This window comes from Psychrobacter urativorans (assembly GCF_904846695.1).
In the GTDB taxonomy this organism is placed as follows: Bacteria; Pseudomonadota; Gammaproteobacteria; order Pseudomonadales; family Moraxellaceae; genus Psychrobacter; species Psychrobacter urativorans.
In genome coordinates this window covers 1-230,686 of sequence record NZ_CAJHBR010000002.1, presented here as the reverse complement: position 1 = coordinate 230,686, position 230,686 = coordinate 1, and the positions used below count along the sequence as shown (strand labels likewise).

Below are 230,686 nucleotides of genomic sequence, written 5' to 3'. Positions count from 1 at the left end.
ATCCAACCAATATGACTGAAGAAAAATCCGCGCTTCGCTGAATACGGATCATCCATGCGATCATCAACATGACGATGATGACTACGGTGACCAGATACCCAATCAAATGCTGAACCTTGCACTGCTAGGGTTGAGCCTAACAACAAAAAGTTTTTTACAATAGGATGAGCTTTGTAGGCACGGTGAGCAAGCAGACGGTGATAGCCTGCAGTAATGCTGATACCCGTCCATACCATAAACGCACCAAATACACCCCAAACAGGCGCACTAACTTGATGGGTAAATAGATACCACGGAGTAATAACTGCAGCAGCAATTGGTGTGGTTATCAAAATAGTGGCTGGAATCCAGTTAATCGGTGCTTTTTTAAATTCAAGCTCACGAATATCAATAGGCTTCTCAGTAGAGAGAGTCTTATTGTTATCACTAGTGCTGGCGCTAGTTTTAGTATTAATACTAGTGTCATCATTAGCGGGAGACAGCTCATTAACGTTACTAGTTGCGGTAGGCTGCTCGCTAGCAGCTTCATTGGCTTTGCCTTCTTCATACCAAGTCTTTAGGCGTAATGCCTGAGTACCAGCGGTCTGAATAAGTATGTCGCTAGATTTGATAGCCAAACGTAAGCCTTTGAGCGGTAAGCCCATTGCTGTTTTTGCAATCATATAATATCCCTTACGGTATTAGTTTCAGCCTCTATATTACTCTAAAACTGATAGAAAGTGAACACCTATACACTAGAAAAATATTGCTAAATAACAATAGCTTGTATGAATAAGGCAATATATATAACCAGTATCTTATTAGCTCTCAGCAATTAGGCGAATATGTAATTGATTATGCAAATATGTTAACCAATTAACGCTGATAATTATTAAGTCGTTATAGGCAGGAGTTAATCGTTTAAGAAAAGTTAGCGGCTATTTATTCGCTAAATAAGCCATGCCAATCAAGTCGTTAGCCAGTAGCAGCATTCTATATTAATAGTTGACTGGGGATATCAGTGATAATGGTATCGACTTGCCAATGAACCAACTGTTTAGCAAATGCAATATCGTTGACGGTCCAAGCGCTTACCCGCAAATCATAACGGTGACAGTAATCGATCACTTGTTTGTTGAGTAGTAAATAGTGAATACCTAAGCTGCTACAGCCAAGTTGTAAAGCGGTGTGGGGTGCACGGTTCAACAGCTTGGCGTCACGTACTAGTAGGCCACGTGCCATAGGTGCTAATAGTTTATTGCGTTGTAGCTGAGCTAACAGTTCTACATCGAAGCTAGTGAGCACAATGGGTAGGCGAGCTAAAGGACTGTCAATTAAATAGCGGCATAAGGCATGCACCAATTTTGGATGATTGGTTCGGCTATGAGTTTTTATTTCCAACTCAATATGAGTGAACTGAGTTGGCGGTTGCACGGTTTTCAATAAAGTATTAGAGCTGGTCTTAGTAGCCCTAGGTTCGGCTAACGCCAATGAATTATTAAGCCGCTTTTTTTGTGGCTCTACCAGCGAGGGTTTTAAGGTATGCATTTTTTTTGCTGGCGATGCTACGGCTAAGGCCTGTGCTAGCTGGTCTAAAGTAATGATTTGATGACCTAGTTGTAAGTGACGTTGAATCTCCACTAAGCTCATTTGGTCAATACGAGATTGTAGTCCGCACAGGCGCTGTAGAGTATCATCATGGAAGACCACTAAATGTCCATCAGCGGTCAACTGCACATCGAACTCAATACCTGCTAAGCCATGCCGCTTTAACTGATTAGCATGTTCAAAGCCGGAAAAGCTGTTCTCTAGTGCTTCATAGCGTGCACCACGATGACCTAGAAGTTGGGTATTGGCAAGCTCTATCATAAGGGTATAGTCAAGGGTTAAGGAGTAGGGGGTATAACACTCAGATATTAAGGATAAACCACTAACGGTTAACGCTTGATATCGGCTTTATTGCTCTGCTAAAAATAGAAGGCGACTGAGTTTATTCAAACCATATATAAAGTTTAGCGTTTATAAATGAAATTATTATGGCAATCTAATCAATAGTTTGTTATGTTTTTGCAACTATTAGTCTGTTTTGTGACTATTGACTGTATTTATTTCTATATCTTTAAGCTGGGGTAATGAACATCTGTGTCAAACACCGTATAATAGCGTGATTTTAAGCCCTATCATTGCAGCTTTGATAAGTGCAAAACTTTTAGTAAGCTTAGATCAGTACTTAGTCTAATGACTAATGAATCAATCTACGACTATAAAGCTAGTCAACAACTATGAAACCAAGCACTGACGATAGTAGCGCAAATGGTAAAATCAGGAGCAAGACAAGTATGAGTACAGCGAGTAATAGCATAATCAAATGGTCACAAGTTGCCGGTATTGGTTTATTATGCAGTTTGGCCGTCGCTGGGTGCAATCGCTCAGAAAAAGTAGATCAAGAAGAGCTTGATAATACTGAGGAAGCAGTAGTAGTCAATGATGGTGCAGTAGCTCCTGTAATCGCCTGTGATAATCCGCTGGTACAAGATCGCCTGAGAAGTGCATTAAAAAACACTTTAAATCAGCAAGCTCAGAGCTTATCTAGTAGCTATGCTAATGCGGTAGAAGTCAGTGTTGACCCTAGTTCAGTTACTAGTAAAGTTAATGGTATTTTGATCGATGTGCAAAATGCAGCAGTACTGCAAGAAGCCAATGCCAACGGTATGACTACTTGTCAAGCTAGTGTCAGTATGACTTTGTCTAGCGAAGACCTGTATCAAGCCAGCCAATTACAAGCTGCTAATAACCAACCAAGCTTACAAACTCGTTTGGCTCAAGCCAATATTCGTATCAATAATAATATGTTGGTCGATGATGCCTTTACTTATGTAGTAGCTGCTAAAGATGGACAAATCCAAGCTCGTATCGCTGGAGAGTCTACGCTAGTCACTATAGTGTCTGAAGTCATGGCAGGTTCTACAGTGAAGTCAGTTATCGACAATCAAAGAGCTCAGCGTCAACAACAGCAGGCCGAACGTCGTAGTGAAGGCGCCGCGCAAAGAAACAACAATCGTGTTGAGCGTCCGAAGCCGCAAGTAGTAAGACCGCTTGAAGCTACGCGTCCAGTACAGCCTGTGCGTCCGGTTCAGCCAGTAACGCCGCCGAAGATTAATCAAGACAGTGGACAGAGCAGTACGCCAAGCAAACCACAAACTAGTAGCCCAGCAGCGACTCCTAGCACTAGCAGTAGTACTAAGGCTCCAGCTACTGCACCTAAAGATGACAGTATCGATATGGTAATCATTGAAGATGGAAGTGCTGTTTATTAATAAGCTATCAATAGCTGATTAACCACTATCGATTGATGATTTTAGTAATAGGTTTTGATGATTGCTATTAATGGTTTAGCGCTTATGCTGATAGTATCAACTAAGCGTTAAGTTAATAGTTATCCTAAACCATAAAAAATGCTCGCAACCCCTATAACGGCTGCGAGCATTTTTTATGGTTTATACTTATGCATTACTGAGGCAGTAGTGATGCATTACTGAGGCAATACTTATATAGTTATTGAAGCCAGCAGTGCTACTAGCTTTAAATTAATTTTGTGGGTTAGGCAAGTTCTGTAATACTTGGTTATCCCACAATACTTCAGAGACTTGTTTAGGATCAGTACAGAATCTTGCTGCTACAAACAACCAGTCCGATAAGCGGTTGACTAAACTTACCGCTGTACTACGAATGGCTTGTGGACTCTGCTGTTGTAACACCACCGCTTGGCGTTCAGCGCGGCGACAAACCGTACGAGCGACATGTAGCTGGCTGACTAACAGTGAGCCTGTGGGTAAGATAAAATCTTTTAGCGGCGGTAAATGCTCGTTCATGGCATCGATTTGCTGCTCTAGCCAGTCGATGTGAGTGGCATTAATACCTTCATACTCAGGCATTGCCAGCTCACCACCGATATTGAATAATAAATGCTGGATAACGACTAATGCTTGATTAAAATCAGTAGCAGCTTGCTGTTGTAAACGCTCAGGTAAACAGCTATTGGCGATAGCATTGCTAAAGTGAGCGCGCACTAAGCCGATATGGGAGTTAAGCTCATCGATATCACCCATTACACTAAATAAGTCATCAGCCTTGCTTACACGGCTACCATCTGCCATGCCAGTAGTACCATCATCTCCGGTACGAGTATAAATTTTGCTTAAGCGATTGCTCATTATTATTCCTTATTTGTTTATAATTAGCTATTTATCAGTCGATGTTTAGGACTGTCATTACCATTGTAGTATTTTAATGCTATTTTCGCTAAGATAGATTGCTATTAAAGTAGGGTAGCAGCTTTAAGGCGCTCAAGTTCACGCAAATAGCGTCTAGTTAACGAGATTATAGTAAACTGCTGCTACTTTACTTTTTATTATCATTAATATTATTGTTAATACTTTCACTTACAAGGCTATTTTATGATCACCACACCTCTTGCCGATGCCATGTCGCAGCTGTCTATTTATGATTCGATGACAGGAGCAAAGCAGACCTTCACGGCGCTTAACGCCGGTAAAGTGGGCATGTATGTGTGTGGAATGACGGTTTATGATTATTGTCACATTGGCCATGCCCGAGTGATTGTCGCCTTCGACATGGTGGTACGCTGGCTGGCGCAATTGGGTTATAAGGTCAACTATGTACGTAATATTACTGATATAGACGACAAGATTATCGCCCGTGCGCTGGAGAATAAAGAAGATATTGCAGCCTTGACTCAACGCTTTATCGAAGCGATGCATGAGGATGCTGATGCTCTTGGTTGCCTAGCGCCGGATGCTGAGCCTCGTGCGACTGACCATATCAATGATATGCAGCAGATGATCGAGATTTTGATTAATGGCAACTATGCTTATGCGGCAGATAATGGTGATGTTTATTATGCGGTCGATAGCTTTGCCGATTATGGCAAACTCTCCAAACGCAATCTCGATGAGATGCAAGCTGGCTCACGAGTAGAAGTTGAAACCGTTAAACGCAACCCATTTGACTTTGTGTTATGGAAAGCGGCAAAACCGAACGAGCCGCAGTGGGCATCCCCTTGGGGCCAAGGACGTCCAGGCTGGCATATTGAGTGTTCAGCGATGTCGATCAAATGCTTAGGTAATACTTTTGATATTCATGGCGGTGGTCATGACTTACAGTTCCCGCATCATGAGAATGAGATTGCGCAGTCAGAGGCCAGCACTGGTTGTGAGTATGCACGCAACTGGATGCACGTCGGCTTTATTAACGTTGATGGCGAAAAGATGTCCAAGTCGCTAGGCAATTTCTTTACCATTCGTGAGGTCATGGCTAGATATTTACCTGAAACAGTAAGATTTTTCTTATTGTCGAGCCATTATCGTAGCCAAGTGAACTTTTCAGATGTGGCTTTAGATGAAGCCCATAATAGCTTAAGTAGATTATATCAGGCCTTAAAAAGTGCCGAGCAGCTGCGCAATGAGATCTTAGTGCTCGATGACGCTATTATCAATAGCGCTTATGCTAGTACCGCTGGACGAGACTTTATAGCAGCGATGAATGATGATTTTAATAGCTCGGCGGCTACTAGCATACTGTTCGGGTTGGCACGTGATATTAATAAAGCTATCAAAGCTGAGGATGTCGATACTGCTTGGCAGGGCGCGCAGCAGCTTAAAGCTTTAGCGCAAGTGCTAAACATATTACAGCAACCAGTACAGCAGTTCTTGCAAGCCGTCATTGGTGATAAGGCCGACGATAGTCTCACTGATGGCGTTATCGATGATTTGATCATTGAACGGGCCAATGCCAAAAGCAATAAAGATTTTGCGCGTGCTGATGAGATTCGGGTGCAGCTAAAAGACGCTGGTATTGAGTTAGAAGACAGCCGTAGCGGGACTACGTGGCGACGTGCATAATGAGCTTGGGGTAATAGTTGGCTTTATAGTTAATCATTTAACCCAGCAAGCTAGAGACTCTGAGCACAAGCGAAAATATAACATGCGAGCAAGCGTCATATTTGCTATAATATGGCGTTATTTTAGCGGGATAATTAAGTCATTGTGAGCCATTAGCTGCTTTATTGCTTATCGCTACTGACGATAGATTAATTGAGCACTGTTTTACCTTTGCTTCGGCCTGGTCTTATGAGTAGTTAAGCATCGTTTGCATAAGGTCTAATCAGGCTAAGCAAAAACCAATAGTAACTGTCTGTATTTAGTCGTTACTAATTATCAGTGGTTTCAACCCGCTCTAATTTATTATCTTGATCTCAAGCTCCCTCCCATCAAAATAACCACTATTAGGGGTATGTATGTTACGTATTGTCGATGAAGCCTTCACTTTTGATGACGTGTTATTGTTACCAGCCTATTCTGAAGTTCTCCCAAAAACAGCCAACTTAACCACGCGACTGACCAAAAGTATCACCTTGAACTTACCGCTAATTTCTGCGGCTATGGATACAGTGACAGAGTCTGAAATGGCCATTACTATGGCGCAGTTAGGCGGTATGGGTATTCTACATAAAAACATGGATATCATTCAGCAGGCAACCCAAGTTCGCCGAGTCAAAAAATTCGAAGCCGGTACGGTAGTAGATCCTATTACTGTCTATCCGGAAATGTCTATCGGTGAGCTGCTAAAGTTAACGCAAGACAACAATATCTCTGGGGTGCCAGTAGTTGAAAAAGGTACTGATAAAGTAGTAGGTATCGTCACCCATCGTGATTGGCGTTTTGAGACTAATCTGTCATTGCCAGTCAGTCATATCATGACGCCAAAAGAGCAGTTAGTCACCGTACATGAAGGTGAAAGCAACGAAAATATCAAAAAGCTGCTTCATGAGCATCGCATCGAAAAAGTTATTGTCATCGATGATGACTTCCGTTTGCGCGGTTTAATCACCGTCAACGACTTTGCCAAAGCCGAGAATAATCCTAACGCTTGTAAAGATGATCAAGGTCGTTTGCGTGTTGGCGCAGCAGTTGGTACGGGCGCAGATACTCAAGCGCGCGTTGAAGCTTTGGTTGGCGCTGACGTCGATGTCATCATAGTTGACACTGCACATGGTCATTCAAGAGGGGTGATCGATAAAGTTGCTTGGATCAAAAAGAACTTCCCACATATTCAAATCATCGGTGGCAATATTGCTACAGGCGATGCTGCTAAGGCGTTACGTGATGCTGGTGCTGATGCGGTAAAAGTAGGTATCGGTCCTGGTTCAATTTGTACTACTCGTATTATCGCTGGTATTGGTGTTCCGCAAATCTCGGCTATCGATAATGTGGCTAGTGCGTTACAAGACAGTATCCCACTAATTGCTGATGGCGGTATTCGTTATTCAGGCGATATGGCTAAAGCTATCGCTGCGGGCGCTTCTTGTATTATGGTCGGCTCATTAATGGCAGGTACTGAAGAAGCACCAGGCGAAGTTGAGCTATTCCAAGGCCGTTACTACAAAGCTTATCGTGGTATGGGTAGTTTAGGAGCTATGTCAGGCGACAACGGCTCATCAGACCGTTACTTCCAAGACGCTAAAGATGGAGTTGAAAAACTGGTTCCTGAAGGTATCGAAGGTCGTGTGCCTTATAAAGGTCCAGTAGCAGGTATCGTCAATCAATTGGTCGGTGGCTTGCGCTCCTCGATGGGCTATACCGGTTGTGCCACTATTGAGGATATGCGCACTAAGCCGCAGTTCATCAAAGTGACTTCAGCTGGGATGAAAGAGTCGCATGTTCATGATGTACAAATCACTAAAGAGGCGCCTAACTATCGAGTCAATTAGGTCTTATTAGCACCCAGATACAGACAGTCAACGATGCTTATACATTGTTGGCTGTTTTTTTGTAAAATAAGTCAGTCTTAGCAATAACAGAGGTTGTTTTTGGCGGTTTAGGTTATGATGGTTTTTTTAAAATCATAAACTTAGGTCTCTACTATAGCGCTTCAAATAATATTAATAAGATAGTAGATTTAAAAAATAGTTTAATAAGAGAGGTCTTAGTATGTTAATGCTCAAGGTCTTAGCACTTTTATGAGTTAGCAAAAGGATATAACGACAATGAGTTACTTTGGTACTGATGGTATTCGTGGAAAGTTCGGTGAGTTGCCTATCACCCCTGATTTTATTTTGAAGCTAGGCTATGTCACCGGCCAAGTGCTTATAGAAAACAATAACAGTAGCCGTAGACCTAGTGTGGTGATTGGTAAAGATACTCGACTATCAGGTTATGTGATTGAAGGCGCATTGCAAGCAGGTTTCAATGCTGCTGGGGTCGATGTACACATGCTAGGGCCTCTGCCTACACCAGCTATCGCTCATTTAACTCGTAGTTTTAATGCTGATGCAGGGGTAGTTATCTCCGCCTCTCATAATCCTTATTTTGATAACGGTATTAAGCTGTTTTCAGGAGATGGCAAAAAGCTAACTGATGAGATGCAAAACGCTATTAATGACAAGTTAAGGGCCATTATGAGCCCTGCAGATGGCGCAGATGCTAGCGAGTTAATGCCCATAGTAGATCCGGCAAACTTAGGTAAAAACCATCGTATCGATGATGCAAAAGGCCGTTATATAGAATTCTGTAAAGGCAGCTTCCCTTATCAATATGATTTGGCTCATTTGACGATAGTGATAGATTGCGCTAATGGAGCTGGGTATAGCGTGGCGCCTAGAGTATTGCGTGAGCTTGGCGCTACAGTAATAGCAATCAATAACAAACCAGATGGTCTCAATATCAATGCTGATTGTGGTTCTACCCATCCTGAAGGCTTGCAACAAGCAGTAATAGAACATAATGCTGATGTCGGTATTGGCCTCGACGGTGATGGCGATCGTATCGTCATGGTCGATGAAATGGGCAACCTAATCGATGGTGATGGTATTTTGTATCTATTAGCGACGCAAGGTAAGCAACAAGCCGCTGGGGTAGTGGGTACCTTGATGAGTAACATGGGCCTAGAGCTAGCCTTACAAAAGCTCGGTATTGGCTTTACTCGTGCTAAAGTTGGCGATCGCTATGTGATGCAAGAGCTAGACGCTAATGGCTGGATACTAGGCGGCGAGCCCTCAGGACATATATTATGCTTAGATAAGAGCCGTACTGGTGATGCTATTATCGCCGGCTTGCAAGTGTTAGCTGTGATGCAAGAGCAAGGTAAGGCTTTGAGTACCCTTACCGAAGGTTTTGAAGTATTGCCGCAAAAGCTAGTCAATATACGCCTGGCAAAAATGCAAGACCCTTTTGCTCATGCAGAATTAGTAAGCGCTTTTGATAAAGCAACAGCGACTCTAAAAGGGCGCGGCCGTCTACTTATTCGCCAGTCAGGTACTGAGCCGATGATCCGAGTCATGGTTGAGTCAGACGATGAAATAGAGTGCGATGTTATGGCTAACGGCTTAGCTGATCATATCAAAGCGGTGCTAAATTAATAGCTGACCATCCTAGCGGTATGGTATAAGCTATAATGAGTTAGCGGTATTCTATACCTAGTAATAATATCAATAAATGACTAAGGATAAGTTATGAGTATGGATTTCACCGATCAGCGTTTGTCATACGAGAAAGGTACTCTCGATCAACAGTCAGTGCCAGCTTCACCATTTGAGCTGTTAAAAAGCTGGGTCAACGAAGCCACTGACCAGCAAGTAAAAGAACCTTATGCGATGAGCTTAGCCACTTGCGGCGCTGACCAAAAGCCAAGCGTGCGTATTGTACTGATGCGTGAGATTACTGACAAGGGCGTGGTGTTTTATACCAATTATGATAGTGCTAAAGGGCAAGATATCGCTGAAAACCCTAACGCTGAAGTACTGTTCTTTTGGCATGAGCTTGAACGTCAAATTCGTATCAGTGGTCACGTCGCTAAGATTGATGCTGATAAGTCAGCTGAATACTTTCAAAAGCGTCCACATGACAGCCAAGTCGGTGCGTGGGTCAGTCAACCACAAAGTGGCGTAGTCGCTAGCCGTGCGCTAATGGAAGATAAGTTCGAGCAGCTACAAAATCAATATCCACAAGGCGAAAAGGTGCCAACTCCAGCGTTTTGGGGTGGCTACGAGATTACTATTAATGAGATTGAGTTTTGGCAAGGGCGCGCCAATCGGGTACACGACCGTATTGTCTATAGTCATAATGCGGATAGTAATGATTGGACTACTAAGCGTCTATTGCCATAACTATTTAAGCGCTAGTTAGCCAATAGCGTATTTTTAATAATTTGCTTTTAATGGTTTGCTTTGAATACTGTATTTTTAATGATTTGCTTTGAATACTGTATTTTTAATGGTTTGTTTTTAGCAGTAAAAAGCCACTCTCAAGCCCTATTTTAATAAGGTTTATCGAGTGGCTTTTTATTACTTATTTTTACTAATTATAATCAATATTTTTCTGCTTTTAGCGGTTATCAGTACTAGAAGCATTACCAGCATTAGTATCGACATCTACTGAGACTGACATACCAGGACGCAACTGGGCTAGACCTGCTTGGCCCTGATCTAAGTCAATACGTACTGGGATACGCTGAGCTATTTTAATATAGTTGCCTGTAGCTGGGTTAGCAGCGCCAGCACTGAACTCGCTGCCAGTCGCCGGTGAAATATTACTAACATGACCTGTGAACTTCACCCCGCCTAGAGCATCGACGTGGACCGTAGCCACTTCACCTATCTTCATATTAGCTACTTGGGTTTCTTTAAAGTTGGCAATAATCCATACGCCTTTTGGCACAATATACATCAGCTGAGTACCAGCATTAACGAACTGTCCTACTTGCACACTGACTTGACTGAGCTGTCCAGCTTCAGGAGCGCTAATAATAGCATTATCTAAATTAATCTGTGCTTGCTTAGCTGCCGCTTCAGCATTTTTAATATTGGCATCTAGTGATGAGCGATTACCACTGGTCTTCTTGCTGGCTTGTTTGGCGGCTTGTAGATTAGCTTGGGCTTGCTGGACGGCGGCTTGAGCTTTAGCCAGTTGCGCTCTAGTATGAGCCACTTCTGCCTTTGACACAGCACCGATAGAATCCAAGCCTTGATAGCGATTGACATCTTCTCGAGCGCTATCAACACTCACCTTAGCACTATACAAGTCAGCCTCGCGCGCCTCGATTTGCGCCTGACTAGTACCAGTATCTTGCTCGTTGCTAGAGCGGTTAGAGACTGCTACTTCAATATTGGCCTGCGCCTGTTCTAGCTGCTGCTGAAAAGTGCGATCGTCTATCTTGATTAGCAGATCACCAGTTTTTACATTGGCGAAGTCTTCCACATTGACCTCAGTAACATAGCCTGATACTTGCGAGCTAATGACCGTAGTCTGACCTTTGACAAAGGCATTATTAGTCTGCTGAACAGTCGGGGTGAAAGGCGGTAGTTTCCAAGCATAGAGTATCAGTGCTACCCCAATGATAATCAGCGCAATCAATAAGCCTAAATTAAGGTAAGACTTCTTTTTAGGCGACCAACCTTCAGCACTAGGGATAGGCTCTTTAGGTGGCATTGGTGGCTGATCAGCTTCAGCGGTCACTGGCTCTGTGGTTGATGAAACAGCAGCTGGCGAAACCTCATTAGGTTCTGCTGCTAGGTTATCGTCTTGCGTAGGTGCGATAACCGTTTTGCTGAGACTAGTACTAGGCTGTATGGGGGCTTTGGGCGCTGTAGCGTCAGTTGGCATCTGAGCTTGTTGGCCGTTGTTATCAGTGCCATTGGTTTTATCTGGGCTCACGACGCGCTCCTAAAAATTTGAATAAACATAAAAAGTAACTTCTATAGTAATAGGGTCTATTAAACATTAACCAATAGTCACTATTGATAGCTAGTAAGGCCAAGTATACCAACAGTGATTAGCGTTATTTTGGTTCACGCATTTTAGCAATGGCAGCCAGCTCTTTAGCCAATGGATTAATTTTATGATAGCGATAATATAAGTAATTAATCAATAGAATAATGACAGTAATAGTCGCTATACTGCCCATCAAAAAGAATAAATCATCATAAGCTGCGACCGTTGCTTGCTGCTGAACGCCTTGTAATACTCGTGCTACTGCGGCAATGCTTGCTTGTGCTGAATCCGTAGTTTGGCTCAATAAGCCACCACGTATCCCTGCTACTTGTCCCGCTAGCGCAGGATCGCCTAAATTTACAGCGCCAACCATATCGGCGTAATGGACCTTAGTGCGAATGGTAGTAAAAGCCTGAATAGCAGCGGCACCAGCAAGGCCACCAATAGTTTGCGAGATACCAAAGATCACCGAAAAGCTAATGATGTAGGCTGGGCCATTAGCCAGCGCACGAAACATACCCTCAAACACCATCGGCCCCATAAAATAAATGGCGGCAAAGGCAATCATAAACTGACTGGCATAAAACATATAAGGCGCTGAGTTCACTGATACGCCGGTGTCTATCCAAGCGCCTAAAGCAATCAATGCTACCGCAAAGATAACTGGTCGGCGTAATTCCATCGCATTAGTACGAAAAACACTAATCGCTAAAGCTAGTACACTGGCTGCCAGTACCACTATATAAAAAGTAATCAATTGATCGTTGCCGTAGCCTAAGTTGGCTAATAATCCTGCTGCGCCTACGCTCTGCTCAGACAGCAAAATTCGCATGGTTGCACCAGTAATCATAAAAGCAATAATGTTGCGGCTACGCATCCAACGTACTTGCAGCATAGGATTTTTGCGATGCGTTTCGATCCATAGCGCAATACTAATAGTAATCACTGCGATGATAAGGGGATAACTCAGCCAAGGCGTGCTCCACCACTGAATCCTACCTTGTACGAAGAATACGCATAATGCGGCTAAACCACTAGCAAAAAAGGCAAAGCTCAAAATATCGAGTTTTTCAAATACTTTTTCGGTAATACCTGCTGGCAGCTCGAGAATATTCATTAAGCCAAAGCAGATCAGCGCTAAGCCTACTTCAAATAGAAATAGATTCTCTAGCTGACCATCGATAGCAAGGTAAGGGGAGATAATACGTGATAACGGAATACCTAGCTGTACTAAGCCAAAGCCCAAAATTAAGCCACTAATACGCTTAGCTGCTGGCATTCCTTGCAGACAATAAAATATCGATAGCACAGTCATAGCACTAGCGACCACACCACTAAAGCCCCTCGCCACGATTTCTAAATAATAAGAGTCAATTTGGATGCCCGTAGTAGTCGTTAATAGTCCACTACTCACTAGCCACTGCATGCTAGTGGCGGTTAATAAAAAGAACAAAGTAATTTTGCTAAACAGTGACATACCAAACTGCTGACGTATCTTGTATAGCAGTACGGTAATACAAGCATTAGTCATATTATAAGCGACCGATATCCAGCCACCTTCGACTGGGGTCAGACCCATTTCACCTTGAATTTGAGTTAGATTGGCTACCAATAGACCGTTTTGAAAGCTGGCGGTTAAACCAATAAAAATACCGATGAGCAGATAGAGTACCTTGCGAGGCACAGGATGATCGGGGGTAGCAGGCGAGCCCACCATAAACGGCTGTTCATGCGGCTTAAATTGATATTCGTTACTCATGAGGGTACAGAATTCTATGTAGAGAGAAGAGGTAAGGACTTAGCCGATCTTTAAAGCCAGCAAAAATACTATCAAAGTAAAGCTAAGACCCATTTAAATGAATAAGGACAGGACGGTGTACTGCCACTAGTTCCTTAAACTATGCGCCTACAATGATTCTATTAGACCGTTTTACTGCCACTTTAAAAACACGGTATTTTAAAAACGGTATTTTAAAAACGGTATTTTAAAAGAACGCTATAAATCCGCTTATAAAGCAATAGCTAACGAAAGCCTATCAGTGCCAAAGTCTAATATTTAACGAACTTTCGACTACCATACAAAAAATAGCCCAAGAGTCGCTTGAGCTATTTTATCATATTTTTAGTTAGGCGTTCACTTGCTTACAGTGGCCAGTTCAGGTTTAAACTCTACTATCGAGTTTCATCGTGATTAGCTTCTAGGCGCATTGCCCGTTGATAGCTATCGAGACTGGCAAGCTGTAGGGCATACTGTTTGATATGGGAGTAATTATCCAATTGCTTGCGCTTAGCGAGCATGATTAGATCAAAAGACAACATAAAATCAGCACCACTAAGCTTATTGCCGACAATAAAAGACTTACCCTCAACCATAGTGTTTAAGTAATTCAGCAGTCTATGTTTTTCTTCACTAATATAACTATCTAGAAAAGCGTTATCGACTATCCCTGATTTTTTGGTGAAGAGCTCAAGCAATAAAGGCACCATTAGCGAGCTTTCAGCAAAATCAATCCATTGTAAATAGTGACCATAGTCAGTGCTCGTAGAGGCTGGGCGCAAACGCTCTGGTGCAAAGCGTTCAATCAATAGCTGAGTGATAGCACCTGATTCTGAATATAACTCACCATCCATCTCGATGACTGGTGATTTACCTAGTGGATGCACCGCTTTTAAACTATCGGGTGCTAAATTAGTCTGCGCATTACGCTGATGACTAATAATCTCATAAGGTTGGCCCAATTCTTCTAACAGCCATAAAGTACGCAGTGAGCGAGATTGGTTAAGATGATGCAGTCTGATCATGATAGTAGCCTTGGTTGCAGTAATGCTTTTTATTAATGTTGCAGTCTTGCGAGTAAGCGCTTGGCAGCTTCCTCTGATGATGCTGGATTCTGTCCGGTGATTAATAAACCATCTTCAACCACATAAGACTGCCAGTCAGCGACCTTTTGGTAGTTACCACCATTAGCTTTTAGCGCATCTTCTACTAAGAAGGGCACGACATCAGTAAGGCCAACTGCCTCTTCTTCTGAGTTAGTAAAGCCAGTAACGGTTTTACCTTTGACCAAATATTCACCGTCAATTTTGACATTCTTCAAAGCGGCAGGCGAGTGACAAACAAAAGCAACCGGCTTGTCTTGCTTAACAAAAGTCTCAATCAAATTGATAGAGTCTTTATCAACTGCTAAATCCCATAATGGACCGTGACCACCAGGATAAAACACAGAATCAAAATCTTCAGCTTTCATATCAGCCAGTTTTTTAGTATTGGCAAGATGCTGTTGAGCATCAGTGTCGTCTTTAAAACGGGTGGTATCTTTGGTTTGCGTATCTGGCGTATCACTACTAGGATCAAGTGGTGGTTGACCGCCAGCAGGAGAGGCAAGAGTAATAGTCACTCCAGCGTCAAGAAAAGCGTAGTAAGGGGCGGCAAACTCTTCTAGCCAAAAGCCAGTTTTTTTACCAGTATCACCTAGACGATCATGAGAAGTCAGTACCATTAGAATATTCATATTTATCCCTATTTATTAGTTTTACTTATTTATATTTTTTTACTTATTGACAGTTAGTAATCAGTTTTTATAATAAATAATTAAAAGCCGACTACTAACCGTAGCTGTTTTTTACTGTAATTACTGATGAATAATGTTAAGAATTAGTTAACTTCAGCAACTTTTATTACTGTTTTGCCAAAGTTGTTACCCTCTAGCATGTCAAAGAACGCTTGCGGCGTTTGAGCTAAACCTTCGACTTGATGTTCTTTAGTTTTTACGGTGCCAGACTCGACCCAAGCACTCATAGTTTTTAGAAACTCTGGGAAATGGTCGCCATATTCTTCAAAGATAATAAAGCCTTTGATCGTTAAGCGTTTACTGAGAATATTACCCATCAGGACACTTAAGCGATCTTTACCATCTGGCAAATCAGTGGCGTTATATTGAGATACTAAGCCACATACTGGAATACGGGCATGAGCATTCAATAGGGGCAATACCGCATCAAATACTTTGCCGCCGACATTTTCATAATAGATATCGATACCTTTTGGACAGGCGGCTTTTAGCTGCTCGGCAAAGTCATCAGCGTGATGATCAATACAAATATCAAAGCCTAACTCATTAACGGCATAAGCACATTTTTCTGCTCCGCCAGCCACGCCTACAGTATGTAACCCTAACTGCTTACCGACTTGACCGACGGTTGCGCCAACAGGACCAGTAGCTGCTGCTACTACTAAGGTTTCGCCTTTTTGCGGCTTACCAATATCGGTCAGACCCATATAGCCGGTAAAGCCTGGCATACCCAACACCCCTAAGCCGTACGAAGGGTTAGCCATATCTTTATCAAGTTTTAGTACGCCCTCGCCATCGCTGACGCTATAGTCCTGCCAGCCTGAATTCGATACTACTAAGTCACCAACAGCAAAATTAGCCAAATTAGACTCAACTACTTGCGCTACAGTTCCGCCCAGCATTACATCTCCTATCTGTAACGGGTCAGCATAGCTGGCAGCATCACTCATACGTCCGCGCATATAAGGGTCAAGCGATAAATATATAGTGCGCAGTAACATCTGACTCTCATTTGGGGTAGGAATACTACCAACAGCCAATTCAAAGTTATCGGCAGTCGGTGCGCCATGTGGGCGACTAGCCAGTTTGATTTGACGGTTTGTTTTGACGGTTTGTTGTTCAAATGGAGTATCAAAGCTCATGGTAAGCTCCTTATTTTATTTATAATGGCTGGTAATGTTTATTTAATATTAGTAGCGGCTGGCCAGTGAGCAGCTACTATTTAGTGCTTTTTAAACCCCTATTAGTGCTTTTTAAACGCATAGTTTCAGGCTTTAGCGTTAAGCAGGACTAGTTAACGCCCGCTCTAGAATACGGCGTGACACTGCTAAGTCATTGTTACCATGCTCACCCAGCTTGACCATTTTATGCACTTCTAACTGCTTGATGATAGGATCAATAGCCGACTGATCTAAGTCAGCGTCCGCTAGGCTGACTGGTAGTCCAAGCTCACGGAAGAAGTTTTCGGTGTGGACGATAGCCGCCTCAATAGTCGCCTCATCATCTTGTGCGGCATCAGAACTGATATTCCAGACATTATGTGCGTATTGCAGCAACTTATCTTTTTTGCTGTCCTTCAATTCACGCATGACAGATGGTAAGACAATCGTTAGAGTACGAGCATGGTCGATTGCATGCAATGAGGTCAACTCATGACCAATCATATGCGTTGTCCAATCCTGTGGTACACCAGTACCAATCAGGCCATTGAGCGCCATGGTTGCGGTCCACATTAGGTTTTTACGTGTCTCCAGATTCTCTGGATCTGCTTTAACCGCAGCGCCTTCTTCAATCAGAATTTTTAGCAAGCTCTCAGCAAAGCCATCTTGCACTTTTGCATTGACTGGATAGGTCAGATACTGCTCCATCACATGCACAAACGCATCAGCAACACCGTTCATCACTTGACGTTCAGGTAAAGTGAAAGTTTTAGTAGGGTCTAAAATAGAGAATTTAGGGAAGGTAAGCGGGTTACCAAATGGTAGTTTTGCTTGGCGTTCGCTATAGTTAATCACTCCGCCTGAATTCATCTCAGAGCCAGTCGCTGGAATAGTTAACACGGCTCCTAAGTCGATAGCAGAGTCAAGATTTCTACAATAACTAGTAAGGGCATCCCAAGCTTGTTCACGTGATACTGTGCCATCTTCTTCAGTAAGTGATGACACTAGCGCCACAAATTTACTGCCATCAATCACTGAACCACCACCGACCGCTAATAAGAAGTCAATATTATGCTCGTTGACCATATCAGCCGCTTTTAGCAAAGTAGTAAATTCTGGGTTGGCTTCAATACCGCCAAACTCAAATACTTGACGTTCACCATTTGCAGATAGAGCGTTTTTTACTTCATCTAAGGTGCCAGTACGTTGCGCTGAACCGCCACCATAAGTAATAAGTACGCGCGCATTAGTCGGAACTAATTCTGATAATTGTTTGATTTGGTTCTCGCCAAAGACGATGCGTACTGGATTGTAATATTGGAAATTATTCATAAGATTCCTAATGGGTATAAGAGTATGTTAAGTATGAAATGAGGGTAGTAATCCTCAATGGAGGTTATGCATATTGTTTGCATCTGCCCGCATTGTACATTAATTAGACCGGTCGTCTAGTAGTCATTTATTAATAGTTACAAAACTATCTTATAGACGCCTAACAAAAATCAGTGTTAAGTAGGGGTATATCAGCGATACTCTAGGTTAAGAAAATCTAATTGAATGCTAACAGGACTAACTATGAAAGGGTTGAGTAAATAGCTAAGCAAATAAAGCGCTACTAGCGCCCTATTTCAGTGGTAACCATTTGCCAGACTTCTGCTAATGGTGTATCAGTCTGACTGATTTTGGCGATCAAACTAGCACCCAACCAAGCGAAGTACCAACGCTTCGCTATACTCTCAGCAGAGCGGTTGGCAGGGTGAGGCACGGAGTGATCTAGCCAACCGGCTTTAATTTGGGTGGCCAACCAGTTTATGGTTTGCTGATAGCCTTGATGCAATACTTTACGCATTGGCTCTGACATATCAGCAACTTCGGCGCTGAGCTTCACCACTAAGCATTTCTCATGATCACAGCCGTTCTGCTGAGTGTCATACCAGTTTTGGAAGTAGTCATAGAGTTTTTGTTGAGCGCTGCTGTCTTGCTCATCGATGATCTCTAGGCGTCTCTTATAACGAGTGAAATAGTAACTAATTATGGCTTCACCAAAGGCTTCTTTGGAGGCAAAGTAATGATAGAAGGAGCCTTTAGGTACCCCAGCAGTATCTAATATTTGCTTGATGCCGACAGCTGTAAACCCTTTTTGGGATATCAACTGGTAGCCTGTAGTCAATAGATGCATTTTAGTGTTTGACAGGCTAGTATCTGAGGCAAAAGAGTCTGGTAATAAGCTAGTAGTAGACATAAAGGTTATGTCCTCCTTATTTTGTATAGTTAAAGCAGATAGTGATTGTTTTAATTATAAGCAACAGTAGTTGTCTGCAACAAGAAATCACTTTGAGACTTTGAAACTTTGAAACTTTGAAACTTTGAAACTTTGAAACTTTGAAACTTTGAAACTTTGAAACTTTGAAACTTTGAAAATTTGAAAATTTTAAACTTTGAGTGTTATTAGTAAACAAGTTACGTTTATTCAACAAACAATAGTATGAATGCTGTCTTGTTTTTATAGCGTATATGGTAGCATTAGACCAGTCGTCTAGCAAGTTAGATTTAGTTATCTTGTTATGGTAAGCGCTGTGCTATGGTAAACGTCGTCATATTTTGTTTTGAGTTTTGGACTAGATATTCTCACCTTAAGCATTAGCGTTTATGACTCAAGCAAATAGCCTCTACTTACTGTTAATACTTGCTGACTATTAATATCTACCTAATAAATTTAATTTGAATAAAAATAGGAACCATTATGTCAAACAATAAGCCTAACACTGACCTTTATAGCGATTTTCAGCTACAGTATATTGCTGGTGAATGGCAGCAAGGTAAGGATGACGGTGTCAATACTGACACTAACCCGTTCAATGGTGAAACTTTAGTAGAAATTCAACAAGCCAATAAACACCAGCTCGATCAAGCTTATAAAGCTGCAGCGACTGCTCAAGTGCAATGGGCACAAGTAACGCCTGCCGAGCGTGCAAGCTTAATGCACAAAGTGGTCGATATTTTGGATCAACGTCAAGATGAGATTATCGATTGGCTAGTAAAAGAGTCGGGCAGTACACGTATTAAGGCGATGGTAGAGTTCAGTAGTGCTCGGGCGATTACCGTAGAAGCAGCTAGTTATCCCAATCGTGTCCATGGCGAGATTCGCGCTTCAAAGATTCCAGGTAAAGAGAATTTTATTTATCGTGAGCCTATTGGAGTAATCGCTGTTATTAGCCCATGGAATTTCCCTTTCCATCTGACTCAGCGTTCTATTGCCCCAGCCTTAGCGCTTGGTAATGCGGTAGTGCTCAAGCCTGCTAGTGATACCCCAGTTACTGGTGGTTTATTATTAGCCAAAATATTTGAAGAAGCGGGTCTGCCTAAAGGTCTGCTTAGTGTCATCGTTGGCGCAGGTAGTGAGATTGGGGATGCCATTGTTACTCATGATACGCCAAGTTTAGTCTCGTTTACTGGTTCAACGGCAGTGGGGAAACATATTGGTGAGTTGGCTAATAGCGGCAATTACATTAAAAAGTTAGCACTAGAATTAGGCGGTAATAATCCGTTCGTAGTATTAAAAGATGCCAATATTGACAACGCTGTGAAGGCGGCAGTGTTCGGTAAGTTCTTACACCAAGGTCAAATCTGTATCGCTATCAATCGCATTATCGTTGAAGATGACATTTATGACGATTTTGTAGCACGTTTTCATGCTCATGTTAAGACGCTAAAAGTAGGTGATCCTAATGAGCAAGATACGGCGATTGGTCCTATCATTAATAAAAAACAGCTTGAGTCGCTAAAAGATAAAATTGCCAAAGCTAAAGAGTCGGGTGCAAATATGATCATGGGTGGGGAAATCAAAGGGCAATTGGTGCCACCACATATTTTCACTGAAGTGACTGCTGATATGGACTTGTCTTGCAATGAAATCTTTGGTCCGTTAGTCGGAATTATTCGTGCTAAAGATGAACAGGATGCTTTAGTCATCGCTAACGATACAGAGTATGGCTTATCAAGCGCCGTATTCACTGAAGATATGGAAAAAGGCTTACGCTTCGCTCGTGGTATCAAGGCGGGCATGACTCATGTCAATGACATCACTGTTAATGATGAAAGTAATGCGCCGTTTGGCGGAGAAAAGAACTCCGGTATTGGCCGTTTTAATGGTGAGTGGGTACTAGAAGAGTTCACTACTTTGCATTGGATTTCGGTGCAACATACACCTCGTGATTATCCGTTCTAAACCTTTTGATTAAACTTTTAGTATAAAAAAGACTGCCTTTGGGTAGTCTTTTTTTTGCAAACTTTGTCCATAGCCCTTTATTATAAATAACGCTCTTCTATTATGAATTTGCTATGTTATCACTCATAGCGTTACTTATAGCGTTACTTAGCATGGAAGCCTAACAAACCTTGTATCTCCTCGATAGTCATATGTCTAACGAGCGCCTGATCTTCTACTGATAAGCGGTTAGTGTGCTCTTTTATCATAGTATAAAGACTGCGGGCGATATCAGATGTCGAGGCATAATACATTTGTGGTTCTTCTTGGGTAAGTTTCATCAAAAACTTATCGATGATTTTACGTTTTTGAACGGCAGCGTGTACTTCAGTCATGGCAATCTCCTAGGTGTAGACCATTTAAGCAGTCAGTGTAAATATAGTCAATGTTTATACACAGTATCCTGCCAATAAAGGCTAGAATCGATAGAAGGATTAACAAGCTTTATGCGCTAGCTAGATTTTTAGATATTATAATTTAAATCAGCTGTTTTACTAACAGCGTTCGAGCCTTTGGGAACTTAAAATATGTTAAATCAGCCTGTTGATACCCTATTGAATACTTTAGCTGCTGACGGCTTAGGACAAAAAGTGGTCTTAGTATTATTTCATAATGATCTACGCCTAAATGACAATGCTACTCTGCAAAGCGCTGCGCAGTTAGCGAGCTCTACTGATGGGCGCTTGATATTAGCTTATGCGCAAGGATTGTTAAATACGCGCAATCAAAACAACTGGAGTCAAGCCTATTATTTTGATGATATGGGCGCGGCCCGCCAGCAGTTTTTGCTTGAGAGTTTGGCGGATCTAGATCAGACGTTACAGCGCCTCGGTAATAGATTGCTATATCTAAAAAATAGTCATCTAAACTTAGAGTCAGAGTCAGAGTCAGATAGTTTTAGTCAGCTATGCCAGCTAATTGAAGCGCAACAAGTCACTGATATTTGCATTAGTCAAACAGCTGACTACGCCCAGAACCAAGCTTATCAGGCATTACAGACTAAATATGCGCAGATAAAATGGCACAGTCATGCAACTACTACTTTGTTTGCAGTTATGCCTACTGAAGACTTGCCGCCAAGCTTTACCCAGTTCCGCAAAAAAGTTGAAGACCAGCATAATTTATTGACTGCTGCAAAAGATATTGCTATTAGCCCGACACCAACAGCGCTGCCCCCACTACCGGAGGCTATGATTACTAGCACAGCGACCAATAAGCAGTGGCTCTTTGACCCGCAAAGCTCTGTTACTCAAATCTTTGACCATCAAGCGTCAGCTGAATTTAGAGGCGGCGAATCTAACGCTATACTTCACCTAAATACTTACTTTGATTCTGACGCCCCTAGCACTTATAAGACCACTCGTAATGCCCTAGATGAGTGGACGCACTCTACCAAGTTTTCAGCTTGGCTCGCTAATGGTTCGTTGTCGGTTAAGGTATTGCTCAATCGTTTACGTCAGTATGAGCGTGAGGTGATAGCTAATGGCTCAACTTATTGGATATGGTTTGAGCTCTTATGGCGTGAGTACTTTTATTGGTATGCTGTGGTCCATCAAAAAAATCTATTCTTGTTGCAAGGGATTGCCCAGCATAAGCCGACGACGACTTTTAATAATAAGCGTTTAGTACAATGGCAAAATGGCCAAACCGCTTATCCTATCGTTAATGCTTGTATGAAACAGCTGAACCATACTGGCTATATGTCTAATCGTGGTAGACAAATAGTAGCTAGCTGCTTTATTCATGAGTTGGGTCTCGATTGGCGCTATGGGGCCACTTATTTTGAGCAGCAGCTAATTGATTACGATGTCGGCAGTAACTGGGGTAATTGGCAATATTTGGCTGGAGTAGGGGCAGACCCTAGAGGTTGTAGACAGTTCAATCTAAAAAAACAAAGCCAGCAGCATGACCCTAGAAATGAATTCATTGATAAATGGACTTGATGGATAAGATAATTATTTAAAATAGTTATCTAAGGTTTACCATAACCTCAGCAACCCAAAGCCGAGGTAGTAAAGGGCAGCATTAATAAAATACGCTATAGTCGATACCGAATATAATAGATACCTCACTTTATTAGGCGAGACTGGATGAGTTTTTTGGCTTGCTATGCCTATGTCGATAGAGGCTGAAAAAAACTGATCTCAATCTCGCTGTATCGTTTTACCATGAACTGACTATATCAATAAAAAGAAACTAGCTTATGAAAAAACCTAGCCCTTATTTGACCTTTGCCGGTACTATTCCGTTTATAGCGGCTGCTATCCTATTGATTATGGGAGTAGATGCGGTACCAGTGTTTGGCAAGACTGAGCATATCTTAGCCGTTTATGGCTTAGTGATTGCCACTTTTATGGCAGGCGCACAGTGGGGTAATCATTTAAGCTTAACTGATGATAACCGCTGGGCGGTCAGACTGCCTATAGTTAGCAATGTTGTTGCGCTTATATTATGGCTTGGATTTTTGACATTATCAGCTGTTGGTTTTATGGGGTTACTTATCTTTGCCTTTATTAGTTTGCTTATGGTGGATTACGGTCTCTATCAAGCGCAGATTATTAGCCCTGATTATTTTACAGTTAGGAAGTATGTCACAGCGATAGTAGTAGTGGCGCTAATAGTTGCGGTGTGGCATATTTAAGTCATAAGACTTTACTAGTTTACTAGCTGAGCGGTAAGTATTTAAGTCATCGCTGTTTAAACCCTTACGCGCGCTTATTGTATAATCTATAACATTCATTTAAAATATATATTTAAGCTAGTGTTTATAGTATTAAGCTAACATTGAGCTATCGCTAAGCTAGCATCGAGCTAAAATCTATCGTAAGAAGACTGCCATGCAATCCATCAAGTTACCTAGCCATCCGCCAAAGTCTGTGCATCCTATTCTTAATTTAAGCTTCCGTATATTCTTTAGTGCTGCAGCAATATTTGCCATTATTACGATGCTATTATGGGCATTAGTATCTACTGGGCTCACTGCTATTGATGCGCAAACCCTAAATCCGTTATATTGGCATGGCCATGAGATGATATATGGCTATGCTCTAGCAGTAGTGGCTGGGTTTTTATTGACCGCAGTGAAGACTTGGACTGGGGTAATGATGCCGCATGGCTATAAACTGCTGGCTATCTTTAGCTGTTGGGCGCTGGCACGTTTAAGCTGGTTAGCCTTTGGCTTAGGTATCGACTTTGGTTTAAATCTAGGGGCTGAGCATGGCGCAGGGCTGCTCTACGTAGCGGCAGGGTTCGATATGTTATTTATAGGATCGATGGCTTTGGTTATCTTTCGAGCCGTCATGCAAGTTAAGCAGTATAAGCAGATGGGTATTTTGGCTAAGTTGTTGCTACTAACTTTAGGCAATGGCTTGTGCTATTGGGGTATTATCAGCGCTGATATGGCAACTACTAAGCTGGGGATATACTTAGGGTTTTATCTGATCATCGGTTTAGTGCTGACTATTGGCAGGCGAGTAGTGCCCTTCTTTATCGAGCGTGGGCTTAGTATCGATAGTACAGAAACTATCAAAGTACGTAATAGTAAAGTGCAAGATATTGCCAGTTTATTATTTTTCTTAGCCTTTTTTATTGGCGACTTATTTTATCCCAATAAGTATTTACTGACTATTACTGCCCTAGGGGTCGCCGTAGTCAATATCGTGCGCTTAGTAGGCTGGTACCATCGTGGTATTTGGCAAAAGCCTTTATTATGGTCATTGTTTAGCGCATTTTTAGGGATGTGTTTGAGTTTCTTATTATACGCTTTACAGCCTTGGTTTGGCTTTAATCATAGTATCGCTGTGCATGGCCTAGCGATTGCAGGAGTTGGAATGATGACTGTTTCTATGATGGCTAGAGTGTCACTAGGACACACTGGACGTAGTATTCATAAGCCGCCCAACAGCGTCAAATTTATGTTTGGCCTGATGATATTAGCGTTTGTCAGCCGAGTGCTATTGCCGCTAGTCGATATGAGTCATTATGGGTTATGGATTATGCTCGCTCAAGGGGCTTGGATTGGCTGTTTTGTACTATTTTGCTTTAGTTACTTACCGCTGCTGGCGCGTCCACGTCCAGATGGATTATTTGGTTGATTAACTTGTATTTAATAATCAGCTCCTTAATAAAACTTATTTCATAAAAAATGCTTAATAAAAGATTACTACCTAATAAGGAAGTCACTCGATGCGACTAACCAATTACAGTGACTATGCGCTGCGCTCGTTGATTTATTTGGCGGTCAAACCAGAACCGCATAAGCTAGCCAATATCAGCGATATTGCAGACAGCTATAATATCTCTAAAAGCCATCTCACTAAGATCATTCATCAGCTCGGTCAGCTCGGCTACATAGACAGTGTGCGGGGTAAGAATGGGGGCATTCGTTTAGCCCGTGCGCCAAAAGATATTAATTTAGGAGTGTTGATTAAGCAAATCGAAGCAGATTTTGCTTTAGTGGAGTGTTTTGTCGTGCCTGCCACTAACGATGAAACAGGTAAAGGGCAACCCAATTCTGCGCTGACCCTTATCGATGCTACCGCCTCACCCGCTATATCTAAGCTTGGCTGTGTCATCAGTCCAGTATGCCAACTAAAATCGGTGTTTTTTGAGGCGTTGACTGCGTTCATTGCAGTACTAGAGCGCTATACTTTAGCTGACATTATTAATAATGAGGCGCAGCTAGCTGAGCTTTTAAGCTAGCTAATGGTTGGTGTTCAGCAGCTGTTTGATAATTATCATATTATCTATAGCCCACGCATTTAGCTATTAGCCCGCTTAGGCCATAAGCAAAAAAACGACTGTGAAAGTCGTTTTTTTATGCTCGTTTTTAATTAAGTCTATAACTACAGGTCGGCAATTACTGGCTGATCTGCTCTACAATACGGCTGCCTTGTGGCTGTACAGGTCGGTTATTACCTTCATACAAATCAGTCATGATGGCAAGCTGATCGCCGGCAAGCTCAAGCGGTTGCTTAGTGACATACCATTGGACTTGTTCTGAACATGGCGGGGTAGTCAGTGAGCCATCGTAATGATAAAACGTGGGCATGGCTGGAATCAATGCTGATAAATCAACGTTATGAGCGGCAAAGTCGACTTTATTAGCGGCACTGAATTGAGAGCCGGTCAATAGCGCTGCTAAAGTGCTATTAGCTGACCCTTGCTTTAACATCACCCCAACTACGGCTAAGTTGCCAGCGCTATTGGCATGGACAAAGTGTATCTCAGCTGGGTAATTTTGCCCACCGAATTGATGCTCACTTGGCGTATGATAATGGAACTGCTTTAGCTCATAGCGTTCGTTATCAAGGGTAATAGTATTATCTTGAGTAGTCGGAGTATATACCACAGTATGACCAGTATCATTAATGATCAGATTGGCCGTTTGCAGATAATTGATTGTAGGAGTCTCAGTCTTGGTTGCGGTAACTTTAGTGATATCAAGAGGGGACTGCTGCTGACCAATTGAGCAAGTGCTGGCATCTTTAATATCGCCCCAATATTCAGGACCCGTGTGACCAGCATAAGACCAGCTTGGATGAGCAGAGTCTTTGTTATTTTTATGAGCCGAGGCGGCCTTTACCGAGCTAGTAGAAGGGGCTGCACCTTTTAAAATTGGAGAGCTGTTGTTGCAGGCAGTGAGGCTTAGAGCAGCCACTGCTAAAATAGAAACCGTTAAAAAACCAACTTGCATAGTTAAATCCTTTTAATAGTTAAAGGGGCATAAGCAAAGTAGCTCATATAGAGCTAGCCGTTATACCTGTTGCTACCGAGGATTATTCATCCGTTTTATCAATATTAGCTAAATCATATGATTAGCTATTATTAATAAGTAGGGCTATTTTTTAACAGAACTTATCACCTTTTGCAAATTATTACTGAAAAATGATGATTAATGGTGAGGAGCCAAGCCCGCGCTAATAAAAAAGGCCAGCTTTTCAGCGGCCTCTATCTTTAATAACTTCTATAATGACTTATCTGATAACAATGCATCGTTATGCATCATGTTAAGCGTCGCTAAGCTCTCAATCGCCATGATTACTAGCCATCATCACTTACCCTAAATAAGGCTGATTTAAAGTCACCTATTTAAGCTTGTTCAAGTTTAGGACGAGCTTTGTCGATGGCCGTTAATAGAGCTTGTTCAAAGCCACCAATTTCGAAGTTAACCATACTTGAATGCGCAGCACAAAAATGCCGAGTATCACGCCACTGATGCGCTAATTGAGTCGCCCAATCGCAATATTGTTGACCCGCATCCGCATCGTTTTTAAGCGCTTTTTTGGTAGTAGGATGTAGCAGCAACTCAGGTAAAACCGCTTTGAGTAACTTTGAGGGCGGACTCATAAAAGTATCATCGACATGTAAGCTTTGGCTGGCAGGATGATATACCAATAGCGAGCCTGCATGAACCTTCTCATTGGGCGAGATATAGTAGATACCTTTGGGCACAGAGAATTCAAGCTCAGGATAGCGCATGGCAACGGCTTTGCTCTCGACTAAATCATCGCTCCATTGCACTGTGGGCACTTGTTTGTGATGACGCTCACTGCCATAAAAGGTGGCTTGTGGGAAGTCTTCGGCCATTTGGGCACAGTGCACGGTATGAAAAGGATGCACATTTAATACCGCTTCTACCTTTTGACCATCGTCAGTCAATGCCATGACTTGACTGCGCGCGTCATCGGTTAGGGTATAACTGTCCAAAAAAACAAAGCTTCCTGAGGGCAAGCGTATTAGTGAGCATTGAGTGCCGATATTGATTATGCCGCCTAAACGAAACGAGCCTTGTATATTCCAAAACCCAGCACCTAAGTCGTAAATTTTATCTGACATTGTTATTATTCCTTATTGAATGAGAAGATAGCAGTGTTGAATGATACTCGTGATTGCCTACTAATGAGAATAAGAGTAACAATCGCTATACAGCGTTTTGTGGCGGCATTATATAGTTATGCTTTACAATCTACCTCTATACAGCTGTAAAATTTGATAATGATCAACAGCTGACTTTTATATTAGCGAATTTTTTATTACTATTTAATTGAACTTTTGAGGCTATATTATGAATATCGTTTACAAACTCAGTGTTTCTGCTGTCATGGGCGCCATGTTATTAGCTGGCTGCTCAAATATTAGTCCTGTCACTAGCGCTAACAGCAATGCCACGGTAGCCGTTGCCAAAACAGCGCCAATACCGCAAGTAGGCTATCGTTTTAGCGATGCTGAAAACTTTGATATTGTTAATAAAGACAAGCTATCTTATCGTAATTATTATTCTGAGCCTTCTAAAGGCGCAGATGCTACTTGGTTTGATGCGGTCAAAAAAGGCGATTTAGCTACGGTTAAATATATGGTAAGCAATGGCCAAAATTTAGAAGTTAAAGACACTGGCAATCTGGGCCAAACGGCTTTAGGGTGGGCAGCATTCATCGGCTATGAGGACATGGTGGATTATCTAGTCAGCCAAGGCGCTAGTCTCTATGCCACTGATAAAGGCGATGTCTACAATGTACTAAAATCTGCGGCATTAGGCAAAAACACTAATGTAGTAAAAAAAGTATACGAATGGCTCAACGCTAAAGCGCCAGTAGATCTTAATGACCAAACTCAAGAGAGTGATGGGGAAACCTTGATCATGGTATCTGCCAGTAATAACCGCTTAGAGACGGTGAAGTATTTATTATCCAAAGGCGCTAACCCTAACCTAGTAGCCACTACAAAAGATACCAAACTAGGCTCCTATAACCAAAGCGCTTACTCTTATGCTTGTGGACGTGGTCATGTAGAGATGCAAAAGTTATTAAAGGCTAATGGTGCCATTAATCATCGTACTGGTAAAGCCAGCTGTGAGTAAAGGCTAGCCTTGCTCCTTACCTGAAAAGTAGAGGGCAGTTATTGATCCTAAGCTTACTATAAATAAAAAGACGACTGAGTATTATCGGTCGTCTTTTTTTGTGTGCCCTATTATTTTCTAAGTGTATTTAGGGCAGTCATAGCTTTTTGCCCTACTATTCATAGCCACAAAACTAGTGAAAACGGTTTTGTTGGTAGCTATTTCCTGCTATGCGCTTGTATCTAGCTACTGTCAAATCTACTTATAGCTTATAACAATCCTCCTAAATGATTTTATGTTTCAGTCGGTAATATTTGATTAAGATACGTAGTTTTTCTTTTTAGGACTAATTTGCTAAATCACTTTCTGCATCACCCGACAATGCGACAGATAATAAATATTGGCCCGTTTAGAATGCAGGATGGTCTTGAGATCAGAGGAGGCAAAACTATTATCAGTATAAGGATTGGAGGGTTTGCTCATAATGGCTCCTTGCATAAAGCGTTAGTGCTGACACTTGAGGTTGTGCACTCAAATGTTGACTTTATTTTTATTGAGTAGGCATCAAACTATAAATAATCCATTACTGTTCGTAGGATACCTGTAGAACTTAAGTTTAAGAAGTTACTTAACAAAAGACAATAGCCCAGTTTTTTTAACACGACATCTAACGTCGCTTGTGCTATATTTTTATAGGCTGTTTTGCTCGGTACTTTTACAAGTACTGTTTTATAGTTTTACAGGAATATATTCATAACACATTGAATCCTGATTTTAGCTACGATTGTGCTACCATCATAAAAATGTACAAGTAGTCATCGATATCTATTACCGCCTTATTTCTATCACCTATGCCTAAACAACAGGCGTCTAACATAGTCAGTATCATCGTGAATAATTCTACAAGTTATATGCAAAAGTCTCCTCTGTTACAGCCTACCAATTCGCCTTCACTGATGTTGAAGATCACCATTGGTATGATAGGGATGTTTGCTTTTTTGCAAGTCTATTCCATTCAAGCAGTATTGCCGGTATTGATGGTGGATTTTTCAGCGACTGAAGTACAAGCCGGTATGATCGTGGGCGCTACGGTAATGGCGATTGCTATTATGTCGCCATTTTTGGGGATGCTATCTGATGCAGTAGGGCGCAAGTCTTTTATCGTTGGGGCCTTATTGTTCCTAGCGATTCCCACTGCCCTAATTGCTCAAAGTCCTAGTATTGGCTGGATGGGATCGTGGCGATTTATGCAGGGGCTATCCGTACCGGGTATTACAGTCGTTACTATTGCTTATATTGGTGAAGAGTTCGAAGGATCAGACCTTACCAAGCTCATGTCATTCTACGTATCAGGGTCGGTGTTGGGCGGATTTATGGGGCGCTTTTTATTAGGCCATTTACATGAATTCATTGGGTGGCGCCATGGCTATTACGTGATGGCGGTTATGACGCTGATTGGCGCGCTTTGGGTAGGTAGATCCTTGCCTTCATCACGGCGCTTTGTCGCTAATCCTAACTTTCGCTCAGCATTGCAGACTTTGGGCGATCATTTGACTAATCGCTATGTGGTGACCGCTTGTTTGCTAGGATTTTGTGTATTGTTCTCTTTGGTAGGCTGCTTTACTTTTATCAACTTGCACCTTGCCAATAGCCCCTACAGTTTGAGCACCGGTCAGTTGGCTAATATCTTTGCGGTGTATTTAATTGGGGTGGTAATTACCCCATTATCGACGACTTTATTAAGTCGATTTGGCTCAGCACGTACAGTGCGAGTAGCGGTAATGATCTCCATACTTGGGGTGCTGATGACTTTATTGACACCGTTATGGGCTATCGTTGTAGGACTGGCTATTATGTCCTCAGGAGTATTCATAACGCAGGCCGCAACCATCAGTTACATTGCAGTCAATGTCAAAACCGGACGCTCTTTGGCATCGGGTATTTATTACATGGCCTACTATGCAGGCGGTACTATGGGTGCTTGGCTATGCGGATTGGCTTATGCACGAGGAGACTGGTCACTGACGGTTTGGCTATTGCTATTAGTGCAAGTGTTGGCGTTATTAGTTGCCAGCTTTGGCATGATTAAAACTAAGCGTTTGGCTAAATCACAGTCAGCATAGTAGCTACTGTTATAGCGCAAAAAGCTGTTTTTAGGGTGTTAAGGTGCTTTATTGTAGCGCTAGATAAGAGCTTTCTTATCATAACCTTCAACAATAGTACACTACGAAAAACAAACGCTGGAATTGACTGTGTTTACGCCCGCTCACTTTACATCAGCGCTATTGTTTCTTACTATCAATATATCCATTTATAATTAAAAAAAGGAAGTTAAGTCCATGTCCAGTATTTACAATAGTGCGCCCTGCGCCTACGAGTTCCCGCTCCTCATAAAACAGCTATTAAACCGCGCTAAGACTGTATCTCAAGAGCAAGAAATTGTTTATGCCGACAAAATGCGTTTTACTTATGCAGAGTTTTTCACTCGTATTAATCGCTTGGCTAACGTACTAGCTGATTTGAATCTGGCGGCTGGTGATGTAGTAGCGGTGATGGACTGGGATAGCCATCGTTATTTAGAATCCTACTTTGCGGTACCGATGTCGCAATATATTCTACAAACGGTCAACGTACGCCTGTCGCCTGATAAGGTGCTCTATACTATTAATCATGCCAAACCAAAAGTATTGATGCTCAATTCTGAATTTGCCGCTTTAGTAAAAGACTATCAATTTGAGAACTCTAGTATCGAGCATATTATCTGGCTGGATGATAATGGCATAACTGTTGAAGGTGTATTCGGTAACAATCAAAACCGAGTGACTGGTGAATACGAAGCGCTACTGGCTGCTGCTGATGACAGCTTTGAGTTTGCCGACTTCGATGAAAATACTATTGCTACTACCTTTTATACCTCAGGAACGACGGGCAACCCAAAAGGGGTGTTCTTTAGTCACCGTCAACTGGTACTGCACACTATGGCAGAAGCGGCCTCATTAGGCATGTTACCGAATAAACAAGGGGTCAGTTATGGCGATGTCTATATGCCGATGACGCCGATGTTCCACGTGCATGCTTGGGGTTTTCCGTTTACCGCTACTATGGCTGGTCTTAAGCAAGTTTACCCAGGGCGTTATGCGCCAGATACACTGTTGGATTTAATCATTAATGAAAAGGTCAGCATTACCCATTGCGTACCCACGATACTGCAAATGGTACTCAAAGAAGCGCAGGATCGTAACGTAAGCTTTAATGGTCTGAAGATGATTATCGGCGGTTCGAGATTGACTGAAGGTGTAGCTAAAGCTGCCTTAGCGCAAGATATCGAGGTCTACACCGGCTATGGCATGTCAGAGACAGCGCCGCTGATTAGTTTGACTGAGTTTAGTATTGATGAGCCAGCGATGACTGAGGAAGAGGATATCAGCCGCCGTTGTATGTCCGGTAAACCAGTACTGATGGTCGACGCACAAATTTGGAATGAAAAGGGCGAGTCGGTAGGTACTGGCAAAGATCATACTGGCGAGCTAGTATTACGGGCACCTTGGCTGACTCAAAGCTATTTTAAAAATCAAGACGCTGGCAGTGAGCTGTGGCAAAACGGTTATATGCACACTCAAGATATCGCTTATGTGCGCCCTGATGGTTATATCAAAATTACCGATCGTTTAAAGGATGTCATAAAGTCTGGCGGCGAGTGGATATCATCGCTTGAGATTGAGACTATTTTATCGCTACATCCTTCAGTTGCTGATGTCGCTGTAATTGGGGTGGCGGATAAGCAGTGGGGCGAGCGTCCAGTCGCCTTGATCGTGCTCAAGCCTAATTGCCAAGAGACTAAAGCAGATGATATCAAGGCCATCGCTGAGCAAGCCGTTAGCAAAGGTATCATTCCTAAATATGGTATACCTAGCGAGTTCCAGTTCGTCGCTGACTTGCCAAAAACTTCAGTCGGTAAACATGATAAAAAGGTTATGCGCGAACAATATACTCAACAGCTAAATGCTAAATAGGCCTAGAGCTAAACCAGCTCATGGTAAACACATAAGCAACTAGGTTGATAAAAAGCTCATAACTGTTTATGAGCTTTTTATTAAGCTAAAACGACTTTTCCCTATGCTCTTATACGCTTGAGGATCAACTAATGAATTTTTCTTTGACAGCCGATCAGATCGCTTTTAAACAAACCGCCCAACAGTTCGCCTTAAAAGAGCTAAAACCGCATGCGGCTACTTGGGATCGTGAAGGCTACTTTCCAGTAGAGGTCATCAAAAAAACCGGTGAGCTGGGATTCTTAAGCTTATATACCAACCCTGATTATGGCGGTTTAGGTTTACCACGCTTGGATTCTGCTATGGTGTTTGAAGAGCTGGCTTGGGGTGATACCTCAGTTGCGGCCTATTTAAGCATCCACAATATGGTGAGTTGGATGATCGGTGAGTATGGTAGCCCGGCGCTTTGCCAGCAGTATCTACCTAATATGATTAGTGGCGAATGGTTAGGTAGCTATTGTCTAACCGAAGCAGAGGCGGGTTCTGATGCTGTCTCGTTACGTACTAAAGCTGACAGACAAGGCGATTACTATATCCTAAATGGAGAAAAAGCCTTTATATCAGGGGCGGGGGCTACTGACGTTTTAGTAGTAATGGCCCGCACTGGTACTACGGGTGCAAAAGGGGTGTCGGCCTTAGTTGTCGATGCGCAGAGTCCCGGCATTGAATATGGTAAAAGTGAGCATAAGATGGGCTGGAAAGCTCAGCCAACTAGAAGCATCAGCTTTAATAATGTCAAAGTGCCGGTAGCTAATCGTCTTGGTGAAGAAGGTCAAGGCTTTATGATGGCTATGAAAGGCTTGGATGGCGGACGTATCAATATTGGTATTTGCGCAGTTGGTACTGCTCAAGCAGCGCTGGAAACGGCGACTAGCTATGTTAAAGAGCGTAGCCAGTTCGGTAAACCTATCGCTAGCCTGCAATCGGTACAGTTTAAGCTTGCAGATATGCTAACTCAAACTATTACCGCGCGGCACATGCTCTATCTAGCTGCCAGTAAGGTCGATGAAAATCACCCACAAGCGTCAGTGTATTGTGCAATGGCAAAACGCTTATCAACAGATTTAAGCTTTGAAGTGGCTAACCAAGCTCTACAGCTACACGGCGGCTACGGTTATCTCAATGATTATCCTCTTGAGCGTCATGTGCGCGATTTGCGCGTGCATCAAATACTAGAAGGGACTAATGAGATTATGCGCGTGATTATCTCACGGCAACTGCTTCAAGATGATGGCCTTAAGCACCTTTATTGAGCATTTTTATTAAGCTACCTTTGTTAAGCCAATTATTAAGCCAATTTTGCTGAGCTATTTATTTTCAGTAGGCTTTGGCTATAAGTTTTAACGGATTACTTTATTCTACAACCGATAGGCAGCTATTATGAGCGCAGCAAACGATTCCAAATATCATTTTGATAGCAATACTGACCTCAGTGGCAACAGTGATCCTAACGCAGCAGTGCTTTTCGCTACTGAAACCACAGCTAGCGGCCACTTGATTGGTATTATGACTTTGAACAGCCCTAAGTCACTAAATGCTCTAAGTGTAGAGATGTGCCATTTATTGTCACAGCAGTTAGAGCAGTGGCAGTCCAAGTCGCAACTAGTAGCTATCCTATTAAAGGGGGCTGGCGACAAGGCTTTTTGTGCTGGTGGTGATATCCGTAAGCTCTATGACAGTATGTCTGATAGCCCACCGTTCCCCAACCCTTATGCGACTGAATTCTTTAGTAACGAGTATCGTCTCTATCGGCAAATGCACTTTTATCCTAAACCGATAATTCTTTGGGGTGACGGTATTATCATGGGTGGTGGTATGGGATTGATGGCCTCTTGTAGTCATCGAATAGTCACTGAACGCACACGTTTTGCCATGCCAGAGATGACTATTGGTTTATTCCCTGATGCCTCTGGCAGTTGGTTTTTACAACACATGCCGGCCAAAACCGGTCTGTTCTTAGGGTTGACTGGCGCGCAGTGTAATGGCAATGATGCTTTGCTAAGCAATCTTGCTGAGTATGGGGTTGCTAGTAGTGATTATGATGCGGTGTTGCAGCAGCTATTAGCTAGTGATTGGCAAGCGATGTTTGACTCGGGTTACCTGCTAACTGCGCATAATATTGTTAGCGAGGCACTGGCTAAACAGCCGACAGTTGAATTAGCAGCAAGCAAATTGGCTATGCACTGGTCATCAATACAGCGACTGATGAATAGCGGGGGTTTAGCCGCTATTGATGCTCTGCTACAGGACGATCAAGCTTTGGCACAGTTCGATAGCAACTTTGCTAATGATAGCTGGGTACAGCGAGCGGTACAGACTTATAGACAGGGTTGTCCAGTTACAGCGGCCTTGGCCTATACCTTGTACCATAAAGTCAAACTGCTATCTTTAGAGCAAATATTGTATCTTGAGCTAAATGTAGCGGTGCATTGTGCTGCTAACCCTGACTTTAGAGAAGGGGTAAGGGCCCTGCTTATTGATAAAGATAAAAGTCCCCAGTGGTCGCGCTCACTAGCAGAGTGCTTAACTGCTGAAGGGCGTAGCTATATCGAGGAGCATCTGGATAACCCTTATACTGCAACTACGCATCCTTTGAGTGAGTGGCTAGGCCTCAATGCACTAAGTGCGCAATACGTACGTTAATGCTAGTTTCAATTGGCTAGTAAGTTGCTACTGATAGCACCAATGACTGTATCCGTTATGCCATGTCTAACCTTCGACCATAGCGGTGTCTATTGCTGAATAGTTCAACACGCTATAACTTAAAATTAAAAAATAATTTGAATCTATAACTATTATTAGGTACTAGTTTACAAAGCTTGACTCAAATTCAATATTTATCAAGCTATAATGCTTACATAGAGTCGATAGAAATCATTTGTAACATTTTTTGTGTTAATTAACAAATCACAACATTTGATGATATGTAAATACTATATTCTATGCGCTGTTATTCAGACCTTAGTTACAAATGAGTCACAATGAGCAATTATTGGTGCTTAACTAAGCAGCTGAAAATTAAAAATTTACTAATCGCTATTGAATTATTATAGGGCAGCCCTAATAATAGTTCGCTGTATACAGGATAGGGTTACTTATATATCGTCTTTATGACCGTATTGTAACTATAAACCCTGTATTCATAGATTTGCGTAGTAATGATTACAATTTATACGCAATCTTTACATAATGATAAATAAAAAGTGCGTCTTTAGGGGTGACTTTTTGCATCAAAATTGTTTTAATCTGCTCAACAAAATGATTGTTTAAAAAGAAAGAAAATAATCGTTTTTTTTGGGTTAGCTATTTCATACTTTAGGAGAATAACCGTGAAACTTATTAAATATACTGCTATTACTGCAGCTGTTTTGGCATCAAGTGCTGCTCTAGCTGCACCTATCATTGTTGTTGACAGTGAAGTAGCACCAGTTGTTTACACTACAGCTGCACCTGCTTATGCTTACCAAGATGCTGGTGTTATTCGTAACACTACTGGCGCGGTAGTTGGCGGTACTAAAACTATCTTTAATACTCTAACTCATCCAGCTTCTATCAGTGCTGAAGTGGGTACTTTAGGTTATGGTGCTAACGTTGGCTTTAGCTTAAATGATAAAGTTGAATTACAAGCTGGTTGGGCAGGTGGCGATGTTGCTGATCTATTCGGCGGCGACTTTGATGCTAACGACGTAAACTACGATGTTGATTCAGACTTCAGCAACCCGTATATGGGCGTCCAACTACGTCCTGCTGGTAACTGGTTCACTATGGGTGCTGGTATCATCGTTCCTGACAACGATATCGAAGTTACTTCTAACCCTAATGGCGGCGTTTACAAAATTGATGGCGTTCAATACAAAGCAGACGATGTAGGCGTATTGAAAGGTTCTATCGATCATCGCAACAAACTAGCACCTTATGCTACTCTAGGTTTCCGTCCTAACATCACTAATAACTTCGGTGTGTTTGGTGAAATCGGTGCTGCATACTTAGGTAAAACTGATGCAGAAGTTCGTTCAGTTGGTGGTGTTAATGGTTCTATCAGAGATGAAAACAACGCACCAACAGGTGAAACTTCAGCTACTGTTGCTCAAAAAGCTCAAGCTGAACTAGAAGATAAAAACTTTATCGAGTGGTTACCAATCGTTAAACTAGGCGCAACTTACCGCTTCTAATTTATAGAAAAGGTTATTCTTCTATAAATAGCAAAGTAATAAAAAAACGACCTTCGGGTCGTTTTTTTTGTTCTATAAATACAATTTTTTATTATAGCAATGCCCATCAGTAGTGAAACAGTTAGCAGTGTGAGAATAATAAACTCTAAAAAACAACCAAAGTCTGTTGTTCTGCTAGTATGGCTAGCTGATAGCTAGTTTTCCCTACCTCTATCTCATTGATGATTGAAGTTGAATGAGTAGCTGTTAAATTACTTTTTATAGGATGACTAGCAAAGCCTGTAGCACTAAGCTTGCTTTTTAGAACTGGGATAATAGCACTGTAGTCTACCCCCAATCCTTGAGCCAATTTGGCATTGTTGATTTTTATCATACTTTCTTTTAGCTGCCATAGATATTTGGCGGTGATATCGCGTTTTGACTGGGGCAGAGTGGCTAGTATTAGCAGCTCATTAGCGTGATAATAACGCTGGACAGTCGGCCAAGCAACAAGTTGGGTTTCGATATCGATACCGATTGCACAGCGCAAGCTGATAGCTACGGCAACTTTGCTTTGTAACTTATACTCAAAGCGTGGACTGCTATTCACCTGCTTTGAAAAACGTTGAGTATGATCATCGGAGTGACTAAAGCAAACATAATAGCCGCTATTACTAAGACGATAAGGGAATGCTGAGTCATCTAAATGGTCGGTAATATTTAGCTTTTTAAGTAAGTCTTTTAATAAAAGACGTACGCCTTTACGCTGCTGTTGGCGCTTATGATGAGCAACTGCAAGGATAGACAATGGCTGCTGTTGGCTGACCTTGTTCCAGTATAATAAGGGTATATCCCTAGTATTTGGGCAGTCAGAGCAGGGGTCTGGATAGGGTGCTAGCTGGCTGGGGAGGTGACTGCGCAACTGCGGCCACAGTATAACGGGTGCCATTAAAGCAGTACTGATAGTAGCTGTAGCGCACCAGCTCGTAGCCGCTAGTGGCTCATAGCGAATATTATCTAGAGTGATGGCTTCAAGGGTTAGCATGGTTAACGTCTATCAGTAAAGGGTAAGTAGATAAGGAGTGTTGACCCCTTTATAACTACATATTGTTAAATGCTTTGGGTCGCTCTTCAATGAGCCAGTATTAAAAAAAGCCCAGTAATTATCTTACTGGACTTTTATTACTAGATTTTTATTGCTGCACTTTTATCAATTTTATCAATGATTGATTGACTAGCAATTATTAATAAGACAGCTCAGCACGACGATTTAAGGCGTAGGCTTCTTCAGTGTTACCAGCAGCGGCAGGACGTTCTTCGCCATAGCTGATCACTCGGATATTGTTAGCAGATACCCCTTGACTAGCTAAATAAGCACTTGCTGATTGTGCACGGCGCTCACCCAATGCGATGTTATACTCACGGCTGCCACGCTCATCAGTGTTACCAGCGATAAGAACGCTAGCCGATGGGTTTGAACTTAGTAAGTTGGCGTGTTGATTTAAGATGGCAGCAGCTTGAGGAGTAATCTCACTGCTATCAAAACCGAAATAAACTACAGCTTGTAGATTACTAGCAGCACTGATGACGGCGTCTGAGTTATTAACTAAGGCACCGTTGTTATAGCCTACTTGTCCACCTGGAATACCTAAAGGCGCAATCACAACTTCTGAAGTGGCACGTTTAGTCGCACAACCAGTAGTCAATACTACGGCTGTTGATAATACTGCTAGAGCAGCAATTTTAGCAAAACGATTATTAGTAGTACCAGTTTGGATAGAATAACTTGACATGCTTAGCTCCTAAATTCTCAATTGAATTTGTTATTGTTAAAAACAGTTTATAATAAAACCTATACAATCGCTGCTCATAGTAGAGTCGATGTTACGTTATGTAAATAGTATTACTGTAAATGTCAGCAAAGTCTACTATTAATAGCTTAGATATGGGATGTGATATTTGTAGGCTAAGGCAAGACAGTTATAGCTACTGTTAGCACTATTGATAATAGTAGAATAATAGTATGGTACTAGAGCTTTATTCTGCGCTGTTGATTATAGATAGTTTTTAGCAAAATGGTTAATAAAATGCTTCGCAACGCTCTAGTAGCTTATTTATTACCAGCGATGTTTATCCCAGTTTTCAGGATTGGCCCAATAGTCACTGTTCAACCAATTGGGTAAGCGTTTATAGTTATAGAGATTGAATTGCCAGAGGACGATGTCAGAAGACGATATTTGCCTATCAGTAACTACAGCCGTATCTGTAACTACATCAGCAACGATATCAAAGGGAATAAAGCCATAAGCACGTAGATTAATACTCTGCTGCACGGCAATAATCACATGAGCAGCATACAGATCTCGGTAGCGCATTAATAGTGGAATATAAGCTGGTAGCAACTCTGCTGTCAAGTTAGGTAGCCAAAAACAAGCCAATTGATAACGGCCGAGCATATTTTGTTTAGCCAGCATTGGTAAGGTGGTTGCGCTGTATTCTACTGATGGCTGTTGCTGCTTACTGGGTTTAGTATTAGCATCAGTCTCAAATAATGACTTAGACTCTAGCTGCCCCAAAGCGGCTTGATCTTCCACTATCCATAATAGCTCAGCGTTAGTGCTAGTATTGCTATCGTTAGCTATTGGTGCAGCAGCCTCAGCCGCTAAGGTAGCCGATAGAGCGTTGACATAAGTTTTTAATAGCGGCAGCGTAACAGTAGTTTGCATAGAGCGATTTGTCATAAGGGCAGACCATTTTTTTAAGTTTACAAGCTAATAATAGGATACCGTTCTGCCTGCTAAACTCGAAGTGCTAATACAGCAAGGCATAAAATTTTATGTTAATAGTTTTTCATGTTCTATGATGATAAGTCTTTGAAAAAACTTTGTTTATCACTAATGCTATTTATCGTGTCATTGTTCATAATTATTATTTTTTACCAGCGTCATTTTTATAACTATCCTCTTTTAGCAGGATAAATCACAGCCTAGTTATTGAGTAGTAATGAAAGTTTATATCAGTGCGCTTGAAATGAGAATGTTTAAACCAATTAAGCAATAAGACTATTATTATAAAGACTGTATTATTATAAAAAGATTGTCATTATAAAAACAGTATTATAAAAAGGCCATTATAAAGCTCTAGTAAAGCTAGGGTATAACTTTACCATTTTAGTCCTTGTAACAGCCAGACCTTATCTAAAAACTGTATGGATATAGCAGCGTATTATTGATTTTGTGAACGCCATTAACACCTTATAATTATATTAACTTAAATAGGAAACACCATGTCTACTGCTGAGAACGATGCTAACATTATTAACATTGAAATGCCTGATATTCCAGCGCATGAGCCTAATGAAAGTAGTCATAAAATTAATCTAAAAGACTATCAGCCACCGATTTTTGCCGTTGAAACTGTTGATTTAGATATCAAGATATTTGCTGATCACGCTACTGTTGATAGTAAGTTAGTAATGACACGTCAGACAGCAGGAGACTTAATATTATTCGGTGAAGACATTGAGCTATTAGCCATTAAGGTTAACGGTCAAGCGCTCGATGAAGGGCAGTATCAGCAGCAGCATGGTCAACTGATCATAACCGATGCACCAGAGCAGTTGACACTAGAGTTGCAAGTACGCCTCAGCCCACAGACTAATACGGCGCTTGAAGGCTTGTATATAGCCGGTAGTGGTAGCGAAACTATGTTTGTCACGCAGTGTGAGCCTGAGGGCTTTCGCAAGATTACTTTTTATCCTGATCGCCCTGATGTGCTAGCGATATTTACCACTCGTCTTGAGGCGGATAAGCGTTATCCCACCTTACTAGGCAATGGTAACTTGGTTGAGCAAGGTGAGGTGGCTGGCGCCCCTGATCGTCACTATGCAATCTGGCATGATCCCACTAATAAGCCAAGCTACTTGTTCGCTTGCGTCTTTGCTGACTTGGCCGTGCTAACTGACCAGCATACGACTAGCGAAGGTCGTGAGGTTACGCTTGAGCTATTTGCCAAAGCCAGTGACATTGATAAGTGTCATGTCGGCATGCAAGCTCTAAAAGACTCGATGGTCTGGGACGAAGTCAATTATGGCCGCGCCTACGACTTAGACCGCTATATGATCGTTGCGGTCAGCCAGTTCAACATGGGGGCTATGGAGAATAAGGGTTTAAATATCTTTAATACGGCTTGTGTATTATCCAGCCCTGAGACTACTACTGATGCCCGCAGTTTCAACGTAAAAGCGGTTATTGCCCATGAATATTTTCATAACTGGACGGGTAACCGCATAACTTGCCGTGATTGGTTCCAATTGTGCCTAAAAGAAGGCTTTACCGTATTTCGTGATCAATCTTTTTCAGCGGATCAACAGTCCAGTGCAGTACAACGTATCGATGATGTGGCCACTCTACGTGCGCACCAATTCGCTGAGGATGCTGGGCCATTAGCGCATCCAGTACGTCCTGAAAGCTTCGTTGAGATCAATAACTTTTATACTACTACGGTCTATGAAAAAGGCGCTGAAATCGTCCGTATGTTGGCCAATACTTTAGGGCCTGAGAACTTTCGTAAAGGCACTGACGAGTACTTCCGTCGTTATGATGGACAAGCAGTAACGGTTGAAGACTTCCTATCGGCACTTAGTATTACCGATAGCAAAGTTGAAGACTTTATCGATTGGTATTGTCAGCCTGGGACACCGATGTTGTCAGGGCATCAGCATTATGATAGCCAGACGCAAACGCTGACTATTAGCTTGAGCCAGCAGACTCGTCAGGTACCAGGCTTTGCAGCACCCAAGCCATTGCCTATTCCGGTGGCGACCGCTTTGTTCGACAGAGTAACAGGAGAGATCGTCAGTGAGCGTATGTTACTGCTTGATCAAGCACAGCAAACCTTTAGCTTCGATAATATTAGCAGCGAACCGGTAGTTTCGTTACTACGTGATTTCAGTGCGCCAGTACAGCTTAACTATGACTATCAAGATGAAGACTTGGCGTTTTTATTGACGCATGAGACCAATGGCTTCAATCGCTGGCAAGTAACGCAAATGCTAGTTAACCGTATCTTATTACAAGGCAGTAATGCCAAGAGTAGCCCAGAAGTTTATTTGCAGGCTTTAGCAAAAACTTTACCAGTACTAGCGGCGACTGATGCGATGCTGGCTGCGCGTTTACTCGATATACCTTCAGCGCAAGAGCTAGCAGCAGCTATTAATGCTGACTATGATCCAGTAGTGGTCAAGCAGCAACGTGAAGAATTATATCGTCAGGTAGCTGATTCGCTAAAAGATCAGTGGGCGCTATTATATGAGCAATTACCTCTGCAACCTTATTCAGACAAGCCAGCAGACTTAGGCGCACGAGCATTACGTAATGTAGTGCTTGATATGGCTTTGAGCGCACAAGTAGCTGGGGCTGAGCAATGGGCGCAGCAGCAGTATGATAATGCCAGCTGTATGACTGAGCGCTTAGGGGCGTTAAAGGCTATGGTCAACCATCAGCTAGCCACGGCCGATAAGTATTTGGCCGATTTTTATCAGCGTTTTGTAGACGATGATTTAGTGATAGATCTTTGGTTTAGTGTCCAAGCCTCTAGTAGTCATGTGAGCACTGATACCATCAACACTTTGTTGGCGCATGCTGACTTTGACTGGAATACCCCGAACCGTATACGCTCTGTGGTCAGTGCTTTTACCGCCCAGCCGGCAGTGTTATGGAGCGCTGAAGGCTTAGATATCTATATTGGCGTGATCAAAAAGCTCGATGATGCTAACCCAGTAATGGCTTCTAGACTATTACAAGTATTAGCCCGTTGGTATACTTTGGTAGAGCCCCGTCGTCAGCTAGCCCATGACAAACTCAGCGAATTGCAGCAGCAATCGACTTCCAAACACGTATTGGAGAGCTTGGACAGCGTCCTTGGCGCCGCCGATAAATAATTTATTAGGCTATAAAATTTATTATGCTATAAAATTATAAACGTTAAAAAACCCCCTCTAGTAATCAATACTAGAGGGGGTTTTAGTTTAATGCTTGTTAAGTTTAACGAGTAGGCAAAACGTCTTTTACCATATCACGTAAGTTATGTAGCGCAGTGACCGTACTTTCCCAATCGAGACAACCATCCGTAATTGAGACACCATACTCTAGTGCGTCCAAATCAGCAGTTAGTTTTTGACTGCCGCCTTTAAGATGACTCTCAATCATCATACCAATGATTGACTGATTGCCATTTTGGATTTGTTCAGCGACATTATTGATAACCATTGGCTGCAAGTACGGATCTTTGCCTGAGTTGGCATGGCTTGAGTCGATCATAATCTTACCGCTGGTTTTGCCTTCAGCTAAAGCGTTCTCTACTTGGGCAACAGCAGTTTCATCATAGTTAGGTTTGCCATTACCGCCACGCAATACCACGTGGGCGTATGGGTTACCCTTAGATTTGATAATTGATACTTTACCGTCTGATGACAAGCCCAAGAAGCTATGGCCTTCTTTGACCGCTTGCATAGCATTAACCGCTACAGTCATGCCGCCATCAGTACCATTTTTGAAACCTACTGGACAGGATAAGCCTGAGCTCATCTCGCGGTGGGTTTGGCTCTCAGTAGTGCGAGCACCAATCGCCGACCAGCTGATCAAGTCTTGCATGTATTGGGGAGTATTAGGATCGAGGGCTTCAGTAGCACAAGGCAGCCCTTTTTCATTTAACTCCAATAGCAATTTACGAGCGAGACGCAGACCCTTTTCGATATCGAAGCTATCATTCATATCAGGATCGTTAATCATGCCTTTCCAGCCCACAGTAGTACGTGGCTTTTCAAAATAAACGCGCATCACTACAAAGATACTGTCTTCAATCTCTTTGGCCAATATAGCTAAGCGATCAGCATATTCGTGAGCGGCTTTGATATCATGGATAGAGCAAGGGCCAATAACCACAAACAAGCGTTTGTCTTTACCATCTAAGATATCTTGAATGGTATGGCGACCTTTCAGCACTGTTTTATAAGCTTCATTTGAAAGAGGAAGCTCAGTTTTTAGCTCAGCGGGAGTGATCAGGGGGATGAACTTTTCAATATTCACGTCATCAATATCTGCGTTATGAGTAGCTGGTGTTGTCATGATTATATGTCGTTTAACTAATTTATAGGGATATTCATTATGCTTTGAAAACCTTGAGTTGACAAGGGCAGTCGGCGACTTTATTGACTCATAACTGGAATGTCAAAACCAAAATTTTGTTATACTTCTCTATTTATGGTTATACCATTCATAGTAAATCATTACTATTAAGAGTTTTTTATGACTGATTCTATCTCGTATGCTAAAGACACTGAGTTGATTCACCAAGCAACTGATCAACATCTAGCCGTTCCGGTAACGGCAGCTAGGCCATTGGTGATAGGGATAGTAGCCGGTGAAGTATCTGGCGATAGCTTAGGGGCTGACTTTATGCAGCAGATGAATAATCTGCGCGATGATATTGTCTGGGTTGGCGTCGGTGGCACTAAGATGCAAGCACAAGGTCTGCAAAGTATCTTTCCGTTATCACGTCTAGCGGTGATGGGCTTAGTGGAAGTATTAGCCCAATTGTCTGATCTATTCAAGGCACGGCGTGAGTTACTTACTGCCTTTAAAAATGCCAACATTGATTGGTTTATTGGGATCGATGCCCCTGACTTCAATTTACGGGTCGCCAAAAAACTTAAGCCAAAAGGGGTGTTCTGCGTTCAGTATGTCAGCCCTTCGATTTGGGCTTGGCGTGAGTCCCGTATTCATGGCATCAAAGCCGCGACTGACTTAGTGCTATGCTTATTCCCATTTGAGCTGCCGGTATATGAGCGGCATAATCATCCAGCTATCTGTGTTGGACATCCCTTGTTACGCACTATCGAGCATCGTCTAGAAAATACTCCTATCACTCAATTACGTAGTGAACTAGTCTGGCATAATAATGGGCTGCAACAGTTTTTTATCGAGCGCTTTGCTGCGGTTAGTCAGCTAGTTTGTGTAATGCCAGGTTCACGGCGTGGGGAAATTACGGCCATTTTGCCATTGATGCTTGATGGTATGCAAAAATTAGTAGTGCTGGACCCAGATCTGTGTTTTATCATTCCAACCGTTGATCAAAACCATCAATATATCGTACAGGAAGTGATAGATAAGTGCTCTGAGCAGCTACGGGCAGCTATTGTAGTGGTCTATGATGAAAGTCAACCTGGCTTTAGCCAACAAGCAATGGCGGCTTCAGATATCATCATACTAGCCTCAGGTACTGCTACCCTTGAAGCGATGTTACTTGAGCGTCCTATGGTAGTGGTTTATCAGCTCAATCAGCTGACTTATCGCATCGTTAAACGTCTTGTAAAAGTATCTTATGTGGCATTGCCTAATATCTTAGCCGATCATGCCATAGTGCCAGAGCTCATCCAAGAGCAGGCTAGTGGTGACAATATTTGCCGGACAGTGATGCAGTTGCTACAGCCGCGCGCCTATCAGGAGCAGCTAAATGCGCTAATTGACACTAAGAAAACTCTGCAACAACAAAGCAATCATGACCCGGCTAGTAGTGTGATTGAGCAATGGTACATAAAGAATGATAGCCAACAATGAACAGCCAATAATAAATAGCCAAAGTCACAAACCAGCGTAAACGCTATTAATACTGCTGTCTAAATAAGTATATAAAACCTATGAAAATTACTATTAGATCTATTGATATAAAAGGTCAGTACATTAATTTAGCGGCCCCTATTGAGCTGACAGGCGAGTTAAAAGTTGCTGAATTATTAGCTGAGCGGCACAGCCATTCCTTGCAAGATCTATCATCAGTACCGTTACAGATAGGAGTCGATGAGGCGGGTCGGGGGCCGTTGCTGGGTAGTGTCAACGTAGCGGCTGCCATTTTGCCAATTAAATGGTCAGGTTTGATTGAGGATCAACCCTTATTGACGACCCCTTTAGCTATCCTAACTGACTCCAAGCAGCTTAGTGAAAAGAAGCGCGATATCCTCTATCCTTTAGTCCAACAGTATGCATTAGGCTATGTTATTGCTGATATCCCAGCAGCGGTGATTGATCAGCTCAATATCCTACAGGCAACGATGCTTGGCATGCGTCTATGTACTGAGCAGCTACTAATAGCGATATATCAGCAGCTAACCATCGATTCTGCTTGCCTTTGTAGTCATATGCCGACCCAAATACTATACGATGGTAACCGCTGCCCAGAATTGGACTACCCAACACTCGCCAAGGTAGGTATTGAACAGGCGACTATTGACTGTCAAGCATGGGTCAAAGGTGATGCTCGTCATACTAGTATTGCTGCCGCTAGTATTTTAGCAAAAGTTAGCCGTGATCATAGAATGTATCAATTGGATGCTCAATATCCTGACTATAGCATCGGCAAGCACAAAGGCTATCCTACTGCAGCGCATATGCAAGCTATTGTAGATTATGGGGTGTTACCTGAGCATAGACGTAGTTTCGCACCAGTGAAACGGGCACTTTTGGAAAAATAGCCTAAGCGTTATTCATTATAAATGATGAATTATAAGTTATTTTGAATTATCTTATATAGTGATCCCGCCTCAATAAGCACTACTTGCAAGTCTTATATTCTATTTATTGGTAGCTAGAATTTTTTATAGTAATAACTAGTTGCCGTTAATAAATTAGCGCTAATAAGTTGGCATAATTATTGCTGAACTTTAGTCAGCTAATTTATTACTTTATAGGATAGAAAATGACCCTCAATACCTCTGTAAAAAGCTCAGTCCCTATCATTTTTTCAATTATGGTTCTAAGTGCTTGTGGTGATGGAGGCGATGCAGATAATACCGCAACAGTCAATAATGCCCCTACATCCATAGAGCTAGAGACAGAATCAGAATCAGCAAACTCTGCTACAACCGCCTCAAATCCAATCGTTTCTAAGTCTAAGGCTAGCAATGAACAGGGAACAGAGGATGAGGAAGTAAATAACGCTGACGCTAGAGCTGATGATAATGCACTAGCAGCTGTAAAGGTAGATAATGAAATTAGCCTTGCCCGGTCTAGCTGTGGTCTCAGTGAGGTATCTGCTGATCTAGAACTTGCAAAAGTCGCTATCCAACATGCCAATTACATTAATTATGTGTTTGCTAATAGTACCCCAACCAGTTTTAATCCGCATGTGGAAAACAAGATCAGTGATATTGCTGATGTCACAGGTAACAGCAACCCGTTTTTTAGCGCTGATAGTTTTACTAAGCGCTTGGCTAAGGCAAATTATGCCAATACCAGTAATGGCGTGGCCGAAAACATTGCTACGACTTTATACTTTAACTCATTAGGTAACTTAGTGGCACCGGATATTGCCGCAACGGCAATGACTAAGTCCTTGCTTGCTGCGCCTTATCATTTACGCGCATTGATGCTACCGAATTCAAATTTGATCGGTACAGGTATCAGTGCTTATAAGCCATTTAATAGGGAGGCAAGTAAGTATCAAGGCTATGTGCTGGTTACCCATGCCGCAGCGACGCCAGCAGCCAAAAATAATAGCGTTAAAGGTATCTTTACTTATCCTTGTCAAGATGTCAGCGCTACAGTGACCGCACTATATAATGAATCACCAAGTCCAGTTAAAGGCACGGGTCGTGATTTGCGAACAGATCCTATAGGACAACCTATCTATATCAACATGCCATCAGCCCAGACGATCAAAGTTAGTAACGTTAAGTTCTATGATGTGCAGCGCAAAACAAAGGTAGAAGTTGCTTTGCTTGATTTTTATCAAGACCCGTATAAAGGCACTAATTATCAGCTAGCAGCCAACGAAGCGTTTATTTTACCGCTTACTGATAATCTAAAAAGCTGTGAGCAGGGTAGTAATAAAGGCGGCAACTGTGGCCTGTATGGTAATAGTAACTATCAAGTGAGCTTTGATGTATTAGTCGATAATAAGACCTTAATAACTAAAGACTTTACCTTTAGTACTGGCGAGGTAAGTTATTAGGGCCTATTGAACCTTGATAAGTAAACCCTGCTGCTTTGCTTGCTCTATTTTTTATTAATACATTTGCAAACTGGCAAACGATATTAATAGCCGCATTGACGTTAACCATTAAATCAATGCTGGCGTTAGTGCTGATGGCTCACATTAGCATTGAGATAAAGTTAAAACGACGAATTAGGTTGTTGTAAAAACTTTCTTTCTTCGACAGTAGATGATCTATTCAAAGCTTCATTACGATGCGGATAGCGTCCAAATCGTTGGATAATATCTCGATGCCGATGCTCAAAACTCAAAGTGTTGGCATTATTGAGCTCCTCAAACAAGGGGAGATAGCGTTGATGAATAACTAAGGATTCAGAATGCATAAAAGGCATGATCATAAACTGTCGCCATTGCCAAGGGAGCTTATTAAAATGAAATTGGCGAATAGCTTCTTGGGCTAACACTAAAGCCATAGCGTCTTGCGCAAAAGCCGCTGCCTGATTGCGGCACAAGTTACGTGAGAATTGATCTAAGACAATAATCTCAGCCAAACGTCCAGCCAGTTCAGCATTGGAGTTGTTCAAATACCGGTGTTCTTCGACATAGCGCCAAGGAGCACATTCACCTTGTTTTGCCTGTTGCCAGAGCTTGCCAAATTTATCAGCAATCAGCTTGTCAAAGCTGCTGTCCTGTATAAACCAGTACTGTTTATTATCCTCATCGAACCAAAATTCTAATACTTCACGAGCATTAACATCGAGCTGAGGCAAATTAAGCTGGGTAAAATCAGGTGGATTTGAAGAGCGCGAATAATCGGTTGATAGTGACATAAGCTATTCTATTTAGTATAGGTTTAGTCTACTATAGCGAAAAATATCACTAACTACTATTATCGTATGCTATTAGGTGAATAAACATGACTACTCCACTTGCTCATCAATCCATATCCGTGCCAACCCCTTATTATTTACTCGACGAAGCGGCCATTGTTGCCAATATGCAAATTATTGCTCGACTATGTGAGTTGTCGGGTGCTAAGGCACTATTGGCACTAAAATGCTTTGCCACTTGGGGGGTGTTTGAAGTCATGCAACCTTATTTACACGGTACAACGTCATCTTCATTGAACGAATTGCGCTTGGGCTATGAGACTTTTGGCCATAACTCTCAACACAATAATGTTAATAGCACTGAAACCCTTGAGGGTATTGCAACCCTTAAAAGTGCTGATAAAAAAGAGATGCATGCTTATAGCGTGGCTTATAGTGCCGATGAAATCCCTGAAGTTCTACAATATGCTGATAAGATTATATTTAATTCTATCTCGCAATTAACTGCTTTTAAAGAGCAAGCGGCTGCTAAAAAAATACCGGTAGGGCTGCGCTTAAACCCTAAGACCAGTAATTCCTCGTTTATTATCGCTGACCCAGCTCGTCCGTTTAGTCGCCTTGGGGAGCATGATAAAGACAGTATCGTCGCGGTACTGAAAGATATCACTGGAGTGATGATTCATAATAACTGTGAAAATGACAGTTATCAGGCTTTTAGTGATAGTTTGGCTGATATCGAAGCTAAGTTCGGTGATGTTTTTCAACAGTTAGAATGGGTAAGTTTAGGAGGCGGAATTCACTTTATCGCTCCTGATTATCCCCTTGAGCAATTGGCTCAACGTCTAAAAGGCTTTAGTGAAAAATACGGCTTACAAGTCTATTTAGAGCCGGGTGAAGCCAGTATTCATGGCGCTGGAACTTTGGTCACTACGGTATTAGATACTATGTATAACCAAAAAAACTTAGCGATAGTAGACTCCTCTATTGAAGCGCATATGCTCGATTTGCTGATTTACCGTGAGTCAGCACCAATAGCGGCTATTAATAATCAGCCAATTAATATCGCAGCTCTCGATATTGATCCTACTGATAACGCTCAGACAACGGGGCAAGCAGCAGCTGACAACACTATCATTTATGGTCGCTCTTGTTTAGCAGGAGATATTTTTGGTGAGTATCAGCTGCCAGCTGTTTTGCAGATAGGCGATCAGTTAGCCTTTGCTAATGCTGCTGGTTATACTATGGTCAAAAAGAACTGGTTTAATGGGGTCAATATGCCAGCTATTGTGATACGTCGTCTTGATGGCACTATTGATGTGCAGCGTGAGTTTGATTATCAGGAATATAAAGCAAGTTTGTCTTAATCATTGATGCTAAGACGTTCGCATGCCAGTTAGGGTTGATGGGGCTATTTTAATTTAGCTATTAATTATTGCCGAAAGGGTAGTAAAAATTGTTATAATCGGCTCGGGCAAAAACAGTGGTTTTTGTTCATCGGGTGCGTGGGTTTTCCTCGGTCTTCCTTTTTAATTCACGCATATCATTCACTAGTTTCTGTTCCGATTGGTCAATAACAATGACGACGGCAGGGACACAAAGGAGGATTGTTGCCTTGAACACAACTCAACATAACAAAAACACTAAGCAAGCCAAAAAAGATGTTCTTATCATCGGTGCTGGCGGCGTCGCTCAAGTAGTCGCTCATAAATGTGCGATGCATAACGATGTGCTCGGTGCGATTCATATCGCATCACGTACTTTAGATAAGTGTACTGCTATCGCCCAAAGCGTACAGGATAAAAACAGCTTTAAGCAGCCTGCAACTTTGCACACCCATCAAATCGATGCGCTCGATACTCAAGCATTAATGACCCTGATAAAAGATATTAATATCCAAATCGTCATCAATGTCGGCTCACCATTTTTGAATATGAGCGTATTAGAAGCTTGTATTGAGACTGGCGTGGCTTATATCGATACCGCTATTCACGAAGACCCCCGTAAGATCTGCGAGACGCCGCCTTGGTACAATAACTATGAGTGGCAGCGTAAACAGCGTTGTGCGGATAATAATATCACTGCCATCTTAGGCGCAGGTTTTGATCCTGGTATGGTCAATGCTTATGCTCGTCTTGGCTATGACATGATGGATGCAGGGTCAGTAACTGATATTGATATTATCGATATTAACGCTGGCAGCCACGGTAAATACTTCGCTACCAACTTCGATCCTGAAATCAATTTCCGTGAGTTCACTGGTACGGTTTATTCATGGCAGGACAGTAAGTGGCAGTCGAATAAGATGTTCGAAGTCAAGCGTACCGATGATCTACCGGTAGTTGGCATGCAGAACAGTTACCTCAGCGGTCATGACGAGATCCATTCGTTATCGGCTAATTTAGATGTGCCAAACATTCGCTTTTGGATGGGCTTTGGTGAGCATTACATCAATGTTTTCACCGTGCTACAAAGCCTAGGCTTATTATCTGAGCAGCCAGTGACTACCGCTGAAGGCTTAGAAGTTATTCCGTTAAAAGTCGTCAAAGCGGTGCTACCAGACCCAAGCTCATTAGCTGCCAACTATACGGGTAAGACTTGTATTGGTGATAAAGTTAAAGGCAAAAAAGACGGCGTCGATAGCGAATTATTTATCTATAATATCTCTGATCATAAAGAAGCGTTTGAGGCTATGGGTAGTCAAGGCATCTCTTATACCGCTGGCGTGCCACCGGTCGCTGCGGCTATGTTGGTTGCTACTGGCGAGTGGGATGCAGGCAAGATGGTCAACGTCGAAGAGCTCGATGCTAAGCCATTTATTAATTTGCTAAATAAAATTGGCTTGCCAACGCGTATTCAAGATGCTGATGGCGATAGAGCACTAGAGTTCGATATCTAGAGCATTTTGCTGGATTTTATCGATAAGAAAATAACAGCATCCTATTAAGTTTCGGCTTGATAGGATGCTTTTTTATGACAGGCATTATCCCAAAAATTCCAATAGCTCGATAATAATTGTAAATTCAATCAAGCGTTTCACAAAAAGCTAATGTGTCTGCAAATAACTATATCGATAAATAATTAACCATTAACAAATAACCATGTACCACTAAATAACCATGTACCAATAAATAGAGGTAAGGCCTCTACTTTTATATCAGAGCTCTGCGCTATAAGCCATTCGCTATTTTTAATGGTGCCCCTTTGCCAATCAATAAGGCATTCTATCCTTGTGGTGATCTGACTAGTGATTGATGCCCTTAGTCGTTATCATCAGTGCCTGACAATCAACAGCCTATTTCGAACTCCCTATCTATGACAAAATCTGATAATAAAGCTGCGGATAACCAGGAAGTTAATCTGAACAGTATTAGAGACTGGCTGATACGCACTACACAGATTTTTGCCAAATTTGCAATTATCTTGATAGCTTTGGCTTTAGCCTTGTTGTTAGCCAATGCGCTTAATCGGCCACTCTATATCAGCTATTTAATCGTTGGTATGATCGCTGCAGTACTGTTTATCATGCTAATCATGATCGCTATCGAAAACATCGTTTATCGATACCTAAAAAACAGCGTTTGTGGCCAAATTATTATCTATTTATTAGTGGCGTTGATGAGCGTATCGTCCTATTTGTGGGCAACAGGCGAGATTAACAGGATATTCCAAGTCAATCCTAGTAATTTAGCCTTGACCTCAACGCTACTGACCGCTATCGAGTTTTTTAAATACAGTATTATCACTTTATTAAGTGGTTATTTTATCGCTATAGGCTTGTACTTTTTATATCGAGATTCTGACAACCAAGCGCCTAGCAGCGCAGATAACAGTGCTGTTAGTAATGGTAATGCTACTAGTCATAATGTTAGTAATGGCAATATTGATGCTACAAGCGCTACTAATCAATCGACTAAAAAACTACCTAGTAAATTATTATCAGGTGTACTCTTTGCCCTTACTGTGATGCTGTGTTTGTTAGCCGTAGGCCGAATATCTAAGTATAGCGACGTTATGGTTCAAGCCTTTGCGGTAAACATTGATTTCTACAGCTATCATACTTGCACAGGTAAAGATTTTGAAAATATCGAAGGGGTTTTATTCTTATCGGCGAGCGATATGTTAGTAGCGAAAAAGACAGGGGCTATGAGTTGGCAATTTAACAAAGTCAAATGTGAGCCCTGATGGCTGTAGCCAGTTTTTCTCAAAATAAACGCTTAATAAAAAGTACCTCTACTGCTCTAAACTCTAGCTATTACTTATCTTATCAGCATTATCTTAAAGCCTTATCCATAGCGATGCGCTGATGAGCGGCTCATCCTTGCCAATAATGTTTATGCGCTAGACTATGATACTATGCGCTCATCATTTTCTCCCAAAATATCCTGCCTTCTAAAACTGCACTCACTTATGCCCTATAAGTAAAGTGTAAGGAATGTACAGACATGAGCAACGAAGTAAACCACGATAACTCTTCCAAAGATGACCTAGCAAGCGAGCATCCATTAAACGAGCCATTACCAAATGAGCACAGCAAAAGCGCACAAGCCCCATTTGAGCGCAGTCAGTTTGGGGGCTCGCAACGTCAACCTAAAAGTCTTCATGGTGAAAGACCCATCTCGCGCAGTGATTTAAAAAAAGGGGCGCAAGAGTTATCCAAAAATGCTGTCGCTCATATTAACTGGAGCGTGTTAATCCTCTCCTCGCTAGTTATTGTTGCCTTCTCAATTTGGGCCATTATTATGCCTGAAGGGGCACATACTACGATGCAAATAGTAGTGGATTGGATTGCAACTAACTTGGGTTGGTACTATGTGATTACTATGGTATTAGTCACAGGCTTTGTACTTTGGGTAGCTTTATCCAAAGCTGGTAGCATACGCCTCGGGCCTGATGATTCACGTCCGCAATATAAGCTAGGGACTTGGGTGGCGATGCTATTCGCTGCTGGGGTAGGCATTGATTTGCTGTTCTTCTCAGTAACTGGTCCTGTAGTCCAGTATTTAACGCCGCCAGCAGGTGATAGCGCCAGCGCTGATGCTATGCAAAACGCTGTAGTTTGGACCATGTTCCATTACGGTATCGCTGGCTAGGCGGTATATGCATTACTGGGCATGGCAATGGGCTACTTTGCCTATCGCTGGGATATGCCGTTATCGATTCGAGCGGCGCTCTATCCGCTGTTTGGCAAACGTGTCAATGGCCCAATCGGTCACGGTATTAGTATTTTAGCCTTAGTCGGTACCGTGTTTGGCGTCGCCACTACTATGGGTATCGGGGTAGTCTTACTAAACGTCGGCTTCTCAAAGATCTTTGGGCTAGAGGAGGGACTCACCTTACAGATTGCCTTGGTTATCGGGGCGGTGGTCTTGACTATCTTGGCGACTACTTCAGGCGTAGATCGTGGTATTCGCTGGATATCTGAGCTGAATCTATGGAGCGCAGTGGCGATGATGGCTTTTATTCTCATCGCCGGCCAAACCGCTTTCTTATTGAATGCGCTGGTTGAAAACTTAGGTCAATTCTTTGTCACTTTGCCTGCGTGGATGTTTAAAACCTTTGCTTACGTGCCTGGTAGTAGCGAATGGATGGGCATTTGGACTTTATTCTTTTGGGCGTTTTGGTTGGCTTGGGGGCCGTTCGTTGGCGTGTTTTTGGCCCGTATTTCCCGTGGCCGTACTTTACGTGAGTTCGTCATCGCTGCTATTACTGTGCCAGTATTATGTGATTTTATTATTGTGTCCTTCTTCGGTAATTCAGCCCTTTATGAAGTATTACAAGGTAATACTGCCTTTGCCGAACTGGCTATTCAAAGCCCTGAGCGTGGCTGGTATGCCTTGCTTGAGATGTTCCCCGGCGCGAAGTTCTTAGTTATATTAGCGACTTTTTCAGGATTACTGTTTTATATTACTAGCGCCAACTCAGGGGCAATGGTGATGTCGAATTTCTCCGCCTCTATTCCAGACCCAAGCGAGGATGGTCCGAAATGGCTGCGTATCTTTTGGGCAGTACTGACGGCGGTTTTGACTATCTCAATGCTGTTAGCTGGTGGTGTTATTACTATGGAGTATGCGACTCTTATCTTTGCGCTGCCGGTGACTATCATCGTTTACCTAGTGATGTTCTCCTTCTATAAAGCGCTAAAAATAGAGCAAGCCGAGAGCGAGGGTAAGGTGTTACGCCGTCCTTCGATTGCACCTAGTGGTGGTCATATACCAGAGCGCTCATGGACGCAGCGTTTGGGGCAGATGCTGACTTATCCATCTAAACGTGAGTCGATCAAGTTCTTGGAGCGTACTGTACGCCCAGCGCTCGATGATGTCGCCAATGAGTTCCGCCGTCAAGGCTATGATGTGGAGCGTATCAATGCCGATCATGATAAGAATGCGGCAAGCGCAACGGCTTTTGTTGGTAATACTAATATTATCGCCGCCTCGGGGCCGTTACTACGGTTATCGACGGCTGCTATGAACGAATTTTATTATCAAGTGTCTATGGTTAAGACTCCAGCGCCTACTTTTAGTGGCAAAATGGCCGCTGATAGCGATGTGTATTATCGACTTGAGGTCACTACTCAAACAGGTTCGGGTGGCTACGATTTAACCGGATTAAATAAGCAGCAAGTCATCGATGATGTGCTTGAGCAATACCAAGCTTATCTGAATTTTTTGACTGCTCCTGTGCAGAGCGATGAAGCATTGACGACGGCTACGCCTATAGTGGGTAAGGAGTAATAGGGGTAACTAGATAATGAGTAGGATAGCCGCTACTGTCGGGGCTAGCAGTGACCTCGCGCATTTATTGATATCTATCGTGGTTGTATTCTTATAGAAAACTAAGCGAGCTATTGGTTAAAGTACATCATTTATGATTTTTACTCACCTCAAGGTTTCTATGCTCATATTTAGCTCACTAAGTATCTCAAATATATGGTATTTGTTTAATAATTAGTACAATATGCAATATCAAACTAAAGTTAGTAGTTTGTAAATACTTAGCGATTAATTGAGATTATTATTTTAAGGAAACATATGAAAAATGTATTGATTGGTATAGCTGCAGTAGGAGTAATGAGTGCAGCCTTGTCTGGTTGTCAAACTATGCAAGAATCCGTAAATCTTATAACAGATAATATGTATGTTGCTCAGTTACCTGAGAGCTCATCAACTAAGCTTCAGATAGTTACCGATTGGGGTGGTGAGTTTAGTGTTACACCAAACTCTAAAGAATACCGTAGCTCGAAAAAATCAGGTGCAGGCGGAGTGTTAGCAATGAATGGATCTTTAAATCCTAAAGGATTAGCAAAACTATCAATTCTCCCTTATACCGATAAAGAGAAATTATTTATCTATGAAAATAATTTAAATATGCCTAAGCCTACCGTCGAAGAAAAACGTCTTTATAGTCTGACTGCTAGCACTTCTCCGAATTTTACAGTGACAGAAAGGTACATTGCTCCCAATCAGCCCTTTGCCATTAGATTTAGAGGTAGAGACAGTTTTAGTACTTGTAGTGTAGAGGGCACATTTAACCCTGAAGCGAACAGCAACTATCGTTTAACAGGTGTGTTCGGTCGAAAGTGTGTCGTTATCATTGAGAAGTTTGTCATTAATAGTCGCGGTGAAACTGTTCTTCAAAACGTCAAATTTGATAAGTGATCTCACTACTATTGTAGAAGGTTAATAAGAAAAAATAGTTAATAGGCTGTGCATCATGTTCAGCCTTCCTTCCTACACAAATCACTCAAATCAATCAAATACAGTAGCATGCCATAATAGATAACTACAACAGGCTAATAAATTAAGGAGCTTACTTTGCCAAACGATTTAACCGCAATCACCGAATACTTACTTGAGCTGGATGCACTAAAGCTTATTAATCGCCGTACTTATATTGATGGTGGATTGCGTGTTGAAAACTCAGCTGAGCACTCATGGCATTTAGCGATGGCTTGCTGGTCGATATGTAGAAGCTTTAAGCTTGAGGTATCAGAAGAAAAGCTCCTAAAGCTGGCACTCATCCATGATTTAGGTGAGATTGATGCGGGTGATACGTTTCTCTACGACACTAATAGAAGCACAGCTCATAATGCTGAACGAGAAGGGGTTAAACGTCTTCAGAGCCATCTAGGCAATGGGGTTGGTGATCTTTGTGAGTTATGGGAGGAGCAAGAGACTGGCGATAGCTTAGAGACTAAACTGCTAAAAGTGGTCGATAGGTTATTGCCTTTTTTACATAATATCAATAGTGAAGGCAAGACTTGGCGTGAGCAAGGGGTGAAGAAATCGCAAGTACTACAAGCTCATGGCTTTATAGCTGAGGATTTTCCTGAGATTCACTGTTGGATGCTTGCTAATATTAATTCAGCGGTGCAAGCGGGTTGGCTGCTTGATGATGGATTGGTTTAATACAGACAGTAGCTATTGGTTAAAGGTAATGGATGTCTACAACCTTCCCAGCTTACTAGCAAATTCATTAAATAATTAAATCAGGAGATAATGTCATGGATATGAAAAACATACCTTTTGCTACTACCGATTGGACCCAAGTACCCGCTGTCGAAGTCAAAGGTGAAACAGGGGTAGGCTACTGGAAAACTCTGGATTTTGACACTATTAATGTACATATGGTTGAGTATTCAGCCGGTTATCTTGCCGATCACTGGTGTGATAAAGGCCATATATTGTTGTGTATCGAAGGTGAGCTAAATACGGAATTAAAAGATGGTCGTACCTTTACTTTAACTACCGGCATGACTTATCAAGTGGCAGATAATACTATAGCGCATCGTTCTTCAACTAAAAATGGCGCTAAGCTATTTATTGTTGATTGATAACTATTGGAAGCTTTAAGAGTCTGCTGCTGGATAGACAGGATTAGTTAAGATAAGCGAGGTTTACTAAGCCGAAAAAAAGTACTGTATAAAAATAAGGGAAATCATCAATATGCAACTCGAAATCAACGTCATTGACGCCTTCACTGATAGTATTTTTAAAGGTAATTCTGCGGCAGTGATTATTACTGACAATTGGCTGAGCGCTGAGCTAATGCAGTCTATAGCTATGGAGAATAACTTAGCTGAAACCGCCTTTTTAGTAGCGAGTCATTCAGAATATTTAAGCTCTGAAGACACGGCTGCTTATTATATCCGCTGGTTCTCACCCCTGACTGAGGTTGATTTTTGTGGTCATGCGACCTTGGCATCAGCTTTTGTATTGTTTAGTAAATATCCTAGTTTAACCAGCATAAGTCTGTCAGCCAAAGCGGTTGGAGTATTGACTATTGTCCAGACAGCAACTGGCAAAATACAAATGGATTTTCCAAATACTAAACCTGAAAGGATTAAAGATATTCCTGAGAGCTTATTAGCGGGTCTATCGATCGCTCCTGTTGAAGTCTATCGTAACTTGCAAGCCTATTTTGTTATTTACAACGCTGAGTCTGATGTACTGTCTGTAGTTCTTGATAATCAGTCCTTAAAGCAGCTTGCACCATTAAAGTTGGTTGTGACTTGTCTGGCGGACTGCAAAATTTTTGATAAATACGATTTTATCTCTAGATATTTTGTGTTAGCTACGGCTAGTGAAGACCCAGTGACCGGATCAATTCATACGGGGTTAGCCCCACTTTGGGCAGAGCGCTTAGGTAAAAATGAGCTGATGGCTTATCAAGCCTCAAGTCGAGGTGGGGTTTTACACTGTGTAGTAGTAGGGGATAGAGTGCTTATCTCTGGTAATGCGGTGCAATATATGACTGGTATCATTAGCGTTTAAAAGGAAGATGTAGTGCCTGAGTTAAAAACCCTTAGTCTTTTCTTTTTGACCGCACTAGCAGAAATTGTTGGCTGCTACTTACCTTATCTTTGGCTGCGCGAGGGTAAAAGCATTTGGCTGCTTATTCCTGGCGTGCTGAGTTTGATGGCTTTTGTGTGGTTGCTGACTCTGCATCCAACGGCTGTTGGCAGAGTTTATGCTGCTTACGGTGGGGTATATATTGCTACAGCTATTATGTGGTTATGGGCGGTTAATGGTATTCGACCATCGATGTGGGATATCGTTGGATCTGTTGTTGCTCTATTAGGCATGGCTATCATTATGTTTGCACCCCGCAGCTCTTAGCTATAAGTTAGTAAAGCTATAAGTTATTAAAGCTAAAGGCTCACTGATAAGTGCTTTTAATGAAAACCACTAATTACAGCTGAGTTGGGCTAAAGCAGCTAAGGTAGCGCTTTAGCACAGCTTGGATTAATGTTTGCCTAGAATGCTACCGCTATCTTCTTTCTTGGCTTGCTTAGCCGCTTTTTTCTCTTTTGCAGTCAGTAACGGCTTCTTTTTGACATTCTTTTTACTGTCTTGTGTTTTACTCATGATTTAGTCCTATTGGATAAAGTTGAACGCTCAAGCTATCGAAATGGCTTGTAGCCAAGTAGCAAGGGTTTAAGCTTAGTTAAGCTAGTGCTAACTAGGTATTATTAACTATTACAGTGTAGCCTTAAGGGTAACGATTAGATAGTTATATCTTTATCAACAGATACGGCTTTTATTAATATTTTTATTGCTAGGCCAATCATCAAGTTATCCTAAACTGACGATAGTGTAAGTAAGCGCTTACTTACGGATACCTAGCGATTTGCTATAATAGGCGTGGTAAGCCGGCTATTAGTTTCGGTGCTCACTAATGTATTGGTGGTTATTTGCACTAACCGCTAATACTTTTCACTATTTTGGTTAATTAATTATTATGCGTATTCGTAAACTGTTTAAATTTGAAAATGCTCACATCGTCCGTAATTGTAGCTCAGAGCGTTGTAAACATTCTATTCATGGTCACAGCTATCAGATTGAGTTGATCCTGGAGGCGCAGCGTCTAGATCATGGACAAATGGTTTATGACTTTGGCCTACTAAAGTCGTCAATCAAAGATATTATCGACAGCTTTGACCACGCTATTTGCTTTTGGAGTAAAGATGACCCTGAGTATATTGAATCTTGTAAAAAGTTCAGCGCCCGCTGGATAAGTCTACCCGTATCCCCTTCTGCTGAGCAATTCTCCCGAGTGATATTCTTTTGGGCGCAGCAAATATTACAACAAACCCAAATGCAAAACGGCGAAGCTGATGTCAGTGTCTATTCGGTCATTGCTCATGAAACGGCGACTGGCTATGCGCAGTGTTTCGCTGCTGATGTGGCTAACGATCAGATGGGTAAATTAGTATTGAGTGACTTTGAGTTTAGCGAGCAAGTCAGTAGTGAGTGGCATGATCCACAGCTATATGCCAAGCTCATTAGCGGGGAGCGCTTCATCAACCCACAAGTCACTATGCAAGTACAGCTGGATGAGTCTGATGTCTAATCCTAAGTTTACAGAGAATAAAAACTCAATATCGGTAACGCTGCATTCAGAAGCCGATACTAAAGAGTTAGCGGCGCAATTGGCTAAGTTACCGTTAGTAGGCAGCGTTTGGCTGGCTGGTGATTTAGGAGCTGGTAAAACCACTCTAACTCGTTATTGGCTACAAGCTCTAGGTCATCAAGGGCCAGTAAAAAGCCCTACTTACACTTTAGTTGAGCCTTATCATATCAGCCAAAGTGATGGAGCTATTAAGCCGGTTTATCATGCCGATCTATACCGTTTACAAGATCCAGAGGAGCTGTCTTTTATTGGCTTTGATGAGTATCTGGATGAGCCAAATGCGCTAGTCATTATTGAGTGGGCAAGTCGTGCGGACAGTTATTTGCCAGCGCCAAGCTTGTTTATAGATATAGTACAAGGTGGCGCTACGCAGGACAGTAAAGAAGCACGTCAAGTCGAGCTACGCTTATCAAAAATAGGGCAGACGCAAGGGCTGGATTTATCGCTGTTAAAGATCTAGCTATTAGGTCACTACGCTATTGGATAAATATGTTAGATAATCCGTTAAGTATCACTATCTCAAGTACACGCATCAAAAAGCTATCACCGCTGTTGATTAATCAACTATCCGCTGGTGAAGTAGTCACTCGTCCGGCAGCAGTAGTCAAAGAGCTGCTAGAGAATGCCATTGATGCGAAGGCCACTCATATTGAGGTGCGTATCACTCAAGGTGGTATGGGTATGATCGAAGTCGTGGACAACGGCGTTGGTATCCATCCTGATGATATGGTGATGGCGATCACCCGTCATGCCACTAGCAAAGTCGCTGATATTGCTAATCTGCAAGGTATTAGTACCCTAGGGTTTCGCGGCGAGGCATTGGCGGCAACAGCTGCAGTTTCGCGCTTAACCTTGATTAGTAGTCACGATGACAGCGGAGTAGGTCGCCAGCTGCAAGTTACAGGTGTATTAGCGCAAGCGCCTAAGCTATTACCGGTAGTGCACAATCGCGGTACCACCATCACAGTTAAAGATCTATACTTTAACGTGCCAGCGCGGCGTGGCAATCTTAAGTCTATTGCGACTGAGTTTGCCCATATCGAGACTATCGTCCGTGAGGTGGCTTTAGCTTATGCTGATGTTACGCTCAATCTATTTCATGACCACAAAAAACGCTTGTCGCTATCGGCTAGTACCAGTAATAGTACCAGTATAAGCCTGAGTCCAGTCTCTAGCTTAAGCTCTATCAGCAGTACTCATAGCCGTCTGCCTCTAGCTAGACTTGAGCAGGCGCTTGGCATAGCCCTGACTGATGATGCGCTGCAAGTTAATGTTGATTTAACCGCGCTCGTTCAACAGACTTCAGCATCTACGCAGCAGCAGTCAGCAAGTATTAATGGTTGGTTATGGCCAATTAGCGAGAGTGACGCTCTTAATAACTCCTTGCCAAAGCTGTTGTATATCAATGGTCGTTTAGTCAAAGAGCAGCTAATTAGTAATCAGTTACGTCAGCTTGCGCAAAGCGCTCAGTTTAATCATATTGGTTATGCACTGTACTTTGAGCTGCCGCTGCACTGGCTCAACCTTAATGTTCATCCTACTAAACAGCGTATTAAGATTAGCTCCTTGAATAACATCATGGCGCATCTGAGTCATGCTATAAGCCTAAAGCTCAAAGGCATCGGCTCTAGTAACAGTGGTTCTATTGCCATTAAGCAACTAGATACTAAGCAATCGGCAACTCAGTCGCAGTCTTTAACTGGCCATTTAACAAGCTCCGCAGATCGAGATCCTGTTAAATACCCTGCAAAAGGTAATGGTTCGATAGGGCCGTTATGGTTCCAACAATCATCAGCACAGCTTGTGCAAGAACCGACAGCGTATTATCAGCACTCGCAAGCACCACTGTCATCAGCAGCGACGGTAACTACTGATTTATCTACTACTAATTCACCTATTACTACCGCAGCTACTACAAGCAAGCTTGTGGATTTACCGCAGTGTTTAGACGTTATCGATAACGTGGAGCAACAACTGGTCCTAAATAAAAAGAATAGCCTAAGTAGACAACCTTGGCTATTATTTTATACCAAAGGTAAACTAACCTTGGTTAGTCAACAGCAATGGCAAGCTAGTTTAGCTCTATTGTTCAGCTCACATTCATCTGCAAGCTATCCTGTACTAGCGGACGCCGCTAGTGTTAATCAGCAACTAGCTTATTATATTGAGCAAATGTCGCAGGCAGACGCGCTAGCCTTTAAAGTCGATATTGAGCAGATAGTTACTTTGCAAGCGCTAAAATCTATAGAGCGCTCGCAATTAATAGCATTGATGCTATCATCTCCTTCCTGTTAATCGATTTTTATGACCTGCAAAGGCAAGCTTATGCACCCTTTATCTGCCAATTCATCCCACACCAGTTTTGGTACAGCTGCTAATACCGCCTTGACGGCGTTGCCTAATAACAGCGTAGTTTGTTTGATGGCGCCGACGGCGAGTGGTAAGACAGCGTTGGCGTATGAGCTCTATGAAAGTGGGCGCTATGAACTGATTTCAGTGGACTCAGCACTAGTATATCGAGATATGAATATCGGTACCGCTAAGCCTACAGTGACTGAGCTAAAGCGCTATCCGCATCACTTAGTGGATATCATTGATCCCACCCAAAGTTATAGCGTGGCTGAATTTGTCAGCGACGTCGCTGGACTGATCGATACCTGTCATCAAGCTGGCAAGATACCGTTATTGGTTGGCGGCACTATGATGTATTACATGGCGCTACTCGAAGGATTGTCTCCTGTACCTGATAGCGATGACAAAGTACGTCAGCAAGTTGAGCAATGGCGACAGGAGGCGGGGATTGAGGCGTTGTATGCCTACTTAGGTGAGGTAGATGCTGTGACGCATGCCCGTTTAAAGCCTAGCGATACTCAACGTATTACTCGGGCGCTTGAAGTTTATCAACAGACTAATATACCGATCAGTGAATGGCAACAACAGCCTAAGCAAGCGTTAGCAGACAATCCCAAGCAACAGTGGCAAGTACTAGCAGTGATGCCTGATCGTCCGTGGTTGCATCAGCGCATCGGTCAACGCCTCGATGTCATGTGGAATGACGGACTAGTCGCCGAAGTGATTGCCTTGCTTGAGCGCTATCCGTTAACCCCAAGCATGCCTGCTATGCGTTGTGTTGGCTATCGGCAAGTGCTCGAGTATTTGGTACGTATCGACCACCCAGTATTGGCTCAAGCACATTTGGACCGAAATCAGTTTTATCGGGCTTTTGAGCAAAACGACGCCAATCAGCTATTAATAACAGCGGATTTATTGCCTACAGCTGAGAACAATACCAAGGCCTTAGAGGCTACGATTGAGGCAGTTGCTTGTCAAGAAATGCAAAATAAGGCATTATATGCCACAAGGCAACTAGCAAAGCGCCAGTGCACTTGGCTACGTAAATTGACTCAGTTACAGTCCACTACTAGCGAGAGTGAGCTGAGAATAAATATACAAGTTTTTAGCAACATGGCACAGGCTGCCGCTAGCTTGCATAAGGCGTGAGAGCAAGGCTGGTTAATACATTGGCGCTGATACGGCATGCTTTAATTCGTGATAGTAAGCGGACAAGAAGTTGCAAATAAGAGCCTTAACAGCTGTTATAATTATCAGCGTTTAAAGACTCAACTAGCAGTATTTTGCTATCTGCTTATAATATGAGCTAATAAATACTATCGACTGCTAGATGGCAATAGCAGCTGGAAACAAGTGGTTACTTAATACCCTTACAATAGTATTATATTAACGATAGAGTAGCCTAGCTTAAGCTCTATTAAGCATTGAAAAATAACAGCTTACAAATAGGGGCTTAAAAATAGCCAGTGTTACTAGTTACTATTTTAGCAAAACTATATTTTTAGCAAAGCTATAGTGCAGAAAAAGTGCAAGTGAATTGACGCTTTGCTTAGTATGGATAGCTGAATTGGCTACACAATTCTTAAAAATAGAGGCAGTTAGTTTTAGTAGCTCCTATTTATAGTAGCTCGTAACCATAGTCACTGCTATTATTTAAGGTTCAACAGGATATAAAAAAGTACTTGCTTATTTAGATACGATTTACCTATAAAAAATATTTTGTTAGATACGTATAACCATTATAATTACTAGTGCAGGGCTATAAAATATTCAAGATAATTGATATTTAATAACTATTTAATATTAATATCGATTATTGTTATTTAGTAATCATCCTCTAAATATGATATCAGAAGCATTGTTCAGCTTTGGTACTTAATGATTAGCATTCGAAACTGAGTATTCACAATATAATTATATAATAATTAGGAGAGATTTCATGTCAAAAGGACAAACTTTACAAGATCCGTTCTTGAACTCACTGCGCAAAGACCGCATTCCTGTTTCTATTTTTTTGGTTAATGGTATTAAGTTACAAGGTCAAATCGAGTCGTTTGATCAATATGTAGTGTTATTGAAGAATACGGTGAGTCAGATGGTGTATAAGCATGCCATTTCTACAGTAGTGCCAGCACGCAATCCACGTACTAGTACTTCTACCACCACAACTACTGGCAGTGTGCCGCCATCAAGTACACCTAGCAGCTATCAAGGTAGTAATCCTAGTAGTGGTTTTGAGCGTGGCAGTAGTCCTAGCACTCCTGCAAGTAATAGCGGTAATGGCTTTGAAGAGCGTGGCTTTGGCTCTAATCGTAGTGGTTTTAATCGCGGTGGCTTTAATCAAGGACAAGATCGCGGTTTTGAGCGCGGTGGTTTTGGACAAGAGCGTGGTTTTGAGCGTGGCGGTTTCGGACAAGAGCGCGGTTTTGAAAGTCCTGCAGATGATTCAGGATTTGAAAACAAGCCTGATGACAGCTTGGATAATAATTCTCCAGGCTCAGACAATAGTTAGTAGCTTTCAAAACTGCATAGCGGTTAACCTAATAATTGTACGCATTGAACCTACTATTGTAATAGTAGGTTTTTTTGTGCTTTGATTAGAGCATGTTGAGCATTCACAGTATCTAAATATAGTTACTCTAATATCCGTAGCTATTTATATTAGCGTGATTATAGTAAAATACACTATCGATCACTAATAAATCTTGAGTTAATTTATGAGCCATCCGAATCGATCTTTAAGCCACGACCAATATATTACTACCGCCATTGAAGCTATCAATACTGAGCGTGCAGCGCTAACCATTTTGACTGAGCAGATAGATGATCGTTTTGCTCAAGCTTGTGATGTTATTTTAGACTGCACTGGCCGAGTAGTAGTCACTGGTATGGGTAAATCCGGATTGATCGGTCGCAAAATAGCGGCAACCTTTGCTTCTACAGGTACTCCAGCATTTTTTATGCATCCTGGCGAAGCGGGTCATGGTGATTTAGGCATGCTAGTCAAAGGGGATGTGCTTTTAGCCATTTCTAATTCTGGTGAGTCTGATGAGATAAGAACTTTATTACCGGTGGTCAAACATTTAGGTATTCCGCTGATTAGCATTAGTCGAGATCAGCGCGGGATGTTACCTAGTGCGGCCGATATAGTGCTCACTTTAGGTCATTCACAAGAAGCCTGTCCGCTCAATTTGGCGCCGACTTCGAGTACTACGGCGACTTTGGCATTGGGTGACGCTTTGGCAGTAGCCTTAGTTCATGCGCGTGGTTTTACCTCAGAGGATTTTGCCTTATCGCATCCAGCAGGAGCGCTAGGCCGTCAGCTATTGACTCGAGTTGAAGACTTGATGCATCCTAGCTCTGAGAACTTACCTTTAGTTAATCAGCGTGCGTTACTACAAGAGGCATTATTCACTATGAGTAATGGTCGTTTGGGCATGACAGTAGTGACAGATGATGATAATAAGGTCGTCGGAGTGTTTACTGATGGTGATCTACGCCGTGGACTGGAAAAAGGGATTACTCTAAATACCCCAGTGAGTACAGTGATGACTACTCAGCCACGCCAAGTCAATAAAACTATGCGTGCCTCTGATGCTTTGAGCTTGATGAATGAGAATGCTATTAGTCAGCTGTTAGTGATGGATGAGCAGAATCATTTAGAGGCGATTATTACTGTCCATGATTTGCTGCAAGCGGGCGTCAAGTAGAGATGTAGTGCCTAGACAGGCATTTATGCGGGCAGCCATTAGCGTGATAATAACCGCTACTATTAATAGCTTATTTTGCTAACTATAATTACAATTATAAGAGACGAATTATGCAGGATTTAATCAAAAAAGCTGGTCAGGTAAAGCTGTTGGTACTAGACGTCGATGGTATACTGTCTAACGGCCAGATAATTTATGATGCTAATGGTGTCGAGACTAAAGCGTTTTCAGTACAAGATGGTGTTGGCATTAAGTCGCTCGCACGCTACGGTATTTTGACAGCGATTATCACTGGACGTAATAGCCCAATGGTTAATAAACGGGCTACTGAAATAGGCATTGATTATGTGGTGCAGGGCCGTGATGATAAGCTTATTGCGCTCACTGAGTTATTAGCAAGCTTAGATCAACAGCTTAATATCAGTGCAGCCGACTGTGCTTATATGGGTGATGATTTGCCAGATATAAAAGCGATGCAAACCGTTGGTTTTGCAGCGACAGTACCTAATGCGCACTCTGAGGTGATCAATCGTAGCGATATGGTAACCACCCGCGCTGGTGGTTACGGCGCAGTACGTGAAGTCTGTGATCTAATATTAAAAGGTCACGGTCACTACCAAGACTTTATCGGTCAGTTTAGCTTAGATGATCGCTAACCATGGGTAGATAACCGCAAAAATGCTACTGGCTATTAATAAGGGGCGTGGTAGATACTACAAGATTATTTGTAATGGTTATGAGTACTAACTATTGGCACTTATTATCAGTACTAGTATTAGTACTAGCAGTCGCTTAATAAGATATATTTTTAACTTGAATGGGCTACAGTATGACCCAAGCCTACATACAGGATAAGCCGTTTTGAATACTCGTGTGTTAATCGTTTTAGCTTTGATCATCGCCGGTATCGCTGGTTGGTTCTTCCAACAGCAAGGCAAGATTTCACCGCCGATGAATATAGAAGCCTCAGAAGTTGACTATGAAGCTACGGATATAAAGGCGGTGCAGACTAATGAGCAAGGGGAAACAGAGTATGAGCTGAAGGCTACTTCACTCACTCATAACCCCAAAACCAATGAAGATGTGATGTCTGGAATTACCATGAACTGGAAGCCATCAGATAAGCAGCGCTATATTATCCAATCGGGTACCGCGACTATCAGTCAAGAATCTGGTGATTTGCATTTATATAATGGTTTTAGCTTAGTTAGCGAAGATAAGACTGCTACTACTAAGATCGAACCGATCAAAGTGACAGGACAAGCGCTAAAAGGCAATACTAAATCAAGACAAGTCTATAGCGAGCAACCGGTGAAAGTAGAGCAAGGACTCAATCGTTTTGAAGCCTCTAGTATGACCGCTAATTTAGAGACAGGTGAATACGAATTTGGACAAGTAGCGGTGACATTCACTCCAGCTAAACGTCAAGACAAATCGCTATTTTGATACACAATGTCTTTAAAGTAAGTAGTCGTTCTTTTACTAAAAGCTCAGCCTAAAAACAGCTACTAGCATCACCTTAGCAGACCCCATTACTAATTACAGAATCCATTATAGAACCAATTACAGAACCAATTACATAAAGAGTAACCATTTATGAAATCAACAATGTTGTCTGCTACACGCCCGCTGTCAATAGTCATGCTATTAACACTACCTTTGTATAGCCATGCCTTGCCTTCAGATGCAAATCAGCCCATTAAGCTATTAGCAGACAAAGCGACTTATAGTGAGCGTACAGGGGTTACTAGCTATTCTGGTACAGTGGTTATTACTCAAGGTACCTTTAAGATGACGGCAGATAATATCACTGTCAACTTATCGCAAGGGCGCAGCATCAACTCAGCAGTAGCCACAGGGCGTCCAGCGACTATGCAGCAAGTCGTCACTCAAGAAAAGGGGTTGGCTAAAGGCCAAGCTAATAACATCGACTACAATGCGCTCAATGGTATTGTTACTTTGACAGGCAATGCTAAGCTAGTACAAAACGGCGCTAGTTTTGCAGGTAACGTCATTCGTTATAGTCTCAAGGCTGGCGATGTAGAAGCAACGGCTGGTGGCAATCAACGTGTTGAGTTGGTATTCCCACCTAACGCTAATAGTAGTCAGAGCAGCTTACGTTAACTTGAAACTTGATTTTTGCTACTAGGCTACAGCCAGCAGCACTGCTAATATTGCCCTGTTTTACGTCCTATTATCAATACCAGCATGAGTATAAGTATGAATGATGACCGCAACCTCTCTAGCCATCCTGATTCTTTAGTATCTGAACTGGGCACACAGCAATTGGATAGTAATAAGCTTTTAGCCGATGACAATAGCGAGTCACGCATACGTTTAGTCATGCAAAACTTAGGCAAGCGCTACAACAAGCGCTGGGTGGTCAAAGATGTTTCTTTCTCTGTGGAGCAAGGCCAAGTAGTAGGGTTGTTAGGGCCGAACGGTGCTGGCAAGACTACTAGCTTTTATATGGTAGTAGGCTTAGTCAATATGGATAAAGGTCGTGTCACTTTGGGCAAGATGGATTTGTCCAAATATGCTATGCATGAGCGCGCACGTGCTGGTATTGGTTACTTACCACAAGAGGCTTCTATCTTTCGTAAGCTATCTATTGAAGATAATATTTTAGCTATATTGCAGACTCGTAAAGAGCTGTCCGCTAGTGCTCAACGTGAAGAGCTTGAAAAACTCATCAACGAGTTCAATCTACAGCATGTGCGTAAATCGTTAGGGATGAGTGTATCAGGAGGCGAGCGTCGTCGTTGTGAGATTGCTCGTGCCTTAGCTGCTGACCCTAAGTTTATTCTATTGGATGAGCCGTTTGCTGGGGTTGATCCTATTTCAGTAGGTGACATAAAAGATGTGATCTTAGCGCTAAAAAATCGCGGTATTGGGGTACTTATTACTGATCATAACGTCCGTGATACTCTAGCTATTTGTGAGAAAGCTTATATAGTCTCAGAAGGGGCGATCATTGCTGAAGGCAAACCACAAGATATCTTGGATAATGAGCTAGTAAAAAGTGTCTACTTAGGTAAAGACTTTCAGGCCTAAATTTATTTACTGCGTTGATTTTATTCTGCATCAAACTCTAGTTTTATGATGGTTTGTTAATAGTATCCTAAACGATGCTTCAGCCTAGCTTATAGAGGCTGAGCATCGCATAAAACTTCACCCTTCCGTTTTTATCAGCGTCATATCCTTATCGCTGCTCTCACAATACTTATTAATTATTTTATTGACTAGATAGCTTGATAAGTGGCTTTACTTAATTTGTCACTTTCTTAATTTTTTATAATTTTTATAAGGCTTAACGACTATGGCAAAAAATACTAGTAGCTATGTTTGCCAGCATTGCGGTGCTCATTTTGGTAAATGGGCAGGACAGTGCTCTGATTGCGGCGAATGGAATAGCTTAGTCGAAGCACCCAATGTCAGTATGCCGCACCATAATAAAAAAACCCCTAAACCCGCACCTCGTGCAGCGCCTCGTAATGCTGATGCTAATAGCTCAACCACTGGCAATTATTCAGGCACTCACAGTGCGGTCATGCCTCTGAATGCAGTTAGCGTCACTTTAGATTCGCGTATGTCGACGGGTATCAGTGAGTTCGATCGGGTGCTAGGGGGCGGCTTAGTCGCCGGCTCCGTAGTATTGATAGGTGGTGATCCGGGTATCGGCAAATCTACTATCTTGCTACAAACCGCAACCAATATGGCCAAGGTTGATTCGTTGGCGGGTAGCGCCTTGTATGTCACTGGTGAGGAATCATTAGCGCAAGTCGCTATGCGCGCTAAACGCTTGGATCTACCAGCGGACAGATTGCGAGTATTAGCAGAGACTAATGTAGAGACTATCTGTGCTGCTCTAACGCAAGAGCAACCGGCTATCGCTATCATCGACTCTATTCAAACTATCTATACTGATGCCATTAATTCAGCGCCAGGTGGGGTGAGTCAAATTCGTGAGTCTGCAGCTATCTTAACTCGCTATGCTAAGCAAACGGGCACAGCATTATTCTTGGTAGGTCATGTAACCAAAGAAGGTACGCTGGCAGGACCTAGAGTACTTGAGCACATGGTCGATACTGTACTGTACTTTGAGGGTCAGTCTGATTCGCGCTTTCGGATGATTCGGGCGGTAAAAAACCGTTTTGGTGCGGTCAATGAGCTGGGTATCTTTGGTATGACGGATATGGGTCTTAAAGAAGTTGCTAACCCTTCAGCGATATTTTTAAGCCGTTATGACAAGCCAGTTGCAGGCTCAGTGGTGATGGTCAGTCGTGAAGGCACGCGTCCACTATTAGTAGAAGTACAAGCCTTGGTTGATGACTCACAAGGACAGCCACGACGTATGGCTTTGGGGCTTGATTTTCAGCGCATGTCGATGTTGTTAGCGGTTATGCACCGTCACGGCGGTATCCATACTAGCGGGCAAGATGTCTATGTGAACGTAGTAGGTGGGGTAAAGGTTATAGAAACCGGCTCTGATTTGGCAGTGTTATTAGCTTGCGCTTCTAGCATCAAAGAGCGAGCGCTGCCTTCCTCACTAGCAGTATTCGGTGAAGTAGGGTTGTCTGGCGAGATACGGCCAGTACCTAATGGTCAAGAGCGTTTAAAAGAAGCTATGAAACATGGCTTTACTCATGCCATCGTGCCCAAATCTAATGCACCAGCTGCTAATTCAGCCCAATTTAAAGGTATCACTATTATCGCCGTAGAGCGCTTGGATGATGCTATAGAAAAGGCCTTTGAGCTGTAGTGATTATAGTTCCACTGTTGCTAGCTTTTATAAGTAATGCTTTAAGGACTTGTCCGATAGCGACTACTATTAGATAAGGTCTTAAAACAGAAAAACCGCCAAACTTTTCTGTAAGCTTGGCGGTTTTTCTTTAAGTATTGCTTTGCTATTAGCACTTATTAACAGTCTAAAAATATTAATAATATAAAAATATTAATAGTCTAAAGACTAGGGTCCTGCAACACGCTCAATAGAAACGTTACCAACCCCTTTACTAGTGATACCTAACTGTTTAGCAGCACCGTAAGATAAATCTAACACACGGTTACCACTAAATGGACCACGGTCATTAACTTTTACTACTACAGTTTTACCATTGGTTTTGTTAGTGACTTTGACATAACAGTTCAAAGGTAATGAACGATGCGCCGCAGTCAAACCATTCATATCAAAAGTATCACCACTGGCGGTTTTACGACCATGGAATTTACGACCATACCAAGAAGCGAGACCAGTCTGCTTAAATTTACTCACTGAATTAGACGCAACTGCTGTCAGACGTTCCAACACATCTTCATCATTGCTGAGTCCAGTGGAGTTACTGGCCAATAGTGAACTATTAAGAGCCAAAGAGCTTGGCTGACGTGCAGATTTTACTAAACTTGATGCATTGTCATGCTGGCGAGTAAGTTCACCGAGTACACGATCAATATGCGAGGCGTTATCTTGAGAAAAGTTGGCAAGCGTAGTTTTTGCTTCGGCGGCATTAGCGCTAGACGCCATTGTTGAGCCAGCGAACAAAAATACTGACGCGGTAAGAAGACCAGATAAACGCTTATTCATATATATACCTCTGTAACCTAGATTATAAATTCTAATTAATGATCAGCTATGACTTATTATGTAGGACAAGTTGAGCTATTCTGCACTTTTATTCTAACCATTACCGATTAAGTTTATAGATAGAGAGTACAAAATATAATTAGTTTTAACTTTTAGGTAAGTTTTATAATTCGCTCATCGATGTTGCTAAATCATCAATCGTATAAAAACCAGTATTGCTGCTTATATTACTGCCGTTATAAACGCTTGATTAGTTAAACTCTGAGAAATTTCAAAGGCTAACTATACTGATGAGCTCTGACTTGAATATAATTAATTGCTAACTTTATTAGTAGATCTGTATAGGTTCTGTAGCTAAATACTCTAACAGAGGTTAACGCAATTTTTTGTAAATAACAAGCTTTAGAATCTACAAGCATCAATCAACAATAAATAGTAAACCGATGAATTGCAGCAGGAGTAACTACTATCTAAAGTGAATAATAACAACAACTTGTCTAAAAAAATAACGAAAAAAACAGGGTGAAAAGGCGCTTACAAATTCAATAAATATTAATACCAATAAAGGTCTAAATAGTTTTATTAGTTATGCTGGTGCGCTGAGCAAAGATCATCATACGACTAATATTAATATAAAGCTACTAAGATAATTTATCTTGTTAATGATTAATAGTTCTCATGGCTAAGTGATTGAATTCATTAAGTTATATCTATGAACTGGCTCTAAATATAAGCAGGTTATATAGACTTTTTTTGGCAATATGTATATATATTTACAACAAAAAGCCCATAGTATATTTAGTGCTAAGCACTCAGAAAATGACTAAAAATCTTTTATCACCGTTTTTTAACAAAAAAACGCCAGTTTTAAATACACTTATAGCCGATTTTTTGACTTGTAAAGGTTAAACATGACTCTATTTAAATAGCGACTTAAGCAGCTGTTTAATTAACAGGGAAAGAGTCAAAACTAGCAGCTATTTAGGGGGATGAGTAAAGCTACTCAGGCCTATGAGTATGGATGGACATTAGCAATCCGAAGCCTGCCATTAAGGTGACAATAGCAGTACCACCATAGCTTATGAAGGGCAGTGGAACGCCTACTACTGGTAAAATCCCGCCAACCATGCCCACATTTACAAAGACATAAACGAAGAATGACATAGCGACAGCTCCTGCTAATAATCGGCTATAAGTATCAGGATGAGTAAAGGCGATATATAGCGAACGACTTAGTAAACAGGCATAAAAAAACATTAGTAATATTACCCCCAATAGCCCGAATTCTTCAGAAAATGCCGCTATGATAAAGTCAGTATGACCTTCGGGCAAGAAGTGCAAATGCGATTGAGTACCGTCTAAATAGCCTTTGCCAGTCAGACCCCCTGACCCTATAGCGGTTTTGGATTGGATGATATTCCAGCCAGCACCTTGAGCATCACCTTCAGGATTAAAGAGCGTTAATACGCGAGTGCGCTGATAGTCATGTAATAAGAACTGCCAAGCAATAGTGACTATGGGTACAGATAAAGCCAAGGCACCAGCGATCATCCACCAAGATAAACCTGCCAAAAATAATACAAACAATCCGCTTGCGGCTACTAATAGTGAAGTACCTAAATCCGGTTCTTTAGCTATTAATAACACTGGTATGATAATAAGTACTAGAACAATCCCCACACTGGAAAAGCTTGGTGGTAGATCGCGTTTGGATAAAAACCAAGCACACATCATAGGCATACCCAGCTTCATAAACTCTGAGGGTTGTACACTGCCAAATCCTGGCAAGTTTATCCAGCGCTGCGCGCCCATGCGAACTTCACCAATAATATCTACGAGTACTAGCAGTAGTAAACCCAATACATAAAAGATAGGGGTTAGAGTACGATAAACGCTAGGTGGAATCTGTGCCATAACAAACATAACTATGAAGGCTACACCATAACTAACTATTTGGCGCAAGACCATAGCATTGTCTTGAATCGAGGCGCTATATAAAATCGTCAAACCAATGCAGCAGATGGATAGTAACAACAACGTCAACCAAGGATCTATGTGAATCCTTTGCCACAAAGTCGGCTCAGAATGTTGACCAAGATGGTGACTTTGACGAGAAAATCTGTATTGCGGGTTAGAAGACATAGGCAAAATTTAGCTTAAAATATGGTTATAAAAAAAGTGAAGTCAATACAAAGAGCGTATTAACCAAAACGTAGTCAATTGAGAGCATAACAGTAAAATTGGGTAAACCGTAAAAAAACCCCTATACGCTCGAGCTTAAATCCTCCTAAAAAGTAACTTTAGCGTAATAAAGTAACGTCATTATAAAACCTATTAGCATTAGTGTTAATAACAAACCCTCTAAGGCTAATTAACTGGCGATAGTTTAGCCTGCCTGTGAAAAATTTGATAATATCGATGAGATGTTTTTAGTGGTAGTTACCGTCAATGAAAAATGTAAACAGTGGAATTAATGAATCAATGGTTTGGCAAGTGCCAACAGGACTAGCTGCGCGTGCTGCGTTAGCCTTTTTAGTCTGTACCACCAGTGTCAGTAGTTATGCGGCGGTATTGAGTGTCGATAACGAACGCCGGATACAAGTTCGTCAGGGTAATAATGATACTAGCAATGCTTATATAACCCCTGCACCATACCGCCAGCAGATAACTGGCGATAACATGCAAGGCCTTATCGAACAAAAACAGCGCCAATATGAATTCGATGCCAAGGTATCAATAGAAGAAAGTAAGCGGGTAAATGTTAACCCGCGTACCCCTAGCTACAATACTAGCTATAGCACCACTAATAATAGTTATAATACTAGCTATAACAACTTTAGTAGCATGGATTTCAATAGCTGGCTAAATAGCAACAGCTGGCGTGCGCAACAAGTAGCCAGCTATAAAAGTTATCTTATCTCAAGACTGGGGGCACGGAATGTTCCGCCACTTGAGCAGTTATTGACAACAGCTCGTAGCTGGGACAAATGTGGCTATGAGCCTTATCAGCTACCTCCGCAAGAGTTGTGGTCAAACATAGTACCGACGTTACGACTCTATAGTGACCTAAAAGCTCAAGGTATCTTGCCAGCTGGCACTGAGATACGGTCGGTATATCGTAGTCCAAGCCTTAATGCATGTGCGGGTGGTGCTGACGGCAGCAAGCACATGACTGCAGGTGCCATGGACATCTGGGTGCCTGAGTATGAGAGTAGTCCGTGGCGTCTTAGTAGTATGCAGGACAGTCTGTGTCAGTTTTGGCAGTATCAAGGCAATGCTTATAACTTTGGTTTAGGATTATATTCAACAGGGGCTATCCATTTAGATACTGAAGGCTATCGAAAGTGGGGTTTTCAACATGCCAGCAGCGCTTCAGCTTGTCGTTACTAGTGAGTGAGTTAGTGAAAGCTACTAACTCTAGCCATAGTTATAGGAGAGTAGCTGTCTATTTGAGTACCGCTATTTGGCTGCCACCATGATTGAGATTCATAATATAAATCATAGACTTAAGTCAGTTTTTCAGGATGTATATATTAGTAATTTATTAATAGGTATTTAGTACTGAACAGTCGGTATTGACTATTATTACCTAATATCAAGAAGTTATTTTCTATGCCATTAAAGGGTCACAATGACATATAAGTCATATATAACTATCAATATTTCAAACAAATGTGTTTAAATAGCCCGCAATAATGGGCTATTTTTTTAAGTTTTATTTATAGTTATAGCTTAGTAATAAGTATTTTTTATTAATAGAGTTGTTGACCTTAGAGTCATTTGATTACAATTATAATAAGTGATATCCATGAATGTATTAAGCTTAGGGCTGGCTGATAAAACCGTGCATCAGCAACAAAACTATTATCTATTAAAGGCCAAAGCACTGCGTTTAAGTTTACAGATGATTATAGTATCAGCGCTAGTGGCAACTTCTGGTTGTTTACCAGAGGATAAGGGCAAAGTTGTCGATAATGAAGCTGCACTCGGACAACAAAGAAAGCAAAATATGCAGGAGATAAAAAACAGCATTGATAACTCCTATGCACTTTTAGCCGCTAGACGTGCTGATATCTGCCCTAAGTTGCTGCAAAAGGATGTTGATACTAATGTTATAGAGCGAGTGCAGGAAGTCATGGTCGATGACTATTGTGAATATTATCTATATCCAAAAGTCGATCAACGTATAACCGTCGAGCTCAGCGATGATAAAATCGAAGCTTTATTGGTAGTACCCGAGTTACATAATTTCGCTGACGGCGACTATAAAGTACTCTCTTATGATAAGCATGTGATCCGTTTAGCCTATAACGGAGCTACCTATAAGCCTGAGCATTTTATGTATGACGTAGTCATTAAGCTTATAGACTAAATGACTACTCAATCAAACAGCGTTAAACCCCTATTGAGGTTTAGCGCTAGCTTGGTCCCAAGGGTTATCCTGTCCTACGGTGACGATCAAAAAATTATTAGGATCTAAAGTATCACGCAAGGTCTTATTCACCTCAGCGAGCTGCACATTATTGATCCGACTCATATAATTGGTTAAATAATCATCAGGCAGCTTATAGAAATTCATTGTCCCCAGCAAACCATTGATACCAATATTACTAGCAAAGCTCATCGGAAAGCTATTCTTTAAATTGTCTGTGGTCAGCTGCATCTCACTAGCCGTTATACCTTGCGCTAAAGTCTCATTAATCACCTTCAAACTAGCATCTATAGCCATACGCGCTTTGTCATTACGTGTCGAAAAGCTTATTTGATAAGGTCCACGAGTGAGCATAGGGCTCATCGAGCCTGATATCCCATAAGTATAGCCAAGGTTCTGTCTAATTTCAGTCATCAATCGAGCATTAAAATCGCCCCCTGCTAGTACTTCATTACCGACGGCAAAGTTAGTTTGTTGCTGTTGTTCTTTAGGATCAGTGGCGCGCTTACTGCCCAGCTGTCCCATTAGGACGGTAGTTTGGCTACTAGGAAAGTCAATATGAATATGCTGACCTTTGGTCAAAGCCTTAGGTTCAGCTAATACGCTGGCTGCTTGGCCTTTAGGTAAGTTTGCGGTAATATCTTCAGCGAGCTTTTTGGCTTGATCTATGCTCAAATTACCAGTTATGGCCAACGAAGCATTAGCGGCTACTAAATAACGATCTTTAAAAGCGATTAAGTCTTGTTGTTCGATACTAGGCACACTGGCAAGGGTGCCAGAGGAAGGGTGAGCATAAGGGTGCTTACCATACAATGCCTCGTTAAAAGCTAAGCTGGCAAGACTGCCGGGATCTTGTTTTTGTTGCTGAAGACCGACTAACAATCGCGCTTTATTACGCGCTAAAGTAGCTTTATCAAAACTAGGCTCAGTGAGCATCTGGGTCATCAAATCAACAGCTGGCAATAAATGTTCATCATCAGAGAGACTGCGCAGGGAGATAGTAAACATGTCTTTATAAGCGCTACTGCTTAGATCGATACCTAACGTCTCGACCGCCCGAGTAAAGTCATTCTCAGCTAGCTTTTTAGACCCTTGCGTCAACATAGTAGCGGTCATACTAGCAATACCAAAACCATCTGCACGTAGACTACCATCCCGCGCACTACCTGCATTAAAACGTAAATCAATATCGACGATCGGTAGAGCCGCTGCCCGTACGAAAGACACAGGAACGCCAGATTTGGTGTTGAAGTGCACAATACTTGGTACAGTAACTTTCAGCGGTTTGGCATTATTGATGCTAGTGAGCGTAGATAGGGCCGCAATAGGCGCACTGTTATCGATCATCGCTGGCACTCGATAGTCTGTAGCCTCTTCTGCTTGCGCTGGCATGGCCCAAGTTGTAAGTCCTATTAGCACTGCCATACTAACAGTGGATGCTGTGGTCATTTTTGTATTTTTCATTACTGTCATTATGTGGGTCGCCTCATAGCTTTTAACGGGCATAAGCTTTGCTTTGGTTTCTACATTAAAGTAAAGCAAAATGTTGTTTAGTTTGCCTAGTTTGCCTAGTTTGCCTAGTTTGGTTAGTTATTAGCATTATCCACCAAGCCTGCTTTATTAGCGGATTTTTTAGGCGGTATAACCTGCATAACCGTCAAGTTATTCTTGACTAGATATCGTTTGCTCGCCGCTTGAATATCGGCAACTGATACGCTATCAAGTTTAGCAGGCAAGCTTGATAGTAAGCGATCATCTAAGCCAATAGCTTGCAGTGAGCCTATCATCCGTGCTTGTCCTTCCATGCTATCTTGTGCATAAACTAAGCTAGTAACCGTATTAGTCTTGGCACGGCTGATTTCGTCAGGGGCTATTGGATCCGTGGCTAGTTTGTCAATTTCAGCAGTGATAGCTTGCTGCGCTTGTGCCAAACTGACGCCTTCTCTTGGTGTCGCTTGGATCAAGAACAGTCCATCACCGCGATCTAATAAGTCATAAGAAGTACCAATAGAAGTTAACAAGCCTTGCTCACGTATTAGTCGACTCTCTAGACGCGCAGATAGACCACCGTCCAATACGTCTTGTGCCAATGATAGGGCGTAGGCTTGCTTTTCGTTAGCTGCCCCGACAGTTAATAGGCTTGGTACATTATAGCCCATCAATAATACTGGTACTTGCACCGCTTGCTCTGACTCTACCTGCTGGTAACCACGAAAGCCTTTTTGTCGGACTGCTGGGCGCTGCGGTAACTTACTGGCTTTGAGATCACCAAAGTAGCGTTTTGCTTGCGCCAAGACTTCTGTTGGTTCGACATCGCCAACGACTACTAAAGTTGCATTATTAGGCGTATACCAAGTCTTATACCAGTCTTTTAACTCACTAAGCTTGATAGATTGTAGCTCGTTCATCGGCCCAATTACCGACTCCCCTTTTGGGCTATCAGGTAAGGCTAGCAGGCGAAATGATTCGTAAGCTTTGGCTAGTGGATTGTCATCAGTACGTTGTCGACGCTCCTCCATAACTACTTGATGCTCTTTGGTAAAAGCGTTTTCATCAAAACGCAGATTTAGCATCCGATCGGCTTCTAATTCTAGCGCTAACGGCAAACGATTAGCCGGGAATAGCTCATAATAGCCAGTATAATCGTAGCTAGTAAAAGCATTATTAACCCCGCCAAACTTGGCAATCAGGCGCTCATAGTCATCGCTCGAAACTTTAGTAGTGCCTTTAAACATCATATGTTCAAGTAAGTGTGAGATGCCGCCTTTGTCTAACGGCTCATCGGTAGAGCCCACCTTGTACCAAATCTGAGTCATAACGACGGGCGCACGGTGATCTTCTTTTACAATGATTTTTAGACCATTATCTAGCTGATACTCGTGGCGTCCTGATAAGTCTATAGCTAAGGCAGATGACCCAACATCTGGTGGTGCTACTTTTTGATGAATAGTTTGATAGTCGGGATGATTTGCATTAAGTTGACTGGTTTGACAAGCTGCAAGACTAGTAGCCAGCGCTAGAGCACAAGCAATACGTAAAGTTAAAGAGGAGGACATAGTGTTTTCTACTTATAAAATGACGATTAAAATAAATCTAGCTAAGTATGATGATCCGCTCAATACAATATCATAAAGAGTTTTTGATGTCAGAAATCAAAATAGCTGTTGGTTCAAGCGCTTGCAAAGTGTTACAACCTACGGTTAAAGCAGACAAAGCTACAATAATAAAGATGGATATTAGCTTATTAGATTTTCTGTACTGAGTTTGGTCATGATTGGTTGGTTGCCGTCTAAATGCTTTAGCATTAGCATAGTCTGACTGAGGTCTTAGTAAAGAGCGTTGAGGCGTGAATGACATGACCAATCCTGTTGATATAAGATAGTATTTTGAAGCTCTAAAAATAAACTTTGTAACTGAGTTTATAAGGCGACTTATAACGACTTATGGGCCCCGACTATGACACTAGCCGTCGGCTTAAACTCGTGAGTAGTGCTACAGCCTGTAGCGGATAGAGCCGTTGCTGTTAGCAAAAGCGCCAAACCTAGATGATTGAGTTTTTTACAAAAATTAGTGGTTAATAACATAAGTTTTCTCAATAGAATAAGGGCTTAACTAGCATAGGCGAAGTTTAGCATGTTCAAGGTCTTATTTTTGTGTCTGAATCTTAAGAGAAGCTATCTTGATAACCCAGTGCATACTCAATAGTTAGCTAATTAGCTAGCTGCGGTTTACTCATTAGTCAGCCAACTAGGCTGAGGTTAAAAATATAGCTTATAAAATACCTATGAGATTAGCATTGTCAAAAATGAGCGCCAGCTGAATTATGCTAAACTAGGCAAAATTATTAGCTATAGCTCCGATAGCGTAGAAAACCACTTTAGAATAAACCCATTAATAATAATGCTAACTTGTAGGGCAAATTTATGAATAATCCGAACAACAGCAATCGTGTGGTGATCAATCTCGATGGCAGTCTTGATGATTTAGATGACGATGATATCACCTTACCCAGTTTGCCCACCCAATCAGTAGCTATTGTCGATGAAGCGCTGAGTGAGCCAACCTTACTATCTGCATCAGACACTAGTGTTACTAGTACCACTGCTATTGATACAGACCTTAGTGATAGCAATCATGGTGACAATCAAGCACTTGTTGATAGAGGCCTATCTAGTGCTACGGTGGTAGGCAACATCGCTTTAGGCGCGCCACTAATAGCTCCTGAATTCGATAGCAAGCCTGAAGAGATAGCGATTAGCGATCATAATGTTGTACAGTCGGCTGTTATTCAAGCGGCTATACCGAAGATGCCTCTGCAAGCGCAGCTTGGGGATAATCTTAGTAATAGTAATAGCAATAGTAATAGTAACAGTAACAGCGTTACTGATAGCGTTAGTAATAGCAATACTGACAGTAATAGCGCTATAAGCTCAACCACAGCACCAGAAATGCAGAGTGATGCCACACAGAGCGATGAATCCCAAGGTCGACAAAAAGGCAGCTGGTTCAATCGCATGAAGTCCGGACTGGCCAAATCCCGTAAAAACTTAGCCGGTGGGATGGTCAATATACTGATCGGCGGTAAAGAAATCGACGATGAGCTGTTAGAAGAAGTCGAAGATCAGCTATTGGTCGCTGATATTGGGGTCAATGCCACTAATCGTATTATCAAAAATTTGACCGAACAAACCAATCGTGGTGATTTGATTTATGCCCACTCATTATATAAAGCATTACAAAATGAGCTAGTCGATATCTTGACTCCTAAAGTAGCTCCGCTAGTGATAGACAGCAGCAAACAGCCTTTTGTTATTTTAGTGGTTGGAGTCAATGGGGTAGGTAAAACGACTACTATCGGTAAGCTTGCCAAACGTCTGCAGGGTGAGGGCAAGTCAGTAATGCTAGCCGCTGGTGATACTTTTCGAGCCGCTGCTACTGAGCAGTTACAGATTTGGGGAGATCGCAATAATATTCCGGTGGTGGCACAAGGTCACGGCTCTGATAGTGCCTCAGTTATTTTTGATGCTATGCAATCAGCCAAAGCAAAAAACATCGATGTGTTGATTGCTGATACTGCTGGGCGTTTGCAGAATAAAACTTATCTTATGAATGAGTTAGAAAAAGTAGTACGTGTGATGCGTAAAGCTGATCCTACTGCGCCTCACGAAGGCATGATCGTCCTCGATGCAGGCACGGGTCAAAACGCTATTAATCAAGTGGAGCTGTTTAATAAAGTGGTTCCTCTAACAGGAATTACTATTACTAAATTAGATGGGACGGCTAAAGGCGGCGTAGTATTCAATATCGCTGAAACCACGGATGTGCCTATTCGTTATATCGGGGTCGGTGAGTCAATCGATGATCTACGCGCCTTTAGTCCTAAACAGTTTGTGGCTGCGTTGTTTGAAACTGATGATGTCTAATTTTAGTAGCCTAGTCAACGTTTAATAAGCGGTTCATTTATCATCAATAGGGATGAAGATTATGATCATAACCAGCATAGTGTTAGCAGGCAAAGACCAAGCTCAAGTAGCTTTCCCTGAATCTTCTTTATTGCTGGCCAGTCATACAATAGACGGTACGGCAAAGCTTATCTGCTGTACTTGGCTAGAAGCAGATGAGAGCTGGCAGGACAGTATAAAGTTGAGCACTTTAACAAAGCGCTATAATCTCGCTGGTTTGGAGGTTGAGTTTATAGCCGTACAGCAGTTAAAGGCTAGTGATCTAGAGCAGCAATTATTGTTGACGGCTATTGCTCAAATGCAGCAGTATCTACAAGCAGAGCGTCAGGCTTTTGATTTGCCGCTTGATACCAGCTTAGGTACTCCATTCCAGCAAAAAGTCTGGCAAGCTTTGCTTGATATCAAGCATGGCGAAACCATTAGTTATGCCATGCTTGCGCAGAATGTTGATAATCCAAAAGGGTTTCGGGCGGTTGCTAATGCTAATGGCAAAAATCCGCTAAGTATCATCATTCCTTGTCACCGAGTTATTGCCAGTGACGGTAAGCTTGGTGGCTATACTGGTGGCTTAGATAAAAAACAGCATTTGCTAGCGCTAGAGGGGGTTAGCTGTAAGCTGTAAGCTGTAAAATGACTATTGACTAAAGATGATTATAAAAAAAGCCAAACGTTGTATAGACGTTTGGCTTTTTTGCTACAGGGCAATGATTACTCTTCAAGCTCTGCCATGACAGCATCAGAGAAATTGACATTGGTATAGACGTTTTGCACATCATCAATGTCCTCTAACATATCAATCATTTTCATCACTTTTTCAGCATCATCGAGGTTATCAATCTCCGCAGTAGTTGCCGGTGACATAGTTACTTCAGCGTTATTGGAGATAAGACCCGCTGCATCAAGGGCATCTTTTACTGAGCCAAAGCTCTCTACTTCAGTAATAACCAACAGACTCTCACCATCGTTTTCAATGTCTACTGCACCAGCATCCAGAGCCACTAGCATGACTTCATCCTCTAAGCTAATGTCATCAAAGCTAATCTCGCCGCGCTTGTTAAACAAGTAAGCGACTGAGCCTGAAGTCCCCAGATTGCCGTCATGCTTAGTAAAAGCATGGCGTATTTCACTAACAGTACGATTGAGATTGTCGGTCAAGGTTTCTACTAATACGGCTACGCCACCGATTCCATAGCCTTCATAGTTGACTTCTTCCATGTTTTCATTGTCACCACCACCTGTACCACGATCAACCGCTCGATTGATGGTATCTCTAGTCATGTTAACTGACAGTGCTTTTTCGATGACCGCTCGCAGACGTGGGTTTTTATCAGGATCAGGGTCGCCTTGCTTAGCTGCCGAGACGATTTCACGGATAATCTTAGTAAATATTTTACCTTTTACCGCGTCCTGACGGGCTTTACGGTGCTTAATGTTTGCCCATTTTGAATGACCTGCCATACGATATCCTTACTTTATTTAGAAGACGTCTGCCTGACTCAATGCGAGATCAGGAGAGGCGACTAATTCATTTGCGATAACAGTTACCTACAAGAGCTTAACTGTTTCGAGGTTTTATATTTATAGTGATACTTATACTTATACTTATACTTATATTTATAAAAATACTTATACAAATAGCTGCTTAGATAGCCTTAATGAGAATTGAGGCGTTAATTATATTTCTAATCTAAAAGCAGTGGTGGTACTTATTTCTTTCACAAGCTTACGCTTGAGTTAACGATTTGTATATTGTTGCAAGCGGTTTTTTGTTACACTGTGGCAAATGAGCTCACAATATGATTGCCCTTATCAATAAAAGCGCTCAATATTATAAACCACTTTTGGGTGTTTTGACCACTATGACCTATTGAAATGGGTCATGACTATCGATGACCACTCACATCATTCAATATCATCAAGACTCTGATATTATGAGATTACTGACTATTCTATGAAGCAGCCGACTACTGAAGCCATTACCCATTTGCGCAATCGCATTCATATCATTATTGAAGGAACGGATACTCATTCGGGTAAGTTTTTCGATATTGTATTATTAATTGCCATTTTAGCTAGTGTGTCGGTGGTTATGCTCGACAGCGTGTTATATATGCGCTTGCAATTTGGCACTATATTCTTTTATGCAGAATGGTTCTTTACTATTCTATTTACTATTGAATATGGGTTGAGACTGTTTTCTGCCCCCAATCGTTTTCGTTATATGTTTAGCTTCTTTGGGGTGGTGGATTTACTATCAGTATTGCCGAGCTATTTAAGTCTGATATTCGTAGGCGTGCAGTATCTATTAGTCATTCGAATATTGCGCATTCTACGAGTGTTTCGAGTCCTTAAGCTTAAAGCCTACATGCAACAAGCTGGATTTTTGGCCTCTGCATTAAAGACTAGCCAACAAAAAATCACCGTGTTTTTCTTATCTTTAGTCCTGTTAGTGACTATTTTTGGTTCGATTATCTATGTAGTAGAAGGGCCGGAAAATGGCTTTACTAGTATACCTGTATCTATTTACTGGGCAGTCGTGACAGTAACTACCACCGGCTATGGTGATATGTCACCTAAGACCCCAATCGGGCAAGCGATTGCATCTATGGTAATGATAACGGGTTATTCAATCATTGCCGTACCGACAGGTATTTTTACGGCTGAGCTGGCACGTAATATGCGCCCACAGCTAAATCCTATTGCTTGTCCTAACTGCGGTAAATTTGGTCATGCAATAAATGCCGAGTTTTGTGATCGCTGTGGCCATGCGTTGCACGTATAAGCAGTTATCAATAATTATAGCTAATAGTCATGCTAGTTATTCATGCTTATTAATGTTTTTTAGCCTGCCAGTCAGGCATCCCTAATAGACCTATACCGTCATCACTATAGAGTTGTGGCTAGCTGGGTTGCCTTGAGGGTGATCAAAGCATACGGCTATTAAGGGTTATCAAGATATTCGACAACCAATGATGAGAGATCAATCTCTACTCCTAAATTAACTAAATTCCAATACTGTCCTGATACCGTGCGATCTAGCATCATAGTAGTCGCTGAAGGCTGGAACTGACCGAAGTACTTTAATGAGCTACGCATTTGGGTAATAGCTTCATGGTGTACTTGGCTATGAGCGAAATCAAACGGCCCTTCTTGGTAAGGGGGGATAGATAGCGGTTTAAGGCCGATACTTAGCCAAGTCTGGTAAAACTCACCTGGAACGTCTTTTTCATCATCACGGCGAACACCAAGAGCGATTAAGTCTTGCTCAAGAGCCGTAACATCGCTCGACACAGCATGTTGAGCAAAGCGGCGAAATAGCTTCACTTCACTGTCGCTATAGCTACGAATACCGCCAAAATCATAAGCAATCACACTACCATCCTCGCGAAAAGCAAAGTTGCCAGGATGCGGATCACAGTGCATTCGATATAAGCCAAACAACTGACCGGCGCTAAAATGAAATAAGCGTGTGGCAATTTTTTGCTTGATATTATTATCCCAAGTTGCGGCTACGCTAAGAGATTCCCCCATCTCTTCAGTCAAAGTTAGCACGCGTCTAGCCGAATGGCTATCGATCACTTTAGGAATAATAAGGCCCTCATCATTAGCATGAAAAGCCCCAAATACTTGTAGGTTGTGAGCTTCTTTAGTGTAGTCAAGCTCGTCATGTAGACTTTGGCGAATTTCATTGAACAGCTTATCTTGTAATTCACGACTCATATTAAGGACGCCGGCTATTTTTAAGGCCATACGTACTTGTTTTAGATCGCTATCACAGTTTTCATCGACATCAGGGTATTGCACCTTTACGACTACCTTTTGACCAGAAGGTAAGGTGGCTTTATGCACTTGACCAATGGAAGCTGCGGCAAAAGGCTGTTGTTCAAAATCGATAAATAGATCTTTGATAGGCGCTTTTAGCTCACGCTCAACCTGCGCTTTGATCTGCGAGTAGGGCATAGGAGGCGCATCTTTTTGCAGCTTTTCCAGTGCTGTTGCCACTTCAGGTGGAAACACATCTTTGTACTGTGATGCGATTTGACCCACCTTCATTACCGCACCTTTCATCTCACCGAGGGTTTGGGCGATCTGAACACCCACATCCTGCATCAACTCTGAGCGTGCTTGCAAGCGCTTCTCTTCGTCACTAGAGAGGTGCTTTAATGAGTTCTTCGCCGCTTTACCTGCAATACTTGCAGTCATACCAGCGAGTTTCATAAAGCGTTTTCCAGACGACTTTGCCATTCATATCACCATATAGAGGGTTGTTAATTATAGAGTTGCTAGCTTGCAGCATACCGTTTTTTTACGAGCGCTAAACTCATGGCAATAACTAGCTTTGATAGAGCTAATTTTCATCCACTGGCTTTAGGCCTTGCGCTTTATATAAGTGCAGACCTAGCAAGGTCATTACAAGGACAAACTTAGATATTTTTTAGTTAGCCATTATTTAATTGATTAGCTAGTTTAGTCAGCCTTTAGCCCATTGACTAGTAGAGTTCAGTGCGAGTTCATTGCAGGACCAGTCAGGAACCAATACAGCACAGCACCAATAAAGAATAAATTATTGAATTTATTAGGGCTTTAAATTTAGCGGGTATAAGTTAGTTAGCCAGTACTCTAGAGCCATCTGATACCCTAGTGAGCCAAGACCGCTGATAACACCCACAGCCACATCGCTCAGATAAGAATGCTGGCGAAAGCTCTCACGCGCGTGAACGTTAGATAAGTGCACTTCAATAAATGGCTTTTGAGTTGCCAATAATGCATCTCGTATAGCAACAGAAGTATGAGTAAAGGCCGCAGGATTGATAATAATGGCATCCACTTGCATCTTAGCATCAGTGAGTAAGCCATGATGTTGGATATCATCGACTAGCTTACCTTCGTGATTAGACTGAATACAAATGAGCTCAATATTATGCTCTGCGGCAAGGCTTGTTAAAGCTGTTTCAATCTGCGCCAAAGTGGTATGACCATAAATTTCAGGCTCACGTTTGCCCAATAGATTGAGGTTGACGCCGTTGATTAATAGTAGTTTTCGGTTCAGTTTGGGCATATCAGTATCCATACAGTGCTATCGAGGAGGTTATAAGTAAGTTCGCTATTTAAAAGCGCTTATTAATGCTTCAGCTGTGCTCAAGACAATTACAACAGTGTTAAAAAAAAGCAATAGGGAGATAATGATTATTGCTAGCACTCAATAGATAAATAAACGGGTTACAGAGTAGTGTAAGAGCTATTTACGTTTTTGACTGCTTATAATAACAGCTCAATTAGCCAAGCATAAAAAGATTACAGGAAAATTTACTAACTCATCTTAAATCATGTTAAAAGACTTTATGTTACTAAAAACCCGTGCTATGATATTTTTTATGCAATAAATATTGCAAGTTTGTTACTGATAAGCTGCAGGCCTTTATATAAAGGGTTAAGTGGTCATTAATAAATGCGGTAGAACATACCCTCTCATCATTGAGAAGCTCTTTACATTGATTTATTAACAATAAAAGCAGGTGTCAGTATAGTTTTTAAAGTGTTTACTCAAAGTCAGTTATTTTTAAGTAAGCATTCCTAATTTTTTATTTTATAATCTTGGACCCCGTTTATATGCAATGTTGCAAAGGAATTTGGGGCTAAGCACTGTTTTAGGAAGTAATATTATGTCAGATCGCGAACAAGGTATCGTCAAGTGGTTTAATGACTCAAAAGGTTTTGGTTTCATTCAGCGCAATAGCGGTGAAGATATCTTTGTCCATTTCCGCGCTATTCAAGGTGATGGTTACCGCTCTTTAAAAGATGGCGAAAAAGTTGAGTTCAATGTAGTCGAAGGTCAAAAAGGCTTACAAGCTGAAGAAGTTAGAAAAGTAGAAGAATAATCTATTTAGTGGTTATAGCCGTTTTGCCCTAATATTGGCCTAAACTACTGCTATACTACTGAGTCGAGCCTGTCTTAGTTTAGAAAGGTAGCAATAATTGCTACCTTTTTAATGATCTATAGACAGTTGGGCTCGGCTTTTTTTTGGTTTTAGGTAAGCGCTACGTTAGATAAGTGCTACTAGGGCTGAGCCTATTGAATAAATAAGGAAAACTTTTGAGTAATTTTACCACATTCACCGATTTGCCACTCTCAAATGCAACATTACGTGCTGTTAGTGATTTGGGCTTTACTGAATTGACGTCTATTCAAGCGCAAATATTGCCACACACACTGGCTCATCAGGATGCCATTGGACAAGCGCAAACAGGTACTGGTAAGACCGCCACGTTCTTGATTACTATCATGGAAGCGCTGCTCAACCGCCCATTTACTAGTGATGAGCAACGCTATCTAGGTGAGCCGCGTGCTGTAGTTATGGCTCCTACGCGTGAGCTGGCTCAGCAAATCTTTGATGACTGTATGCAGCTAACCAAATACACTTCTCTACACAGTATCTGTATTATGGGTGGCACTAATTATGAGACTCAACAGCACGAGCTAGAGCGTGACTATGTTGATATCTTAATTGCCACTCCTGGACGCCTTATTGATCTGATGAATAAAGGTATGGTTTACCTAGATCGAGTAGAAGTTCTAGTGCTTGATGAAGCAGATCGTATGCTCGATATGGGCTTCATTCCTGATATCAAGCGTTTAGTAGGGCGTATGCCTGCCAATACTGAGCGTCAAAGCTTATTGTTTTCCGCCACTTTTAATCAAGATGTAATGAACTTGGCTTATCGCTGGTTACACGAACCACAGTTCGTGGAGATTGAGCCTGAACATAAGACTAGCGAGCTAGTTGAACAGCACTTTTATTTGCTGGCAGAGAGTGAGAAATTGGCCGCCCTAGAACGCATTATTAATGACCAAGATGTGGAAAAAGTAATCGTTTTTGCCAATCGTAAGGATCAAGTTAAGCGCTTATATCATAAGCTGCGTCAAGCCTATAATATAGTGATGCTATCAGGGGATGTGATTCAACAAAAGCGTGAAAAGTATTTACAGCGTTTTAAAGATGGTCACGCCACAGTTTTAGTAGCTACCGACGTGGCTGGACGTGGTATCCACGTTGATGATGTTAGTCATGTAGTGAACTACACTCTACCTGATCAGCCGGACTACTATGTCCATCGTATTGGTCGTACTGGTCGAGCTGGGCAGACAGGTATTAGTATCAGTTTCGTTAGTGAAGATGATGCTTTTAATATTCCAGCCCTTGAAAAGCACTTGGATACTAAGTTCACTCTTGAGCAGTGGCAAGAATAGTAATCTATGGATACTGAAAACTAAATCCAGTCGCTAACTTAATAAAAAGCCCTCAACGTTGCTGATGACGTTGAGGGCTTTTTTTAAAATTATTTTTTAAATTTGTGGTTTTGCGCGATATTGCTTTTTGCAGCTATTGTTTATAAGAGCAGCAATAGAAGTTAAAGGGTTTATTTTTCATTATTCATATGGTCGTGAGTCATACTGTCATCAGGCATATCGTGCATGCTGTGATCCATATGCGGGTCCATATCTTGCTTAGCATCAGCAGTGGCTGGCATATTATGGTTACTATGATCCATAGTCGCATCCATGCCCTCATGCATATCCATACCATCATGCATAGGCATATCTGCCATTTGTGAGTCAGACATAGAAGACATATCATGGCCTCCATGCATAGTAGTCATAGCCAAAGGTATCACGACGACTGCCAATCCTGATATTACCATGATAGCACCATTCAACTGACGCAAACGCAAACGACCAATTTGGTTGCGCATCCAGCCTACGGTTTTATGAGTAGCCACCAACATAGGGACGGTGCCTAAACCAAAGACAAACATCAATACCGCCCCAGTCAACGGGTCATGACCGACAACCGCGATGAGTAGAGCGCCATATACTAAACCACAAGGTAAGAACCCCCACAATAGACCAGCAGTCAAAGCTCGTGGGAAAGTAGTCAGAGGGAAGACCTTTTTGCGTAGGGGGGCTAGGGCTTGCCAAAAGCGCATGCCAAAGCGTTCAAGCTTAGTCAAGAAGGGCAAGCCAAGCATGGTCATGCCAACGAAAACTAAGACTAACCCTAGTAGAATACGGGGAATATTATTACCTACCATTAACGGCTGTAATACGGCAGTACCTAAAAGACCAGCAATCAATCCTAAAGAGGCATAACTGAGCAGACGACCAATATGATAAGTGGCAATCAAAGCTCGGCGCTTGGCAGGGCTGACCTCTTTCATGGACAAACTAAAAGCAGCGACTAGTCCGCCGCACATACCTAAACAATGGGGCGAACCAAAAAACCCCATAAATAATGCCGCGATCAGTAAAGCAGTAGTCATAGGGCATATCTCTTATCATAAACTAGTGTGGTAGGAGCAATATTGCAGCTAATCGTTATCAGTATCAGCTTTTTTTGGCTGAATATCGTTGTGTTGCAATGTGGGTTGTTGAGTATTAGAGTCAACATCTTTATCAGTAGTTGCTGTATGCATTTGCATAGTCTGGCGACGCTCTTGACGATCATCTAGGATAATACGCTGCGAGGCATTGTCTAAATCCTCGAACTGATTGGATTTGACCGCATAGCGCACTGCCCAAATAGCCACTACAAATAGCATCAAGCTCAAAGGTATTAACAAGAATATACTGAGCATAATAGTCCTTTTGGATAGCCATTCAGCTATAAGTGATAATCTGTATTATACGCCTATTATCTGCTGATTGATGAAATGAGCTAAGTAAAAGAAGTCTCTTGCCTAGAGTAGAGTTTCAGACAGAGGTTTGGTAGCCTTGCCTCTAGGGGTTAGTAGCTGCTGAATACTGACTTCTTCAGCGCTACGGCAGTTAGACTGTGGACGTAATAAGTCACGTAAATAAGCGGCAATTTCATAGACAGCACGTCTTGAATGACTTAAGTTCTGTGCCGGTTGCATCCAATCACGAGGCAAAGGTAGGGGCGCATTGATCGGCGTACTATTTATATTATTGAGCGCAAACTGACGTCGTGCACGTGCCATATGATAGCTATCGGTGATCAGATAAATATGATTTAGCGGGATGCGTTTGGCGGTAAAGCGAGCATTTTCACAAGTATTCATACTAGCATTTTCACTGATTAAACCATCAATACCATGCTCTATAAGCCACTGTCCCATCCAAGGTGATTCAGCACCGCTAAGCACTACAGGCAGAGGCAAGTCATGATAAGCGCTAGCTAATGTACGTACCCGATTAAGACTATAACGATTCAATATAATGTCGTTATCAGCATCGTTGGTCAGGCCGCCACCAAGTATTACATAGGCAGTCGGAGGTGAGCTCATCGCGGCTCCCTTCATAGTAGGCAGTGGTAAATGCTGCAATAGATAAACCACGGCTCTTGAGAACAAAGGAGTAAATAAGCTGATTAGGACAATAATGATAATAGTAGAGCCGAGCACAAAGGTGATATTAATAATACGAAATATCTTGATAGTACGCTCAGCTGAACGCAGATAATAGCGCCATAAACGCAGCGACCAAAGGGATTTAGACCTCATGATCGCTAGATCCAATTGACCCATCAGCCTCAACCCAGACAGGCTCACGCGCTAAAGTTATAGCAAATTTTTGATAGATAGAGTCGGCGATATAAGCCTGAGCTTGAGCTACCTCAGTCTGAGTAGCCAGATAGGGGCGGTGATTGGTTAGTACTAAGGCTTGTTTCTGATGAGTAAGGATAGGCTCGATACCGCCACCTTTTAGCCCTGCTTGCTCGATCAACCAACCGGCAGCTACTTTCACTTTGTCATCAGGTAATGAGTAGCCAACGATAGTAGGATAGCTAGCTTTTAGCTCAGTAAATTGGGCTTGCCCAATGACTGGATTTTGAAAAAAGCTGCCACAATTGGGGAGTTGTTTAGGATCTGGAAGCTTTAACTGACGAATATCGATGATAGCCTTCATCACATCTAGTGGCGAAGGATGCAGTCGTCCTTGCTGCTGAGCATAATCTTGTGCGACAGTTTTTACATCGCCATAGCTAGCAGAAACCTTAGTCGCATCAGTATGCAGTCGAAAGTTTACCCGACTGATAAGCCAAGTGTTGGGGGCGCGTTTAAATATGCTGTCGCGATAGCCAAACTGGCAGTCAGCTGCTGACAAATCATGCCAAGTTTGAGTGGGTAGATGATACGCGCGTACAGACAGCATGCAGTCTTCTAACTGTACGCCATAAGCGCCAATATTCTGTACTGGGGCGGCCCCAGTTAAGCCTGGTATTAAGGCCAAATTCTCCAGTCCATACCAGCCTTTATCGACAGTATAAACGACTAAGTCATGCCAGTTCTCACCAGCCATTACTTCGATATCGACATATTCTGCGTTGCTGTGCAGTACAGTAATGCCAGTCATTAAAGGCCGTAATACAATAGCATTTAGTCGATCCGGCAACAGTACGTTGCTGCCACCAGACAACACGAATAGCGATTGCGCTGCTTGGTTATTTACAGTATAGCGGGCCATAAACTGGTCGAGCTGAGTTTCAGTGTGGAGAAGCACCGCAGTATCAGCCACACAAGCTAATGCCATAGTATTGAGCTGTGACAAATCAGCATCAGTGCTGATGTTTTGAGCAGTAGAGTCAGAGCACAAAGCAGTGATCATAAGGCGACCTGTTCGATAAGTAAAAACGCTAACGTCGAGTATTATACAGACGATCTAAAGTAAAATAGCGCCATTTATAAAGATGGGCTATCGTGGTAAGTTTTCTAGCCTGTTATAGCGCATATGTGCCGCAAAAAGTAGAGCGCTGATAGAACAACTATAGCACTCGAGTGTTAAATGCAGTGACAACAAAGATTTATGGTTATAAGCACTTACTTCAATAAGCGCTTACTTATTAATGATCAATGCATCAGTGCTGAACAGGATTGGATTTAACTGGTTTTCCAACTCTCAATCCAAGCTTGAGAACTCGACTCAATACGTCTGATAACCTCTTCAAAGGCATCGGCATCACCTTGATAGGGGTCTGGAACATCATCGCCACTATAAATAGGGTCTTCTTCACTAAATAAAGCGAGGCGTGCTAGTGGCTTTTTTAATGCGCTATTACTGACTTCAATGCTATCTTTTATCAGCTGCAAATCTGTTAAGTTTTGCGTATCCATAGCTAAGATAAGATCGAAGTTAGTGAAGTCCTCATTAGTCACTTGACGTGCTACTAGCTTGCTAATGTTATAGCCATTAGACTTAGCATGACGCTGCGCACGTATGTCAGGTGAGTGACCTATATGCCAATCGCCTGTGCCAGCAGAATCAACTTTCATATCCAGCCCAGCAATCGCCGTCTGCTGACGAAATATCTCTTCGGCGGTAGGTGAGCGGCAAATGTTCCCTAAACAAACCAATAGTACAGAAGAGGGGGCAGAAGCTTTAATCAGCATAGAGTAACCTATTGAAACTTAGGCATGTTTAACCAGCCCTAATCATATAAAAAATAGGCGGCAAACAATCGAGATCTACAAGGTGGTTTGCCTACCTAAAATTGAATGCCTAGCGTAACGGTTAATACTAACAATGGCAAGGGTAGCTAGCAATCAATTGCGTCACTTATAGCGCTTGTTGAGAGTGCAAAGTTACCGCTTTAATAGTCAATAGTATTCAATGATGACTGCCCTGAACTACTCAGACCGTTAGTATTGTTAATTAAAAAAGCTATGGCTTAAAAAATGACGTCTACTAAAACAGGTGGTGCTAATAGATAACCTATTAAAAATCTAATGGATTAACTACACAAAGTGTCAATAACAGATATTAAGCTAGTCTTGATCATTTCTGAAGCGCTGCAAATCACGACGTTGCTTTTTGTTGGGCTTATTGTCAGGACGAGCAAGGTTAGCAAGCTTACGCTGTTCAGCATAATAGGCACGGCGCTCTTCACTCTCTTCGGTTTCTGAATATAACACTTGCGCCGCAGTTGCATTGCCACGTTGCAAGGTTAAGGCTTCGACGATTATCGTCTTTTCAGTCATAGCTGTCGCAGAGCCTTGACGAATCTGGAGCTCATCACCAACAGCAATCTCTTTACTGGTTTTGACTCGGCTGCCTGCATAATGTACACGCCCGCTTTCAATAGCTTCTTTAGCAAGGTTACGAGTACGATAAAAACGCGCTGCCCATAGCCACTTATCGATACGCATGCGTACTTCATTAGGTTGACTATGACTAGGCTGATCATGATTTTTATTATGTTTTTTCATCAAAACCTCATTGATATCAATAGACTATATTCATAATGGTGTTTTATTTAGCAATTAAAAGAGGGACCGCTTTTCAAAAATCCATTTTATTAAAAATAATGATGAATTATTACTAATCTAAGCTCTTAGCATTGATAACTCAAAAATAAGCCTAGCGAATTTATAAAAAATATATCCACTAGACTTATTAAAACTTCAGATATTTAGACAAATAGCTATTTTCAAAGACTATTTTAAGAATAGTTGATAGCCGATGTTATCGTTAAGCAAAGTGCAGTCATAGCCGATATCGAGAAGGGCGTCTTGTAGCTGGCGTGAGTTACTCTCTGAAGCTTGCAAGCCTACTAACACCCGACCTTCGGCAGCGCCATGATTGCGATAGTGGAATAAAGTAATATTAAAATCGTTGCCCAGCTTTTCTAAAAAGCTAAGCAAAGCACCCGGACGCTCAGGAAAAGAAATCTTTAATAGTTGCTCATTCTCTACATGAGCATGGCCACCAATCAGATGGCGAATATGAGATTTAGCGATATCATCATCGGTTAAGTCATGAGCGCTATAACCATCTTCCAAAAATTGCGCTCTGATAATTTGCTGCTCTTTTTCGCCTTCTTTTAAAGCGATGCCGACGAAGATTGCTGCAGGGTCCATTGAGTCTGGTGACTGTCTATTATCAGCACGGTAATTGAATTCAGTGATGTTACGACCATGTAGGCTACGGCAGAAATCTAAAAATGCCCCTGTTTTTTCGGGAATAGTGACCGCAAAGATAGCTTCTTTTTTCTCACCGATTTCAGTACGCTCAGCGATATAGCGCAAGCGATCGAAATTCATATTAGCGCCGCAGATAATGCCTACGCAGTTTTTATGTTGTAGGTCATGAGCTTTGATATATTTCTTCATGCCAGCAACAGATAATGCACCAGCTGGCTCGACGATACTGCGGTTTTCTTCAAATACATCTTTGATAGCCGCGCAGACTTCATCATTAGTACAAGTAATCACTTCAGGCTCTACTACTGGCCCTGAGTTATCGCTCTTTTGCATACGCACAACATCAAAAGGCAGTTCACCGATTTGAGCGACTGCTACTCCATCGACGAATAAGCCGACTTGTTCGAGTTTTACTCGGCTACCAGCTTCCAAAGCAGCTTTTAGACAAGCGGATTGCTCAGCTTCTACAGCAATAACCTTGACATGTGGCGCTACTTCGCCCAAAAAGGCGGCAATACCTGAGATAAGACCACCACCACCTACTGCTACGAAGACATAATCCATATTACGCCATTGTTGAGTCAGCTCAAGGCCAATAGTACCTTGTCCAGCGATCACTAGCTCGTCATCGTATGGTGGTACAAAGGTCAGTCCCTCTCTCTCAGCACGGTCAATGGCATAGCGATTAGCTTCATCAAAGCTGTCACCATATAAGTCGACATTACCGCCAAGTGCTCTAACGGCATCGACTTTGATATCGGGAGTAGTGGTTGGCATTACAATAATATTTTTTAAATTAAGCTTGCGAGCAGAGTAGGCGACGCCTTGAGCATGGTTGCCGGCTGAAGCACAAATAACGCCGCGCGCTTTTTGTTGTTCACTCAACTGACTGATACGGTTATAAGCACCCCGTAATTTGAAGGAAAAAACCGGCTGCAAGTCTTCACGCTTTAGGCGAATGTCATTGTTATAGCGCTGGGTCAGCTTAGGTGCAGCCTCAAGTGGGGTTTGGATGGCAACATCATAAACAGTGGCTTGTAAAATAGCTCGTACCCAATGTGACAGCATAGTGGTTCCTAATCTCAGTGATGAATTAACAGGCGATAAGTTAGTATAAAAAATAAATAGATTAGATTATGCTGATTCCTATCATGTTGCAAGGTTTGCGCACAAAATTATTTATCATAGCGGGTTCGTTAGAAGATTGAGCTGACATCAAGCGTAGCCATCGTTTACCGCTATCAGTTATAATAGCCAAGAATTCGCCAACAGCATTCATCCCCCTTCTATTCCGCCAAGGACTTATCATGAGTGATCAGCACGCACAAAAGCAAGCCGCTGCCAAAGCCGCACTACAATACATCGAAGAAGATATGATATTGGGTGTAGGGACAGGTAGTACGGTCAATTGTCTGATTGAATTATTACCTACAATCAGGCTGGCCGGTGCGGTTGCCAGCTCGCAAGTGACCGAAGACAAGCTGCGTGCGCTTGGTATTGATATTATTGACTTAAACTTTGCCGGTACTTTAGATGTCTATATCGATGGTGCCGATGAAGTTAATGCCAATTTGCAATTGATTAAAGGTGGAGGTGGCGCATTGACTCGTGAAAAAATAGTCGCCGCCGCCTCAAAAAAATTCATCTGTATGGTTGATGACAGTAAGAGCGTTGAGATACTAGGGCGCCAGTTCCCAGTCCCTATCGAAGTACTGCCACAAGCACGCTCTTATGTCGCTAGGCAGTTAGTGCAGATGGGTGCAGAACCGGTATATCGTGAAGACTTTGTTACCGATTATGGCAATGTGATATTGGATACTTATGACTTAGATGTCAGTGATCCAAGCGCACTTGAACAGCAACTAAACAATATCGTGGGAGTAGTCTGCAACGGTATCTTTGCGGCCAATCAAGCCGATGTTTTATTAAAAGCCAGTAGCAATGGGGTACAAGTCTTAACGCGTTAAAGCTGTGTATTTTATGGCTACAAGGCATTAAGTATTTTATAAAAATAAACGTCTTATATAAGATTTTCAAACCATAAAAAGGCAGACTATAGCAATAGTCTGCCTTTTTATTTATGGTACTGGATTTTTGGACTAGATTATTGTCTTGAAACATTATCTTGAAATATTGTCTTGGGACTTTTATAGGGTGCCAATACTAATCTATAGGCTGTCAGTATTAGTCGGTCACTTTATACCGACAACTTAATCTTATCTTTTAATAAAAATTCCATCAAAGCTTTTTGGGCGTGTAGACGGTTTTCAGCCTCATCCCAAACTACTGAGCGTGGGTCATCGAGCATATCATGAGAAATCTCTTCGCCACGATGGGCTGGCAAGCAATGCATAAACAACACCTCAGGATCGGCTTTGTCTAATAATGACGGGGTAACTTGGTAAGGGGCAAATCTACGGGCGCGAGTATTCTGTTCTGACTCTTGACCCATACTAGCCCAGACATCCGTCACAATTAAATTGGAATCTTTTGCCGCATCTTGTACGTTCTCGACTAAGCTGACGCAATGTGAAAAGCGTTTCATAAGCACAGCATCAGGTTCAAAACCATAAGGCGCTGCTATTCTTAGCTCAAAACCGAATTGATTGGCAGCTTGCATAAATGAGGCGCACATATTATTGCCATCACCAACCCAAGTGACGATTTTGTTCTCAATACTACCGCGATGCTCATAATAAGTCTGCATGTCAGCCAGCAACTGGCAAGGATGAAACTCATCGGTCAAAGCATTGATAATGGGCACACTTGAGTATTTAGCAAAGGTTTCAACTTTTTGATGGCCAAAGGTACGAATCATAATAATATCGACCATACTAGAGATGACTCGAGCTGAGTCCTCAAGCGGCTCACCACGGCCCAACTGAGTATCATTGGGTGATAAAAATATCGCACTACCGCCGAATTGACCCATACCAGTCTCAAATGAGATACGAGTACGAGTAGAGGATTTCTCAAAGATCATCCCTAGAGTACGACCAACGAAAGGTTGATAAATCTCACCAGCATGCTGCATTTTTCGCAGTTCGCTGGCACGTATGATTAGATTTTCTAGTTCTTGTTTACTCAAATCAGATAAGGTCAAAAAATGGCGCAAGCTCATAGCAATCCTAGCAGTCGAACACGGTCAGTGAAATAAAAGGTTATCAGTAGTCAATAATTACGGCAGCTGTCAGCCTGTAACCTAAGCATTTTGCAGGTAAGTGGCCATAGAATATATAGCCGGACTATAACGATAACAAACTTTTAGTATAGCGGAATTACTTTTAATGTAAACGCCCAATTTACATCCAATTTATAAGCTTGAACAGACTTGTCGTTCCGGACGTAAACTAAGCCTACATAGTAGCTCGTAGCCAATCGTGCCAGCGTATGCTGCTACTTCATCGACGTGGGGAGCGTCACCCCAAAGTACCACTCGACTGTCCAAAGCGATGTTTTCAGGAAGAGCACTGATATCGATAGTGATCATATCCATAGCTACTCGCCCTCGTATAGCACAGCGATAGCTTTTGCCGCTGCTGGCATCTATTACGCAGACCTCAGCACAGTCAGCCACTACGCGCGGATAGCCGTCGCCATAGCCAATGCTGACTAGCGCCGTCTTAGTATCCTGCTCGGCGAGCCAGTGGCTACCATAGCCAATAGCGGTGCCAGCTTTGACAATTTGCATCGCCATAATTCTTGCGCTAAAATCCATAGCTGGTTGCAAGCTAAGCTCATCAGCGCATTTATCAATTACAGGTGAGCTACCATATAACATGATGCCCGGGCGTACCCAATCATAGTGATACTCAGGGAAGTTTATTATCCCAGCTGAGTTACATAATGAGGCTTTGATATCAGCGCTTACGGTCTGCTTTAACCCTGCTAATACTGCTGAAAAACACTGTATTTGCTTAGCATTTAATGGATGCTCGTTGTTGTCAGCATTGGCGAAGTGAGTAGTCAAAATGAGCTGGTAACCTGCACTGTGCAACTGTTTTGCGATCTCAACGATTGTATCGTCAGCGAAGCCTAAACGGTTCATCCCAGTATTGTATTTCAACCATACTGTGCGCGTAGGACTATCGGCATCAGGCACATTCTCTAGTGCCCATTGAAGCTGAGGCAAATGATGTATCACGCAACTAAAGTCATTATCAATAGCCTGCTGCCATTCATCAGCGCTAAACACTCCTTCGATTAAGCCTATAGTCTTTTGCCACCCTAACTCTCTAGCCTCTAATGCTTCAGTAAAGCTAGCAACGCCGATACCGTCTGCCTGCTGTAATGCAGGCAGTGCCACCGCAATACCATGACCATAAGCATTAGCTTTTACCATCGCTAACACTTTAGATTTTGGCGCTAGTTTCCTCACTTGCCTTAGGTTGTGGGTTAGGGCATCAGGCTTGATCGTTACGGTAGCAGTACGCATAGTAGACTTCTTGTATTGCAGTATTTTAACCTAGCGGGTAGTCAAAGCTGTTCTCGTTGACAGCGATTTACTTTCGATAGCAACTGCTGGTGGTAGATGGAGTTTATAAATGGAGTGTCGCTAAAGCTAACTCTATCATCATGGCTGTTTGTTTTGACCATAAATTATGATCAAAACTATTTCTTTTAATGATTATTCATCGTCAAAAGTAACCCCTTGATAGTACTCGGGAGTAAGGTTGGTAAAGCGTGTGTATTGACCTTCAAAGGCCAAGCGTAGAGTACCGATAGGACCATTACGTTGTTTACCGATAATGACTTCAGCGACACCTTTATGATCTGTATTTTCGTTATAGACTTCATCGCGATAAATAAACATAATCAAATCGGCATCCTGCTCAATAGCACCAGACTCACGCAAATCTGACATGATTGGGCGTTTGTTTGGACGGTTTTCGAGGCTACGGTTGAGCTGCGATAAGGCAATAACCGGACATTCAAGCTCACGTGCTAAGGCTTTAAGACTCCGTGAGATTTCCGAGATTTCTCCTACACGGTTACCGTCTAGATTAGGGACTTTCATTAATTGTAAATAATCGACAATGATGGCGCCTAACTTGCCATCATGGTTTTTGGCGATACGGCGACAGCGTGAGCGTAGTTCCGAAGGAGGGAGCGCTGTACTGTCATCGATGTATAAGTGTTTGGATTGTAGATGTTGAATAGCGTTCATCATCTTTGCCCATTCGTCCTCGTTCATCTGTCCTGAGCGCAAATGAGTCTGATTGATCGCACCCCACGAGGACAGTAAACGCATGACGATAGACTCGGCAGGCATCTCCATCGAGAACACTACTACGGGTAGATTCTCGTTAAATAACACCCCTTCGGCTAAGTTCATTGCAAAAGTAGTCTTACCCATAGATGGGCGGGCGGCAACAATCACTAAGTCACCAGCCTGCAAGCCTTGAGTCTTATTATTAAGCTCAGTAAAAGGAGTCTGTAAGCCAATCATGCCATCAGGATTGGACTTAAGCTCTTGAATCTTGTCAATAACGTTGGTCAATACGGCGGTTATACCGACTGGTCCGCGCTGTTCTGCGCGTTTATTATGTTGCTCGTTAATACTAAAGATAGTGGCTTCAACGCTATCTAAGATATCACTAACCGATTGATCTTTTGGATTGTACGCTAGGCTAAGCATCTCGTTACCAGTGGTTATCAGCTGGCGCAAAGTGGACAGCTCACGAACTCGCTGGGCATAGGCGGTCAAGTTAAATAGGGTCGCTGGGCTTTGACTCAATATATCGGCCAAATAGCTATCGCCACCGGCACTTTTGAGTAGCTTTTGAGCTTCTAACCAGTCATGCACCATCACTGTGTCATAAGGCTCGTTTACCGCGGCTAAGTGAGCAATTGCCGCAAAAATATGCTGATGGCGGCCAGCATAGAAGTCGTCTTTGGTGACGATATCTGCAATCTTGTCATAAGCCTCTTCAATGCTCATCAGTGAGGCTAACAACGCCTTTTCGATATCAATATTGTGTGGCGGTTGTTGATTGAGTAAGTCGTCGGTTTTATCAGTGTCTGCCATGAGTGCCCAGTTGTTAGAGTCAGTTTTAGACTCGGTTTTTAAATTCAGTTTTTATAGTTGGTTTTTAGAGTCGTTCGCAACATTATTAGCGCTGAAGTACGGCTAGAACTATAGAGAATAAGCAGTACGTCACTCTAAAAAACCAATAATAGCTGTACCAAAACAGCGCTTAGTATGCTGTTAATAGATGATACAATCAAAAGCGAAAGCTTAACACATTATGCCATTTTAAAGCCTGCTGTTAGTAAGTTTATATAGGTCAGCGATTCGCTATTCAAGGCAAAACTCTAAAGCCTATCATGATATAGAAGAATAAAAACCAGTTAAAAAAATACTATACATAGCAAAAATAAGGATTATTTTTATGAGAAAATTGCCGTTACTGATTACCACTGGCGAGCCTGCCGGTATTGGTATGGATGTAGTACTGTTATTAGCAGAAGAGGGTAAGCTGCAAGATTTTGATCGACCTATTTGGGTAACAGCCGAAGCGGAAGCTATGCAAGCCCGTGCTGACAAGTTGCTAGCTGCTGGGGTACTAAGCCGTTGTCCGTCTTGGCAGACAGTAGCGGCAGAAGGTAACACTAAATTAGATACTCAGGAACTGATAGCGCAGATAGCGCAGCAGCCGACTACTGATAAGGCATTCATCTTACTCGACATCGCTTGCGGTGCCCCAGTTGTTGCGGGTCAAATTGATATTAATAATGCGATTATGGTCGCACGGCAGTTAGAGATAGCGCATCAGCTGGCTATCAACAATACGGTAGCGGCTATCGTTACAGGGCCGTTGCAAAAATCAGCCTTGATCGATGCTGGTATCAAGCTATTAGACGGTACGATGTTTAGCGGTCACACTGAGTTTTTTATGCAGCAAAGTGGCTGTGATAAAGTCGTTATGATGCTAGCCAATCAATCGATGAAAGTCGCTTTAGTGACTACCCATTTAGCGCTCAAAGATGTACCGGCTGCTATTACTAGTCAAAATGTCAGGCAAACCGTACAAATCGTCCTCGATGATATGCGCACAAAATTTGGTTTGGCAGCGCCACGTATTTTAGTCTGTGGCCTTAATCCGCATGCTGGCGAGGGTGGGCATCTGGGTATGGAAGAGATTGAAATTATCAATCCGGTATTGCAAGAGTTTATAGCTGCTGGGGTTAATATCTCACAGGCGATGCCGGCAGATACTTTATTTACGCCTAGACATCTAGCTGAGTGTGATGCTGTTATTGCCATGTTCCATGATCAGGGACTGCCTGTACTTAAGTCGCACGGCTTTGGTGATACCGTCAATTTGACTTTAGGTCTGCCTTATATTCGTACTTCGGTCGATCATGGTACTGCGCTTGATTTGGCTGGTGGTGTCGGTGCTAGTTCTACTAGTCTTTATCAAGCGCTGGTGATGGCTGATGAGATGGCAAACAAAGCCTTAGCGCTGCATTAATAGTTATTTTTTGATATATATAAATCAATAGTTTCGCTACAATGCATGCAGCTTTCGAGCTGTGTTATAATTTGACACCGATAACTGCTAAGCTTTTGAAGGCAAGTTAGTGCAAAAACCATTTTATTATATTAAGTAAGAAACCTTTATGTCTAAACCTTCGTTTGATGCCAAAACCCTTGCCAATAGTCTACGTGCTGCTAAACACCAACCTCGCAAGCGCTTTGGGCAGAATTTCTTGCATGATGCTAGTGTTATTCGTCAAATCGTCGATAGCATACGTCTTGAGCGTGATGATAATTTAATCGAAATCGGTCCCGGTATGGGAGCGTTGACTGAGCCCTTATTAGCTGAAGTCGATGCGATGACTGTAGTTGAGCTGGATCGTGATTTAGCCGATAGCTTGCGCATACGTATTGGTGCCAATAGCCACCCTAACTTTGAGATCATCAAAGCTAATGCTATGCATGTAGATTATCGTGAGTTATATAGCAGTGAGCGTGGCAAGCTAAGAGTAGTAGGAAACTTACCTTATAATATCTCTACGCCCATACTGTTCCATTTACTTAGCTATGCTGATGTTATTGAAGATATGCATTTTATGCTTCAAAAAGAAGTCGTTGAGCGTATCACTGCTGACGTCGGTAGTAAGACTTATGGACGCTTGTCCGTGATTATGCAGTATTATTGTGATACTGATTATCTGTTAACCGTTCCGCGTGGGGCTTTTAATCCACCGCCTAAAGTCACTAGTGCTGTTTTTCGCCTGACCCCACACGTCGATAAGCCGATAGTAGCTGCTGATGAAGATTATTTTGCCATAGTAGTGCGTGAGACCTTTAACCATCGTCGCAAAACGCTACGGGCTATCTTCAAAAAATCAACACTATTACCAACCCTTAGCGAGCAAGACTTCGCTGCTTGTAGTATTGATCCCCAAGCTCGTCCAGAGACACTTAGTGTCAGAGACTTTGTGGCCTTGACCAATCAAGCGAAGCAAGTGGAGCTACAGTCACCGCTGACTGAAGACTAAGATTGAAGCTCTGGCAAAGGTCAGTTGCTTATAAGAGTAAGTTGGTTGACTGCATTACTCTAATTTAGATTTAATTTTATAATCATTATTTATTCACTTTCAGATTTTGAGGCACTATGAGTTTTCGCCACCAATATGTCATCGGCGACCTACAAGGTTGTTATGGCGCCTATCAACAGCTACTTAGCGTTTTAGATTTCGATCCCAAGCAAGACAAATTATGGTTTACCGGTGACTTAGTAGCGCGCGGTGAGGATTCACTCGCAACTCTACGTGATGTAAAAGCATTGTGCGAAACTGGTGCAGCGGCTACGGTACTAGGTAATCATGACCTTAATCTGTTAGCAGTATGGCTAGGCGCTACTAAGATGAAAAAAAAGGATAAGACAGCGCCTATCTTTGCTGCAGATGATAAAAATGAATTGCTAAATTGGTTGCGCCATCAGCCGCTGTTGGCTTATCCAGATGGCCACACGGTATTAGTACATGCTGGTATTCCACCGCATTGGACTATTGGGCAAGCAGCAGACTATGCCCGGCAGCTAGAGGGACAGTTGCAAGGCAGCCTCAAGCAGCTTGGGCGGCTTTTACCGCATCTATATAGTAAGAGTGCGGATGAGTGGCATGCTGGAATAAATGGTTTTACTAAGATGCGTGCTATCGCTAATTACCTAACACGTATGCGTTTGTGTCAGCAGGATGGGGGATTGGAGTTTACTTTTACCTCCGGTCTTGATGAGGTTATTCCAACAGGTTATTTACCTTGGTTTGACTGGCAAGTCCCACGTGAGCGCAAAATACTTTTTGGCCATTGGGCCGCCCTTAAAGGCACTATTGATTTACCTCATGCACGAGCACTAGATGGTGGTTGTGTTTGGGGTAATTACTTATTAGCCTATCGCCTAGGTGATGGCAAAGTAATTACCTCAAGCGCTCACTGTCCGAAGCCTTAAGCGCTTAGTAGTCAATGGTTATAGTATTTAAGCCAATCAATCAGGTAGTTTAGGGGGCTTACTCGGTTTAGGTAAAGGGGTTTTTGCATCACCGCTAGCTTTATGATCAGCAGCTACTGGCTGTCCAGTATCGGCATTCGCCCCCAAGGTTTTAGTGATCTGATCGTACTGTATGTCATCAATATAAGGAACGCTATTTAGTTCCTCATCTATTAGACCATCGTCCAAATCTATAATCTTCTTAGGGGATGCCATAGCTTTTATAGTCTGCGTGCTATCGCTTGGCTGCTGGTCATAATTAATGTTAGTGTTAGATTGTATTCCTTGAGCCACTACTTTGACAATATCTGGCGATATCTTTACGTCAGATAGGCGTCTAACCACATAGTTATTAGGAATAGGTTTGTTACCTTGCTGTGCAGAGCTATCTTCAAAGATCATACGACCTTGACTGTCAATCTGAGCATACTTCATAGGCTTATCACGCGGCCAAAAAAAGTCTGAAGGATGGCTAAAGATATGACTGACGACCAGTTGGGTCAAGCGTCCCCATTCAAAGAAACGCACTTCTTTAGATCTTAGAGCCACGAACAGTGCCAGCGAAAAGCTAACCATCAAGTTAACCATGCCAATCAAAGCTACTCCTAAAATAGACATTAAAATCAATGGCCAGCTCATTTGAGACGATGAGATATTGAATAGTCCATGGGCCAAATTCGCTGAAGCAAAGGCAATATGGCGTATATCAATCGGTAAGCCGAGGATATAGCCAACAGTAGCTGTACTTCCTAAGAACACCCCAAAGATAAAGTTACCCATGATAGCGCCTAGGTTGGCCTCCACAAAACCACTCAAGCGCTCTAGCCAAGACCGCGGTAACAGATACCTTAGTAACCAGTGACGACGAATACGTGGGCCAATTTGATTATAAACAGCTAGGTTATCGTAGTATCCAGCAATAAGTCCCGATAAGAATAAATAGACCCCAGCGATGGCCGCATGCGGTAGGGCAAGCGAATGAAAAGGGTCGAGGTCATGCAGTAAGTGTGCCGCCTTGTTAGTATTAATCATTGGCGCACCAGTATATTGCAACCAGGCATAGGATATTATTAATGCTACCGGAACCGCTAGCATGACGTTACCCATAATGGCGATAAACTGAGTACGTAGGATATCCACTACTAACTCTGACAATTTAGTCAACTGATGTGATTTTTTGCCAGAGCTGTCTGAGATGGTAGAAGCAATAGCTGCCGCCGTCATCGCCGGCTGCTTAGTAGCCACTGTGCCATGAACCACATAAATAAAGACAAAGCCTAAGCCATAAATCATACTATTAATAAAGGCTCGTCCTATAGGGGCAAGAGCCAGATGATAAGCCAGTATCTTTAGGGTCGCCATAAAAGCGATAATAAGGCCACCGATAGATGCCTTTTGAAACATTTTTCGATAGCCAGCTTTATCGGTACTAATATAGTTCGCCCCAACGCGACTAGCATTTTCCGTCACTTTACGCGAGAGCAGCTTAGTACTGTTATCAATCAGATAGCCTATACTATAGCGACGATTAGCCGTTTCAATTAGGGTCTGAATCATCTCAATAATAGCGTGATCACGCTTTTGAGAGTGATCAGCAACCAGCTCGGTTAGGATGCGTACGCGCTGTAGACTTTGATCCAAGCGCAACATCATATTAGTCAAATGGATAGAGATACCGGTCTTATAGATACGTTTGCGTATGGTAGAGACGATATCTTCACACTGCTCCAACATCACTAATAAAGGAGCTGGGCTAACCGCTTGTTCAGGAGTAATATCCGTTAAAGTGTCCAGCTCATGCGCTTCTCGATATTGATTAACGAACAAGACGGCTTCTTGATTTTGGGCGACAAAAGCGGCTGAATAGTTCAGTATTTCAGGATAAGCTTCCATCAAATCAGGGTGGAGACCAATACCACTAATTCGATAGGATAAAATAACTATAGCGTTAAGAATACTGTTTTTAACAGAAGCGACTAAGTTGAGTTGATCGTCTTGTATTTTTAATAAACTGACTAACTCGTCCCATTTTTGTTTTTCGACGTTTGCCAGCCAGCGTTCATCTTGAGGCTTATCAAACAGATAGCCGACCAGTTCTACCACAGAATCATCTTGTGGTAATAACGGCAAAAATCGATGACCAATCAGGCGGCGTAGACTACTAAAAAACCCCTGATCCGACATAATACCGGTATCAGTATAAAGAGCGATTTGGCGGTATTGGATAATTAGCTTCAATACAAAGCTGGCAATACCATTACCATATTCAGGATGTTTATGTAAAATATCAATAAGCGCCTGTAGCTTTTCATTGGCCAAATCAGGCTCTTTGTCTCCTGCTCTTAGGTGATCAATTAAGCGTTTAAGAATGGCCGCATCGGGTACTTCGCTCAAAGCAGTAATCTGCTGTAAAATGCGTTTTAACTCTGACACATTAGACCCTTTATTGTAGTTACCTTACGGTAGGTATATGGCTTTTTAGGGATGTTATTCAGTACGACTATCGGCTTCATTCTAATCTGAATATCACAGTGATAGTTAATTATTTTGTTAGTAGTTGTTTTAGTACGCTTTATTCTATAAACCGTAGTTTTAGCGGCAAAAAAAGGACAGTAATTATACTGTCCTCATCGTCATGTACTTATAAAATACCTACTATGCTAAACGGCTAAGCCTCGATTAACTAGCAGCCACATTGAAGTATTCAAGATCAAAATTCATCATCGGATCACTACCAGCTTTGACCATCTGTGCATGGGCATCAATGCGCGGTAAGATACGACCAACGAAGTAATCGGCCAGCTTGGCTTTATCGCTATAGAACTTACCTTGTTTGCCATCAGCAGCTTCTACCATCATCGCAAACATATACGAGTAGCATAAGTAGCCAACCGCATGCATGTAGTCAACAGCACAGCCATTGATTTCATTTTTGCGAGTGCCAATATTAGTGAGCACGGTGCTAGTAAGTTCTTCAACAGTGTCTGCTGCCGCTAAAGTCGCTTGTTTGATACCATGATCTGCGATCATTGCTGCCACATAATCGCGAATCTCAGCTAAGAAATTGGCAATATATTTGCCCTCATTGCGAGCCACTTTACGACCTAATAGATCCAGTGCCTGAATACCATTAGCGCCCTCATAGATTTGAGCAATACGAGTATCACGGACGATTTGCTCCATACCCCATTCGCGTACATAACCATGGCCACCAAACACTTGCTGGCAGTCAACAGTCGCCTCTAACGCCTTATCAGTTAAGAATGCTTTAGCAATAGGAGTCAATAAAGCCACCCGAGCCGCTGCAGTTTTAGCGACTTCTGGATCGCTACTGAACTTTTCGATATCAAGCTGTTGAGCCACGTACATAGCAAAGCAACGTGAAGCTTCCGAATTGGCTTTAGCATTCAATAGCATACGGCGAACATCGGCATGGTGAATGATGGCATCAGCAGGCTTTTCAGGGCTTTGTAATTGCGTATCGCTACGACCTTGAGCACGATCAAGCGCATACAATGCCGCATTTTGATAGGCAAGCTCAGTACCGCCTAGTCCTTGCAGACCCATAGTAACGCGCTCATAGTTCATCATAATGAACATAGAAGATAAGCCGGTATTCTCAGCGCCGATCATCCAACCCTTAGCGCCATCAAAGTTCATTACACAAGTGGCAGAAGCCTTGATGCCCATCTTGTGTTCGATAGAACCTACCGCTAGGGTGTTGCGTGCGCCTAAGCTACCATCTTCGTTAACTAAGAATTTAGGCACTACAAATAGCGAAATACCTTTTGAGCCAGCGGGCGCATTAGGGGTCTTGGCCAATACTAGATGAATGATATTATCGGTAAGATCATGTTCACCACCTGTGATAAATATCTTAGTACCAGAGATGTTAAAGCTGCCATCGTCATTAGGCTCGGCCTTGGTTTTGATAATGCCTAAGTCAGTACCAGCATGGGGCTCAGTTAAGCACATAGTCCCTGACCATTCACCAGCGTACATTTTCTCTAAATAGATTTTCTTGATCTCATCTGAGGCGGCAGCATTCATACACATAGTTGCGCCAACGGTCAGGTTAGGGTAAAGCGCAAAGGATTGGTTACTAGTAAACATCATCTCTTCAGTCAGCATAGTAACCATTTTTGGGAAACCTTGACCACCGTATTCAGGGTTGCCTCCTAAGCCTACCCAACCAGACTCAGCATATTGCTTATACGCTTCTTTAAAGCCTTGAGGAGTAGTGACTACGCCATCACCTTGAAAAGTTGCGCCTTCTTCGTCACCGCTACGATTGATAGGCAGTAAAACATTCTTAGATAGTTTGGCCATTTCTTCCAAAATCATATCGACGGTTTCCATGTCGACATGAGAAAGTTTATCGTTATTTTGCCAAAGTTCATGGGCTTTGAAAACGTCCGTTAAAATAAAACGCATGTCATTAAGGGGTGCATTATAAACAGACATAAAAAATCCTTTTGTTTACTATAAATAAAATGAGGGCGCTTACGGTCAATGCTTAGATAATAGGGCTTTATAAAAGCAATGAACCGTCATTAACTGAGTATCAACACAGAGCGCAAACTATAAATAAAGTTTAGCAAATTAGCGTATAAACGTGTGTATCTCTTCGTGAATTACGAGTGTACTAAAAGTTACCGATTGACCTTGTATTAACTAAAAATAGCTTAAGACCCTGTACTGCTAATAAAGAGTCTTTAATTCTAGGCCAAGGTTGATAAGGTTAGTAGCAGCTAATACAACGGGTAGCACTGGCTAAAAAAATCGGCAACATACCTAAGTATATTGCCGATGACTGTATTGCCAATGACTGCATTGCTGATGGCTGTATTGACAGTAAGCAAGTATTTAATAGCTTTTATTAAGCTAAAAGCTATTAGTAGCTTGCATGATCAATTAAAAACTAAATTGTTCAACATCCATGCTCATGTAGGGTGCAACGCCAGTAGCGATACGCTCAGCATAAGTAGTGGTACGTGGTAACAGTTTAGCGAAGTAGAACTGTGCAGTCTTCATCTTGGCATCATAAAAGGCATGCTCACTGTTGCCATTAGCAATTTGAGTCTGAGCAACCAATGCCATTCGCGCCCACAAGTAGGCTAAAGTCACGTAGCCACTAAAATACATATAGTCGACAGCAGCGCCACCTACCGCCTCAGGGTTCTCTTCAGCTTGCTTAGCAATATCCGTGGTCAATTCGCCCCATTGCTTAATATGTTTGATAAGCGGTGCAGTAAACTGATTCATAGCGCCGTTGTTCTCATTGTCATCACAGAACTGCTGAATAACTTTAGTAAAGTTAGCCAATAGCTTGCCTTGTGATCCTAGTACTTTACGACCGATCAAATCGAGTGATTGAATCTGGGTGGTACCCTCGTAGATGCAAGCAATAGTAGTATCACGAACGTTTTGCTCAAGACCATATTCTACACAGAAGCCACTACCACCTAAGGCTTGCACGCCGTGGTGAGCAGACTCAAGACCAGTTTCAGTCAAGAAAGCCTTACCGATAGGGGTGAGTAATGACAGCATCTGATTGGCATATTCAAGAGCTTCGCCTTCGCCTTTAGCTACAGTGTCTGCAAACTGAGACATATAGCAGATCAAAGCGCGACCGCCTTCTGCAAAAGCTTTAGTCGTCAATAGCATGTCACGAACGGCAGGATGGACAATAATAGGATCGGCAGGTTTTGCAGGGAATTTAGCGCCGTCTAAAGAACGAAAGGCCAGACGCTCTTTGGCAAAAGATAAAGCACCTTGGAAAGCATATTGAGAGGCAGTGACCCCTTGAATAGCCGTGCCAATCCGAGCCACATTCATAAAGGTAAACATGCAGTTTAGACCACGGTTTTCTTCACCAATTAGATAACCCTTGGCACTGTCATAGTTGATGACACAAGTGGCTGATGCTTTGATACCCATTTTGTGCTCAATTGAGCCACAAGAGACTGCGTTACGCTCACCTAAGCTGCCATCATCATTGACCATGAACTTCGGTACCACAAATAATGATAACCCTTTAGTACCTGCTGGTGCACCTGGTAGACGCGCCAAAACGATATGAATAATATTCTCAGACATATCATGCTCGCCTGCAGAAATCCAAATCTTACCGCCAGTAATATTGTAGCTACCATCATCATTAGGCTCAGCTTTACTGCGCACTAAATTCAGATCAGAACCACATTGTGGCTCGGTCAGACACATGACACCTGTCCATTCACCGGCCACTAATTTAGGTAAGTATTTTTGTTTTTGTTCATCTGTACCATGATGCTCAAGAGTAGAAACACAACCCTCTGATAAGCCAGGATACATGCCGAACGACCAGTTGGCAGTACCAACGAATTCGGAGATAGCTGAGTTAAGAGAGGCTGGCATGGCTTGACCACCGAACTCTTCTTCAGCGGTTAAAGAGGTGAATCCCAAATCACAATACTGCTTATAAGCTTCTTTAAAGCCTTTAGGAGTAGTAACTTCACCATTATTAAAATGACAGCCCTCAGCATCACCACTTTGATTCAACGGTGACAGCTCATTCTCAGCAAAGCTGGCGGCCGTTTCGAGGTAGCTGTCTACAATGTCGGCTTCAATATGAGAAAAGGCGGCGATTGATTGATAGTGAGCAGTAGTATTTAGAAGTTCATGCATGACAAATTTCATGTCGCGTAGGGGAGCTTTATATTGCATAATTTCCTGTCCTTTATTAGGGATTTGTCTGCTTATAATTCGAGGGTTGTAACTGCTATTCAAGAGATTATTAATAAAAAGTAATAACTCTAAGGCTAAGGGTTATCAGTAGTCAAAAACGATCGTAGCAATAATTATAAAAATTAATCAGCGCTAATAAGACTAGTAAAATGAATAAAGATAACGATTGGGAGTGATAACTCAGGCCTATGGCTTTGATCTATTAAAATTCAGTCTGTTCATTAACTTATGGCAATAGATGATAATGAATTCATTACAAAAGATAGGCGTTCGCAGAGAATTATACAAGTTGGTAGGTAAAACTGATAAGTCATCAACCCAACTTGCATCCTATTTTGCAAGTTTGATGAAACCTTAAAGGTGAATAAAAGACGATTGATATGATAAAAATTGAGTATCGCTGTTAGTAAGTCAGATCACAGCAAAAAGTGAGCATATATCTACTAATATGGCCGAAAGTAACGAGGGTATTGATCTTATAGGTATTCAATATTAACGAAAATTAATCTGCTCGGTTAACATTCTAGTAGCGGATGAGTAAGGTATGGGACGACTAAACCAATACCCTTGGCCATAGAGGCAGCCCATGGTTAATAGTAAATCCCGCTGTTCCTCAGTTTCTATACCTTCTGCAATAACTACCATATCTAGTGCTAGGGCTAAGTCTAAAATGGCTTTAATAATAGCTTGCTGAGTCTTGCTATTAACCATTTTTATAATAAAGCTTTTGTCTATTTTTATAATATCAAAAGGATACTCTTGTAGGTAGCTCAAAGAAGAATAACCTGTGCCAAAATCATCAAGTGCTAGACCCACCCCCAGACTTTTAAGTTGCTCAAGCTGCTTTTTGACATTAGCATGACGCAGCATTAATGAAGACTCTGTAATCTCAATATGCAGTTGGGTAGGATTAATTAATTTTTTACTAAACAAATCCCTAAGAAAGCCATAAAAATCGGTATGACTAAACTCCGTGGCATTAGCATTAATGCAGATATTTTGGTTAAAACCTAAATCTTTCCAAGCTTGCAAATGCTTAGTAATTTGTAGAGCCATTTGACAGAACAGCTCAAATGAGAGTTTGTACTTGATAATAGCATCAATAAAGTGAGAGGGTTTTAGTAGTCCACGAGTAGGATGTTGCCAGCGCACTAAGGCCTCAAAGCCGATAATTTCACCAGTACTTAAATTCACTTTAGGCTGGTAAAAAGGTACAAACTGACACTTCTCTATAGCCATGCGCAGCTCTGCTTCGAGCTGTAAGCTATCAGAGCTAAACCTATCCAAATCGGTGTGATACCAGCAGATATCGTCAGCTTTACTTTCCCTGACATACTGTAGCGCTGTTTCAGCTTTAGTCAGTAGCCCTATCAGGTGATTGTCATTCTTAGGATAATGACTAATACCTATGGACAGCTGTAAATAAATATTGATTTTTTTAAAGGAGCTACTATCTACTAAGCCGTTAAAGTCTACTATCTCATCTCTAGGATAGGCATTTATCAGCTGATCTTTTGAACAACAGTCTATTATGAAGGGTTGTTGTCCAACTTGCATTAATCTACCCAGTTGATGACTTACTTGGCTCTTGTGACAGCTGTCAAATAATAAGGCAAAATCATCAGAACCAAAATGGGCAAAACATTTTAGATGTTTTAGTTTTAGGTCATTAACTCGCTGGACAAATTCTATTATTAAATTATTGCCCTGAGTTAGTCCTATACTGGCAGCAAGGGTGCGATAACGATTGATATTGAAGCGCACAATAAATACCTCACCACTGTTGTCTAACAATAGATGATTGGCTTGACTCAGAAATACTTCGCGCTTAGGTAACACTGTCAGTGGATCGAAGTTTAGTAAATGAGTGAGTTTTTCTTTGTCTTTAACTATCGCTGAGATGTCACGAAACATCCCTATAAAATACACTTGATCATCAATAGTCATTTGACGATAAGTAACAGAGCAATCGAGTGTCTGACCATAACGACTGGCTATTGAAACATTATTTGAATAAACGCCAGTACTGCGTAACTGATCAATCATGTCGTTTAAGGTAGTGCTATCTTTTGGCGATAAAAATTCAGTAGCGTAAACCCCAAGCGGTCGATTTAACAAAAACTCTGAGTTATAGCCAATCATCACCTCAAACGCACGATTGACTGATAAATAATGAAGGTTGGCGTCTAATATAGAGATAGCATTATCGTGTTCTTCGCAAAATTGAGCTAGTAACTGCTGCTTGATTGAATCGGTGATAGGGGATGGTGTACTCATAATCTTTGCTCATGAAATGACAGAGTTATTCTAAATATAGTTATTGAAAATATACTTGTAGTATAGTAAATATAGACAAAAGTTCAATACATAGATACAAAAACCTGACAGGCCATAAGCAGGGCGAAACAGTTGTTATAGGCTGTTATAGGTCACTAAGAGCGTGCAAGGTCGCTAGTGCTACAACTGGGGCCGTTTCAGTCCGTAATACACGCCGACCAATTTGCCAAGCGGCAAAACCAACCTGCTGTGCTTGCTCACACTCATCAGTACTGAGACCCCCTTCAGGCCCAACCAGTAAGTTGATATAAGGTAATGGCTGCGCTAAGACTTTAAGTAAAGTAGTTGGCATCAAGGGTTGGGCTGCGGCAGGCACACTGAGCATTAAGGATAAGTCTGCCTGCTGCTGTAATTGCTGGTAGTAAGGATCTTGACTGAGCGTTGTCATTGCAGAGCCTACCGCTATCTGACTATCTATGACTTTGCTAAGACGATCATCAGGGCCAGCACTTGTAGTATTATCACTACTTGGCTTGGCTTGCGTTTGCAACCAAGTAGTGATGGGCACTGGTGCGATAATAAGGGGCGGCCTATTTAACCCGCACTGCTCACAAGCGGCAATAGCGACTTGCTGCCAGTGCGCCACCTTTTTATCTACTTGCAAGGGTTTTAGATGGACCTCCCCATGATGACTACTCAACAGTTGAATAGCGGTTACCCCAAGCTCAGTTGACTTTTGGATCGCATAATCCATACGCTCACCGCGACTAATCACTAAGCCAATCTTACTTATAAACGGCGCAGTACGGTCATCAGTGTTGTGAGTGAGTAAAATAGCAGTGGCTTGTTTTTTACTTATAGTCGCCAGCTCTACTAGGTACTCGCCACCAAAACCGTCAAATAAAATGCCTTGCTCACCACTGTTAGCACGCAAGACACGGCACCAATGATGAGTGATAGTCTCAGTCAAAATAAGACTGTCGCCGATTGCTAGGGTGTTTAGTTTGGGATAATGAGGCTGATTATTGTTGTTATCCTCAGACTTATTATTACCATCATCTAGGTTGGCTGCATAAAAAAAACGTCGCACTTTATCTTATTCCTATTATTAATATAAAAAGGGTCTTAATATTCTGTATACCATACCTCACTGCTAATCGAATAACAAATTGTCAGTAGCTAGGGCAAAAAGGTATTAAGTATTGATACTAACAGTTATGGTGTTTTTGCTAGACTGATTGATAACCGCTCATAAAAAAACTGGCGCTCCTAAGAGTACCAGTTGATTTAAACACCTATTATAGCCTATTCATAACCGCAACTTTAAAGCGCCACTGTAGGAGCAAGACCTAAAGCTTCCACTAAGCGCTTGTTAGGCTCAACTTTGTTCATACTATAAAAGTGCATTGCTGGCACACCCTCGCTAATTAAACGCTCACAAAGGCGATAAACCACTTCGAAGCCGAACTCACGAATAGCTTTACTATCGTCACCAAAATCAGCCAACTGCTTGCGCACATAGCGTGGAATATCAGCACCACAACTATCAGCAAAACGTATTAAATTGCTAGAGTTAGTAATAGGCATGATACCAGCGACTAGTGGCTGAACTGCGGTGTCGATACCACGTTGCTCTACGGCATCACGCAAATAAAGATAGCTATCAGCGTTGTAGAAGAACTGAGTAATAGCCGCATTAGCACCTGCTTGGTACTTATTGACTAAGTTATCAATATCTAATAAAAAGCTACGTGCTTGCGGATGCATCTCAGGGTACGCTGCCACTTCTATATGGAAATAGTCGCCTGAATGTTCCCGAATGAACTTAACTAAGTCCACCGCAAACGGCAGCTCTCCCATGCCAACTTGGCCTGAAGGTAAGTCGCCACGTAAAGCCACCAAACGATTGATACCTAAGCTTCTATATAGATCTAACAGCTCAGCAATCTCGCTTTTATCATCACCGATGCAAGAGATATGCGGGGCAACTGGCGTTTCGCTGCGCACACATAAATCTTTTACTATCTCTAAAGTACGACTACGAGTTGAGCCACCCGCACCATAAGTAACTGAAAAATACTTTGGGGCAAGCTGGTTGAGCTCATCAAAAGTACTCAGCAGTTTCTCATGCCCTTGTGCAGACTTAGCAGGGAAAAACTCAAAAGAGACGGCAGGCTTACTCACAGTCGTGCTCCTTAGTATTTATAGGTTTCAGGCTTGAAAGGCCCTTCGATAGGTACCCCTAAGTATTCAGCTTGCTTGCTGGTCAACTTAGTTAGCGTACCATTAAAGCCGGCAACCATTGCCGCAGCCACTTCTTCGTCAAGCTTCTTCGGTAGTACTCTGACGTATAGATTGTCAGAGCGCTCATCGACAGGTAGGTCAGCGAACTTTTCTTCAAATAGGTACATTTGCGCTAATACTTGGTTAGCAAATGATCCGTCCATCACTCGTGATGGGTGACCAGTAGCGTTACCTAGGTTGACCAAACGACCTTCAGCTAACAGAATCAAATAATCATTGACATCGTCTGAACGGAAGATTTGGTGAACTTGTGGCTTAACTTCAGCCCAGCGCCAGTTATCACGCATAAACTGAGTATCGATTTCGGTATCGAAGTGACCAATATTACAAACTACAGCCCCGGGCTTTAACGCCGCTAGCATGTGTTTGTCACAGACGTGATAGTTACCAGTAGTAGTAACAATCATGTCGGTATCTTCTAGTAGACGGGTATTGATGTTTTCTGCGCCGCCAGTGTTGTCACCATTAATATAAGGCGATAAGACTTCGTAGCCATCCATACAAGCTTGCATAGCACAGATAGGATCAACTTCTGATACCCGTACGATCATGCCTTCTTGACGCAAGCTTTGCGCAGAACCTTTACCAACATCGCCATAGCCGATAACTAAAGCGCGACGACCAGCTAGGAACATATCGGTACCACGTTTGATGGCATCGTTTAAGCTATGACGACAACCGTATTTGTTGTCGTTTTTAGACTTAGTAACAGCATCATTGACGTTGATAGCAGGTACTTTTAGCGTGCCTTTATTAAGCATCTCAAGCAGGCGATGTACACCAGTAGTCGTCTCTTCAGAGATACCGTGGATGTTATCCAGCAATTGTGGATACTCATTATGGATCAGAGCGGTCAAATCACCACCATCATCCAAAATTAAGTTAGCATCCCAAAGTTGACCTGCTTCTTCGCCGCCGACATATAGCTGTTGACGTAAGCACCACTCATACTCTGCATCAGTTTCGCCCTTCCAAGCAAATACTGGCGTACCAGCAGCAGCAACAGCAGCAGCAGCGTGATCTTGGGTTGAGAAGATATTACATGAAGTCCAACGCACTTCAGCACCCAGAGCAATTAAGGTCTCGATAAGTACAGCGGTTTGGATGGTCATGTGGATACAGCCGACGATTTTAGCGCCTTGTAGTGGCTGATCAGCTTCATAGCGACGACGCAAACCCATAAGGGCAGGCATTTCGGCTTCGGCTAAAGTGATTTCACGGCGACCATATTCTGCTAAGCTAATGTCAGCAACTTTGTAGTCTGTGAAAGTGGGGTCTAGCGTGTGGACAGATGGTATATTAGACACTGCGTCCATCATATGCTCCTATCAGTAATAAATGAATGATAAAAAGAATAAAACGCAGGTGCCGTTATTTGCGCTGTCTAATAACCATTTATTAAACAGTACCGAGCCTAACATAACGAACAATCAGCATAATTTTAGGGTTTAAATGCCTTAATTATTCTTTATGGTGCAACACCTCTCGGAGGTCGTTATTGTAAAGTATGACAGACCGTTTGTCACCTATTGGCTAGTATAAATAGTTAGTGATTATGTTGATGCATCGTGTCGATCGTTATTCATATCAAGCAATAGCCATAAAAAAAGGCCATCGATTGATGGCCTTAATAGTTAGTAATATAAGTTGATATTAGTATGGATAATAAATAACTTTAGAACCAGTTAACTTTAGAACCAGTTATAAGTTAATGAGGTAAAGAAGTTAGTACCATCTTGGTTATAACGCGAAGCGTATTCACCGAAACTTTCGTTAGTTGAATAGTCAACGTTGGTTAAATTATTAATACGGCTGGTCCAAGTAAGGTTTGGGCTAAGATAATAATTACCGCTAATATTAAACAGCGTATAGTCATCAATAAAAGTACTATTGTCTGCGACATTATAAGTTTTACCAACATATTCCGCTTCAGTACGAATATCAAAGTCTGCGGCTCGGTAGCCTATATATATCAAGCCAGTATTTTCAGGACGGTATACTAATTGCTTACCTTTATTAATTCCTGAACGCTCTTCTGCTTCAGTGCGAGTATATTGACCACCTAACAAGATATTACTTAGCTGCCAGTCTGAGGTAAAGCTATATCCTGATAATTTTGCTTGATCAATATTAAGTGCTTGATACTTCTTAATAGTATCAATATATCTGTTATCAATAAGATTATCGACATCGCTATTAAAGGCAGTCAGACGGGTATTCTGTATAGCGGTATTAGACTCAATAAAGACTTCTATGTTTTTGCTCTTCTCAACTTTTAAGTCTTCATTTGGAACGTAATACTCACTTTCAATATATAAATCATTTAGAGTAGGCGCTCTATAACCGGTAGCAAAGCTAGTACCAAGACGGAGACTAGGAGCTAGTTTTACCGCATAACCAAGACCAAAAGTGGTTTCATTACCGAACTGCGAATTATCATCAAAGCGAACATTAGCTTGAAAATCGAAAGCATCTTCATTGACTTGATAACCAGCAAAGCCACTCTTAATATCACGGTCATTAACTTTATACTGATCTTTACCGTTACTACTAGGAGTATTGTCTGTGAGCTCTACTTCCTGCTGTAACCATTCGGCACCCGCTTGAAAATTTCCTACAGGTAATTTATAGCTGCTTATCAAGTTCACTTGTTTTTGCTTGGTTTCAAAGGCATCACCAACTTTATTATCTAGTTTATCTAAGCTCTGACCTGCTGACAAACGCACGGTTAGCTTATCATTTTCATATTGTGAAAATGCTGACACTAAACCGTTTTCTTGATCAGTTTCTGCGTTGGGCCCTGGTCCAAAACTAAAGTTATCAAACTCAGTAGTTGACTTAGCAAAAAGCCCAGTTGCGCCTACACTGATATTTTTAGTTAAAGGTATGCTAGCATTTAGAGCAAAATTATTGCTTTTAAAGCCATCATCATCGGCATCATTACCTGGTCGGTTTTCAAGAGCGCTGATACCTTTGGTTTGGTTGCGGCTGGCAGAAAGACTAAGTTTTGCACCTTGAGTATTGGCAAACTGCGCGGCTGCGCCATACACATAGTGGTCATGTGAGCCAACACCAGCAGTAACTGAAAAGTTGGTTTGCTCAACATCGCTACCTTTAGTGAATATTTGTATAACGCCACCCATAGCGTCAGAACCGTAAATACTAGATCCTGAAGCACCATACAATATTTCGATGCGATCAATTTGGTCAGCAGGAAGCAGGCCTAAAGCGGGTTGGCCAGATGACATTGAGCCATAACGGATGCCATCTATGAATACTAATACACGCTTACTATCATAACCACGAAGATAGAAGTTACTGTTAGTGCCCATACCGCCATCTTGTTTAATGCTAAACCCAGGCTGACGTCGCAAAACTTCCATCACCGTCTGACCTTGGAAACGTCGCAGCTCTTCTTTATTAACTACCCGAGTTTGCGCAATAACATTGCTAGTTTTAGTCGGGGTGCGAGTAGCCGTTACTATGATTTCATCCAGCTCGACTTGTGGTAGATCGTTATCGCTAACGCTATCTAACTCAGTAGTCGCTGCAGTAGCACTCATGGCAAATACGCCAAGTGCGCTTAAAATACACAATCGAAGATAAGTAGTTGAAGAAGAACGTGATAAAACCATAGGAATTTCCAGAGCAATAAAAGTAAGAAATAAGCCAAAAAGTAACAAACTTAAGGCTAAAATTTACAAAAAGTAGTAGTAAAGCAAAACTGGGTTCATTATCCATAAAAAGTGCTGAGTTATAAACTACTTTAAGCTAATTTTTATTCACTATAAGATGAGAGAAATTCATTAAATTAGGGTAAACAACTGGGTAAGTGCGCTACTAATAATGATGATTGTACAGTTTGAATGGTATTCATAGTGTTGATAGGAAGATTTAATAGCTTGTTGATACTGCAAACGCGGCTAGCCACTATAAAACGTCACATATAAAACATCACAATCATAACTACTATGGCAAAAATAATTGCTATCATAGCTATGAGACTTATAATCATTTAATCGTATTAGTTTATTAACTTAAGAGGTTTGTTTTGTCTATTCAGCGTCACTTAAAACCTAGCATAGTAACTTCTAGCACAGTAACTGCTAGTACAGTAACTGCTAGTACAGTAACTACAGCCACTTTATTAATAAAAAAGCCTGTGTTGCTAGGCTTACTGCTACTAACTCTATTGTTCAGTCTGTTACCGATTAGTACCTTTGCTGCTGAGGCTAGTCTTTTAGGAGTAGGTGGTGGGACTACAGAGGAAAGCGAACGTACACCGATACCAGACTCCTTTGGACGAGATACTCCAAGACATACGGTACAAGGGTTTATTAGTGCGCTGGGTGAAAACGACTATTTACTTGCCAGCAATTATCTTAATCTAACCAAATCTGACAATCCAACGACTGTAGTGCGCCAACTAAAACAAGCGCTCGATGCTGGGGGACGTTTTTTACCAGATTTACAGCTAAGTAATTCCGTTGAAGGGTATTTAAGTGATCAGCTGCTACCTAATCAAGAAAAAGTAGGTAGTATCGATATCAATGATAAAAGCGTTCCTATCTTATTGGAACGTGTGGTCTCCAAAAAAGGTGAGCAATACTGGCAGTTTTCTGCCGAAACGTTAACTTCAATACCTGAGGTACTAGAAAATACTGAGCCAACATTAGTATCGCAGTATACGTTTGATTCAATTGATGGCCAAAAGCTATTTGGCTATCAGCTTACTGATTTGGTTGCCGCATTAGTACTGACACTAGGCAGTTTCTTACTGACTTACATCATGGTGTGGTTGTGGTATCACGTTTTAAGAATTGTTTATCCTTATATACGTAGTGACCCGTTACCCTTACCTGACAAGATAATCCTACCACTGTCAGTAGTGATTATGGCGCTAATTCTGTCAGAGATAATGGTTTATGCTGGCATATCGGTGACCCTACGTGAGCCTATCAATCGTTTTACTGAAATAGCATCGTGGCTGGCAATAACTTGGTTGCTATTACGCATGGTTGACGTTATTTTCAGCCGCGCTGTCAATCTAAGTTATAGAAAAAACTATATCGAGCGAGTGTCGATATTAGGTCTGCTGCGTAAAGTGGTCAAAGCGTTATTATTAATCTTTGCGGTTATTGTGATATTTGGCAACTTAGGTTTTGATCTAACCACTGGTATTGCAGCTTTAGGGGTAGGGGGTTTAGCCTTAGCTTTGGGTGCGCAAAAGACTATCGAGAATCTAGTCGGTAGTGTAGTGGTAGTCGCTGATTCGCCAGTACGTATAGGCGATTATTGTAAGTTCGGTACTTATGAAGGTACGGTTATTGATATCGGTATTCGCTCTTCGCGAGTGCGCACGCTAAACCGTACCGTAGTGACTGTGCCTAATGGTGACTTTTCATCGATGCAGATTGAGAACTTTAACTCGCGGGATATGTTCCATTTTTTGCATAACTTATATATTAAGCGCAATGCTGACATCGATGTAGTGTTCGAGATGGTCAATGATTTGCATAAGCTACTAGGTGAGCATGAACTGACCAATGAAGAGTGGAATCAGGCCCATATTTTAGAGCTGCGTCAAGACTGTTACGTTATCCAGTTACGCGCTTATGTCAACTCAGCTGATGTGATCGAGTTTTACGGAAAACAAGATATATTATTAGTTGATGTGTTAAGCCAAGTCAAAAAATATAATGTCGAACATGCGCTACCCACCCAGCAACTAGTTATTGACCAAAATAACCTCAAAGACTCTAGTAATAGTAACAATGACCGCACTGATTCCGTGGAGCATTTATTAACTGAAGATGCTGATATGGATGATAAGCAACAGGCTGATACTACAGATGCTAATAAAGATGCTGATAGCACTAAAAGTAGTGTAAGCAAAAGTCCTGATAAGCAGACGCATAAGCCAGAAAAAAACAATAGTGTTATAGATAAGTCGAAGAAAATCAATAGTCTTATATTGGCAAAACGTAAATTTAAGAAGCTTAAACTTACTCATAAACACCGTGCCAAAAGAAACAGCCTGTCGATGTGGAACCAGACTTGGCGCTGATATTCACACTGGCACTGTTGATGAGGATACTTATAAGGGCTAAAGGTTCTAAGGGTTCTAAGGGTTTTGACTGTGGCGACCAATGCCAATAATGGCTGCTATAACTTCATCATTATTCACAGCTTTTAAAGCTAAAAAAAGGACTGCTTATAGCAGTCCTTTTTAAATAGTCAAATAGACAGTTATTCACCTTCGGTCTTAGACTTCTTTAGCAGTACCAATACCGCACCATTTCCACCATCTTTTGGTGGCGCTGAACAAAAAGCTAGCACTTCTGGCAACTGACGTAACCAACCGTTGACACAAGTTTTTAGAATAGCTTCGCTGCCTTTGCCATGAACGATTTTTACTGATGTTTCGTTATTTTGCTTAGCTTGGCTGAGCAGTTGGGTCATAGCTGCACGAGCTTCTTCAATAGTACAGCCATGAATGTCTACGGCATCATACCAGCGTAGTTTGCCCTGCTTTAATTGAGTAAATACTTTGTTCTGCAAAGAGGGCTGCTTATAAGATAAGATTGACTCAGCGGCAACCGGGTTGAGTAGAGCTTGCATATCCGATAAAGCGGCTCCTAATTCAGCGGCTTCACTACCTTGCGCAGCAGCACGTTTTGAGAGAGTAGCTGCATCCAGCTTACTAGTTTTGGTAGCTCCAGTAACCGAGCGTACATTCTTATCTTCTAGTTGATTAACGCCATGCATAGCTTGCATAAACAGTACTTTGTCGTCGTCGACATGCTCACTATCTAGCTGCTTAACGGTTCTTTTGACTTGCTTTTGGGTCAATAGTGATACCGGTTCTGTAGGCTTTTGATTGTCGCCGTCAGCAGCTGAGGTATCACGACCTTTACTTAGCTGTCCTTTTAGCTCTTTAAGCTGATCTTGCATTTCTTTTGAAAATAGAGAATTTGACATAATGATTCAGGGTTCTATTTGATTAGTGAAAGTTTTGGTTTATAAATAAGCTGATTTATAAATATTTTAGGCTATAAACTGCTAGTTTTATAAGTAATTAAGCGCTCAATGATATAGCGAGTATTATAACTACTGATAGTTGATCAACGCTATGCTATTGACCTAATAAGCCATACTTTACGCTTGTGTGGCAACGCTCGCAAGTAAGGATTGTAAAGCATTACCAGGGTGGTCAGTTTTCATAAACTGCTCACCGATCAAAAAGTGTTGGATACCGTGCTTGAACATTAAGCGCATATCGTCAGCACCATGAATACCACTTTCGGTAACGATTACCGCTTGTTGATTAGTATCTTCAGCCTTTAAGGTCTGCAACAAAGTGTTTTTTAGCTTAACCGTATTTTGTAAGTCTACCGAAAAGGTATTCAAATCACGATTATTAATACCGTAGATATTGTGTGACGATCGTGGTAACTGTAATGCGCGTTCCAGCTCATTAGCTGTATGCACTTCAATTAATACATCCATACCCAGCTTAATACTCAAAGTTTGTAGCTCAAGGGCTTGTGTATCATCGAGGCAGGCCATAATCAATAAGATACAGTCAGCGCCAAGCAAGTACGATTGATAAATCTGATACTCATCAACCATAAAGTCTTTACGTAGTACTGGGAGGTTGCAAGCGGCACGTGCTTGGACCAAATAACTATCATCGCCTTGAAAATAGTCACGATCGGTCAATACTGATAAGCAGCTAGCCCCAGCTTGTTCGTACTGCTGAGCAAAATCGGCTGGGGCAAAATTATGATTAATAATCCCTTTAGAAGGCGAAGCTTTTTTTATTTCAGCGATGATTCCTATGTTCGCTGTGCGTAAAGCCTCAGCGAAACCACGGCGTGGACGCTTGTCAGCAGCAACTTGTGCTTTTAAGTCTGCTAGCGATAGCTCACTGCTGGCAGCAGCAACTTCCTCGACTTTAGTGGCTACAATACGTTGTAATACTGAGGGGATAGCAGCGTTGGTCGTTGAGCTGTCGATCATAGTAATATCCAAATATTGATTAATTATTATATAAATAGCTAGAGCAGATAGGTTTACTACTAGCGCTTAGCTTGCAGTGTATGCTTTAAGTCTGCATTAGCTAAGTTTTAACCGCTTAGTAAGCACTAAGTAGTCAACAGCCTATTATCGGAACAGCTAAGATTGAGCGGCTAACTGTTGAGTATAAGCCGCTAACGATTCAAGCTTGAGCAAGGCGCTACCGTTTTGAATTACGCTTTGTGCTTGACTAACTCCATTGGCATAGTTGCTGGCTAGACCTGCTGTATAGATTGCTGCTCCTGCATTGAGGGCAATCATATCACGGGCTTTAAGTACCGCGCGCTCATGAGTGTCAGTACCTGATAAAGCGGCACGAATCAACTCCAGACTCTGCTGTGGGGAGTCAACGTCCAGTCCAATCAACGTTTGTGATTCGATACCGGCATCTTCTGGCATCAAATCATAAACTGATATTTCGCCATCTTTTAATTCAGCAACGGTCGTTGAAGTGGCTAGACTGATTTCATCTAAGCCGTCTTTGGCGCCAACCACCATTACGTGGCGTGCCCCTAAGTTTCTCATCACTTTTGCTATCGGTTCACACAATTGAGCGGTGAACACTCCAATCACTAAGTTAGGTGCGCCAGCAGGATTAGTCAAAGGCCCCAAAATATTAAAAATAGTCCGTGCTCTAAGCTCGCGGCGTACGGGATTGGCATAGCGCATGGCACTGTGATGATTAGGGGCAAATAAGAAGCCAATACCTTGGTTCTCAATACAATCCAGCGCTTGTAAAGGCGTTAAAGCAAGACTAATACCCGCTTGCTCCAATAAGTCTGAGCTACCAGACTTAGTTGAGACCCCGCGATTACCGTGTTTGGCGACTTGCGCACCAGCAGCAGCAGCGACTAAGGCTGAAGCCGTAGAGACATTAAATAAGTTAGCTCCATCACCGCCAGTACCGACAATATCTACCAAGTGATCACAAGCACTAGGGCTAATATTAGTAGCCAAAGCTCGCATAGCACTAGCCGCTGCAGTGATCTCATCAATTGATTCACCCTTCATGCGTAGTCCCGTCAAGATAGCACCCATCATAGCGTTACTACATTTGCCTTGCATGATCACTAACATTACTTGATGCATCTCATCAAAGGTCAAATCAATACGCTGTAATATCCGATCTAAGGCCGTCGATAGTAACTTATGAATCTGCTCATCGGAGAGTTGAGCGATATCTTCTGCTGTGGCTTGGTATTGATTACTAGTAGTGGTTGAAGTATTAGTAGGGCTCATAAAGTCTCACTTATTATTTTTATTAAAAGCATTAAATTTTTATTGAAAGTTCAGTAGCTCAATAGTTGCACAATGTAGAATAATTAACCCACTTGCGGTAATTGGTCAGTGTCTAGTACTGCTAAATTATGTATTTGCAAAAAATTATTGAGCAGCTGATAGCCAGCTTCACTTAAGATAGATTCAGGGTGAAACTGTACCCCTTCAATAGGGTAAGTTTTATGACGAACGCCCATTATCTCTTCAATACTACCATCAGTGTTTTTGGTCCATGCGGTCATCTCTAAACAGTCCGGCAAACTATCTTTATTAACAACTAAGGAATGATAGCGTGTGAATTCTGCAGGGTTAGGGAGGTCAGCGAATACCCCTTGACCATTATGATAGACCGATGATAAGCGCCCGTGCATTACTGCGCCCGCCTTACCGACTTGACCACCGAATAATTGGCCGATAGCTTGATGACCTAGACAAATCCCTAAAATAGGAATGACGCCTTTAAAGGTATCAATGATTTCTAATGAAATACCAGCGCGATCGGGGTCGCAAGGACCAGGGCCGATGACGATAATATCAGGAGCTAGCGTTTGGATTTGTTCGATAGTGACCTGATCATTACGCCAAACAGTGATGTCCTGCTGCAATTCACCAAAGTACTGTACAATATTGTATGTAAAGCTGTCGTAATTATCGATCATCAAAATCATCAGGTTTTCAACTTTTATTGGATTTTATAATAGGACACTAAAGTGGTGAAGCTATAGGTTTGTGAATTTGTCACTTATTAAATGCTCACAAGTATCTTACCATTATTTTGTAGCCTAGCAAATGTAGGGCTAATGAAAGTACTTATTTTGTTTAACTGATTGTTAGTCTACCTGTATCATAAAGTCTCTAGTTATCCAGAGGGTAAAAACAACCCTAGAATAATCATAAAATAACTATAGCAAAACAAAGCTGTTGGAGTAATATTGCTGAAGTAATGCACTTAACTATTAGGCCAATAATGAGTAATCGTCATAGAAATTGCACCAATTTAGTGCATAATATTTAAAAATTTCTATCATTTTTGTGCATTTACTCAAAGCCTTGGTAGCGAACTGTATCTTTATAGAGCAGGCGATGATTGTATTTTGCAGCGTAATAGTGGGTGTGGTGAGCGTATTATTAATAAAAAGGGGTAAATAGAGGGCTTTTATCTATTTTTGTTATGGATTGGCACGATGTTTGCTTTATTATATTTGATAGTTAACTATATATAGAAGACCGCTATATCGAAGACAGTCAGTAACAGCGACTTATCACTAGTTACTATCAAGATTTTTACTACTAAAGGCCAATCATGGCTTCGTCTGCCAGTAAAAATAGGCTAGCCAATTATTACTGAGTCGATAACAATTCAACATTATCGCTCAGATATTGCTAAAATAATGTCAGATTTTTAAAATAGCAAGACCGCAAGTAACATTATAACCACTACTATGGAGATTATTCATGTCGAATAAATTACTAGATCTTATCAAGTCCTCTAATGCTAAATGGGTTGATTTTCGCTTTACCGATACTCGGGGTAAAGAGCATCACATGAGCTTTCCTGCTCATAGTGTTGATGAAGAGGTCATGGAAGATGGCAAGATGTTTGATGGTTCGTCCATTGCTGGCTGGAAGGGTATTGAAGCCTCTGATATGATCTTGCGTCCTGATCCAGAGACCGCATTCCTTGACCCGTTCTTCGATGCGGTTACGGTGGTCGTCACTTGCGATATTATCGAGCCGTCAACGCTACAAGGCTATGATCGTGATCCACGCTCTATCGCCCGCCGTGCTGAAGAGTATTTAAAGTCGACTGGCATTGGTGACACTGCTTATTTCGGTCCTGAGCCTGAATTCTTTATCTTTGATGAAGTAAAGTGGTCGATTGAGATGTCTGGGGTTAGCCATGAAATTATCGCTGAAGAAGCGGCATGGTCAACTAATAAAGATTATGAGTGGGGCAACATGGGCCATCGTCCGCGCGTCAAAGGCGGTTATGTACCAGTACCACCAATTGATAGCTCACATGATATGCGCGCAGTTATGTGTGAGCGTATTGAAGAGATCATTGGTGAGGGTAGCGTTGAAGTCCATCATCATGAAGTTGCTCCTTGTCAGGCAGAGATTGGCGTAGCCTTTAATACTTTGGTCAAAAAAGCAGATGAAGTACAACAGCTAAAGTACGTTGTACATAACGTAGCGCATCAGTTCGGTAAAACCGCTACCTTTATGCCAAAACCTGTTGTTGGTGATAATGGTTCAGGCATGCATGTGCATATTTCTATCTCAAAAGATGGGGTAAACACTTTTGCAGGTGATGAATATGCCGGTTTATCAGAGTCAGCGTTATACTTCATCGGTGGTATCATCAAGCATGCTCGCGCATTGAACGCTATTACCAACCCATCGACTAACAGCTATAAGCGCCTAGTGCCACATTATGAAGCGCCTATTAAATTGGCTTATTCAGCGTCTAACCGTTCAGCATCTATTCGTATTCCACACGTTAGCAGCCCAAAAGCAGTTCGTGTCGAAGCTCGTTTCCCTGATCCTGCAGCGAACCCGTATTTGACCTTTGCAGCATTGCTAATGGCAGGTCTTGATGGTATTCAGAATAAAATACATCCAGGCGAAGCGGCAGATAAGAATTTGTATGACTTGCCACCAGAGGAAGAAGCCCAAATTCCAACAGTTGCTGAAAGCTTAGAAGTCGCTCTGCAAGCTTTAAGAGATGATAATGAATTCTTATTAAAAGGTGATGTATTCACTAAAGACATGCTAGAAGCCTTTATCGCTCTAAAAGAAGAAGAAGTGCAGCGTGTCAACGTTACTGTGCACCCAGTAGAGTTTGACTTGTACTATAGCTGTTAGTTAATTAGTAGCTACTACTTTAAGTTACTGTGTTTAAGTCATTGTCTTTAAGTGATAGTCTTTAATTCATTGTCTTTAAGTAATAGTAATGAACCAAAACCAGCTGAGCGAGTCTTGGCTGGTTTTTTTATGCCTATTGATAAAAGCAGTCTGCATCATTTTTAATTTACATTTTGTCTAGAACAGCGCTTTGATTATAGTGGCATAATTAGCTAGTAGCAGTGCTTAGGGGCAAAAGATCACTACGCCTAGTAAGCGCTTTATTACTAACAGCTTTGAGCACTTGTAACCATGCTAGTAATATATATATATCGCTTAGCTTATGCAGTTGGCTGTATCGAGCTTAATTACCAGCCTAGAATATAATAAGGTCGGCAGGTTTATAACTGGGTGAACTTAATGGAGGGGCATAGTATGTGGAATGAGCGTTATAGCGAGTCTCAATATATCTTTGGTACAGAACCTAATGATTTTTTAAAGCAGTCATTTCATCAAATAAAAGCAGGTGGAAGGGTACTATGCTTGGCTGAAGGAGAGGGTAGGAACGCAGTGTTTTTAGCCCAAAATGGCTATCAAGTTACCGGTATTGATTTATCGATAGTAGGCTTAAATAAAGCACAGCAATTGGCTAAAGATAAAGGAGTAACTTTAATTACCCAAGTTGCCGACCTTAATGATTATGATTTTGGAGCACAACAGTGGGATGGCATTGTTTCTATTTGGGCGCATATGCCGACTACGGTTCGCCAGCGTGTACATAGCCACATTGCATCAGCATTAAAGCCGGGTGGAGTATTTATCGTTGAAGCTTACACTGAACAACAGCTTATGATGGAGGCGGTCGGCGGGCCATCAGCTAGCGAAAAAGATCGTTTTGGATCGCTTGCCACTTTGCAGTATGAGCTGGCAGAGCTTGAGCAGCTAGTCGGGGTTGAAAGGCAACGTATGATTTCAGAAGGTAATCGTCATCAAGGTGTCAGTGCCGTGGTACAGTTTATTGCTTATAAGCGCTAGCTGGATTAATACCTTAGCATGAGCCTTAAAGCAATCTTAGGACAATGCTTAAGACAATGCTTAAGACAATGCTTAAGACGAGCCTTAAGACAAAAAGGCTAAGTTATAGAGCCTATCGATATCCTCTATAACTTAGCCTTTTTCGATAAAATTAATTTTTTATACGTCTAATCATAAGTAACAGCTAAGCACTTATAGTTAATACTACTTAGCTGTTGCTGCAGTGGCTAAGCCACTTAATAGCATAGATATATTGTTGATGACTTTATCACAGCCAACGATGTTATGACGAGTTTTTAAATACTCAGGCTGGTTATAAGTCAGATGAACCTTACCCGCAACATCTTCGCTAACAAGCACTTTTTGTGGTAAATCGATAGCCACACTTTGAGCACAATTCATTAGCGGTGTGCCTGCTTTAGGATTGCCAAAAATAATAACTTCAGTAGGTCTTAAAGTTAAGCCGGCTCCCAGCGCATTTTTCTGATGGTCGATTCTACTAAACAAGGTCAAGCCTTGGCTCTTAGCCATAGACTCAAAGCGATCTGCGGTTTGTTTAACCGAATGGTTACTCTGTAAGCTCACTAAGCCATTATCAGTAGCTATAGAGCTAGCACTGTTTTTAACTGCAGCCTGACTATCAAGCTTCGATAAGCTTTGTTGCAAGCTGGCACAAGAGGATAGAGCTAGAGCACAAGCAATAATGGGGATTATTTTGAGCATAAGGGTTCCTGTTCTACAGTAGGTAAGTGACGAGGTTTAATAGTTGTACAGTATTAAAGTATCTCACAAATTACTCGCTAACTGTACTAATGCTGACTGTTAGGTTTAGGGTGACTCTTATTCAAAATAAACACTAACACTGCCCCTAAAATAATAGCACTAGCTATGACAAAGCGCAGCGTTAATTGCTCAGATAAAAATAAAACCCCAGCAATAGCGGCCATTACCGGCACACAAAACTGCACTACAGCTGCTTGAGTACTTTTTAATAACGGCATTGCCATGTACCAGATACTATAACCAATACCCGACGTAATCGCACCGGATACCGCTGCTAAAAGTATGCCCTCTGAGCTTATGTTCTCTAGATAGCTTATCGCCACTAAGAATAATATAGGAACAGCCACTAGGCTGCGAATAAAGTTAAAGCCTGTAGCGCGTAGTGGTGATATACAAGCTTGACCACGGATACTATATACACCCCAAGCAACGCCGCTGATAGCCATAATTGCTGCGCCAGATAACGATGGTACAGCAGCTGAGGGTAGCATCAGATAAATAAAGCCTACTACTGCCACCACAAAAGCTGCCCACTGAAAGGCGCTCAACTGCTCTTTTTTAAAAATACCCCAGCCAATCATTGTTAATTGCACGGCTGCGAACAAGATCAGGGCGCCAGTGCCTGTATCTAGCTCTACGTAAGCTAGTGAAAAGCAAAGCGCATAGATCACCAAACTGATGCTACTAAGCCAGCTACCTTTATCTTTTAAAATAGCGCGGTTATCAAGATTTTTATTCACCATACTTTGGCGAGTTAGGCGGCGTGCGTGTACGGTCATGATGAGCATAAGGCAGACCGCACCCCCTAGCAGACGAATAATGGTAAAGCTCCAAGCATCAATATATCCTTCTGCCAAGGCCATTCTACAAAAGAGTGAGTTGGCAGCAAAAGCAATCAAGGCGATAATCGTGTATAGCGTGGCTTTCAAAAATAATCCTTACCGTCATAGAGTTCAACACGGCTTATAACTGCTTGTTAGTAGGGGCGACTATCTTAGCAATAATAAGCCATTACTCAACAGGGTTTATGATAATCAGGCAGATTTTAGCGACAATAAAGCGCCCAACTAGTCATGGTTTTTCCGAGATTAGGCGGCTTTATACCAATCAATCTTACGAGTCATTATCATCACGCAGGCTAGCAGCACAAAGCAGAATACGGCACCTAGTAATAGATTCAAATCCTCTGTGGTTAAGATGCCATAAAACGCTGCATACAGTCCGGCCAATATAGCGGTAAAAATAACGGCGCGTTTGAGGCTATCGAGCACATAATAGCTGTACCAGCCGATGAGACCAACACAAGCACTAGCAGCGATAGCATAAGCTTGCCAAAAAGCAATTTGCTCGGCGAGTGGTAGTAATAAAACGTAAAACACTAATAGCGCGCAGCCCACCAGCAAGTACTGGATAGGGTGAATACGGCTCGACTTGATTATTTCAAACAAAAAGAAAGTGCCGAATGAGACTAGTATTAGCAATAAGGCGTATTTCATAGTCCGTTCAGTTTGTAGATAGACGTCGTTGGGTTCAGCAAAACTCACTCCAAAGCTATTTAGGCTACCATTGATGCTATCGACTGAGCCAGCTGCTGCTTCTACAGCAATAGTGGCTTCATCATAGGAGCTGCCTGCTGCAAAAGGTGCAGTACTTATCACCTGACACTGGTTATTAGCGGTACTTAAGCATTGTGATAGGTACTGATTATTAGCAACAGTGAGATATTGATTCTGCCAATTAGCCTTAAAACCATCGGCGCTAAAGCTCTTAGTATTAGGTAAGGCCTTGCCAATAAAATTAGGCGTGTCCCAGTTGCTAAGCATAGTCAGCTCAAAGTTCTGCCCAGTCGGTACAGTATTTAAACTGCTTATACCTGCTAATGGTAAATCAATCAGCATGTCGATCGGCTGGTTTTTGTTTTCAACAGTAGAGGTTTTACTGCTATTTGATGCAGCTGTTTGGGTCGGTGAGTTGGCAAGATTTTGCGTAGCTAATTGAGTTAACACAGTATCAGGGAGTGCCACTTCAACATAAGACAAGCCTTTAAGCATAGAGTTTTGTGGATAAGTGGCTTTGATCGTCTGCTTATTGATCACCACTGTCGGCAACGTCGCTACACCACGTAAGTCTGATACTGGAATAATCAATTTCGCCTGCTCCCAATGGCTAACGGCTTGGGATGAGCGTAAGGCATTTTTATCAGCTGTCACTGCTACTGTAGTGATGCCCTGCTGATCTTGTTTCGATAATTCTGATAAATCCGAAAGGTTTGAAGAATCTGAAAGGTTTGAAGAGGATTCGGGCAATGAGTAACGTTGCTTAAATTGTAGCTCACTGTTATAGCTAGTCGCATGATAAATACTGCGTTTATAAGTGTCGGTATCCACCATAAGATTTTGGCTGGCTTGAGTTTGCGCGGCAAAGATAGCGTCAATCTTAGTGTAAGGTGCTGCACATTTAACGGACTGGGTTTCAGCATCTAGCAAACATTCTGGAGTGATAGTAGTAGGAATAGCAATGAAGGGGGTGATGACTTGTTGTGGATAAACGTGCTGCTCAGCAATCTCTGCAATAACTGAGTCGGCATAGCTTTGGCGCTCGTAGATAACAGAGCTGAACATAGTAAGACCAATGGCAAAAATAATGCATAAGCCTGCGATAATACACAGTTTTATAGTAAGTGTTTTTTGCATAGCAGTTCCTCAGCTTGACCTTTTGCTGCTAGCAAGGGTCAATACAGTCGATTGATTTGACTATAATTTTAGAGGAGCTATAAAGAAAAACGATGCAAAAAAGATGAATAGTTTATGGAAATGACTTAGGGTGATTTCACTTATAGTTAGGGTGTTGTAAACAAGATACAATTGTTTTAAAACAAGTGAAATGGTAGTAGAACACAAGACCTATTCAGCAGATTTTTGAGCACAAGTGATGAAAATCGTCAAAAAAAGAGCTTAGCGCATACAAAAGCTTGCCCATTAAAAAAAGTTAACTACCTAAGCAAACTTAATGAATATATCGTTTAAGAGTATGCGAGTGTATACATGGACGAGAGTGGCTTTGAGGCCGAGACCATTCGCTCTCATGGTTATTCACCAGTTAGTAAGCCTTGCATCTATAGCCTAACTGGCAAGCAAAAAAACGTACCAACGTCATCGGTGCTCTGTATAAAAAGATGCTGTTTACGCTTGATTACTTTGAGCAGAATATCAATAGCACCATATTCTACCACTGGGACAAACACAGGCTAATGCCAAGTCTCAAGACTAAATCGGTGATTTTCATGAATATGAGTGTGGATGTAGCAAAGCACTGCTTTGCCCGAACCTATTCATTGGTAGTAGTAGCGAAAATAATAAAGGTTATAGCATTGACTAGGGTGATGGCGCGTTATTGGATAGCAGAGACTAGCAGCTTTAATTAATACTAAAATAGCCTAAGTAGATATTTCTATTAAATTCAATTTTGCATCTATAAATCAATTTGCTATTTCAATTTTCACCTTGACAGCTAATTCAATTCTCTTAGCCACCGCGCCACTTGCTGGACTCGTTGTTGTCGATCACCGCCAATGCGTCGAAAGTCTTTATTATAATAGTTAAGCTCATTTTCAAAGCGTGTCGTTATTGCTTGGCGATCATAAGGACTGTCACGTAGATCATCGGCAACCCATGGGATGTCCACCTCAGTCAGTAAAATTAAATCATAACGATGGGCTAGTGCGGCTTGGCTAAGAGCCTTTGGACAGTCACCATAATACCAGTTGGCATAAATCATGAGCTCAAATAAACTAGTATCACAAAACAGATAGCACTGCTGTTCTGCGTTTTTATCTATAGCTGGCGCTGCTAGCTCATCTTGCTGGTTTTGATTAGCTTGTGTGCCTTGTATAGCTTCGAGTGCCAGCTGATTTTCTATATCGATTTGGCCTTGGGCGATAGGTAATAAGTCCTCCCAAGTACAAGTCTGCTGCTCATTATTCCACTTTTCTTGCAAGTAAGTACGCATATATTCAGGCACCCAAGGACTAGAAAAATGCGCCGCTAAGTCACGACATAAAGTAGTTTTTCCAGTACTTTCTGCGCCTAAGATTGCGACTTTAATTACTGACTTAAGCGTATGCTGTTCCAAATTGTACAGAGTAACGTCGTTGCCATTCATAGTAAGCCCAAACTGCAATGAGAGTGAACACTACATACTGTAGCGCGGTAAAAGTAAGACCTTTATAAAAGTATAGCGGTACTGAAATAGTATCAGCCACTATCCATATCAGCCAATGCTCAATTTTGCGTTTAGCCATCAGCCACATTGCCATCAAGAACAGCGCTGTGGTGAGCATATCGGTATAATCTACCCAAGTAAATAAGTGCATACCGAGTACGGCGCCGTCAAAACTGAAGTTATTATTGATAACTGGACGAAAATAATAAACCAATGCTACAAAAGCAACGGTCACACTGGCTAATAAGGTCAGGATAGGCAAATCTCTGGCTTGAATACGCTCGATAGTAATAGCGCTTTGCTCACCGTCAGTTTTATTCTTTGACCAATTAAACCAGCCGTATATACCCATAGCCGTATAGTAAGCGTTGATAAACATATCGCCAAACAATTGCCATTGCCAAAGTAAGTATACAAAAATGGCGGTGCTGATGATGCCAATAGGGAAGACCAGCACATTTAGTCTGCTGGCGAGTAATACACTAGCGACACCGAATATTACCGCTACTATCTCTAATCCAATAAACAGTACAGGATAGTCCGCATACTGACCAAAGAGCCAGTTTAAAAGTTCTAACATTATTTTTCCTAATTTTTATTATTTACCCAGCTTTAAGAGATTTAAGTATAGCTTAACTGCTGTAGAAGTAGGCTATGCTTTGCTAATTATTAACGCCAATCTGATTATTTGTAACAAACTATTAGATAAATAGTATTATTCAGGCATAATAAAGACATTAAATTTAAGCTTACAGTTATTCACCCATTGTTATTAACCGAAAGTAGACTTGTGCTATTTTCTCCCTTTTTGCGCTTATTTCTGAGCATTATTTGTAGTAGACAAGGAAGCTTTATTATGACGACTTGTATAACTGGCACTGGCCTGTACATTCCCCCTTATAGCATCAGTAACGAAGAATTGGTTACCTCCTTTAATCAGTATGTCGATAATTATAATGAGCAACATGCAGACGAGATAGCTAATGAGACTGTATCAGCTTTGCAGCATTCTTCTGCTGAATTTATAGAAAAAGTATCAGGTATCAAATCACGTTATGTCATGGAAAAAGAGGGTATTTTAAACCCTGAAATTATGGCTCCTGTTATTGCCTATCGTAATTTGGGTGAAGAGCTATCAGTAATGGCTGAAATGGGGGCAGCAGCCCTTAGAGATGCGCTAAAAGACGCTGGTTTAGAAGCTAACGATCTAGATGGTATTATCTTGGCTTGCTCAAACTTTCAGCGTACTTATCCTGCTATTGCCATCGAAATTCAGAATGAGATCGGCATGATTGGGGGCTTTGCTTATGATATGAACGTCGCTTGTAGTGCCGCCACTTTTGGTCTGTCGCAAGCGCACGGCTCTATCGTATCAGGTTTGGCTAAGCGCATTGCCGTGGTCAACGTTGAGATCACCTCAGCGCATCTTAACTGGCGCAACCGTGATAGCCACTTTATCTTTGGTGATGTTGCTACTGCCTGTATCGTAGAAGATCTAGATACGCCAAAAGGTTATGAGATACTGAACGCTAAGCTGTTTACTGAGTTCTCAACTAACATCAAAAACGAATATGGCTTTATGGATCGCTCAGAATTTTTGGCAGCTGAAACCCAAATGTATCCTGATTTAAAAGAGCCGGTCACTGATAAGCTGTTTTTGCAAAATGGTCGTAAAGTATTTCGTGAAGTCTGTCCAAAAGTGTCACAAATAATTCTTGAGCATTTACAGGACAACGACATACCAGCTAGCGATATAAAAATGATGTGGCTACATCAAGCTAATGCCAGTATGCTCGATTTGATATTACGTACTGTTATGGGCAAAGAAGCCGATAAGTCTATTGTGCCAAGTGTCATTGCTGAATTTGCCAATACTAGCTCGTCTAGCCCTATGGTGGTGTTCCATCGTTATAAAGATGCCTTACAATCAGGCGATTTGGGCGTTATTTGCTCATTTGGCGCTGGCTACTCAATTGGTTCAGTATTAGTTAAAAAGGTTTAAATAGCCCTTTTTGCTATTGATTTATGCCGAATATAAAATAGCTGAGAGCATTCTTGGCTATTTTTTTTGCTTTAGTTTTTTCTGCGCAGCCAATATTTAGAGGTGTTGCACGATATAAACAGCAAGTTTACGTAGTGATTTTAATTTAGCAGCAAAAATTTGCTATAATTGCCTCCTTATTTCCCTTATCTAATTAAAAGATCTGTTATGAAAGAATCCCTGCGCCTGCGTTTAGACCAAATGGTAGACCGTTATGAAGAGGTTACCGCTTTATTATCTGACCCTGGAATTATTAGTGATAATAATAAATTCCGTGAGCTATCAGTGGAACATAGTGACTTGATGGATATCACTACACTATGGCTCAACTACGGGCGCGCGGAAAAAGACCAAGCGGATGCTGAAATGATGTTAGCTGAGGCCTCTGATCCTGATATGAAAGAGATGATGCAGGATGAGATTGATAGCGCTCGCGACACTATCGTTGAGATGGAAGAAGCGCTCAACGTGATGATGCTGCCTAAAGACCCTAATGATAAAGTGCCAGCGTTTCTAGAGATTCGTGCTGGTACTGGTGGTGATGAAGCGGCGATCTTCTCTGGTGACTTGTTCCGTATGTACCAAAAGTACGCCCAAACGCAAGGCTGGACGGTTGAGGTATTATCAGCCAACGAAGGTGAGCATGGTGGTTATAAAGAAATCATCACTCGCGTCTCTGGCAACAGCGTTTATGGACGCTTAAAGTTTGAATCTGGCGTACATCGGGTACAACGAGTACCTGAAACTGAAAGCCAAGGCCGCGTGCATACCTCAGCTTGTACAGTTGCCGTAATGCCGGAAGTTGAGATTGATGATACCGTTGATCTAAATCCTGCTGATATTCGCTTTGATACCTTTCGCTCAAGTGGCGCAGGTGGTCAGCACGTTAACACCACCGATTCAGCAGTACGCTTAACCCATATTCCGACGGGTACTGTGGTAGAGTGTCAGCAAGAACGTAGCCAGCACAAAAACCGTGCGCAAGCTATGAAGATGCTGATTTCAAAAATTCAGCAAGTTAAAGTACAAGCGCAAGTAGATGCTGCCGATACTATTCGTCGAGATTTGGTCGGTAGTGGGGATCGCAGTGAACGTATTCGTACTTACAACTTCCCGCAAGGACGTATGACTGATCATCGTATTAACTTGACGCTATATAAGCTTGATGCCATTTTAGAAGGTGATATGGATGAGTTGCTTGATGCGCTATTACGTGAGCACCAAGCAGATCTTATGGCCAGTATCGGTGGTGAGCAATAACGTTTTGAGGGTAATTAGCGTTAAAGATATAAGTGTTGTTATAGTAAACTGGCTTCTAAACCCATCCGTATTTTTTAGGTGAGAAATATAATGAAGAATCGTCTGGTTTTATTTATTATTGGTTTATGCTCTTTACTATTTATATCTGCATGCCAAACCTCGCCTGTGATCGATCATCAGAATGACTCTACCTCTTCTTCTGAGAATCTTGTAAAAGAATGTCTCGCTAAAGGCGGTGAGTACCTAAAGCAAGGCAGACTACAGATGCACAGGTGTGTCATGCAGTTTTCAGATGAAGGCAAGTCCTGTAGTGACAGTTCTGACTGTCAAGGAAGTTGCTTAAGTTCAAAGTTAGATAGTGAGCCGGGCAAACCCAATCAAGTTGGAACCTGTGCGGCTAATGATAGTCCTTTCGGTTGTCGTCAACTTATTGAAGGTGGCATTACCAAAGGGACTTTGTGTATAGATTAATAATATAGTTTTCCAAAACTAAAACTTAACTTGTCAAATTTTGAGAATTTTATGTCAAAGAACAGCAATCAGAACAATCAAGCCTCCGATGAGCAAGCGCCAACCCTAGAAGAAGCCAATGAGCTTATCGCTCAACTACAAGCTAAACTAGATGACATAACGGCCTCAGGCAAACAGCCTTATCCTAATCAGTTTAAACGTACTGATTATGCGCAAGACTTGCAAGCAGCCTTTGAGGGTATCTCTAAGCAAGAAATCGAAGAAAAAGCAGCTAATGGCGAAAAGACTCAGGTGAATGTGGCTGGTCGAGTGATGCTCAACCGTGGCTCGTTTATCGTCATTCAAGATATGAGTGGCCGTATTCAGTTATATGTAGCTCGCAAGGAGTTAGATCCGGAGACCCTAGCTAGTATAAAGTCGCTAGATCTAGGCGATATCGTGGGTATCTCAGGCTATATCGGTCGCTCAGGTAAAGGCGATTTATATGTGCATATCGAAGAGTTTAATCTGCTAACCAAATCATTACGCCCCATGCCAAATAAGTTTCATGGCCTAGCGGATGTTGAGGCTCGCTATCGTAATCGCCATCTTGACTTGATGACTAATGAGACTACCCGCGATACTTTTATGATTCGTAGTCAAGTGATCAGTGGTATTCGTCAATTTATGCTTAATGAGCGTTTTATGGAAGTTGAAACGCCAATGATGCATCCTATCCCAGGTGGTGCTGTAGCACGCCCGTTCGAAACTCACCACAACGCCCTTGATATGCCATTATATTTGCGTATCGCTCCTGAATTGTATCTAAAACGCTTAGTGATTGGTGGTTTTGAAAAAGTATTCGAAATCAACCGCAGCTTCCGTAACGAAGGCATCTCTACTCGTCACAATCCTGAATTTACTATGATTGAGTTTTATCAGGCTTACGCTGACTATCATGACTTAATGGATTTGACTGAGCGTCTGTTTAGTGAGTTAGCCACCAATATCTTAGGTAGCACTGAAATCACTTATCAAGAAGAAACCATCAGTTTACAAGCACCCTTTGCGCGAGTAACAATGTCTGAGGCTATTGCCCAATATGCTGAAGGCTTTGACATTGCTCAGATCGATAATCGTGATTACTTGGCAGACTATGTAGCCAATACGCTGAGACAGCCAGTGAAAGAGGTGTTTGGCGTAGGTAAACTGAAGACTATCGTCTTTGAAGAAACCGCTGAGCATCAACTGCGTCAGCCGACTTTTATTACTGAGTATCCAGCTGAAACTTCGCCATTAGCGCGCCGTAGTGATGATAATCCTGAGATTACCGATCGCTTTGAGCTGTTCATTGGTGGCCGTGAGTTGGCCAATGGCTTTAGTGAGCTTAATGATCCTGCTGATCAGGCTGAGCGTTTCCGTGGTCAAGTTGCTGAAAAAGATGCTGGTGATGATGAAGCTATGCATTTTGACGCTGACTATATCGAAGCCTTATCTTATGGTTTAGCACCAACGGCAGGTGAGGGTATAGGTATTGATCGCTTAGTAATGCTATTTACTGATTCGGCTAGTATTCGTGATGTGATTTTGTTCCCCCATATGCGTCGCAAAGCTGACTAATAATTAGCAATAAGCTTAAAACACTCGAAAGCGGTAACCGCAACAAGTCAGACGAAAGTGCTGGCTTTTTGCTATAATGAGCACTCAAAAATAGTACTCCAGTAGCCTAATTTAATTATCGCCAATTGGTAAAATGGACAGATATGACCCAGCAATATCAAGTTTTAGCCCGTAAATATCGACCCAAAAACTTTCATGAATTGATTGGGCAAACTCATGTGTCGCAAGCGTTGATTAACGCTATTGACTATAATCGTTTGCATCATGCTTATCTATTTACTGGTACGCGCGGGGTGGGTAAGACTACTATCGCCCGTATTCTATCTAAGTGTCTCAACTGCGATACGGGCGTGACTAGTACCCCTTGCGGCGTCTGCGATAACTGCGTAGCAATTGACCAAGGTCGTTTTATCGACTTAATTGAGATCGATGCGGCGTCTCGCACTAAAGTTGAGGATACTCGTGAGCTGTTAGATAACGTGCCGTATGCGCCGAGCCAAGGTCGCTATAAGGTCTACCTCATTGATGAAGTGCACATGCTATCGACGCACAGCTTTAATGCACTGCTCAAAACGCTTGAAGAACCTCCTGAGCACGTAAAGTTTCTATTGGCGACTACTGATCCGCAAAAGCTGCCTATTACTATTATTTCGCGCTGCCTACAGTTTGTATTGCGCCCATTGCCACAGACTTTGCTTAGTGAGCACTTGGCTAACCTGTTAACTTTAGAGCATGTTGACTATACTCAACCAGCCCTTTGGCAATTGGCTAGTGCTGCCAAAGGCTCAGTACGTGATGCGTTATCTTTGACCGATCAGGCGATTGCCTTTGGTAAAGGGGCGCTCGATGATGTGACTGTGAATGAGATGCTCGGTTTGATTGACGCGGCAGATTTAGTACGTTTGATTACTGATATCTATAACCATGATAAGTCGGCAGTAGCAGCTCATATCGAGCAAATGCGGGCGCAGATGGTTGATGCCTCGAGTATGTTTGATGGGCTCGCTGAACTGTTGCATCAATTGGCATTGACCCAGCTATTACCTGAAGTCGCCTTAAATGTAAATGAGGCGCAAGCTGAGACTATCAATACTCTAGCGCAGCACATTAGTCCTGATGTGTTGCAGCTGTATTATGAGATTGTGGTGCAAGCACGTGAGGGTATTAAGCTGGCTAGTACCCCAATGCAAGCGCTAGAAATGTGTATTCTACGTTTGTTGGCCTTTCGACCTTTGCCTGTTGATGAGATAGTAGCCTATCAAGCTAATCAAGACAGCCGTGCTATTAATAATAATGTGGTCAATGGCGATGCTAACAATGCTATGGTTACTAATAACGCTACTATTAGCACTAGTGAACAAGTTAACTCAATTTCTGAGTTACAAGTTTATGATATTGACCATCAAACCATCGACTATCAAAACCCTGATTATCAAAACATCGATTATCAAAACCCTGATACCTCAATTGTAGATGCCTCTGTTGTAGATAACATAGTTTCTGACTACTCAGTAGTAGATGACTATCAGCATAGCTCGATAAATGAGGCGCTAGCAGCTGATAATGCCAATAACTTAACGAGTTTGCCTTTAGAAGAGGCTAATGTTTTAAAGGATAGCTACGCTGATGAAGGCAGCTATTTCTTAGCCGAGAATGCTGCTGAGTCTCTTCAGCAAAGTACAGCTAATGTTAATGAAGCAGCTGTTGATACTTTTGCTAATACTGCTATTAATAATAGGCCCTCTACTGCTGAGCTAAATCACTCGATGCACGATATGGATTCAGGCGCTAGTAATAGCTTGGCACTCGAGCCAGCTGTTCAGTCTGAGCCGATCATTGAGACTAGCGCGGTTACTAAACCTGAGTTAGTTACTGAACTTGACTTAGTTACTGAGTCAATACCAGTGGCTAAGCCTGTGCTAGCATCTACTACTTCTGGGTTAGCAGCTGCCACTGAAGCAGTGGTCGAAAATAAGTCGTTTATCAACACTGAAGCAGTTAATAACCCCGAGCTAGGGGCTAATGCTGAAGGAGATAGTCAGCTTACGAATACTAGGGTTGAGCTTAGCCCGCAGGAGTCTCATGGTGCGGTTTCTATAAATGACCCTCGTACTCTTTTACGCTGTGCCCCGCAGTCGCTAACAGGAGAATGGAACGCTGAAAAGTGGGATTACTGGTTACAAAGCGCTCGTGAACAGAACAGTTTGGCCGAAGATGAGCGTGCTCTTGCTCGCCAAGGAATGATGACTGGTCTGTGCAATGGTAAGTCCACTTTTATTACTACGGTAGACAGTAAGCATTTACAAGCGACCTTTGAGCAATTGGCTACCAAATTGCGACAACAGTTTTCTCAAGCCGATATTAGTCTGCGAATAGATAATAGCCTTAACGAAGTAAAAGATAAAACCCCAGAGAGTCGTCAGCAGCTAAGATTAGAGCAAGCTTCTCTAGCGGCCCAAGAGCTATTATTACAATCACCAGTTATGCAGCATTTATTAGAGCGTCAACAAGCAAAAATGGGTAAGGTTAAGTTAACTTAAATAGTCACTGATGTTATTGGAAGTGTTGTTATATAGTATTTATATCGCTAATATTTCAGTACTAGATATCATAATATTTTATTCTTAAGCTATCTTGTTGATTAATATGTATTTTTATCATTGCAAAATTATTTATTGTACTTCCTAGATATATTTAAAATAGGTGTGCAGAATAAAATTCGGCTATAATGGTTAAGTTATATTAAATACTAAAAAATAGCTCAGGTGACATTATGTTAGATAATTTACGTGGTATGGCCGTGTTCGCCAGTGTAGTCGGACACGGCTCTTTTAGTGGCTCAGCTCGTGAACTTGGCATTACTACTAGTGCCGTTAGTCAGCAGATTCGCTCGTTAGAGAATGATCTGGGCGTAGTGCTATTGCATCGCTCAACTCGTAAACTCAGCTTAACAGAAGCGGGTGAGAGCTTTTATGAGGCGGCAAAGGATGTGGTCAGCGCCGCAGAACAAGGGCGTATCAAAGTCAATCAGTTGCGTGATGAGTTGGCTGGCAGTTTACGCATTTCGACTACTCCTGAGTTAGGGGTTAATCATATTTTGCCAGCGTTATCGACTTGGATGGCGGCGCATGATGATTTAAGCATTACCTATCTAGCAGATAATCGCTACATAGATATGATTGATGAACGCATTGATATTGCTATTCGTATGAGCCCTAGTATCAATGATTCAACGTTAAGCAGTCATCCTTTAACTGATGTACGCCAGCTACTAGTTGCCTCACCGCAATATTTGCGTAATCATAATAAGATAGAGACGCCAAAAGATTTAAACGACCATCAGCTTATCTGTATCGATATTATGAAAGATACTAACCAAGTTGATATGGCGCAGACTGAAACTGGTAAAAAGACTCGTATTAAGATGACGTCACGTATCCATACTAATAATGTGTTTATGGCGACTACTTTGGCTAGAGAGGGTCATGGTTTAGTGAGAATGATGGAAATGGATATCAAAAAAGAATTAGAAAGTGGTGAGTTAGTTGAAGTATTAACTGGCTATCAGTTACCTAGTTTTGTGCTTTATGCGGTTACTCTCAATCGTGATCAGCAACCTGCCAAAATCACTCGCTGTTTAGAAGTATTAAAAAAGTATTTTCATGCTAGTTAAGTGACGCAGGTTCAATAGTTTACTTAGCAAAAAAGCCTGTAGATAGTAATTATCTATAGGCTTTTTTTATACTGACTTTTTGTAATGGGTTCTAATATTGATACTGACACGGTTACTGATGTTTGTTAACCAGTTTTACTATGACGATTGACTACAGATGTTTGATAGTAAGCTTTAGCTACTAGCTGAGTTTGATAATAAGTAAGCTTAGCATTGTCGGCTGTAAACGCTTTATTTATAGGAGTGGCTTTAATAAACTAAGCAAACGCTCAACCACTTGCTCGCTCTCGTCACGACGAATATTCAGAGTCGGTAGCAGACGTATAACATGGCCGCCAGTGACATTGATAATTAGCTGCTGCTCATCACGAGCCAAGTCAACAAGCTGACTGCAATCCATAGTTTCGGGCAGCACGATGCCTATCATAGTACCAGTACCGCGACTACTAACCCCATACTGTTTTAACTCAGTGGTGATATTATCGCGGATAAACTGACCTTCAGTTACTGAGTTTTGCATGATGTCAGTAGTGTGTAATACTTCATATACGCTATGCACAACGCGACTAGCTAGTGGTGTACCGCCATAAGTAGAGCCGTGACTACCAGCACCAAATAATCCGTTTGCGCGCCCACGAACCATACAAGCACCTACTGGGAAACCGTTACCTAAACCTTTGGCAGTAGTCAACACATCAGGACGAGCGTTACTATGCTGGTAAGCAAAGTATTTACCAGTACGGCCATTACCAGTCTGTACTTCATCGATCATAAATAGCCAGTCATGATTATCACAAGCTGCTTGCAGTTGTTCTAAATACTTAAAGCCATTAGCAGCAGTATTGAGTCCGCCTTCACCTTGGATAGGCTCAACAAATATGGCACAGATATCATCGTGGTCAATAGCGGCTTGCTCGACAGCTGCTATATCACCAAAAGGTATACGAATAAAGTCATCATCTAAAGTAAAAAAACCTTCGCGCGCTTTAGGGTTGGCAGTTGCTGACAGTGATAGCAAAGTACGGCCATGGAATGACTGCTCCATAACGATTACTTTAGACTGCTTAAAACCTTTGTTATAAGCATAAAGTCGCGCCATTTTGAGTGCAGCTTCATTAGCTTCTGCGCCGCTATTAGCGAAGAACACGCTGTCCATTTGCGCGGCAACACATAAGGATTCACCAGCGCGCTCTTGCCAGTCAATGCCGAATAAGTTGCTAGTATGAATAAGGGTTGCCGCTTGCTGCTGAATGGCCTCTGTCACTTGCGGATGACAATGGCCTAAGCCACATACCGCGATACCAGTCAGCGCATCTAGATAGGGAGTATCGTTCTGAGTGTAGAGCCAGCTGCCCGCACCACGAGTAAAGCTGATTGGCTGACGATTATAAGTGGGCATCAGGTAAGTCGCTGACATACAAACATCCTTGTGATGAAAAACATTAGATTATTAGAGGGATAAAATAGCTGCTAATATAAGCACAGTTATGAACGGTAGGGCATTACTCTATTTACAGCAAGCGAGTTAAAGCTCATCAGAAAACGGGGTAGCTTCTGCAGGTAGGGTATATTCTTCACTGGCCCAAGCCCCTAGATCAATAAGCTTACAACGCTCACTACAAAACGGCTTTGAAGTGTTGCCTTGCCATGCCGTTTTAGTACCGCAGCGCGGACAAGGATAAGTTTTAGGCAAAATTTCAGGTGTGGTGGTCATATAGCTGAGAATATCCTCATAGTTAAGATAGAAAGTGTCATCAGATAATAACAGCAGTTATAATAGCACGCGCTTATCAAAAGACAAATATAGCCTGATTAACCAAACTAATTTTATAGTGCAGTTAGCGATAGTAGCTAAGCTTTAGCTCTAAGCATTAATTATAAAATATAGTATTGCAAGCTATTCGATGAATGAATTGCAAGGAAGTTCGACCAAAAATAGCCTAAGTAGAATAAACGCACTTAAAATAAGGTGACTTTTCTAAAACGTAAGATGATTTTATAATCCCAACAATGTAAAGATATTAAGATAATTGCTATAAAAAATAGCCTAAGTAAATAAAATAACCTCAAAAAAAACCGTTCCAAAAGGAGGAACGGCGAAATTCAGTGAACAATATGGTATTTAACTATAAAAAAGGTTTAACTAACTTGTTTGAATCAGTGTGTGCATCAAGTACCGTTAGAAAAGTATAAGCACCGATGAACTTTCGACTAATAAACATAAACTCTTTTGGTGGTAGATTAAACTCAAATGATTGCATAGCACGTTGAGCTCTTGCTGAAATTCGAGAATGTAACTTACTATTAGCCCAAATATAACGTTTACTATGGTCTAAACAGTTAGAGGGAATATCAGGGTTAGTGTCAGGATTACTAAACGGCTCAGTCGCTAGTAAAAATAACGTGGCAATATCAGAGCTTACTTTGTCACTCATACTGTCGAAGAAGTCATAACCAGTCATCGCCGTTCTCATAGCTTGATGATCATGATGGTAGCCGGCACGTAGTAGGCCATGTGCAATAGTCAGAAGTTGAGTGTCGAACTGACGTATCGCCCCAAAGTCTAATAATACTAGCTTATCTTGCGCTTGAGGGTCATTCTCATCAGCAATACGCACTAAATAATTACCAAAATTTGGATCCGTTTGCATCTCACCCCAGACAAAAATTTCTTGCATCATGATTTCTATCGCCGCTTGACCAATAGCACTGCGACGCTCATTAGGCAGAAGTTTCAGAGTTTCTGAAGCTACTGATACGCCAGCCTCATAGCTCATACACAAAAGATACTTACTAGAATAATCCCGATTAATTTTTGGTACTGAGTATCGCGGATCATTTGCTAAACGTTGATAAAAACGTTCTGTAGTAGCAGCTTCAATCGTATAATCAACTTCCACATGTAGTAAGTCGCGAATCTCTTCAAACCAAGTATCCAGCGCTCGGGTCTGTGGCACAGCATTACTGACTTTTAATAGACGCCTAAACAGCGCTAAGTCAGAATCAATAGCATCGGCAACACCTGGATATTGAATCTTTAAAACAACATCTTCACCTGTTGCAATGACGGTTGCACGATGTACTTGAGCAAGAGAAGCAGTACCGATAGGCGTGTGGTTAACTTCAAGCTCATCGAGTTTACTCCCCAGAGTACGACGTAACGTTTGCTCAATTTTTGGCCATGCCAAAATAGCAGTATCATCATTGAGAGTTTGCAGAGCACGAGTGATTTCAGGGGGCAGCACATGCTCGCCATACATAGCTAGCATTTGACCTATCTTGACTACTGAGCCTTTTAATTTACCTAGCTCTTGAGCCACATAATTTGCCTGCGCTTCCATAAACACTTGGTTACGTGCTGAACGGGCTTTTTTATCCAAAAACATTCCCGAAACGCTGTTACCTGCCCAGCGTCGCCCGATGTTTAAGGAGGTTTTAGCAATCGACATGCGACGTTCAAACCCTGAAGTTTTCAGGCTATCGATGGACTGCTTATTATCAGTAGGTTTAGACGTATCATTTGCCATAAGTATAAGGTATTTGTCAGAGTAAGAATGATTTGTGGGTCAGAGACTCACAATACAAGGGAGCGATGACGCCAATATACAAAATTGTATCACACTAAATGCCATAGATTGACCGAAGGTAACAAGTGCTCAACAGGCTTTAAAATAATACTGTTAAGCACTGATAATCTAGCGGTGTCTACTTATTTAATTTCAATACCTCTTGGCCATAAAAGACGCTTTGATTCGCCACTTACTTCACTAAAGCAGCAGTATTGTTTTGCTAGTGAACTACACAAGCTCACGGGCAATAGCATGATGACCAATATCGCGACGATAGTGCGCACCGTCAAAACTAATCGCTCCAGTGACCATTAAGGCTGCTTGCTGAGCCTCTGAGATACTATCCGCAAGTGCAGTGACGCATAATACACGCCCGCCATTAGTCGTTATCTCTTTGCTATTAACATCATCATTATTTATGGTTTGGCTATTGTCAGAAAAAGTCGTGCCTGCATGAAAAACTTTTACTGCTGGAATATCGGCATCCACAAGCTTGGGTAATCCTGATATCACATCACCTTTAGAAGCGCTTTCAGGATAACCTTTGGAAGCAACCACAATACCTAGAGCGGGGCGCGGGTCCCATTTTGCTTGACTAGGTAATTCACCTGCCAGCCCTTGAGTCACTAAGTCAACCATCGATGACTGTAAACGCATCAAGATAGGTTGAGTTTCAGGATCGCCTAATCGACAGTTAAACTCAATAATCGATGGGTCACCAGCGTCATCAATCATCAGACCGGCATACAAAAACCCAGTATAAGGATGACCGGCAGCATTCATAGCATCGACCACTGGCTGAATAACTTGCGCCATGACTTTATCATGCACTTCGTCAGTAACTACTGGCGCTGGAGAGTAAGCACCCATGCCGCCAGTATTTGGTCCAGTATCACCCTCAAAGGCTCGTTTATGATCTTGGCTAGTAGCCATTGGCAGAATGTTATTGCCATCAATCATACAAATAAAACTGGCCTCTTCGCCAATTAAGAACTGCTCAATCACCACACAGCTGCCAGCATCACCAAACTTATTGTCAGCTAGCATGTCATCGATAGCTTGATGTGCCTGCTCGACGGTCTCAGCAACAATGACGCCCTTGCCAGCTGCGAGTCCATCGGCCTTTATCACAATAGGAGCACCTTGCTGATCGACGTAAGCTTTGGCCGCTACGGGATCAGTAAAACCTTGATAAGCCGCAGTGGGAATATTGTTCTGTTCCATAAACTCTTTAGCAAAAGTTTTAGAGCCTTCTAATTGCGCACAATAAGCACTTGGCCCCCAAGCCTTGATTCCGGCAGCACGGCAAGCGTCTACTACACCTGTAACTAGCGGAGCTTCTGGGCCGACAATAACCATATCAATAGCATTATTTTGACAAAACTCAATAACAGCACTGTGCTCGCCAGCAATTGAGTCACTAGCGGCAGTTTCTAAAATGACATTCTCACATTTTGGCTCAAGGGCAGTACCTGCATTACCTGGGGTCACATAAACTCGTTGTACCTTGTCATCTTTGGCACATTGCCATGCTAAAGCGTGTTCACGTCCACCTGCGCCAATTATCAAAATATTCATCATGCGTTTTGCCCTTAATGCTGAGAGTTTAACTACTGGGTATTTAAGTGTTTAAATGCTGAGTTCTAAAATTCTAAACTATTAAGATATTACGTATTAAAATGTCGAGCTTTCTTATAATTATGTCATTATGCCAAAATCGATGGCTTCTCAGGTTACCATAGAGAGTTGCCGCTAATCAGCTTGGCGTATTCTAGCAAAAAACTGATCTCAATTACTATGTGTATTCGTAGGCAAGCGTGTAATAGCAATAAGTTTAAGGCATTAAGCATAATATCTACATTGTATGATGTTGAAACGCGTGAAAAACAGATAATGCGACTACTTTGTTATTAATAAATGACTAGGCGTAGCATAAAACGGTGATATAGGTTAGGCTTTATCTAAGTGGGTTTTTGCATTGCGTTATAAACGACAATATTAGCAAATACCCCTTATTTTTTTAGCAAAATTCTCTTTAAGAGCAGTCTCATTAATAAAGGTTATGAGAGTAAAGCTTATTCATGAAATGATGTTGTAAGCGTCAGCTATGGCAATAGCTGGGTTACACTTTAGAGGCAGCATCATAATAATCTCTACTCAATAATAACCAGATAAAAGTTCGAGCAGCAACAAGGTAACGATAGTTAGTAGAAAGATAGAGAAAATGAGGCTTGATTCTAAACAATTGTCTAAGAATAACTAACAATATTCTTGAGCAATAATTAGGCTTGAGTAAAACAAAGCTATGAATTATGAGCATGGACAGCATTATTCATATTAACCCAAAAATAAATTAATAAATTATAACAAGGACAATTGTTATGCCCAACTCACTTAATATCTCAGCGGAACGTATTAGTCAAATAAGTACTATTGCTACCAGCTACGTACAAAAAGATAAATTGCTAGTTGATTATTTTTTGCAGAGCTACTATCGACCATTACATAACGAGATTGCGGATGATATTAGTGATGTAGATTTAGCAGGGATGGGTCTACACCATTTTACTTTACTCAAAGCTTATGACGGCAGCAAGCCGCAATTGGCTATTTTAAATCCTATTGCTGAGGAACAGCATTTTCATAGTTCGCATACTGTAGTGCAAATAGTAGCTTATGATCGACCGTTTTTGGTAGATAGTTTACTGATGAGCCTTGAGGATCAAGGTATCGACGTGCATCGTATATACAACACTATTGTCAGTGTGAAACGTGATGAAGAAGGGCATATCACTCAAATTGATAGCGCGCCTGAGAGTGGTACTTCGCATATGTCGTTGATCCATTTTGAGATTGCTTATCAGGATGACGATGAATTAGTGATACTACATAAATTATTATTAGAAAAAGTAGACACTTTAGATGTCGTAGTCGGTGATTGGGAGCAAATGCAGTCGCAGTTAGCCACTATCAAAGCCGAGTTGACTAAGCAAGCTTTACCAGAGTTGTTCTATTCTAAGCAAGAAATCCAAGCATTTCTAGACTGGATATCTGATGATCACTTTATATTCTTAGGATTTAGAGAGTATCGTCTAGAAGGGCAAGATAATGAACAAGGCGCTGACCTAGAGCTGTTTGCTATTGGCAATAGTGGCTTGGGATTATTACGTGGCGCTGATGAAGATAAGATCTCTGATAGCTTTCATCAATTACCTGCTAATTTAAAACAGCTGCTAACTGAGCCACGAGTATTGATGCTCTCTAAATCAAGCCGTGTATCACCGATTCATCGTTCGGTATATATGGACTTTTTGGGTATCCATAAGTTTGATGACCAAGGTAAGTTAATTGGTGAATATCGCTTTATAGGGCTTTTGACCTCACAGGCCTATCAGCTTACGGTAAAACAAATCCCACTATTGCGTGAAAAAGCTAACAAGATCATGGCGATGTCAGATCTACCACGTAATGGACATGCTCATCATAAAATGATGCATGTGATCAATACTTTGCCACGTGATGACTTATTCCAAGCCAGCGTTGAAGAGCTATATCCTATTGTTTATGGTATTAGCCAATTGCAGGATAGCAAAAGTCTACGCCTATTTAGCCGAGTAGATCATTACCAACGTTTTGTTTCCTGTTTGGTATATATACCACGTGATAAATTCAATACTGAGTTACGAATAAAAGTTCAAAAAGTATTAGAAGCGGCTTATGGTGGCACTTCATCAGGCTTCACTACTGAGTTTAATGAGTCTGAGCACGCCCGTGTTCATGTGCATGTACGCACAGTGCCAGGGGAAGTTAATACTGTTGACAATAGTGACCTAGAGGTTGAGCTATCAGCATTGATGGAGTCATGGCAAGATAATTATCAGCAAGTGATGCTCGATAATGTCGGTGAACAGCAGGCTAATGCGTTACAGCGCCGTTTTTTAAACTATATTCCTGCGGCTTACCAAGAACGTTTTGATGCTAGAACAGCAGTCGAAGATACTAAGCGCTTAGCGGGCTTAAATGATGAATCCCCAATGCTATGGCATTTGTATAAGTCAACGGGCGACGCTAGTAATCAGCTGCATCTAAAACTATATGGCCGTCAACAACCAGTAATCTTGTCGAAAGTGTTACCAGTATTAGAGAACTTTGGGGTATCAGTCATCTCAGCGCAAACTTATGAGTTTGATCTACCAGAGCAGTCAATCTGGATGCAAGAATACGAGCTAAACTTAGAGCATGTTGATACTATCGATATGCGTGTTGTGCGTGCTCAGTTTGAGGACAGTCTAAAAGAGATATGGGCAGGACGTGTCGAAAGCGATAGCTTTAATGAGCTAATACTAACTACTAAACTTGATACTTATGAAGTGGTTATATTGCGCGCTTTATCGAGTTATATGCGCCAAGCTAGAGCACCGTTTTCTAGCGCTTATGTGCAGCAAACTTTGGTCAAATATAGCGCTATTAGTGTGGCATTAGTCAGTCTGTTCGATGCTCGTATGAACCCTAAGTATGATGAGCATGATAGTAGTATACGCACTGAGAAAGTGACAGAAATTCAGCAACAGCTAACAGCAGCGCTAGTCGAAGTTGATAGCTTAGATGAAGATCGCATTTTGCGTTGGTACCTAGATCTAATCAACGCTATGATACGCACTAACTTTTATCAGACTGACAGCGATGGTCAGCGCAAAGATAGATTGTCCTTTAAGTTCTTAGCGGCGGATATTCCGAATCTACCTAAACCTAAGCTGATGTTCGAGATATTTGTCTATTCACCGCGTGTTGAAGCTGTACATATGCGTGGCGGCAAAGCGGCACGTGGTGGCCTGCGTTGGTCGGATCGAATGGAGGATTTCCGTACGGAAGTATTGGGCCTAGTAAAAGCACAAATGGTCAAAAATGCGGTAATCGTACCAGTTGGTTCTAAGGGTGGCTTCATTGTCAAAACTAAGACTATTGCTGATGGTCGTGAAGCCTTCCAAGCAGAAGGTATTGCTTGCTATCAGACGTTCTTACGTGGGATGCTCGATGTCACCGATAATATTATTGACGGTAATATCGTCCCGCCAGCTAACACCGTGCGTCATGATGAAGACGATCCCTACTTAGTAGTCGCGGCTGACAAAGGGACCGCTAGTTTCTCTGATATTGCCAACGCTATATCTACTGAATATAACTTTTGGCTCGATGATGCCTTTGCTTCTGGTGGCTCAGTCGGTTATGACCATAAAGCTATGGGTATCACTGCACGTGGTGGTTGGGAGTCAGTGAAACGTCACTTCCGTATGCGCGGTATGGATATTCAAAACCGTGATGACTTCACCGTCGTCGGCATCGGTGATATGAGCGGCGATGTATTCGGTAACGGTATGCTGCAATCGACTCATACTAAGCTGGTTGCCGCCTTTAACCACCTGCATATCTTTATAGATCCTAATCCTAATACTGAAGACTCTTATGCTGAGCGTGAGCGCTTATTCAATACGCCGCGCTCTACTTGGGATGACTATGAGAAGTCACTAATTAGCCAAGGTGGCGGGGTGTTCTCACGTAACGATAAAACTATCGCTATTAGTGCCGAGATGAAACAGCTGTTCGATATTAGCGCTGATAGTTTAGCGCCGAACGACTTTATCAGCGCATTACTTCGTGCTCCCGTTGATTTGATTTGGAATGGCGGTATTGGTACTTATGTCAAAAGTGCTAACGAGAGCCATGCTGATGTTGGTGACCGAGCTAACGATGCGCTACGTGTCGATGGTGGCGAGCTACGCACTGCCGTCGTCGGTGAGGGTGGTAACTTAGGTTTCACTCAACAAGGTCGTATCGAGTATGCGCAAACTGGCGGGCGCATCTATACTGACGCTATCGATAACTCAGGTGGCGTTAACTGCTCAGATCATGAGGTCAATATCAAAATTTTACTCGGTAAAGTTGTCGAGCAAGGTGATATGACCCTTAAGCAGCGTAATGAGCTACTAGAGAGTATGACGGATACAGTCGCACAGTTAGTACTGCGTCAAAACTATCTACAACCACAAGCTATCGAGCTAAGCCATCTGCGAGCAGCGGCTAACTTGAGCGATCATCAGCGCTTTATTCAGCTGTTAGAATCTGAGCAACGCTTAGACCGAGCGATTGAATACTTGCCAGCAGATGAAGAGATTGCTCGACGTCAAAAAGCAGGAACTGGTTTGACTAACCCAGAACTAGCCGTAGTTATGGCTTATGGCAAGATGTGGATTTACGATAGTTTGTTATTGTCTGATTTGCCTGACGACCCGTACTTCGTCAATGAACTACGCAAGTACTTCCCTGATGAGCTAGTTGGCCGCTTCTTTGGTGAGATGACAGAACATCGCCTACATCGTGAGATTATCAGTACTTATTTGACTAACAGTGTGGTCAACCGTCTAGGTATTGAAGCGCTATTCCGTCTTTATGAGGAAACCGGACAAACCATAGATACTATTATTCGTGCTTATGCCATTACTCGTGATGTGTTTGAAGTATCCACCGCATGGAAAATGCTAGAAGCCTTGGATAATAAAGTCGATGCTAAGCTGCTACTTAATCTCGAGCTACGCCTGCGTGATGCGCTTGAGCGTGGGGTAGTGTGGTTCATCAATGCCTTTGGTCAAGAGTTACAAGTGACGGATATGATTGATCGCTTCGTCGGTAGTGTCAATAAACTGACTAAAATAGGCGGCTTTATTGAGCAGCAGTACGCTCAATACTTGCAAGAAGATACTGCCAGCTTAACTAAAGATGGCCTATCTGATAAGGATGCGGCGCTGTTTGCTATGCTTGCATATCATGTTGATGCTCTGGATGCAGCTTTACTCGCTGAGCAGTATGAACGCCCTGTCGATGAGATTGCCTCGCTATACTTTGAAGCCTATCGGGTGTTACAACTTGATTGGATGATGGATAATATTGCTACTCTACCACAGCAAGACTATTGGGATCGCCGTGCTCGTCATGCGCTAGTGAATGAGCTATCACGTAGCTTACGTATGCTTATGGATGCACTGTTATCTCAGCCTGATGCTAAGCAAGCCTTTAGTGACTGGAAGTCTCGTCATCAAGCGCAGCTAGAGTCAGTTACTATCGAGATGCAAAAATTAGATGGTAATGATGAGCAAGCTATTAGCTTATCAGCACTGTCAGTATTGATGAGTGAGCTGAGCGGAATAGTTACTAAGTAAGGATTACTTAGCGAGTTTAGTGATTAATAGATCTAAAAAAACCACTCTTATGATAAGGGTGGTTTTTTATTGTTTAATAATTGAAGCACAAAATAATTAATCCAACTCAATCAACGTAGCTAAATCAAACATCTTACCTTGCTTTTCTACCCATACTTTATTGCCTTCATCACGGTAACTATCAAACTGTGGCGCTAATACCATATTGGCTCGGTCATCGATAAGGCCAAACTTGCCATCTTGCTTGTAAGCATAAAGCTGATGGTATAGCAGTTTTACGATAGCTGACTCTGATAACAATATTACTTTACCTTTAGCGTCAATAATTTGGGCACTAACGATGTCATTCTTGATGTCTTCAGTCATCCCAGTAGCTGTACTACCTTCGATTAAATCACTACGTAAAAATAGTGTCGAGCTATCCCTGCTATTAAAAACCTCAATATTCTGATTGGCTGCAAAAGGGATAATAACACTGGCATTTTGATCGAGGAGAGCCGTTTGCCGTTGCATTTTTGAAGTAAATGCTTTTGTAGATATAGCCTGTAAATACAAAGGCTGACCGTTACAAGCGTTTAGTGGTTGCAACTCATCGTATTGCTGCGCAATTACCCAGTTGCTTTGATCATTAAGCAAGCCAACCTGAGCTGACTTGCCAGCGCCTACTAAAGATTTGATTAAAAAATAATCCCGATCATTGTCGCTATCATAATGTGCGTGACTGATAGCGGCGGCTGTAAGATTGAGTGGTACATCGACTGCTTCGATGAGTCGCTGGGTTGGTTGCGCATAACGATAATTGCCGTAGCCGTTGTCGATTCTACGTTGTTGTGGTGCATTGTTGACCGCAGGGTATATCCAATAACCCTCACGATCAACAATGCCTTGTTTGATTAGTCCGTTTGGCATATCAATACTGACAATAAAGCTAGTATAAATGTCAGGCTCAGTCACAATATCATCGTAAGCAAAAGGTACGATAACTTCGCCTGTTGCGGTAACGACTCCGTATTTCTTCCCACTTACCGTATCTTTGCTGGCGAGTAGGTACTTATTCATCAATATATAAGCATCGGTCAAGTTATCTAATAAGACTTTGCCGTTTAAGTCTTCTAGCTGTTGGCTGCTATCTGCCGATTCAATCAACTTGCCAGCGAACTTGCTATCGTCATCAATACGCTCAAAATAGCTATTGGGCAAATAACCAGCACAGTTGATGGTCGCTTGAGCAGAGGTAGTAATTAAAACAGAGGCCACCACCGTTAAGCAAAACACACTAATAGGTAGGACATTAGCGTAGAAGCTATCGATGAGTTTCTTTATAAGCATATCCATATCAAAGCCTTTGTAGCTAGATTCTTAAACTTGTTACTTCATCAACTGATAATCTTATGACAGCCCTGACCACTGATTTCACTAAAGCCACCAGAGAGTTTTTTGACCTGAATTTGGGTCAATATACGCTCTTTCAAGGCTTGAACGTGAGAGATGACCCCGATTAATTTACCTTCTTGCTGCAAGCTAGTCAAAGTATCGAGGGCGATATCGAGTGATTCGTCATCCAATGTACCAAAGCCTTCATCCAAGAAGAGCGAATCGACACGAATGTTATGACTGGCCATTTGCGACAATCCAAGCGCTAGGGCAAGGCTGATAATAAAGCCTTCGCCGCCGGAGAGGTTCTTGGTGCTGCGCACTTCGCCACCTTGATAGTTGTCGATGACATTGAGCTCTAGCGCATTATTATCGTCACGAATCAGCAGATAGCGGTCGCTCATCTTATGCAGCTGAGTATTAGCATGGCGAACCATAATATCAAAGGTTAGCCCTTGAGCAAAGGTACGGTATTTTTTACCATCGGCCGAACCAATTAGCTTATGTAGCTGCTGCCATACTTGTAGCTTTTGTTTTTGTTCATCAATAGCCTGACGTTTGTGTTGTTGAGCGCTTTTTTTGTCATTATTGTCTTTGAGCTGCCCACTTATCGCCCCAATCATTTCACTCAATCGAGTATTGCTGTCCTGCATTTGCTGTTGTTCGGCGGCAAGTGTGGCTCGGTCAGCCACAGTCAGTGGGGTGTCCAGCTTATGCTTGAGCGCTTGGGAGGTTTGAGTCAGTAATGACTGTACTTGCTGCAGCTGGTTATCGATACTTTGCTGGCGATGAGTAAGCTGTCTGCGCTGCTCTAAAGGTAGGCGCGCCGCCACAAAAGCCGCTTCATCCGTGAACTGCGATGCTGCTAATACAGTTGTAAAAGCCTGTTGTTGAGCTTGCATAGTCTGAGTAGCTGTCTGTAGCTGTGCGATCAGCTGCTGCTGCTTTTCTTCTAATTGTGCTAATGCTTGTGCCGTATTGTCATGCAGTCTTTGCGCCGCTATTTGCTCGTTAGTGGCCTGTGCAACTAAAGAGCGTAACCGACTTTCCTCTTCATCAGGGTGTTTATGGTCAAACTGCTGCTTTCTGTCCTGCCTTAATTGGTTCAATAATTCAGTCTGCTGTTTGATAGTCTCGCTGAGCTTATCAAGCTCCGCCGTATCCTTATCAAGCTGCATCTGTTGGGTTTTTATCTGAGTATTTAGGCTACTAAGGTTAGTAAACAGCGTTTGCTGGGACTGTTTTTTGCTATTGAATAGCTTTTTTAACTGTACTAAGCCGCTACGGTATTGGCGCAACTGCTCTATATAATCGTTAGCCTCTGCCGCATCGACAAGCGTTTGTTGATCAATACTAGTGCTTAGTAACGGTAAAACTGTTGGCAAAGTATTACAAACAGTATCCACTGCAAAAGAATCGCTTGTTAGCTCTGCAACATAGCTGCTTAGGGGATACTTAGCGACTAAAGATTGAACGGTGCTACTGACTGTTGCCAGCTCATAGAAGTTATTTTCTATAGTGCTATCTATAGTTGCGGTTTTTTGCAGACTAAGTTTTAGATCGCTTTCAATCGCACTGATATCCGCTGTCAGCTTATAGTACTGCTGCTCCTTGGTTTCGATAACTTTACTACTCTGTGTCAGGGAGCTGGTGAGGTTTTCATATTGAGCTAGCACAGCTCTAATAGCATTGCGTTGCTCAGCGAGCTGTTGCTGCATGGTATTTATTAACGCTAACGAGGTAGCATGATCAGTGATGATGGCAGTTGCTACTTTGCCCTCTAGCTGTTGGCGTAGGGCCGCCATATCGGCAGCTATGGTGGTTAATGGCGCAATGATAGTTGATACTGAAGGTGGTAATGAGACTAATACAGGGGTTTGAGTGGCTATTATCTTTTCAATGTCACCAGTTAAAGCCTTGACTTGATTATATAAAGGGGTTAATTGCTGCTGCTGTTGCACAATGCTAGTTTGCTTAGTGGCATAGTCGATACGATGCGCTGATAAGGTATGCTGTAAGCTATCGAGAAGCTTATCTAATTCATTCAGCTGATGCTTAGTCTGCATAGTTGGCGACAGCTGATTGCTGTTGTCACTGTCTTTGCCGGTTTCTAAAAAGGGATGATGCTTAGCGTACGGGTGCTCAGTAGCACCACAAAGTGGGCATGGGCTATGCTCTTCTAACTCGACAATATAATCTTCGAGCTTAGCGACTCTTTGTAGCAAGTCTAAGTGCTGCTGTTTATCTTGGCGTTTGAGCTTAGTCTCAGTAATGGCCGACTCGTCTTTGCTGATTAGTTGCTCGATAATTAGCAGTTGATCATTAATTATGGGTAGCGCTGAGTTTATAGCATTGATTTGTTCGGATAGCTGCGTTAACTGTTGGATCTTAGCTTTTATTTGCTCAACTTGACTACTGCTATGCTCAATTTGCTCTTGCTCAATCCGTCTATCAGCTAGTGATTTATTAGCTAGCAAGGCAGCTTGTTGCTGCTGTAATTCGCTAAGCTGCTGGCGAGCTGTAGCTATTGCCAATTGCTCTACCGCTTGCTGCTCAGCTAATTTAGCAAGTTGCTGCTGATAGTGTTTGGCTTGAGCGTCAACAGCCTTTTTAGCTTGTGCTTGGCTGATGTTATCTTGTAGTAAAGCTTTTAAACGGCTGCAATTACTATCAAAAATAGCGGTATCCGTATCAAGGTCACTAAGTTGACTATTGTCCTCAAGATACTTATCAGTACTCGCCAGCTGCGCCTGATTAGCGACTTGCTGCTGTTGGTGATTAACAAGCTCTGCCGCTTGGCATTGCAGGTTAGTAGATAGCGTATCTTGACGTTGGTTATAATCACTCAAGCTATGTGCTTGCTGTCTTATATCCGCATCTAAGGCACGTACTTTTATGATAATAGGCAAAGTCGCGTGTAGTTCGTTATCAGCTTGAGCTTGTAGATGGTGCACAGTAGTGAGACGATTAGCCGCTTGTTGTAAGCTAACTTGTTGCCCAGCAAGCTGGCTGGTAATCTGCTGCTGTTGAGCAGTTAAATGCCTTATATTATCACGACTGTTAACTAACTGACTGTATTGACTATCAATTTCTAGCGCTTTATTAGCGGCTGCTAGACGAGTAGCATCAGGGATAAAAGCTTGCTGGGCTTGCTTAGCTTGCTCAAGCTCAGTGCTAAAATTCAGTTGCTTTTGCTGCAACTCATGCACAGCATCCAGCCAATTAAGCTGCTCATTTAACTGCTTAAAGGTGTGTTGCTGCGCTGTCAGAGTGGTCTGATGGGTAGTTAAGGCGTGCTTAAGCTCAGCCTCTTGAGCGCTATCTAATAGGCTCAAGCCCTCAAGACCGATTTGCAGCTTGCTTAGAATATCTTCTTCAGCGCGTTTTTTTTCATGGACGTGCTCGGAGATAGTAGCGTAGATGTCAGTCCCGGTTATCTTCTCTAAAATATCAGCTCGCTCATCAGCTTTAGCCTTCAAAAATGCTGAAAAGCTACCTTGCGCCAATAGAATGGAGCGCGTGAATTGTTGAAAATCCATGCGTGTTAGCTCAATGATTTTCTCTTTAGTACGTGATAGCTTGGTCTCTAAAATCTCATCATCTTTGGCTGGCTCCTCAAGGTTTAGCTTAGCAATCTCATGAGTAGCGTCTTGTAAGTTACCATCTGACTTACCATAAGCTCGGCGCTGACCCCAACGGCAGCGATACTGACTGCCATTGAGAGCGATAACCACTTCAGCGAAACAGTCTGCAGTCTGCCGAGTCATTACCTCATTGCTGCTTTTACTAATACTATTAATCCTTGGCGTTTCCCCATATAAGGCTAAACAAATAGCGTCTAGAATAGTCGTCTTGCCAGCGCCAGTCTGCCCAGTAATAGCAAAAATACCTTCGTTAATAAAAGCAGGATCGGCAAAGTCGATATACCATTCGCCCTTAAGGGAGTTTAGGTTTTTTAGTCGCAGTTCGATTAGGCGCATGGTGGGGTCTTATGGTTTTAGAGTTATATTAAAAGTATCAAAGTATCAAAGTATCAAAGGCTTTATGGCTGATTATTGCGCCCGACTGTCAGCATGATAAATATTATGCAGTATTTGCTGATAAGCATCCCGTAATGAGTCTTTCTGATTTTCAGCCACCTCATGAGTGGTTAGACAACGCTCAAACACTTCAAGCTCATTAAGATCTTGCAAGGCCTCTGAGGTTTGCTCTTGGTTAAGCACTTTATTATAAGTACGAGTGTTCTTGATTTTTAACACCTCGAACGCTAAGCCCTCTACCATCGCTTGTATTTCTTCACGCAGCTCGCTGACGATCTCATCGCCAGTATAAATAATCTCTAGCCAAATCGGTTGTAACTGAGTCATAGCTTTAATAGTTGTGGCAATAGTTTGCAGGTCACCTGAAACTTGCGCTAACTTTTGAAAGCAGGGAATAGGTAGCGTAATAATTTGCATCTTATTACCATCGTCAAAATGCAGAGTTTTACTATTAGCAGGGTTAGTAAGCGAAACAGAATTTTCTTCTGCTTGATGACTATGTAGCTCTTTAGCTATGCTATCACTACTGTTAACATCCTCTGTTTCTTCAAAGTCAAATAAATCGTCCATCAGAGCCGTAGAGTTATTGATGACTTTTTTGATCTTTTTTTCCGTAAGTTTAATAGTGTTTTTAACCACGTTATGACCTGCTTTTGCAACTAAATCTTCATTAGTAACAAGGTCTGTCACATCACCAAACTGTACTAATAAAACTTGTTTTTGCTGGCGAGCTTCGCCAAAACCCATCGCAATGGGTGAGCCTGAATAGCGAATATGCTCGCAACCGCCGACTCGTTGCGGCACATGGAGATGACCAAGGGCAACATAATCAAAGCAATCATCGAACATCTCAGCAGAGATCTTACCTAGATTACCCACATAAAGGTCACGCACGCCATCATCTTCGGTAGTCTTACTGCCAGCGGCAAATAGATGTCCTGTGGCAATAATAGGAATGTGGCGCTTATAAGTGTCAATTAGCTGCTGTTGACGAGCTTTAGCGATACTAGCCACTTCATCGTAATGGGCACGAATACCGGCGATGACATTAGCGTCTTTGCTGTCAGCCGACTCACCAGCCTTGCTGCCACGCACATCGCGGTCGCGCAGATAGGGCACAGCAGCGATGACGCAAAGTGGGTCGCCATGATGGTCTTCTAGCAGCAGCACTTCTTGATGCAAGTCCTCACAAGCGGTGCCGATGACATGGACGTTTAAAAACTTCAATACCTTGCTTGGCGCATCTAAAAAAGTCGGCGAATCATGATTGCCAGCAACTATAACGATATGCTGGCAGCATAAGGTTGACACTTTACCTAAAAACTCATAGTACAGCGCTTGCGCTTTGTTACTAGGCGTCATAGTGTCAAAAATGTCACCAGCAACGATCAAGACGTCTACTTGCTGCGCACTGATAGTCTGTTGCAGCCAAGTTAAAAAGGCTTCAAATTCTTCATAACGCATACGCCCATACAATCTACGCCCCAAATGCCAGTCCGAGGTGTGCAGCACGGTTAAGGGTTTGCAGTCAGTAGTTGAAGATGACGAGATGGCAGTGGCAAGTGAGGGCATAAGAGGGCTATTATTAAAGTTAATATAAAGGCTTTATTCTAGCAAGAATTAGCAGGATTTGCTGGGCTTGCTAGGCTATAGTAAGAATCATAATATGACTGAGCTTATATTTAGTAAGACAATTAGCAAGATAATAAAAAACCACATCCGCTTAACGACGGATGTGGTTTTTTATAACCGGGTTTCATGAGTAAGCTAACTAATAATTAACTGCTCTAAACTATCAGCCTGTTTTTGATCAGCAAGATTAGCCACCATTGAGAGGGCATGGGCTTGCTGGCGTGCAGGGTGGTTAGCTAGCAATTCATCCTTTGGAGTAGCAGCCGTGCCTTCACGTAGCCAATTATCAGCAGTATCACTAGAGTTGTGCGGCTGTTCATTTAGCTTGTACCAAGCTAAGTCATGGTGTAGCGCCACGACATCACCCATGATCAATAATGCTGGGGTTGGCAGTTGGTTTTTCTCTTGTAGCTCGTTGATTGTCGCCAGCGTTCCCGTTAGCACTTGCTGATTGGCCATACTGGCATTAGAGACGATAGCAATAGGGGTATCGCTACTGCGACCTGCTTCAATTAAGCCTTCAGTCAACCGTGCCAGCGAATGCAGGCCCATATAGAACACGACGGTCTCATCAGTGTTAAGAAAGCTTTCAAAGTTATTATTAGGCGCGCCCGCTTTTAAGAAGCCAGTGACAAAACGTACTGACTGCGAATGATCACGATGAGTCAGTGGAATGCCAGCATAGCTAGCAGCGGCATTAGCGGCGGTGATACCGGGCACTACTTGATAAGGGATATTGTGCGCCCGTAAGCTCTCAATCTCTTCACCACCACGTCCGAAAATAAAGGGATCACCCCCTTTTAGCCGTACTACCCGCCGACCTTTTTTAGCCTCATTGACTAACAATTCATTAATACCAAGCTGTGCTACCGCATGATTGCTACGTTTTTTACCAACGAATACTTTATCAGCATCACGGCGGCAAAGGTCTAACACTTGCGGAGACACTAGAGCATCATAAAAGACGATGTCGGCTTGTTGCATTAAACGTAAGGCTTTAAAGGTTAATAACTCTGGATCACCAGGGCCGGCACCCACGATATAGACTTCACCTACTGGCTGCACAGCTTTAGTGGCTGGATGGCTATGACTGTCACCGTCACTGTGATGAACGCCATTATCTTCTAACCGTGAAGGGACGCTACTTGAGCGGGTTGTTTCGGCTGACGAATCAAAGTGTTGGTCAGACTGTTGAGGATCATTATTATCAATAGCCTTGCTACTAAGCAAACTGTCTTTAACAATCTGTGCTGCCGTACGGTCTAAGTCAGCTTGCAGTTGCGCTGCGGCTTGGATTTCATTACCAGCGAACATCAACTCACTAACTTGTCCTTCAAAGGCGCGCTCCCAAAACTGTCGACGGCCTGTCAAAGTTGGAATTTTGGTCTTAACTTCTGCGCGAAAGTCTCCAGCCAGCTTAGCCAGTTTGCCATAGCCTTGCGGAATTAGAGTCTCAAGTCTGGCACGTAATAAACGCGCTAATACCGGCGCTTTGCCGTTGGATGAGATACCAATCACAATCGGATTGCGATCGACGATAGCCGGGAAAATAAAATCACATAAATGCGGGGTATCAACGACGTTGACCGGAATATTAAGCTCAGTGGCATCAGCATGAATTTGATGATTGAGGGCTTCGTCATCGGTTCCAGCAATGATGACACGCGCGCCAGCCATATAAGATTTGTGATAGTTTTCAAATATTAACTGGTGCTGGCTTTCTGTTGCCGGCCTTTTATTATTGCTCAGTAATGCTTGTAACTCAGGGCAAATGCTAGGCGCAAGGATAGTGATAGCAGCACCTGCACGGCTGAGCAAATCTGCCTTACGTAGTGCCACATCGCCGCCGCCGACGATAAGCACTTTGCGACCTGCTAATTTAAAAAACAGCGGAAAGGTATTCATAGTATTTAAAATTCACATTTTAATAGGATTTAATTTATATCGCTATTATGGAGCATAGCTGGCATAGGCTCATCTAGTGAATTGGCATTAGCATAGTCGTTATTGGGATATTAAAATCGATTTTTGATGACAAAGGGAATAGCTAAGCTACAAAGAACCAGCGCAGATAAGGGGTGAGCACTGTATAGAACTATGTATTTTCAGCCCTAATCGACATAAATAAGGGCATATTACGCTACTAGTAATATGCCCTGCTGGTTCAGCACAATGATTAAGCACAACGGTTAAGCAAAATTAGCTTAAATATATTTAAGCTGTAGCTTGTTCAGCCTCTTTTTTATCACTAGCTTGCTTAATTCTAGTCAAAATCTGTTTGATACCCGATGCTGGCATATAAGTTGGCACGGCGTAAGTATCGCTAACTTCTTTAGCTGCCGCTTTAGCCATGCTATCGAAATCGCTAGTTTGCATGCCTTTGACTGTCGGATCGATGTTCACAGTCGCTAGTAACTCTCTAACCTTAGCGATTAGGTTATCCGCTATGTCACCGTCACTACTACCTACCTTGCCACTCTCAACGATACCGATTTTTTTCGCTAAAATTGCCAAGCGTTTTTCACTAGCTTTACGGTTTAGATCTAATACGTAGGGCAAGACAATAGCATTGGCACGACCATGAGGAATACCGTAATGTGCGCCTAATTGGTGAGCGATAGCATGAACGTAACCTAAACCAGCTTTGTTAAAAGCAATGCCACCGTAATGTGCGGCAATACCCATCTCTTCACGAGCTTTTATATTGGTGCCATCCTTATAAGCTATAGGTAGATACTCCATCACCCCTTTAGTTGCAGACGCCGCATAGTAGTCCGTTTCAGCGCCAGCATTAACACTCATCCATGCCTCTAACGCATGAGTGAGCACATCGATACCAGTGTCAGCAGTGATATGGGGTGGCATACCTTGCATAATAGCTGGATCGATAGCGGCGGCCAACGGCACCATTTTTGGATCGATAGAAATGGCTTTTTGATGAGTCTTATCATCGGATACTACGGCACCGATAGTTGCCTCTGAGCCAGTGCCCGCTGTGGTAGGGATGCAATATAATGGCATGCAAGGCTTACGGGCTTTGAATAATCCAATCAGCTGTTTTGGCTGACAGTTATTACCTTGACTCATAGCAATCATTTTTGCAGCATCAATGACTGAACCGCCACCGATAGCTAGCACAGCGTCGCAATTGGCATTTTTAGACTGGCGTAAACCGTCTTCAACTACTTTAAAAGTAGGATCAGGGGTGATGCCATCATAAATAACATACTCAATATTATTAGCTTGCAGATAGTCGGTAACTTTTGCTGGTACGCCAAGCTTATTAAGCACCGCATCAGTAACGATAAATACCTTAGTGCCACCTTCATTGATAATCATGTCGCACAGCTCATGACAAGACTTATCACCGACGAATAGTAGCGGTCGGGGCATAGGTATGACCATTGAAAACGCTTTTAATACTTTAGCTCTCGTCTTAGCAACGGCTAAATAGCGGGCATGTTGCAAGGTGTCATTATTCATTATTTTAGAGATACTACTGCGGTTTTGGCTAGCCATAAAGGAATCCTTTTTTAATGCTGCGGTTAGTAGTAATAGCTGGCTATTGTTTTAGCTTATTATTTCAACTTATTGTGCCATTAAACTATGGCTAATGTGGTTATTAGTGCGGACTGATGTGTTCTTATGAAAATAGTTATAAGTTTTCATCAATTAACTGAGGTAAGCGGAGTTAAAACAGCCCATAATCTTAGTATTAAAGTATTAAAGTATTAAAGTATTAAAGTATTAAAGTATTAAAGTATTAAAGTATTAAAGTATTAAAGGCAGTGACTATGAACTTTAGCAATGTTTTGATGGTTTTAAAAAAGTCAGGCACTATTTTTGGGCTGATATTTGGCTTGCTGATCAGTACGCAAGCGCTGGCGGAATGTGAACTAGACGCAGGGTATAAGATGCCGCAAGGTGTTGAATTTGACGAATATTGCTCCTTTAGTGAAGGCCTAGCTCGTATTGTAAAAAATAGCAAATATGGCTTCGTTGACCGAAAAGGCATAATAAAAATTAAACCGGAATACGATTTATTAGGAGCTTTTGTCGAAGGTTTAGCCAGTATACATAACCACGAAAAATCAGGTTATATAGACACAAAAGGTGAAGTAATAATACCTTTTATCTACGATAGCACTTACCCGTTTGAAGAGGGCTTAGCTGTGGTTGAGATCGATAGCAAAAGAGGAGTTATTGATAAACAGGGACAAGTGATTATTCCAATAATATACGATGATTTAATTGGTTTTTCTGAAGGATTGTCTGCCGTAGAGATAAAGGGAAAGGATGGCTACATTGACATTAATAATAAACTGATTATCCCTTATGACTATGATTCTACTATTTCTTTTAAAGAGGGATTAGCGGCAGTTGAGAAAAATGAGAAGTTTGGATTTATTGATAGCTCAAATAATATCGTTATACCTATCGAGTATGATAGCGTAACTTGGTTTTCAGGTGCTTTAGCAGTCGTTAACCATGATAATAAGTTTATGATCATTGATAGATCAAATAGGGTAGTCAAAGAGTTGAATCATAGCGTGGTTTTCCCTTTTGTTAATGGATTAGCGCTTGTTTATAATAATGGTAAAGATAACCAAGGCAAACATGGATTTATTGATATAAAGGGAGAGATTAAAATCCCTCTAATATATGATGATATTCCTTTTGCCTATCCCTTTGCTGACGGCACGGCTCATGTGCAAAAAGATGGGGAGTGGTTCTACATCGATAGAGCAGGAAAACGATTAAAGTAATAAATTTTAAATAAAAAAAGCCTTTTCGTCATGAAAAGGCTTTTAGCGTTTAGTAATAGGGAAAACTTACAGCTGAGTATGCAAACCACATTCGCGATGCTCTTCTACTTTAGTAGGATCAAAGTAGTCAAACTCGTTTGGCAAATCATTTTCTTGAAGGTAAACATCTAGATCGGCGTCGGTTTTTTCAAACAGCGGTGCAACTTTTAACACCCCATCTTTAGACAAACTAAGCACATCAAGCCCTTGACGGAATTCGGTTTGATCTTTACGGATAGCGTTAAACCAAACGTCAGGCTTTAGCTCATTAAGCGCACGGCGAAATGGCTCAAGCTTCACTTGATCAGTGAACTCGTCATGGAGTGGATTATCAATCCCAGGAATACCTTGCATAGTGACGTCACGATGGGCAGAAGTTTGCTTAGGAATATAAGTGATGACGTTAAGGTTTAAGTCACTGATAACTTTATTAGCAAATTTATAAGTCGCGTCAGTGTTATAGCCTGAATCTACCCATAGTACAGTGATGTCTGGGCGCTGTTTGGCCACTAAGTGCAAAATCGCTGACTCATAAGGGCGGAAGTTGGTAGTGATAATTGGGTTTTTGGCTTGGCTTAGCGCCCATTCGACGATTTGCTCAGGTGACTTACCTTGTAGCTGTTGATTGGCTTGATCGATATCTAGACTAGGGTGTAGCTGACTCATTATATGATCCTTGATTTAGGGTAAATTAAAATTAATGGTTATTACTATAAATAATTTGTGCTATTAAAATTAGTAGATCGTTGATAGCAAAGTTAGTCATAAAAATATAAAAATAGGGTTTCTAAATAATCTAGCCATTAGCGAACATAGGCAAGGCAGCTGCATTTTGACCATCATAGCTACTAGCCAGCGCAGTAAAGGCTTGGCTTATATCTGATTTCAAGTTATGCGCGCTTAATACAAAGCTGTCAACGCCGACTCGTAATAGATAAGCAATTTGATCACGGCCAAAGGCACCAGCGATGCGAATCTCACCTTGATAGCCTAGTTGGCGTAAAGTTTGTACAAAACTAAAATCACGGCCATCAGCAAACAGCGGTACATGAATGACAATCAAGGCTTGTTGCAATAAAAACTCGCTCAATCCAGCTAATGCATCAGCATCCGTATTGGAGGTCAACCAAATGCCTAGGCGACTGCTATGATCCGCTAGCAACTCATAAACTTCATGCAGTAGACCACCTGCCAGCGCACCTTTGCTATCTAATAAGTCAGTCAGTGGCACTAATACGTCGATTTTTTCTTGTTTGTGCAGCAGCTCAAATAAAGTCACGTGAGCCAAGGCAATACCGTCAGGCAGATCAGCGGTAGTTAGCGCTTGCCAGCGATCTTGGCCGCTAATATCGACCCCAGTGTTGTTGAAGATGTGATGATTACCCATAGACCTTCTCCTTGAATGGGGCAATGCCTACGCGATTAATCACTTCGCCAAAGCCCTCAACCTCGTTGTCACTATTAGCACGTATCTCAAGATAAACGTCTAAAATAGTCTGTAGAGTGCTAGCGACGTCAGAGGCTGGAACCGCTTTACCTAGTATTTTACCTAATTTGGCATCATCGCTAGAATTACCGCCCAAGCTGATTTGATACCAGTGCTCGCCTTTTTTATCGACCCCTAAGATACCGATATCGCCAACATGGTGATGGGCACAAGCGTTCATACAGCCCGACATATTGAGACGTATATCACCTAAGTCATATAAGTAGTCAAGATCATTGAATTGTTTTTCAATTTGTTCAGCGATATTGTGAGTGGTAGCATTGGCAAGTGAGCAATAATCCCAGCCAGGGCAGACAATCATATCGGTTAAAGTATTGATATTAGCACGGGCTAAATGCAGCTTATCTAACTGCTGCCATAACTCATATAAGTGACTAACTTGTACGTCAGCGAATACCAGATTTTGCTGATACGTGCCACGTAGCTCACCAAAGCTATATTGGTCAGACAAGTCAGCTAAGGTATCCATCTGCGTATCACTGACATCGCCGGAGGGCACATAGCGACCGTCGACTAAGCCGGCTTTTAGAGAGATCACTACCGCACGATAGCCGCCTATTTTATGAGCGACTGTATTTTGGGTGTACCAATTACTAAAATCTTTATTTTCACTCAGTAGCTTTTGCAGCTCAGACTGTACTTGTAGCGCATCAATTGCTACGTAATCAGGCGCACTAAAGAAGCTGCTAGCCGTGGCGAAGTTGTCTGCTGTCAATGTTAAAGCACCGTCTTTAGTATGGGCTTGCCATTCAGCATCGACCAACTTAGCAAACTCTCGGCCACCCATGCTCTCTACTAATATCTTGATACGAGCTTTATATTTATTATCACGGCGACCGTGCAAGTTATAGACCCGCAAAATAGCGTCTAGATAGCTCAGTAGATGCTCACGTGGTAAGAACTCATTGATCACTTTACCAATCACTGGCGTACGACCCAAACCACCGCCAACTATCACTTCAAAGCCAATCTCGCCGGCGTCATTGGTTTTCACATGTAAGCCAACATCATGAACTTGGGTAGCAGCACGGTCATTCTCAGTACCGATAACCGCAATCTTAAACTTGCGGGGTAAGAAAGCAAATTCAGGATGAAAGGTCGACCACTGACGGATAATTTCGCAATAGGGACGCGGATCAGCAATTTCTGCTTGATGAATACCAGCGTAAGGGTCCGTAGTGGTATTGCGAATACAGTTGCCAGAAGTCTGAATGGCGTGCATCTGTACGGTCGCAAGCTCAGCTAAAATATCGGGTACATCTTCTAGTTTTGGCCAGTTAAGCTGGATATTAGTACGAGTGGTGAAGTGGCCATAGCCTTTGTCATATTTACGAGTGATTTCTGCCAATTTGCGCAATTGATAGCTTGCAAGCAGACCATAAGGAATGGCGATACGCAGCATAGGTGCATAGCGCTGAATATAGAGGCCATTCTGCAAACGCAGTGGCAAAAACTGCTCTTCTGGCAGCTCACCTTTTAAGAAGCGTTGAGTCTGGTCGCGAAATTGGGCAACCCGTTCCTCAACCAAAGCTTGATCAGCATAATTATATTGATACATGACGTACTCTCAATTTCGAATTTTAGAATAAAAGGCAGTGTGCAATCGATACAAGCTTTACAGACAATAAGTTTATGAATGCAGGCTTTAGCAGTAATGGCTTTATAAGGGTATAAAATTTGCTAAATAGCTACTTCAAAAGTAGCTAATCCAAAGTAGCTGAATTAAAAAGTAGCTAATCCAAAAAAACAGCATCAGCAAAAACTAGATAAGTGCGTCTTCAATAGGGTGTCAAATTAACTTAGCTTCACATCATATAAGCTTACGACTCAAATTATAAATTCCTTTAAGTCATATCCATAGTAAAACACAGCATAAATTTTCATAACGAAAATTAGGTAGCCTATGTACATCTTCTATAGCCAATAGCATCATCTGAGCAATTATTGATCACTAGCCAGCTTTTATAGTCGCCCAATAGCGCTGTTTGAGATGCTGTGGTTAGTTTTATCTTCAGTGCTATCCCTACTATTATTATAATTGCCATCCAATTTAAGGTTCTAAAGACTACTATGACACAGCCTACAGCCGCTCAAAATTCGCAAACAGCAACCGCAGTGCAGCATCCCAATCTAGTACCCCCGCATGGCAGTAGCGAGTTAAAGCCTTTATTATTAACTGGTGATGCTCGCACTCAAGCGCTACAACTGGCCAGCACTTTGCCACAGATAACCCTCAGCTCACGTGAGCGTGGTGACTTGATCATGCTAGGTATTGGCGGTTTTACTCCCCTTGATGGCTTTATGAATCAAGCCGATTGGCAAGGTGTAGTCGATAATATGCGCTTGCAAACAGGAGCTAATGCTGGCCTGTTTTGGCCTATTCCTATTACCTTGTCTGCGCCAAAAACAATCGCTGATACTCTGAACAACGGCGATAAAGTGGCGCTAGTGGCGGAGGATGGCGAGATTATGGGCCTGTTAACAGTAGAAGAAACTTATACTATTGATAAGCTGCATGAGTGCCAGCAAGTCTTTACGACTACTGATAGTGAGCATCCGGGTGTACAGCAAGTGCTTAGCCAAGATGAAGTTAATATCGCCGGTCAAGTTGAGGTGTTGAGTGAAGGTGAGTTTCCAACGCTATATCCTGAAACCTATAAAACCCCTGAGCAAACCCGCCAACTCCTTACCGATAAAGGCTGGAAAACGGTTGCAGCCTTCCAAACTCGTAACCCTATGCATCGCTCGCATGAGTATTTAGCTAAGATTGCCATTGAGATTTGTGATGGGGTATTAGTGCATTCGCTGTTAGGAGCGCTTAAGCCCGGTGATATTCCAGCTGAAGTACGTCAAGAGGCGATCAAGGCTTTGATTGACAACTATTTTAAAGCGGATACCGTTATCCAGGCCGGCTATCCACTAGATATGCGCTATGCTGGGCCACGTGAAGCTTTATTACATGCGCTCTTTCGCCAAAACTATGGCTGTAGTCATCTAATCGTTGGTCGTGACCATGCTGGTGTTGGCGATTATTACGGGGCTTTTGATGCGCAAACCATCTTTGAGAAGTTAGAAAAAGACGACTTATTAACCCAGCCATTAAAGATTGATTGGACGTTTTGGTGTAACGCTTGTGGGGCGATGGCCTCAAGTAAAACTTGTCCGCATGATGCAAGCCAACATGTCAAAGTATCAGGGACCAAACTGCGTAAAGCGTTATCAGAAGATGAAGAAGTACCTGATAACTTCAGCCGCCCTGAAGTGTTGGATATTTTACGTAGCTACTATGCCAGTATTGCCCGTGAGGAACGTACTGAAGTTAAGCTAGTAGGGGCTTCTGCGTTATAATTTAACGAAACTTATTACAGCCTAAAGCATAAAAAAGGTGTCAGACTTAACGTTTGACACCTTTTTTTGGTTATAGATTTGCCTAGCTATAAGTTAGCTAACGGCCAAACTCCCAGTAAGCTTTTGATAATCACCGGCTAAAGTAGCGCCCCCTGAGCAGAAGTAATTGAGTGCCCGTTTATCCTCACTATCAATAGTAAGCTGCCCGTCTTTAAACTGCAAAAAAACCAGGCTGTCATTAGCTATAGTCTGGAAAATAATGCCATGAGCATTGTCCTGACCCATCAAAGTAGCTTGGCCTTCATAGCTACAGCTCGCCTGCTTAATATCGGTACGGGCACGTACCTTTATATTGATTGCTTCGCTACCATTGGCGCTTATCATCACCGCAACCCAGTCGTACCCTTGGGCTCGTTGGGCATAGCCTGCAGAAACATAATCACCTAGTGCCACTTGCACCGCTGGAGACAGGGTGGTTTGGGCTTGCGCAGCAGACTGCATAGCTGGCTTGACGGTAGTAGAGGTTGCGGTACTTTGCAGAGTGGCAGAGACATTATTACAAGCGCTTAATGCAGTGAGAGCAGTAGCAGCCAAAATAAGCCCAATGACTGATGAAGATAATGATGAAGCTAACGATAGAGTTTTGATCATATAAATGCCCTGCTAAACGTAAGAATAGCTCGTCTGTAAGTGGTGGAAGGTAGCTATAAAACTTAGTTGTGATGCTGATTGATTAAAGATGAATAGTTATAACCCCTTCATTAAATACAGTCGTTAACAAGCGCTGGTTAAACTTTGCTATTAATCAAGCTTATTCAAGACAATTATCAAGCCATAGCCTTCATTATAAGCTATCTGAGAGCTAGTTTATCAGCTTATTGAATAACGACTATACAAACTAGAATAATGAAGGATATCTAACAGTATCCTTATGCCAAGTTAATAAATTGATACGCATTTTTGTCACTAAGAGTAATGCAGACAAGCTGCTAGCATAGCTTCTATGGCTCATAGCGTCATTACGCCTTGTCCTGTATGTGTATCTTTTAATTTATCCTCTAGTAATAATTTTAATAAAAACAGTTCAATGAATTTACAACATAAATCTAACTTATAGAGAATGACCATGCAATCTGCCATTAAAGCGCTTAACGTATTAAGCCATGCTAATAAATCTTTAAAATCTAATCAGAGCAGTATTTTACCGCGCATACTGATGGCAAGTGGAGCACTGACAATGGCAGTGCTCGTTACCGGCTGTAACCAGACTCAAGGTGCCAAAGACGATAAGGCGGCAAGTGAGACTAATGCTACGGCAGATAAAAACCAAGATATCAGCTTACTCAACGTCTCTTACGATGTATCACGCGACTTTTATAAGGAATATAACCCTCTATTTACTAGTGCTTATAAGGCTCAGTTCCCAGATAGTACTGTTGATATCAAGCAATCGCATGGTGGCGCTAGTAAGCAGGCACTATCGGTTGCCAATGGTTTGCAGGCTGATGTAGTGACCTTGAATCAAGAGAGTGATATGAATATGCTGGTTGAGAAAGGCTTAGTTAAGGCCGATTGGCGCCAAGCTTTCCCTGATAATGCGGTCCCTTATACGACTACTATGATACTGCTGGTTCGTAAAGGCAATCCAAAGCAGATCAAAGACTGGCAGGATTTAGCAAGATCTGATGTCGAAGTTGTTATGCCCAACCCTAAGACTAGTGGCACCGCTAGATATGCCTTTTTAGGGGCTTATGGCGCCGCATTGCATCAATTTAAGGAGCCAGTCAATCAACCGCAAAAGACCGACGACTTTATGAAAAAAGTGTTGGGAAATGTGGTTACTTATGACAATGGCGCGCGCGCAGCAACTACTAGCTTTACTCAGCGTGGTCTCGGTGATGTGCTAATCACTACTGAAAATGAGGCGCATTTGGTAGCAACGCAGCATGCCAAAGGTCAAGTTGAGGTTATTTATCCTAGCTACTCAATTACTATCCATAATCCTGTTGCTGTGGTCAGTGCTGTGACTGACAAAAAGGGTTCCACTAAAGCAGCAACCACTTATCTGAAAGCGCTTTGGGATAAACCTGCTCAAGAATTAATGGCTAAGATGTATTTGCGACCTAGCGATAAAAAGATTTTAGCTGCTCATGCAGGTACCTTACAAAACATTCAAACCTTTGAGCCCGTTGAAGTTTTTGGTGAATGGGATAGCATCATGGATAAGTTTTTTGTAGATGGTGCGCTGTTTGATAAGCTAGCCGTGCAACCAAAAAAATAACGATTAGTCTCAATTGATCTCTAGTCAAACAGCTACAGTACTACCGATGGAATAGATAAGTGTAATGACGACCTGAGTCCCTCTATGCACTCAGGAGCGCATAAAGACACTTTGATATTCCATTTTGGCAGAAACATACGCATATTCATCATTAAAGATAATAAGCTGACGCTGGTAGCATACCTGCATTACTTAACAAACATCTTTGAGGCCGTTATGACATCTAATACAGCAAGCTATCAGCACAAAAAAAAGACCCTGAGCACCTTAAGTATTGCAGGTGTAGCGCTTAGCCTCGGACTTGCTGGCTGTAGCAATAATGATAAAGTCGATACGGCTGCCAAGACTGATGGCGCGTCAACTGCGACTCAAAATATTGAGCTGTTAAACGTCTCTTATGATGTAGCACGTGACTTTTATAAAGACTATAACCCTTTGTTTATCGAACACTATAAAGCTGAAAACCCAGATGTAAATATCACTGTCAACCAGTCTCATGGGGGTTCAAGCAAGCAAGCCTTGTCAGTTGCTAATGGACTACAAGCAGATGTCGCTACTATGAATCAAGGTTCAGATATTGAGTTACTTGAGCAAAAAGGCTTAGTAGCTAGTGATTGGGAAGGGCAGTTTCCTGATAATGCCGTTCCTTTTACTAGTACTATCGTCTTCTTAGTGCGTAAAGACAATCCAAAAAACATCAAGGATTGGGAAGATTTGACTAAACCGGGTGTCGAAATTGTAATGGCCAATCCAAAAGTCACTGGTAATGGTCGCTATGCTTTCTTAGGCGCTTATGGTTATGGTCTGCATGCTTTTAATAAGGATGAAGCCAAAACTAAGAGCTACGTTAAAGACATGCTCAAAAACGTAAAAGTTTATGAAAGTGGGGGTCGTGCGGCTACTACTACCTTTGTTCAACGTGGTATTGGTGATGTATTAGTCACTTTTGAGAATGAAGCCAACCTTGCCGCTACTCAATTTGGCGTAGGCAAAGTAGACATCATTTATCCTAAATACTCTATCAAGTCAGAAAGCCCCGTTGCTATCGTTAACAGTGTGACTGATAAAAAAGGCACTACTGCTGCCGCAAAAGCTTATCTTGACTATTTATGGAGCGAGCCGGCTCAGCAATTAGCTGCCGATCTTTACTTACGTCCAAGTGTTAAAAGCGTGCTAGATAAAAACGGTGATAAATTGCCAGCAATCGAAACTTTCCGTCCAAATGATACCTTTGGCTCATGGGATGAGATTATGGGTACTTTCTTTAGTGACGGCGGTGTGTTTGATAAGTTAGCGGTGAACGCCCCGCAGTAGATTTTAAACAGCCGGTCAATAGTCTTATTCTAAAAACAGCATTGCTGCAAAAATAGAATAAACCCCCTAAAGGACATGGCCACTCGCGCTATGTCCTTTATACCGTAAGCATACTAATAATAAACTTGATATACATGGTGTTGACAATAAGTACCATCAGATAGGCAACAGGACATTACTATGAGTGCAACTAGATCTTCGGCCAACAAACCTAGTCACAAAAGGGGCTGGCTGACACGTCTGCGCCAACGCAATGTGCTGCCAGGTTTTGGGCTGAGCATGGGCATCACAGTGTTTAGCCTATCGTTATTGGTGGTATTACCCTTTGCGATGATGGCTTATACCACCACTCAGATGGGTTGGACGGGTTTTTGGTCAACTATTAGTCAGCCGCAAGTCGCCGCCGCTATTAAGCTAAGTTTATGGATGTCGTTTTTAGCCATGTTAACCAATATGGTATTCGGTACTTTAGTGGCGTGGGTATTAGTACGTTATGAGTTCTGGGGCAAATCTTTAATCAACGCTTTAGTGGATCTACCCTTTGCGCTCCCGACTGCCGTTACCGGTATCTCCCTTGCTACGCTTTATGCACCAAATGGTCTTATTGGTCAATGGTTCGATAAAGTTGGTATTCAAGTGGCATTCACGCCGATAGGGATATGGCTAGCGCTAGTTGTGGTGAGCTTTCCATTCATTGTCCGCGCTGTACAGCCGGTACTAGCAGAGTTGTCAGTTGAGTTTGAAGAGGCTGCTGCGGTACTAGGTGCCAACCGCTTTGAAACTTTTCAAAAAGTAATATTACCGGAGCTGTTGCCAGCATTATTAATGGGTGCAGGTATGATGTTTGCCCGGGCTACTGGTGAGTACGGTTCTGTTATTTTTATTGCCGGTAATATACCGATGGAATCTGAGATTTTACCTATTATTATCATCAGTAAGCTTGAGCAATTTGATATTCAAGGTGCATCGGCAGTAGCGTTATTTATGCTGCTCATCTCCTTTGTTATCTTATTAACGATCAATATAGTGCAGTGGAAACTGTCACGCCGCGTAGGAGCTCGCTAAGATGCAAATAGCCAATAGCTACGATTATCAAAGCAATCCTGCGACCAAAGATACGCCATGGATTAGACGTCTATTTATTACTATTGCTGTCTTATTTATGATTATCATGTTGGTTTTTCCGCTACTTGCGGTGTTCTACGAAGCCCTTAAAAATGGTTGGGCATTGTATATTGCTTCTCTTGTAGAGCCTGAAGCCTTACAAGCTATTAAGCTGACCTTAATTACTGCGGCTATTGTAGTACCGATTAATATGGTGATGGGGGTGGCAATTGCTTGGTTAGTCACTCGTTACCAATTTAAAGGTAAGCAGCTAGTCACCACTTTACTTGATTTACCCTTTTCAGTGTCACCAGTAGTTGCAGGGCTAATGTTTATCTTGCTATTCGGTCTTAACTCTCCTATCGGCGGCTGGCTCGAAGGCATGGGGTTCCAAGTTATTTTTGCGGTGCCTGGGATTATTTTAGCCACTTTATTCGTCACTTTTCCCTTTGTAGCACGTGAGCTGATACCTTTGATGCAATCTCAAGGTGATTCTGAGGAACAAGCCGCTTTGACACTAGGCGCTAGCGGTTGGCAGACATTCTGGCATATTACCTTACCTAATATTAAGTGGGCCTTGTTATATGGGTTGATTTTGACTAATGCGCGAGCTATGGGTGAGTTTGGTGCGGTGAGTGTAGTATCTGGTCACATCCGCGGTGAGACTAACACTATGCCGCTGTTGGTAGAGATTGCTTATAATGATTATAACTTTACTGCCGCTTTTGCTTTGTCCAGCATATTGGCAGCCTTAGCCTTAGTGACGCTATTAGTTCAGCAAGTCATGACCAACCTGCAAGATCGTAAATTTGCTAAATCTGAGCGTTTAGTTAGTGCGCCTGAGCTACCAGTAAGCGCCAATGCGACCATTGATTTAAAGAGTCCTACTGACTCCCAGCAGTAGTTAACGGCCTAGTGAGCTACCCGTATAAATGAGTGGCAGGCATGACTAAAGACTATGACTTAACAAACCTAAGAATAGCAACCGATATGAGTATTGAAACATGAGTATTGAAATTAGAAATGTGAATAAAAGCTTTGGTGACTTCAATGCGCTAAACGACATTAATATCACTGTGCCTACGGGCAAGCTAACCACGCTATTAGGTCCTTCAGGCTGTGGTAAAACGACTTTGCTACGTATTATTGCTGGACTTGAATACGCCGACTCTGGACAGATATTATTCGATGAGCTTGAGGTGACTAATACCCCAGTACAAAAGCGTAATATCGGCTTTATGTTTCAGCATTATGCATTATTTCGTCATAAAAATATCGCTGATAACGTCGCCTTTGGGCTGACACTACTGCCAAAAGCTGAGCGACCTAATAAGGCAGATATTAACAAGCGAGTAGCGGAGCTGTTGGAGTTAGTACAACTGCCGCAAGTGGCCAATGCCTATCCACATCAATTGTCTGGCGGTCAACGTCAACGTATTGCTCTAGCACGTGCCTTAGCTGTAAAACCTAAGTTGTTGCTATTGGATGAGCCGTTTGGCGCGCTCGATGCCAAAGTGCGTAAAGAGCTGCGTAGTTGGCTGAAGAATATTCATCACGAGCTAGGAATTACTAGCATTATGGTTACTCATGATCAAGAAGAGGCCCGTGCGGTGTCCGATGAAATTGTAGTTATGAATCATGGCCGTGTTGAGCAAGTAGGCACCTCAGAAGAGCTGATTCATAACCCTACTAACGCCTTTGTCAGCGACTTCCTAGACATAGTATAATTTAAACTATGTTTAACGGTAGTCTTTAATAGAAACTGTTAATAAAAACTATCGAGCACAACCTGATTCCTAACAAAAAAGACCTAATCTATTAGGTCTTTTTTGTTAGCTGCCATCACAACAAATAGATAGCTATTGGTCACTCATGATATCTTGTTGTTCTGATAACGCTTGATAAGTGGTCTGTAATATATTTTGACACCAATCAGGCAAGTCATCAGACATCTCATACCACATCCAAGTACCTTCTCGAACGGCATTTAAGATACCCAGTTTTTTGAGATGGTTTAAGTGTCTTGATATCGTTGGCTGTGGCTGCTCAAGCATCTCGACTAATTCACCAACACAACGAGCCTGTTTTTGGAACAAGATTTGGAATAGTTTCAAGCGAGTAGGATCAGACAGTACTTTAAACAACTCAATAGGTTGTATGGTCAACTCAGTAGGTTGTACCGTAAAGTTATTGTCAGACATAGAGTATCTCCAAATGTATTTTTCAACCTGCATATGCGTTTCATTTTAGTTGCCATAACCATTACAAATCAACCCGACAATCGATAATTGAACTGGCAAGTCATTGAGGGATTAGCAACTATATATCTAGTAAATAGGGGCATCAATCGTCATGGTAATAAACGATATATTGACTACTTTTGAGCTCAAAAGAGCATCAATGGGCAGTGTAAGCAGTTGCAACGGTTAATAGGCCACCTAATATAGCAAATTCTGCAGCCAATTATTATTAAGTTTCGCAATTTTAGCAAATTTATTACCATTCATCATATTATTGTTACCTTTCATCGACTAAAAACCTTCTATTCTCACATAAAAGAATATTAGTAACACATCATCTTAATAATAGGTAGCGAATGGTGGCAACGATTTAGAGTTAGTATTGATTGTAGAGGGCGATAGTTGATTTCATTTAAATAATCAATCATAAACACCGTGCTGATTCAATTAGCTAAAAGCTATTGTAAATAGTAATAGTTATCGTTATTATAAACTTATTGGGATATCAATAAACAATAAGTCAGGATAATGTAGGGGAAAATCCATGTACGTATGTATCTGTAATAGCGTAAAAGAAAAACAAGTCCAAGTGGCCATTGCCTCTGGTATTAATACCCTTGATGGTCTAAAAGACGCGCTAGATGTAGCTACTTGTTGTGGATGCTGCGAGCCTATGGTTAATGATTATTTAGAAGCGCACCACTCTAAGCTGGATGTTTTAGCCTACGCGGTTTGATTATAGCTAACCCGATCTGTAAATAACTGTATTAGATATTAGCCCCAAAAATAGTATTGCCTATGCCGCCTTTTACTCATCCTGAGTTGGGCGGTTATTTTATGGCTAAAAGCATACTTCATAAACATTATAAATGCAGTACTATGTATAGAATATACAGTCTATAGTATGGAATATAGAATTAGTTATCATTGCCAACTGACATCTTATTCTTAGTTCGCTAGCGCTACGCCTCTGACAGCGTCTATGTGTTACTATATTGAGCTAAGATATATAATATGACAGGGGAGCAACGTTATGATAGGCAGCCAAAAAGTTATTGATTATTTAAACTTTTTAATTGGGGGAGAGTTAGCGGCTCGTGACCAATACTTTATCCATTCTGAGATGTATGCTGAATGGCACTATGGTAAATTATATGATCGTATTCATCACGAGATGGCAGATGAGACCCTGCACGCCCAAGCTATCATTCGCCGTATTCTAATGCTTAGCGGCACACCGAATATGAGTGTCAACGCTATTCATATTGGCAAAACTGTTCCTGAAATGCTACAACTTGATCTTAACCTTGAGTATCAAGTACAACAACATCTCAAAGAAGGTATCGCTATCTGTGAACAAGAGCGCGACTATGTGACCCGTGATATGTTAGTTGAGCAGCTAAAAGATACTGAAGAAGACCATGCTCATTGGCTTGAGCAGCAATTGCGTCTTATCGATATGATTGGCCTGCCTAATTATCTACAGAGCCAAATGGCTGAAGTACCACCAAATCTAGTTTAGTTGAGGTTTGATAGATAACGGTCCTAGTAGATACCAAGATAGCTAGTAATTGGCTGATAATTAGTAAGGAGAGACAGAATGAGAGGCGATAAAGAAGTTATTCGTGCAATGAATAAAGTATTAGGGCAGTCATTGATTGCTATCAATCAATACTTTTTGCATGCTCGTATCGCTCGGCACTGGGGACTTGAATCCCTAAATGACAATTTTTATAAGCAGTCTATCGCTGAGATGAAGTGGTCTGACGAGCTGATTAGTCGTATATTATTATTAGGTGGTCTGCCTAATCTACAAGATTTAGGTAAGATGTTTATCGCTGAAGATGTGGCTGAGATGATTGACTGTAACTTGCGTCTAGAGCAGCAAAAGTTCGATATCATCACTGAGGCGGTCAGCCTATGTGAAGAGCATAAAGATTATGTTTCTCGCCAGCTACTAGTCAAGCTCAAAGATGGTAACGAAGAATATGATGACTGGTTAGATACTCAAAAAGATCTGATTACTAGTATCGGCATACAGAACTATATTCAGTCACAAATCGATGATGATACGCCATAGATAAAAGGCGCTATATAGACTCTAGCGTCTGCAAGGGCGGCTCTAGCTAGAGTTAATTGCTCATATCTATATGCTTATCCAGTCAAAAAAGCCAGTATCAGCCTCAGCTCTGATACTGGCTTTTTTTTATAACCTTTAACCTTTAATAGAGCCCGCGACCATCTTCAGGTTTCAGACGTAAAAAATGTAGCCCTGAGACTATGGTCACGATACCTAGTATCCAATAAGTGATCTGAAACGCCGTCAAAATATCGAGTTGTAAACGCTCACGTAGCAAGTTCAGTAGCGCTGCACCGCTGGCAATACCGAAACTGATTGCCAACTGCTGATTGACCGCCATAAGACTATTACCGCTACTGATTTGCTGACCTTGTAAATCGCCGATAGTGATAGTATTCATCGCACTAAATTGCATAGAGTTGCAAGCACCCATCACTGTCAGTACCGGAATGAACCAAGGCCATTGTGAAGCGTCTCCAAACTGTGCCAAAACAATAATTAGTAGGCCTAATAGCGAGGTATTGTAGACTAATACTTTGCGATAGCTATAACGTTGGATAATCTTACTGACAAAGGGCTTAACCCCGATAGCACCAACAGCAATAGGCGCTAATAGCCATCCTGCCTGCGAAGGTGAATACTTAAATACTACTTGTAATAATAAGGGTAATAAAAACGGTACCGCACTAATACCAAAGCGAGTAAATAAGTTGCCGACGATGCCAATCCGAAAGGTACGAATACTGAATAAACTTAAAGGAAATAATGGCTGCTGATAGCGCTTGGCATGCCATATATAGCCCGTTAGGAATAAGCCTGCACCAAGTACTAATAGCAACCCATAAAACCCACGCCCAGCTTGTGAACCAAGCTCTACTGCCAAGGTCAGACCACAAGCAGCTAAAGCAAATAGCACAAAGCCTCGCCAGTCTAAACCCTCAGTTTCCTCAAATAGCGCTGGCACCAAGTTTTTGCCTAAAATAAAACCAACCACACCCATCGGCACATTGATCAAAAATATCCAATGCCAGCTGGCGTATTGCACTATATAACCGCCAAGCAAGGGACCGACCAATGGAGCGATTAAAGCGGGAATAACCGCAAAGTTCATAACAGTTAGTAGTTTATTACGAGGGTAGGACTTGACTAGGATTAAGCGTGCAACTGGCGTCATCATCGCTCCACCAATAGCTTGTACGATACGTGCGCCAATCAAAAAATCTAAATTAGGGGCAGTAGCACAGAGTATAGAGCCAATACAGAATACGATAATAGCCGATAAGAATACTCGTCGAGTGCCATATTTGTCCGCTAAAAAGCCACTAATAGGAATAAATATCGCCAAAGTTAAAGCATAGCTGATGACTGCCCATTGCATCTTCAACGGTGACTCGCCCAGTGCTTGTGCCATTTGTGGCAAGGCGGTATTTAGGATAGTTGCATCCAAAATCTGCATAAATAATGCCACCGCTAACACATAGGGCAGATATTTACTTTGTGTTGCGCTTAGCGTCACCATATTAATATCACCACCGCAGCGGCAGCATACAAGCTTTCGCGCAGTCTATTTAGAAGAGATTTATAAAATATTCTGTAGTATAAGAACAACTCTGCAGTAATTAAAGATGAGCAAAGTAACTGTTTGCTGTCGTGCTAAATACCACTGTCAAATCACAGTTTAGTAAAGCGCCACTGGGCTATCGTTTAGAAACACCTACACTACTTACATCAGCGCACTTTATTGCTGAGACCAGCACTCGCTATAGTAGGGCATTGATTATTTAGATTTTTGCCGATAGCTAGCTTTTACGGTATACATGTTCTCTTAAGCTTTCATTATAAATACAATCTCAGCCCAACAGCTAACTGTAATAAACCGGCTTAATAAACCCCAGCCGTTAACAACGATATATATAATATAACGATACAAATAATAGGATTTTTTATGAGTAACGATAACCAGCAAACTAGTACTACTCAAGAGGCCGCTTATATGCCCGCTAAAATCTGGACTAATGATAAAGAAAATGGTGGCAAGTTCGCTAGCACTAATAGTCCGACGGCCGGATCACGTCATCAGCAAAAGCTACCAGTAGGCGACGCGCCGTTGCAATTGTACTCATTGAACACCCCTAATGGAGTTAAAGTAAATATTCTGTTAGAAGAGCTTAGCGAGTTGGGTATAAAACAAGCGGCCTATGATGCTTATAAAATAGACATCTCTGCAGGCGATCAGTTTGGCTCTGATTTTGTCGCCATAAACCCTAACTCTAAGATTCCAGCCTTAGTCGATCACTCTGTAACTGATGAGCAAGGTCAGCCTATAGCTCTATTTGAATCAGGCTCTATCCTATTGTACTTAGCGGAGAAGTTTGAGAGGTTTGTACCGCTACAAAGTGATAAGCAGCAGGCTGCAGCACGAGCTAAGTGTTTGTCTTGGCTAATGTGGCAGATGGGTAGTGGTCCCTACTTAGGAGGCGGTTTTGGACATTTTTATGCTTATGCGCCAGAGCCAATGGAATATCCTATTAACCGTTTCACTATGGAAACTAAGCGTCAGCTAGATGTTCTAGACCAACATTTAGCAACTAGCACTTATATGTGTGGCGATGATGAGTCAGATTATAATATTGCAGATATTATCATTTGGGCTTGGTATGGTCAGTTAGCGCTCGGCAAGCTCTATGATGCCGCTGAATTCCTACAAGTAGCTGACTACAAAAACCTACAGCGATGGGCGCAAACCATAGCGGATCGTCCTGCGGTCAAACGCGCAGTGGACTTAGAGCTACAGCCTATTAGTTAAGGCAAAGGTTTATCTTTAAACTCTAGTGGCTGATAAACTAAGGCTATCAATGAACTATAACTAGCAAATAGCTAGCAAATAACTAGTTATGTTTAATGGTTATTGAGCCATAAACTAACCACTAGAACCAATTACCAACCAGTAATTATCTCGAGGCCAATAGACAATATACCGTTCTATTGGCCTTTATTCGTTTGTTAGAGTAACCACTAGTTCTAAGAGCGGCGTAATATTGATTATCCTAAGTAAATTTGCCTAAATGCTTCAATAATTACATGATGAAACATAGATATAACAGATAGAAACATAGATAAGTTAAGATGAGTACCTAACCTTATGAGAAAGTCAGTAGTTATAACAAGCTGACCCTATTTAGTCTAATTGCGAGGCCAGTGATGCTAACTATCGACCCTATTATTCAGCAGTCTAACACTAGATGGCGTAACCTTAGTCTGAAGTTACTAGCTGCCATCGGCACTATCATGATTAGTCCCCTAAGTAGCATAGCTGCCACCCCTGTAGAGTTAATTAACCAAGATTGGCAACTGGTTTGTGATAATACTCGCACTTGTCGTATGGCGGGCTATCAAACTGATTTCACTAGTGACTTTCCAGCGTCTATATTATTGACTCGTCAAGCGGGTAATAGAGCTGAAATAACGGGCGATATTAAGCTCGGTGGTGACAAAAACGGCTCTAATAAAGCGCTGTTAGAATTAGGTAATCGTCATCGGGTGTCACTATTTATTGATGGCAAAGACTTAGGGGAGACCACGTCTTCATCATTAGGAGCTGGCTATGCAGCTCTTTCTAGTAGTCAAGTCAAAACCTTATTAGACTCCCTTACTAAATCTAGCAAGATTGAGCTAGTAGTGCGTAACTCACGCTGGCAAGTATCAGATCATGGGGCTACAGCCATCATGCTAAAAGCTGATGAAGCACAAGGGCGAGTCGGCACACCCAGCGCCTTGCTTAATCCAAAACCTAATAAGCCCAACAGTAATGTGTTAGCAGCTGTAGATGCCCCGCAGCTAAACTTAGTGCTTCCTAATGCAGTTGCCGATGCCAATAGTAATAAAAGCTTTAGCCTTAAGTCCTCGCAATTGAGTGATATCATGAAAGGCACGATCAAAGATCTAAGCAATGACTGCCCAAGGCTATATAACAAGAACCCATGGAAGGTTAAACGTCTAAACAGCACTCAATTATTAGCGCAACATAACTGCTGGTCAGGCGCTTACAACACTGGGGATGGCATGTGGGTCATGAATGATCGCCAACCTTACAATCCAAAACTAGTCACTACCTCTGCTACTGCTTACGATGAAAAAGGTATTATCAGTTCAGTACAAAAGGGGCGTGGTATCGGAGACTGTTTGGCTATTACTGAATGGGTATGGACTGGGAAAGGCTTTGCTAAAAGTAAGGAAGGTACTACGGGTCTTTGTCGTTTGATAGCTGAGGGTGGTGCTTGGTGGCTACCCACTTTAGTATCGCAAGTGAAACGTTAAAAGGTTTTCTGTCCTCGCTACGGGCAATCAATCTGGTATGGCAGAGGGGCAAAGCAGTACTTTGCTGACGCACTTTGCAAGATAGTTGCTAAAAAACACTAGAAGTTAAAACACTATTATTGAGCTAAGCTTTACGGTTTAACCACTACCTTTAACTAAAAAGTTAAAATATATAAGCATAATGTATTTATTATGCTATACTACGTCGCCACGTTAGCTTAGGTTGACGTGAATTATGAGATTGATAACATCGCCTACGATTTTGGGTCTGGGATGACCAAGAGTAATTGTTGCCGATGATTTTGTGTACTTAAATAACGCTTTAATACTGCTTTAGTACTAGGGTTATTTCTGACTCATATCTTATCTACTAATCCTATGTGATGGATTAAATTGATTGTTATTTGCTACTACTTGCTTTGGATAAAGCTACTGTAGTTTGACTGTGACAAGCAAGGATAAGACACTCGGCACTACCACCAAAATACGTCAGACGCCATATAGAGCCTTTATTGATTATTTTCAATAAACACTCTATATGATGAACGGTTATCAGTGGTATGCATCAAGTTCGCTGAATTTGCAGCGGCTTACTCTACCAAGGATTCTCATGACTGACATCTTATCTACAATCGCTGCACAAAACGGTATTATCGAAGACACTACTGCCCAAGATACGGCAACTACAGATACTACTGCACAAGCTACTGATGCTAGCACTTCTGAAGCTGCCTCTGAAGCCAATTCTGAAGAAAACCAAACCACTTTTGCTGACCTTAACATTGCCAAGCCAATTCTTGCGGCACTTGAGCGTAGTGGTTACACCAACCCAACTCCTATTCAAGCACAAGCTATTCCTTTTGCTCTAGAAGGTCGTGACTTACTATTATCTGCGCAAACAGGTAGTGGTAAAACAGCTGCATTCGTGATCCCAGTACTTGATCGCTTGAGCCGTGCTACTAGCTTTGACAAACTTACTAAAGCTCTTATCCTAACGCCAACACGTGAGCTTGCTCAGCAAGTACATGATAGCGTACGTACTTATTCTAAAGATATGCGTGGTCTATTTTGTGTACCTTTAGTTGGTGGCGCTCCTTATAACGGTCAGATTACTGCTCTAAAAAAGGGTGTACAAGTTATCGTTGCGACTCCTGGTCGTCTACTTGACCATATCAATGCTGGTCGCGTTGACTTGTCAAACCTTGAAGTACTAGTACTTGACGAAGCGGATCGTATGCTTGATATGGGTTTTGCTGATGATATCAGTGACATCTTACGCGCAGCTCCTACTAATCGTCAGACTATTATGTGTTCTGCAACTTGGGATGGTCCTGTTGGCAAAATCGCCGCTACCTTTACTACTAACCCTGAACGCGTTGCTATCAAAGTTGAATCTGCTCACATCGATGAGACAGTGTATTACTGTGATGACTTTAATCATAAAAACAAAATCTTAGACAAAATCGTTTGTCAGCAAGACGTTGATCAAGTAATCATCTTCGCAGCTACTAAACGTAGCACTGAAAAGCTAGCCAAACAGCTACAAGAAGATGGTCACAAAGCTAGCTTCTTACATGGTGATTTGCCACAAAGCAAGCGTAACCGTATCGTGCAAGACTTACGTAACGGCAAATGCAAAATCTTAGTAGCAACTGATGTCGCTGCTCGTGGTCTTGACGTTCCAGCACTATCACACGTTATTAACTATGACTTACCACGCCAAACTGAAGATTACGTCCATCGTATCGGTCGTTGTGGTCGTGCTGGCCGTAGTGGTGTAGCTATCAGCTTATGTAGCATGGATGATCGTCCACAATTAAATGCTATCAATCGCTATCTTAACCGCAAAATGGAAGCATCAGTCATTGAAGGCTTAGAGCCTAAAAAGACTTATGTACCAACCGAAAATAAAGGTAATGGTCGTGGCCGTGGTCGTGGTCGTTCAGCAGGCGGCGGTAATGGTCAAGGCCGTGGTCGTCCAGCTGGCGGTGGTTATGCAGGTAAGCCTAGTGGCAGCAGTCCTCAAGGCCGTGGTCGTTCAAGCGATAGCAGCAGCGCTACTGGTCAACGTGCCAGCAATGACAGCGGTTATCAAGGTAAGCCACGTGATGCATCAGGTAAGCCTAATGATCGCTTTGGCGGCAAACCTTATCAAGGCAAACGTACTGACGGCACTAGCGCCCCACGTGGCGAACGCGCTGCAACTGGTCGTGGTCGTCCAAGCGGTAGCCAAGGTCGTCCAGCTAGCCGTTCAGGTGCAGGTAGCGCCGGCCAAGGTCGTCCTGCAGGCAGCAACCGTAACAAAAACTCTTAATTAACGGCTGTTTAGCAACTGATAATATTTCAGCTGTTAAATAATCTTTAAAGTGAGTCAAAAAAGCCAGATAATTATTATCTGGCTTTTTTTGGTTTTAAATTTCAGTGACTAGAAGTCGTTTTGCGCTGTTTTGTAATAAACAGCTATAGTTAAAAAATACTTTATCGACTAGTAGTAGCTCCTTGCACCTAAGTTTAACCTTGATTATACTGCCAGCCTTTATTAGCCTTTATTAGCCTTTATTAGCCTTTGTCCCTTTTATTTAGCTTGCATATGGAATGCCAAGATGTTCATGATTTCGTCATCATCATTTACTGCTTTACAGATAGACAGCTTGCCGGTTGCCTTTGGCATTATCATGGCCATTATTGGCTTAGTGTTTTATACCCAAGGATTACCTGGTAAGTTTTGGCGACGTTTTTATGCGCTGTTGCCAGGTATTGTTCTGTGCTGCTTCATACCGGCAACGTTGAATAGTCTGGGGGTTTTTGCTGACGGCATAGGCTCACAGATTTATGGTTTTACGGCGACTTATTTACTGCCCGCTAGTTTACTACTGATGACCCTATCCATGGATGTACCAAAGATATTGGGTCTTGGTTGGAAAGCTATTGCTATGTTTATGGCGGCAACAGTCGCTATCATTATTAGTGGACCTATAAGCTTGGGTTTGGCTAAGTGGGTGTCGCCTGAGATGTTTACCGACGATACGCTATGGCGTGGCTTTTCAGCCGTAGCGGGCAGTTGGATAGGGGGTGCTGCTAATCAAGCCGCGATGAAAGAGCTGTTCGGGGTCAGCGACGATCTGTTTGGCATGATGATTTTGGTAGATACTACCAACGCTTCACTGTGGTTATTGATTATCTTAGTGCTCGCAAAGCATAGCGATAAAATAGATCGACTGTTGAAGGCGGATACTAGCAGCATTGAAAGAGTCATTCAGGCGGTCGAAAGCTATGAGCGCGATAATGAGCGACCGGCAACCTTGAATGACTTGATGGTGCTGTTTGGCTTATGTTTTGCAATGGTAGGGGTTGCGCATTTCATCGGTGGGCAGATTGCTGAGTTTTTCGCGCCTTATAGTTGGGCGGTACAATACAGCTTTGCCAGCTCGTTCTTTTGGATGGTAGTGATCATTACTATAATAGGCGTTATATTCTCTTTTACTAAGATTCGTAGGCTCGACCACGTGGGCGCCTCTAAAATAGGCACAGTGTTCATATTTGTGTTAATTGCTGCTATTGGTATGCAGATTAATTTGGCGGGCATAGTCTCGCAATGGAGATTACTACTGATCGGCTTAGTATGGATGACTATCCATGTGATTATTATTTTTATTGTTGCTAGAATTATCCGTGCGCCGTTTTTCTTTTTAGCTGTTGGTTCCAATGCTAATACTGGTGGCGCCTCGTCAGCGCCAATTGTGGCTACTGCCTTTCATCCGTCATTGGCACCTGTCGGAGTATTTTTAGGTATTCTTGGTTATGCTATGGGTACTTTTGGTGGTTATATCAGTACTCAGTTAATGCGTCTAGTGGTGACTTAAGTTATCGGTATATTGCTACTAGCTCATTTTAGAATACAGTGAAATGGGCAGGGGCTTAAAATCGATAGTTGATAGTTGATAGTTGATAGTTGATAGTCGCACCTTTTAAGATAACCTAAACCATAAAACCAATGCTTGTTATCAATGCAACGGCTAAGTCTTATGGTTTAGAATATTACTTGCGACTATCTCTGTCGTCTTGTTCTTAACCCCATCATTTTTAACTAAGCAATTAGTTTTTTACTCAGTTTTTACTTAGTTTTCAACCGAGTTTTTCGGCCTAATACTTAGTCATCACAGCTTGAGAAGTAAACCGACTCAAGTTTCTGTAATCATCACTATTTTAATTGGCACCGCACACAACCACTGTATACCACTAGTACTAAAGAAACTATATTCATCGCATGAGCTAATAAGAGCGGTAAAATCATTATCGGTCAAATCTTGCATAGCCTCTTCATCGCTACTATCAGCCACAGCACACCATACTGGTGTATCACTTTTTTCTAATAGAGTACGAGTTAGAAGACTTCCAGTCAGTTCACCCTTTAACATAAAAACTCCAGATAAGTTTTACTTTATGTTTCAATAAAAGCTTCAACCTATTAATGTTAGTCTTAATGATTAATAATATTTAATTGATAGTTAAGAGTATCATAAACAAACAACTCAATATAATATAGCGATATTAATAATATGGAGCAATACAAATATAAAATATTGGACTATGACTAATAAAATATAGGAAATACATAAAAATATAAATACTATTGTTGGGAGAAACCGTAGTAAGTAGTCGTATTTGAATACTTACAAGCGAGTGACAGCTTATTTTTTAGTAGTTTATTTATCATTAGCTAATTGGTCAGTAATTATAGGATGGTTAGAATGGATGCGCTTAGTACGTTGCTACAGCAAGCTCAACACTTAAGCCAAACTAAATATTATCATTTGCACATTGCGGGTGATTGGGGGTATTCAATAATTAATGAACAAACGCTGTGTCTATACTTAGTTGAGTCTGGTAGCTTTTTTATTAATACAGCAGATAGCTCACGTCAAGTATATGCCGGTGATATTGTCATGCTTCCGCATGCTAAGGGTCATGTTTGTCATACACTAGGTCATCAGACTAACACTACTAAAGTGCTGGATGAATTTCTATCTGATTATGATAAAGGCGTTATTGATAGTACTAAAGATAGTGCTAAAAACAGTACTGAAAAGGCACGTTTTTTATTAGTGGAATGCCAGTACGATCAACAGACTATTCAACCGCTATTAGCAGTATTGCCAGCTATTTTGCCTGAACAAGGTACTATCTCCAAGATCCAATTTAGAGCACTTGATCAAGCATTTATATTATTAACACTAGAGTCCGAACCTGAGCGTTTAGGTCAGTTAGCGATGGTCAACCTTTGGGCGAGCATGGTTATGGTTGAGTGTCTGCGTACTTATATTGAAACCTTATCAGAGACTACAGATAGCTGGTTGGCCGCCATCAGACATCCTTACTTAGCCAAAGCCCTAGCTATGATGCATGGTAAACCGAATTATAGCTGGACTACTTGCGAGCTTGCCAAAGCAGTTGGGATGTCGCGTTCAAGCTTTACTCAGCGCTTTAAAGATAAGGTTGGTGTACCACCATTGACTTATTTGATTCAATATCGACTACGTATTGCCGCCCACCATCTACGCTTACCTTACTATAATATTGGCCAAATCGGCACCCTAGTCGGCTACTCTTCAAACTCAACTTTTAGTCAAGCCTTTAAACGGGCTTATGATATGTCACCTAGACAATATCGTCAGCGATATCAAAACTTATCAACACAATAAGTGCCTAAAAATAGCAACATAAACTCAGACGTTATCGCTACAGTTAGCTAAGCTGATGCCGTATACTGATTATCTTAGGTATGAGTTAATCCACCTAAGGATGCCCATGGATGAGCGTTATAAAATCAATATAAGGATAGGTATATGTTAGGAAAGATGATGTATCAGCCGTTGCTGCTTAGTGGTTTGATTGAGCATGCGGCTCAGTATCATGGTGATACCGCTGTATTATCCAAAGAGGTCGATGGCACGGTAACTCATAGTGATTGGCTCACGGTTTCTAACAACGCAAAGCGGATGGCAAATGGCTTGGCGGCATTAGGCCTAAAACCGGCAGATCGAATAGCTACTTTGGCTTGGAATAACCGCCGCCATTTAGAGGCTTGGTATGCTATCTCTGGTAGTGGCATGATCTGTCATACTATCAATCCACGCTTGTTCCCCGAGCAGCTCAGCTACATTGTCAATGACGCCGATGACCAAGCTCTCCTCTTTGATATTACATTTTTGCCGCTGATTATGGCTATTAAAGACAGTCTCAAAGGCATTAAGTATTTTATATGTTTAGGGGCTCGCGATGATAAAGTGGTAGCACAATTGCCTGAGACCTTATTTTTTGATGAGCTATTAGAGCAGAGTGCCGCTGAGTTTGATTGGCCACAATTCGATGAAACTACGGCAAGCTCGCTATGCTATACCTCAGGGACTACTGGTAATCCTAAAGGCATCTTATACACCCATCGCTCCTCAGTATTGCACGCTATAGCTTTGTGTATGCCTGATGTCTCAGCACTATCTGCTCAAGATGTATTGCTACCAGTTGTGCCCATGTTCCATGTTAATGCTTGGGGAACTCCCTATGCTGCAGCGCTCACCGGCTGCTCTTTAATACTGCCTGGGCCTAATCTAGATGGCGACAGTTTAGTGTCTTTGATTGATGATTATAAAGTGACAGTGGCTCTAGGAGTACCAACGATCTGGCAAAGCTTACTGGCAGCTGCCAAGAATAGGGGTAGCAAACTCGATAGTATGACTCGAACTATTGTCGGCGGCGCAGCTTGCCCACCATCAGTGATTAAGACTTTCCGAGAGGATTTCAATTGTGACGCTATTCACGGTTGGGGCATGACCGAAACTAGCCCTCTTGGCACTATGAACCAGATAAAGGCTAAGCATAAATCCCTTAGTGATAGTGAGGTGAATAGGGTGCGCGAATCGCAAGGGCGTCCTCCCTATGGAATACAAATACGCTTGATGGACACTGAGAATCCAGAGCAAGTAGTCGCTGAGGATGGGCATTCTCAAGGTAACTTGCAAGCTCGTGGACATTGGGTAATTAGTGATTACTTCACTGAAAATCCAGAGGCTGTTACCGAAGATGGCTGGTTCGATACTGGTGATATTGCTACTATTGATGCTGATGGTTATATGAATATCCGTGACCGAGCTAAGGACTTAATCAAGTCGGGCGGTGAGTGGATATCCTCTGTAGAGCTGGAAAATATCGCTGTAGAACATCCACAAGTTAAGATGGCTGCCGCTATTGCTGCCAAACATGCCCGATGGGGTGAGCGTCCAGTATTGATTGTAGTAAAAGAGCAGGGCTCTAGTGTTGAGGAAGCACAAATTCTAGAGTTTTATAATGGCCGCGTTGCGAGTTGGCAAATACCGGATAAAGTCATATTTGTCGATAACATCGTATTGAATGGTGCTGGCAAGATGGTAAAAAACGACTTGCGTAGAGAGTATGGTAATGTACTACTTGACTCTTAATACTAGAGTATAGTGATCTTACTACTAAGGTTAACCTATAGAGTTGAATAAGAGTTTTCTAAACTAAAAGCCTCAAAGTTCTATTATAAAAAAAGCCTACAATTTTGTAGGCTTTTTTATATTTAGTTTAGCGCTGATTTAACAGTTGAGTCATCAGGACCGCTAAGCACCAGTCTTATCAAGGCTAGAGTAATACAAGTAATAGGCAATACTATCGAATAGGTTCAAGTCTTAAGTGCTGCTCATAAGTACTCAGTATAACTACTTATATAGTCCACTTATCGTTAACAATAGCCACTAGATAAGGCTTACCTTTATAGTCAGCAAAGACTAAGCGCATGGCTTGCCAATCCATTCCAGAATACTTGTCGCTACCAGGATAATAAAACTCAACAAAATCATGGTTTTTGTAAATATTAGTTAGATTATTTAAGCTGTTGCCAAAGCCTTGAAACTGGTTAATTGTAGGCGAGGTTGCTTGGTACTTACTAGCATCAACCCAAGCAGTCAGATAAGCTGGTAGCGGGGTTATATAGAGATCGCCAGTACCGTCTTGCTGTCCCCAAGTAAACTTAATTTTAGAGGCTTTAAGATACTGAGTGAATTGAGCACGGCTAAAAACCTTATCACTCTTGGGGTCGACATAAGCATACATTGAAAAGCGCACGCCACGAGTTGGATGAATTAGCGGTGCAATAGCCTGATAGTTTTTATAAGCAAGCGCTTGCTTGATATAAATCGCATCCTGCATTACTCGCTGCTGGCTAGGAGTTACCGTAGTATTGGATAAATAATCACCGCTGTCCTCAGGGCCAAAAGTCGCATAGACGCTTATAGGAGCGAGTACCAATAACAGCAAGTAGGCTTTTAAATTTAGCATAAGTCTCCTTTAACTAGAACTAGACCCAATAACCATCGGGCGCCTTGGGTAGTTCAACTAGAGTACGGCGTAACGCCTCTGACCACTGACTGCGAATAGTATTAAAATACTCATCGTTGTCATCGATACGGCGACCTTTAGGTAATTTTAGACTGTCATTTTCGTACAATAAAAAATCTATGGGCATACCTACTGATAGGTTTGAGTGAATAGTGGAGTCGAAGGACAGCATCAAAGCTCGGGCTGCATGTCTAGGATCCGTATCATAGCTTACCGACCTATCAAGGATAGGCTTACCATATTTACTCTCTCCCAATTGAAAGAACGGTGTATCCTCAGTAGCTCGAATACAGTTGCCTTCAGGATAAATTCTATACAACTCAGGAGACTGCCCTTTAATTTGTCCCCCTAGCATGAAGGAGCTAGTGAATGCGCCATCAGTGCCTGCGTTAGCTACTGATTTTGCATGATTCATAATAGAGCGCATACATTCACCGACCATTTGCGCAGCGTCAAACAAGGTAATCACTGTATTGATATTAGGCTCAGCACGCTGATCGATATCATTTTGTAATTTAGTAAAGACGGCTTGCGAGGTGGCGAGACTGCCAGCGGTCTGTAGTACTATAAAGCGCTCACCTTCGATACCATATTGATAGATCTTTTTAAAGGTTGATATATGATCAACACCAGCATTGGTACGAGTATCACTTGCGAAAACCATGCCGTCTTTTAAGCGAATAGCCGCACAATAAGTCATATAAACACCTAGTAAAGTTGTAGTTAAAAAATAATATAGCTTAAGATAATCTGGTCACTAGCACTTGACTATAAAGATTCTCATAGCCGCCACCCATCCGTACACCGCGTACTGGCGCAGTATCTAAGTAGTCGCGCCCAATAGCGACATACACATGTGAGCTGGGCCGGAATAACTGATTTGAGATGTCAAAAGTATACCAATAGCCATCTAGCCAAACCTCTGCCCAAGCGTGGCTTGCCATATGGTTTTCGGTATCATCATATAAGTAGCCTGACACATAGCGCGCTGGAATTTGTTGATCTCGTAAGCATCCTACAAACACATGAGTATGATCTTGGCATACACCAGCACTAGTGGCAAAAGACTCAGCAGCAGTAGTGCCTACATGAGTCACATCTTTGACAAAAGGCATTCTCATTATCAGCTCATTGGCCAGTTTTTTTAGACTATCATGAGTGACCGTTTTTAGATGAGGCGCTGCAAAATCTCGCATCTCCTGCGAGCATTTAGTTAATGGCGTCTGCACAGTAAATAGCAAGTAGGGCACATTATCCATATCCTCTAAGTACTCCGTTTCGGTATTGATCTCAACGATACCGGAGGCTTGCATTTGCAAGTTATTGTGCGCTTCATTACGACTTAGGGTCAACCAATCGTTACCAAAGCCGTCTTTTTGCTTGTTCGCCACTTTAGGCAGCATAACATCCCATTTATGAATAATTTGATGGGGCAGTTGCATAGGCGTCATGCGTATATACTGTACGCTGCGCTGCGCCAATTCTTCATAGTAATAGTTAGTCTGATGACTGATTTGTAATTTCATAATAACATCCTTATTTTTATAATAGGCTTAAGTTGATCACGTATCCAAATTACCCAGTCGTTAAATAGTGGCTCAATATTTAGGGTTATTTAGCATTAATAACAGCACTAGACCCCTTGGCGTAGAATAAGATTGAACTCTTTGCTAATAAGGTTGAAATCGCTAAATCGTTTAGATTTAATCATCTGATTGGTCAGACGTATTAGCTCACGCCAGCGCGTATTTTCTGGTAGCTCATTAATCCAGTGCTTAAACTGAAGGCTGACTTCTAGAGAGTTTTCATCTAATAACACTGCTCGTTCAAGTTGCTCAAAGTGGCGTCCTAATTGCCAAAAACAAGTTACTGTAGAATGCTCTTGTTTCATAGCTGCATTACAAGCATATAGCTGCAAGGTTGCCGCCCGATAAGTACCCGCACTGCTAAGTCGCTTGATCAGGTTATAGAGCTCGGCAGTATCTTTGCCAATAACCCCTTTGGCCTCTTGCACATTGGCCTCAATCGACTGCACGACATTAGGAATTATATCTTGCTCAAGATTGGCCATTATTTGTGCTTTCATAGTTTCGAGCGATGCCTCTACATCGGCATTAAAGCCCAGACAACTAACCAAATGCTGTACTTGTGATTTTTCAAGATTGCCTTTAATCAGCTGCTTCATGATGCTGTCGTAATAGTAAAGACGCTCGCCGTATCTGCCTAGCCATATCAGATGACTAGCGGTAGACAACAGTAGTATCATCGGCGCATCAATTAGATAATCATAGCCTGCCTCTATTGGCTGTAAGCGATCATAGTATTCAGGGTGGCTAGTAGTATTTTTCTCTAACAGCTTATCAGTGTTGCCAGCTTGCCTATTACTTGCGGGGCTAGCGTCTACGTTATTTTGGTTTAAATCTGTATCATCAATAACCCAAGTGTCTTTGATACCACCACCTTGAGAGGAGTTGACTACTAGTGAGCCCTCAACCATAGCTACCCGAGTCAAGCCGCCGGGCACTATATCTACTGAGCCATCACCATGACTCAAAATAAAGGGGCGTAAGTCAATATGACGTGGGGCAATACCATCGCTGACGGCAGTAGGGTTAGTCGATAGCGAAATGGTCGGCTGAGCAATAAAGCCGCTTGGATTTTCAAGCAAGCGTAAACGATAGTCTTCAATTTCTTCTTTAGTAGAAGTTGGGCCAATGAGCATACCGTAGCCCCCTGATCCTTGAGTCTCTTTTACCACTAGCTTGTCTAAATTATCGAGCACATATTTGAGCTCATCAGGCTTACGACATTGATAAGTTTCAATATTCGGTAAGATAGCTTCTTCACCTAAATAGAACTTAATCATATCGGGAACGAACGGATACAAGCTCTTATCATCAGCCACACCAGTACCAGGAGCATTGACGATAACGACATTACCAGCTCGATAGGCACTCATCAGTCCCGATACCCCTAATATAGAGTTGGACTGGAAGGCTAAAGGATCGATATAAGGATCATCAATGCGGCGATAAATCACATCAACTTGTACTTTGCCGCGAATACCTTGCATATAAACTTTGCTGTCTTCCACTACTAAGTCATAGCCATGGACTAGTGGCACATTCATCTCATGCGCCAAAAAGGCATGCTCATAATAGGCACTATTAAAGCGCCCTGGCGTTAAGATGACAATCTGGGGATCATACTTGCTGGTTGAGCTGGCAAGACATTTTTTTAATCGGTTTGGATAGTCGCTAATGCCTAGAATAGGGGTCTGCGCAAACATATCCGATAATAGGGTTTCTGAGATATTACGACTCTCGAGCATATAAGAGACACCAGAGGGCGTACGTAAGTTATCCTCTAATACGCAAAAGGTACCTGTTTCATCTCGAATCAAGTCGATACCACTGATATGGGAGTAAATAGGCTTATCAAGTTCGATGCCCATCATCCAAGGCTCATAGCAGCCGCTAGCATAGACATAGCTGGCAGGCACAACACCAGCCTTCATAATAGCTTGCTCATGATAAATATCGTGCAAAAATGCGTTGAGCGCAGTGATACGTTGTTTACAGCCTTTTTCTATCAGCTGCCACTCGCTAGCGGCGATAATACGAGGAATGATATCAAACGGAATCATACGCTCGATATTTTTGGCATCGCTATATACCGTAAAGGTAACGCCTTTGCGATAAAAGATGTTTTCGGCTTGTTCATTTAAGTGATTAAGGGCGTCAATATTGATATTATCTAGCCAATCACCTACTGCCTTGGCTACCGGACGGTATTGGCCATCGGCTATTTTTAATTCATCAAAACTCTCAAGCTTTTTGCTAGGGTGTTGCGCAGAATCGTTAGTAGCGTTTGTTTTAGTAGTAGTTACAGTGGCTTGGCTCTGCTGTTGATTGTTTTTTTCAGCAGCGCTGTTATTGGTGCTGTCTGTTGCAGACTGGCTTTGGGATTGACTCTGAGTTGATTTTTTATTCATAAATACCTCACACATCCTTGGCAAAGTTATACATTGTTATAGTAGATGAGGTTACCGCTATTTTATGCTTAATAGCGGCGACAACGTCCGTGTCCTATATTGACTATACAACGTCTATAGGGCATTACACAACAAGCGTTTGATGGTTTAAGGTTGCCACAGATACGATAAAATACAAATATATCGTGAAGAGTTAAACCACTTGTATTTTCTTATCGAATATTTATCCTAATGCTCAATTTTTTGTTTTTATAACCGCCCTATATAGAGGTTCTGAAGGGTAGGCTGATAGTGAAAGGCCTTATCCTCTACAGCATGAACCATAGCTTTGTACAAAGCGACCATATTATTTGCCTAATTATTTGCCTAAGTGAAGCCTTAAACCGTCCACTGATCATTAACGATAGCTACTAAATAACGCTTACCTTGATAGTCATCAAATACTAAGCGCATGCCACGCCAGTCCATACCGTTAGATTTTTCGCTACCTTTACGATAGAAATCAACCACATCTAAGTCTGGGTAGGTGTCGTTGATATTGTTGATCATATTGCCTCTAGACTCAAACTTATTAACGGTTATACGGGCATCATTGAACTTGCTGCCATCGACCCAAGTGTCTAAATACGTTGGTAATGGCACAATGAATAGCTCACCAGCACCGTCCAGATCACCCCAAGTAAAGCGGATTTTGGACTGCTGCAAGTACTGGGCGAATTGGGCACGACTAAAAACTTTGTCAGAATCTAGACGTACATAAGCATACATCGACAAGCGCACACCACGAGTCGGGTGAATATCATCGATGATGGCAGCATAATTGTGGCTGGCAAGCGCACGCTGGATATGTAGTGCTTGCTCAGTAAGAGTTTGCTGGCTAGTAACAGCTGGAGGTTGGGACGGAGTGGACGCGCTTTGATCGCTTATACTGGTATCAGTAGCAGGTACTGATTGACAGCCAGTAGCCAGTATTGACAACGCTATACAGCTACTAGTGGCTAGTTTATAACAAGGTGATGTTTTCATAACGATGTCCTCAAAAGCAATGGAGCGCACTAAACCTTACTAATACCATTATGCAGCGGATTAAGGAAGTAGCTATAATGTAAATAGAGCATATGAAGTTATGAATCATGGTGGGTGGATAACATTATGCAAAAATACATAGTGTATGTGTTAGTAGCAATCATTGGCACTGGAATAGCTGTTAGTGCCATAGCCAATGATGTCGAGCTGCAACAGAGACTTATGGCGATGAAAGTAGCTGCTGTCGAAAAGATGTATCAGCAAGATGTCAGTACTGAAGGTATGAATGATCCTATGGTTTTGCGGCAGTATAGCGATCCAGAGCTAAAAGCTGCATTTCAGCTTGCAGACGATTATTTCGATAGAGAACAGCTGAACTGTGGTATCGATTATGATGTGCTATGGGATTCTCAAGATCCTGATTATTCACAAAACAAACAGTTCGCTGTGACTGAGCAAGGTCTAGTTAAAGTGAGCTTAGCGCAAGGCAGCACTATTTATTATGAATTATCCTGCGATGATGATGTTTGCCAAATAGCTGATGTGGTTTTAACGAAGAATATTTCTCTAAAATCGCATTTGCTAAACAGTTGTCAGTAAAGATCGGATTAGCTAAATAATAAATGATCAGCCTAAAACTAAGACGCGGCTTGGATATTCGGCTATAAAGTATTTTGCTATCATTTAGATAATCAGCAAAGCATATTAGCTAAGAAGTAATACAGCCGTTAATTATAAGTAAGTGTCATATAAGTAGTAAAAAGCCTTATAGAATAGCTATTAGGAAACTTATAAAAACCGTTGGTTTGTTTTCGCATAATGTATATTATGTTAAATAGACAGTCCCTAACGATATTAGTGATGATGATGTCATGCTTTAGCAATCATTGGTGGCTTTTATTCTCCCTAACAAAAAGTCCACTGCTACTTTTACTTTAGGCACTGAGTAACGCTGTTTTTGGTATAACAAATAAACAGCCATCTCAGAGTTCTGCGTCACGGTTAGTTGATGCTCGAACTTCAGCTGTTGTAATGCCCCTGACTCAAGATATGATGACAATGCCCACCGAGTAGACATTAGCACACCGTCACCAGCGCTGGCTTTTTTTGCCAGCCATGGCCCATTATTCGAAATCGCTATCGCTGGGCCTGAGACATCATGCCACTGGTCATCAATAATACATAACCACGGGGTCATCCCTAATGGCGTCTTAAAATAAAGGCCCTTATGTTGTTTTAATTCTAATACATGATTCGGCACGCCATTTTTTTCCAAATAGCTAGGTGATGCGACAGGGATAAAACTGTTGTCCATAATGCGTTTTGCAATTACTCGCTCATTTGGTGCGTAACCACCGCGAATAGCAATATCAACATCATCGCGTCCAAGTGTAGATAATTCATCACTTAAGCTGACATCAAGCACAATTTGCGGATATAACGCACTAAACTCATCCAATAAAGGCAGCAATATCTTCTCACCAAAGCCCACCATCGAGCTAATCCGTAAGCGCCCCATTGGCGTTGTCTGATAGCTACGAACCGTCTCCCTACTTTGCTCTAGTTGATTTAATACCTGCTGCATATCGTTATAGTAGACCCGCCCTACTTCCGTCAGCTTAACGAGTCGAGTCGAACGCTTGAGTAATGTCGCGCCCAAGCTCTTTTCCAAATCAGACACCCGCCTTGATAATGAGGATACCGGTACATCGAACACCTTCGCCGCTTTAGTGAAGCTACCTGTTTCGACGACTTTACTAAAATATCTTATGGCCCGCAGCTGATCCAAACTCTATCTCCAGTCAAAAATAGTCATTTACTAACCTGGCAATACTTAACGATTAACTACTAATCGTTAAGTATTCTGCCTTTATTGTTGTCTTAAAAGCAATAGTGATTCATCATTTATGCTATATATCATCATATTAAAAACGGTAATAATAGGTTCAGATTAAGCATGACTACTAAAAACAAGCTTCACGTTAATGACGGAAGAATAATTTATGATTACTTTGCACGGCTTTGCCGCCAGCAATTACTACAATATAGTCAAATATGCCCGAATTTATGCAGCGTGTAAAAGCTCAGATACAAGCTACCCAATCTGGGTAATGCCGATAACAATAAAATACAACCTATATCAATAAAAGCAGTGATGCCATCCATCATTTGCAGGAGTAAAAATTATGACTGATAAAAATATCCAACTGGTTTCAACCATTAGTGATGACCATAAATTAACGCTTACCTTACAAGACATCGATATGCCACAGCCTAGCGCTGATGAAGTTGTCGTTCGCCTTGAAGCCGCACCATTGAACCCGTCTGACTTTGGGGTTATGTTCAGCATGGCTGACATGTCAACCGCTGTACAGACAGGCACTGAGCAAAACCCTATCGTGACCGCTGATGTTCCTACCAAGTTCATGCCAGCCCTCAAAACACGGGTGAATAAAGACACACCTGTGGGTAATGAAGGTGCAGGTACGGTTGTCGCAGCAGGCTCATCGCCAGCCGCCCAAGCGCTAATGGGCAAAATGGTTGCGGTGATTGGTGGCGGCACTTATCGTCAGTATCACTGCGTTAATGTAAAAAGTTGCTTAGCATTAAAAGAAGGCACAACGGCTAAACAAGGTGCTTCTTCTTTTGTGAATCCACTTACTGCATTGGCAATGGTTGAAACTATGCGTGCTGAGGGTCACAAGGCCATCATTCACGCGGCAGCAGCGTCTAGCCTTGGCCAGATGCTTAACCGTATCTGTATGGCTGATGGTATTGATTTGATCAATATCGTGCGTAAGGATGAGCAAGAACAACTATTGCGTGATATGGGCGCAAAATATGTAGTTAACTCAAGCAGCGATACATTCATTGCCGATTTAACGGCAGCGATTACCAAAACAGGCGCCACAATTTCATTCGACCCTATTGGCGGCGGTCAGTTATCCAGCGATATCCTAAACTGTATGGAAGCGGCTATCACTGCTGATGCAGAAGAATACAGCGTTTATGGTTCCACTACTTTTAAACAAGCATATATTTATGGGGCATTAGACCGTGGCCCTATCACATTGAACCGCAACTTCGGTTTTGCTTGGGGTGTAAACGGATTCTTATTGTTCAATGCACTGGGTAAACTGGGCGCTGAAACGGTCAAGTCTATGCGCAAGCGTGTAGCAGAAGAAATCACCACTACCTTTGCCAGCAGCTATACGCATGAGGTTACGCTGCAACAAGCGTTACATTTACAGTCGATCAAAGCTTATGATAAACAAGCCACTGGCGAGAAGTACTTAATCACGCCTCAGGGCTAATGATTGGTTAAAGGCAGTTACTTAAACAATGACTTTGAAATAAAAAAGCAGATATCAATTATGATGTCTGCTTTTTTTTGCTTGTTAAAAAATTATTCTACAACGGTAGGTGGTAAGTATATGGTAAATTCATTTATCGGCTCTATTAACACGCTATAAGGAGTCTTTTGCTCTGTTTCATCGACTATACCTAGATCAGATAAAAGCTTGAAATTAGCTGACTTTAGCTTTGCCGGTTTGACTTTGAGTTCTTTATGCCATACTCGATAGGTGCCTACTTTGTTGTCCCTTCGATAATAGAAGCCACACAGAGGATGCGTAAGATAAACTAATGCTGATTCAGCATCAGGAAAACCCGAAAATGCTATCTCATCGAATTCTGATTGTACTAGGTCAACGGAAGCTTCAGCCCAACTGGATGAGGTTTCCATGTGGTACTTTTCATACAGTCCGGTTGATTCGTTTAAGGAGCAATCGAAGTGTACGCTTCCATCATGCCACGGTAAATTCCATAAGTATCTAGGAATCATTAAAGTCCAAGAATCAAGCGTTGTCCCAAGAAACCATACACAACGCTCACTAGTTTCAGTATCGATAATATAAATACGATAGTTGGTTTGCCCCATGGTAAATTTTGGAAAAGGAAAAACAGCTGAAGTAAAATCAACATCGATAAAGGGTACTACTGATACTAGCCCCATATTTTTGCCATTTATTTCCACCACGTCTAGTTGAAATCGATCAGGAAACATTCCTTTGAATCTACTCTCTGGTACGGCATAGGTTATGATAGCGAAATGCTTCAAACCACAAAGAACGTCTATACCCTTTGGCTTGGGTCTCTTTGTCATAGAATCTTTTAACTTACGTGCTTCTTGCACAATATCTCCTTTATCCTGTGGTTTAGTAGTGCCATTGAATAATCTTATTGTAAACAATTGATTGTAAATATCAAAATACTGAAATCAGCGCAAGATGACATAAATACTCTGCGATAGACTATTCCTTTATTGTTGAGATAGTGTTTCTCCATCTCTTTACTTTTAGTCATTCTACGCAGCAGTATTAACAATCATCCTCAAAATAATGTACTGCAAATTTGCACAGAACAGCACTATCACCCTGATTAAGGTATTCTGTGCGAGTACAGGAGCATGGTTTTTGGTGTAAATATGCCGAAGGCCTCTATTGCCAATAGCAAACAGCACTCTTACTTTTAATCTATGTGAAGTTTATTCCTTCAAACGCCATATATATCAACAAAAAAATAGCTTACTGCTTCTTTCTGCACTACACTATAATCATCCCCAAGTGAACCTTGGGAATGATTGTGCCTTGGATCATTATATTTAAAAGGATCGCTAATTTAACTAATGAATAACAGTGTCCATATTAGTGTCCAGTAGCTATTTATGCTTGCCAAAAGGCACTTTTCAAGATTTCTAAAATGGGCGCAAAGATTATTCTAAATATCAGCATACGGATAACAGACTAACACTCACCTTGCTTATAAAGCTTACGGATATACATCATGGCTGTCGACAACTTAAATGATATTAATAAACTTGAATGCCGGGATAACGATTATTCAGTAAGTATTTCAGGTGTTGCAGGTTTAAGTGTGCGCATCTACCCAAACGGCAAAAAAGAATACTACCTTCGTTATACCCATCCACGTATCGATGGTAAGCGACCTAGAATGATGCTTGGCAAGATCAATGATATTAGTTTGTATGAGGTTAAGTATAAAGCCGAGTCCATACTCAACATGGTTGCCAAGGGTGTTGACCCTAAGGCTGTACAGCAACAACAAGTGAATAAATATGCCCATCTAAAAAACGCCACGTTTTCTGAGGTTGCCCAAGCTTGGCGAGACCACAAGACATCAAGTGGTCATAAAGGTAAATCTAACAAACTCTCATTTAGTGAGTCGACACTGGAATATTGGGATTTATGTCTAGGATATATGTGTCGCGAGATTGGCGACTTAAGAATGAACGATATCACCAGCGAGATGATATTAACGGTGTGTGAGGCTATTCAAAACAATCAAAATCAGGCAACCTTCGTGGGTGCTAGCACTCGTCTTTATACGGAAAAAGTATTTTCATTCGCTGTCGCAAGAGGATTATGCGATAAGAATGTGGCTATTGATACACGTGGCGAGCTAGCACCTGCCAGCTCAGGCAACCACTTACCAGCTATTACCAAACCTGATCAGTTTGCCACTCTCCTAAATGATATGTGCACTTTTAAAGGGGCAAATAAAATCACTTTGGAGGCAATGAATTTACTACCCTACGTGTTTGTGCGTAGTATCGATTTGCGGTCTATGCGCTGGCAGGATATAGATTGGGATAATAAGCTATGGGAGTTCTCCCCTACTAAAGGCGAAGGTCGTGAGGATATGGTATCGCAATTGGTCGTACCATTAGCCACTCAGGTGATGCAACGTTTACGCAGCATTCAATCGGATACAGGTCATAATGAATATGTGTTTGCCTCAATGCGCGCCTCAAACAATCCTTATATTAGTAAAGCGGCGCTAGTGCAAGTATTTCATAGACTTGGCTATAAAGAGGTTCAATGTGCTCATGGCTTTCGGGCATCAGCTAAAACCTTGCTTATGGAACAACCTGAGTTACGCTATTCGGATATCGTAACAGAGTTACAGCTGGGCCATAGGATAAAGGACACACATGGTGGTGCTTACAACCGATTAGATGAAATTGATACTCGAGTACGAATGATGCAAGATTGGGCTGACTATATAGATAAACTACGAGATTTTCCTAAAAAGGAACCTTAGTACTTTATATATGAGAATACGTTTAAATTGGGAGTTCGATAACTATGTTCCCTATATAGATTAATCTGCTTTCTAGATACGATTGGAAAGTTCAAAATACTATTAAATAAAATGTTGCATGACTGCGAGTCATATTGTTGCTGAGCTACCGCCTTATATAAGCTTATTATATACTCTTAGGGTATTGCTAAGCTGGCATTGTAGATAAATTTATAAACCAGCACTACTTATGTTAAAGGCAGATAAAATACCACCAAATGCCGCTTTTTTATTGGCTATAGAAAATACAACAAAGGTATACCCTAATTATGGATCTAAAACAGATTAAGGCTTTTGTTGCAATCGCTGAATTACAGAGTTTTAGTGCGGCTGCTAAGTCCACAGAGCTATCACAGCCAAGTCTCAGTCGGCTGTTAAAACAGCTGGAAGCTGATATTGGTGTCGAGCTGATTAATCGTTATCACCGACCACTACAGATGACAGAAGCGGGACTATTTTTTTATGACAAAGTAAGCGCTGTACTGACCGAGCTGTCGACTATTACTAATATGACTCAGCGGCTGGCAGCACCTAACGCAACGCTCAATATTGGCTTTGTGCCCTCAGTACTCTACGGTCTGCTGCCAGAAGTTATCGCCACCCTAAAGCAACATAGCACTAGTCGCAGTAACAACAATAGCAATAGTAATATCAATAGTTGCAATAAAGACGGTAAACCCTCGAAACTTGCCAGTACCGACTACCCTACTGATATCGAAGTCAACCTTAAGGATATCAGCTCCTACCAACAAGTTGAGGCGCTAAAATCGGGTGAGATCGACGTGGGTTTTAGCCGCTTTCCTCATCAGGATCCATGGATTCAGCAGATTTTGTTACGCCATGAGCGTTATGTAGTCGCTCTGCCAAAAGCGCATCCTCTCGCTCACACTAAAGACCAGCGTTTGATTGATTTGGTCAATAACCGCTTGATTTTATATCATCAAACGCACTTGCCAGCGCAGATAACTGACATAACCAACATAAGTGCTGGCGCTTTTACCGTTAGTACAACAGCCACTCACGATAACCAGCCAACCGTGCCCAACGCCAACCGCGCTAAGACTACAGCAGCTCATAGTGTGACTGAACCTTTGCTAAACCTGTTTGCTCAATATGGTATTACCCCATTTACCACCACTAAGGTGAGTGATTTACAAGTGGCGCTGGGGCTAGTTGCTGCTGGTGAAGGCATTACTTTAGTGCCTGCCAGCTTGCAAAACATGCGTACTGATCAGATTAGCTATCAGCGTCTGATTCACGAAAATGTTACTTCCCCTATTTATTTACATACCCTAAAAGACTTTAGCCATCCTAAGGTTCTCAACTTACTAAATGCGATTTATGAAGTTTATGAAAAGCGTGGTATTACTTATCGGCGGCAGCAGTTTATGTAAAAGCTAAGCACTCAAAACGGATAGTTGGTTTAAGCCACGAAAATAATTATTATCCTTAATTAAGTACGCTATGCTAAAGTTACCACTATTTCTCTTTATTGATAAACTTTAATCGGCAAAATTTGTAGCAAGCTCTCACAGGTCAGTGCTAGCTTGCCATATTTTATATTTGGGGTACTCATGACCACACAACGAATCAACAATTCAGATGCAACAGCTAGTGCTGCACAAGAAGGCTTTAGCTGGCGTATATTTGGGCCTGGAATTTTAATGGCGACGGCAGCTGTTGGAGGCTCACATCTCATTTCGTCCACGCAAGCCGGTGCTATTTATGGTTGGCAGTTGGCTATCATGATTATTTTAGCCAACGTTTTTAAATATCCATTCTTTCGTTTCGGTACTGACTATGTCTATGATACCGGCGAGAGCCTAATTGCTGGCTATGCCAAACGCTCAAAAGCCTATCTTTGGATTTACTTTATTCTCTCGATTCTGTCGGCGGTGATTAGTACGGGCGCCGTATCCTTAATTGCTGCGGTGATCTTAGGCTTTATGCTACCTGCCTCTATTGGCTTATCAACGATTGCTTTGGCACTGATAGTAACTGCGGTATGCTGGGTGTTTTTGATAGCGGGTCACTATAAGCTGCTTGATGGGCTGACCAAATGGATTATGCTTGCCTTGACGGCGGCAACCTTAGCAGCGGTAATTATTGCTGCTGGCAAGCCAACAGTAGTGACTCCAGATTTTGTTGCTGCTTCTCCTTGGAACTTAGCGACCTTGGGTTTCATTGTAGCGCTAATGGGCTGGATGCCAGCGCCACTTGAGTTCGCGGCAATTACCTCTATGTGGACTTCAGCTAAGAGAAAAGCTGATAATACAACTAAGCGTCAAGGGCTGCTTGATTTCAACGTTGGCTATGCGATCTCTGCTATTTTGGCGTTGTTCTTTTTAGCATTGGGGGTATTTGTACAGTACGGCTCGGGTCAAGAGATTCAGATTGCTGGTGGCGCTTATATCGACCAGCTTATTAGCATGTATACGAATACTATCGGTGAATGGTCCCGCCTATTAGTCGCCTTCGTGGCCTTTATGTGCATGTTCGGTACTACGATTACTTGTGCAGATGGTTATGGACGTGCCAATGCCGAGTGCTGGCGCTTGCTAAAAGGTGAAAGTGAGATTAATAAAAAACAAGTCGCCTTTTGGACCACTTACGCTGTCGGTGGCGGCTTGGTTATCATTAGTTTCTTCGCAGGACAGTTAGGGACTATGCTGAAATTCGCTATGATATCTGCCTTTGTGTCGGCACCTATTTTTGGTTGGCTTAACTATTCATTGGTTAAGAGCCATCAAAAACTATCACCCGGTATGAATGCTCTATCGATTGCTGGCTTGATATTCTTAGGCGGTTTTGCACTATTGTTCTTAGCCAATCTTGCTGGGCTATTCGGTTAACATTATCTGTTTCAGACCTCATTTAGCAATATTAAAAGTAATAACATAGTATTAATCAAAGCCCTTATACCTTAGCTATAGGGGCTTTTTTATTTACCTAATTACCAATTACTGATTAATGGTCTTGGCATTAGTAATATTAATATTAGTAGACAGCCCCTCTAAGCCTCTATAGATACACGAGGGTTAATTGTAACCAGATGTAAATATTATCTAACTATTATTCCCTGCATTTTGGTCGTTATGAATAACGCAGACATTAAACAACTGTTTTATAGATATAATTATTCATAAAACGGATAGATTAAATTTTTTTAAATAGCTAATATTTATTAACTAAACAATAGCCCTTTAATAGCTCTTTAAAAGTGCTTGGATTATCTATAGTCTAAAGGTATTCAGGCATTGTACAAATACCCTACGCCGAGCCTACTTTATCGTTGTATTAAAAACATACCGTATTAAAAAAATTTATATTAAAACCAGCTAAGGATTATAAAATGACTTCAATTTCAGCAGGCGCGCGCTTTCGTAATGCCATGCAACAGCAAAACACTAACAACCAACCATTACAAATAGTCGGTACTATCAATGCTTATACGGCTATGATGGCCACTCAAGCTGGTCATAAAGCTATATATCTTTCTGGTGCTGGCGTAGCCAATGCTTCATTTGGTCTACCAGACTTAGGGATGACTAGCCTAGATAATGTATTAGAGGATGCTCGTCGTATTACTGACGCGGTCGACACACCTTTACTAGTAGATATCGATACTGGCTTTGGTGGTGCGTTTAATATCGCTCAAACCATTCGCAAAATGGAAAAAGCTGGGGTTGCAGCCGTGCATATCGAAGACCAAGTAGCTCAGAAGCGCTGTGGTCATCGCCCTAATAAAGAAATCGTTAGTATCGCTGAGATGGTCGATCGCCTAAAAGCAGCTATGGATGCCAAAACTGACGAGAATTTTGTAGTTATGGCCCGTACTGACGCTTTATCGGTTGAAGGGTTAGATGCTGCGGTTGAACGTGCACTGGCCTTTCAAGAAGCGGGCGCGGATATGATCTTTGCTGAAGCTTTGACTGATATCGAGATGTATCGCAAGTTCACTGATGTGTTAGATATTCCAGTACTAGCTAACATGACGGAATTTGGTCAGACGGATCTTTATACTACTGAGCAGCTACAAGGCGTTGGTGTTGATATGGTGTTATATCCATTGTCAGCCTTTCGAGCGATGAACAAAGCCGCCTTGAACGTCTATCAGCATATTCTCTCTGATGGCACACAAGACAAAGTCGTCGATACTATGCAAACCCGTATGGAGCTTTATGATTTCTTAAACTATCATGAGTTCGAGCAAACTTTAGACAAACTATTTGCCGATAATAAATAAACGACTCATTTTACTAGCAGCAGTCTACTAGTAGCAGTAAACCGTACTATTCAAGCGCTGATTTAATCATAGACGACCGTACTCAGCGCTTGATCTAACAGCAAGTAACCGTTTTTACTTACCCTAAGCTACCAACAAAAGGAATTTACTATGGCAGCACAAAACCAATCAGCAAAAGTATTGTCAGGCGCAGGTCTTCGTGGTCAAGTCGCAGGCAAAACAGCATTATCTACAGTCGGAAAATCAGGCTCTGGTCTGACTTATCGTGGTTACGATGTCTCAGAGCTGGCAGACAAGTGCATCTTTGAAGAAGTCGCTTATCTATTGCTATACGGCAATCTACCGACTCAAAGCGAGCTTGATGCTTATCAAACTAAGCTTAAAAAGCTACGTGGCCTACCACAGCCGTTAAAAGACGTGCTTGAGCGTATCCCTGCTGATGCGCATCCGATGGATGTATTGCGTACTGGTTGCTCTATGCTAGGTAACCTTGAGACTGAAATGGATTTTGCCGAAGAGAACGATCAAGCTGATCGTATGCTAGCGGTTTTCCCTTCTATTATTAACTACTGGTATCGCTTCACTCATGACAATGAGCGTATCGAAACTGAGACTGATGATGACACTATCGGTGGTCATTTCCTACATCTGCTCAAAGGTGAAAAGCCAAACGAGCTGCACGAAAAGGTTATGAACGTCTCTTTGATTCTTTATGCTGAGCATGAGTTCAATGCTTCAACCTTTACTGCTCGTGTCTGTGCTTCTACTTTATCTGACATTCATTCTTGTATCACTGGTGCCATTGGTTCGCTACGAGGTCACTTGCATGGCGGTGCTAATGAGGCAGCAATGGATATGATTGCTGGCTTTAACTCAGCAGATGAAGCAGAAACAGAAATGATGGCTATGCTGGCGCGTAAAGATAAGATTATGGGTTTTGGTCATGCGATTTATAGCGAATCAGATCCACGTAACGTGGTCATCAAGGGCTGGGCTGAGAAACTAGCAGCAGACGTTGGTGATGAGGTGCTCTACCCTGTATCGGTACGCTGTGAAGAAGTCATGTGGCGTGAGAAAAAACTGTTCTGTAACGCAGATTTCTTCCACGCGTCAGCCTATCACTTCATGGGTATTCCAACTAAGTTGTTCACGCCAATCTTTGTCTGCTCGCGCCTAACAGGTTGGGCCTCGCATGTGTTTGAACAGCGGGCTAATAACCGTATCATTCGCCCAAGTGCCGAGTATATCGGTGAAGAATTACGTTCTGTGCCTGATATCAGTGCGCGTTAAGATACATCTAAAAAGCTTAGGTCTTTCTTATCTTTATCATTTTGATAAGAGAGATCTAAACTTAATGTTTTTTCTAAAGTGGATAATGATGATAGAGTTTGTAAAGACATCAATAATGTTAGGAGTTATAAGTTTAAGTGTTTTTACCTTAATACCTGCTAACGCTACTACTGATTTGACGAGCTTATTTCAAGTATACGAAGAAGCTTGTGGTGATTCAATAGGAGAAAAATCAGAGTTATCGGCTGATCGATATAACAATTTTAAAAACAGTTTTATTGGTCATAATGAATCATATACCAAAGGTGAATATGAAGGTACTCGATTCTTTTTAAGAAAAAATTATATTATTCCTAGTGAATATCAAAAAGCAATTGACTCAGTCACCATTAAAAAAGGCGACAAAGATAATAAGAACAGCGTTACCTACACAGTTAAATTTAAAGAAGCTAGCTATCGCAAAATTCCTTTATCTCACCTAAACATATATCTAGTTCCAAACTCTGATCACTTTTATGATGAGGTCTTTTTTAAAAGTTCTTTTCGAGGATTAGAGCCGCAATTTAAGCATATAGAATACAACGATGATGAATGGTATGGGGATGCAGTCGTTGGTGCATCTTTTAATTATAAAGAAAAATCTATTCTATGTGACAGTATTTCAGGAAGTTATAAACAATAAATATAACTCTTTATTTTATACCCATTTCAACCAGCCAATAGCCAAAGGTGACTTATGGACAACGCTCTAGTACAACCGATGAACGATCACTTCAAAAAGCCTTTACCTGATACCGAGCTGCATTATTTTGATACTCGCGAAGCCGTTGAAAATATTCAGGCTGGCGCGTATGACAAGCTCCCGTTTTGCTCAAAGGTATTGTGCGAAAACTTAGTGCGTCGTTGCCCACCAGAGGATCTAACCGCTGCGCTAAAACAACATATCGAAGGTAAGCAAGACCTTGATTTTCCTTGGTATCCTGCTCGTGTCGTTTGTCATGATATCTTAGGTCAAACAGCCTTTGTTGATTTAGCGGGCCTACGGGATGCTATCGCTGAGCAAGGGGGCGATCCATCAAAAGTCAATCCTATCGTACCAACGCAATTGATCGTTGACCACTCCTTAGCTGTTGAACATGCGGGCTTTGAAGAAGATGCTTTTGAAAAAAACCGAGCTATCGAAGAGCGTCGTAACGATGACCGCTTTCACTTTATCAACTGGTGCCAGTATGCCTTTGATAACGTCAACGTCGTGCCACCCGGTAATGGCATTATGCATCAAATCAACTTAGAGAAAATGTCGCCAGTAGTGCAAGTGGTACAGAACAAAGCCGGTCAACAGGTTGCCTTCGCTGATACCCTAGTCGGTACTGATAGTCATACGCCTATGGTCGATGCCTTAGGGGTGATCTCTATCGGTGTTGGGGGCTTAGAAGCTGAAAGCGTGATGCTTGGTAATCCGTCATATATGCGACTACCGGATTATGTTGGTGTGAAACTCACCGGTAAATTGCAAAAAGGCATAACGGGTACCGATTTAGTACTCGCGATGACCGAATTCTTACGTGATGCTGGAGTGGTTTCGACTTATATCGAATTCTTCGGTGAAGGTGCCCGCCAGCTCAGCGTTGGTGATCGTGCTTCTATCTCCAACATGACCCCTGAATATGGCGCGACCGCAGCGATGTTCTATATCGATGAGCAAACCATCGATTATTTACGCTTGACTGGTCGTAGCGAAGCACAAATCAAACTAGTCGAGCAGTATGCTAAGCAAACTGGCCTATGGGCTGATGGTATGGAAAAAGCCGAATACGCCCGTGTGCTTGAGTTTGATTTGTCAGCAGTAGTACGGAATATGGCCGGTCCCTCGCGTCCACATGCTCGCGTATCGACGACCGACTTAGTCGCCAAAGGTATCGCCCACGGCGCTGATGAAAAACTACCAGAGCCAAAAGACGGTATGATGCCCGACGGCGCGGTTATTATTGCCGCTATCACTAGCTGTACTAACACCTCCAACCCACGCAATATGGTAGCTGCTGGACTAGTGGCTCGTAATGCTAATGAAAAAGGTCTATTGCGTAAGCCTTGGGTGAAGTCCTCTTTAGCCCCTGGTTCTAAGACCGTAAAAATGTATCTAGAAGAAGCTGGTCTGATGTCTGAGCTGCAACAGATTGGCTTTGATGTAGTCGGCTTTGCTTGTACGACGTGTAATGGTATGAGTGGCGCCCTCGACCCGGATATCGAAAAAGAAATTATCGATAATGACTTGTTTACTACTGCGGTATTATCGGGTAACCGTAACTTCGATGGTCGTATCCATCCTTATGCTAAGCAAGCGTTCTTAGCATCACCGCCCTTGGTTATTGCTTATGCTATCGCTGGTAATATTCGCTTCGATATCGAAAAAGACTCATTAGGCCAAGACCAAAACGGTAATGATGTTTATCTAAAAGACATCTGGTTCGATGATGATGAAGTTGATGCTATCGTTGCCGCAGCCGTGAAACCCGAACAGTTCAATGCGGTGTATATACCGATGTTCGATGAAGCCAAAAAAGATACAGGCAAAGCTTTAAGCCCACTATACAACTGGCGTGAGCAAACCACTTATATCCGTCGTCCGCCGTATTGGGAAGGCAAAATGGCAGCGATGAATAAGCTAAAAGGCATGCGTCCATTAGCGGTGCTTGGTGATAACATCACCACCGACCATTTGTCACCGTCGAATGCTATCTTAGGGGATTCAGCGGCTGGCGAGTATCTTGACACTATGGGTCTACCGTCTGAGGACTATAACTCTTATGCCACCCATCGCGGTGATCACTTAACGGCTCAACGTGCTACTTTTGCCAATCCAAAACTGCTTAATGAAATGGTACGTGATGGCAGTGATAATAAGAGCGGTGATGTTATTCAAGGCTCGCTAGCTCGCGTTGAGCCCGAAGGTCAAGTTATGCGTATGTGGGAAGCCATTGAAACCTATATGAACCGTAATCAGCCGCTTATCATTATCGCAGGTGATGGCTATGGTCAAGGCTCAAGCCGTGACTGGGCTGCTAAAGGCGTGCGTTTAGCCGGGGTGGAAGTAGTGGTCGCTGAGGACTTTGAGCGCATTCACCGTCAAAACTTAGTCGGTATGGGTGCTCTACCATTACAGTTCGAAAAAGGCGTTACGCGCAATACGCTTAATATCGACGGTACCGAAGTATTTGATGTGACCGGTGAAGTATCTGCTGGCGGTATGATGACGCTAGTGATTAACCGTACTGACGGCAGCAAAACGGAAGTGCCTATCATCTGCCGTTTAGATACTGCTGATGAAGTGAAGATGTATAACGCTGGCGGTATGCTGCAGCGCTTTGCTAAAGAGTTTATCGATGGTACGTTAGATATTGCGTAATCATCATAAGTTCTGAGTAAGAAAAGAGCCGATGTTGTGTAGTTTATATAGCATCGGTTTTTTTACATTTATTGATATACTTTTATATATAGCGTAACATGTACTGTTTATTGTACAATTGCTAGAGATTATTATGAGAGTTGTTAGTTTTTCAGAAGCTAGAAAGCATTTGAAGTCGGTTTTAGATGCTGTCAATGACGATGCCAATGCCACTATCGTGACTCGTCGTGATGCCGATGATGCCGTCGTGATGTCACTTGATTATTATAATAGCTTGATGGAAACCGTCTATTTATTGAGGTCCCCTGCTAACGCTACTCACTTAGCAGAGTCTATTGCTCAATATCAAGCGGGCAAAACGGTAGTACGTGAATTAGTTGCTGATACTGATATAAGTACTGAAACCGATACTGAAGACGTTTAATATTACAAGGCAGGGTTATGAGCGAACAATTAGCGTGGACGGATGCTGCTTGCAAAGACTATTTATACTGGCAGACGCAAGACAAAAAAACACTCAAACGTATTAACAAGTTAATTATAGAATGTAAACGAAGTCCTTTTGCAGGCATTGGTAAGCCTGAAGCTTTAAAAGAAAATTTGTCAAGGTTTTGGTCGCGACGTATTGATGATGCCAATCGCTTGGTATACGCCGTTGATGAGAATCACTTGACTATTATTTCTTGTCGTTATCATTATTAGATTTTTCATTAGGAATGACAGTAAGAAAAAGTAATTCTCACTTTATCCAAACTTATAAGGTTCAATCCTACCAGCAGCAACTTGTGCTTGTGCAATTAATAGTTGTCTAACAAACTCATAGAATAAATCAGGATTGTCTTGCATGATTTGTTGAGTTTTAGCCGAATTTTTATTTAGCTTTATATCTTTTGTCATAATCATATCTATTTTTAGCTAATGAATGTCATTCCATACTACCAATAAATTTGTCAGTAAACCTTGAAGATTCAATATTATATAAAGGACTAATTATAATGACCCAACCAAAATTCGCCCCGCAAATCTCTGTCCCTGCTACTTATATGCGGGGTGGCACCTCAAAAGGCACGTTTTTTAAACTATCTGACTTACCTGAGCGTTGCCAAGTGGCTGGCGAGGCTCGTGATAAGTTTTTGCTACGGGTTATCGGTAGCCCTGACCCTTACGGTAAGCAAATCGATGGCTTGGGTAATGGTAGCTCAAGTACTTCTAAGACGGTGATCTTGTCCAAGTCAGAAAACAATGATCACGATGTCAATTACCTGTTTGGCCAAGTCAATATCGCCAAGCCAATGATAGATTGGGCAGGCAACTGCGGTAATTTGACGGCGGCGGTTGGTGCTTGTGCTATTAATATGGGTTTAGTCGCTGCGCAAAAAATCGCTGACAGTGCCACTAGCGGTATCTGTGAAGTGCGGATTTGGCAGCAGAACATCGGTAAGACCATTATCGCTCATGTGCCTGTCTATCTAGATGAGCAAGGTAATGTGCAAGTGCAAGAGACGGGTGATTTCGAATTAGATGGGGTGACTTTCCCAGCGGCTGAAGTGAAGATCGAATTTATTGATCCGGTAGACTCATCAAGCGCTATGTTCCCAACAAACAATCTAGTAGATGACTTTGATGTCTCTGGCTGTGGTTTAAGTGCCGATAGTGTCAAAGCGACTTTTATTAGCGCGGGTATCCCGACCATTTTTCTTAAGGCTGAAGACTTAGGATTAACCGGTACTGAGCTGCAAAGTGAGGTTAATAGTGACAGCCAGCTACTAGCTAAGCTTGAGACCATTCGTGCGCTAGGCGGTGTCGCTATGGGATTGTTTAAAGACGTCACTGAGGCGCAAAGCAGTCAGCATATCCCCAAAATTGCTTGGGTGGCACCTGCTGCCAGCTATACGGCATCTAGTGGTAGCAACGTTTCTGCCAACGATATTAATCTAGTAGTACGGGCGATGAGTATGGGTCAATTGCATCATGCTATGATGGGCACCGCAGCAGTAGCCATCGCCGCCGCCGCTACTACGCAAGGCACGCTAGTTAACCAAGCAGCGGGCGCTGGCGAGCTTAACGAAGTGCGTTTTGGTCATCCCTCAGGTACGCTACTAGTTGGTGGTAAGACTGAGCAAGTCGATGGACGCTGGCAAGCCAAAAAAGTATCGATGAGCCGCTCGGCACGACGTATTATGGTCGGTGAAGTCTTTGTCGCAGCGGATGCTTTTTAGCTTTTGCTTTTAGCTGTACATAACTGGACCTAACTATGCATAGCTATGGGTAACATTTTAAATCCGCTTGATTAATCTAATAGCTACTACCATAAAGGGATTGCCAATAAGCGGTCCCTTTATAGCTTATTAGTCCTAGACCGTTTTTTAGCTTAAAATTATTGTTTAAGAGCCGCTATTACTTGCTCATTATAGGGGCTATATTGAGTAGCTCATGTTACCTACTAGCCTTATGGCTATATTTTCGGAAAAAATTATAGGATAATACTATTGACCATCAAGCTGGTTATTGACCATTTTCGGGTTTTAGCTCGCTAGTTATTTACTAGCACTATGCCCCATCAGCGCTAGCCCCTATTTAAATACTGAGATTTGTACACCCAACGCTATGCCAACAACCCCTGAACTTAGCAAATCACCATTCGATAAAAAGCCGCCAGTCAAAAAGACTGAGCGTAGGGCTTTATTATTGGATATCCTCAAAAAGCTGGCAGTATTTGCCGCTCCGTATAAAACCTTAATTATTCTGACTTTAGTACTAACAGTGCTTGGCTCTTTTACAGCGCAGGTCAACGCTTTTGTATTGCGCTATACCGTCGATACCTTGACTGAGATTTCTACTCTTGCCGATCCTTGGCAAGCTGGCGTGCGTATGCTGGGTATCATCAGCGTGGTGCTATTGACTAAGGAGGTGCTAGCAATATTTGTGTCCTTTGGTCAGCGCTATTTCGGTGAAAAGATTCGGATTAACCTATCACGCGACTTATCTCAAAAGATAATCGAGCGCATTCTTACCTATCGGATGGCGTTTTATACTAGTAGTGAAAATGACAGTGGTAAATTGCAGACTCGTATTGATATGGGGGTTAGTAGCCTAACCAGTCTTGTGCAAAACTTCTTTATCGATATGCTCCCCCTATTTGCTAGCGCTATCGTCTCGCTTGTTATCATGTTTTTAACCAACATTTGGGTAGGCTTGGTCGGTCTTATTATTATTCCAATCTATTTTTTCATTAGTCAAAAACAAGCGCAGCGTCTACAAGGCTTTCGCCGAGAAATGCGTGGCTTTCGAGAAGCTAAAAGCGGTTTAGTCATTTCTTTAATTAATTCAATAAGCGTAGTCAAATCTTTCGTTCGTGAGTCAATTGAAGCCGATAAGCATCTAAAAATTCAAAAAGAGATGACGGATAATCAGCTTAGAATCCGCAGCATTGGCTTTATTTATGATGCCATTAAAACCTTTATTGAGCAGATCGGGGTAGTCGTTATCATCCTACTGACCGCCTACTTTGTATTAAAGGGTGAGATGACTATCGGCATGATTTTATTTCATGTACTGCTCTTTCAAAACGTCGCCGCCCCTATTCGTCAATTACATCGTATCTATGACCAAATCAATAACGCCTTAACTTATGCTGAAGGGTTCTTTGAGATATTAGAAGATGATGAGCAAGTCGAAACTATAGAGGGCATGAGTGGTAAGGGTCTTAAAGGCCATATCGAGCTAAAACATGTTAATTTTACTTATCCTAATGGCACTCAAGCGCTAAAAGATGTCAGCTTTACTATCAAACCTAATCGTATTACCGCCTTGGTAGGCTTAAGTGGCGCTGGCAAGAGTACCATTATCAGCTTGCTGGTTAAGTTCTATCAACCGGATTCTGGTACTATCTGCTTAGATGGTCATGATCTAGCAGATTGTGATACTCATGAATTGCGCCAACGTATTGGCTTAGTGCTACAAAGCAATCATATTTTTTCAGGCACTATCAGCGAAAATATCCGCTATGGTGATATTGATGCGAGCGATGATGATATTATTATCGCTGCCAAAAAAGCCTCTATTCATGACCAAATCATGCAATTACCTAACGGTTATATGAGTACCGCAAAGTCACTATCGGGTGGGCAACAGCAGCGTATCGCCTTGGCTCGAATGTTTTTAAAAGATCCCCCGATCGTGTTTCTTGATGAGCCTACTGCTAGTCTAGATGCTATCGCTAGTCAGCAAGTCAAAAAAAGCTTAGATTTGATCAAAAAGGATCGGACGGTAATTATGGTCTCGCATAATATCGCTCAGATTATCGATGCTGATGACTTAGTAGTGATCGAAGATGGCCGAGTGGTCGAGACAGGTACTCATGAAGAGCTATACAGCAAGCGTGGTAAGTACTATGAAATCTTTAGCGCTATGTCTGATAGCCTAAACTTAGATAAAATCAGCCAAACCTTAAATAGTTAATCTATGCTTAAGGCATAAACATAAACATAAGCATAAGCATAAGCATATGTACCCTATCGTTTATGGCGCTATAATAGTTATCGACAGATTTTAGAGCCTTTTATTGTTGTTTACGGTTGTTTACCTTATAGCCGTAGCGTTTAACAGATCAAAATTTTTTAGTAGCCCTACACCCTATCTTTCCATTGCTAAAAGCCCGCTAATTATGACTTGTGAATTTTCTCTAAAAACCTTTGATGAGCTGACTTCAGTTGATATCTATCACATCCTAAAAGCACGTTCGCAAGTGTTCGTAGTGGAACAAAACTGCCCTTATCAGGATATGGACGAGCTTGATTTTGATTGTCTGCATTTGATCGCCCATAACAACGAAGCCTTAGTGGGCTATTGCCGAATTATTCCGCCTGAGTTCAATAGAATGAAGTCTAACTTGTCGGTGGATAATAATCCAAGGGCAGCGGCGTCTATGCCAGCGATTGGTCGAGTGCTAGTGTTAGCGCAGTATCGTAGTCAGGGCTTGGCTCGGCAAATAATGACTGAGGCTATTAAGTACTGCCGCAAAAAATACGGTAAAAAGCCCATTATTATCTCAGCGCAGACTTATTTGATTGATTTTTATCAGTCGTTAGGCTTCGTTCCTGAAGGTGCGTATTATCTAGAAGATGGCATTGAACACGTCAAGATGGTATTAAACATCACTAAAAAAACCAAAGTAAAGAAACAAGGTTCCGATACCTCTAAGGCCTCCACAATATTAGGAATTCTGCTGCTGATATTAAGCGTGTCATTCATCGCAGGGCTTATATATTTGATGATTTAGTGTGCAGGTTTAGTTTGATGAGCTGAGCCGCCAGTTTTACTATTTTATATAGCGTGTTTATTGAACGTATACTTTATTAACAATGAGAACCCAAAGCTATGGCAACTACTAGCAGTGAGCAGCAAAAGCCTTTCCCCTCTTTAACTATGCCAACAGTATTATGGCAATTATCTGCATTTGCTGAGTTAACGGGCTATCAGGTTTACCATATTATCCAAGCCCGTGAACAAGTCTTTGTAAAAGATCAAAACTGCTCCTATGTTGATGCCGATGGTGTTGACTTTGCAGCACTGCATTTGTGCGCTTATCAACAGCAGGCTGCCAATAGCTCAAGTAGTAACACAAACCTTGAATTACAGCTACTGGCTTATTGTCGCATAATTCCGCCAACCGTTACTGCTGACGGCTTTCCCCATATTGGACGGGTATTAGTTTTAGCGGACTATCGCGGTCATGGGCTGGCACGTCAATTGATGCTAAAAGCTATCGATTACTGTCATAATCAGTTCTGTAACCAGCCTATTCATATCTCAGCACAAACTTATTTGATTGAATTTTATCAAACATTAGGGTTTGTCTGTATAGGCGATGTCTATAGCAATGATAGTATCGAGCACGTCAACATGGTTCTAGCGGCACTTTAACGGCAAAGGCTGCTTTAGTGGCCTTAAGTCTCTTCCACTCTGAGTATGGTTTATGCTCATTATCTTACGGTTTGGTCTCTCACAGCCCAGCCCCTTATAGCCTAGTCTTTTACACTACGTCACTGTCGCTCGATGTTGAGTATGCTATTTTTAATTAAGCTATAGCCCTTTCAAAATAAATAGAATCGTTTTTTCTGCCGTATTTTATTGTTTTAAATTGAATCGACTATATGCTTTTAAATAACGGTTAAAGATGGCCGTCATAGCGGTTATCACCACTCATGGATGAGGAGATGACTATGTCAACTATATCAAGCGCTACTGTTGAGAGTAATGTGCGTCCGGAATATGATTTAGAGATTCAAAAAATCGCTGATTATGTCATCAATTACTCTATAGATAACGACTCACCCAATAGCGCTGATGCTTGGCAAACGGCGCGCTATTGTCTAATGGATACTATCGGCTGTGGTCTGCTAGCGCTGCGTTTTCCTGAATGTACTAAGCACTTGGGGCCAAATTGTGCCGATCAGATTACTCCTAATGGCTCGCGCGTCCCGGGCACCTCTTATCGACTAGATCCAGTAAAAGCGGCTTTTGATATTGGCTGTATCGTGCGCTGGCTAGACTATAACGATACTTGGCTAGCGGCCGAATGGGGTCATCCTTCAGACAATCTAGGTGGTATCTTAGCCGTAGCCGACTTTATCAGTCAGCAAAATATCAGCAAAGGCCACAGCCCGCTTAAAATGCGTGATGTATTAGAGGCTATGATTATGGCGCATGAGATCCAAGGGGTGATTGCGCTAGAGAACTCCTTTAATCGAGTAGGTCTCGATCACGTGTTCTTAGTCAAGCTGGCCTCGACTGCTGTCGTTGCCAAACTCTATAACTTACCACCGGAGCGTATCATGGCCGCTATCTCGCAAGCACTAGTCGATGGTCAAGCGTTACGTACTTACCGTCATGCTCCTAATGCTGGCAGCCGTAAGTCTTGGGCCGCAGGCGATGCCACTAGTCGAGCGGTGCGCTTAGTAGATATCACTAGTCGAGGTGAGATGGGTATCCCAGGTGCGTTATCTGCGCCGCAGTGGGGGTTTTATGATGTGCTATTTAGCCATACCAATAAAGACTTAGCGACTAAGCCTGAAGCGGAGCGGCGCTTTAGTTTTCAGCGCGAGTTCGGCAGTTATGTGATGGAAAACATTCTCTTTAAATTAAGCTTCCCTGCGGAGTTTCATGCACAAACCGCTTGTGAGGCGGCGGTGATCCTCTATCCGCAAGTAGAAGATAGAATCGATGAGATCGACAAGATAGTATTGACAACTCATGAGTCAGCGATTCGTATTATTTCTAAAAAAGGGACTTTAAATAACCCAGCAGATCGTGACCACTGTTTGCAGTATATGGTAGCCGTAGCCCTGTTAACCGGTGATCTGATGGCGGAGAATTACGAAGATGACTACCATGCTCAGCATCACTTATTAATAGATGCGCTGCGCCGCAAAATGCAGGTTATCGAAGATGAGGACTACTCTAAAGACTATCATGATCCTAATAAGCGCTCGATTGCTAATGCTATCCAAGTATTCTTTACCGATGGCAGCAGCACCGACAAAGTAGCTATTGAGTACCCAATCGGTCATAAACGCCGGCGCAGTGAAGGTATTCCAGTTTTGCAGGCCAAGTTCCAGTCCAGTTTAGCTACTCGATTCGTTGAAGGGCGTTGTCAGGAGATCATCGCTTTATGCGACGATCAAGTTGCTTTAGAGCAAACCCCAGTAAATGAGTTTATGGACAAGTTTGTGATCAACTAGTTGGTTTTAAATCAGATATAGCCAAGCGCTAATTTATTCAACATCTATAGAGATTTAAGGCTAATAAAAAGTTGATAATAAAATAAAAAGGGTGTGCTTTATTAAAAGCAGACCCTTTATAGATTAAACATTACACATTAAACATAGCCAATAACTATCCTACCAAGGTATTGATTCCCCTGCCCAATCGACAAAACTTCCCGATTGAGCAGCGCTCATGCCCGACAATACCTCTAGCAAACAATCAGCGCTGTAGGCTGGCGAGAAAAGATGACCTTCCGCTACGTTCGCTTGAAACGGTGCCGACAGCTGAGTATTGACCGTACCCGGCTGCATCACTACTACGCAAGTCTGCTTTAAGGCGCGCCCCCATTCGATGCTTAAGTTCTTCATACCCATATTCAGTGCCGCTTTACTCATGCGATAGCTGTACCAGCCGCCCACTTGATTGTCGCTAATACTACCGACTCGCGCCGATATAGTGGCAAAAATAGCTGGCTGCTCATCGCTACGTGCAGCTTTGGCTAGTAGCGGCTTGATATGTTTAGCAATAAGCAGTCCGGCTAAGGCATTGATCTGCATGTTTTGTAAAAAGAAATCGGTCTCAACTTGTCTAAGAGCTTTTTCTGGTTGCGCCTGTTCAGTATGCAATAGTCCAACACAGTTCACTACCCAATCAAGATGATCACTGTGTTGCTTAATCTGCTCGATTGCCTGCTTGATGCTATCCTCGCTACCCACGTCCATCGGTAGCCATTGCAGATTATCCGCTTCGATCTCCGGCACACTATTATGGTAAGTGGCAAATACTCGAATACCAGCCCTAGCACCTTGCTCATTAGCAGTGGCTTCTATCAGTTGCTCGACCATAGCTCGACCGATACCACCAGTACCACCGATAATCAGATAGGTTTTATTATTAGTATTAATCATAATGATTTCCTTATTAACGATAGGTTAGTAGTTGCTGGGTTGTGGTAATTATAAGGTTATTGCTTATCATTCTTTAAGCGGTCTAACAGCGCTAGCTGCTGATGCATAGCAAAAAACCTATAACTGAGCTTGCTTCTATTACCATAGCAAACCCTTGTACATATTGATGTTGTTTGCCCGTTGGTTATGTAGCTCACTTAGACTATTAATACAAAATAGATGAATAGCAGGCTGATAACTAAAGCTACGGCCAATAAAAAAGCCGCCTTAAAAGGCGACTCTTTATCTAAAATACTAGAGATGTGGTCATTAAATCCATTAATGAGCGGACTCTTTGGGCGCTATTGGCACCTCATTATTATCCACATCAAATAGTTTACCTTCGCTAAAGTAATCACCTTCTGTCAAATCTAATATGACATCTTGGCGTACTGAGCGCGGCTCTGTACCAGCGGCGAATACCGACTGATTCTCTGAATTACCAATTTTAAGATGGTTGAACAATAAGTTTAGAGCAATAGCCATGATCGCAGTAGAGCTGATACCTGAATGGAAAATAGTAGCGAACCAGTCTGGGAATTGATCATAGAATGCAGGAGCCGCGATCGGCAACATACCAAAGCCGATGGAAGTGGCAACAATGATTAAGTTCATGTTATTAGTATAGCTAACTTGCGCTAGGGTACGGATACCACTAGCCGCTACTGTACCGAATAGAACGATACCAGCGCCGCCTAGTACCGCAGTAGGAACAGTAGCAATCACACGTCCCATCAACGGCATCAAGCCTAATACTACCAAGATAACACCAGCAGCAGCAACTACAAAACGACTCTTAACGTTAGTAACCGCAACTAAGCCAACGTTTTGTGCAAAAGCACTTTGAGTGAATGAGCCGAACATTGGCGCAACGATACTTGAAACCATATCAGCACGTAGGCCATCGCCTAGACGTTTTGAATCGATCTTAGTGTCAATGATGTCACCAACCGCTAGGATATCTGCTGAAGTTTCTACTAAGATCACTAGGACTACAATGAACATAGAGATGATAGCAGCAAGCTCAAAGGTAGGAGCACCAAAATGGAATGGCGTAGGGAAAGCAAAGATAGGGCCGGTCATAACATTAGAGAAATCAACCATACCTACTGCCCAAGCGGCAACAGTACCAATAACCATCGCTAGCAATATCGATAAGCGACTGATGGCTGCGTTACCCAATTTGCTCAATAGTAATACTAAAGCTAGGGTAAACGCTGCTAAGCCGATGTTAGCCATACTACCGAAGTCAGGGGCCTTGCTATTACCACCCATAGCCCAACGTGCCGCTACGGGCATCAAAGTTAGACCAATAGTGGTAATAACCGCACCAGTAACCAATGGCGGAAAGAACTTGATAATCTTGGAGAAGATTGGCGTAATTAAAAGCCCAAGTACCGAGGCCGCTATTACTGCACCAAATACTGAAGGAAGTCCGCCTCCTGAAGTCACAATGGCAACGATAGTTGCCACACTAGCGAATGACACGCCCTGTACTAATGGGAGCTGACAACCAAAAAATGGAATGCCAAGGGTTTGTAATAAAGTCGCTAAACCACCAATGAATAGTGAAGCTGCGATAAGAAGTCCGATCTCTGCTGGACCTAAACCTGCAGCTTGACCGACAATAAGAGGTACGGCAATGATTCCGCCATACATAGTTAGTACGTGTTGAAAGCCATAAGCAATATTGGCTACAAGACCTAGATTCTCATCTTCTGGGCGTTCAAACGTTGATTGAGAGGTAGATTTGATGTCCATAAATAGGCGTGCTCCCTGCAGGTTATGCTTGTAATATGTGTAAACTGACACATAGTGCATTAGGTTGAAAAAATAAATTATGAGTCCTCTTGTTATAGCAGAGCTATAGCAAGAACCATTAAGTATCTATGAGTATTGGGTGTTGCTATCGAATCGAACTATACATTTTTTCATACTACTAAACTCTAAAAATTGCTTATCAGCCACGCTCAACATAAAAAAGGAGGAATAGCTCCTTTAAATCAGGACATAGCTGGTATGGATTTACAATTAGAATAGCTTTAGATGATTTTTCGAATAATTTTACTAGGTAATTACATTAGGTGTTTAACTTAGGTATATAACTTAACTGATTATCGTGTCCGTTGTTCCAGAAGGATAAAAAGGGCTTTACGAATAGTCGATGCAAGTGAAGCAAAAACATGTTTTATTATCAACAATAGGTAGCAATCTAACAGAATGTTTGTCTATTGTGTGCATTTTAGTTTTGCTAGATCGGTTGCTCAGTTTTAGCATAACGCTTATTTCTGATAACCGCTAGTAGTTTTTTGACCATTTGGTCAACTTTTTGAGATATTTTGCCATTTTGAGTGATTTATTTAGTTAGATTATAACTATTCACTATGAGTTACAATAGAGAAACAAGCAAATATCTACTATCTGCTCAAACATTACCCTATGGATATCCCTTCGCTATGTTATCACCCCAAGACCAATTAACTGAACTGGTGCGCGCCCTTGAGACTGAGCAGCATGTTTTTGCGACTGACCCGCTACTAGTAACCGAAAAACTGCAACTAGAGGACGGTACTGTTCTACAAAAGTTACATCGGCGTGCTTCACGCATAGACAGCAATGGCGCTTTGGCAAGAGTTTTAGGCAAGATAGAAGGACGCCTCAAAGGTATTATGGTCATCATGAGTGTGATCTGGTGCGTGTCTGGGTTTTTTGGCTTGTTTACCTTACTCCAAGCTAATGTGGTTAATTTCTTTTATGTGCTCGTTTGTTTGCTAGGTTTTCATACTATTATGCTAGTAGGCTGGCTAGTAATGACTTTAATCAATCAATCAAAGCACTCCTCTAATTGGTTTGCCAGTTTTGTGAGTCCCAGTTATTTAATCCGTGGTAAAGACGATGTTACCCAAGCCGCCGTGCGCTTGTATGAGCAGCAGTTGCAACATAGCGGTATGCGCTGGTATCTAGGTCGTTTCAGCCATCAGCTCTGGCTGGCTACTTTGACTGGTATGCTGCTAGCGATTATATTTTTATTAATTGTTCGTCAGTATAGTTTTAGTTGGGAGTCTACCTTGCTCTCAGATCAAGCGTTGATCACTTTGACTCGAGTGCTAGGGTGGCTGCCTAGTATGGTTGGCTTCGATGTGCCTAATGATGCGGCAATCGTCCAAAGCCGCCTAGTCACTGATGCCCTGCCCTTAGCTATTGCTCGGCAGTGGGCAGGGCTATTGATTGGTAGCCTGCTGATGTATGGCATCGTACCACGGGCGCTGGCCTGGTCATTCTGTGCGCTGATGTTCCGTAGCAAAAAGATGCGCTTAGATATCAAGACGCCTTATTATCAAAAGATAATAAATTTTTGGCAGCGCCAAGTGATAGATGTTGATGACTTTGTGGCAGTGGCTGCGCCTATAGCCCCCAAAGCCGTAGTCAGCAGTGCCGCTAAGCTAGTGGCTCTGCTTGAGTATCCGACTAATAACCCTCTATGGTGGCAAGCGGGTCTTGACCACTATGATGGCGCTATTGGAGCTGTCGAGGATTTCGGTATTATTGATGATCGTGAGGACTTGGCACGGTTAACGACCTATCTAGATCAACAGCCGCTTCAAGTGCTGTTAGGTATCCACGATAAGGCCCTACCAGATCGAGGGACACTTCGAAAATTGGATCAAATTGCGGCGCATGCTCAACACGGGGTTATAGTGCAGCTGTTGAATAATCAAACGCTGGAAACTAATGCCGATGTGAGCAGCCCCACCTTTAACAATGTGCGTTATCAACAATGGCAAACCGCCCTTGCAGCACGGAAAATTGGCTTAGTAGCTGGCTAGTAGCTTGTTAGCAACTAAGATGCTGCCATAGACTTAGCAGATGACCCAAGCGCCCATAACTTATACTGGTCTTTTAGAGTCTCAAGCTGCATATTAAAACAGCTAGGTTAGCTAGTACTCTTAGGTAGAATGGGGTGAAATGATATGGCAGAGACAGATAACGGTATCAGCTTAGGTCAGTATAGTCAGACTTTAGATGGCGTCAAAGACACACTGAATCAAAGCATTTTATCTATTGCTCCTGAAGCTTGGCAGTCGTCATTGACTAGTATTTTGCCTGCCCATTGGCAAGAGTGGCTGTTACCTTTGATGGGTGGGCCGTTTTTTTTATTATTCTTAGCAGAATGGTTTTATCAAGCGCGTCGCGGTGATAGCAGCGCCTTTCACTGGCGTCGAGCCGCAACCAATTTTAGTCTAGGTGGCTCTTATCTAGGCTTTGAGTTGATTGTGCAAGCGCTTATTGTGCTGCCAATATGTCTATGGCTATACCAGTATCGGCTATTTACTATTGAAGTTACTTGGCTGAGCGCTATTCCTATTTTTATTGCAGTGGAGTTTAGTTACTATTGGTTTCATCGCAGCTCACATAGAGTGAACTGGTTTTGGTCAGCGCATGTGGTGCATCACTCTGATGATCAGATGAACTTATCGACAGCGATGCGTCAAAGCTTACTGTATTCAGTCACTGGTTGGTGGTTATTCTTCGTACCATTAATGCTGCTTGGTGTGCATCCTGTCTGGGTGTTTTTCTTCTACGCTATTGATTTGATTTATCAATTCTTCATTCATACTGAAACGGTAGGAAAACTCCCCAAGTGGGTTGAATATATTTTTGATACCCCTTCTAACCATCGGGCTCATCATGGTACTAATGGTGAGTATATCGACAAAAACTATGGTGGCGTCATTATACTGTTTGACCGCTGGTTCGGAACTTATGTCGAAGAAGATGCTATTAACAATCCGGTGCGTTACGGGGCAGTTGGCGAGCGCAGTAACGATAATATTTTTCAGCTAATTTTCGCAGTCTTTTATCGCATGTGGCAGCAATTCTTTCATGCTAAGGGGCTGAAGAATAAAGTAAAAGTATTATTTAGCCCGCCTGATGCGGTTTAGCAGCGGCTTTTATTTTTTTAGCCTTTTTTATTAGTACTAATTAATGGCTTAACTCTCTGTGCTTAACCAACAATTGCCGTTATTAATATATAGTTATATTTGCCTGACTTTACGGTAAAATTGCTATAACACCTCTCATTTACTATAAGAAATTATTATGAATAACAATAATCAGTCGACTGATAAATCAAAAGGGCTATTCGCCGATAAAGCCCTAAAAAGTGATGCTGTCGCTGTAGAGAATACCAGCTTATTAAAGCCTACTGCTGCCGATAATAGCTATAGTAATACCGATGTTAGTGCTCACTACTCAGAACCGCTATCGTCCTCTGCATTAGTTTCTACTGATGCTAATGCTGAGTGGTCAGAAAAATCACCGATGACTAAAAAAACCATTGCTAGTGGCGAAGCGCTAAAGCTTGCCGTTGTTGGTCATACTAATACTGGCAAAACCTCAATACTGCGCACCTTACTCAGAGATGTGTATTTTGGTGAAGTCAAAAATGAAGCAGCGACTACTCGACATGTTGAGCGGGCGCAGTTAACCGATAGCCAGACGGGTGAAGTACTAGTGGCTTTGTATGATACCCCAGGGTTAGAAGATGCTTCGGGTCTGATGGATTGGCTAGAGGACAACACTGCCAGTCGTCGTGATGGTATCGAGCGCTTGCAGCAGTTCTTAGCCGCAGATATCGCGCAAGGCGCTGAGCGCATAGGCGGCTCTGTTTATCAAGACTACAGTCAAGAAGCTAAAGTGATTCGCCAAGTGCTGGCAAGTGATATGGCCATCTATGTTGTCGATGCTCGGGAGCCAGTATTAGGTAAATATAAAGATGAATTGGCTATCTTATCTTGGGCGGCGATTCCGTTCATGCCGGTGTTTAACTTCACTGATAGTCAAGATGCCAATATTGATGATTGGCAGACGATGCTGGCACGACGTAACTTGCATATTTCTACTCGCTTTGACTCAGTAGCCTTCGAGTTTAAGGATGAAATGCACTTGTGGCAGAATCTCGCCACTATGCTTACCCACTCTGAGATGCTTGAGCAACTGATGGACAGTCGAGCTGCTGATTGGGCGCGTCTGTATGATGAAGCTAATATTATTATTGCTGACTTTCTGCTCAACGTGGCGGCCTTTGTACGAGAGATCAATGAAGACGATGATCCGATGCCAGTGTTAACGCAGATGCAAGAAGCCGTTCGTCAAAGCGAAAGGACTATGCAAAATAAATTGTTAAACTCCTACAAGTTTTATGACAATGCAGTAGCAGCAACGCCGCTTGAATTAAAAGCTTACCAGCAAGACCCATTCGATCCTGAATTACTCAAAACTTACGGTATTCGCACTACCTCAGGTGCCGCAGCAGGCGCACTATTAGGATTAGGGATAGATGCGGCAGCGTTAGGGACTACCTTAGGACTAGGAGCCGCTTTGGGTGGTCTTGCTGGTGGGTTGTTGTCTAACACTAGTAGTATCGCCGACAAGCTCACTGGGGTGAAACGCTTATATATTGATCCGGCTACTTTGACCTTATTAGCGACCAGAGCGATGGATCTACTGACGGCTCTACGCCATCGTGGTCATGCGGCGACTGATGCTACCCAAATGCTATATCAAGATGATAGTGCTATTACCCACAGCAGCGATGATGCTAAAAATGACAGCGCTGATAATCATTCAATCACCCCATGGCCGAGCCATAAATTACCTAGCGAGCTAAAAAAAGCCCGAGGTAAGCCGCAATGGTCATCGTTGAGCAGTGGTAAGTCAGAGTTAGCGCAGAGCTTACGAATGGATGCTACTTGGTCCCTAGCTAATAAACTTGAAGCTCACAAGCTGGCAGGTGACTAGCTTAACGGCTTAATGAATTAGCAACTTAATAGCTTAGCAGCCTACTTTAGTAATTCACTCAAGGCTTTAGTACCACGGATATCGGTTTGCTGTAAGTAGACCGAATACAAGGGATAGCGTTTAAAGCTATTCTCAATATCCTTCACTATCTGCTGCTGTCTATCGGCACGTTGCTGCCAAAAGTTATCTGTTTGTACAGGATCTATGAGTTGGTTGATCACTATAGCCGCTGGCGTGAGTTTTGCCGCTTCCAACTGCTCGATAGCTCGCCTAGTTTCTGCTAAAGGTAGAATATCGGCGGTCATCACTAATAAGATAGCCGTCTGAGTACGCTCATGTAATAGCTGTCCTGCCTGACGAAATAGCTGTTTACGCTTCTCTAATACTGCTACGGCTTGCTCCCAGCGATCGGGTTTGTGCTTCTGAAATGGATTGGCCAAGTCTTTATGGTTATTGGCTTTACTAGCTGCTATATTATTAGAGTGACTATCTAAATGAGTAGCCACTGAGCGTAACTTGGCTTGTCGTCGTTGCTGCGCTAATAAACCATCTGTCCATGCTCCCATCATCTCAGGCAACACTAACAGCCGCAAGGTATGTCCTGTTGGCGCAGTATCGAATATTATGTGTTGATAACCAGCGTCAGCAGCAGCTACTAAATGCTGGCACATAGACTCTAACATCGCGGCTTCTTGTGCTCCTGGCGCTGACTTTGATAACTGTAGATGCTCACGTATTTTGGGCATCATGTCGGGATTGGCATAAGCCCTGATAGTACGTTCAACTTGGGCAAAGTGGGCGTCAACGATAATATCGGGATTGAGTTCAATAGCATCGAGATAAGGGCTGATTGCTGTTTTTTCATTGTTGAGCTTAGTATTTAGCACATCGCCTAGGCTATGCGCAGGATCAGTTGAGATAATAAGGGTTCTTTTGTGTTTAGCGGCGAATTGGCTGGCGAGTGCTGCTGCAGTAGTAGTCTTTCCTACCCCGCCTTTGCCACCAACGAAGATAATTGGCTGTGCTGATAATTGGGTAACTAAGTTGTCTAAGGACTGTAGGGCCATAGGGTAATCTCTTTATTATATTTATAGTTAGGCTAAGCAATCAGGCTAAGCTTAAACTTTTACGGCGGCGCTTATTGCTAGCTAAGGTTTACTCACTCTGCTTGTGGGCTATGCATAGTAGCTAATATCACTAACATCACTAGCAGCAACCAACATGGTCAAACGGACATCTATCCATACCCATACGCGTATGCCATTCATGGAAGTTCTCTAAGAACAGCGGCTGCAACTCTAAGGTATAAAAGCTCGCTGGATTATCAATCCCTAAGCTCTCAGCAAACATTAGCAGCATAAAGAAATCTTCTTCATCACGTGCTGCTCGCGCCATAGTTTGTCGATAAGGGGCATGATAGAACTCATTAAGCCCTGCCGAAAAGCGCTGCCACCAAGTTGAGCTGTTAGTGGTTATAGGGGCTATATCGTCTGGGCTATCAGCTGGTAGGTCTGATAAAGGATCAAAACCCTCTGAAGTATCAAAGACACCACCTATCAAACTATCACCATCTGTATTATGCATAATTGACCCTAATTATTGATGTTTTTAGCTAATATAGCATTTTGTGCTCTATATCCGTATAGCTATCAGTCGCTAAGTGATTAGTATCTTATTTATTCTGTTTCTAAATCTCTCAATCTACCTGTCTATCAATTTATCTATGTATCATACCTGCTTTTATTGAGCATAAAAAAACGCCAGCAACTGCCAGCGTTTTTCTGTTACAACTCTTTAGTTAGCTAAGGGTTAACTGGTTTTCTTACCCTTATAGGTCGACCACTCACGGCGCAGTACCGAAAAGCTCTCAAAAGTAACTAATACTGAAGCAATAAGAATGACTATATCCATAATAATCAATAGCCAGTTACCCTCATCATAGAAAGTTTTCAGCTGAATCAATAACGCAAGTAAAGTCATTACTAATAAGAAGCATAGTGGTGCTAAGGTGTACCAAACCGGCTTACCTTTGCGTAATAGAATAACCGTAACCACCATTAAGGTTAAGGCCGCCATCAACTGGTTAGTCGTTCCAAACAATGGCCAGATAATCATGCCACCAGCACCATCAATACCGCCAGCGCCGAAGGCTAATAGCAGACAGGTTCCTACGGCTAAGAAAGTCGCTACTGAGCCTTTATTCAATATTGGCAAGTTATAAAATTCGCCAAACTCTTGGAAAATATAGCGTTGTAGTCGTACGCCAGTATCCATAGTCGTACCAGCAAACAACGCCGCCATAACGGTAAGCATAGTTTGTGATAATACCATGTCGATACCAACACCATTACTCAAGATAGTAGCACCACCGTCGATAAAGGCACCGATAGAGCCATCACCGAAGTTTTGATAAACCGCTTGCCAATCCCCTAGGGTGGCAAATCCAGCAGTAGCCGCTAGAATAGCACCAAGGGCTAACATGCCCTCGCCTAAAGCTCCGAAATAGCCAACAAAACGGGTATCTTCTTCTTTATCAATTTGCTTAGAAGTAGTCCCAGTAGCTACTAGGCCATGGAAGCCTGAAATAGCTCCACAAGCAATAGTAACAAACAACAATGGCACGATAGAAGGTGCGCTCATCGGTAAGTTAGTATTGATGGCTGGCGCAACAATGTCAGGAGTTGAGATAAATATAGCGGCGTATAGTAAGATTAGACCGACGAACAGCTGTAAGCCATTAATATAATCGCGTGGCTGTAAGAGCATCCATACAGGTAATAGCGAAGCTACTGCTGCATAAGCAAACAAGATAATGATCCAAACCGCGTTATCAGGTAGTCCCATGATGGTCTCTGGCAATACGACTGGGAACATAGGCCCTAAATAGATCAGACCATATAAGGCAATCACCCCAATGATGGAGACCCACACCAAATTCATGTTATAGCGATAAATACATTGACCAATGATAAAGGCCACGACTAATGCGCCCCACACTGGCAATACGGCTGACGGTGTCTTAATCATCATATTAGCGATAGCCACACCGAATACGGCGTTGACCATTAATAATAATAAACCCCACTCTCAACTTCGAAAGTGATTGAAAAAAGAAGAGCACCTCACTAATCTATTGTTTTCGACCAAGAATACAATGGAGTTGTGAGATGCCCATAGACGAATTTATCATCAATATCTATTTAAT

The 230,686-nt window shown here is 42.1% G+C and carries 177 protein-coding genes and 3 pseudogenes (1 of these 180 cut by a window edge); 96 read left to right on the top strand and 84 right to left on the bottom strand.

Annotated elements, in window-relative coordinates; all coding sequences use genetic code 11:
* Positions 1 to 662, bottom strand: the 5' end (the start) of a protein-coding gene (locus JMY09_RS03090; RefSeq protein WP_227677129.1) for an acyl-CoA desaturase. Its footprint begins 793 nt before the window's first position; the window shows 662 of its 1,455 coding nt (coding positions 1–662); its start codon is at positions 660 to 662; the stop codon falls past the left edge of the window.
* A 310-nt stretch (positions 663 to 972) separates the two neighbouring features.
* The gene (locus tag JMY09_RS03085; RefSeq protein ID WP_201622122.1) at positions 973 to 1,848 is read right to left on the bottom strand and encodes a glycerophosphodiester phosphodiesterase; all 876 of its coding nucleotides are present in this window, start codon (positions 1,846 to 1,848) and stop codon (positions 973 to 975) included.
* Between the two features lie 470 nt (positions 1,849 to 2,318).
* Between JMY09_RS03085 and JMY09_RS03080 the strand changes: the two genes are divergently transcribed.
* The gene (locus JMY09_RS03080; RefSeq protein ID WP_201622121.1) at positions 2,319 to 3,296 is read left to right on the top strand and encodes a hypothetical protein; all 978 of its coding nucleotides are present in this window, start codon (positions 2,319 to 2,321) and stop codon (positions 3,294 to 3,296) included.
* Positions 3,297 to 3,566: 270 nt separating this feature from the next.
* Here JMY09_RS03080 and JMY09_RS03075 read toward each other — a convergent pair whose 3' ends face one another.
* Positions 3,567 to 4,193, bottom strand: coding sequence for a cob(I)yrinic acid a,c-diamide adenosyltransferase (locus JMY09_RS03075; RefSeq protein WP_201622120.1), 627 nt, complete (start codon positions 4,191 to 4,193; stop codon positions 3,567 to 3,569).
* A 243-nt stretch (positions 4,194 to 4,436) separates the two neighbouring features.
* Between JMY09_RS03075 and cysS the strand changes: the two genes are divergently transcribed.
* From cysS to pdxH, 4 genes are all read left to right on the top strand, one after another.
* Positions 4,437 to 5,900 (top strand): cysteine--tRNA ligase, encoded by a 1,464-nt coding sequence (gene cysS, locus JMY09_RS03070; RefSeq protein ID WP_227677128.1) that lies wholly within the window; start codon positions 4,437 to 4,439, stop codon positions 5,898 to 5,900.
* Between the two features lie 395 nt (positions 5,901 to 6,295).
* Complete coding sequence (gene guaB / locus JMY09_RS03065; protein WP_201622119.1) at positions 6,296 to 7,768, top strand: IMP dehydrogenase; 1,473 nt, start codon at positions 6,296 to 6,298, stop codon at positions 7,766 to 7,768.
* Positions 7,769 to 8,044: 276 nt separating this feature from the next.
* Positions 8,045 to 9,415, top strand: coding sequence for a phosphoglucosamine mutase (glmM, locus tag JMY09_RS03060; RefSeq protein WP_201622118.1), 1,371 nt, complete (start codon positions 8,045 to 8,047; stop codon positions 9,413 to 9,415).
* A gap of 99 nt (positions 9,416 to 9,514) precedes the next feature.
* A complete protein-coding gene (gene pdxH, locus JMY09_RS03055) occupies positions 9,515 to 10,162 on the top strand; it encodes a pyridoxamine 5'-phosphate oxidase (protein WP_201622173.1) in 648 nt (215 codons plus the stop codon).
* A gap of 217 nt (positions 10,163 to 10,379) precedes the next feature.
* Here pdxH and JMY09_RS03050 read toward each other — a convergent pair whose 3' ends face one another.
* The 7 genes from JMY09_RS03050 to JMY09_RS03020 all read right to left on the bottom strand — a co-directional run bounded on the left by JMY09_RS03050 (position 10,380) and on the right by JMY09_RS03020 (position 18,739).
* Positions 10,380 to 11,708 carry an HlyD family secretion protein gene (locus JMY09_RS03050; protein ID WP_227677127.1) on the bottom strand — a complete coding sequence of 443 codons (1,329 nt, stop codon included), beginning with the start codon at positions 11,706 to 11,708 and terminating at the stop codon, positions 10,380 to 10,382.
* Between the two features lie 124 nt (positions 11,709 to 11,832).
* Entirely contained in the window at positions 11,833 to 13,524 is a 1,692-nt protein-coding gene (locus JMY09_RS03045) for an MFS transporter (RefSeq protein ID WP_201622117.1), read from the bottom strand.
* Between the two features lie 413 nt (positions 13,525 to 13,937).
* Positions 13,938 to 14,567 (bottom strand): glutathione S-transferase family protein, encoded by a 630-nt coding sequence (locus JMY09_RS03040; RefSeq protein WP_201622116.1) that lies wholly within the window; start codon positions 14,565 to 14,567, stop codon positions 13,938 to 13,940.
* Between the two features lie 32 nt (positions 14,568 to 14,599).
* A complete protein-coding gene (locus JMY09_RS03035) occupies positions 14,600 to 15,277 on the bottom strand; it encodes a type 1 glutamine amidotransferase domain-containing protein (RefSeq protein WP_201622115.1) in 678 nt (225 codons plus the stop codon).
* Between the two features lie 143 nt (positions 15,278 to 15,420).
* Positions 15,421 to 16,479, bottom strand: a complete 1,059-nt coding sequence (locus JMY09_RS03030) for an NADP-dependent oxidoreductase (protein ID WP_201622114.1) — start codon at positions 16,477 to 16,479, stop codon at positions 15,421 to 15,423.
* A 138-nt stretch (positions 16,480 to 16,617) separates the two neighbouring features.
* Complete coding sequence (locus JMY09_RS03025; protein WP_201622113.1) at positions 16,618 to 17,829, bottom strand: iron-containing alcohol dehydrogenase; 1,212 nt, start codon at positions 17,827 to 17,829, stop codon at positions 16,618 to 16,620.
* 283 nt (positions 17,830 to 18,112) lie between these two features.
* The gene (locus tag JMY09_RS03020) at positions 18,113 to 18,739 is read right to left on the bottom strand and encodes a TetR/AcrR family transcriptional regulator (protein WP_201622112.1); all 627 of its coding nucleotides are present in this window, start codon (positions 18,737 to 18,739) and stop codon (positions 18,113 to 18,115) included.
* A 501-nt stretch (positions 18,740 to 19,240) separates the two neighbouring features.
* Here JMY09_RS03020 and JMY09_RS03015 point away from each other — a divergent pair.
* A complete protein-coding gene (locus JMY09_RS03015; protein ID WP_201622111.1) occupies positions 19,241 to 20,725 on the top strand; it encodes an aldehyde dehydrogenase family protein in 1,485 nt (494 codons plus the stop codon).
* Between the two features lie 143 nt (positions 20,726 to 20,868).
* Here the strand turns inward: JMY09_RS03015 and JMY09_RS03010 are convergent, their stop codons facing one another.
* A complete protein-coding gene (locus tag JMY09_RS03010) occupies positions 20,869 to 21,099 on the bottom strand; it encodes a hypothetical protein (protein WP_201622110.1) in 231 nt (76 codons plus the stop codon).
* Positions 21,100 to 21,291: 192 nt separating this feature from the next.
* Between JMY09_RS03010 and JMY09_RS03005 the strand changes: the two genes are divergently transcribed.
* The 4 genes from JMY09_RS03005 to JMY09_RS02990 all read left to right on the top strand — a co-directional run bounded on the left by JMY09_RS03005 (position 21,292) and on the right by JMY09_RS02990 (position 25,465).
* Positions 21,292 to 22,707 (top strand): DASH family cryptochrome, encoded by a 1,416-nt coding sequence (locus JMY09_RS03005; RefSeq protein WP_201622109.1) that lies wholly within the window; start codon positions 21,292 to 21,294, stop codon positions 22,705 to 22,707.
* A 260-nt stretch (positions 22,708 to 22,967) separates the two neighbouring features.
* The gene (locus tag JMY09_RS03000) at positions 22,968 to 23,405 is read left to right on the top strand and encodes a DUF3429 domain-containing protein (protein ID WP_201622108.1); all 438 of its coding nucleotides are present in this window, start codon (positions 22,968 to 22,970) and stop codon (positions 23,403 to 23,405) included.
* Between the two features lie 196 nt (positions 23,406 to 23,601).
* Positions 23,602 to 24,858, top strand: a complete 1,257-nt coding sequence (locus JMY09_RS02995; RefSeq protein WP_201622107.1) for an NnrS family protein — start codon at positions 23,602 to 23,604, stop codon at positions 24,856 to 24,858.
* Between the two features lie 91 nt (positions 24,859 to 24,949).
* Positions 24,950 to 25,465 (top strand): Rrf2 family transcriptional regulator, encoded by a 516-nt coding sequence (locus JMY09_RS02990; RefSeq protein ID WP_201622106.1) that lies wholly within the window; start codon positions 24,950 to 24,952, stop codon positions 25,463 to 25,465.
* A gap of 157 nt (positions 25,466 to 25,622) precedes the next feature.
* On the opposite strand, the gene JMY09_RS02985 is transcribed toward JMY09_RS02990, so the two are convergent.
* Together JMY09_RS02985 and JMY09_RS02980 are read right to left on the bottom strand one after the other, a co-directional pair.
* Complete coding sequence (locus JMY09_RS02985; protein WP_201622105.1) at positions 25,623 to 26,459, bottom strand: carbonic anhydrase; 837 nt, start codon at positions 26,457 to 26,459, stop codon at positions 25,623 to 25,625.
* Between the two features lie 395 nt (positions 26,460 to 26,854).
* Positions 26,855 to 27,601, bottom strand: a complete 747-nt coding sequence (locus tag JMY09_RS02980) for a hypothetical protein (RefSeq protein WP_201622104.1) — start codon at positions 27,599 to 27,601, stop codon at positions 26,855 to 26,857.
* Positions 27,602 to 27,830: 229 nt separating this feature from the next.
* Here JMY09_RS02980 and JMY09_RS02975 point away from each other — a divergent pair, with 229 nt between their 5' ends.
* The gene (locus tag JMY09_RS02975; protein ID WP_201622103.1) at positions 27,831 to 28,622 is read left to right on the top strand and encodes an ankyrin repeat domain-containing protein; all 792 of its coding nucleotides are present in this window, start codon (positions 27,831 to 27,833) and stop codon (positions 28,620 to 28,622) included.
* A 342-nt stretch (positions 28,623 to 28,964) separates the two neighbouring features.
* On the opposite strand, the pseudogene JMY09_RS02970 reads toward JMY09_RS02975, so the two are convergent.
* Positions 28,965 to 29,084, bottom strand: a pseudogene (locus JMY09_RS02970) (type I-F CRISPR-associated endonuclease Cas1f); the annotation flags it as partial.
* A 428-nt stretch (positions 29,085 to 29,512) separates the two neighbouring features.
* Between JMY09_RS02970 and JMY09_RS02965 the strand changes: the two are divergent.
* The 5 genes from JMY09_RS02965 to JMY09_RS02945 all read left to right on the top strand — a co-directional run bounded on the left by JMY09_RS02965 (position 29,513) and on the right by JMY09_RS02945 (position 36,825).
* On the top strand, positions 29,513 to 30,724 hold the full coding sequence (locus JMY09_RS02965) for an MFS transporter (RefSeq protein WP_201622102.1): 1,212 nt from the start codon (positions 29,513 to 29,515) through the stop codon (positions 30,722 to 30,724).
* Positions 30,725 to 30,940: 216 nt separating this feature from the next.
* The gene (locus tag JMY09_RS02960; protein ID WP_201622101.1) at positions 30,941 to 32,614 is read left to right on the top strand and encodes a fatty acid--CoA ligase; all 1,674 of its coding nucleotides are present in this window, start codon (positions 30,941 to 30,943) and stop codon (positions 32,612 to 32,614) included.
* 131 nt (positions 32,615 to 32,745) lie between these two features.
* On the top strand, positions 32,746 to 33,906 hold the full coding sequence (locus JMY09_RS02955) for an acyl-CoA dehydrogenase family protein (protein ID WP_201622100.1): 1,161 nt from the start codon (positions 32,746 to 32,748) through the stop codon (positions 33,904 to 33,906).
* Positions 33,907 to 34,033: 127 nt separating this feature from the next.
* Positions 34,034 to 35,296, top strand: coding sequence for an enoyl-CoA hydratase/isomerase family protein (locus JMY09_RS02950; RefSeq protein ID WP_201622099.1), 1,263 nt, complete (start codon positions 34,034 to 34,036; stop codon positions 35,294 to 35,296).
* Between the two features lie 686 nt (positions 35,297 to 35,982).
* Entirely contained in the window at positions 35,983 to 36,825 is an 843-nt protein-coding gene (locus JMY09_RS02945) for a hypothetical protein (protein ID WP_201622098.1), read from the top strand.
* 145 nt (positions 36,826 to 36,970) lie between these two features.
* Here JMY09_RS02945 and JMY09_RS02940 read toward each other — a convergent pair whose 3' ends face one another.
* From JMY09_RS02940 to JMY09_RS02930, 3 genes are all read right to left on the bottom strand, one after another.
* Positions 36,971 to 37,849: a 4'-phosphopantetheinyl transferase family protein gene (locus JMY09_RS02940; RefSeq protein WP_201622097.1), complete on the bottom strand. Its 879-nt coding sequence runs from the start codon at positions 37,847 to 37,849 to the stop codon at positions 36,971 to 36,973.
* A 199-nt stretch (positions 37,850 to 38,048) separates the two neighbouring features.
* Positions 38,049 to 38,597 (bottom strand): peptidoglycan-associated lipoprotein Pal, encoded by a 549-nt coding sequence (pal, locus tag JMY09_RS02935; protein WP_201622096.1) that lies wholly within the window; start codon positions 38,595 to 38,597, stop codon positions 38,049 to 38,051.
* A gap of 324 nt (positions 38,598 to 38,921) precedes the next feature.
* Positions 38,922 to 39,545: a DUF6231 family protein gene (locus tag JMY09_RS02930; RefSeq protein WP_201622095.1), complete on the bottom strand. Its 624-nt coding sequence runs from the start codon at positions 39,543 to 39,545 to the stop codon at positions 38,922 to 38,924.
* Between the two features lie 545 nt (positions 39,546 to 40,090).
* Here JMY09_RS02930 and pepN point away from each other — a divergent pair.
* Positions 40,091 to 42,745 (top strand): aminopeptidase N, encoded by a 2,655-nt coding sequence (pepN, locus tag JMY09_RS02925; protein WP_201622094.1) that lies wholly within the window; start codon positions 40,091 to 40,093, stop codon positions 42,743 to 42,745.
* Between the two features lie 103 nt (positions 42,746 to 42,848).
* Here the strand turns inward: pepN and JMY09_RS02920 are convergent, their stop codons facing one another.
* Positions 42,849 to 43,931: a 3-deoxy-7-phosphoheptulonate synthase gene (locus tag JMY09_RS02920; RefSeq protein WP_201622093.1), complete on the bottom strand. Its 1,083-nt coding sequence runs from the start codon at positions 43,929 to 43,931 to the stop codon at positions 42,849 to 42,851.
* Between the two features lie 180 nt (positions 43,932 to 44,111).
* Here JMY09_RS02920 and lpxB point away from each other — a divergent pair, with 180 nt between their 5' ends.
* The 3 genes from lpxB to JMY09_RS02905 all read left to right on the top strand — a co-directional run bounded on the left by lpxB (position 44,112) and on the right by JMY09_RS02905 (position 47,811).
* Complete coding sequence (lpxB, locus tag JMY09_RS02915) at positions 44,112 to 45,422, top strand: lipid-A-disaccharide synthase (protein ID WP_201622092.1); 1,311 nt, start codon at positions 44,112 to 44,114, stop codon at positions 45,420 to 45,422.
* Positions 45,423 to 45,502: 80 nt separating this feature from the next.
* Positions 45,503 to 46,333 carry a ribonuclease HII gene (locus JMY09_RS02910; protein ID WP_201622091.1) on the top strand — a complete coding sequence of 277 codons (831 nt, stop codon included), beginning with the start codon at positions 45,503 to 45,505 and terminating at the stop codon, positions 46,331 to 46,333.
* Between the two features lie 224 nt (positions 46,334 to 46,557).
* On the top strand, positions 46,558 to 47,811 hold the full coding sequence (locus JMY09_RS02905) for a CAP domain-containing protein (RefSeq protein ID WP_201622090.1): 1,254 nt from the start codon (positions 46,558 to 46,560) through the stop codon (positions 47,809 to 47,811).
* Positions 47,812 to 47,972: 161 nt separating this feature from the next.
* Here the strand turns inward: JMY09_RS02905 and JMY09_RS02900 are convergent, their stop codons facing one another.
* Positions 47,973 to 48,623: a DUF924 family protein gene (locus JMY09_RS02900; protein WP_201622089.1), complete on the bottom strand. Its 651-nt coding sequence runs from the start codon at positions 48,621 to 48,623 to the stop codon at positions 47,973 to 47,975.
* 86 nt (positions 48,624 to 48,709) lie between these two features.
* Between JMY09_RS02900 and JMY09_RS02895 the strand changes: the two genes are divergently transcribed.
* The 9 genes and pseudogenes from JMY09_RS02895 (at position 48,710) to JMY09_RS02855 (ending at position 58,738) form a co-directional block, all read left to right on the top strand.
* Positions 48,710 to 49,987: a carboxynorspermidine decarboxylase gene (locus tag JMY09_RS02895; protein WP_201622088.1), complete on the top strand. Its 1,278-nt coding sequence runs from the start codon at positions 48,710 to 48,712 to the stop codon at positions 49,985 to 49,987.
* A 248-nt stretch (positions 49,988 to 50,235) separates the two neighbouring features.
* The gene (locus tag JMY09_RS02890) at positions 50,236 to 51,519 is read left to right on the top strand and encodes a saccharopine dehydrogenase family protein (protein ID WP_227677126.1); all 1,284 of its coding nucleotides are present in this window, start codon (positions 50,236 to 50,238) and stop codon (positions 51,517 to 51,519) included.
* Positions 51,520 to 51,935: 416 nt separating this feature from the next.
* Positions 51,936 to 52,805, top strand: coding sequence for a hypothetical protein (locus JMY09_RS02885; protein WP_201622086.1), 870 nt, complete (start codon positions 51,936 to 51,938; stop codon positions 52,803 to 52,805).
* A gap of 260 nt (positions 52,806 to 53,065) precedes the next feature.
* Positions 53,066 to 55,354 (top strand): annotated as a pseudogene (gene betT / locus JMY09_RS02880) (choline BCCT transporter BetT).
* 297 nt (positions 55,355 to 55,651) lie between these two features.
* On the top strand, positions 55,652 to 56,278 hold the full coding sequence (locus tag JMY09_RS02875) for a hypothetical protein (RefSeq protein ID WP_201622085.1): 627 nt from the start codon (positions 55,652 to 55,654) through the stop codon (positions 56,276 to 56,278).
* Between the two features lie 156 nt (positions 56,279 to 56,434).
* Positions 56,435 to 57,028: an HD domain-containing protein gene (locus JMY09_RS02870; protein WP_227677125.1), complete on the top strand. Its 594-nt coding sequence runs from the start codon at positions 56,435 to 56,437 to the stop codon at positions 57,026 to 57,028.
* A gap of 95 nt (positions 57,029 to 57,123) precedes the next feature.
* Positions 57,124 to 57,453, top strand: coding sequence for a DHCW motif cupin fold protein (locus tag JMY09_RS02865; protein ID WP_201622084.1), 330 nt, complete (start codon positions 57,124 to 57,126; stop codon positions 57,451 to 57,453).
* A gap of 112 nt (positions 57,454 to 57,565) precedes the next feature.
* Positions 57,566 to 58,393, top strand: a complete 828-nt coding sequence (locus JMY09_RS02860) for a PhzF family phenazine biosynthesis protein (RefSeq protein ID WP_201622083.1) — start codon at positions 57,566 to 57,568, stop codon at positions 58,391 to 58,393.
* Positions 58,394 to 58,405: 12 nt separating this feature from the next.
* On the top strand, positions 58,406 to 58,738 hold the full coding sequence (locus JMY09_RS02855; RefSeq protein WP_201622082.1) for a YnfA family protein: 333 nt from the start codon (positions 58,406 to 58,408) through the stop codon (positions 58,736 to 58,738).
* A 126-nt stretch (positions 58,739 to 58,864) separates the two neighbouring features.
* Here JMY09_RS02855 and JMY09_RS14655 read toward each other — a convergent pair whose 3' ends face one another.
* Positions 58,865 to 58,987, bottom strand: a complete 123-nt coding sequence (locus tag JMY09_RS14655) for a hypothetical protein (RefSeq protein ID WP_256932863.1) — start codon at positions 58,985 to 58,987, stop codon at positions 58,865 to 58,867.
* 373 nt (positions 58,988 to 59,360) lie between these two features.
* Here JMY09_RS14655 and JMY09_RS02850 point away from each other — a divergent pair, with 373 nt between their 5' ends.
* The 11 genes from JMY09_RS02850 to radA all read left to right on the top strand — a co-directional run bounded on the left by JMY09_RS02850 (position 59,361) and on the right by radA (position 70,856).
* Complete coding sequence (locus JMY09_RS02850; protein ID WP_201622081.1) at positions 59,361 to 59,972, top strand: 6-pyruvoyl trahydropterin synthase family protein; 612 nt, start codon at positions 59,361 to 59,363, stop codon at positions 59,970 to 59,972.
* Positions 59,965 to 60,492, top strand: a complete 528-nt coding sequence (gene tsaE / locus JMY09_RS02845) for a tRNA (adenosine(37)-N6)-threonylcarbamoyltransferase complex ATPase subunit type 1 TsaE (protein ID WP_201622080.1) — start codon at positions 59,965 to 59,967, stop codon at positions 60,490 to 60,492. The genes JMY09_RS02850 and tsaE overlap by 8 nt, the downstream gene beginning before the upstream one ends.
* 29 nt (positions 60,493 to 60,521) lie before the next feature.
* On the top strand, positions 60,522 to 62,327 hold the full coding sequence (gene mutL, locus JMY09_RS02840; RefSeq protein WP_201622079.1) for a DNA mismatch repair endonuclease MutL: 1,806 nt from the start codon (positions 60,522 to 60,524) through the stop codon (positions 62,325 to 62,327).
* A 126-nt stretch (positions 62,328 to 62,453) separates the two neighbouring features.
* The gene (miaA, locus tag JMY09_RS02835; RefSeq protein WP_379606639.1) at positions 62,454 to 63,533 is read left to right on the top strand and encodes a tRNA (adenosine(37)-N6)-dimethylallyltransferase MiaA; all 1,080 of its coding nucleotides are present in this window, start codon (positions 62,454 to 62,456) and stop codon (positions 63,531 to 63,533) included.
* 790 nt (positions 63,534 to 64,323) lie between these two features.
* Entirely contained in the window at positions 64,324 to 64,896 is a 573-nt protein-coding gene (gene hfq, locus JMY09_RS02830) for an RNA chaperone Hfq (RefSeq protein ID WP_201622077.1), read from the top strand.
* 205 nt (positions 64,897 to 65,101) lie between these two features.
* Positions 65,102 to 66,094 carry a KpsF/GutQ family sugar-phosphate isomerase gene (locus JMY09_RS02825; protein ID WP_201622076.1) on the top strand — a complete coding sequence of 331 codons (993 nt, stop codon included), beginning with the start codon at positions 65,102 to 65,104 and terminating at the stop codon, positions 66,092 to 66,094.
* 110 nt (positions 66,095 to 66,204) lie between these two features.
* The gene (locus JMY09_RS02820; protein WP_201622075.1) at positions 66,205 to 66,750 is read left to right on the top strand and encodes a KdsC family phosphatase; all 546 of its coding nucleotides are present in this window, start codon (positions 66,205 to 66,207) and stop codon (positions 66,748 to 66,750) included.
* A gap of 205 nt (positions 66,751 to 66,955) precedes the next feature.
* Positions 66,956 to 67,540, top strand: coding sequence for an LPS export ABC transporter periplasmic protein LptC (gene lptC, locus JMY09_RS02815; RefSeq protein WP_201622074.1), 585 nt, complete (start codon positions 66,956 to 66,958; stop codon positions 67,538 to 67,540).
* Positions 67,541 to 67,690: 150 nt separating this feature from the next.
* On the top strand, positions 67,691 to 68,218 hold the full coding sequence (lptA, locus tag JMY09_RS02810; RefSeq protein ID WP_201622073.1) for a lipopolysaccharide transport periplasmic protein LptA: 528 nt from the start codon (positions 67,691 to 67,693) through the stop codon (positions 68,216 to 68,218).
* A 219-nt stretch (positions 68,219 to 68,437) separates the two neighbouring features.
* Entirely contained in the window at positions 68,438 to 69,148 is a 711-nt protein-coding gene (lptB, locus tag JMY09_RS02805) for an LPS export ABC transporter ATP-binding protein (RefSeq protein ID WP_201622170.1), read from the top strand.
* Positions 69,149 to 69,413: 265 nt separating this feature from the next.
* The gene (radA, locus tag JMY09_RS02800) at positions 69,414 to 70,856 is read left to right on the top strand and encodes a DNA repair protein RadA (protein ID WP_201622072.1); all 1,443 of its coding nucleotides are present in this window, start codon (positions 69,414 to 69,416) and stop codon (positions 70,854 to 70,856) included.
* Between the two features lie 207 nt (positions 70,857 to 71,063).
* Here the strand turns inward: radA and JMY09_RS02795 are convergent, their stop codons facing one another.
* Both JMY09_RS02795 and rodA read right to left on the bottom strand, forming a co-directional pair.
* Entirely contained in the window at positions 71,064 to 71,678 is a 615-nt protein-coding gene (locus JMY09_RS02795; protein ID WP_201622071.1) for a septal ring lytic transglycosylase RlpA family protein, read from the bottom strand.
* A 999-nt stretch (positions 71,679 to 72,677) separates the two neighbouring features.
* Entirely contained in the window at positions 72,678 to 73,820 is a 1,143-nt protein-coding gene (rodA, locus tag JMY09_RS02790) for a rod shape-determining protein RodA (RefSeq protein WP_201622070.1), read from the bottom strand.
* A 306-nt stretch (positions 73,821 to 74,126) separates the two neighbouring features.
* Between rodA and JMY09_RS02785 the strand changes: the two genes are divergently transcribed.
* Positions 74,127 to 75,068 (top strand): D-Ala-D-Ala carboxypeptidase family metallohydrolase, encoded by a 942-nt coding sequence (locus JMY09_RS02785; RefSeq protein ID WP_320157827.1) that lies wholly within the window; start codon positions 74,127 to 74,129, stop codon positions 75,066 to 75,068.
* A 418-nt stretch (positions 75,069 to 75,486) separates the two neighbouring features.
* Positions 75,487 to 76,050, top strand: coding sequence for a hypothetical protein (locus JMY09_RS02780; RefSeq protein ID WP_201622069.1), 564 nt, complete (start codon positions 75,487 to 75,489; stop codon positions 76,048 to 76,050).
* A gap of 30 nt (positions 76,051 to 76,080) precedes the next feature.
* Here JMY09_RS02780 and JMY09_RS02775 read toward each other — a convergent pair whose 3' ends face one another.
* The 3 genes from JMY09_RS02775 to JMY09_RS02765 all read right to left on the bottom strand — a co-directional run bounded on the left by JMY09_RS02775 (position 76,081) and on the right by JMY09_RS02765 (position 79,467).
* On the bottom strand, positions 76,081 to 77,574 hold the full coding sequence (locus JMY09_RS02775; RefSeq protein ID WP_227677123.1) for a M16 family metallopeptidase: 1,494 nt from the start codon (positions 77,572 to 77,574) through the stop codon (positions 76,081 to 76,083).
* Positions 77,575 to 77,696: 122 nt separating this feature from the next.
* Entirely contained in the window at positions 77,697 to 79,166 is a 1,470-nt protein-coding gene (locus tag JMY09_RS02770) for a M16 family metallopeptidase (protein WP_201622068.1), read from the bottom strand.
* Positions 79,167 to 79,236: 70 nt separating this feature from the next.
* Entirely contained in the window at positions 79,237 to 79,467 is a 231-nt protein-coding gene (locus JMY09_RS02765; protein WP_201622067.1) for a hypothetical protein, read from the bottom strand.
* 1,091 nt (positions 79,468 to 80,558) lie between these two features.
* Between JMY09_RS02765 and ftsY the strand changes: the two genes are divergently transcribed.
* On the top strand, positions 80,559 to 81,533 hold the full coding sequence (gene ftsY, locus JMY09_RS02760; RefSeq protein WP_227677137.1) for a signal recognition particle-docking protein FtsY: 975 nt from the start codon (positions 80,559 to 80,561) through the stop codon (positions 81,531 to 81,533).
* Positions 81,534 to 81,594: 61 nt separating this feature from the next.
* The gene (locus tag JMY09_RS02755) at positions 81,595 to 82,194 is read left to right on the top strand and encodes a methylated-DNA--[protein]-cysteine S-methyltransferase (RefSeq protein WP_201622066.1); all 600 of its coding nucleotides are present in this window, start codon (positions 81,595 to 81,597) and stop codon (positions 82,192 to 82,194) included.
* 86 nt (positions 82,195 to 82,280) lie between these two features.
* Here the strand turns inward: JMY09_RS02755 and JMY09_RS02750 are convergent, their stop codons facing one another.
* The gene (locus JMY09_RS02750) at positions 82,281 to 83,030 is read right to left on the bottom strand and encodes a YebC/PmpR family DNA-binding transcriptional regulator (RefSeq protein ID WP_201622065.1); all 750 of its coding nucleotides are present in this window, start codon (positions 83,028 to 83,030) and stop codon (positions 82,281 to 82,283) included.
* Between the two features lie 493 nt (positions 83,031 to 83,523).
* Here JMY09_RS02750 and JMY09_RS02745 point away from each other — a divergent pair, with 493 nt between their 5' ends.
* Positions 83,524 to 84,354: an ion transporter gene (locus tag JMY09_RS02745; RefSeq protein ID WP_201622064.1), complete on the top strand. Its 831-nt coding sequence runs from the start codon at positions 83,524 to 83,526 to the stop codon at positions 84,352 to 84,354.
* Between the two features lie 158 nt (positions 84,355 to 84,512).
* Here JMY09_RS02745 and JMY09_RS02740 read toward each other — a convergent pair whose 3' ends face one another.
* On the bottom strand, positions 84,513 to 85,817 hold the full coding sequence (locus tag JMY09_RS02740; RefSeq protein ID WP_201622063.1) for an ABC1 kinase family protein: 1,305 nt from the start codon (positions 85,815 to 85,817) through the stop codon (positions 84,513 to 84,515).
* A gap of 331 nt (positions 85,818 to 86,148) precedes the next feature.
* Complete coding sequence (gene aroQ / locus JMY09_RS02735; RefSeq protein WP_227677122.1) at positions 86,149 to 86,631, bottom strand: type II 3-dehydroquinate dehydratase; 483 nt, start codon at positions 86,629 to 86,631, stop codon at positions 86,149 to 86,151.
* Positions 86,632 to 87,235: 604 nt separating this feature from the next.
* Here aroQ and JMY09_RS02730 point away from each other — a divergent pair.
* Positions 87,236 to 87,451 (top strand): cold-shock protein, encoded by a 216-nt coding sequence (locus tag JMY09_RS02730; RefSeq protein WP_201622061.1) that lies wholly within the window; start codon positions 87,236 to 87,238, stop codon positions 87,449 to 87,451.
* Positions 87,452 to 87,666: 215 nt separating this feature from the next.
* Positions 87,667 to 88,821, top strand: coding sequence for a DEAD/DEAH box helicase (locus JMY09_RS02725; protein WP_201622060.1), 1,155 nt, complete (start codon positions 87,667 to 87,669; stop codon positions 88,819 to 88,821).
* A 170-nt stretch (positions 88,822 to 88,991) separates the two neighbouring features.
* Here JMY09_RS02725 and JMY09_RS02720 read toward each other — a convergent pair whose 3' ends face one another.
* From JMY09_RS02720 to ilvA, 7 genes are all read right to left on the bottom strand, one after another.
* Positions 88,992 to 89,891, bottom strand: a complete 900-nt coding sequence (locus tag JMY09_RS02720) for a sulfite exporter TauE/SafE family protein (RefSeq protein WP_201622059.1) — start codon at positions 89,889 to 89,891, stop codon at positions 88,992 to 88,994.
* A gap of 48 nt (positions 89,892 to 89,939) precedes the next feature.
* On the bottom strand, positions 89,940 to 90,206 hold the full coding sequence (gene ccoS, locus JMY09_RS14485; RefSeq protein ID WP_227677121.1) for a cbb3-type cytochrome oxidase assembly protein CcoS: 267 nt from the start codon (positions 90,204 to 90,206) through the stop codon (positions 89,940 to 89,942).
* 102 nt (positions 90,207 to 90,308) lie between these two features.
* Positions 90,309 to 91,091 (bottom strand): YdcF family protein, encoded by a 783-nt coding sequence (locus tag JMY09_RS02710; protein WP_201622058.1) that lies wholly within the window; start codon positions 91,089 to 91,091, stop codon positions 90,309 to 90,311.
* Positions 91,081 to 92,196: a UDP-N-acetylmuramate dehydrogenase gene (murB, locus tag JMY09_RS02705; RefSeq protein WP_201622057.1), complete on the bottom strand. Its 1,116-nt coding sequence runs from the start codon at positions 92,194 to 92,196 to the stop codon at positions 91,081 to 91,083. Before murB ends, JMY09_RS02710 begins: the two co-directional genes overlap by 11 nt.
* A gap of 272 nt (positions 92,197 to 92,468) precedes the next feature.
* On the bottom strand, positions 92,469 to 92,978 hold the full coding sequence (locus tag JMY09_RS02700; protein ID WP_201622056.1) for a low molecular weight protein-tyrosine-phosphatase: 510 nt from the start codon (positions 92,976 to 92,978) through the stop codon (positions 92,469 to 92,471).
* 375 nt (positions 92,979 to 93,353) lie between these two features.
* Complete coding sequence (locus JMY09_RS02695) at positions 93,354 to 93,794, bottom strand: RNA-binding S4 domain-containing protein (RefSeq protein ID WP_201622055.1); 441 nt, start codon at positions 93,792 to 93,794, stop codon at positions 93,354 to 93,356.
* 228 nt (positions 93,795 to 94,022) lie between these two features.
* On the bottom strand, positions 94,023 to 95,576 hold the full coding sequence (gene ilvA / locus JMY09_RS02690) for a threonine ammonia-lyase, biosynthetic (protein ID WP_201622054.1): 1,554 nt from the start codon (positions 95,574 to 95,576) through the stop codon (positions 94,023 to 94,025).
* Between the two features lie 239 nt (positions 95,577 to 95,815).
* Here ilvA and rpiA point away from each other — a divergent pair, with 239 nt between their 5' ends.
* Complete coding sequence (gene rpiA, locus JMY09_RS02685) at positions 95,816 to 96,475, top strand: ribose-5-phosphate isomerase RpiA (protein ID WP_201622053.1); 660 nt, start codon at positions 95,816 to 95,818, stop codon at positions 96,473 to 96,475.
* A 230-nt stretch (positions 96,476 to 96,705) separates the two neighbouring features.
* Here rpiA and argF read toward each other — a convergent pair whose 3' ends face one another.
* The 3 genes from argF to dnaB form a co-directional block, all read right to left on the bottom strand.
* On the bottom strand, positions 96,706 to 97,629 hold the full coding sequence (argF, locus tag JMY09_RS02680) for an ornithine carbamoyltransferase (RefSeq protein WP_201622052.1): 924 nt from the start codon (positions 97,627 to 97,629) through the stop codon (positions 96,706 to 96,708).
* Between the two features lie 192 nt (positions 97,630 to 97,821).
* Positions 97,822 to 98,943 (bottom strand): alanine racemase, encoded by a 1,122-nt coding sequence (gene alr / locus JMY09_RS02675; protein WP_201622051.1) that lies wholly within the window; start codon positions 98,941 to 98,943, stop codon positions 97,822 to 97,824.
* 192 nt (positions 98,944 to 99,135) lie between these two features.
* On the bottom strand, positions 99,136 to 100,536 hold the full coding sequence (gene dnaB, locus JMY09_RS02670; protein ID WP_201622050.1) for a replicative DNA helicase: 1,401 nt from the start codon (positions 100,534 to 100,536) through the stop codon (positions 99,136 to 99,138).
* Positions 100,537 to 100,900: 364 nt separating this feature from the next.
* Between dnaB and pdxA the strand changes: the two genes are divergently transcribed.
* The 3 genes from pdxA to JMY09_RS02655 all read left to right on the top strand — a co-directional run bounded on the left by pdxA (position 100,901) and on the right by JMY09_RS02655 (position 103,969).
* Positions 100,901 to 101,983 (top strand): 4-hydroxythreonine-4-phosphate dehydrogenase PdxA, encoded by a 1,083-nt coding sequence (gene pdxA, locus JMY09_RS02665; protein ID WP_201622049.1) that lies wholly within the window; start codon positions 100,901 to 100,903, stop codon positions 101,981 to 101,983.
* A gap of 148 nt (positions 101,984 to 102,131) precedes the next feature.
* A complete protein-coding gene (gene rsmA, locus JMY09_RS02660) occupies positions 102,132 to 103,016 on the top strand; it encodes a 16S rRNA (adenine(1518)-N(6)/adenine(1519)-N(6))-dimethyltransferase RsmA (protein WP_201622048.1) in 885 nt (294 codons plus the stop codon).
* A gap of 116 nt (positions 103,017 to 103,132) precedes the next feature.
* Positions 103,133 to 103,969 (top strand): symmetrical bis(5'-nucleosyl)-tetraphosphatase, encoded by an 837-nt coding sequence (locus tag JMY09_RS02655; protein ID WP_201622047.1) that lies wholly within the window; start codon positions 103,133 to 103,135, stop codon positions 103,967 to 103,969.
* 36 nt (positions 103,970 to 104,005) lie between these two features.
* Here the strand turns inward: JMY09_RS02655 and JMY09_RS02650 are convergent, their stop codons facing one another.
* The 8 genes from JMY09_RS02650 to JMY09_RS02615 all read right to left on the bottom strand — a co-directional run bounded on the left by JMY09_RS02650 (position 104,006) and on the right by JMY09_RS02615 (position 118,953).
* Positions 104,006 to 106,441: a site-specific recombinase gene (locus JMY09_RS02650; RefSeq protein ID WP_201622046.1), complete on the bottom strand. Its 2,436-nt coding sequence runs from the start codon at positions 106,439 to 106,441 to the stop codon at positions 104,006 to 104,008.
* A gap of 246 nt (positions 106,442 to 106,687) precedes the next feature.
* Positions 106,688 to 108,472, bottom strand: coding sequence for an acyl-CoA dehydrogenase C-terminal domain-containing protein (locus tag JMY09_RS02645; RefSeq protein ID WP_201622045.1), 1,785 nt, complete (start codon positions 108,470 to 108,472; stop codon positions 106,688 to 106,690).
* Positions 108,473 to 108,922: 450 nt separating this feature from the next.
* Positions 108,923 to 110,719, bottom strand: a complete 1,797-nt coding sequence (locus JMY09_RS02640; RefSeq protein WP_227677136.1) for an acyl-CoA dehydrogenase C-terminal domain-containing protein — start codon at positions 110,717 to 110,719, stop codon at positions 108,923 to 108,925.
* A gap of 510 nt (positions 110,720 to 111,229) precedes the next feature.
* Positions 111,230 to 113,014, bottom strand: a complete 1,785-nt coding sequence (locus JMY09_RS02635; protein WP_201622043.1) for a putative bifunctional diguanylate cyclase/phosphodiesterase — start codon at positions 113,012 to 113,014, stop codon at positions 111,230 to 111,232.
* 145 nt (positions 113,015 to 113,159) lie between these two features.
* On the bottom strand, positions 113,160 to 114,104 hold the full coding sequence (locus JMY09_RS02630) for a 16S rRNA (uracil(1498)-N(3))-methyltransferase (protein WP_201622042.1): 945 nt from the start codon (positions 114,102 to 114,104) through the stop codon (positions 113,160 to 113,162).
* A 233-nt stretch (positions 114,105 to 114,337) separates the two neighbouring features.
* Positions 114,338 to 115,198 (bottom strand): methylenetetrahydrofolate reductase, encoded by an 861-nt coding sequence (locus JMY09_RS02625; protein WP_201622041.1) that lies wholly within the window; start codon positions 115,196 to 115,198, stop codon positions 114,338 to 114,340.
* Between the two features lie 11 nt (positions 115,199 to 115,209).
* The gene (gene ahcY / locus JMY09_RS02620; protein ID WP_201622040.1) at positions 115,210 to 116,634 is read right to left on the bottom strand and encodes an adenosylhomocysteinase; all 1,425 of its coding nucleotides are present in this window, start codon (positions 116,632 to 116,634) and stop codon (positions 115,210 to 115,212) included.
* 375 nt (positions 116,635 to 117,009) lie between these two features.
* Positions 117,010 to 118,953 (bottom strand): TonB-dependent receptor domain-containing protein, encoded by a 1,944-nt coding sequence (locus JMY09_RS02615; RefSeq protein ID WP_201622039.1) that lies wholly within the window; start codon positions 118,951 to 118,953, stop codon positions 117,010 to 117,012.
* Positions 118,954 to 119,369: 416 nt separating this feature from the next.
* Here JMY09_RS02615 and JMY09_RS02610 point away from each other — a divergent pair, with 416 nt between their 5' ends.
* Entirely contained in the window at positions 119,370 to 121,385 is a 2,016-nt protein-coding gene (locus JMY09_RS02610; RefSeq protein WP_227677120.1) for a mechanosensitive ion channel family protein, read from the top strand.
* Positions 121,386 to 121,567: 182 nt separating this feature from the next.
* On the opposite strand, the gene JMY09_RS02605 is transcribed toward JMY09_RS02610, so the two are convergent.
* The 4 genes from JMY09_RS02605 to JMY09_RS02590 all read right to left on the bottom strand — a co-directional run bounded on the left by JMY09_RS02605 (position 121,568) and on the right by JMY09_RS02590 (position 125,343).
* Positions 121,568 to 122,299, bottom strand: a complete 732-nt coding sequence (locus JMY09_RS02605; RefSeq protein WP_201622038.1) for a Smr/MutS family protein — start codon at positions 122,297 to 122,299, stop codon at positions 121,568 to 121,570.
* A gap of 177 nt (positions 122,300 to 122,476) precedes the next feature.
* On the bottom strand, positions 122,477 to 123,340 hold the full coding sequence (gene trpC / locus JMY09_RS02600) for an indole-3-glycerol phosphate synthase TrpC (protein WP_201622037.1): 864 nt from the start codon (positions 123,338 to 123,340) through the stop codon (positions 122,477 to 122,479).
* A 156-nt stretch (positions 123,341 to 123,496) separates the two neighbouring features.
* Entirely contained in the window at positions 123,497 to 124,636 is a 1,140-nt protein-coding gene (trpD, locus tag JMY09_RS02595; protein ID WP_201622036.1) for an anthranilate phosphoribosyltransferase, read from the bottom strand.
* Positions 124,637 to 124,719: 83 nt separating this feature from the next.
* Positions 124,720 to 125,343 (bottom strand): anthranilate synthase component II, encoded by a 624-nt coding sequence (locus JMY09_RS02590; protein ID WP_201622035.1) that lies wholly within the window; start codon positions 125,341 to 125,343, stop codon positions 124,720 to 124,722.
* 787 nt (positions 125,344 to 126,130) lie between these two features.
* On the opposite strand from JMY09_RS02590, the gene glnA reads away from it, so the two are divergent.
* Entirely contained in the window at positions 126,131 to 127,540 is a 1,410-nt protein-coding gene (gene glnA / locus JMY09_RS02585; RefSeq protein WP_201622034.1) for a type I glutamate--ammonia ligase, read from the top strand.
* A gap of 414 nt (positions 127,541 to 127,954) precedes the next feature.
* Entirely contained in the window at positions 127,955 to 128,554 is a 600-nt protein-coding gene (locus JMY09_RS02580) for a class I SAM-dependent methyltransferase (protein WP_201622033.1), read from the top strand.
* Positions 128,555 to 128,758: 204 nt separating this feature from the next.
* Here JMY09_RS02580 and JMY09_RS02575 read toward each other — a convergent pair whose 3' ends face one another.
* From JMY09_RS02575 to pnuC, 5 genes are all read right to left on the bottom strand, one after another.
* Positions 128,759 to 129,277 (bottom strand): DUF302 domain-containing protein, encoded by a 519-nt coding sequence (locus tag JMY09_RS02575; RefSeq protein ID WP_201622032.1) that lies wholly within the window; start codon positions 129,275 to 129,277, stop codon positions 128,759 to 128,761.
* A gap of 86 nt (positions 129,278 to 129,363) precedes the next feature.
* On the bottom strand, positions 129,364 to 130,266 hold the full coding sequence (locus tag JMY09_RS02570; protein ID WP_201622031.1) for a DMT family transporter: 903 nt from the start codon (positions 130,264 to 130,266) through the stop codon (positions 129,364 to 129,366).
* A 159-nt stretch (positions 130,267 to 130,425) separates the two neighbouring features.
* The gene (gene creD, locus JMY09_RS02565) at positions 130,426 to 132,030 is read right to left on the bottom strand and encodes a cell envelope integrity protein CreD (protein ID WP_201622030.1); all 1,605 of its coding nucleotides are present in this window, start codon (positions 132,028 to 132,030) and stop codon (positions 130,426 to 130,428) included.
* Positions 132,031 to 132,847: 817 nt separating this feature from the next.
* A complete protein-coding gene (locus JMY09_RS02560; protein ID WP_201622029.1) occupies positions 132,848 to 133,498 on the bottom strand; it encodes an AAA family ATPase in 651 nt (216 codons plus the stop codon).
* A complete protein-coding gene (pnuC, locus tag JMY09_RS02555) occupies positions 133,449 to 134,138 on the bottom strand; it encodes a nicotinamide riboside transporter PnuC (RefSeq protein ID WP_201622028.1) in 690 nt (229 codons plus the stop codon). Before pnuC ends, JMY09_RS02560 begins: the two co-directional genes overlap by 50 nt.
* 276 nt (positions 134,139 to 134,414) lie before the next feature.
* Here pnuC and JMY09_RS02550 point away from each other — a divergent pair, with 276 nt between their 5' ends.
* From JMY09_RS02550 to JMY09_RS02525, 6 genes are all read left to right on the top strand, one after another.
* A complete protein-coding gene (locus JMY09_RS02550) occupies positions 134,415 to 135,560 on the top strand; it encodes a beta-ketoacyl-ACP synthase III (protein WP_201622027.1) in 1,146 nt (381 codons plus the stop codon).
* 207 nt (positions 135,561 to 135,767) lie between these two features.
* Positions 135,768 to 136,859 carry a peptide chain release factor 1 gene (prfA, locus tag JMY09_RS02545; RefSeq protein WP_201622026.1) on the top strand — a complete coding sequence of 364 codons (1,092 nt, stop codon included), beginning with the start codon at positions 135,768 to 135,770 and terminating at the stop codon, positions 136,857 to 136,859.
* Between the two features lie 90 nt (positions 136,860 to 136,949).
* Positions 136,950 to 137,330 (top strand): hypothetical protein, encoded by a 381-nt coding sequence (locus tag JMY09_RS02540; protein WP_201622025.1) that lies wholly within the window; start codon positions 136,950 to 136,952, stop codon positions 137,328 to 137,330.
* Positions 137,331 to 137,381: 51 nt separating this feature from the next.
* The gene (gene lysS, locus JMY09_RS02535; RefSeq protein ID WP_201622024.1) at positions 137,382 to 138,929 is read left to right on the top strand and encodes a lysine--tRNA ligase; all 1,548 of its coding nucleotides are present in this window, start codon (positions 137,382 to 137,384) and stop codon (positions 138,927 to 138,929) included.
* Positions 138,930 to 139,072: 143 nt separating this feature from the next.
* Complete coding sequence (gene dnaX / locus JMY09_RS02530; protein ID WP_201622023.1) at positions 139,073 to 141,469, top strand: DNA polymerase III subunit gamma/tau; 2,397 nt, start codon at positions 139,073 to 139,075, stop codon at positions 141,467 to 141,469.
* 233 nt (positions 141,470 to 141,702) lie between these two features.
* A complete protein-coding gene (locus tag JMY09_RS02525) occupies positions 141,703 to 142,602 on the top strand; it encodes a LysR family transcriptional regulator (RefSeq protein ID WP_201622022.1) in 900 nt (299 codons plus the stop codon).
* A gap of 235 nt (positions 142,603 to 142,837) precedes the next feature.
* On the opposite strand, the gene JMY09_RS02520 is transcribed toward JMY09_RS02525, so the two are convergent.
* The 4 genes from JMY09_RS02520 to purD form a co-directional block, all read right to left on the bottom strand.
* On the bottom strand, positions 142,838 to 144,019 hold the full coding sequence (locus tag JMY09_RS02520; RefSeq protein WP_201622021.1) for an aspartate aminotransferase family protein: 1,182 nt from the start codon (positions 144,017 to 144,019) through the stop codon (positions 142,838 to 142,840).
* A gap of 108 nt (positions 144,020 to 144,127) precedes the next feature.
* Positions 144,128 to 144,316: a DNA gyrase inhibitor YacG gene (locus JMY09_RS02515; RefSeq protein WP_201622020.1), complete on the bottom strand. Its 189-nt coding sequence runs from the start codon at positions 144,314 to 144,316 to the stop codon at positions 144,128 to 144,130.
* A gap of 412 nt (positions 144,317 to 144,728) precedes the next feature.
* Positions 144,729 to 146,129, bottom strand: coding sequence for an ABC1 kinase family protein (locus tag JMY09_RS02510; RefSeq protein ID WP_201622019.1), 1,401 nt, complete (start codon positions 146,127 to 146,129; stop codon positions 144,729 to 144,731).
* Between the two features lie 270 nt (positions 146,130 to 146,399).
* Positions 146,400 to 147,749, bottom strand: coding sequence for a phosphoribosylamine--glycine ligase (gene purD / locus JMY09_RS02505; protein WP_201622165.1), 1,350 nt, complete (start codon positions 147,747 to 147,749; stop codon positions 146,400 to 146,402).
* Between the two features lie 803 nt (positions 147,750 to 148,552).
* Between purD and JMY09_RS02500 the strand changes: the two genes are divergently transcribed.
* Entirely contained in the window at positions 148,553 to 153,385 is a 4,833-nt protein-coding gene (locus JMY09_RS02500; RefSeq protein ID WP_201622018.1) for an NAD-glutamate dehydrogenase, read from the top strand.
* 96 nt (positions 153,386 to 153,481) lie between these two features.
* Here JMY09_RS02500 and JMY09_RS02495 read toward each other — a convergent pair whose 3' ends face one another.
* The 5 genes from JMY09_RS02495 to JMY09_RS02475 form a co-directional block, all read right to left on the bottom strand.
* Positions 153,482 to 154,720, bottom strand: coding sequence for a WG repeat-containing protein (locus JMY09_RS02495; RefSeq protein WP_201622017.1), 1,239 nt, complete (start codon positions 154,718 to 154,720; stop codon positions 153,482 to 153,484).
* A 41-nt stretch (positions 154,721 to 154,761) separates the two neighbouring features.
* Positions 154,762 to 158,739 (bottom strand): AAA family ATPase, encoded by a 3,978-nt coding sequence (locus tag JMY09_RS02490; RefSeq protein WP_201622016.1) that lies wholly within the window; start codon positions 158,737 to 158,739, stop codon positions 154,762 to 154,764.
* 72 nt (positions 158,740 to 158,811) lie between these two features.
* The gene (locus tag JMY09_RS02485; protein WP_201622015.1) at positions 158,812 to 160,371 is read right to left on the bottom strand and encodes an exonuclease SbcCD subunit D C-terminal domain-containing protein; all 1,560 of its coding nucleotides are present in this window, start codon (positions 160,369 to 160,371) and stop codon (positions 158,812 to 158,814) included.
* Positions 160,372 to 160,566: 195 nt separating this feature from the next.
* Entirely contained in the window at positions 160,567 to 162,336 is a 1,770-nt protein-coding gene (gene cobA, locus JMY09_RS02480; RefSeq protein ID WP_201622014.1) for a uroporphyrinogen-III C-methyltransferase, read from the bottom strand.
* 309 nt (positions 162,337 to 162,645) lie between these two features.
* Positions 162,646 to 163,950: an iron-containing alcohol dehydrogenase gene (locus JMY09_RS02475; protein WP_201622013.1), complete on the bottom strand. Its 1,305-nt coding sequence runs from the start codon at positions 163,948 to 163,950 to the stop codon at positions 162,646 to 162,648.
* Positions 163,951 to 164,225: 275 nt separating this feature from the next.
* On the opposite strand from JMY09_RS02475, the gene JMY09_RS02470 reads away from it, so the two are divergent.
* Positions 164,226 to 165,197, top strand: coding sequence for a WG repeat-containing protein (locus JMY09_RS02470; protein ID WP_201622012.1), 972 nt, complete (start codon positions 164,226 to 164,228; stop codon positions 165,195 to 165,197).
* A 66-nt stretch (positions 165,198 to 165,263) separates the two neighbouring features.
* On the opposite strand, the gene JMY09_RS02465 is transcribed toward JMY09_RS02470, so the two are convergent.
* The 3 genes from JMY09_RS02465 to JMY09_RS02455 form a co-directional block, all read right to left on the bottom strand.
* Positions 165,264 to 165,902 (bottom strand): phosphoadenosine phosphosulfate reductase domain-containing protein, encoded by a 639-nt coding sequence (locus tag JMY09_RS02465; protein WP_201622011.1) that lies wholly within the window; start codon positions 165,900 to 165,902, stop codon positions 165,264 to 165,266.
* Between the two features lie 130 nt (positions 165,903 to 166,032).
* Positions 166,033 to 166,623: a DUF934 domain-containing protein gene (locus tag JMY09_RS02460; RefSeq protein ID WP_201622010.1), complete on the bottom strand. Its 591-nt coding sequence runs from the start codon at positions 166,621 to 166,623 to the stop codon at positions 166,033 to 166,035.
* Entirely contained in the window at positions 166,616 to 168,301 is a 1,686-nt protein-coding gene (locus JMY09_RS02455) for a nitrite/sulfite reductase (protein ID WP_201622009.1), read from the bottom strand. The genes JMY09_RS02460 and JMY09_RS02455 overlap by 8 nt, the downstream gene beginning before the upstream one ends.
* Positions 168,302 to 168,813: 512 nt before the next feature.
* Between JMY09_RS02455 and sat the strand changes: the two genes are divergently transcribed.
* Positions 168,814 to 170,091: a sulfate adenylyltransferase gene (gene sat, locus JMY09_RS02450; protein WP_201622008.1), complete on the top strand. Its 1,278-nt coding sequence runs from the start codon at positions 168,814 to 168,816 to the stop codon at positions 170,089 to 170,091.
* Between the two features lie 93 nt (positions 170,092 to 170,184).
* Here sat and JMY09_RS02445 read toward each other — a convergent pair whose 3' ends face one another.
* On the bottom strand, positions 170,185 to 170,742 hold the full coding sequence (locus JMY09_RS02445) for a hypothetical protein (RefSeq protein ID WP_201622007.1): 558 nt from the start codon (positions 170,740 to 170,742) through the stop codon (positions 170,185 to 170,187).
* 475 nt (positions 170,743 to 171,217) lie between these two features.
* Between JMY09_RS02445 and JMY09_RS02440 the strand changes: the two genes are divergently transcribed.
* The 5 genes from JMY09_RS02440 (at position 171,218) to JMY09_RS02420 (ending at position 176,517) form a co-directional block, all read left to right on the top strand.
* Positions 171,218 to 172,372, top strand: a complete 1,155-nt coding sequence (locus JMY09_RS02440; RefSeq protein WP_201622006.1) for a sulfate ABC transporter substrate-binding protein — start codon at positions 171,218 to 171,220, stop codon at positions 172,370 to 172,372.
* 216 nt (positions 172,373 to 172,588) lie between these two features.
* Entirely contained in the window at positions 172,589 to 173,686 is a 1,098-nt protein-coding gene (locus JMY09_RS02435; RefSeq protein WP_201622005.1) for a sulfate ABC transporter substrate-binding protein, read from the top strand.
* Between the two features lie 180 nt (positions 173,687 to 173,866).
* Entirely contained in the window at positions 173,867 to 174,751 is an 885-nt protein-coding gene (gene cysT, locus JMY09_RS02430; RefSeq protein WP_201622004.1) for a sulfate ABC transporter permease subunit CysT, read from the top strand.
* Position 174,752: 1 nt separating this feature from the next.
* Entirely contained in the window at positions 174,753 to 175,694 is a 942-nt protein-coding gene (gene cysW, locus JMY09_RS02425; RefSeq protein WP_201622003.1) for a sulfate ABC transporter permease subunit CysW, read from the top strand.
* Between the two features lie 100 nt (positions 175,695 to 175,794).
* Positions 175,795 to 176,517: a sulfate/molybdate ABC transporter ATP-binding protein gene (locus JMY09_RS02420; RefSeq protein ID WP_201622002.1), complete on the top strand. Its 723-nt coding sequence runs from the start codon at positions 175,795 to 175,797 to the stop codon at positions 176,515 to 176,517.
* A 132-nt stretch (positions 176,518 to 176,649) separates the two neighbouring features.
* Here the strand turns inward: JMY09_RS02420 and JMY09_RS02415 are convergent, their stop codons facing one another.
* On the bottom strand, positions 176,650 to 176,991 hold the full coding sequence (locus JMY09_RS02415) for an ArsR/SmtB family transcription factor (RefSeq protein WP_201622001.1): 342 nt from the start codon (positions 176,989 to 176,991) through the stop codon (positions 176,650 to 176,652).
* Positions 176,992 to 177,574: 583 nt separating this feature from the next.
* Between JMY09_RS02415 and JMY09_RS02410 the strand changes: the two genes are divergently transcribed.
* From JMY09_RS02410 to bfr (JMY09_RS02400), 3 genes are all read left to right on the top strand, one after another.
* Complete coding sequence (locus JMY09_RS02410) at positions 177,575 to 177,766, top strand: (2Fe-2S)-binding protein (RefSeq protein WP_201622000.1); 192 nt, start codon at positions 177,575 to 177,577, stop codon at positions 177,764 to 177,766.
* 297 nt (positions 177,767 to 178,063) lie between these two features.
* On the top strand, positions 178,064 to 178,552 hold the full coding sequence (gene bfr, locus JMY09_RS02405; RefSeq protein WP_201621999.1) for a bacterioferritin: 489 nt from the start codon (positions 178,064 to 178,066) through the stop codon (positions 178,550 to 178,552).
* A gap of 78 nt (positions 178,553 to 178,630) precedes the next feature.
* Positions 178,631 to 179,110, top strand: coding sequence for a bacterioferritin (gene bfr, locus JMY09_RS02400; RefSeq protein ID WP_201621998.1), 480 nt, complete (start codon positions 178,631 to 178,633; stop codon positions 179,108 to 179,110).
* 142 nt (positions 179,111 to 179,252) lie between these two features.
* Here bfr (JMY09_RS02400) and JMY09_RS02395 read toward each other — a convergent pair whose 3' ends face one another.
* A complete protein-coding gene (locus JMY09_RS02395; RefSeq protein WP_201621997.1) occupies positions 179,253 to 180,629 on the bottom strand; it encodes a DHA2 family efflux MFS transporter permease subunit in 1,377 nt (458 codons plus the stop codon).
* A 426-nt stretch (positions 180,630 to 181,055) separates the two neighbouring features.
* Between JMY09_RS02395 and yghU the strand changes: the two genes are divergently transcribed.
* The 4 genes from yghU to JMY09_RS02375 all read left to right on the top strand — a co-directional run bounded on the left by yghU (position 181,056) and on the right by JMY09_RS02375 (position 187,290).
* On the top strand, positions 181,056 to 181,916 hold the full coding sequence (gene yghU / locus JMY09_RS02390; RefSeq protein ID WP_201621996.1) for a glutathione-dependent disulfide-bond oxidoreductase: 861 nt from the start codon (positions 181,056 to 181,058) through the stop codon (positions 181,914 to 181,916).
* Between the two features lie 395 nt (positions 181,917 to 182,311).
* The gene (locus tag JMY09_RS02385; protein ID WP_201621995.1) at positions 182,312 to 183,427 is read left to right on the top strand and encodes a DUF1176 domain-containing protein; all 1,116 of its coding nucleotides are present in this window, start codon (positions 182,312 to 182,314) and stop codon (positions 183,425 to 183,427) included.
* Between the two features lie 610 nt (positions 183,428 to 184,037).
* Positions 184,038 to 185,741, top strand: a complete 1,704-nt coding sequence (locus tag JMY09_RS02380; protein WP_201621994.1) for a DEAD/DEAH box helicase — start codon at positions 184,038 to 184,040, stop codon at positions 185,739 to 185,741.
* A gap of 289 nt (positions 185,742 to 186,030) precedes the next feature.
* Positions 186,031 to 187,290 carry a DUF819 family protein gene (locus tag JMY09_RS02375; protein ID WP_201621993.1) on the top strand — a complete coding sequence of 420 codons (1,260 nt, stop codon included), beginning with the start codon at positions 186,031 to 186,033 and terminating at the stop codon, positions 187,288 to 187,290.
* A gap of 318 nt (positions 187,291 to 187,608) precedes the next feature.
* On the opposite strand, the gene JMY09_RS02370 is transcribed toward JMY09_RS02375, so the two are convergent.
* The gene (locus tag JMY09_RS02370) at positions 187,609 to 187,845 is read right to left on the bottom strand and encodes a hypothetical protein (protein ID WP_201621992.1); all 237 of its coding nucleotides are present in this window, start codon (positions 187,843 to 187,845) and stop codon (positions 187,609 to 187,611) included.
* A gap of 333 nt (positions 187,846 to 188,178) precedes the next feature.
* On the opposite strand from JMY09_RS02370, the gene JMY09_RS02365 reads away from it, so the two are divergent.
* Positions 188,179 to 189,129, top strand: a complete 951-nt coding sequence (locus JMY09_RS02365; protein ID WP_201621991.1) for a helix-turn-helix domain-containing protein — start codon at positions 188,179 to 188,181, stop codon at positions 189,127 to 189,129.
* 144 nt (positions 189,130 to 189,273) lie between these two features.
* On the top strand, positions 189,274 to 190,902 hold the full coding sequence (locus JMY09_RS02360) for a long-chain fatty acid--CoA ligase (RefSeq protein ID WP_201621990.1): 1,629 nt from the start codon (positions 189,274 to 189,276) through the stop codon (positions 190,900 to 190,902).
* Positions 190,903 to 191,167: 265 nt separating this feature from the next.
* Here the strand turns inward: JMY09_RS02360 and JMY09_RS02355 are convergent, their stop codons facing one another.
* From JMY09_RS02355 to JMY09_RS02335, 5 genes are all read right to left on the bottom strand, one after another.
* Entirely contained in the window at positions 191,168 to 191,782 is a 615-nt protein-coding gene (locus JMY09_RS02355) for a hypothetical protein (RefSeq protein ID WP_201621989.1), read from the bottom strand.
* Positions 191,783 to 191,801: 19 nt separating this feature from the next.
* Positions 191,802 to 192,542, bottom strand: coding sequence for a peptidase (locus JMY09_RS02350; protein ID WP_201621988.1), 741 nt, complete (start codon positions 192,540 to 192,542; stop codon positions 191,802 to 191,804).
* Positions 192,543 to 192,582: 40 nt separating this feature from the next.
* Entirely contained in the window at positions 192,583 to 193,368 is a 786-nt protein-coding gene (locus tag JMY09_RS02345) for a transglutaminase family protein (RefSeq protein ID WP_201621987.1), read from the bottom strand.
* A gap of 107 nt (positions 193,369 to 193,475) precedes the next feature.
* Positions 193,476 to 195,836 carry a circularly permuted type 2 ATP-grasp protein gene (locus JMY09_RS02340; protein WP_201621986.1) on the bottom strand — a complete coding sequence of 787 codons (2,361 nt, stop codon included), beginning with the start codon at positions 195,834 to 195,836 and terminating at the stop codon, positions 193,476 to 193,478.
* A 378-nt stretch (positions 195,837 to 196,214) separates the two neighbouring features.
* Entirely contained in the window at positions 196,215 to 196,862 is a 648-nt protein-coding gene (locus JMY09_RS02335; RefSeq protein WP_201621985.1) for a hypothetical protein, read from the bottom strand.
* A 126-nt stretch (positions 196,863 to 196,988) separates the two neighbouring features.
* On the opposite strand from JMY09_RS02335, the gene JMY09_RS02330 reads away from it, so the two are divergent.
* Positions 196,989 to 197,462 carry a hypothetical protein gene (locus tag JMY09_RS02330; RefSeq protein WP_201621984.1) on the top strand — a complete coding sequence of 158 codons (474 nt, stop codon included), beginning with the start codon at positions 196,989 to 196,991 and terminating at the stop codon, positions 197,460 to 197,462.
* A gap of 277 nt (positions 197,463 to 197,739) precedes the next feature.
* Here JMY09_RS02330 and JMY09_RS02325 read toward each other — a convergent pair whose 3' ends face one another.
* Positions 197,740 to 198,651, bottom strand: coding sequence for a LysR family transcriptional regulator (locus JMY09_RS02325; RefSeq protein ID WP_201621983.1), 912 nt, complete (start codon positions 198,649 to 198,651; stop codon positions 197,740 to 197,742).
* Positions 198,652 to 199,048: 397 nt separating this feature from the next.
* On the opposite strand from JMY09_RS02325, the gene JMY09_RS02320 reads away from it, so the two are divergent.
* Positions 199,049 to 200,176 (top strand): zinc-binding dehydrogenase, encoded by a 1,128-nt coding sequence (locus JMY09_RS02320; RefSeq protein ID WP_201621982.1) that lies wholly within the window; start codon positions 199,049 to 199,051, stop codon positions 200,174 to 200,176.
* 92 nt (positions 200,177 to 200,268) lie between these two features.
* Here the strand turns inward: JMY09_RS02320 and JMY09_RS02315 are convergent, their stop codons facing one another.
* Complete coding sequence (locus tag JMY09_RS02315; RefSeq protein ID WP_227677119.1) at positions 200,269 to 201,057, bottom strand: DUF2071 domain-containing protein; 789 nt, start codon at positions 201,055 to 201,057, stop codon at positions 200,269 to 200,271.
* Between the two features lie 650 nt (positions 201,058 to 201,707).
* On the opposite strand from JMY09_RS02315, the gene JMY09_RS02310 reads away from it, so the two are divergent.
* From JMY09_RS02310 to JMY09_RS02270, 9 genes are all read left to right on the top strand, one after another.
* A complete protein-coding gene (locus JMY09_RS02310) occupies positions 201,708 to 202,985 on the top strand; it encodes a tyrosine-type recombinase/integrase (protein WP_201621981.1) in 1,278 nt (425 codons plus the stop codon).
* Positions 202,986 to 203,293: 308 nt separating this feature from the next.
* Positions 203,294 to 204,418, top strand: coding sequence for a LysR family transcriptional regulator (locus tag JMY09_RS02305; RefSeq protein ID WP_201621980.1), 1,125 nt, complete (start codon positions 203,294 to 203,296; stop codon positions 204,416 to 204,418).
* A gap of 180 nt (positions 204,419 to 204,598) precedes the next feature.
* A complete protein-coding gene (locus JMY09_RS02300) occupies positions 204,599 to 205,876 on the top strand; it encodes an NRAMP family divalent metal transporter (RefSeq protein ID WP_201621979.1) in 1,278 nt (425 codons plus the stop codon).
* Between the two features lie 500 nt (positions 205,877 to 206,376).
* Positions 206,377 to 207,270 (top strand): methylisocitrate lyase, encoded by an 894-nt coding sequence (prpB, locus tag JMY09_RS02295; protein WP_201621978.1) that lies wholly within the window; start codon positions 206,377 to 206,379, stop codon positions 207,268 to 207,270.
* Positions 207,271 to 207,420: 150 nt separating this feature from the next.
* Positions 207,421 to 208,560 (top strand): bifunctional 2-methylcitrate synthase/citrate synthase, encoded by a 1,140-nt coding sequence (gene prpC, locus JMY09_RS02290; protein ID WP_201621977.1) that lies wholly within the window; start codon positions 207,421 to 207,423, stop codon positions 208,558 to 208,560.
* A 115-nt stretch (positions 208,561 to 208,675) separates the two neighbouring features.
* On the top strand, positions 208,676 to 209,242 hold the full coding sequence (locus tag JMY09_RS02285; RefSeq protein ID WP_201621976.1) for a hypothetical protein: 567 nt from the start codon (positions 208,676 to 208,678) through the stop codon (positions 209,240 to 209,242).
* A 78-nt stretch (positions 209,243 to 209,320) separates the two neighbouring features.
* Positions 209,321 to 211,966, top strand: coding sequence for a Fe/S-dependent 2-methylisocitrate dehydratase AcnD (gene acnD, locus JMY09_RS02280; protein ID WP_201622163.1), 2,646 nt, complete (start codon positions 209,321 to 209,323; stop codon positions 211,964 to 211,966).
* Between the two features lie 133 nt (positions 211,967 to 212,099).
* Positions 212,100 to 212,390, top strand: coding sequence for a type II toxin-antitoxin system Phd/YefM family antitoxin (locus JMY09_RS02275; RefSeq protein ID WP_201621975.1), 291 nt, complete (start codon positions 212,100 to 212,102; stop codon positions 212,388 to 212,390).
* 17 nt (positions 212,391 to 212,407) lie between these two features.
* A complete protein-coding gene (locus JMY09_RS02270; RefSeq protein ID WP_201621974.1) occupies positions 212,408 to 212,668 on the top strand; it encodes a Txe/YoeB family addiction module toxin in 261 nt (86 codons plus the stop codon).
* 42 nt (positions 212,669 to 212,710) lie between these two features.
* Here JMY09_RS02270 and JMY09_RS02265 read toward each other — a convergent pair whose 3' ends face one another.
* Positions 212,711 to 212,863, bottom strand: a complete 153-nt coding sequence (locus JMY09_RS02265; protein ID WP_201622183.1) for a hypothetical protein — start codon at positions 212,861 to 212,863, stop codon at positions 212,711 to 212,713.
* A gap of 98 nt (positions 212,864 to 212,961) precedes the next feature.
* Here JMY09_RS02265 and prpF point away from each other — a divergent pair, with 98 nt between their 5' ends.
* From prpF to JMY09_RS02240, 5 genes are all read left to right on the top strand, one after another.
* Positions 212,962 to 214,185 (top strand): 2-methylaconitate cis-trans isomerase PrpF, encoded by a 1,224-nt coding sequence (gene prpF / locus JMY09_RS02260; protein WP_201621973.1) that lies wholly within the window; start codon positions 212,962 to 212,964, stop codon positions 214,183 to 214,185.
* Between the two features lie 388 nt (positions 214,186 to 214,573).
* Complete coding sequence (locus JMY09_RS02255) at positions 214,574 to 216,427, top strand: ABC transporter ATP-binding protein (protein WP_227677118.1); 1,854 nt, start codon at positions 214,574 to 214,576, stop codon at positions 216,425 to 216,427.
* 205 nt (positions 216,428 to 216,632) lie between these two features.
* On the top strand, positions 216,633 to 217,247 hold the full coding sequence (locus tag JMY09_RS02250) for a GNAT family N-acetyltransferase (protein WP_201621972.1): 615 nt from the start codon (positions 216,633 to 216,635) through the stop codon (positions 217,245 to 217,247).
* 98 nt (positions 217,248 to 217,345) lie between these two features.
* The gene (locus JMY09_RS02245; RefSeq protein WP_201621971.1) at positions 217,346 to 217,891 is read left to right on the top strand and encodes a GNAT family N-acetyltransferase; all 546 of its coding nucleotides are present in this window, start codon (positions 217,346 to 217,348) and stop codon (positions 217,889 to 217,891) included.
* A gap of 299 nt (positions 217,892 to 218,190) precedes the next feature.
* The gene (locus tag JMY09_RS02240) at positions 218,191 to 219,708 is read left to right on the top strand and encodes a bifunctional 2-methylcitrate dehydratase/aconitate hydratase (RefSeq protein WP_201621970.1); all 1,518 of its coding nucleotides are present in this window, start codon (positions 218,191 to 218,193) and stop codon (positions 219,706 to 219,708) included.
* A gap of 159 nt (positions 219,709 to 219,867) precedes the next feature.
* Here JMY09_RS02240 and JMY09_RS02235 read toward each other — a convergent pair whose 3' ends face one another.
* Positions 219,868 to 220,641 (bottom strand): SDR family oxidoreductase, encoded by a 774-nt coding sequence (locus tag JMY09_RS02235; protein WP_201621969.1) that lies wholly within the window; start codon positions 220,639 to 220,641, stop codon positions 219,868 to 219,870.
* 318 nt (positions 220,642 to 220,959) lie between these two features.
* Entirely contained in the window at positions 220,960 to 222,441 is a 1,482-nt protein-coding gene (locus JMY09_RS02230) for a nucleobase:cation symporter-2 family protein (protein WP_201621968.1), read from the bottom strand.
* 695 nt (positions 222,442 to 223,136) lie between these two features.
* Between JMY09_RS02230 and JMY09_RS02225 the strand changes: the two genes are divergently transcribed.
* The 3 genes from JMY09_RS02225 to JMY09_RS02215 all read left to right on the top strand — a co-directional run bounded on the left by JMY09_RS02225 (position 223,137) and on the right by JMY09_RS02215 (position 227,481).
* Complete coding sequence (locus JMY09_RS02225; protein WP_201621967.1) at positions 223,137 to 224,507, top strand: DUF2868 domain-containing protein; 1,371 nt, start codon at positions 223,137 to 223,139, stop codon at positions 224,505 to 224,507.
* Between the two features lie 144 nt (positions 224,508 to 224,651).
* A complete protein-coding gene (locus JMY09_RS02220; RefSeq protein ID WP_201621966.1) occupies positions 224,652 to 225,623 on the top strand; it encodes a sterol desaturase family protein in 972 nt (323 codons plus the stop codon).
* A gap of 157 nt (positions 225,624 to 225,780) precedes the next feature.
* Positions 225,781 to 227,481 (top strand): DUF3482 domain-containing protein, encoded by a 1,701-nt coding sequence (locus JMY09_RS02215; protein ID WP_227677117.1) that lies wholly within the window; start codon positions 225,781 to 225,783, stop codon positions 227,479 to 227,481.
* A 41-nt stretch (positions 227,482 to 227,522) separates the two neighbouring features.
* Here JMY09_RS02215 and JMY09_RS02210 read toward each other — a convergent pair whose 3' ends face one another.
* The 3 genes and pseudogenes from JMY09_RS02210 to JMY09_RS02200 form a co-directional block, all read right to left on the bottom strand.
* Positions 227,523 to 228,548, bottom strand: coding sequence for an ArsA family ATPase (locus tag JMY09_RS02210; RefSeq protein WP_201621965.1), 1,026 nt, complete (start codon positions 228,546 to 228,548; stop codon positions 227,523 to 227,525).
* 139 nt (positions 228,549 to 228,687) lie between these two features.
* Positions 228,688 to 228,966, bottom strand: coding sequence for a cory-CC-star protein (locus JMY09_RS02205; protein WP_227677135.1), 279 nt, complete (start codon positions 228,964 to 228,966; stop codon positions 228,688 to 228,690).
* Positions 228,967 to 229,290: 324 nt separating this feature from the next.
* Positions 229,291 to 230,559: pseudogene (locus JMY09_RS02200) on the bottom strand (carbon starvation CstA family protein); the annotation flags it as partial.
* Between the last annotated feature and the right edge of the window lie 127 nt (positions 230,560 to 230,686).

Excerpts from the sequence above, each read along its gene's own strand:
- cobA (WP_201622014.1), bottom strand. The coding sequence starts at position 162,336 with ATGAATACCTTTCCGCTGTTTTTTAAATTAGCAGGTCGCAAAGTGCTT.
- JMY09_RS02985 (WP_201622105.1), bottom strand. The coding sequence starts at position 26,459 with ATGCAAGTTGGTTTTTTAACGGTTTCTATTTTAGCAGTGGCTGCTCTA.
- acnD (WP_201622163.1), top strand. The coding sequence starts at position 209,321 with ATGAACGATCACTTCAAAAAGCCTTTACCTGATACCGAGCTGCATTAT.
- JMY09_RS02305 (WP_201621980.1), top strand. The coding sequence starts at position 203,294 with ATGGATCTAAAACAGATTAAGGCTTTTGTTGCAATCGCTGAATTACAG.
- JMY09_RS03040 (WP_201622116.1), bottom strand. The coding sequence starts at position 14,567 with ATGATCAGACTGCATCATCTTAACCAATCTCGCTCACTGCGTACTTTA.
- JMY09_RS02905 (WP_201622090.1), top strand. The coding sequence starts at position 46,558 with ATGACCCTCAATACCTCTGTAAAAAGCTCAGTCCCTATCATTTTTTCA.
- cysT (WP_201622004.1), top strand. The coding sequence starts at position 173,867 with ATGAGTGCAACTAGATCTTCGGCCAACAAACCTAGTCACAAAAGGGGC.
- JMY09_RS02920 (WP_201622093.1), bottom strand. The coding sequence starts at position 43,931 with ATGACAACACCAGCTACTCATAACGCAGATATTGATGACGTGAATATT.
- JMY09_RS02825 (WP_201622076.1), top strand. The coding sequence starts at position 65,102 with ATGAGCCATCCGAATCGATCTTTAAGCCACGACCAATATATTACTACC.
- JMY09_RS02930 (WP_201622095.1), bottom strand. The coding sequence starts at position 39,545 with ATGACAAATCGCTCTATGCAAACTACTGTTACGCTGCCGCTATTAAAA.
- ccoS (WP_227677121.1), bottom strand. The coding sequence starts at position 90,206 with ATGCTCAGTATATTCTTGTTAATACCTTTGAGCTTGATGCTATTTGTA.
- pal (WP_201622096.1), bottom strand. The coding sequence starts at position 38,597 with ATGTCAAGTTATTCTATCCAAACTGGTACTACTAATAATCGTTTTGCT.
- JMY09_RS02370 (WP_201621992.1), bottom strand. The coding sequence starts at position 187,845 with ATGTTAAAGGGTGAACTGACTGGAAGTCTTCTAACTCGTACTCTATTA.
- pdxH (WP_201622173.1), top strand. The coding sequence starts at position 9,515 with ATGGATTTCACCGATCAGCGTTTGTCATACGAGAAAGGTACTCTCGAT.
- JMY09_RS02655 (WP_201622047.1), top strand. The coding sequence starts at position 103,133 with ATGAGTTTTCGCCACCAATATGTCATCGGCGACCTACAAGGTTGTTAT.
- JMY09_RS02755 (WP_201622066.1), top strand. The coding sequence starts at position 81,595 with ATGATCATAACCAGCATAGTGTTAGCAGGCAAAGACCAAGCTCAAGTA.
- JMY09_RS02635 (WP_201622043.1), bottom strand. The coding sequence starts at position 113,014 with ATGAGTACACCATCCCCTATCACCGATTCAATCAAGCAGCAGTTACTA.
- JMY09_RS02960 (WP_201622101.1), top strand. The coding sequence starts at position 30,941 with ATGTCCAGTATTTACAATAGTGCGCCCTGCGCCTACGAGTTCCCGCTC.
- dnaB (WP_201622050.1), bottom strand. The coding sequence starts at position 100,536 with ATGGCAGACACTGATAAAACCGACGACTTACTCAATCAACAACCGCCA.
- JMY09_RS02485 (WP_201622015.1), bottom strand. The coding sequence starts at position 160,371 with ATGCCCTCACTTGCCACTGCCATCTCGTCATCTTCAACTACTGACTGC.
- JMY09_RS02995 (WP_201622107.1), top strand. The coding sequence starts at position 23,602 with ATGCAATCCATCAAGTTACCTAGCCATCCGCCAAAGTCTGTGCATCCT.
- JMY09_RS02380 (WP_201621994.1), top strand. The coding sequence starts at position 184,038 with ATGACTGACATCTTATCTACAATCGCTGCACAAAACGGTATTATCGAA.
- JMY09_RS02275 (WP_201621975.1), top strand. The coding sequence starts at position 212,100 with ATGAGAGTTGTTAGTTTTTCAGAAGCTAGAAAGCATTTGAAGTCGGTT.
- JMY09_RS02885 (WP_201622086.1), top strand. The coding sequence starts at position 51,936 with ATGACAAAATCTGATAATAAAGCTGCGGATAACCAGGAAGTTAATCTG.
- purD (WP_201622165.1), bottom strand. The coding sequence starts at position 147,749 with ATGAATATTTTGATAATTGGCGCAGGTGGACGTGAACACGCTTTAGCA.
- JMY09_RS02965 (WP_201622102.1), top strand. The coding sequence starts at position 29,513 with ATGCAAAAGTCTCCTCTGTTACAGCCTACCAATTCGCCTTCACTGATG.
- lptA (WP_201622073.1), top strand. The coding sequence starts at position 67,691 with ATGAAATCAACAATGTTGTCTGCTACACGCCCGCTGTCAATAGTCATG.
- JMY09_RS02420 (WP_201622002.1), top strand. The coding sequence starts at position 175,795 with ATGAGTATTGAAATTAGAAATGTGAATAAAAGCTTTGGTGACTTCAAT.
- cysS (WP_227677128.1), top strand. The coding sequence starts at position 4,437 with ATGATCACCACACCTCTTGCCGATGCCATGTCGCAGCTGTCTATTTAT.
- JMY09_RS02335 (WP_201621985.1), bottom strand. The coding sequence starts at position 196,862 with ATGAAAACATCACCTTGTTATAAACTAGCCACTAGTAGCTGTATAGCG.
- JMY09_RS02550 (WP_201622027.1), top strand. The coding sequence starts at position 134,415 with ATGACGACTTGTATAACTGGCACTGGCCTGTACATTCCCCCTTATAGC.
- tsaE (WP_201622080.1), top strand. The coding sequence starts at position 59,965 with ATGTCTAATCCTAAGTTTACAGAGAATAAAAACTCAATATCGGTAACG.
- JMY09_RS02460 (WP_201622010.1), bottom strand. The coding sequence starts at position 166,623 with ATGGGTAATCATCACATCTTCAACAACACTGGGGTCGATATTAGCGGC.
- prfA (WP_201622026.1), top strand. The coding sequence starts at position 135,768 with ATGAAAGAATCCCTGCGCCTGCGTTTAGACCAAATGGTAGACCGTTAT.
- trpD (WP_201622036.1), bottom strand. The coding sequence starts at position 124,636 with ATGAGCCCTACTAATACTTCAACCACTACTAGTAATCAATACCAAGCC.
- aroQ (WP_227677122.1), bottom strand. The coding sequence starts at position 86,631 with ATGCCCAAACTGAACCGAAAACTACTATTAATCAACGGCGTCAACCTC.
- JMY09_RS02605 (WP_201622038.1), bottom strand. The coding sequence starts at position 122,299 with ATGTCAAATTCTCTATTTTCAAAAGAAATGCAAGATCAGCTTAAAGAG.
- JMY09_RS02230 (WP_201621968.1), bottom strand. The coding sequence starts at position 222,441 with ATGGACATCAAATCTACCTCTCAATCAACGTTTGAACGCCCAGAAGAT.
- yghU (WP_201621996.1), top strand. The coding sequence starts at position 181,056 with ATGAGTAACGATAACCAGCAAACTAGTACTACTCAAGAGGCCGCTTAT.
- JMY09_RS02330 (WP_201621984.1), top strand. The coding sequence starts at position 196,989 with ATGCAAAAATACATAGTGTATGTGTTAGTAGCAATCATTGGCACTGGA.
- ahcY (WP_201622040.1), bottom strand. The coding sequence starts at position 116,634 with ATGGACGCAGTGTCTAATATACCATCTGTCCACACGCTAGACCCCACT.
- JMY09_RS02875 (WP_201622085.1), top strand. The coding sequence starts at position 55,652 with ATGAAAAATGTATTGATTGGTATAGCTGCAGTAGGAGTAATGAGTGCA.
- rpiA (WP_201622053.1), top strand. The coding sequence starts at position 95,816 with ATGAGTGATCAGCACGCACAAAAGCAAGCCGCTGCCAAAGCCGCACTA.
- JMY09_RS02795 (WP_201622071.1), bottom strand. The coding sequence starts at position 71,678 with ATGAATAAGCGTTTATCTGGTCTTCTTACCGCGTCAGTATTTTTGTTC.
- pdxA (WP_201622049.1), top strand. The coding sequence starts at position 100,901 with ATGAGAAAATTGCCGTTACTGATTACCACTGGCGAGCCTGCCGGTATT.
- JMY09_RS02395 (WP_201621997.1), bottom strand. The coding sequence starts at position 180,629 with ATGGTGACGCTAAGCGCAACACAAAGTAAATATCTGCCCTATGTGTTA.
- pnuC (WP_201622028.1), bottom strand. The coding sequence starts at position 134,138 with ATGTTAGAACTTTTAAACTGGCTCTTTGGTCAGTATGCGGACTATCCT.
- JMY09_RS02355 (WP_201621989.1), bottom strand. The coding sequence starts at position 191,782 with ATGCTAAATTTAAAAGCCTACTTGCTGTTATTGGTACTCGCTCCTATA.
- JMY09_RS03000 (WP_201622108.1), top strand. The coding sequence starts at position 22,968 with ATGAAAAAACCTAGCCCTTATTTGACCTTTGCCGGTACTATTCCGTTT.
- JMY09_RS02615 (WP_201622039.1), bottom strand. The coding sequence starts at position 118,953 with ATGGTTTTATCACGTTCTTCTTCAACTACTTATCTTCGATTGTGTATT.
- JMY09_RS02510 (WP_201622019.1), bottom strand. The coding sequence starts at position 146,129 with ATGGCAAATGATACGTCTAAACCTACTGATAATAAGCAGTCCATCGAT.
- JMY09_RS02865 (WP_201622084.1), top strand. The coding sequence starts at position 57,124 with ATGGATATGAAAAACATACCTTTTGCTACTACCGATTGGACCCAAGTA.
- JMY09_RS02740 (WP_201622063.1), bottom strand. The coding sequence starts at position 85,817 with ATGGCAAAGTCGTCTGGAAAACGCTTTATGAAACTCGCTGGTATGACT.
- JMY09_RS03075 (WP_201622120.1), bottom strand. The coding sequence starts at position 4,193 with ATGAGCAATCGCTTAAGCAAAATTTATACTCGTACCGGAGATGATGGT.
- bfr (WP_201621998.1), top strand. The coding sequence starts at position 178,631 with ATGAGAGGCGATAAAGAAGTTATTCGTGCAATGAATAAAGTATTAGGG.
- JMY09_RS02980 (WP_201622104.1), bottom strand. The coding sequence starts at position 27,601 with ATGTCAGATAAAATTTACGACTTAGGTGCTGGGTTTTGGAATATACAA.
- glnA (WP_201622034.1), top strand. The coding sequence starts at position 126,131 with ATGTCGAATAAATTACTAGATCTTATCAAGTCCTCTAATGCTAAATGG.
- JMY09_RS02540 (WP_201622025.1), top strand. The coding sequence starts at position 136,950 with ATGAAGAATCGTCTGGTTTTATTTATTATTGGTTTATGCTCTTTACTA.
- JMY09_RS02250 (WP_201621972.1), top strand. The coding sequence starts at position 216,633 with ATGACTTGTGAATTTTCTCTAAAAACCTTTGATGAGCTGACTTCAGTT.
- JMY09_RS02210 (WP_201621965.1), bottom strand. The coding sequence starts at position 228,548 with ATGGCCCTACAGTCCTTAGACAACTTAGTTACCCAATTATCAGCACAG.
- JMY09_RS02495 (WP_201622017.1), bottom strand. The coding sequence starts at position 154,720 with ATGGATATGCTTATAAAGAAACTCATCGATAGCTTCTACGCTAATGTC.
- JMY09_RS03010 (WP_201622110.1), bottom strand. The coding sequence starts at position 21,099 with ATGACTGAAGTACACGCTGCCGTTCAAAAACGTAAAATCATCGATAAG.
- JMY09_RS03035 (WP_201622115.1), bottom strand. The coding sequence starts at position 15,277 with ATGAATATTCTAATGGTACTGACTTCTCATGATCGTCTAGGTGATACT.
- JMY09_RS02775 (WP_227677123.1), bottom strand. The coding sequence starts at position 77,574 with ATGAAAAATACAAAAATGACCACAGCATCCACTGTTAGTATGGCAGTG.
- JMY09_RS02820 (WP_201622075.1), top strand. The coding sequence starts at position 66,205 with ATGCAGGATTTAATCAAAAAAGCTGGTCAGGTAAAGCTGTTGGTACTA.
- JMY09_RS02440 (WP_201622006.1), top strand. The coding sequence starts at position 171,218 with ATGCAATCTGCCATTAAAGCGCTTAACGTATTAAGCCATGCTAATAAA.
- JMY09_RS02310 (WP_201621981.1), top strand. The coding sequence starts at position 201,708 with ATGGCTGTCGACAACTTAAATGATATTAATAAACTTGAATGCCGGGAT.
- guaB (WP_201622119.1), top strand. The coding sequence starts at position 6,296 with ATGTTACGTATTGTCGATGAAGCCTTCACTTTTGATGACGTGTTATTG.
- JMY09_RS02300 (WP_201621979.1), top strand. The coding sequence starts at position 204,599 with ATGACCACACAACGAATCAACAATTCAGATGCAACAGCTAGTGCTGCA.
- JMY09_RS02340 (WP_201621986.1), bottom strand. The coding sequence starts at position 195,836 with ATGAATAAAAAATCAACTCAGAGTCAATCCCAAAGCCAGTCTGCAACA.
- JMY09_RS02350 (WP_201621988.1), bottom strand. The coding sequence starts at position 192,542 with ATGACTTATTGTGCGGCTATTCGCTTAAAAGACGGCATGGTTTTCGCA.
- JMY09_RS02455 (WP_201622009.1), bottom strand. The coding sequence starts at position 168,301 with ATGTATCAATATAATTATGCTGATCAAGCTTTGGTTGAGGAACGGGTT.
- JMY09_RS02900 (WP_201622089.1), bottom strand. The coding sequence starts at position 48,623 with ATGTCACTATCAACCGATTATTCGCGCTCTTCAAATCCACCTGATTTT.
- JMY09_RS02245 (WP_201621971.1), top strand. The coding sequence starts at position 217,346 with ATGGCAACTACTAGCAGTGAGCAGCAAAAGCCTTTCCCCTCTTTAACT.
- JMY09_RS02255 (WP_227677118.1), top strand. The coding sequence starts at position 214,574 with ATGCCAACAACCCCTGAACTTAGCAAATCACCATTCGATAAAAAGCCG.
- JMY09_RS02730 (WP_201622061.1), top strand. The coding sequence starts at position 87,236 with ATGTCAGATCGCGAACAAGGTATCGTCAAGTGGTTTAATGACTCAAAA.
- radA (WP_201622072.1), top strand. The coding sequence starts at position 69,414 with ATGGCAAAAAATACTAGTAGCTATGTTTGCCAGCATTGCGGTGCTCAT.
- JMY09_RS02470 (WP_201622012.1), top strand. The coding sequence starts at position 164,226 with ATGAACTTTAGCAATGTTTTGATGGTTTTAAAAAAGTCAGGCACTATT.
- JMY09_RS02410 (WP_201622000.1), top strand. The coding sequence starts at position 177,575 with ATGTACGTATGTATCTGTAATAGCGTAAAAGAAAAACAAGTCCAAGTG.
- cysW (WP_201622003.1), top strand. The coding sequence starts at position 174,753 with ATGCAAATAGCCAATAGCTACGATTATCAAAGCAATCCTGCGACCAAA.
- dnaX (WP_201622023.1), top strand. The coding sequence starts at position 139,073 with ATGACCCAGCAATATCAAGTTTTAGCCCGTAAATATCGACCCAAAAAC.
- JMY09_RS02770 (WP_201622068.1), bottom strand. The coding sequence starts at position 79,166 with ATGTCCTCCTCTTTAACTTTACGTATTGCTTGTGCTCTAGCGCTGGCT.
- JMY09_RS02235 (WP_201621969.1), bottom strand. The coding sequence starts at position 220,641 with ATGATTAATACTAATAATAAAACCTATCTGATTATCGGTGGTACTGGT.
- JMY09_RS02445 (WP_201622007.1), bottom strand. The coding sequence starts at position 170,742 with ATGATCAAAACTCTATCGTTAGCTTCATCATTATCTTCATCAGTCATT.
- JMY09_RS02515 (WP_201622020.1), bottom strand. The coding sequence starts at position 144,316 with ATGACCACCACACCTGAAATTTTGCCTAAAACTTATCCTTGTCCGCGC.
- JMY09_RS02955 (WP_201622100.1), top strand. The coding sequence starts at position 32,746 with ATGAATTTTTCTTTGACAGCCGATCAGATCGCTTTTAAACAAACCGCC.
- lpxB (WP_201622092.1), top strand. The coding sequence starts at position 44,112 with ATGACTGATTCTATCTCGTATGCTAAAGACACTGAGTTGATTCACCAA.
- JMY09_RS02710 (WP_201622058.1), bottom strand. The coding sequence starts at position 91,091 with ATGAGGTCTAAATCCCTTTGGTCGCTGCGTTTATGGCGCTATTATCTG.
- trpC (WP_201622037.1), bottom strand. The coding sequence starts at position 123,340 with ATGATCGACAGCTCAACGACCAACGCTGCTATCCCCTCAGTATTACAA.
- JMY09_RS02750 (WP_201622065.1), bottom strand. The coding sequence starts at position 83,030 with ATGGCAGGTCATTCAAAATGGGCAAACATTAAGCACCGTAAAGCCCGT.
- ftsY (WP_227677137.1), top strand. The coding sequence starts at position 80,559 with ATGCAGAGTGATGCCACACAGAGCGATGAATCCCAAGGTCGACAAAAA.
- murB (WP_201622057.1), bottom strand. The coding sequence starts at position 92,196 with ATGATCACTGCTTTGTGCTCTGACTCTACTGCTCAAAACATCAGCACT.
- ilvA (WP_201622054.1), bottom strand. The coding sequence starts at position 95,576 with ATGCTGTCACATTGGGTACGAGCTATTTTACAAGCCACTGTTTATGAT.
- JMY09_RS03015 (WP_201622111.1), top strand. The coding sequence starts at position 19,241 with ATGTCAAACAATAAGCCTAACACTGACCTTTATAGCGATTTTCAGCTA.
- pepN (WP_201622094.1), top strand. The coding sequence starts at position 40,091 with ATGTCTACTGCTGAGAACGATGCTAACATTATTAACATTGAAATGCCT.
- JMY09_RS02765 (WP_201622067.1), bottom strand. The coding sequence starts at position 79,467 with ATGTCATTCACGCCTCAACGCTCTTTACTAAGACCTCAGTCAGACTAT.
- JMY09_RS02345 (WP_201621987.1), bottom strand. The coding sequence starts at position 193,368 with ATGAAATTACAAATCAGTCATCAGACTAACTATTACTATGAAGAATTG.
- JMY09_RS02580 (WP_201622033.1), top strand. The coding sequence starts at position 127,955 with ATGTGGAATGAGCGTTATAGCGAGTCTCAATATATCTTTGGTACAGAA.
- JMY09_RS02695 (WP_201622055.1), bottom strand. The coding sequence starts at position 93,794 with ATGAAAAAACATAATAAAAATCATGATCAGCCTAGTCATAGTCAACCT.
- sat (WP_201622008.1), top strand. The coding sequence starts at position 168,814 with ATGACACAGCCTACAGCCGCTCAAAATTCGCAAACAGCAACCGCAGTG.
- JMY09_RS02525 (WP_201622022.1), top strand. The coding sequence starts at position 141,703 with ATGTTAGATAATTTACGTGGTATGGCCGTGTTCGCCAGTGTAGTCGGA.
- JMY09_RS02270 (WP_201621974.1), top strand. The coding sequence starts at position 212,408 with ATGAGCGAACAATTAGCGTGGACGGATGCTGCTTGCAAAGACTATTTA.
- alr (WP_201622051.1), bottom strand. The coding sequence starts at position 98,943 with ATGCGTACTGCTACCGTAACGATCAAGCCTGATGCCCTAACCCACAAC.
- JMY09_RS02700 (WP_201622056.1), bottom strand. The coding sequence starts at position 92,978 with ATGCTGATTAAAGCTTCTGCCCCCTCTTCTGTACTATTGGTTTGTTTA.
- JMY09_RS02475 (WP_201622013.1), bottom strand. The coding sequence starts at position 163,950 with ATGGCTAGCCAAAACCGCAGTAGTATCTCTAAAATAATGAATAATGAC.
- JMY09_RS02745 (WP_201622064.1), top strand. The coding sequence starts at position 83,524 with ATGAAGCAGCCGACTACTGAAGCCATTACCCATTTGCGCAATCGCATT.
- mutL (WP_201622079.1), top strand. The coding sequence starts at position 60,522 with ATGTTAGATAATCCGTTAAGTATCACTATCTCAAGTACACGCATCAAA.
- JMY09_RS02590 (WP_201622035.1), bottom strand. The coding sequence starts at position 125,343 with ATGATTTTGATGATCGATAATTACGACAGCTTTACATACAATATTGTA.
- JMY09_RS02360 (WP_201621990.1), top strand. The coding sequence starts at position 189,274 with ATGTTAGGAAAGATGATGTATCAGCCGTTGCTGCTTAGTGGTTTGATT.
- JMY09_RS03080 (WP_201622121.1), top strand. The coding sequence starts at position 2,319 with ATGAGTACAGCGAGTAATAGCATAATCAAATGGTCACAAGTTGCCGGT.
- JMY09_RS02990 (WP_201622106.1), top strand. The coding sequence starts at position 24,950 with ATGCGACTAACCAATTACAGTGACTATGCGCTGCGCTCGTTGATTTAT.
- prpC (WP_201621977.1), top strand. The coding sequence starts at position 207,421 with ATGGCAGCACAAAACCAATCAGCAAAAGTATTGTCAGGCGCAGGTCTT.
- JMY09_RS03030 (WP_201622114.1), bottom strand. The coding sequence starts at position 16,479 with ATGAGCTTTGATACTCCATTTGAACAACAAACCGTCAAAACAAACCGT.
- JMY09_RS02365 (WP_201621991.1), top strand. The coding sequence starts at position 188,179 with ATGGATGCGCTTAGTACGTTGCTACAGCAAGCTCAACACTTAAGCCAA.
- prpB (WP_201621978.1), top strand. The coding sequence starts at position 206,377 with ATGACTTCAATTTCAGCAGGCGCGCGCTTTCGTAATGCCATGCAACAG.
- JMY09_RS02320 (WP_201621982.1), top strand. The coding sequence starts at position 199,049 with ATGACTGATAAAAATATCCAACTGGTTTCAACCATTAGTGATGACCAT.
- JMY09_RS02490 (WP_201622016.1), bottom strand. The coding sequence starts at position 158,739 with ATGCGCCTAATCGAACTGCGACTAAAAAACCTAAACTCCCTTAAGGGC.
- prpF (WP_201621973.1), top strand. The coding sequence starts at position 212,962 with ATGACCCAACCAAAATTCGCCCCGCAAATCTCTGTCCCTGCTACTTAT.
- JMY09_RS02215 (WP_227677117.1), top strand. The coding sequence starts at position 225,781 with ATGAATAACAATAATCAGTCGACTGATAAATCAAAAGGGCTATTCGCC.
- miaA (WP_379606639.1), top strand. The coding sequence starts at position 62,454 with ATGGCGCCGACGGCGAGTGGTAAGACAGCGTTGGCGTATGAGCTCTAT.
- glmM (WP_201622118.1), top strand. The coding sequence starts at position 8,045 with ATGAGTTACTTTGGTACTGATGGTATTCGTGGAAAGTTCGGTGAGTTG.
- lysS (WP_201622024.1), top strand. The coding sequence starts at position 137,382 with ATGTCAAAGAACAGCAATCAGAACAATCAAGCCTCCGATGAGCAAGCG.
- JMY09_RS02225 (WP_201621967.1), top strand. The coding sequence starts at position 223,137 with ATGTTATCACCCCAAGACCAATTAACTGAACTGGTGCGCGCCCTTGAG.
- JMY09_RS02645 (WP_201622045.1), bottom strand. The coding sequence starts at position 108,472 with ATGTCTGTTTATAATGCACCCCTTAATGACATGCGTTTTATTTTAACG.
- hfq (WP_201622077.1), top strand. The coding sequence starts at position 64,324 with ATGTCAAAAGGACAAACTTTACAAGATCCGTTCTTGAACTCACTGCGC.
- JMY09_RS02895 (WP_201622088.1), top strand. The coding sequence starts at position 48,710 with ATGACTACTCCACTTGCTCATCAATCCATATCCGTGCCAACCCCTTAT.
- JMY09_RS02435 (WP_201622005.1), top strand. The coding sequence starts at position 172,589 with ATGACATCTAATACAGCAAGCTATCAGCACAAAAAAAAGACCCTGAGC.
- JMY09_RS02520 (WP_201622021.1), bottom strand. The coding sequence starts at position 144,019 with ATGTCAGCGACTTACCTGATGCCCACTTATAATCGTCAGCCAATCAGC.
- JMY09_RS02265 (WP_201622183.1), bottom strand. The coding sequence starts at position 212,863 with ATGACAAAAGATATAAAGCTAAATAAAAATTCGGCTAAAACTCAACAA.
- JMY09_RS02240 (WP_201621970.1), top strand. The coding sequence starts at position 218,191 with ATGTCAACTATATCAAGCGCTACTGTTGAGAGTAATGTGCGTCCGGAA.
- argF (WP_201622052.1), bottom strand. The coding sequence starts at position 97,629 with ATGAGCTTGCGCCATTTTTTGACCTTATCTGATTTGAGTAAACAAGAA.
- JMY09_RS02940 (WP_201622097.1), bottom strand. The coding sequence starts at position 37,849 with ATGCTAACCCTTGAAGCCATCACTCTAGATAATATTCGCTATGAGCCA.
- JMY09_RS02850 (WP_201622081.1), top strand. The coding sequence starts at position 59,361 with ATGCGTATTCGTAAACTGTTTAAATTTGAAAATGCTCACATCGTCCGT.
- rsmA (WP_201622048.1), top strand. The coding sequence starts at position 102,132 with ATGTCTAAACCTTCGTTTGATGCCAAAACCCTTGCCAATAGTCTACGT.
- JMY09_RS02575 (WP_201622032.1), bottom strand. The coding sequence starts at position 129,277 with ATGCTCAAAATAATCCCCATTATTGCTTGTGCTCTAGCTCTATCCTCT.
- JMY09_RS02385 (WP_201621995.1), top strand. The coding sequence starts at position 182,312 with ATGCTAACTATCGACCCTATTATTCAGCAGTCTAACACTAGATGGCGT.
- JMY09_RS03020 (WP_201622112.1), bottom strand. The coding sequence starts at position 18,739 with ATGTCTACTACTAGCTTATTACCAGACTCTTTTGCCTCAGATACTAGC.
- rodA (WP_201622070.1), bottom strand. The coding sequence starts at position 73,820 with ATGTCTTCTAACCCGCAATACAGATTTTCTCGTCAAAGTCACCATCTT.
- JMY09_RS03005 (WP_201622109.1), top strand. The coding sequence starts at position 21,292 with ATGTTAAATCAGCCTGTTGATACCCTATTGAATACTTTAGCTGCTGAC.
- JMY09_RS14655 (WP_256932863.1), bottom strand. The coding sequence starts at position 58,987 with ATGAGTAAAACACAAGACAGTAAAAAGAATGTCAAAAAGAAGCCGTTA.
- JMY09_RS02500 (WP_201622018.1), top strand. The coding sequence starts at position 148,553 with ATGCCCAACTCACTTAATATCTCAGCGGAACGTATTAGTCAAATAAGT.
- JMY09_RS02910 (WP_201622091.1), top strand. The coding sequence starts at position 45,503 with ATGAAAATTACTATTAGATCTATTGATATAAAAGGTCAGTACATTAAT.
- JMY09_RS03045 (WP_201622117.1), bottom strand. The coding sequence starts at position 13,524 with ATGAGTAACGAATATCAATTTAAGCCGCATGAACAGCCGTTTATGGTG.
- JMY09_RS02720 (WP_201622059.1), bottom strand. The coding sequence starts at position 89,891 with ATGACTACTGCTTTACTGATCGCGGCATTATTTATGGGGTTTTTTGGT.
- JMY09_RS02465 (WP_201622011.1), bottom strand. The coding sequence starts at position 165,902 with ATGAGTCAGCTACACCCTAGTCTAGATATCGATCAAGCCAATCAACAG.
- JMY09_RS02860 (WP_201622083.1), top strand. The coding sequence starts at position 57,566 with ATGCAACTCGAAATCAACGTCATTGACGCCTTCACTGATAGTATTTTT.
- JMY09_RS02375 (WP_201621993.1), top strand. The coding sequence starts at position 186,031 with ATGTTCATGATTTCGTCATCATCATTTACTGCTTTACAGATAGACAGC.
- JMY09_RS02285 (WP_201621976.1), top strand. The coding sequence starts at position 208,676 with ATGTTAGGAGTTATAAGTTTAAGTGTTTTTACCTTAATACCTGCTAAC.
- JMY09_RS02220 (WP_201621966.1), top strand. The coding sequence starts at position 224,652 with ATGGCAGAGACAGATAACGGTATCAGCTTAGGTCAGTATAGTCAGACT.
- JMY09_RS02950 (WP_201622099.1), top strand. The coding sequence starts at position 34,034 with ATGAGCGCAGCAAACGATTCCAAATATCATTTTGATAGCAATACTGAC.
- JMY09_RS02415 (WP_201622001.1), bottom strand. The coding sequence starts at position 176,991 with ATGTCTGACAATAACTTTACGGTACAACCTACTGAGTTGACCATACAA.
- creD (WP_201622030.1), bottom strand. The coding sequence starts at position 132,030 with ATGCAAAAAACACTTACTATAAAACTGTGTATTATCGCAGGCTTATGC.
- JMY09_RS02780 (WP_201622069.1), top strand. The coding sequence starts at position 75,487 with ATGAATGTATTAAGCTTAGGGCTGGCTGATAAAACCGTGCATCAGCAA.
- JMY09_RS03025 (WP_201622113.1), bottom strand. The coding sequence starts at position 17,829 with ATGAATAATTTCCAATATTACAATCCAGTACGCATCGTCTTTGGCGAG.
- JMY09_RS02560 (WP_201622029.1), bottom strand. The coding sequence starts at position 133,498 with ATGAATGGCAACGACGTTACTCTGTACAATTTGGAACAGCATACGCTT.
- bfr (WP_201621999.1), top strand. The coding sequence starts at position 178,064 with ATGATAGGCAGCCAAAAAGTTATTGATTATTTAAACTTTTTAATTGGG.
- JMY09_RS03085 (WP_201622122.1), bottom strand. The coding sequence starts at position 1,848 with ATGATAGAGCTTGCCAATACCCAACTTCTAGGTCATCGTGGTGCACGC.
- lptB (WP_201622170.1), top strand. The coding sequence starts at position 68,438 with ATGCAAAACTTAGGCAAGCGCTACAACAAGCGCTGGGTGGTCAAAGAT.
- JMY09_RS02975 (WP_201622103.1), top strand. The coding sequence starts at position 27,831 with ATGAATATCGTTTACAAACTCAGTGTTTCTGCTGTCATGGGCGCCATG.
- JMY09_RS02785 (WP_320157827.1), top strand. The coding sequence starts at position 74,127 with ATGAAAAATGTAAACAGTGGAATTAATGAATCAATGGTTTGGCAAGTG.